The organism is Amycolatopsis sp. VC5-11 (assembly GCF_037034185.1).
GTDB lineage: Bacteria > Actinomycetota > Actinomycetes > Mycobacteriales > Pseudonocardiaceae > Amycolatopsis > Amycolatopsis nivea.
In genome coordinates, this window is the sequence record NZ_JBAGKF010000003.1 from 506,806 (window position 1) to 695,380 (window position 188,575).

The window sequence follows — 188,575 nt, forward strand, 5'->3', positions numbered from 1 at the left end:
ACTGTGGAATAAAGAGTGACCACTGTGGACTATTGCGGCTAGAGCCGCTCTTCGAAGAGTCCGGCAAGGGTGCTGCGCCCGGGTCGAGCGACGCCGTGGCGCGCCCGTCGTCTCGAGGAAACCTGCCCGCTTCCCGTTGACCGGAGCCTCCGCGTCCAGCTATTCTCGAACTACGGAAGAAAACTTCCACGAAGCGAAATTAGCTGATCGAGATGTGAGGAGCCGAGGTACTCATGACCGGTCCCGCCGGGGAGCGGCACTCGCTGCCCTACACCGCCAACCTGTCGATCCTGTTCACCGAACTCCCGCTGCTCGAGCGCGCGCAGGCCGCTCGGGCAGCGGGCTTCACCAAGGTGGAGTACTGGTGGCCGTTCGACAGCGCCGACCCGTCGGGAGCCGACGTCGACCGGTTCGCGCGGTCGATCGAGCAGGCGGGCGTCCAGCTGACCGGGCTGAACTTCTACGCGGGCGACATGGCCGCGGGCGAGCGCGGGCTCGTGTCGTGGGTCGGCCGCGAGGCGGAGTTCGCGACGAGCCTGACGGTCGCGCTCGGGCTCGCCGAACGGCTCGGCTGCCGCAGCTTCAACGCGCTGTACGGCAACCGGATCGACGGGACCGCACCGTCCGAACAGGACGATCTGGCCCGCACGCACCTCGCGACCGCGGCGAAGGCGGCCGAGGGCATCGGCGCACAGCTGGTGCTCGAACCGCTCTCCGGCACCCCGGCGTACCCGCTGAAGACCGCGGCCGACGCGGTCGCGGTGCTCGACGAGCTCGGCCTGGACAACGTCCGGCTGCTCGCGGACCTCTACCACCTGGCGGTCAACGGCGACGACCTCGACACCGTGATCGCCCGCTACACCCCGCGCACCGGGCACGTGCAGATCGCCGACGCGCCGGGCCGGCACCAGCCGGGCACGGGGGAGCTGGATCTCGAAGGACATCTGGAAAAGCTGCAGGCGGCGGGCTACGCCGGACCGGTGGGCATCGAGTACAAACCGGACGGTTCCACTGTGGACTCGCTGGCCTGGCTGCCGTACGAGCGAAGGGGAAACTGATGAGCAGGATCGGGTTCATCGGACTGGGCGTGATGGGCACGCCGATGGCCGCGCACCTGGCCGCCGCCGGACACGAGGTGAGCGGGTTCGACCTCAACGCCGACGCGCTGGCGAAGCTGGAAGCGGCGGGCGGGCGCGCGGCGAAGGACGTCGCCGACGCGGTGTCCGGGGCCGAGGTCGTGATCACCATGCTGCCGAACCACCCGCAGGTCGAGCAGGTCGTGCTCGCCCCGGGCGGCGTGCTCGACACGATCGCGCCCGGCACGCTGCTGGCCGACATGAGCACCATCCGGCCGGAGACGTCGATCGAGGTCGCGAAAGCCGGTGCGGCCAAGGGAATCCGGGTGCTGGACGCGCCGGTGTCCGGCGGTCAGGCCGGGGCCGAGCAGGCCACTCTGTCCATTATGGTCGGTGGCGACGAGGCCGATTACGCCGCGGCGAAGCCGGTTTTCGACACGCTCGGCAAGACCGTGGTGCACGTCGGCCCGCACGGTGCGGGCCAGGTCGTGAAGGCGGCCAACCAGCTGGTGGTCGGCGGGATCTACGGGCTGGTCGCCGAGGCGATCGTGCTGCTGGAAGCGTCCGGAGTGGACGCGGGCACCGGGCTCGACGTCCTCGCGGGCGGTCTCGCCGGCAGCCGGATCCTGGAACTGAAACGGAAGTCGATGGTCGCGCGGCAGTTCGAGCCGGGCTTCCGGATCGACCTGCACCACAAGGACATGGGCATCGCGCTGGCCGCGGCCCGGCAGTCCGACGTGGCGCTCCCGCTCACCGGCCTGGTCGCGCAGCTGGTCGCGGCCGGGCGGGCGATGGGCTACGGCTCGCTGGACCACTCCGCGCTGCTGAAGGTCGTCGAAGAACTGTCCGGCCGCTCGTCCGAGGAGGTTTGACCATGGCCCGGGTCCCCGCTATGCAAGCAGTCGTCGACGTGCTGGTCGACGAAGGGATCGACGTCGCCTTCGGCTGCCCAGGAGCGGCGATCCTGCCGCTGTACGACGCGATGCAAGGCCGCGGCATCGACCATCTGGTGGTCCGCCACGAAGAGGGCGCGACGCACATGGCCGACGGCTGGGCGCGCACCACCGGCAACGTCGGCGTCGCGATCGGCACGTCCGGTCCGGCCGGCACCAACATGATCACCGGCCTCTACACCGCGCACGCGGATTCCGTCCCGATCCTGTGCATCACCGGGCAGGCCGCGACGACGAAACTGCACCAGGAAGCGTTCCAGGCGGTCGACATCGTCGAGATCGCGCGGCCGGTCACGAAGTGGGCGGTCCAGGTGAAGGAAGCCGCGCAGCTGCCGTGGATCTTCCGCGAGGCGTTCCGGATCGCGCGGTCCGGACGGCCCGGCCCGGTCCTCATCGACCTCCCGATCGATGTGCAGAAGCAGATGATCGAGTGGGATTCGTCGATCGACTCGGCGTTGCCGGTCAGCACGGTCAAACCGGCTCCGGCGCGGGTCGAGCGGGCGCTGGACATGCTGCTCGCCGCCGAACGCCCGCTGATCCTGGCCGGCGGCGGCGTCGTGCTCGGCGAGGCGAGCGAACCGTTGCGGCAGCTGGCGGAGCGGCTCGGCGTCCCGGTCGGCGTCACACTGATGGGCAAGGGCAGTTTCCCGGAGGACCACGAGCTGTTCGCCGGCATGGCGGGCATCCAGACGTCGCAGCGCTGGGCCAATGCCGCGTTCCTGGAGTCCGACCTGGTCCTGGCGCTGGGCGCGCGGTTCGGCGACCGGCACACCGGCGAGCTGTCGGTGTACCGCGGCGACCGGAAGTTCATCCATGTCGACATCGAGCCCACGCAGCTGGGCAAGGTGTTCGGGCCGGACCTCGGCGTCGTCTCGCACACGCGGGAGTTCCTGGAAGCGCTGCTGGCGGCGCTCGACGCGCGCACCGCCCCGGCGCGGGACCGCGCGTGGGTCAAGCGGCTCGGCGACCTCAAGGCGGAGATGCCGCGCAAGGAGGACTTCGACTGCACGCCGATCAAGGCGCCGCGGGTGTTCAAGGAGCTCAACGAGTTCTACGGCCCCGAGACGTACTTCGTGACGGCGATCGGGCTGTACCAGATCTGGTCCGGGCAGTTCCAGCGCGCGCACCTGCCGCGGCACTACCAGGTGTGCGGCCAGGCCGGTCCGCTCGGCTGGGAGATCCCGGCGGCGATCGGCGTCAAGAAGGCCCGGCCGGACGCGGAGGTCGTCGGCGTGGTCGGCGACTACTCGTTCCAGTTCCTGGTGGAGGAGCTGGCGGTCGCCGCGCAGTACGACGTCGGGTTCGTGCTCGTCATGCTCAACAACGAGTACCTGGGCCTGATCCGCCAGTCCGAGCTGCCGTACGAGATGAACTACCAGGTCGACATCCACTACGACGACCACGGCACGGACAACGTGAAGATCATGGAGGCCTACGGCTGCTCGGGCACCCGCGTCGAGGACCCGGGCGAGATCCGGTCGTCGCTCGAATGGGCGCGCAAGGAAGCCGAGCGCACCCGGCGGCCGGTGCTGGTCGAGATCATGATCGAACGCGAGGGCAACGCCGCGATGGGCGCCGCACTGGACGCGGTGCGCGAGTTCGAAGCGGCCGACTGACCGGGAACCGGGCCGGAGCGTGCTTGCTCCGGCCCGGTTTTCGGTGCTACGGCGCGGGAATCAGTTCGGCTAGCGACACGAGCGCCTCGGCGTCGCGGGTTCCCGGCGTCGCGTGGAAGACCACCAGTTGCAGGCTGACCGGTCCGGGGATGTCGAGTTTGTCGCTGTGCAGATCCAGATTTCCGACCGCTGGGTGGCGGAAACGGACGAGGTGGCCGGTGCGCGGTTTGACGTCGTGCCGGGCCCAGAGGTCCTGGAACTCGTCGCTGCTGGCGGCGAGGTCGGCGATGAGTTCGGCTGCCGCGGGGTCGGCGATGCTGGGGCCGAGCGCGGCGCGCAGGCCCGCGACGCCGTCTGCGGCAATCTGCTCCCAGTCGTGGCGGAGTTCTCGTTCGGCCGGGTCGAGGAAGACCGCGCGGAGCAGGTTCCGGCCGACCGCGTAGTTCGGCGAAACCGCTGCGGCGACGGGGTTCGCGGCGAGCACGTTGGTGAGCCGGTCCTGGACGTACGCGGGGTTCGTCGCCCAGGTGGAGATCAGTTCGGCGATGCTCGCGGGCACCTGCGGTTCGGGCTGGCCGGGCTGGTTCGAGCTCGCGAGCTGATGCAAGTGCTGGCGGGAGGCTTCGTCGAGGCTGAGTGCCCGGGCCAGCGCGTCGATCACCTGCGCTGACGGGTTCTGGTCGCGGCCCTGTTCAAGCCGGATGTAGTAGTCGCTGCTGATTCCCGCCAGGAGCGCGAGTTCCTCGCGGCGCAGGCCTCGCACGCGGCGTCGTCCGTTGTCCGGCAGTCCGACGTCGGCCGGGGAGATCCGCTCTCGCCGGGCGCGGAGGAAGTCGCCGAGGAGGTTGTCCACCGCGTCAGTGTATTTGATTCAGCGAGTGCTGTACTGTTGCGCCTGTGCTGACCTCTGAGACTCGCGAACTGGCGCTCGCCCGGCTCGGCCGCGCGCTGGCGGATCCGACCCGCTGCCGGATTCTCGTGGCGCTGCTGGACGGGGTGGCGTACCCGGCGCAGCTGGCCGCGGAACTGGAGCTGAGCAGGTCGAACGTCTCGAACCATCTCGCGTGCCTGCGCGGGTGCGGGCTGGTGCTCGCGACGTACGAGGGCCGGCAGGTCAGGTACGCGATCGCGGATCCGCATCTCGCGCACGCGTTGGCGGAGCTGACGAAGGTGGTTTTGGCCGTCGCGCCGACGGCGGCGTGTGCCGACGAGCCGCAGGCGGCGCGATGACCGAGCCCAGTCGCGACTGTTGCGCGGATTCAGCGGGCGGCGAGACCGTGTCGCTGGCTGGCCCTCCGGTGGTGGATGCCGCGCGGCGGGCGGTCTTGCGGCGGCGAGTGCGGTGGCTGGTCGCCGGGACCATCACGTACAACGTGGTCGAGGCGATCGTCGCGGTGTCGGCCGGGACGGTCGCGTCGTCGTCAGCGCTCATCGCGTTCGGGCTCGATTCGGTGGCCGAGGTGTTGTCCGCGGTGGCGGTGGCGTGGCAGTTCGCCAGCGCGGATCCGGAACGTCGGGAGCGGGCTGCGCTACGGGTGATCGCGGTGTCGTTCTTCCTGCTGGCGGCCTATGTCGCGGTCGATTCGGTGCGGTCGCTGTTCGGCGAGGAGGCTTCGCATTCGACGGTCGGGATCGTGCTCGCGGCGGTGTCCTTGGTCGTGATGCCGGTGCTTTCCGGCGCGCAACGCCGGGCCGGGCGGGAACTCGGCTCGGCGAGTGCGGTCGCCGACTCGAAGCAGACGCTTCTCTGCACTTACCTCTCTGGCGTGCTGTTGGTCGGGCTGCTCGTGAACGCGCTGTTCGGCTGGTACTGGGCGGATCCGGTCGTGGCATTGGTGATCGCGGCGGTCGCGGTCCGCGAGGGGCTCGAGGCCTGGCGGGGCGAGCACTGCTGCTGATCGCGGGTCAGGCGTTGCTGGATGGCGCGCAAGGTCATGGCCAGCGCGACGAATACGCCGATCAGCAGCAGCGCGGGGACTAGATCGCTCACCTCGGTTGGCCTTTCTCCGGTTGGTCGTCTCGGATCGAGAGCATGACCTGGTGCGGGCCCGGATCTTGCCGCCGCTCACGCTTCCTTGACTGCACTCCAGCCGATGTTGATGCGGCACCTGCCCTTGCGTTATACGGACACGTGTCCGGTAAGCTATCCGGACACGTGTCCGTATCGGTGTCAGGGGTAGGAAATGTCAGGTGTGGCAGGGAAAGTCGTCGCGATCACCGGGGCGAGCAGCGGAATCGGCGAGGCGACCGCCCGGCTGCTCGCCGAACGGGGTGCGGCGGTGGTCCTGGGGGCGCGACGCGAGGATCGGCTGGACGCGCTGGCGAAGGAAATCCGCCACGAAGGCGGTCGCGCGGTCGCGTGCGTGACCGACGTGACCCAGCGCGCGGACCTGGACCGGCTGGTGCAGCGGGCGGTCGAGGAGTTCGGCCGGCTGGACGTGCTGGTCGGGAATGCCGGAATCGCCAAGCTGGGGCCGGTCGCGGACGCGGACGTCGACGGATGGTCGGCGATGATCGACGTCAACGTGCGCGGAGTGCTGAACGGGATCGCGGCGGCGATGCCGGTGTTCCGGCGGCAGGGGCGGGGCCATCTGGTGACGACGGTGTCGACGTCCGGGTTGAAGATCGTGCCCGGGCAGGCGGTTTACGCCGGGACGAAGAACGCGGTGCGGACGATTCTGGAGGCGCTGCGGCAGGAATCGACGGACGGCGTGCTCCGGACGACGTCGGTGTCGCCCGGGTTCGTCCGGACGGAGCTGGCGGATTCGATCGACGATCCGGGGGAGCGCGAGCAGATCCGGCGGCGGGTCGAGGAATTCGCGCTGGATCCGGCCGCGGTGGCGCGGGCGATCGCGTTCGCGGTCGAGCAGCCGGACGATGTGGAGATCGGCGACATCACCGTCCGGCCGGCGGTGCAGAACTGAGGGCTCAGAGGCACGGTGGCTGGTAGCCGTCGAGGAGGAGTTCGCGGAAGTCGAGCGAGTTCGGCGTTTTCCCGACGAAGACCAGGCCGCGGGCTTCGGTCAGCGCGGAGGCGAACGAGTACTGCGGCTGGCCGAGTTCGGGGAGCCAGGTCCAGGAATCGGGGTCGAACGGGAAGAATTTGCGGACCAGCTGGCCGCCGGTCGCGGGGATGCGGGTGAGCCATTTGTCGCCGCCGCTCCAGTGGGAGGCGGGGCGCAGCTGGACGTAGAAGTCGTCGTCGGCGCTGTAGGTCAGCCAGAATCCGGTGGAATGGCTGAGGTCGGCTTGCGCGTCGAACTGGTTGCCCAGCCAGACGACGGCGACGTGCCATTCGTTGTTCTGGAAGACGATTTTCGCCGCGTAGCCGTCGCCTTCGGGGACGAGAAGGCTTCCGGTGGGCGGGACGGTCGTGCCTTCGCCGCTGGCCAGCCATTTCTGCAGGCGGTTGATCGAGGGGGTGTTGCATTCGTCGTGCACGTGGCCGCCGCGGTGCGCTGCGTGCGCGGCTGGTGTGCCCGGTTTGGCCTGTGCGGCGTTGGCGGCTGGTGCGGAGAGCGGGGCCAGCAGCAGTACGGAAATCGCGGCGAGGACTGTGGTTCCGGCCTTGGTCCGGTGAAGTGCGGGCATGGCCGGGAAGCTACCAGCGGGATTTCCGGCCGGTCAGGGCCGATAGTCGGCTTCTGGGCAAATGGTATGGACCGGTTCAGGAAAGGACCAGACCACTGCTGCGTTGCGGCGCGTGCGAGCGGTCAGCATGCTGCGGCGGGTGGCTGGAGTCCGGCTGCCGGTAGCTGGCATCTGGTTGCCGAGTAGCGGCTGGGGCCCTTGGGCTGCCAGTAGCTCGCGCCGGGCCGCCGAATAACAGCTGGGCACCCTTCGGCTACCGCTGACGGGCATCCAGCCACCGAACGGCGGTTGGGTGCCCGTCGGCTGCCGGTGGCGGGCGCACGGTTGCCGAATAGCGGGCGGGCGTCCAGCTGTCGAACGTCGGTCAGTGCCCATCGGGGTGCCCCTCGGGCGGCGTGGCTGCCGCCCGCGGTGTGCGTGGGGGTTCCGGCGTCAACGGTCGGTGTGCAGCGGAGCATCCTTCGGTTCGCCTCAGGAGGGCAGCACTGACGGCACCGTCGGTGAGGCGACGGCATGCGCGGGCCGGGCTGGCCGGAATGCTTGGCTCTTGGGCATTCCGGCCAGGCTCCGGTTAAGGGAGAGCGGTCGCCGAGATTGCGGGCTGCCGCGTCGCCCATCTTGCTGGCCAGCGACACACGGGAGGTCAGAAGGGCGGCTCCTCAGTCACTCCGACCCCAGCGGACGCTGGGGCAGCGCCCCAGGAATCCCCGCCTGGTCCGCCCGTCTCGTTGTTGTTCCGGCTGACCTTGGTGACTCTGGCGGTTGCGTACCGCAGCGAAGGGCCGATCTCGTCGACCTGCAGTTCGACTACGGTGCGTTTCTCGCCTTCCTTTGTCTCGAAGGATCGCTGAACCAAACGTCCGGTGACTACGACCCTTGCTCCTCGGACTAGGCTTTCCGCGACATTTTCCGCTGCTTGCCGCCATATGCTGCACCTGAGGAACAGGGCCTCGCCGTCCTTCCATTCGCCGGATTGTCGGTCGAGGGTGCGCGGGGTCGACGCGACCGTGAAATTCGCGACTGCTGCTCCGGACGGGGTGAAACGCAGTTCCGGGTCTGAGGTCAGGTTTCCGACCACTGTGATGACGGTTTCTCCAGCCATGATCACACTCCTTGGTTTCGGGTCGCCAAGTCCATGGCGACGGGTCTGAGGATCGGTTCCCGTCCATCGTTTGCCGGGAACAACCGTTCAGTGCTGAATAAATGCGTGTCTCGCGCGCGTCTGCCTTGGTCTTGACGAGGTAAGGCAGCACTGCGGGGCGAAGCTGCGGAAACGGGCTGGGCGAAGGGTGGCTCCGGTCATGGTGACGGCTCCTCAGGTCGGTGCGGACCCGGACCTGGGCGCCGCTTCGGGAACTAGGAGACCATCCGGGTACGACAGTTTTCGCGGCTTCCCGGTCACTCCATCGGGTGGGACTCTCGGCGGCGGGGAGAGAGAGCGGGAGGGTTCCCACCGTTCGGCTGTTGTTCGAGGGCGGGGCACCGGGGCAGCATGAGCGGCATGGTCGGTGGGAAGTGGGGACGGGCGGCGGCGGTGGTCGCGGTCGTGGGGATTTCGGTGGTGGGGCAGGGGATCGCGCCTGCGGGAGCCGGGGCGAAGTCCGGTGCGGCGGGGCAAAACAGTGCGCAGCCGCCGGGGGATTGCTGTGGTGGGCCGTCATCGTGGACAACTGGGGACAAAACGGCCCTCGGGACGGCGGCGGGGACGGCCAGTCCGTTGTGGTTCACGGTCGCGGGAGGGGTCACGTCGGAGGTGTTCTATCCGCGTGCGGACGTGGCCAACATGCAGGACATGCAGTACGTCGTCACCGACGGGAAGTCCTTTGTGGACCTCGAACGCGACGCGACGGAGCATGTCGTTTCGATGCCGGACGAGAAGGCGCTCGAATACACAGTCACGAACACCGCGAAGAGCGGGCGTTATCGCATCACCACGACGTACGTCACCGACGCTGGGCGGCCGACTCTTCTTACCCGCACGCGGTTTCAGTCGCTTGACGGTGGTCAGTATCAGGTTTACCTGCTCGCGAATCCCTCGATGGCGGGCGGTGCGGCGAATGACACGGCGGCGTGGGACGGCACTGGGCTGACGGCTAGCGGGACAGAGGAGTTGTTCGGGGCTACGACGACGGTGGCGTCGGCGTTGCGGGCATCGACCGGATTCATCGCGCACGACAACGGATATTCCGGCGCCGCCAGTGATTGCCTGGTAGACTTGCGGGCACATCGAACTCTTGCGAATCACTTCGATTCCACTGATCACGGCAATGTAGTCCAATGTGGACAGATCCCGGTCGGGCAGGACACGACGTTCTCCGTCGCGCTCGGCTACGGGAGCGACGCCCAGGGCGCGGCGGCGGCCGCGGACGGGTCGCTGGCGAGTGGATTCGGCAATCTGGAACAGGCGTATCGGCGCGGGTGGGAGGAGTATGTCGGCAGCCTGAAGGCGGCACCGGCCAGTGTGGCGGGCGACGAGAGGCAGCGCAGGGCGTATTACGTCGCGCTGATGGCGTTGCACGCGGCGGAGGACAAGGCGCATCGCGGCGCGAGCGTCGCGGGGCTGGCCACGCCGTGGGGCGACGTCGTGAACGGCGACGTGCTCAACGACGGGTACCACCGCGTGTGGGGCCGGGACCTGTACCAGCAGGCGACTGGGCTGCTCGCGGCGGGCGACGCGGCGCAGGCGAAGCGGATGACGCAGTTCCTGTGGTCCTCGCAGTGGATTTCCGCGCCCACCCAGGGCGACGGGACGACGTACCCGGCCGGCGCGTTTCCGCGGTACAGCCCGGTGAGCGGGGTCCAGGGGGCCACGCCGCAGCAGCTCGGCTGTTGCGAGCAGCTCGACCAGGATTCCGACGCGATCGTCCTCGCCTGGATGACCGGGCTCACCGACGCGGCCACCTACGCGCGGGTCAAGGTCACGGCGGAGCACATCCGCACGAGCGGGCCCGCGACGACCGAGCGGTGGGAGGAGCAGTACGGCCGGTCGCCGTCGTCGATCGCGGCGGAGGTGGCTGGGCTCGTGACGGCCGGGGCGATCGCGCGGGCGAACGGCGACACCGCGGCGGCGCAGCAGTGGGAGTCCACTGCGGACTCGTGGCGCGCGCAGCTCGACAGCTGGACGCGCACGACCGCCGGGTACTGGGGCGGCCACACGTATTACGAGCGGATCGACAAGGGAACCGATCCGAACGACACCGGGCAGATCTGTTTCGACGAAGGCTGCTTCTACGAGCACGACGTGGTCGACTTCGGGTTCCTCGACCTCGTCCGGCTCGGGCTTCGCGGACCGGCCGATCCCGAGGTCGCCGAGTCGCTGGCCCCGACGGCGGCGGCCCGCGACGGCAACGCGCCCATGCAGGTCACGACCCCGAACGGCGACATCTACTTCCACCGCTATCCGCACGACAACTACGGCGAGAGCACCACGGCGTGCACTGGCTGGCCGGCGAACGGGCCGCAGCGGTTCGGGCGGCTCTGGCCGGTCCTGTCCGGCGAGCGCGGCGAGTACGAGCTGGCCAACGGGCGTTCGGCGGCGGTGTACCTCAAGTCGATGGCGGACGCGGCCAACGACGGGTACTTCATTCCCGAGCAGGTGTGGGATCGCGCCGACGTCGCGTGCTTCGGGCTGGGCCGGCCGACCGGGAGCGCGGCGCCGTTGATGTGGGCGGAAGGCCAGTACCTCCGGCTCGCGCAGAACATCGACGCGGGGAAGAACCTGGAGACTCCGGAGGTGGTCCGGCAACGCTACGGCGGCTGACCCGGCCGTTCGCGACGACCGCGGCGACCAGGGCCAAGCCGAGGCCCACGCCGGTCAGCACGGTGAACGGTTCGCCGAACAGCACCGTGCCCCACACCGACGTGACCGGCGCGATCAGGAACATCAGGCTGTTCACCGCGGTCATGCCGATCCGTCCGACGAGCAGCCAGTACAACCCGTACCCGCCGAAGGTCGCCAGCACGATCAACCACGCGAGGGCGAACCAGAAGTGTCCGGACGCGGGCGGTGCCGCGTTCCCGGTCGCCAGCGCGAGGACGGTGAACACGACCGCCGAGGTAGCGCAATGGACGGCCAGCGCGCGCAACGGGGGAGCGGGAACGCGAGCTCGGCGTTCGAGCACGGTGGAGGCGACTAGCCCGAGCATCCCGGCGAACGGGATCAGGTACGCCCAGGCCGGGGCGTGCGAAGCAGCGTTCGACCAGCTGACCAGGACCACGCCGACGAGACCCAGTGCGAGCCCGATCCATTGCCGTCCGGTCGCCGCGACGCCGAGAAGCGGACCGGCGAGCGCGGCGGCGACGAGCGGCTGCACGCCGTCGATGAGTGCGGTGGTGCCGGTGCTGACTCCTTCGCCGATCGCCCAGTAGACGGTGAGCAGATAACCCGACTGGGACAGCAAGCCGATCAGGACATGCCTGCCCAGTTCGCGCATCGAACCGGGGCGCAGGAAAGGCGCGAGCAGCAGCGCCAGCGGCAGGAACCGCCACATCAGCACGGTCGGCACGGACGCGTCGGCCGCGCCGAGCTTCGCGCCGATGAACCCGGACGACCAGCACGCCACGAACAGGACCGCCGCTCCGACTATACCGATCTGTTTACCCATGCCGCCGGACTATACAGATCGGTATACACTGGGGCCATGGCCATCGACTGGACCCCGAAAGCGCAGGCGGTGCTGACCGCCGCGTCGGAGCTGTTCTACGAACGCGGCATCCACGCGGTCGGCGTCGACGTCATCGCGGCGAAGGCGGGCGTCACGAAGAAGACGCTCTACGACCGGTTCGGCTCGAAGGAGCGGCTGGTCGTGGAGTACTTGTCCGCCCGGGACGTGCGCTGGCGGGAGTTCCTCGGCGAGTGGCTGGAGAAGGCCGGAACAACGCCGCGGGACCGGCTAGTGGCGGTGTTCGACGCGTCCGAGGCGTGGGCGAAGAAATACGGCGGCAAAGGCTGCAGCATGATCAACGCGCACGCGGAGATCAGCGATCCGGCGCACCCGGCGTACGCGGTGATGACCGAAAGCAAACGGTGGCTGCTCGGCGTCCTCGTCGAAGTGGCCGAATCGGCGCGTGTTCCGGAGCCGCGCAAGGTGGCCGAGCAGATCATGCTGCTGCACGAAGGCGCGATCGTGATGGCGGGCATGCAGGTCGGCGAGAACGTCTTCGCGCGCGCCGCGGAAACGGCGGTGGTGCTGCTGGGCTGAGCCGTCAGCGCGTCGATCGGATCTTTTCGTAATGCCGTGCGGCGCGCGCTCGGTTGCCGCAGGCGACGGAGCACCATTCGCGGCGCGGATGCGTCTTCATGAAGTAGAGCACGCAACCCGGCGCGTAACAGGCGCGCAGCTTGGCGGCATCCGGTCCGCCGAGCAGCGCGATCGATTCTCGTGCCACGCGGGCTAATCCGGTGACGACCGGCGAAGTGCCGCGCAAGGAGCTTTCCTGCAGTTTCCCGGCCGTGAAGGTCAGTTGGGGGACTGGCAAGTGGGTCACGAGGTCGTTCAGGTCGCCGAGTGCGGTGTCCAGGTCGACAGTGGGGGCCTGCCGGTCGTCGGCGGTCACCTGCGCGGCGAGGCGGCGGACGGCATCGCGCAGCCGGCGTGCCAGCGCGAGTTCGGCGGCGGACGACTGCCGCGAACCGCGCTCGAGGCCGACGTCGTCGAGCCACGCGTCGAGGTCTTCGCGGGTGCGGAGGTCGTCGTGGAGCCCGCTCGTGTCGGCCCAGACGGTCGCCATCAGGCGGACCGGCACGACCTCGTCCGGCAGCATGCCCATGGCCGAGACGGTATCACGGATGGAATGGGTTGCATCCGTGAGAAGCGGCTGCTAGAACTTCTCACGGAACCTCACGGAGCAACCCGTGAGAAAGGGAGGGTGCGATGAGCCACGCGATCCAGCGGGCGTTCCACTCCGGCGAGCTCGCCGTCCAGCGGGAGGCAGGAGTCGAACGCCAGGCCGCGCGGCTGTCCCGGATGGCTGAACCGGCCGGGATTTCCGCGGGAATGGCGGGTTTTCTGGCCGAGCGGACGTTTCTGGTCCTGACCGGACGCGCAGTGGACGGACGGTTGTGGACGTCGCCGGTCACCGGCCCGCCCGGGTTCTTGGAAACCAGATCGGCAACGACCCTCGCGATCCACCGCGTGCTGCCGGAAGGCGATCCGCTGCACGGGCTTCCGGCGGGGCAGCTGCTCGGCATGACCAGCGTAGAGTTCGCGACCCGCCGCCGGGTCCGGATCAACGGCACTCTCTCGACCGCCGCGAAAGACCACCTGATCGTGGAGGTCGAGCAGGCGTACGGCAATTGCCCGCAGTACATCCAGCAGCGGGCCCTCACGCACGACGTCGAGCCGGCACCGGCAGAAGAACGTGCCGAGCTGAGTGCTGACGACACCCAGCTGATCCAGGAAGCGGACACGTTCTTCCTCGGCACCGTCAACCCCGCCCACGGCGCGGACGCGTCCCATCGCGGCGGCGCGCCCGGATTCGTCCGCGTCGAGGGAAATGCCGTGCGGTGGCCCGATTATCCGGGAAACAACCTCTTCAACAGCCTCGGCAACATCGCCGCGAACCCGGAAGCCGCGCTGCTCTTCTTCGACTTCGCCACCGGCCGCATCCTCCAGGTCTCCGGCACCGCCGAGACCGCATGGGGCGAAGCGGGCCGCTCGGGCGACGACGGCTACACCGGCCGGATCGTCCGGTTCGCGGTGCAGCGCGTGGTTGGCGGCCGTCCCGTCGCCCGACAGGTCGCGCACACGCCGTACCCGCGCAATCCTCAGCTCATCAAGTGAAAGGACCCCTGTCATGACCGAATCGCGGCCCCCGTTCCCGCCGTTCGACCTCGCTGCCGCCCTGCAGAAGGTCCAGGCCGCCGAGGACGCGTGGAACACGCGGGACCCGGAGAAGGTCTCGCTCGCGTACACGCCGGATTCCGTGTGGCGCAACCGCGACACGCACGTGGTCGGCCGCGCCGCGATCGTCGAGTTCCTGACCGCGAAGTGGGAGCGCGAGCGGGATTACGCGCTGCGCAAGGGACTGTGGGGCTTCCGCGAGAACCGCATCGCGGTCCGGTTCCAGTACGAGAGCCGGGACGCGGACGGGCAATGGTGGCGCAGCTACGGCAACGAGTTGTGGGAGTTCGCCGAGAACGGCCTGATGAACAGGCGCGAGGCGTCGATCAACGACCGGCGGATCGAGGAGTCCGAGCGGCGGATCTTCGGGCCGCGGCCGGAAGCCGAGCGCGGGGTCGACTTCCCGTTGTGGTGAACGAAAAGAACCCGGCCGTCCCTCCGGTGGGTATCGGAAGGACGGCCGGGCCGGTGCCGCGTTCGCGGGGATGGGGGAACGCGGGCTCCGCTCAGGCGCCGGTGCGCGCCTGCCGTTTGCGGGACACGAGCCGCCAGCCGACGGCGAGCACCACGACGATCGCCGGGATCGAGTAGAACGCGATCTTCTCGGCTCCGTCGGAGAATCCCATCAGCACCACGACCAGCACGAGGAATCCGAGCGTGGCCCAGCCGGTGTAGGGCGCGCCGGGCATGCGGTAGCTCGGCCGTTCCAGTTCGCCGCGCAACGCCGCCTGACGCATCCGCATCTGCGAGAACACCAGCGTCGCCCAGGTCGCGACGACGCCGAGCGATGCGATCGCGGTGGCGATGTCGAACGCCTCCGAGGGCACGATGTAGTTCAGCACCACGCCGAGCACGTAGGCCACCGACGTGAAGAGAATCCCGCCGTAGGGCACGTGCCGCGAGTTCATCTTGCCGACGAACTTCGGTGCTTCGCCCTCATCGGCGAGCGCGCGGAGGATGCGGCCGGTGGAGTACAGGCCCGAGTTGCACGAGGAGAGCGCGGCGGTGAGGACGACCGCGTTCATCACGTCGCCGATGCCGCCGATGCCCAGGCGCGAGAACACCGTGACGAACGGGCTTTCGCCGCCGTTGTAGAACGGCCACGGCATCAGCATCGCCAGCAGCAGCACCGAACCGACGTAGAAGACGCCGATCCGCCACACGACGCCGTTGATCGCCTTGGGCAGCACCTTGCGCGCGTCCTTGGTCTCGCCGGCCGCGATGCCGACGACCTCGATCGCGGAGTAGGCGAACACGACCGCCTGCAGCGTCATCAGCGCGATGCCGACGCCCGCCGGGAAGAACCCGCCGTGGTCGGTCAGGTTGTGCACGCCGGCGGTGGTGCCGCCGATGTTCGCGCCGGTGAACACGAGCCCGAGCGCGGTCACCAGGAACACGATGATCGCGAGGACCTTGACGACGGAGAACCAGAACTCCAGTTCCCCGAACAGCTTCACGCTCAGCAGGTTGACCGCCATGAGCACGCCGAGCGCGACGAGCGCGGTGATCCACTGCGGGACGTCCGGCAGCCACTTGTGCACGTAGATCGCGACCGCGGTGATCTCCGCGATCCCGGTCATCGCCCAGTTCAGCCAGTACATCCAGCCGGAGACGAACCCGGCCCACGGGCCGATGAACTCGCGGGCGTAGGTCACGAAACTGCCGGAGCTGGGCCGGTGCATGACGAGTTCGCCGAGCGCCCGCATCACGAAGTAGGCCGCGATGCCGCACAGCGCGTAGGAAAGGACCAGCGACGGACCCGCTTCGTGGAGCCGCCCGCCCGCGCCGAGGAAGAGCCCGACCCCGATCGCCCCGCCGATCGCGATCATCTGCACCTGGCGGTTGCCCAGTGCTTTCGTGTAGTTGTCGCCCTCTTTGGCGACCACTGTGGATTCCATGGTTGCGTGACGCTAGCGGTAGCGGACCGCGTGACGCAGCACACCTAGGCTGGACTTAAGGTGTGCTCCAGATCACCGTGGAGGAACCGGGCAAACCGGGCAGGACCCGTTTGACTTCCGGAAATCCCGCTGGAGCTGCGCGGATGTCCACGGTGGACGGTCCGGCGGGAGACTTTCGGGTAATCCGGGGCGTCCTCGAGGGTATTCGGGCCGGAAAGCGCGCGGCAGTCGCTCGAACGGGCGACGACGGGGCGCGGTGGCTGTTCCACAGTGGACAGAAGGCCCCGGTTGCTCCCGGGTCCGGGAGCGCCGAGACCGGCCTCACATGCGACGACGCGGCGGGGCCGGGCCGCTTCACGGCGGAGATACGCCGGAACACTAAACTCCGCGCCGTGCCGACCCCAGATTCCGACGCCGCCGCGAGCGGGCAAGCCGGCCATCGTTGGCTCATCATCGGGCTCGGGCTCGTCTGCGCGCTGACCGCGGTGCTGTTCACCGTCGCGCCGGTGAACACTGAGACAACGACATACCGCTGGGACGGCGCGCAGGACACCGCGCTGCCGTTGTACCCGTACCACCCGGCCAGACTCGACGCGACGGTCCGATGCGCCGAGCCGAACGGGCTGCTGTTCGCGACCGCTCCGCCGAAAGGCAAGCAGGGCGCGGAGCCTCTCGCGGGCGGGCTGGAGATCCGGGCGGTCGACGGCACGGTCCGAGCAGAACTCGGTGGCACAGAACTGTTTCACCGCCCCGCTGGCGCCGACTGCCAGTTGACGGTGCACGCCGACGGCGAAGGCACCACTGTCGGCACCGCCAAGATAACGGGCCGCCCGAACGTCACCGGGCTGTACACCGAGCACCCCGGCGCGGTGTCCGCGCAGATCGAACCCGACACCCGGTGGGTCAGCACGCCAAGCGCGGCGAAGATCGCACTCGGCGTGGTGTCGCTGCTCGCGCTGCTCGGCATGATCGTGCTGCTGATCCGGCGCGACCGGAGCGCCGCCCGCCGGGTCCGGCTGCTTCCCCGGCGGGCGTGGGTGCCGCGGCCGGCGGACCTCGTCGTGACCGGCGTGCTCGGAGTCTGGTCCGTCGTCGGCGCGCTCACCGTGGACGACGGATACATCTCGACGATGCTGCGCGCTCGCGAGACGAGCGGGTTCACCGGCAATTACTTCCGCTGGTTCAACGCGCCGGAAGCGCCGTGGGGCTGGTATTACGAGCTGTACGCGCTTCTCGGCCGCGTCACGCCGGCCATGGTGTGGATGCGGCTGCCGTCGGTGCTGCTGGGGCTGGCGTCCTGGTTCCTGATCGATCGCGTGGTGCTGCCGCGGCTGGTGAACCGGCCGACGCGGTGGACCCGCTGGGCGACCGCGGCCCTTTTCCTGGCCTGGTACGTGGCGTTCGACGTCGGGCTGCGGCCGGAGCCGTGGATCGTGTTCGGCTCGCTGGCGGTGTTCGCGCTGGTCGAGCGCGCCGTGGCGACCAGTGCGGTGACGCCGGTCGCGATCGGGCTGGTGGTCGCCGGCGCCACCGCGACGACGAACCCGCTCGGGATCGCGGCGTTCCTCCCGTTCATCGCCGGGGTGCGTCCTCTTTTCCGCTTGGTGCGCAGGCGCGGCGACCTGCGCGTGCTCGGTGCGGTCGCGGTGGTGGTCGGCGCCGGTGCCAGCGCGCTCCTGACCGCGTTCTACGACCAGCCGCTGACTGCCGTGCTGGAGTCGACCGCTGTCCGGCAGAAGATCGGGCCGGATCTGCCGTGGCAGAGCGAAATCAACCGGTACGTCACCCTGCTCGACCCGTCGGTGGTCGAGGGGGCGCTGAACCGCCGGGTGCCGGTGCTGCTGATGCTGCTGGCGATGGCGCTGCTGGCTGTGCTGCTGATCTGGCGCCGCGCCCCGGGACTGGCTGTCGGGCCTGCCCGCCGCATGGTCGTCATCAGTGTCCTGTGCCTGGTCGTGCTCGCGTTCACGCCGACGAAGTGGACGCACCATTTCGGTGCGCTGGCCGGATTCGGCACGGTGATGATCGCGATGCTGGTGCACACCGTCGCACGCGGAGCGCTGTCCTCGGTGTGGGCACGGGCGGCGGCCCTGGGCCTGGTCGCGGCGACAACGTGGCTGGCCTGGTCCGCGCCGAACTGGTGGTGGATGCAGTCCGACTACGACGTCCGGTGGGGCGACACTGTCCCCACTGTGAAGGGAGTGCGGCTGGCGGATCTGGCCCTCTGGGTTGGGCTGGCGGTCGCGCTCGCCGGTGTGGTCGCCGGTGCTTGGCAGACCGCGAAACGCCGGGACGGAGCGAGCCGGGCACCGCGTTGGCTGCCGAGGTCGAGCTGGGTGATCGTCGCGGTGGCGGCCGCGACGGTGGCGGTCGAAGTGGTCGGGCAGGCGCAAGCGGTGAAGGTGCGCTGGGGCACTTACTCCGTCGGCCGGTCGAATCTGGCTTCGCTGGGCCTCGCCGCCAGTGCCGGCAAGGCCGGGAACTCCTGCGGGGTCGAGGATTGGCTGGACGTCGAGCCGGACATCGGCGCGGGCGTGCTCAAAGCGTCCTCTCCGGCCTCGGCGGAAGGGTTCGCGACGAACACCGGGTTCCCGCCGGACACCGCGCCGCCGGCCCCGTTCGGCAGCGACCCGGAGCATCTGGCATGGAGTTCGCACGGGTCGCCGTCGCGGACCGGCACGCTCGTCAGCGGGTGGTATGACCTGCCTGCCGACGTCGGGTCGCCGGATTCGCCGCCGGTGGTGATTTCCCGCGCCGCGCACGGGAAAGCGCAGGTTTCGGTGGAGTTCGCGAAGGCGGACGGGACCGTGCTGGCGACGATGAAGGCCAAAGAGGACAACAGCGGGAAGTGGCTCGACGCGCGCTTCGATCCCCGCTGGCAGGCGCCGGGGGCGCAACGGGTCCGGGTCGTCGCGCGGGACGAGGATCCGAGTGCGGCGGGCTGGGTCGCGGTCACCGCGCCCCGGATTCCGCGCCTGACGCCGCTGACGAACGTCATCCCCGTCGGCGAGCCGGTGACATTGGACTGGACCAACGCGTTCGTCCTGCCGTGCCGCACCCCGGCCTCGCTGGCGGACGGCATCGTGCAGCCGGTCCGCTACCGGTTCGCGCCCGGCCAGGACGCGCAGTCGCTGGTCGGCGTTTCCTACGCCGCGGACGCCGGGGGCCCGTACGTGCCGCTGTACGCCGACGCCAAGGCGACCGAAGTGCCGACGTACCTTCGCGGCGACAAAGTGCGGGAGCCGGTCGCGGTGTTCCGGTACGACTACCCGGTACCGATGCGGGGGCTGTCCGTCGAACACGGCACCCGCTCGACATCCGGGCTGGCGAAGCAGACTGCCGTGCTCGACGCGACGCGCGGCGGAAGCGGGTAGGCCCGCGGCCTGAAGACGGCCGGAGCACCGCGATTCCGGAGCCGGGGAGGGCCGGGCCGCGGGCGCCCGCGGGCCCGCCCCGCCGTCGATCGACTTCTGCCGGGCCGGTCCCGGGATCCCGGGGTCGGTGTCGTATTCTCGGCGGCGGCGGGAAGGCAGCACGTCGAAATCGAAGGCATATCGGAAGTTCCGTCTTCGATGCGCGACCGGCGGCCCCAGTCTTCAGTACAGATGCAGTTCCCAGTGGAATCCAACGAGTTCTTCACGAGATTGGGTGGTCTTCGCCGTGAGTCTGCTTTTGTACCCGCTGGCGGGGCTGGCCGTTCTCGCCGTGCCGGGGCTTCTGGTGCAACTCGCCGCCGGCGTCCGGGACAAATTGTGGCTCGCCGCGCTGACCGCGCCGGTCAGCGTCGGCGTCTACGGCCTGGCCGGGCTGGCGTCCGGCATTCCCGGGCTGTCCTTCGGGATTCCGCTCGCGCTCGCGGTGACCCTGCTGCTGTCCGCGATCGTCTTCGGCATCGCGTGGCTGCGCCGCGGCCGCACCGAGCCCGCGCCGGTCGAGGAGCCGGACACCTCGCTGCTGCCCGCGCTGACCGGCCGGTGGCTGCTGGCGGCCAAGCTCGGCGCCGCGGTGCTGGTGCTGGGCGCCGTCGCGCTCGCCCTGCAGCAATGGCACGGCGGCCTCGGCTCCTGGGACACGTACCCGCAGGAACACGACACGATCATCCACATGGTGCTGGTGGCCTACATCAGCGACACCGGCCGGGCCGCGCCGTGGGACCTCCTGCCGATCGACGTGCTCACCGGGCAGCCGGTGTCGTTCTACCCGTCCGGGCTGCCGCTGCCCGCGGCGCTCTCGGGCCAGCTGACCGGCGGGCCGATCACCGGCTTCAACGTGATGAACGCCCTGATCACCGGGCCGGTGTTCGTGCTCGGCTCGGCGGCGCTCGCGGCCGCGGTGTTCCGCAGGCTGCGCGCCGGATCGGGCTGGACCGCCCTCGCCGGCGGGGTCGCGGCGCTGGTCGCGGCCGGGCTGTACCGGCCGGGCGTGCAGCTGCTGCACGACGGCGGGATCGCGCCGAACGCGGCCGCGATGAGCATGGCTCCCGGCGTGATCGCGGCGCTGATCTCGGTGGGCGGGCTCCGCGGATGGGGACCGGGCTCGCGCTGGCTGCGGGCGTTCGTGCTGGGCCTCGGGGTGGCCGGGGTGTTCTCGGTCCACCCGAGCGTGGCCGCCACCGTCGGTCTCAGCGTCGTGGTGTTCTGGATCGTCGAGGCGTTCACGAAGCGGGGCCGGGAAATCCTGCGCGGGCAGTGGCCGGTGCTGCTGGCGGCGGGGCTGGTGGCCGCGCTCGCCTCGGCGACCACGCTGCTGGGCTCGGCGAGCCAGGCCACACGCACCGGGACCTGGTCGCCGGACATCCCGCCGGGCCGGTTCGGCGACGCATTGTCGACCAACCTCAAGCTCACCTACGGCGGCTATTTCGATCCGCACGGCATCTTCTCGCAGCTCAGCGCGGGTGTGCTCGCGCTGGTCGGGGTGCTGGTCGTCGTGGTGCTCCGCCGCGCGTGGGGTGTCGCCGCGATGTGGCTGGCCTGGCTGGCGATCGTCGTCGATTTCAAGGTGCACCCGTGGTCGGGCATCGGCTCGATGGTCGGATCGCCGTTCTACAAATCGTATGTGCGCATTCAGTCGCACATTTCCCTGTTCATTCCGGTGCTGGCGGCTATCGCGGTCGTATTCGTGGCGGTCGGAATCATTCGCTTGGCGGGGATGCCGAAGAACGCGGCGGTGTTCAGTCGTGTCCGCCGGTTCGCCGGTCCGGTTTCCGCCGCGTTGCTCGCGGTCATGATGGCCGGATATGTCGCCTACGCCGCGGTGCCCTACGAACACCGCAACGCCCAGGTGATCGCCAGCCGCTACGCGAAGCCGGAGTTCACCCGGGTCAACGACGACGACAAGCGGGCGGCGAAGTTCGTCGAGGAGCACATCAAGCCCGGCGAACGGCTGATGAACAGCGCCAACGACGGCTCGACCTACGCGTACGTCGAGGACCGGGTGCCGGTGGTCAACGTGGTCACGCTCGGCTCGGCCCTCGAGCCGGTGACCTATGAGCTGCTGCGCTCGTTCCGCGACTATCCGACCGACCCGAACATCCGGAAAACCGTGTTGTCGCTCAACATCGGCTACGTCTACGTGGACAGCAAAGCGCCGACCATGGGCGCGGGACCCGGTTCGCCGAACAGCTGGTACACCGCGCCGACGTTCGAGCTGGCTCCGGGACTGCAGAACCTGGACGGCCTTCCCGGCCTCTCGGTGGCGTTCCGGTCGGGCACGGTCACGGTGTACAAACTGGATCGCTCCGTGCTGGCTGCGTTGCCGAATTGACCGATCCGGCGGCGAGCGGCCGGCGCCGCGGCGGGCAGGCGTTTCACCCTCGTGCCGTTCGGGCGCTGACGCGCCGGGCCGTTTCCGGATACGGTCGGTGGCATGGCTAAGGGCGAGGCCGTCGAGCTCGAGGTGGGGGACCGGACGGTCCGGGTGTCCAACCCGGACCGGGTCTACTTCCCGGCGCGCGGCGAGACGAAGCTCGATCTCGTCCGCTACTACCTGTCGGTCGGCGACGGGATCGTGCGCGCGCTGCGGGAACGGCCGTGCATGCTGCACCGGTTCCCGTCCGGGGTGGCCGGCGAGAAGGTGCACCAGAAGCGGGTGCCGAACGGTGCGCCGCCGTGGCTGGAGACGGTGCGGGTGCAGTTCCCGCGCTACCACCGGCACGCCGACGAGCTGTGCGTGACCGAGCTGGCGCACGTCGCGTGGGCGGTGCAGATGTCCACTGTGGAGTTCCATCCCTGGAATTCCCGGCGCGCGGACACCGAGCGGCCCGACGAATGGCGGATCGACCTCGACCCGATGCCGGACTGCGGATTCGACACGGTCCGCCGGGTCGCGCACGTCGCCGAGGAGATCCTCGGCGAACTGGACATCCGCGGCTGGCCGAAGACGTCCGGCGGCAGCGGGATGCACATCTACGTGCGGATCGAACCGCGCTGGGGGTTCGCCGACGTCCGCCGGGCCGCGCTGGCGTTCGCGCGCGAGGTCGAGCGGCGGGCTCCGGACGAGGTCACCACCACCTGGTGGCGCAAGGACCGCGACCCGAAGAAGCTGTTCGTGGACTACAACCAGAACGCCCGGGACCACACGATCGCCAGCGCCTATTCGGTGCGCGGGGTGCCCGAGGCGCTGGTGTCGACGCCGATCCGCTGGGACGAGGTCGACGACGTCGACCCGCACGACTGCACGATCGCGACCGTGCCCGCGCGGTTCGCCGAACTCGGCGACCTGCACGCGGGGATCGACGACGTGGCGTACTCGCTCGAGCCGTTGCTGGAGTGGGCCGACCGGGACGGGTTGGAGGCAGAGGACTCCTGAGCGAAGTCAATCGGGCGCCTGGCGTCATGGGGGAGCCTCCGCCTCGTCTCCCCGGGGACGGAGCGGAGGAGAGCACGATGGACGGTGCTGAGCAGAACGATCCGCTTGCCGTGCTGTACCGGCTGCACCACCAGCTGCGGGTGCTGTCGCCGGTGCTCACTGTCGCGCCCGGACGGCCGGAAACGAACGCCATGCTCGACGGGCTCGCCGAGACGGTTTCCGAGGCGGCTGGCCTGCTCGCGACGGCGGAACCGGGCGCGCTGGCCGCGTTGCGGCAGGGGTTCGAGCATGCCCGGGCCGGGCGGGGGAATGAGGCGACGTCGGAGCTGATCACGGCGTACGGGCGGTTGTCGGTGTTGTTGCGGAAGGACGCGCCGCGGCGGGACGCGGCGGATGAGCCGACGGTGCGGTGGCGTTCGAGGTTTTGACCCGGGTGGCGTGAGGCGTGTCTGGTTGGCGGGTGAGAGTCGGCTGAGCTCGGGGGAATGAGGCGACGTCGGGGCTGATCACGGCATGCTGCGGATGAGCCGACGGTGCGGTGGCGTTCGAGGTTTTGACCCGGGTGCCGTGAGGCGTGCCAGGATGGCGGGCGTAAGCCGGCTGAGCCCGGGCGGTGCGGCAGCGGGAGGAACCACGTGGCCGAGCAGATCCTCGTCACCGGCGGAAGCGGACAACTGGGCCGGGTGGTCGTGGAACGGCTCCGGGCCGCGGAGGTTCCGGTGCGGGCGTTGAGCCGGCGGAGGCGGTCCGGCGAAGGGGTCCAGTGGACGGCCGGCGACCTGCGCACCGGGCGGGGGATCGACGTCGCGGTCGCTGGGGTCGGCACGGTGATTCATTGCGCGACGGACTACCGCCGGGAAGTCGAGACAGTCCGCATGCTCGTCGAAGCCGCGCGGTGGAGCGGGCAGACACCGCATCTGGTGTACGTCTCGATCGTCGGCGTCGACAGGATCCCGCTCGGCTACTACCAGGCGAAACTGGCAGCCGAGAAGCTGATCGCGGGTTCCGGGATGCCGCACACGATCCTGCGGGCGACGCAGTTCCACTCGCTGGTGCGGACGATCCTCGCCGGAGCCGCGCGGCTGCCGGTGGTGCCGGTGCCGAAGTTCCGCTTCCAGCCCGTCGACGTGCGCGACGTCGCGGCCCGGCTGCTGGAACTGGCGCAGGGCGAACCGCGGGGGCGGGTCGCGGACTTCGGCGGACCGGAGGTGCGGACGACGGCCGATCTGGCGCGTGCCCTGCTCGCCGCGTCCGGGAAGGACAAACGGCTCGTTTCGGTGCCGGCGCCGGGACGGGTCGCCCGGGGTTACGCGGACGGCGCGAACCTGGCGCCGGAGCACGCGGACGGCGTGGTCACCTTCGAGCAGTATCTGGCGGAGCAGGGCAAGCCGACCGCGTTCCGGTACCGCTAGGCGGCTCGGCGGCGGACGGTGCGCTCCAGGATGCCGAGGGTCGCCTTCAGAGCGGATTCGGGGACGACCGGGAAGGTCAGGCGCTCCTTCCACTCCTCGCTGAGTTCGGACCAGTCGTAGTAGGACGTGACGCGGGTGCCGTCCTCGGCGGGTTCCAGCCGGTAGCCGTAGATGTGCCGGACGTGCGGGCGGAGGCTGCCTTCGACGGTCCAGGCGATCTCCTGGTCCGGGACCAGTTTCGTGATGACGACCTCGACGTCGTACTTGCCCAGCGGCCGGTCGCCGAGCGCTTCGCGGTCCATGTGGACGACGAACCGGTCGCCGGCCTGGGTGACCGGCCCGCCTTCGGCGTCCATGAGCATTCCGGACGCGTCGATGTCGACGTGGCCCTGCGGATCGGTGAGGACTGCGAAGACGGCGCTGGCGGGGGCGGGGATGAGCCGGGAGACCTCGAGACGTTCGTTCATATCATCGACCATAGCAGAAATAATCGATGATTACGCCGAGGGTGGGGGTCAGCTCTGGACGAAGAAGTGCCAGCCGACCCACCACCACGCCAGCACGAGCGCGATCCGGGTGGACCGCTTGCGCATCAGGGCGGAGAGGACGCGGGTCAGCGGCGGGATTTTCTTCGGGAGCAGGTGGCTGCCCAGCCACAGCAGCAGGGCGGCGGCCACGATCGCGCCGAAGCCGATTTCGGTGATCAGCCTGCTGCTCATGCCGTCCTCCTCGCGGTGGCGGCGGCGCGCAGCATCGCCAGCCCGGCGGCGACCCAGACGCCGATCGCGAGCGCCTGGACGACGCGGTTGTCGAGCATCGGGTCGACGAGGTCGCTCATCGTGGGATGCGTGAGGGAGAGCCCGCCTGCGGCTTGTTCGTAGATGAAGGAAACGAGCTCCCAGAGACACCAGGAGATCGCCAGCGCGACCCACAGCCAGCCGCGGCGCGGGACCGGTTGCGCGGGGAGCGAGGGGTCCCGCCACTCCACGACGAGAGCGCCGACGCCGATCGCGGTGACGGCCAGGAACATCGGCACGGTGTGGCGGCCGAAGGCCAGCGCGACGAGGGCAGCGGCGACGATCAGCGAGGCGCCGGGCAGGCGGGTGGCGGGGAGCAGGGCATCGGCGGGGGTGGTGTGGCGTTCGGTGAAGAGCAGCAGGATCGCGGCGGCGAAGAAGATCACGCCGTCGGCGGGGGCGCCGCGGATCCAATGCGCGAGGGAGGCGATGAGGAGGGCTGCGATCGGGAGATCGACGGCGAGGCGGGGTGCCGGGTAGTCCGCCGCGTGCCGTTCGGGAGAGCTCAAGCGACCCACCCCATTCCGTGCCGGTTCTGCTTGAGAGACAACGCGAAAGTGGGTCCGCGGCTTCCCGGTCGGGGGATTTTTTCGAGCGGCTGAGTCAGGTCCGCCGGGCTTCCGCACGGCTGACCGGGGGATCGGCGGGAATGTCGTGCAGAACCGTCGCGAGGATCTCTGCTCCGCGCACCACTCGAGGGCCGGGGCGGTTGAAATAGGACGGGCCGTCGAGGAGCCAGACCCGGTCGTTCCGGACCGCGGGCAGGTCGGTCCAGCCGGGCAGCGAGGTGAGGACGTCCAACTCCGACTCGGTCCGGTCCGGGGAGAAGCCGCAGGGGAGGACGAGCAGGACGTCCGGACGGGCGGCGACCACGGCGTCCCACGGCATCGGTTTCGTGTGCTCGCCCGGTTCCGCGAGCAGTGGGTTCCCGCCGGCGGCGGAGATTTGTTCGGGCACCCAATGTCCGGCTGGCCAGAGCGGGTCGAGCCATTCCAGCGCGACCACGCGCGGCCGGGGAAGTCCAGCGACCCGGCGGCGGACAGTCGCTAGTCGTGAGCGGAGTTCGGCGACCCGGGCGGCGGCGACATCCGGGACGGCCAGCGCGTCGCCGAGGGTGGTCAAGCAGTCGAGGACCTCCTCCAGGGTGCGCGGTTCCAGGCTGAGCACGCGCGGTCCGGCATCGAGCATCCGCACTGCCGCGGCGACGCGGGTGTAGGACACCGCGCAGACCTCGCACAGGTCTTGCGTGAGCACGACGTCGGGTGCGAGGGCGGCCAACTGGCTGACGTCGACCGAGTAGAGCGACGAACCCTGGTGGGACGCGCCGACGGCGGTGGAGATTTCGCGGCTGGTCAGCGTGTCGGAATCGAGGTCCGCGGCGGTCACCACCGGCACCGACGCGACCTCGGCGGGCCAGTCGCATTCGTGGGTGCGGCCGACGAGGTCGCCCGCCTTGCCGAGCGTGGCGACGAGGTCGGTGGCGGCGGGCAGCAGGGAGACGATCCGCATCTCCCCACGGTAGGTCAGGCGGCCTCGTGCAGCGCCGCCAGAAGCGACGACGCCCGGTGGTCGACGTCCTCGGCCTGGAGTTCGTTCGTCACGAACGAGAACGACAAACCCCGGGCCGGCCACGCGCCGTGGCGGCCGCCGCCGGCCCCGGAGTGGCCGAAAGCGGCGGGGTCGGCGTCGGCGGGGCCGTAGGTGCCGATCGGGTCGGCCAGTTCGAAGCCGAGGCCGAAGCGCAGCGGGCGGTCGTTGATCGCGTCGATGCCCTCGGACCAGGTGCGGGTGGCCCGGGCGAGGACGTCGGCGGGGACGAGTCCGCCCGAACGCAGCAGGTCGTAGAGGCGGGCCATCGCGGTCGCGGTGCCGACCGCGCCGCCCGCCGCCAGCGTCGCGCCGCGGTACTCCGGCGAGTTCATCGAGTCGCCCGAATCGAGCAGTCCGCGGTACATCCGTTCGACGATCCGGCGGCGTTCCTCGTCCTGGAGGAAGGTGCTGATCCGGTACCCGGGCGCGCGCCGCAGTGTGGCGACCGGGACGGTCGGCGGGGTGCCGAGCCGCAGGTCGAGGCCGTGCGGCTCGGCGAGGAGGTCGCGGATGAGGACACCCAGGTCCGCTCCGGTGACGCGCCGGGCCAGTTCGGTGGCGAGGTAGCCGTAGGTGAGCGCGTGGTACGCGACCTTCGTCCCGGGAGCCCACAATGGACGCTGGGCGGCGAGGGCCTCGGCGTTCGCCGCGTTGTCCAGCATCGGCAGGTCCGGCTCGACGTAGGGCAGGCCGACGGTGTGCGAGAGGACCTGCGAGACCGGCACGTCCTCCTTGCCTGCCGCGGCGAACTCCGGCCAGTAGCGGGCGACGCGTTCGTCCGGGTCGAGCTTCCCCTGCGCGGTCAGCATCGCCAGGATGGTCGCGACCACGCCCTTGGTGCCGCTGAACAACACGGCGCGGGTGTCCTCGGTCCACGGCACGCCGTCCGCGGCCGAGCCGCCCCACAGTTCCACCACCGGTGCGCCGTCGCGGAACACGCTGAACGCGGCTCCGCCAGTGGTGGCCTCGATGAGGTCGCCGAACGCTTCCCGCACGCCCTCGTAACCGGGTTTTACCGCACCGTTGACAGTCATTCGGCTCCTCACAGCCTCGGCGTCGTAGCGAGAAGTTCGCTGGTGTACTCGTGCGACGGCGAGTTCAGCACCGTCTCGACAGTGCCTTCCTCGACGATCTCGCCGCCGCGCAGGACCGCGATCCGGTCCGCCACCTCCGGGGCCAGGGCGATGTTGTGCGTCACGAACAGCATCGCCATGCCGAGTTCCCGGCGCAGTTCGCCGAGCAGTTCGACGATGGTGGCCTGCACGGAGACGTCCAGCGCGGAGGTGACCTCGTCGCACACCAGGACGTCCGGCGTGGTCACCAGCGCGCGGGCGATCGCCGCGCGCTGTCGTTCGCCGCCGCTGAGCTGGTCCGGCAACCGGTTCGCGAGGTCTTGCCGCAGGCGGACCCGGTCCAGCGTCTCGGCGACGCGTTTCCGGCGCTCGGTGCGGGAGAGAGACGTCAAGCGCACCAACGGAACCTCGATCGACTGCGCGATCGTCTTGCGCGGGTTCAGCGATGAGAACGGGCTCTGGAAGACGTACTGGATCCGCCGCAGTTCGTCAGTGCTGCGCTGCCGGGCCGCCGGAGCCAGCGGAGTGCCTTCGAGCGCGACGGTGCCGGTGAAACCGCGATTGAGCCCGGCGATGCACTGCGACAGCGTGGTTTTCCCGGAACCGGACTCGCCGAGCAGCATTACGCTTTCCCCGCGCGTCACGGCGAGGTCGATGCCGCGCAATACCTTCTGCTGCCCGTAGGACACCCGGATGTCGCGCGCGGCCAGCACCGCGTCGTCCGGCGGGGGAGCGGTGGCGGGCTCCGCATCGAGGTCGGGCACCGCAGCGAGAAGCCGCTTCGTGTACGCGTGCTTCGGCCGCCGCAACACGTCGTCAGCGACGCCGCATTCGACCAGATCTCCTTGGTACATCACGGCAACGCGGTCCGCGAGCTGCGCCACGACGGCGAGGTCGTGCGTGATGTAGAGCGCCGCGACACCGTGCTCGGACGTCAGCTGCCGGACCGTTTCCAGCACCAGCGCCTGCGTCTTCACATCCAGGCCGGTGGTGGGCTCGTCCAGCACCACGACGCTCGGGCGGCACGCGAACGCCATCGCGATGCCGACCCGCTGCTGCTGCCCGCCGGACAGCTGATGCGGGTATCGCCGCTGGTAGGCCTCGTCGGACGGCAACCCGACCTCGGCGAGCACCTCGGCCACGCGCTCGTCGACGGACCCGGAGTAGCCGTGCGTTTCCAGCACCTCGGCGATCTGCCGGCCGACGCGCAGCGCCGGGTTGAGCGACAGCGCCGGGTCCTGCGGGATGTACGCGACCGCGCTGCCCCGCAACTGGCGGCGCGCGGCGTCGTCGAGCGTCAGGACGTCGACCGGTTCGCCGTCGCGCGGGTGCAGCAGCACCTGGCCGCCGCCGGCCGTCAGCCCGCGGCGGAAATGGCCGAGCGCGGCCAATCCGGCGGTCGTCTTGCCGGAGCCGGATTCCCCGACGAGCGCGAGGACCTCGCCGGGCGCGATCTCGTAGGACACCGAATGCAGCACCGGGCGGCCCGCCGTCGTGCGCACGGCCAGTCCGGTCACCTCCAGAGCGGTCGTCATGCTCGTGCCTCCCGGGTCCGCCCGGCCGCGGCCGAGGCGAGCGAGTCGGCGACGAGGTTCGTGCCGACGGCCAGCACCGCGATCGCGGCGACCGGGAGCAGCACGCCCCACGGCTGCACGACGAGCGCGATCCGGTTCTCGTTGATCATCAGGCCCCAGTCCGCGGCGGGCGGCTGGATGCCGAGTCCGAGGAACGACAGCGAGGCGATGTACCCGATCGAATACGTCAGCCGCAGCCCCAGCTCCACCATGAGCGGGCCGGTGATGTTCGGCAGGATTTCGCGCAGCAGGATCCGGCTGCGCGGCACGGCGTACATCTCGGCCGCGCGGATGTAGTCGTGGTTGCGCACCGAAACCGTGGCCTGCCGGGCGACCCGCGCGGTCCGCGGCGCGTGCGTCAACCCGATGACCAGCACGAGCAGCCAGCCCTTCGGGCCGATCACCGCGATCGCCAGCAGCGCGATGACCAGCTGCGGGAACGACAGCAGCACGTCGTTGCCGCGCATCAGCAGGCTGTCCAGCCAGCCGCCGCCGTACCCGGCGATCATGCCGAGCAGCGCGCCGAGCACGATGCCGAGCGCCGTGGCGAGGACCGCGTACAGCAGCAGGGTGGTGCCGCCCGCCAGGAAGCGGGTGAGGACGTCGCGGCCGAGGCCGTCGGTGCCCATGAGGCCGTCCGGCTTGAACGGCTTTCCGGCGAAGTCCGTGGTGGTGTGCCCGGTGATGACCGGGCCGAGCCACGGTCCGAGCAGCGCCACCAGAATGACGACTCCGGCCAGTACGGTGCCGACCTTGGCCTGCGGGAACGCCCAAGCGGTGCGGATCAGCCCGGCCGCGCGCGGCGGCGTCTCCGGGACGGCGGGCACCACCTGTTCTTCTTCGACCGCGGTCATCGCACTGCCTCCGTCCGGAGCTTGGGATCGGCGAGGATGCCGATCACGTCGGCCAGCAGGTTCACCACGATGTAGACCGCCGCGATCAACAGCGTCACCGCCTGGACGACGGCGACGTCGCGCTTGCCGACCGCGTCGATCAGCGCCTGGCCGATCCCGGGGTAGCGGAAGAGGAATTCGACCACCACGACGCCGCCGGCCAGCCACGCCAGCTGGATCGCGACGACCTGCGCGACCGGCCCGACCGCGTGCGGCAGAGCGTGCCGCAGCAGCACCGTCCGCTCGCGCATTCCCTTGAGCCGCGCCATTTCCACGTACCCGGAATCGAGGACCTCGCTCATCGTCGCGCGCATCATCCGCGTGATGTACGGCGTCACGACGAGCACGAGCGTGAGCACCGGCAACACGAGCTGACTCGGTTGCGCCCAGACCGCTTCGCCTGGTGGCGTGAGGGTGACGGAAGGCAGGACGCGGAACACCGTCGTCGCGAAGAGGACGATGAGCGCCACGCCGATCACGAACTCCGGCAGCGCGGCGATCACCAGGCTGATGCCGGACACGACCTGGTCGCTGGCGCGGCCGCGGCGCATCGCGGTCCAGGTGCCGAACGCGAGCCCGAGCGGGGTGGCGATCACCGCGGCGAGCACGAGCAGCACGAGCGAGGCCGACACGCGGTCCGCCAGCAGCGTCGTGACCGGGCCCTGGGTCGAGGTCGACGTGCCGAGGTCGCCGGTGAACAGGCCGCCCAGCCACGAGAAATAGCGCTGCCAGACCGGTTCGTCGAGGTGCAGCTGGTGCTGCAGCGCGGCGATCCGCTCCGGAGTCGCCTGCTGGCCGAGGATGGCCCGCGCCGGGTCGCCCGGCAGCAGCAGCGTCGCGACGAACACGAGCAGGGTGACCAGCCACAGCACCACGAGGCTCACGAGCAGCCGTTTGAGGATCAGCCGGGTCATGCCGCGCCTCCTTCCGCCGTGCCGAGCCAGACCTGGCGGAACTGGTAGCCCGACAGCGAGATCCCGGTCCGGTCCGGCACGAATCCGGCCACATAGGACTGGTAGGCGTCGACCTGGTCGACGAACCCCCAGACGATCAGCCCGCCGCGTTCGTACTCGATTTGCTGCGCCCGGTGCAGCAGCTCCGTGCGTGCCTTCGGGTCCACCGTGGCGCTCGCCCGCGTGACGAGATCGGTGAATTCCGGGTCGTTCCAATGGGTTTCGTTGTACGGCGCTTTCGGCAGCGCGCCGGACGCGACCTGCGGCAGGTAGTTGCGCGTGTACCAGAAGTCCTGCGCGAAATCCCAGGACAGGTAGTTCTCGCCGTAGAACGTGGTGGTGTCGATCTTCCGGATCCGCACGTTCACGCCGGCCGCCTTGGCCTGCTGCTGGAACACCTGCGCGGCCTCGACCGCACCGGCCTGGATCGGCGCGGTGACCAGTTCGATGTCGAGATTCGGCTTGCCCGCCTCGGCGAGCAGCCGTTTCGCCTCGGCGATGTTCTGCTTCCGCTGCGGCAGCTGCCGGTTGTACGCCGGGTCGAGGGGCGCGTACAGGTCGTTGCCGACCCGGCCCTGCCCGCTGAGCACCTGGTTGATCATCTGCTCGCGGTCGACCACCAGGCGCAATGCTTGGCGCACCCGGACGTCGTCGAACGGCGGCCGGTCGACGCGCATGGTGAACGGCAGCCAGGTCCCGGTTTCCGAGCGCAGCACCTGGATCCGCGGATCGCTGCGGAGCACGTCCACGAGCGCGACCGGGACCTGGTCGATCGCGTCCACCTGGGACGAGAGGAGCGCGTTGATCCGGGCGTCGTCGTCGGCGAAGTTGATGAGCGACAACCGGTCCAGGTACGGCTGGCCCGGCCGCCAGTAATGCTCGTTGCGCACGAAGGTGCTCTGCAGCCCGGCGGTGAAGGTGTCGGCTTTGAACGGGCCGGTGCCGATCGGGCGTTTGACGTCGAAATCGGCCGGGACGATGCCGAGGCTGTACTGCCCGAGCAGGTCGTCGAAGCCGGAATTCGGGGACGTGAGGCGGAATTCGACGGTCCGGTCGCCGGTCGCGACGACCTCGCCGAGCATGGTCAGCCCGGCCGCGCCGCTCTTCGGGTCCTTCGGATCGGTGATCCGGCGGAAGGTCGCGACGACGTCGGCCGGGGTCACCGGGCGGCCGTCGTGGAAGCGGATGCCCGACCGCAGCACGGCGGTCCAGGTGCGCGCGTCCGGCGAGGGCTTCAGCGATTCGGCGACCAGCATCTGGAGCCGGTAGTCGTGATCGCGCAGCAGGAGCGGTTCGTAGAGGTTGAGCACCCGGGCGATGTCCGGGTTCGTGGCGGGGATGTGCGGGTCGAGGGTGTCCGACGCGCCTCCGCCGGTGACTCCGACGCGGAGGGTGCCGCCTCGTTTCGGCGGTCCGGAAGGCACGGCCGCGGCGACGGTGGAGCCGCAGGCGGCCAGCAGGGGTGCGGTGCCGGCGAGCGCGGCGCCGGCGAGCGCGGTCGTGAGGAATCGGCGGCGGGAAACGTTGGTCGGTTTACATCGGGCTTCCATGGGTGACTTTCGAGCGGGTGCCGTGCACGGCGACGCCGGTTCTCATCGGCGTCGCCGCGCACGACACGGCGGGGGAGGGGATCAGGCGATGGCGCGTCCCGCGTAGTCCGGGACCGGGGCGAGATGCGTGTCGAGCGCGGTGGCGATTTCGGCGGGGAACGGCGTCGCGCGGCCCCCGGAAACGTGCAGGCACAACAGCTCTTCGGTCGCGACGAGTTCGCCGCCGACCCGCATCTCGTGGCACAGCCGCACCTTTTTCGCGCCGACTGACAGCACGGAGGTGCTCACCTCGAGTTCGGCGTCCGCGCCGACTTCGCGCAGGTACCGGACGTGCGCCTCCACGGTGTACAGCGACGCCCCGGTTCTCTCGCGGTAGCCGGGGCCGAGGCCGACGATGTCCATCAGCGCGGTGGTCGCGTCGCCGAAGACGAGCACGTAGTAGGGCTCGGACAGGTGGCCGTTGTAGTCGATCCACTCTGGACGGACCCGGTCGCGGTACTCAGCCACGACGGGTCTGCCCGACCGCGCGCTGGATCGCGATGACCGCCCGGTCGCGTTCGGCGATCAGGTCGGCGATGGTCTGCCCGTCCGCTTCGTCGTCGCAACCGGCGACCACGGCGTCGCGCAGGTCCTTGGTGAGTTCGGGCGCTTCGAGCCGGGTCCACGGCGACTTCAGCGACGGTCCGAAGTGGTCCAGCATGTGCGCCATACCGCCCTCGCCGCCCGCCAGGTGGAACGTCAGCATCGGGCCCTGGATCGGCCAGCGCAGGCCTGGTCCGTCGGTGATCGCGAGGTCGATCTGCTCGACCGTCGCCTCGCCGTTCGCGACCATGTGCAGGGCCTCGCGCCACAGCGCTTCCTGGAGCCGGTTCGCGATGAAGCCGGGCACCTCGCGGTCCATCGTGATCACGGACTTGCCGACGCGCCGGTAGAACGCGGCGGCCTGCTCGACCGCCCACGGCGCGCTGAGCTTCCCGCCCGCGACCTCGACCAGCGGGATCAAGTACGGCGGGTTGAACGGATGCCCGACCACCAGCCGTTCCGGCGTCTTCGCGGCGACCTGCATTTCGGTCATGCCGTAGCCGGAGGTGGAGGAGGCGATCACGACGTCCGGCGCGGTGACGGCGTCGATGTCAGCGAGCAGTTTCTGTTTCAGCGCAAGGTCTTCCGGCGCGCTTTCTTGCACGAAGCCCACGCCGTCGACGGCCTCCGCGAGCGTCCCGGTGACGGTGAGCCGGTCACGGCTCGCGCCGGGCTTGAGGCCCAGTTCGGTGAGCGCGGGCCACGCCGCGTTGACGAGCCGTTCGAGCTTCTCGGCGGCGTCCGGCGCGGGGTCCCAGGCCCGGACGTCGAAGCCCTGGGCGAGGAAATGCGCGACCCAGCCGCCGCCGATGACCCCGGCTCCGATGCAGGCGACAGTGTCCACAGTGGTCTCGGTGGTCTCAGGCATGCACGCGCTCCTTCAGCCCCAGGATTTCGCGCGCCCGGTCCGGGGTGGCGATGTCCGCGCCGAGCTTCTGCACGATGTCCACCGCGCGTTCGACGAGCTGGCCGTTGGTGGCCTTGACGCCGCGCGCCAGGTAGAGGTTGTCCTCCAGCCCGACCCGGACGTGCCCGCCCAGCAGCACCGACTGCGCGACCCACGGCATCTGGTCGCGGCCGATGGCGAACGACGCCCACTGCGCGCCCTCCGGCAGCAGGTGCACCATCGCCTGCAGTAGCCCGGGATCCGGCGGCGCGCCGTACGGGATGCCCATGCAGAGCTGGAACAGCGGAGGTGGGTCGATGAGGCCTTCTTCGACCATCTTCGTGGCGAACCACAGGTTTCCGGTGTCGAAGATCTCCAGTTCGGGCTTCACACCGAGCTCCTGGATGCGCTTCGCGCCGGTGCGCAGCATGTCCGGAGTGGACACGTAAAGCTGGTTGCCCTCGCCGAAGTTGAGCGAACCGCAATCGAGCGTGCAGATGTCCGGCAGCAGCTCCTCGACGTGCGGGAGCCGGTCGTGCGCGTTGACCAGGTCGGTGCCGTCGACCGGCTTGAGCGGGTCCTCGGCGTCGATGACCAGGTCGCCGCCCATGCCCGCGGTGAGGTTGACGACGACGTCCACTCCGGACTCTTTGACCAGCCGCACCGCCTCGCGATACAGCGCGACATCCCGCGACGGCGCCCCGGTTTCGGGTTCGCGCACGTGGATGTGCACCACGGCCGCGCCGGCATTGGCGGCCTCGATGGCGCTCTCGGCGATCTGCGCCGGGCTGACCGGGACGTGCGGGCTCCGGCGGGTGGTGTCCCCCGCGCCGGTGAGCGCGCAGGTGACGATGACCTCGTGGTTCATCAGGCTCCTTGGACGATCGAGCGGTCGATGAAGTCGTTCAGGTGCGCGCGCATCGCGCCCACCGTGCTGCCGGGACGCCCGGTCAGCACCTGGATGCCGAGGCCGTCGATCAGCGCGGTGAGCTGGGCGGTGGCGGCCTCGGGGTCGGCCAGGCGGAACACGCCCTGCTCCTGGCCGGTGCGGATGGTCATGAGAATGGTCTGGTACCAGCGGTCGTAGGAATCGGTGTAGAGCGAACGCAGCCGCGGGTCGAGCGCGACCTCGTTCCAGACCTGCAGCCACACCGACCATTCGGCGCGCAGCAGGCCTTCGGTCGGCAGCTGCAGCTCGACGAGCTTCAGCAGCCGGTCGTGCGCGCCGGGCACGGCGTGCAGCTCGGCGACCTGGCGGTCGAAGGCGAGCTTTACGTTGCGCCGTAAAGCTTCGTCGAGGACTTCGGTTTTGGTGGGGAAGTGGTAGTGGATGGCTGCGGTGCTGGTGCCGCATGCCTGCGCGATGTCGGCGATGCGGACGCGGTGGTAGCCGCGTTCGGCGATGAGCTGCCAGGCGGTTTCCAGGATCCGCCGTCTTGGTTCGGAGTGTGCTGGGTCGTCGGGCTCGCTTGCGGTTCCCGCGGCGGGGGCGGGGACGGCGGTGACGGTTTTGGCGTCGTCGCTGCCGTTGAGCAGCCAGTTCACGGTGACGCCGGAGTATTCGGCGACGCGGACCAGTTCGTGCGGGGAGAAGCGGCGGGTGCCGTTGAGGGCTTTGGAGAGTTTGGTTTGGTCCAGGCCGATGGCGGCTGCGAATTCGCGCTGGGGGACGGGTGTGGACTGGATCAGCTGGCGGACCCGTTCTCTCAGCTGGTCTGTTTCGTCCATGGGCCGTGACGGTAATGGGGGGTTGCGAAAATCGCAACTCTTGGGGAGTTGTTGGTGTAACGGGGGTTGGATCTTGTTGTGGGGCAAGGAGTTGCGATTTTGGGTTGACTGGTGGGTCAGTTGGTGTGGTCGGCTCGTCGCCTGGCGGCGACATCGCTTGGTGGTTGCGTGGGGCACCCCGAAGCTTGATTGTGCTGACGGTCGGTGGGTGCTTGTCAAGGCGGGAAAGATGCCTTGACAAGCACCCACCGACCGCAGATGAGCTTCGTATCGGGGTGCGGGGGAGGGGCTGGGTGCCTCGCTCGTTGGGTGCACCGGTGCGGTTGGGGTGGGGGTGGGGCTTGCGCCCCAATGTGGCATTGGGTGCATGTGACGCACCCAATGTGGCGTTCGGTGCATCTGGCGCACCCAATGCCGCATTGGGGGCGCCGCGCCCGGGGAGGGAGTTCAGTCGGCGGGACGGCGGCGTCTTCGCTCGGCGGATGATAGGAATGGCCGGTGACCCAACCGAACTTGATCGACGCCGCCGCGGACGAGGCTGTCACGCTTACCAGCGAGCTGATCCGCATCGACACCACCAATACCGGCGACCCCGAAACCCTCGTGGGCGAGCGGGTCGCGGCTGAGTACGTCGCGGAGAAGCTGACTGACGCCGGGTACGAGATCACCTACGTCGAGTCTGGCGGCAAGGACCGGCACAACGTCATCGTGCGGCTTCCGGGGGCCGACCCCAGCCGCGGGGCGTTGCTGATTCACGGGCACCTCGACGTCGTCCCCGCGGACCCGGCCGAGTGGTCGGTGCATCCGTTCTCCGGGGCGGTCCAGGACGGGTACGTGTGGGGGCGCGGCGCGGTCGACATGAAGGACATGGTCGGCATGACGCTGGCCCTCGCGCGGCACTACAAGATCAACAATATCGTGCCTCCGCGCGACCTCGTGTTCCTGTTCGTCGCGGACGAGGAGGCGGGCGGCAAGTACGGGGCGCAGTGGCTGGTGGAGAACCGGCCCGAGCTGTTCGAGGGCGTCACCGAGGCGATCAGCGAGGTCGGCGGGTTCTCGATCACGTTGAAGGACAACGTCCGCGCGTACGTGATCGAGACGGCCGAGAAGGGCATCCGCTGGATGAAGCTGCGCGTGCGCGGCACGGCGGGCCACGGGTCGATGATTCATCGCGACAACGCGGTCACCAAGCTGTCCGAAGCCGTCGCGAAGCTGGGTCAGCACCAGTTTCCGTTGGTGCTGACTGATTCCGTGCGCGAATTCCTCGCCGGGGTCACCGAGATCACCGGCTGGGACTTTCCCGAGGACGACCTCGAGGGCGCGGTCGCCAAGCTGGGCAACATCTCCCGGATGATCGGCGCGACCCTGCGCGACACCGCGAACCCGACGATGCTCACCGCGGGCTACAAATCGAACGTGATCCCTTCGGTGGCCGAGGCGGCGGTCGACTGCCGGATCCTGCCGGGCCGGCTCGAGGCGTTCGACCGGGAGCTGGACGAGCTGCTCGGGCCGGACATCGAGAAGGAGTGGATGGAGCTGCCGCCGGTCGAGACGACGTTCGACGGCGCGCTCGTCGACGCCATGACCGCCGCGGTGCTCGCCGAGGACCCGGGCGCGCGCACTCTGCCGTACATGCTCTCCGGCGGCACCGACGCGAAGTCCTTCCAGCAGCTCGGCATCCGCAACTTCGGCTTCGCGCCGCTGAAACTGCCCGCCGACCTGGACTTCTCCGGGCTTTTCCACGGCGTGGACGAACGCGTCCCGGTCGACGCGCTGAAGTTCGGCGTCCGCGTGCTGGACCGGTTCCTCCGCTCCTCCTGATGTCCGGGTTCCGGCTCGCCGACGGCACGCCCCTGCACCTCGTGCGCAGGGGCGATCCGGCGGCGGCCGTGACCGTCGTGCTGCTGCACGGCTACGCGCTCGACCAGCGCAGCTGGGGCCGGATCGCCCCGGTGCTGCCGGACGCGGTCGAGCATCCGCTCGCGGTGGTCAGCTACGACCACCGCGGGCACGGCGAATCCGGCCGGGCCGCGCGCGGCACCGCGACGATGGGCCAGCTCGCCGACGACCTCGCCGAGGTGATCGAGCAAGCCGTCCCGCACGGACGGGTCGTGCTCGTCGGCCACGACATGGGCGGGCTCGCGGTCATGTCGCTGACCCAGCGGCATCCGGAGCTGTTCGCCGAGCGTGCCGGCGGACTGGTGCTGCTGTCGACGTCGTCCGGGCGGCTGGCCACCGAGGCGTCGGCTGCCTGGCCCAACGCGCTCGGCAAGCTCGCGCAGGACCTCGAAATGGTGCTCGGCGCGAAGCTGTACGGCGTGTTCCGCGAGCACACCAGCCGCGCGGTGAGCGCCGGGCTGCGCTGGTGGCTGTTCGGCGACGATCCCGATCCGGACCTGGTCGAGCTGACCGTGAAGATGATCCGCGGCAACTGGCCGCACACTGTCGCGCAGTTCCGGCCCGCGCTCGACGCCTACGCGCGCGAAGCCGCGTTGTCGCTGGCCGGTGACCTGCCGGTGACGGCGATCGTGGGGGAGCGGGACCGGATCGTCGCGCCCGCCGACGTCGAGCAGTTCGTGCGCGGGCTGGCCCAGGGCTATGCCGTGGTGCTGCCCGGCGTCGGGCACGTCGTGCCGCTGGAGGCCGCGGCGCAGGTGGTGCCGCGGATCGCCTCGGTGGTGCACGAGGTCTACCGACAACAAAACCTGTCTTGACAATCTGAGTATTCAGCCGCGACGATGGGCGCATGTTTCCCGTTGCGGTGATCGAGGACGCGGCCGCGGCCGAAGTGTCGCTGGACCCGGTCCGGGCCCGGCTGCTCGCCGAACTGGCGCAGCCCGCCTCGGCGACGATGCTGGCCGCCCGCGTCGACCTGCCGAGGCAGAAGGTCAACTACCACCTGCGCGCGCTGGAAAAGCACGGCCTCGTGGAACTGGTCGAGGAACGGCGCAAGGGCAACGTCACGGAACGGATGATGCGGGCGACCGCGGCGTCGTACGTGATCTCGCCGTCCGCGCTCGCGGCCGTGCAGCCCGATCCGGCGCAGTCGCCGGACCGGCTCTCCGCGCGCTGGCTGCTGGCGGTCGCCGGACGGCTGGTGCGCGACGTCGGGATCCTGATCACCGGTGCGGCGAAAGCGAAGAAACGCGTCGCCACCTTCGCGCTCGACGGCGAGGTCCGGTTCGCTTCGGCGGCCGACCGGGCGGCGTTCGCGGAAGAGCTGGCGACGGCGGTGACCACGCTGGTCGGGAAGTACCACGACGAGAAAGCCGAGAACGGCCGAGCGCACCGGGTGGTCCTGGCGGTGCACCCGAGCGTGCCGATGGGGGAGGAAACCGAGCATGGGTAAGGAATTCCGGGAGATCGACGTCGCCGAGGTCCCGGCCGAGCCGGAACAGGTCTGGGCGGCGATCGCGACCGGGCCGGGCATCGACTCGTGGTTCATGGGCCGCAACGAGGTCGAAGGCGGGGTAGGCGGCGCGGTACGCGGGGCATTCGCGGCCTACGAACCGACGCACGCGATCACCGCCTGGGACCCGCCGAACCGGCTGGCCTACGGCGGCGAACCGGATCCGGACGGACGGCGGATCGCTTACGAATTCCTCGTCGAAGGCCGCGAGGGCGGCAGTTCGGTGATCCGTTGTGTCACGAGCGGTTTCTTGCCCGGCGACGACTGGGCCGACGAGTTCGAGGCCATGCAGGCGGGCGGCGCGCTGTTCTTCCGCAACCTGGTGGAATTCGTGCAGCACTTCCCAGGCCGGACGGCGAAACCGGTCACCGCCTTCGGGACGACGGCCGTCGCGGACTGGCCTGCATTGTGGACTGCGCTGGCGAAGGAAGTGGGCGTCGGACAGCTGACGGTCGGCGCGAAAGTCCGGCTGGCCGGTTCGGATGGCGTGGTGTACGCGGTGAACGAGCAGACCGTCGGGATTCGTACTGCAGAGGGGCTTTTCTGCTTCATGCAAGGCTTCCGCGGACCACTGGTGGCGACGCACCACATCGTCGCGCCGGACGTCGACGTGGCGGCGGAGGAAGCCAAGTGGACGGAGTGGATGGCCGCGCTCGGTTGAGCCTTGTCGAAAACCGGGGCGGCCCGTTCGTCATCCGGTCGAGAGCGTTTTCCGGCCAGGAGGAGAAACCGTGCAGTACGCGATGCTGATCTGCGGCGACGACCGCGAATGGGCCGCCTTGTCCCCGGCGGACGAGGAAGACCAGATGAAGCAGATCTACGCGTGGTTCGAGCGCTGGCAGCCGTCCGGCAAGGTCGGGAACGGCGTCGAACTGCAGCCGCGGGAGACGGCGAGGACGATCCGGGCCGGGGCGAACGGGAAACCGGTGGTCACCGACGGGCCGTACGTGGAGCTGAAGGAGATCGTCGGTTCGGTGATCTTGCTGGAGTGTGCCGACATCGACGAGGCGGTCGAGGTCGCGGCGAGCTGGCCGCTGGGACCGGGCGTGAGCGCGGTGGAGGTCCGGCCGGTGATGAGCCGAGAAGAAGAGTGAGCCTCACTCGCCCGCGTAGCTGCTGAAGGTCCAGACCTGGCCTTCGGGATCGGCGCACGAGTACTCGCGCACCCCGGCCGGGGAATCGTGCACCGGGTTGAGGATTCGCGCGCCGGCGGCCTCGGCCCGGGCCTGGTGGTCGTCGAGCGTGCTGTCTGGCACCCAGACGCACAACGCGTGGCTGGTGCCGCCCAGCGCGAGCGGGCTGTGCATGCCGTACTGGCCGCCCTCGTGGTCCCGGCTGAGGAAGATCAGGCTCGCGCCCGCGCGGACCTGGGCGTGCTCGACGCCGTTCCCTGCCTCGACCACGAAATGCGACTCGAATCCGAAGGCCTCGGCGAGAAATTCGATCGCGGCTTTCGGATCGGCGTAGGTGAGGTTGGGGTACACGGTCTGCAGCGGAGTGTCGACCATGTGCGTCAGACTAGCCTGCTAAATCGGCTACGCGTCGCGCCATCAGCTCGCGCTCGGCCGGGTTCGAGGCCAGTTCCAGTGCCCGCTTCGCCGACGTCAGCGCCTCGTCCGTCCGGTCGAGCGCGGCGAGCAGATCGGCCCGGGCTGCGTGCCACAGGTGGTAGCTGGACAGCTGGTCTTCGAGCGCGTCGACCTCGCCGAGCGCCGGAGCCGGGCCGATGGCGTATCGCGTGGCGACCGCCCGGTTCAGCAGGACGACGGGCGACGGGTCCAGTGCGTAAAGCCGGTCGTACATCGCGCGGACGCCCACCCAGTCGGTCTCCGCGAAACTCCTTGCGACAGCGTGCATCGCGGCGATGCCAGCCCGGGTTTGATAAGGCCCGGGCTGGCCAAGCCGCACCGCCTCGCGCAACCGCAGCACCGCACGCTGAATCGTCGGCCCGTCCCACAACCGGCGATCCTGCTGCTCCAGCACCACAATCCGCCCCTGTGCGTCGAACCGCGCCGCGACGCGCGCGTGCTGCAACTCCAGCAACGCGGCCAGCCCGGCGACTTCCGGTTCGCGAGGCAGCGAGTCGGCAAGCTGCCGGGCCAGTTCGACGCCCTCGCGCGCCAATTCCTGCCGCTGCGCCGAATCTCCGCTGGAGAGATAGCCCTCGTTGAACACCAAATAGACCACCGAGAGGACAGCGGGCAGCCGGTCGGCGTACTCGTGCGACCGCGGCGGTTCGAATCCGATGCCGCGTTCCCGCAACAGCCGTTTGGCCCGCGAAAGCCGTTGCGACATCGTCGGCACCGGCACCAGGAACGCGGCGGCGATCTCGGCGGTGGTCAGCCCGCCCGCGGCGTACAGCGTCAGCGCGACCTGCGCCGGTTCCGGCAGATCCGGGTGGCAGCAAGCGAAAATCATCGCCAGCCGGTCGTCGCTGCCCGGTTCCGGAGGCGGTTCCGCCGCTGCCCGGACGGCCTTCTCCTGGCCGACCACGTCCCGGCGGAGCCGGTCGATCGCCTTGCGCCACCCGGTAGTCACGAGCCATCCGGTGGGACTGGACGGCACCCCTTCGCCGGGCCAGCGTTTGAGCGCCTCGGCGATCGCTTCCGACAGCGCTTCCTCAGCGCGATCGAAGTCGCCGAGCCGACGGCTGAGCGCACCCAGCATGCTGGCGGCGTCGGAACGCCAGATGCGCTCGGTCAGCTCGGCGACGTCGTTCACGAGGGTTCAGGCGCGGACGTACCGCAGCAGGGCGACGCCGCTCTCGAAGGTCCGGCTGTCCGCCATCCGGTAGCTGTCCACGGAGAACCCGGCGTCGAACAGCGGCGCGCCGGAGCCGATGACCACCGGGTACAGCTTCAGGTGCAACTCGTCCACTTCGTCGCGCAGCGCTCCGGCCAGCGCGCCTCCGCCGACGAGCCAGATGTCCTTGCCGTCTTCCTTCTTCAGCTCGCGGATCTTCTCCGCCGGGTCGGTGTTGACCACCTGCACAGCTGGGCCGGGTGCCTCGGTCATCGTGCGGGAGAAGACGTAGTGCCGCAGGTGCGTGTACGCGTCCGGAACGCCGAGGTCGACGCCCATCTGGTAGGAAACCCGGCCTTCGACCACCGTGTCGAAATGCCGGTGCGGGACGTCCTCGATGCCGAGCACGGACCGGAGGTGCGTCGGCACCATTTCCGGATACTCGCGCAGCAGCGGCTCGGCGTGGTCGCCCTCGAACTGGAATACCGAGCCGGTCGGGTCCTCCCGGGTCGGAGCCGCGATGAAGCCGTCGAGGGTGGACGCGACCAGATAGACCAACTTGCGCATAACGGACAGTCAAGCAGGTCAGGTCGCGAGCCCCGTCGAGTGGTCGGCCGCCGTGCGCTTGCGCCGCAACCAGATGCGGCGCGTCCCGTCGGCGTACAGCCGGACCGTGCGCAGTTCCCAGCCCGCGAACTCCGCGTGGATGGAGAGCTGGATCATCGCCGCGCGCCGGGACACCGCCGGGGGGAGGCGCAGGCGGCGATACTCCCAATCCCCTTCGACCACCGCCTCGTCGACTGTCGTCATGGCTGGATCACCTGGGTCCCTTCTCCGGCGGCCGAGCCGACGAACACGCGGCCGCTCTGGTCGTCGACGCCCACCGTGTCCGGCTGGCGCACGGTCGGGAATCGGTACTTCTCGACGGGCTCTCCGCCGCGGACGTCGTAGCCGACGACCTCGTTGCGGGCGGTCAGGGTGACCCACGCCAGGCTGCGCTTCGCGTCGTAGGCGAGGCCGTACGCGCCACCCGGCACCGGGTAGCGCTGGCGGAGGATCAGGGGGTTGGTCGAGAACGCGAGCAGCGCGCCCGCGCGGGCGTCGGTGACCAGGACTCGGCCGTAGGAGTCGGCGACCGCGTTGGCCGCGCCGTCGCCCGCGCGCAGGCCTTCGTCCATGGTCCCGGCCTGCACGTCCACGCTGAACACGGCGGTGCGCAGCCGGTCGAGGACGACGACGCCGTTGCCGGTGTTGACCACGTCGTCGGCGCTGTAGAGCTGACCGGTGATGGTCTTCGCGACCGAGCCGTTCGCCAGCACCTCGACGGCCTTGCGGTCGCGGACCGCGACGAGCGTGTCCGGCCCGTCGGCGACCCCGGCGGCCGGCTGCCCGGCGACCTTTTCGGCGGTCACTTGCCCGCTCGGCAGCGCGACGCGGGCGAGCACGCCCTTGCCCGGGATCCCGGCGAGCGCCTGGCCCCCGGACACGCTGAGCGATTCCGCCGGACCGGGCAGCGCGACGGTCTTCTTCGGCGCACCGAGCGAGGCGAGATCGTAAAGCCGCAGCTCAGCGGGCTGTTTGAGGGCGACGACGAGGGTGTGGCTCTGCTGGTCGGCCGCGATCGCGGACACCACCGGCATCGGCAGCACCTGCCCGGCGGGCGGCACCGCGCGGGCGGGGGAGACGGCGGGTTTCGCGGCCGTCGGATTGGCCACGACCTGCAGATTGTCCTTCGGCTGCTCCGAGGACGAGCAGGCGGACAGCGCGAGCGCACCGGCCAGCGGGATCGCGATCCGCGACGCGGCGGTGAGCCGACGCACCTTGAAACCTCCACCAAAGCTCCGGCGAACGGGTCCCTCCAGCATCCTCCAGGAACGCCGACGCGTCACGCCCGTGTCACCGACCCGACACCTGCGGCTCACCGGGTGCCTCGTTCCGGATAGCCGAATTCGATGTCGCTGACGTCGTCCAGCGCACTGCGGATCGCAGGCGGGAGCGTGAGCTCTTCGGCGGCGAGCGACCCGGTGAGCTGGCCGGTGTCGCGCGCGCCGACGACCGGCGCGGCCACCCCGGGCCGGTCCCGGACCCAGGCCAGCGCCACCGCGAGCGGCGACGTGCCGAGGCCTTCGGCGGCGGTCACGACCGCCTGCACGATCCGCGCGGCCCGTTCGGTGCGGTGGTGTTCGACGTATCCGGCGTACTCGGCGGACGCGCCGCGCGAGTCGGCGGGCGTTCCGGTGCGGTACTTCCCGGTGAGGACGCCGCGGCCGAGCGGGGCCCACGGCAGGACGCCGATCCCGTGGTGCGTCGCGGCCGGGACGACTTCGCGTTCGATACCGCGTTCCAGCAGCGAGTACTCGAACTGCCCGGACACGAGCGGCACCGCGGCGAGCGAGGCGGCGGTGGCGAGCTGCCAGCCCGCGTAGTTGGAGACGCCGACGTAGCGGACCTTGCCGCTCGTCACCGCGTAATCGAGCGCGGAGAGCGTTTCCTCGATCGGCACGCAGGAATCCCACGCGTGCAGCTGCCACAGGTCGATGTGGTCGGTGCGCAGCCGTTGCAGCGACCCTTCGAGCGCGGACAGCAGCGCACCGCGCGAAGCGCCGCCGCCGAACGGGCCGTCGGTGCGGCGGGCGACAGTCTTGGTGGCCAGCACGACGTCCTCGCGCGGCACCAGGTCCGACAGCAGTTCGCCGAGCATCCGCTCGGCCTCGCCGCCGGCGTAGAGGTCGGCGGTGTCCACGAGCGTGCCGCCCGCGTCCACGAACGCGACCAGCTGGCTGGCCGCCTCGTCCGGATCGGTGTCGCCGCCCCACGTCATGGTGCCGAGGGCCATCCGCGATATCCGCAGTCCCGACCGGCCGAGCTGTCGCTTTTCCACGACCGCCGAGCCTAGTGGGCGCGCCCGCCGCGACCCGGGCAAGGTGACCCCGTGTCGGACCGGCGCCCTCGGGGTGGTCCTCAGGAACCACCCGATAGGTTCCCGACCGTGCGAATCGGACTGCGCCCCGTGCGGGCGGGCGAACCGGCGGGAGCGGCCTGATGGGATGGTTCGAGGCCCTGGTCCTGGGGCTGGTGCAGGGGCTCACCGAGTTCCTGCCGATCTCCTCGAGCGCGCACGTGCGGATCGTCGCCGCGCTGGCGGGCTGGGGCGATCCGGGCGCGGCGTTCACCGCGGTCACCCAGATCGGCACCGAGCTCGCGGTGATCCTCTACTTCGGGCCGAAGATCGGCCGGATCCTGCGCGCCTGGTTCTTCTCGCTCTACCGCCCGGACTGGCGGCGCGACCCGGACGCGCGGCTGGGCTGGCTGATCATCGTCGGGTCGCTGCCGATCGTCGTCCTCGGCCTGCTGCTGCAGGACGAGATCGACCGGGCGTTCCGCGACCTGCGGATCACCGCGACGACGCTCATCGTGTTCGGCCTGATCCTGCTGTTCGCCGACCGGACCGCGAAGCAGCAGCGGACGCTGGACCACCTGAACGTGCCGCACGGCCTGGCGTACGGCTTCGCGCAGGCGCTCGCGCTGATCCCGGGCGTCTCGCGCTCGGGCGGCACGACGAGCGCAGGCCTGCTGATGGGCTACACCCGCTCGGAAGCCGCGGAGTACTCGTTCCTGCTCGCGGTGCCCGCGGTGTTCGGCTCGGGGCTGTACAAGCTGACCGACATCGGCAAGAACGGCGAGAACGCGCAGTGGGGGCCGACGATCCTGGCAACGCTGGTCGCCTTCGGCGTCGGCTACCTGGTGATCGCGTGGCTGATGGCCTACATCAAGAAGCGCAGCTTCGTGCCCTTCGTGATCTACCGCGTCGTGCTCGGCGTGGTGCTGTTCGGGCTGGTCTTCGGCGGCGTGCTCGACCCGAACGCGGGACCCGCGGGCGGCTGAACCGGCGGATCACCGGTTAGGGTGGCGTCGTGAGTACGGTCATCTTGCTGCGGCACGGAAAGTCCACGGCCAACGGCTCGGGCGTCCTCGCCGGGCGCACGCCGAAGGTCGGGCTGGACGACACCGGCCGGGCACAGGCCGACGCCCTCGTCGAGCGTTTCGCCGGGGTGCCGGTCGCCGAACTGGTCGTGTCGCCGATGCTGCGCTGCAAGCAGACCGTCGCGCCGCTGGCCGCCGCGCAGGGGCTGACGAAAGTCGTCGAGCCGCGGCTGTCCGAAGTGGACTACGGCGAGTGGACCGGCCGGGAACTCAAGAACCTCGTCAAGGAACCGTTGTGGCGCGTGGTGCAGGCGCACCCGTCGGCGGCGGTGTTCCCGGGCGGGGAAGGGCTCGCCGAGATGCAGGCGCGCGCGGTGGCCGCGATCCGCGCGCACGACGCCCGGATCACCGCCGAGCACGGCGACCACGCGGTGTGGGTGGTGTGCAGCCACGGCGACGTGATCAAGTCGATCCTGGCCGACGCGCTCGGCCAGCACCTCGACGCGTTCCAGCGGATCGTCGTGGACCCGGCCGCGGTGTCGGTCGTGCGCTACACCGAAACGCGGCCGTTCGTGCTCCGGGTGAACGAGCACGGCGGCGACCTGGCCGGGATCGTGCCGCCGCCGCCGAAGAAGAAGCGCGGCCGCGGCAAGAAGGCTTCGAGCGACGCCGTCGTGGGCGGAAGCACGGGCCGCTGACGATCGACAGTCCTTCCGTCGGATGCCGGACCCCGTAGGGTGGGCGGCACCACGTGGAGAACCCTGTGGAGAACCAGGAGCGCAAACCCGAATGATTTCCCCGGACAACCCGTTCGCCGTCCCCAGCGACCTGCCCTACGAGCTGCCGCCGTTCGACCGGATCGCCGACGAGCACTACCGGCCCGCCTTCGAAGCCGGCCTCGCCGAGCACGCCGCCGACGTGGAGCGGATCGCCGACGACCCGGCCGAGCCGACCTTCGAAAACACGATCGCGGCGCTGGAGCGGGCCGGTGCGCTGCTGACCCGGGTGTCCGGCACGTTCTTCAACATCTCGAGCTCGAACGCGACCGAAGAGGTCCAGGAGATCCAGGCCGAGCTGGCTCCGAAGCTGGCCGCGCACGAGGACGCGATCCACCTGAACCCGCGGCTGTTCGCCCGCATCGACGCGCTGTACCAGAAGCGTGCGGAGCTGGGCTTGAACGCGGAGGAGCTGCGGCTGCTGGAGCGCCGGTACACCGACTTCAGCCGTGCGGGCGCCGGGCTGCCCGAGGAGGACCAGGCGAAGCTGCGCGCGCTGAACGAGCAGCTTTCGACGCTGCAGACCCGTTTTTCGCAGAACCTGCTGCGGGACACCAATGATCTCGCGGTCGTGCTCGACGACGCCGCGGAGTTGGCCGGGCTCGGCGAAAGCGCGATCGCGGCGGCGGCGCAGACGGCAGCCGAACGCGGTCTCGAGGGCAAGTACGTCCTGACCCTGACGCTGCCCACCGCGCAGGCGGCCGTGGCGTCGCTGGAAAACCGCGCGGTGCGCGAGCGCGTCTTCACCGCTTCGGTGTCGCGGGGCAACCGCGGCAACGAGTACGACAACAACGCCATCGTCGAGGAGATCACCCGGCTGCGGGCCGAGCGGGCGGCGCTGCTGGGCTACCCGAACCACGCGGCGTACGTGATCGCGGACGAGACGGCCAAGACTGTCGAGGCGGCAGGCGGGCTGCTGGAGCGGCTCGCGCCGGTGGCAGTCGCGAACGCGCGCACCGAAGCCGCGGAACTGCAGAAGCTGCTGGAAGCGGACGTGCCGGGCGCGACGCTGCAGCCGTGGGACTGGGCGTTCTACGCGTCGAAGGTGGAGCGCGAGCGGTTCCAGCTGGACACCGCGGCGCTGCGGCCGTACTTCGAGCTGGACCGGGTGCTGCACGACGGCGTGTTCGTGGCCGCGAACCGGTTGTACGGCTTGACTTTCACCGAGCGGAACGACCTGCCGAAGTACCACCCGCAGGTGCGGATCTTCGAGGTCTTCGACGCCGACGGCAGCGGGCTCGGCCTGTTCCTGATGGACTACTACACCCGCGACTCCAAGCGCGGCGGCGCGTGGATGAACAACTTCGTGGACCAGTCGCGGCTGCTCGGGCGGCGCACGGTCGTGGTCAACGTGCTGAACGTGACCAAGCCGCGCGAGGGGGAGCCGACCCTGCTTTCGCTCGACGAGGTGCGCACCGCGTTCCACGAGTTCGGGCACGCGCTGCACTCGCTGCTGTCCGGCGTCGAGTTCCCGACGTTCACCGGCACCAACGTGCCGCGCGACTTCGTCGAGTACCCGTCGCAGGTCAACGAGATGTGGATGCTGTGGCCGGAAATCCTGGCCAACTACGCCAAGCACCACGAGACGGGGGAGCCGCTTCCCGCCGGGCAGGTCGAGCTGCTGGAGGCCGCGCAGCAGTACGGCGAAGGCTTCCGCACGACCGAGTACCTCGCCGCGGCGCTGCTCGACCTCGCGTGGCACAAGCTCGGCCCGGACGACCGGGTGGAGGACGTGCAGCGATTCGAGGCCGCGGCGCTGGAAAAGGCAGGCGTGGCACTGGAAAGCGTGCCGCCGCGCTACCGGACGACGTACTTCAACCACGTCTTCTCGGGGGGCTACAGCGCCGGGTACTACTCCTACATCTGGAGCGAGGTGCTCGACGCGGACACCGTCGAGTGGTTCACCGAGAACGGCGGCCTCAAGCGCGAGAACGGCGACCACTTCCGGTCGACCCTGCTGGGCCTCGGCGGCAGCGTCGACCCGATGGAGGCGTTCGCGACCTTCCGCGGCCGCGCACCGGAAATCGAGCCGCTGCTGAAGCGCCGGGGGCTCGCGGGCGCGTAAGCACGGTAACTGTATAACGACCTATACGGCTGCCCTCTCTTGACCGCTCCTGCGGTCAGGGGAGGGCAGCCGCGCGTTTGACGACGCGCAGGACCGGGGCGGTCTGCACGGTCTGGACGCCGGGCAGCGAACCGACCTGTGCGGTGATGAATTCGTAGAGCGCTCCGGCATCCGAACAGAGCGCGGTGGCCAGGAGGTTGGCCGGGCCGGTCGTGGCGGCGGCGTAGGCGATCTCCGGGCACCGGGCGAGCGCGGCGCCCGCCTCCTCGAGGGCGGCCGGGCTGACCGAGATCCACAGCAGGGCGTGGCTGGACCAGCCCAGCAGACGCTCGTCGAAGTCGACGCCGAAGTAGAGCGTCCCGCTGGTCCGCAGCCGGTCGATGCGGCGGCGGACCGTCGACTCGTGCCAGCCGGTGCTCGCGGCCAGCGCAGCGTGGGAGGTCCGCCCGTCGCGGGCCAGGTCGTCCAGCAGCAGCCGGTCGCCGTCGCCGAGGTCGAGCGGTTCCGCGGCCGGCGAGGGCGGGGTCAGTTCGGCGACCTGGCCGGGGCTCAGGGACGCGATCGGCGTGTGCCAGCCGTCCGGGCCGCCGCGGAACAGGCGCAGCACCTGGTGCGCCTCGATCGAGAGCACCTGGCGGGTGGCGGGGAGTTTGTCCAGCAGGAGCGCGTCGCGGGCCCGCTGGTCGGGCGCCTGGATGTGGCAGCCGATTTCGGTGCCGCCGGAGGCGAGCTGGATCCGGTAGGTGTCGGACCGCTCGGCGAGAGCCCTGGCGACGGCGAGCGTGGCGGGCGGGGCGCACCGCACCCGCAGCACCCATTCCTCGGCGTGCCCCAGAAAGCGGGGGTCGAGGCGGCCGACGACCCGGACCGCGCCGGTTTCGCGGAGCCGGCGGTAGCGGCGGGCGATCGTCTGCTCGGAGACGCCGAGCACGGCGGCGATGCGGCGGAACGAGGCGCGGCCGTCGAGGTAGAGCGCGTGGACGAGCTGGACGTCGAGGATTTCCACGGTGCCGAGCTTATTCGGTGGCGGTATCCGGCGCGTTTCCGGCGGTGGCTGGAGCGCGAGGCGGTCCGGAGCGGAAAGTGGGGGCATGACCGCGTTCCGTGATCTCCGGCATTACCTGGAGCAGCTGACCGAAACCCTCGGCGAGGACGAGGTGCGCCGCGTCGAAGGGGCCCACTGGGACCTGGAGATCGGCGGCCTCACCGAGCTGCTGGCCGAGCGCGAAGGGCCGGTGCTGCTCTTCGACGACGTCCCCGGCTACCCGAGCGGCTTCCGGGTTTGCACCAACTTCATGGGCACTCCGGCCCGCTCCGCCGTCGCGCTCGGCCTGCCCGCCGACACCCCGAAGCTGGACATCGTGCGGGCCTGGAAGGACATCAGCCGCGACCTGCGGCTGATCCCGCCGGTCGAGGTCGCCGACGGGCCGGTGCTGGAGAACGTCGTCGAGGGCGACGACGTCGACGTGACCATGTTCCCGGCGCCGCGCTGGCACGAGGGCGACGGCGGCCGCTACATCGGCACCTCCTGCATGGTCGTGACCCGCGACCCGGACACCGGCTGGGTCAACGTCGGCACCTACCGGGTCTCCGTGCACGGCAAGGACCGGCTGTCTGTGTGGTTCCTCGGCAACCGGCACGCGCGCGCGATCGCGCACAAGTACTGGGACCGCGGCCGGAACTGCCCGATCGCGATCGTCGTCGGGCAAGACCCGATCCTGTCCACCGCCGCCGCGATGTCCGCCCCCGAAGGCGTTTCCGAGTACGACCTGGCCGGCGGCCTGCGCGGGCAGGGCGTCGAGGTGCTGCACGCGCCCGGCACCGCCCTGCTCGTCCCGGCGCACGCGGAGATCGTCCTCGACGGCGAGATGCCGCCGCCCGAGGAGGAGTCGGTCCTGGAAGGCCCGTTCGGCGAATGGACCGGCTACTACACCCACAGCGGCCGGGAACCCGTGGTGCGGGTGCGGCAGATCCTGCACCGGGACGACCCGATCATCCTCGGCGCTCCGCCGATGCTGCCGACCGTCCCGGCGGGCGACCAGGCCGTGCCGCTCTACTCCGCCACCGTGACCTGGGACCACCTTGAGCAGGCCGGGGTCCAGAACGTCCGGGGCGTGTGGGCCTACGCGCGTCAGCTCATGATGGTCGTCTCCATCAAGCAGACCGGGGCCGGCGATGCCATGCACGCGCTGCTGGCCGCCGCGTCGCGCAAGCGCACCGGCGGTATGGAGCGCTATCTCGTGGTGGTCGACGAGGACATCGACATCACCGACGTCAACCATGTGCTCTGGGCGCTGTTCACCCGCGTCGACCCGGCGGAGTCGATCCACGTCCTCCGCTCGCCCACCACCGCCATCGACCCCCGCCTCTCGCCGGCCAAACGGGAGGCAGGCGATCTGTCCATGGGGATCGTGCTCGTCGACGCCTGCAAACCGTTCGCGTGGAAGGACCAGTATCCGCGCGCCAACCGGGTCGGCGAGGGCTACCGCGCCGAACTCCGCGCGCGCTGGAAGGACGTCCTGCCGCTCTGACCGTCCAAGGAGGACGATGTGCCGCACCTGCCCGAGGAGGTGGCCCGCCTGGCAGCGGGGGAGCCGCCGCTCGACGCCGACGAACAGGCGTTCCCGTTGCTCACCGTGGACGGGAACGGCCACCCGCACGCCGCGCTGCTGTCCCGCGCCGAACTCGAACCCGCCGACGACCGCACCGCGCTCTACGCGGTCGTGGGCGGGACCGGCACTCGCGCCAACCTGCGGCGGCATCCGTACGCCGCGCTGCTGGCCGTGGACGGGACGGTGTGCCACCGCCTCAAGCTCCGCCTGATCCGGTCGCTGACCCTGGACGACGTCCTGGGCTGCGTGTTCACCGTCGCGCACCACAAACGCGACAGCCTCGGGATCCCGCTCAGCCCGCTCGGCTTCCGCACCACCGGGCGCCTCGCCGAACTCGAGGACTGGCCCCGCAGCGCAGCCGTCCTCCGCACTCTCCGCACAGGACACTCGGCATGACCCGCCTCGTCGTCGCCATGTCCGGGGCCACCGGCGCTCCCTTCGGCGTCCGGCTGCTGGAGGTCCTGCGCGACCTCCCCGGCGTCGAGACCCATCTCGTCCTGAGCACCTGGGCCAAGACCACCGTCGAGCTGGAGTGCGCCCGCACGGTGCGGGAGGTCGTCGAACTGGCCGACGTCCACCACCGGCAGGGGGAGCAGGGCTCGGTCCTGTCGTCGGGCTCGTTCCCGACGGACGGCATGGTCGTCGTGCCGTGCAGCATGAAGACGCTCGCCGCGATCCGCACCGGCTACGCCGACAACCTGATCACCCGGGCCGCCGACGTCACGCTCAAGGAGCGCCGCCGCCTGGTCCTGGTGCCCCGGGAGACGCCGCTGAGCGAGATCCATCTCGACCACCTGCTGGCGCTGAGCCGCATGGGCGCCCGGATCGTCCCACCGATGCCCGCCTTCTACAACCATCCGCAGACCCTCGACGACATGGTCGACCACGTCGTGGCGAGGATCCTCGACCAGTTCGGCCTCCCCGCCCCCGCCGCCCGCCGCTGGCAGGGCCTCGGCCACGCCCGGCACGCGGCCGCCTCCCGCACGTCCGCGGCCGAGGACGCGGCGCTCATCGCCCCGGCCGCCACCGTCGGCACGGCCAGGGATTGAGCAGCCACCAGCACTTCAGCGCGACTTCGTCATCTATCCGGTTCTCTTCTGGAGGTTTCGCATGACCGACTTGGCATTTCGTTCCGCACGCGAACTCGCTGCCGCCGTCGCGGCAAGGGAGGTGTCGAGCGTCGAACTGCTCGAGCACTACCTCTCCCGGGCGGAGCGGCTCGATCCGAAGGTGAACGCCATCGTCGCCAGGGACGAGGAGGGGGCGAGGGCCGCCGCACTGGCAGCCGACCGCGCGGTCTCCCGCGGCGAGCCGCTCGGCCCCCTGCACGGCGTCCCCGTGACCATCAAGGACGCTACGGAGGTCGCGGGCATGCGGACCACCGGGGGCTCGACCCGCTGGGGTCATTACGTCCCGGCCAGCGACGCCGAGTCGGTCACTCGGATCAAGAACGCGGGAGCGATCGTGTTCGGCAAGACCAACATGCCTGCCGACGGCCGGGACTGGCAGACCTACAACGAGATCTACGGAACCACGAACAATCCGTGGGACCCGACCCGCGGCCCCGGGGGTTCGTCCGGCGGGTCCGCCGCGGCAGTCGCCGCCGGGCTGACCGGCCTGGAACTCGGCGGCGACGCGGCGGGCTCGATCCGGGTGCCGGCCCACTTCTGCGGCGTCTACGGACTGCGCACGTCGTACGGGATCGTGCCAGGGCGCGGGAACGTGGCGGGACACGCTCCGGGGACGCTGGCGGCGTCCGACATGGCGGTACTCGGCCCGCTCGGCAGGCATGCCGACGACCTCGACCTGGGGTTGGACGTCCTCGCGGGCGCGGACCACGACCAAGCTCCGGCCTGGCGGCTGGAGCTGCCCGCCGCCCGGCCGAACACGCTGCGGGAGTTCCGGGTCGCGGCCTGGCTCGACGATCCTTTCTGCCCCGTCGACAGCGAACTGGTCGCGATCATGCGTGCGGCGCTGGAGGCAGTGCGGGCCGAGGGCGCCGTCGTGGCCGAGGGCCCTGGGCCGATCGGTCTCGAGGAGACGATGGCTCTCTACTATCCGCTGCTGATCGCGCAGTCCGGGCTGATGGATTCCGCCGAGTCGTACGCCGGGCTCGTGGAACTCGCCGCGGCGGAAGGGGCCGCGGGCGCGTTCGCGTCCGACATGACGATCAGCTTCCGCGGCTGGCACACGCTCGACGAACGCCGGCAGCACTCCCGCCGCCGCTGGGCCGAGTTCTTCCGCGACGTCGACGTGCTCCTCCTCCCGGTGAGCCCCACGGCCGCCTTCCCCCACGACCAGCGACCCGATCCCAGCTGGTCGCTCCGAACGTTGCGGGTCGACGGCGCCGAGCGGCCGTATCGCGACATGCTCCCGTGGATCGCGCCGTCCGCGCTCAACTACCTGCCCGCGGCGGTCGCGCCGGTCGGGACGACCCGGGACGGGCTCCCGGTCGGCATCCAGGTGATCGCGCCCTATCTGCACGACCGCACCGCGGTCCGGTTCGTGCAGTGCCTCGCGAAGGCGATCGGCGGATTCCGCCGTCCGCCGGGATTCTGAGCGCGGGTGCGCTGACCTGCGCCGGAGCCCGGGACGCGCCGGCTGTTCGTCCGATCCGCTGACCGGCGGGCCCGGGATTCGCCGGATCCGACGAAGCCGCGGAGGGGGTGCATGACCACACAATGCGGCGTCGCCGAATCAAGGAGGATCCGACGGTGAGCATTCCGAGTTCCGCGCCGGTCGTGCGGCGGACCGAACGGACCACGTTGGCGCTGCTGGTCGGCGTCTTCATCATCGACTACATCGACCGCGTCATGATCGCGGTCGCGCTGCCGCTGATCGGCGCGGAGTTCGGGCTGTCCAAGACCACGCAGGGGCTGGTCGTGTCCGCGTTCGCGATCGCGTATCTGGTCGGGCAGATGCCGGGCGGGCTGCTCGCGGACCGCGTGGGTGCGCGGCCGTTGCTGGTGATCTCGCTGGTGGCCTGGTCGGTGTTCACCGCCGCCACCGGGTTCGCGCCCGGGCTGGTCGTGCTGCTGGTGCTGCGCGCGGCGTTCGGGTTCGCGCAGGCGTTGTTCCCCGGGGCGGCGTTCAAGGCGCTGGCCGAACGCACGACGCAGGAAGGCCGCAGCCGCGGCGCGGGACTGCTGCTGGCGTCCAACTCGGTCGGGGCCGGGCTCGGGCCGCTGCTGGTTGCGCCGCTCGTGGTCGCCGCGGGCTGGCGGCACACGTTCTGGATCGTCGCGGTGGCCGGGCTGATCGTCGGCCTGGCGCTGTGGCGGCTGCTGCCTCCGCCGCTGCCGCGCGAGCTGACCGAACCCGAGGCGCGCGTCGCCCCGGTGAAGGTGCCGGTGTCGCAGGTGCTGCGGAACCGGCTGGTGATCCGCTGCGCGGCGATGTTCGCCTGCTTCAACATGCTCGCCTACGGGATGATCACCTGGGTTCCGTCGTACCTGGTCGAGACCAAGGGGCTTTCGCTGGTCGCGGCCGGGATCTCGGCGGCGATCCCGCAGCTGGTGAGCGCGGCGGCGGTGCTGATCGGCGGCTGGCTGATGAGCCGGTACTTCGACCGCCGGCCGCGCTGGCTCGTGGTGCCCGCGCTCGTCGCCGCGGCCGGGGTGCTCGTCGCGATGCTGCTGTCGGATTCGGCGACCGGGTTCACCGTGCTGCAGACCGTCGCGATGTTCATCAGCGGTCTCGCCTCGATCGGCATCGTCGGGCTGCCGCTGCGGGTGCTGCCGCGGGACCTGGTCGGCGCGGGGATGGGCCTGGTCAACACGGGCGGCCAGCTCGCCGGCGTGCTCGCGCCGCTGGTGATGGGCTGGCTCGCGGACCGGTTCGGCTTCGCCGCCGCGTTCGGCTTCCTGGCGGTGTCGACGCTGGCCGCGGCGGCGATTTCGCTGACCACCCGCTCGACCAAGCTCTCGCTCGGCGCGCCGGTCCCGGCGAAGGAGCAGGTGGGCTGAGGCGGGTCTCGCGAGTGCTCATGCCGGTGACAACCGGCATGAGCACTCACGAGCGCCGGGGCTGCGGGCACACCGGACCACTGACCTCGGGTGGCGCCCGACGATCCGACCCGGCCGTTCGGCCGCATTAGTGGTCTAGACCTTGACGGGTGACTGGTCCAGTCCAATTCTGAGAAGGTTCCGGCCGTGCGCCGCCGCCGCACGGCCCCTTTTTCGGCACTGGAGCCCGCATGCGACGAAGAAGTCACTTGTCACGATTGTCCGCTGTCCTGGCCGCCGCGGCGGCTCCGCTCGGAGTGCTGGTCGCCACCGCGGCGCCCGCGCACGCCGCGACCCCGCTGCCGAACCACGTGTTCGCGCCCTACTTCGAGTCCTGGAACGGCCAGAGCCCGGCCGCGATGGCCCAGGAAGCGGGCGTCAAGCACCTGACGATGGCGTTCCTGCAGACCGCGTCCTCGGGTTCGTGCACCGTCCTCTGGAACGGCGACGCCAGCATGCCGGTGTCGGACTCGACGTTCGGCGCGGACTTCCGCACCATCCGCTCGCGCGGCGGGGACGTCATCCCGTCGTTCGGTGGCTACACCGCGGACCACAACGCCACCGAGATCGCCGACAGCTGCACGAACGTCGACCAGATCGCGGCCGCGTACGAATCGCTGATCACCACCTACGACGTGCCGCGCCTGGACATGGACATCGAGGACAACTCGCTGACCAACTCCGCGGGCATCGACCGCCGGAACAAGGCGATCAAGAAGGTTCAGGACTGGGCCGCGGCCAACGGGCGCCAGCTCCAGATCTCCTACACGCTGCCGACCACCACGAGCGGTCTCACCAGTGCGCTGGACGTGCTGCGGAACGCGGTGTCCAACGGGGCCAAGGTCGACGTGGTCAACCTGATGACCTTCGACTACTACGACAACGCCACGCACAACATGGCCCAGGACACCCAGACGGCGGCGGCCGGGCTGGTCTCGCAGCTGGCGTCGCTGTATCCGGGCAAGACGCAGGAACAGCTGTGGGGGATGGTCGGCATCACCGAGATGCCGGGCATCGACGACTTCGGCGCCGCGGAAACGTTCACCACGGCCGACGCGGTCACCGTCTACAACTGGGCGGTGTCCAAGGGCATCAACATGCTGTCGTTCTGGGCGCTGCAGCGCGACAACGGCACCTGCCCCGGCACCGGCGCACAGGACACCTGCTCCGGCATCCCGCAGGACAAGTGGTACTTCAGCCACACGTTCGCCCCGTTCACCGGCGGAACTCCGGTGCCGGGCAACGACTTCTCGGTGACCGCGAGCCCGGCCTCGGCTTCGGTCGACCCGGGCGGTTCGGCCGCCGGCAAGGTGACCACCGCGGTGACTTCCGGTACGGCGCAACAGGTTTCGCTTTCGGTGAGCGGCGCGCCCGGCGGCGTGACCGCGTCGGTCAGCCCGACGACGGTCAAGGCGGGGGAGAGCGCGAACCTGTCGATCACCACGACCGCGGCGACTCAGCCGGGCGTCTACCCGCTGACGATCACCGGCTCGGTCGCGGGCGGCGGCAGCCACACCGCGACGTACACACTGACGGTCAACGGAACCAGCCCGACCGGCAGCGTCGTCAACGGCAACTTCGAAACGGGAGCGCTCAGCCCGTGGAGCGGCGGGACGATCGTGTCCTCGCCGGTGCACTCCGGCAGCCACGCACTGCAGGTGTCGCCGACGGCGTCGACCACCGGGGAAGCGACGCAGAACCTGACGCTCGCGCCGAACCACGCGTACACCCTGACCGCGTGGGTCCAGGGCGGCTACGCCTACGCCGGCGTCCGCGGGGGAGCGACGGCGAGCTCGTGGACCGCCAACTCCAGCTGGACCAAGCTGACCATCCCGTTCACGACCGGCGCGTCCGGCGCGGTGACGTTGTACGTCCACGGCTGGTACGGCCAGAGCGCGATCTACGCGGACGACATCTCCGTCGCCTGATTAGTGTATAACGACCTATACGGCCGGGCGCTGGGCTAGAAAATTCGCCCAGCGCCCGGCTCGCGTTCTAAGCAAAAACCGCTCAGGAGAGGGCCGAGATCAATCCGCGGTACAGCCAGTACATCGGCTTCGGGGTGTAGTCGTCGGTGAGGACGCCGAAGTTGTCGAACGGGCTGGGGGAACCGGTGACGTCGTCGCGCAGGGCGAACATCTCGTAGCTGGCGACGTTTTCCGTGACGCGATCCTGGTTGACCGCCAGGATTTCCGTGGTCAGCGCGCGGGCCTGGTCGGCTGGTGTGCGCTGGGAGGTGTGGGTCGCCCAGCCGTTCTCCGACACGCGGATCGGCACGTCGCGGCCGAGGCCGGCGATGGGCATCTCCTGGGTGCGGACGGTGTGCAGGGTCTGGTGGACGAACCCGGCCAGGTCGGGCATCGGCGGGATGCCCGGCAGCCCGGCGTCCGGGTAGAGGTCGACGCCGACGAAGCCGACCGAGCGGCTGAACTCCGCTCCGCCCAGCTGGGCGAGGTGCTGCCAGAACTGCGTGAACGGCTGAGTGAAGGCGACCTCGTCGAACCCGATCTGCAGCCGGGCGAACCCATCCCGGTCGGCTGCCTTCTTGCCGGTGATGACGCCTTGGACGAGCGCGGTGTCGCCGTTCGGCTGGGGCACCACGTTCTGCTCGAGGGTGACCGAGATGGTGTCGGCGATCGGACCGTAGCGGTGCACCGTCTTGTCCACACAGGACTGCCATTCCGGCATGCTCTCGCCGGAGTAGCTGAGCACGACGTCGAGGCGGCGGCCCGGGGCGAGGTACTGCATTTCGTCGTCGGGGAAGGCGCTGCCGCAGCCGAGGTAATCGCGGAGCAGGAACGGCCGGTGCCCGGATTGCAGCTGTGCCAACGCTTTCCGCACCTCGGCCGGATTGTCGGGTTTGCCGGTGGTGGACCCGCCGCCCGCGTAACCGCCCGGGTAGATGCCGAAGGTCAGCGGCATCGGCGCGGCGTCGGCGACGGCCGGGACGAGCATGGCGAGTCCGGCGGTGAGAGCGGCGGCTGCGAGCCGGAGTTTCTTCATGGCGCTGAGTATTGGGGTTCTCCGCGCGCGAACCCGATGACGGATGTCATCTTCCGGCCGGGACACTCGTCAGCAGTGTGGGGAAAGGGTCCAGGGGCGGGCGGATTTGTTCGGCGGGTGACGCGCCGGGGCCGAGCAGGACCGGTTCGTCGCTGCCGAGTGCGGCGTCGAAGACAGCGGGATCCCATCTGCCCCACGCGATCGACACCGCGGGCAGCCTGTGCGCGCGCCGGTGGGTGGCGAGGGCGTCGAGGAACCGGTTAGCGGCGGCGTAGCTCGCGCCGGATTCGCCGAAGGTTCCGGCTAGGGACGAGAAGAGCACGAACGCCGACAGCGGCAGGTGTTTGGTCGCTTCGTGGAGGACCCAGGCGGAATCGGCTTTGGCGCGCAGGACCGGGTCGGGGCATTCGGGGGTTCGCACGGCCGCGAAGGGGTCGTCGAAGACCGCGGCGCAGTGGATGACGGCGGTCAGCGGCGGATTGCAGGACGCGATGAGGCTTTCGACCTGACCCGGGTCGGCGGCGTCGATGGCGGCGATGCGGACGTCCGCGTCGAGATCGGTCGGGCGGCGTTCGGCGGCGGGGCCGCTGCGGCTCGCCAGGACGAGGCGCCGGACGCCGTGCTCGGCGACGAGGTGCTCGGCCAGCAAGGTGCCGATCCGGCCGGTGCCGCCGGTGACGAGGACGGTGCCGGACGGGTCGATCGGCCGGGCGGCGGAAGGCGTGGCGGGTGTGACCCGGAAGACGTGCGGGACGCCGTCGCGGATGGCGAGCCGGGGTTCGGTGCTGCCGCCGACGAGGTCGAGGATCTGGGCGGCGGGGGTCGGCCGGTCGACGTCGACGGCGGTGACCTTGACGGCGTTGAGGAGGCCCCAGGCGGCGGCGCTCACGAGATCGGGATCCGGTCCGGTGGCGTTGGTCGTGACGACGAGCCGATCCTCGCGGGGGCGCAGGGCGTCCAGCGTGAGGGAGTGGATGTCGTTGCTCGCGGGGATTTCGAGGATTTCCGCTTCGCCGGGCCGCGCTGGGACGGGGACCCAGCGGGGGCGATACAGCAGGGTTTCGGCGGGCAGGTCTACTCGTCGCGCGCCGCTCCCGGCGAAGACCTCGGTCCAGGCGACGGGGATGCCCGCGGTGTGCAGCCGGGCGAGTTCGGCGAACAACTCGCGGACGGAGGGTGGCGTGAGGTCCAGGACAAGGCTGGTGTCGTCCCAGGGCCTTCGGGTTATGCGGGCGACGGCTTCCGGGCGGAGACCCCAGGAGTCCAGCAGACAGCACAGTGCGGCCTGGAAAGCGAAGAGCCAGTCCTGGTAGTCGCCCAACATCGTGTCGAAGGTGTCGGCGAAGAGCGGAAATCGTTGCGAGAACTCGGTTTCTCGGCCCGGGGCGAGTTTGCTGCCGCGGGAGACGAACGTCAGCCGGGGACGCTCCAGCACGGGCTCGCCGGGCGTCTGGCCGCTCGCGACCGCTTCGAGAGCGGTGCGGTCGCCGGCTGGGATGTGGACGCGGAGCGCGCGCGGGGTCCGGGTCGCGAGGGAGTAGGCGAGGTCGAGGTCGGACGCCGTGCTGTCGAGGAGGCCCGCGGCGAGGGCGCGCAGGGCAACGCCGTCGCTCGCGCTGAGCAGCCAGGGCGGCGTCGGGAAGTCCGTGCGGGCAACGGGTTCGGGCATGGGAGTCTCTTCCGGAAGGACCTGCGCGGATCGGGGAGTGCGGAAACCGGGCCGTTGACGGGCGCTCGCTGCGGACTGGTCTGTCGCTCGTCGTCGAGAATCAGGAATGCGCCGGAATCGGCTGCGATTTCCGCGGCGGCGACACCGGGTCCGGTGCGCGCGGTCCGCCCGGAAAACGGCGGCCGGACCGCGTCGGCTCTGTGTCCTGGCACTCCTCGACATATACCGCGCTCAGGCCGGGCCGGGCGGCAGGCTTCCCGTTTGGTCCCCGTTCCGTGCACTCGGTACCTCCACCGCTGCTCGGCGGGCAACGATTTCCGCGACCCTCGCGCACGTTTCGTCCGGGTCGAGGTGTTCGGTGTCCAGCACTGTGCACTGTGGACGGAGCGGAAGATACTCCGCGACGTGGTCGTGGATCCGGTCGAGCGCGCCCGGACCGCCCAGCTCGGCCATCGCGTCGGTGGCCGCGTGCTCGCCGCGCGCGGCGAACCGGGCCTTCGCCTGCGGCCGGGGCGCGGTGAGCATGACCTCGACGTACTCGCCACCGGCCGCGCGGGCCGCCTCCTCGAACCGCTCGGCCTGCTCGACGCGGGCCACCAGCTGCGGCATGACGACGTCGTGCCCGGCCCGCAGATGCGTTTCCGCCATGGCGAGCGCGAGCCGGCGCGCGGCGGGAAGCGTGTCCCGCAACGCGGTCCGCCAGCCGCCGATCATCATGACCACCTGGTCGGCGTCGAGATCGAGCACTCCGGGGTGGAGGTCGGCGTAGCGCCGCGCGACGGTGGATTTCCCAATGCCGGACGGGCCGTTGAGGTGGATCAGCCGGGCCATCCACCCGACCTTAGCGGTCGAGCGGCTGCCAGCGACCGTCGCGGACGTGCCCGAAGACGACGTCGGCGAAGTGGTTCCCGAAGCCGATCGTGCCGGGTTCGGCCAGTTCCGCGACGAGCTTCCGGCGGTGGCTCGCGGCCTCGACCGGATCGTGGTCGTAGACGCAGGACCAGTCCGGGTTTTCGATCTGGATCGGCGAATGGACGGCGTCGCCGAAAGCGATCAGCCGTTGGCCGCCGTCGGTGATGACGTACTCGGCGTGTCCCGGCGTGTGCCCGGCGGCGAAGCGCACCTGGACGCCGGGGAACACTTCCTGTCCGTCCGAGATCGTCCGGACCTGCGGTGCCATCGCGTCGCTCTCGCGCTGTGCCCACTCTGGTTCCGTAACCAGATATTCGGCGTGCGCGAACGCGGGCCGCAGTGCCCAGCCGATGTGGTCGGAGTGCAAATGCGTGAGCGCCACGGCCTCGACGTCTTCCGGTTTGCGCCCGAGCGCGGCCAGGTTGTCGAGCAGCGCACCGCCGTACAGCACGCCGTTCGGCGCGCCTGGCTCGGCAGGCACTGTTTGCGGACCGAACCCGGCGTCGATCAGCAGCGCCCGGCCGTCGCGTTCCACCAGCAGTCCGCCGATGCTCGCGACGAGGTAGCCGTCGTCGTCCAGGTACTCCGGGTGCGCGGACCAGGTCTCGGTGGTGCTGTCGGGCAGCCATAGCCGCGGATTCCCTTGCACCGCCCCGTCCGGCACGTAGGACACCTTCGTCTCGCCCAGGTGGATCGTGCGGCTCTGCGCGGGCCTGCGCAGTCGGTCGTCGAACACGGTCTTGTTCCCTTCCCTCGGTCTACTCCGACCATAAGCATCAAGCTAGAAACATTCAAGCTCTAATTATTCTGGCTTGATGGAGTTGCTAGGATGGGCTCATGACGGAATCCCGGGCGGTCGCCGAACGCGAGCTGTGCGGTCTGGTGAACGGGCTGGCGCAGCAGATCGCCGACCACGTCCGCGAGCGCGCGGTGACGCTGGGGCTGACCGCTCCGCAGGCCACCGCGCTGCGGGAGCTGACCGGCCCGATGACGATGCGCGAGCTGGCCGAGCGGATGAGCTGCGAACCGTCGAACGCCACGTTCGTCGTGGACAAGCTGGAAAAACAGGGGCTGATCGAGCGGCGCGCGCATCCGACCGACCGGCGCGCCAGGCATCTCGTCCTCACCGAGGACGGCACGGCGCTGCGCGAGCGGCTGCTCGAACTGCTCACCCGGGATTCGCCGCTGGCCGGGCTCAGTCCGCAGGAGCAGCGGGTGCTGCAGGGCCTGCTGGAGCAGGCGATCGTGCCGGGCGCAGGCCGTCGAGGATGATGCGGAGGTTCCGCCGCCACTGGTCGTCGCCCGGGACGAGGCCGATCGTGTGGTCCGGCGGGATCGCGGTGGCGAGCGCGAACGGGACGTCCCGCCAGTCGACGTCGGCGCGGAGCGTGCCGGCCTGTTGCGCGCGCTCGACTAGCTGCCGCACCGCCCGCTGCAGCCGGGTGATCCGTTCCTTCAGGTCGAGGCGTTCGCCGCGGCCAGAGAGGGCGTCGTGCAGTCCGCAGCTGGCCGCGCGGAGTTGGACGTAGGTTTCGGCGAATTCAGCGAATCCCTGCCACGGATCGGGGGAGTCGAGCACGCGCGCAGCGCGGTCGGTCATCTCGTCGATGGTGTCGGTGAGGATGGCGGCCAGGAGCGCGTCCAACGACGGCACGCGCCGGTACAGCGTGCCGAGGCCGACGCCCGCGCGCTGTGCGATGTCGCGGGTCGTGACCGCGAGCCCTAGCTCGTCGAGCGCTTCGCGGGTCGCTGCCACCAGCCGCTCAACGTTGCGCTGCGCGTCCGCACGCGGTCGGCCTTGGGCGAGCAGCGCTGCGACGGCGGAGTCCGGCATTCCCGCAGTCTAAACCAAGCGGGTCAGTCTGTTCCGCTTCTGGTAGCTTGGCGGAACCGGAACAACGTGACCCGCTTAGTGGAGGTGGGGACTTGACCAAGCCGATCGGCGTCGGAATCCTCGGCGCGAACCCGGATCGGGGCTGGGCCGCGCGGGCGCACATTCCCGCCATCACCGCGTCACCCAGCTTCTCGCTTGCCGCCGTCGCCACCACGCGCACCAGCAGCGCGGAAGAGGCGCGCGCCCGGTTCGGTGCACGGTATGCCTTTACTGACGCCCGGAGTCTCGCCGAGCACCCTGACGTCGACCTGGTTGTCGTGACGGTGAAGGTGCCCACGCACGTTGAGTTGGTGACGGCTGCGCTTGAGGCAGGCAAGCACGTCTACTGCGAGTGGCCGTTGTCGACGACCGTGGAGGAAGCCGCCGCGCTGGCTGCGGCGGGGGAGCGGGCCGGAGTGCATACGGCGGTGGGCCTGCAAGCGCGGTTCTCGCCGGCCGTCCGCCGGGCTCGCGAGATGGTCGGGGAGATCGGCGAGGTGCGGTCCGCGACCGTCTACAGCTCGCGCGGCAAGGGAAACACCCGCGACGTCCCCGGTTGGACGGCTTACACCTACGACCGCCGCAGCGGTGCCGGGCTGGTCGAAGTCCTCGGCGGGCACACGCTCGATCTGGTGCAGTACCTGCTCGGGCCGATCCGCGAGTTGACCGCCCGGACCGCGATCCGGAACGGCTCGCATCGCGTGGCCGAAACGGGGGAGCCGATCGACGTCACGGCACCGGATCACTTCCTCGCGCACGCCGAACTCGACGGCGGGGCAGTGGTGTCCGTCCACCTGCACGACGGGGAAGCCACGATGCCCCGGACGCGGATCGAGATCGCGGGCACCGAAGGAAACCTTGCGCTGACATCCGCGCCGGAGACCGACCCGTGGGCCGCGCAGCTGCAGATCGGTGGGCTGGAGCTGCGATTGTCCCGCCCGGGCAGTCCGGAATGGACGGTGGCTCCGGTGTGCGATCCCAGCGAGTTGCCAGTCCAGGCGGCGAACGTGGGCCGGGTCTACAAGCAACTGGCCGAGGACCTCCGCGACGGGACGCACACGGTGCCCGGCTTCGCCACCGCCCGCCGACTCCACGAACTCCTCTCAACTGTATAACGACCTATACGGCGGGCGACCGAAAAACAACCACAGCGCGAGACGCAAGTGCATCTCGCACGTCCAAAACCACCGCACAGGACGCGAAAACGAACGATGGCCGCCCCTAAAACCGGGGCGGCCATCGCGGAAAACGAACCTCAGATCAGGCCCAGCTTGCGGACCGCGTCGCGCTCCTCGGCCAGTTCGGCCACGGAGGCGTCGATGCGCGGGCGGGAGAACTCGTCGATCTCCAGGCCCTGCACGATCTCGTACTTGCCGTCCTTCGCGGTGACCGGGAAGGAGGAGATGAGGCCCTCCGGGACGCCGTAGGAGCCGTCGGAGACGACGCCGGCCGAGGTCCAGTCGCCCTCGGGGGTGCCGTTGACCCAGGTGTAGACGTGGTCGATCGCGGCCGACGCGGCGGAGGCGGCCGAGGAGAGGCCGCGGGCCTCGATGATCGCGGCGCCGCGCTTGGCGACGGTCGGGATGAAGGTGTCGGCGAGCCACGCCTCGTCGTTGATGGTCTCGGCGACGTTCTTGCCGTTGACCTCGGCGTGCTGCACCGACGGGTACTGGGTGGCCGAGTGGTTGCCCCAGATCGCGACCTTCTTCAGGTCGGTCACGGCCACGTTCAGCTTCTTGGCCAGTTGGGCCAGCGCGCGGTTGTGGTCGAGGCGGGTCATCGCGGTGAAGCGCTCGGCGGGCACGTCGGGGGCGTGCGACTGGGCGATGAGCGCGTTGGTGTTGGCCGGGTTGCCGACCACGAGCACCTTGATGTCGTCGGCCGCGCCCGCGTTGATCGCCTCGCCCTGGGGCTTGAAGATGCCGCCGTTGGCCTCGAGCAGGTCGCCGCGTTCCATGCCCTTGCTGCGCGGGCGGGCGCCGACCAGGAGGCCGATGTTCGCGCCGGAGAAGGCCTGCTTCGGGTCGTCGAAGATGTCGATGCCGGCGAGCAGCGGGAACGCGCCGTCGTCCAGTTCCATCGCGGTGCCCTCAGCCGCCTTGACCGCCTGGGGGATCTCCAGGAGCCGCAGCTTCACCGGGGTGTCGGCGCCGAGCAGCTGACCGGACGCGATGCGGAACAGCAGCGCGTAGCCGATCTGGCCGGCCGCACCGGTGACGGTGACGTTGACAGGGGCTTGGGTCATTGCGCTTCTCCAGCTTGAGACGACTTTGGCTAGTACCGAGGATGCTAGCCCTACCGGCGGGCGTCGTCCGGGTGCGTCCAGTCACGGTAGCCAGGATCACGTTCGCGTCCCGGGCGATCCGCCTTAAGTCGTGGGGCGAAGGGCGTAACTCGAGATCACGATCGAGTTGCGGGCGCGCGCGGTCGCGGCGGGCGTGCGGGCGCGGAGGTTCGGGTCGGACGGCGACGGGCGGGGCGGTCCGCCGAATCGCCCCGGGAAGAGCGGGTCGGCGAGGTAGCGGGTGCGACACCCGAACTGTCCTGAATGCCCCGGTTTCCGCGGTCTTTTTCGCCGGATTGTCCGGACCTGCTGGGTCAACGGGTGCTGTGTCGTTTATTTTTGAATCATTTTTGTTGATTCGTCAATTGTCCATAATAGCTTTTGTCAACGGCTTGTGAACACGTTGCTGTGCACAGCTAAGCAACGGCGTTGCTCCATTCAGTGGGACTATCCGCACAGTTGTTGCGCTACCCTGTCGAAACCCCCACCCACCCGGAAGTAATGGGAAGGAACCCATGCTTGCCACGATGGCCGCTGCTCTTTTGGCGCTTTCTTCGACAATTACCCCGCAGTCTTGGCCGCAGAATCCGCCGCCGGACAAAATTATCATCGACGTGGCGACCGTGAACGGGACCGGCTGCCCGCCGGACACGGCCGCGGTTTCGGTTTCCGCGGACAACACCGCGTTCACCGTCACCTACAGCCAATACACCGCGCAGGTCGGCGTCGGCGCGCAGCCGACGGACTTCCGGAAGAACTGCCAGATCGGCCTTCGCGTGCACGTGCCGCAGGGCTTCACCTACGGGATCGCCTCGGCGGACTACCGCGGGTTCGGGCACCTGGAAAACGGCGCGTACGGCGTGGAGCGCGCGAACTACTATTTCCAGGGGAACTCGCCGACCGCGTACGCGACGCATCGGCTCGACGGGTTCTACGACAATGACTGGCAATTCTCGGATTCGACCGACATCGACGCGATTATCTACGAGCCGTGCGGGCAGGAGCGGAACCTGAACATCAATACGGAATTGCGGGCGTATGCCGGCACTTCGGATCCGGCGAAGACGACGAGCTTCCTGACGATGGACTCGACGGACGGCAGCGTCCAGACGGTTTACCACTTCGCCTGGAAGACCTGCCCGGAAACCCGGTAACTGCGGGACGCGGACCCGTGAGCGCTTCCTCGGGCGCTCACGGGTCCGCCCGCGCGACGTTTTCCGCGAGCCTGCCCAGCAATGCGGCCAGGGTCGCGATTTCGTCGTCGGTGAACCCGCGGCGCATCCGTTTGTCGTGCGCGATCGCGGCGTCGGCGAGGCGGTGGAAGGTGCGTTCGCCGTAGCCGGTCAGCTCGACCTGGTGCACGCGCCGGTTTTCCGGGTCGCGGGTGCGGGTGAGCAGGCCGGCGGTTTCCATGCCGTTGAGGTGGTGGGTGAGCGTCGCGCCCTGGATGCCGACGGCGTCGGCGAGTTCGCGCTGGCTCGCGTGCTGGCGGGTTTTGAGCGCGATGAGGATCTGCCAGACCGGCTGCGATCCGCCGACCTCGGCGAGCGCGCGGTCGAAGGCCTGGCCCGCGGTCTTGGCGGTGCGGGCGAGGAGAACGCCGAGCGGCGGGGTGGCGGGTCGGGGCACGGGGAGGACGGTACCGCAGGTTCGTCGAACTCTAACCGTTTGACGACGAACGATTCGATACCTAACGTTTGTGGTGTCTCATCGATCGGCACTGGAGGACACTATGGATGTTGCGGAGATCTCCGACCTGGGCAAACGCTGGGCGGCCGCCGAGGTCGCGGGCGACACGGACACGTTGAGCGGCCTGGTCGTCGACGGATTCCGGCTCGTCGGACCGCTCGGCTTCGTGCTCGACCGGCAGCAGTGGCTGGACCGCTACCAGTCGGGCGCGCTGGCGACGCAGCGCCTCGACTGGCGCGACGTCGAGGTGCGCGTCCACGGCGACACGGCGATCGCGATCGGCGTGCACGACCAGGAAGCGACCCATCAGGGCAACCGCGTAGACGGCACCTTCCGGGCGACGCACATTCTGGTGCGCGGCGAGGACGGCTGGCGGATCGCGGGGATGCACCTCAGTCCGATGGGCGCGCCGCCCGCTTTCGCCCGCTGACCCGGCGGTGGAGAAGCGGGCCGTGAAGGGCTCCTTGCGGGAATCCAAGTCCAATGCCGGGGACTTAATGAGGTGTGGCAGGTGCGTTTCGGTGCCTGTCTGCCCAGGTCGGCGATGCGGCCGGGGCGGGATGCGGGGTCAGCGGTCCGTGAGGGGCTCCCTGAGGGAATCTGATTCCCTCAGGGAGGCCCTCACGGACCTCAAGTATCAGTCAGACGACCATCAATCGGGCATTTCGGTGCTGCTGATGTCTCGTGTGGACTGTCAGCGGGCGGAATCGGCGCGGCTTAAGTCCCTGGCATTGGAATCCAAGTCCGTGAAGGGGCCCCTCACGTCCGGTGCGCCGCTGGTCGCTGTCGTGGCAGTGTCAGGGTTTGCGCCACAGGTGGACGGTCTTGTCCGCGGTCGAGCCGGAAGTGGTGGCGACGGTCTGCAGGTCCGGGCTGACGCCGAGCGAGGCGATTCCGGGCACGCCCGCGCCCTCCTGTTTCCCGTCGAGACCGAGAACGACGAGGGTGCCCGCTGAGAGCGCGAGAAGGTGCTGATCGTCGAGCCCGGCGAGGGCCATGGTGAAGAGGACGGTGCCGCTCTGCTGGTCGATCTGCGCGGGGGCGAGCGTGAAGCCTGGCCGGAGTTCCTGGTGCGTGGCGGTGTCCCACTGGTGGACTTTCGCTGCCGTGCGGGCTTCGCCGCTGGTGGTGATCAGCGTCCGGCCGTCCGGCCGGAAAGCGAGGCAGCAGATGTGGTCGTTCTCGGCCACGGCGATCGGGTCGCCCGCGGGCGTGAGCGAAGCCGTGTCCCACAAGCGCAGCTGGCTGGAGTGGGCGGAGTGGCCGTCCCACTCGTACACGACGAGCGTGCGTCCGTCGGGGTTGAACTCCGAGTAGCGGAAAGTGGTCGGGGTGTCGATGCTGCCGATGCGGGTGTGGTCCGCGATTCGCCACAGGTCCAGCCTGCGCGGGGACACCATCGGCACGGCCAGGAGGCGGGCGTCGGAGCTGAGTGCGGAGGAGCCGCTGTCGCGGTCGATGCCGTCGATCACCAGCGGCGGGCCGATTTCCCGGCCGGTCCGCGGATCCCAGGCTTGCGTGGTGAGCTGCGCGTCTTTGACGCGTGAGGTGACCAGGGTGCGTCCGTCGGGGCCGAAAGCGAGCCCGGTCAGGCCGGTCTCCGGGAAGGGGCCGACGCGAGGGCCGGCCGGCTTGCGTGTGCCGACGTCCAGGACATCCATGGTGAAGTCGGCGTTCGCCGTGGCGAGCAGTCGTCCGTCGTGGCTGAACTGGAGGAACTGCGGATGTGCGCGGGCCACGAGGAATCCGGATTCGACCAGCGGCGGCTGGGGTGCGGGAGGGAGCGCGGGCGGGCTCGGCCAGGCGATCCAGGCGGCGAGTCCGGCGATCACGACGGTGAGCGCGCCGATCAGGATCCGGCGGCGCGACCGCGGGCGGCGCGGAGTCTCTGGCGGGTCGGTGACCTGGTAGATCACCGAGTCGGTTTCGAGGTGCGGTACTGGCTGGGCGTCGAGGAACTGGGCGAGTTCGGCCGTGCGCTCCGCGATGAGCTTCCCGACCTCGGGTGGCCACGGCGCGGTGGCCGGGCCGATCGCTTCGAGGAGTTCGGCGGCGGTGGTGTTTTCCGCGAGACACCGGCGAAGCGCCTCGGGAATCGCGGGCTGCGCGGCGAGCAAGGAGCCGAGCGCGAGCAGGTCGTCGGCGGGGTCTTTGCCGGCCGCGCGGGGGATGAGCCTGGCCCCGTTGGCGGTGAGCCGGACGTGGGAGGGGTCCAAGCTTCCGTGGGCGAGTCCGGCGCTGTGGAGCTGGGTCAGGTCGGCTGCGATTCCGGCGGCCAGCCGCACGACCGCCGGTTCGGGCAGCGGGTCGGGGACCTCCTGCAGAGAGGGGCCGGGGTGGAATTCCGAAGCGTGCCATGGCGTGGAAGCGTCCGGATCGGCTTCGAGCACCGCGCTCAAGGCGGCGGTCTCGGCGCGGGATTCGGCGGTTCGCGGGAGGGTGAGCGAAACGAGTCGGTCGTCCGGTCCGCTGCCGAGCAGCACCCGGGTCGCCTCGTCCCGGGCCAGTTCCGCGAGCACTCGGTACTGACCGAGCCAGAGCGGGTCGTCGACCGCCGGTCTTCTCATCAGCTGCCTCCCCAGAAAGCTGTGCGAGAAGATCGATCCTGCCAGGTTTGCGGGCGGGCGAGGTACGAGCGGGCAGAATCGCTCGCCGGCACGGGCATCGGCGGGCGGGGAGTGCTTGAATGCGATCATGGTCGCACTTCGCACACTGGGCTCATCCGATCTCGCCGTCTCCCCGCTGTGCCTCGGCGGGAACGTGTTCGGCTGGACCGCCGGCGAACCGGCGTCGTTCGCGGTGCTGGACGCCTACGCCGAGGCGGGCGGGAACTTCGTCGACACGGCCGATTCGTACATGTACCAGTTCCCGGGCAACGAGCCGGGACAGTCCGAGACCATCCTCGGCAAGTGGCTCGCCTCGCGGCGGAACCGGGACGACGTGGTCGTGGCGACGAAGGTCGGGGACCATCCGGAGTTCAAGGGGCTCGCGCCGGCGAACGTCAAGGCCGCGGCCGAGGAGTCGTTGCGGCGGCTGGGGATCGAGCGGATCGACCTGTACTACACGCATTTCGACGACGAATCGGTTCCGGTCGCGGACATTATCACTGCGCTGGACGAGCTGGTGAAGGAAGGCAAGGTCCGCGCGATCGCGGCGTCGAACATCAGTCCGGAGCGGCTGGCCGAGTCGCTGGAGTTCTCCGACCGCGAGGGGCTGGCGAAGTACGTGGCGCTGCAGCCGAAGTACAACCTCGTCGCGCGGGACGAGTACGAGAGCGAGCGGCGGGGGATCGTGCAGCGGCACGGGGTGGCCTGCGTGCCGTATTTCGGTCTGGCGTCGGGGTTCCTGACCGGCAAGTACCGGCCCGGCCAGCAGGTGGACAACATCCGCAACCTGCCGGGGCTCGCCGGGGGTTACGCGGACACCGAGCACGGCGTGAAGGTGCTCGCTGCGCTGGAGGAGGTCGCGAAGGCGCGCGGCGCGGAGATGGCGACAGTCGCGCTGGCCTGGCTCGCGCAGCAGCCGACGGTGGCCGCGCCGATCGCGTCCGCGCGCACGGTCGAGCAGGTGCCCGCGCTGGTCGCGATGCACGACGTGGAGCTGAGCGACGACGAGCTGCGGATCCTCGACGCCGCCTCCGCTTAAGTCAGCTGTGCCGAGGCGGGTCCTGCGCGCCGACGCCGAGCACGCGGCCCAGCGCGATCAAGCCCTCGTCGAGGTGGCTCAGGCTGGACAGCACGGCGCGGGTCTCGGCCTCGTCAATCCGGTCGGCGACCGGGGTGCCGTCGTCGCGGACGAGCTTGCGCGGCCGGGTGCCGCCGGGGTTGCTGACCGCCTCGTGCACGAGGTCGACGTTCGCGATGATCCGGCCGGCGAACTGGTCCAGCCGCTCCGAGACCGGGCCGGCGAGCTGGCCGGGCTGCGCGCGGGCGGCCACGTGCCGGGCGCGGAAGGCGATGCCCTCCAACGTGGTCAGCACGTGCCAGCCGTAGTCGCGGCGGGCGCTGCGCAGGTTGATCGGGTGGGTGAGCGGTTCGATGGTCAGCCGCACCTGCTCGACCGCGCGGTCGAGGTCGCGGGACATCTCGATGATGTTCACGTTCTCCCGGCCGGACAGCAGGGTCGCGGCTGACTCGATGAACTCGTGCAGTTCGTCGAGCGCGATCGCGATGTCGTCGAGCATCACCGCGCGCGTGCGGACCGGCAGCACCACCACCGCGGCGAGCAGCCCGCACGCCGCGCCGACCGCGGTTTCGGCGACCCGGATCCACAGCACCTCGATGCTGAACGTGCCGAGCAGGCTGTAGAGCAAGCCGAGCATGCTGGTCACGAAGAACGCCATCAGGAACTGCGAAACCCGCGCGGTGTAGACCATGCCGAACACGCAGACCAGCAGCAGCGCGAGGATCGCCGGGGTGTTCCCGCTGACCAGCAGCGCCAGCGCGACGCCGCCGACGATGCCCAGCAGGGTCCCGCCGGTGCGGCGCATGCCTTTCACGAACCGCGCGCCCGCGCTGGAGGTGCCGATGAACACGACGAACACCGTCAGCACCGCCCAGTACCAGCGCTGCGGCGAGATCAGCTGCCCGGCCAGCACGGCGAGCCCGCCACCGAGCACGGCCTGGATCGCGCCGCGGGTCTGGTTGTCGTAGGCGAACGCCTTGGTCGGTTCGTCGTCCTCGTCCTCCCCGACGGAGAAGTCCACTTCGGACTGCAGACTGGCGATCCGCTGCGCCCGGTCGTCCGCGACGGCCAGCTCGGCGATCGCGCGGCGGACTCCGTCGCCCGGGTGGGCGCGTTCGTCGATCCGGCTGCCTTCCACCAGCATCCGGCTGTACTCGCCGGTCTCGCTGATCAGCGGCAGGTCGCGCGGGTCTCGTTCCATCAGCGACCGGAACCGGGACAGCCGGGCCACGAGATCGTCGGCTACCCCCTCGGGCAGCGGCTGCGAGCAGGTCCGGCGCACGGTGATCACCAGCCACTGCACGGCCAGTTCGACCTCGATCACCCGGCGGCGCAGCTGGTCGGCGCGGCGGTCGTCGACGACGTCGGGAGCGTGGTCCTCGATCAGCAGGACCACCTCGTGCAGCCGCTCCACCGACGTGCGGATCTGCCGGTCGCTGCGGTCCGAACCGCCGGAGGAGATGTACGCCTCGGTCGCCCGCACCGCCGCGCCGAGCCGGGCCCGGAACGCCTGCCGGTAGCGGATCAGCTCGCTTTCGGCGTTGCGGCGCAAGAGAAGGAACCGCACGACCGCGTTCGCCGCGACCCCGATCGCCAGCGCGAGCAGCAGGTGCGGCACCTGCGCGAGGTGCGCCTGCAGGAACATCGGGAAGAAGAACAGGAAGAACGCCATCGACCCGAGCGCGATGCCCCGCGCGCCGAACCGCTGCACGTACACCGCGACGAAGATCAGCAGCACGAACACGATGCTGTCCGCGGGCGCATACGCGGAGCCGAAGCACGCGGCGGTGATCGACGCGGCGCCGACCACGAGCGCGAGCAGCAGCGTGACGGCCTGGCCGCCGCTGGTGGCGTCGTTGACGGTGAACGCGCTCATCATCGCCGCGATGGCCGCGACGAGCGTCGTGGTGAGCGGGAAATGCAGCGGCAGCATCGCGAGGACCGCGATGACGATGCCGAGCACCGCCGACGCGGCGAGCCGCAGCCGGACGAGCCCGGGGTCGGCCGCCGCCAGCCGGTCGAGGAAGGCGTTGCGCACGTCGGTGATCATCGGGCCAGCAGCTCCCACTGGGCGAGGGCGACGCGCCGCCGGGTCGAGGCGCGGACCCGCAGCCGGTAGTGTCGGCACGCGGCGGGTTCGGCGAGCACGAACGGCCGGGTCTGGCGCCGCCACCGGAACACCTCGCCGGAGCGTTCGTCCAGGGTCCGCCACCGGCGCCCGTCGTCGGAGCCTTCGAGCACCCAGTCCTTCGGATCGCCCGCGCGGCTGCCGGAGGTGAGCGTGTAGAGGACGACCTCGCGCGGCTCGCCTTCGGTGGCGAACGTGATGGTCGGCCTGGGCGTGCGGAAGACGGCTTGGGTGCGGCTGGTGTTGTCCGCCAGAACGCCGTGGACAGTGCGGACGGCGAGGTCGCGCAGCGGCGCGGGGGCGGCCGGGGCGACCGGTTCCGTGCCCCAGTCGCCGGGCTCGGCGCGGACGTCGAACTCCAGCACCGCGCCGCGCGCGAGGACCGCGTGCGCGAGGGTGGCCGAAGGGTGCGGTTCGCCGTCGACAGTCAGGCCGTGCACGTACGGCGTGTCGGCCGCGCTGTCGGCGGTCGCGGCGCGGGGTGCTCGGATCACCAGGTCCTTTCCGTTGTCGAGGTGCACAGTGGCGGAGCGGAACAGCGGCGCGCACACCGCGTACCGCGGGCTGCCGACGGCCAGCGGGTAGAGACCGAGGGCGGTGAAGACATACCAGGCCGACATTTCCCCGTTGTCCTCGTCCCCGGGATAGCCCTGGCCGAGTTCGCTGCCGACGTACAGCCGGCGCAATACCTCGCGGACGGTCCGCTGCAGTTTCGCCTGCGCCCCGGCGAAGGCGTAGACGAACGGGATGTGGTGCGAGGGCTGGTTGGAATGCCCGTATTGGCCCATCCGCACGTCGCGGGCCTCGGTCATCTCGTGGATCCGGCCGCCCTGGCCGGTTTCCGGGAGCCGGAAGAACTCGTCGAGTTTCGCCTCGAGACCCGCCGGGCCGCCGTGGAGCGCGGCGAGACCGGGACCGTCGTGCGGCACGGAGAACGCGGTGTTCCAGGCGTTGGTCTCCACGTAGTCCGGGCCCCACGCCGTCGGGTCGAATCCTTCGGCCGCGTGCCGCCAGCCGCCGTCGAGGGTGCGGCCCTGGAAAAAGCCGGTCCGCGCGTCGAAGTGGTTGGCGTAGTGCTGGGCTCGCTGGCGGAAGTAGACGGCGTTGTCGGCGAACCGGCGGGCCCGCGCGCCGCTGCTTTCCCGGGCGAGCGCGTCGGACAGGTTGGCGAGGCCGAAGTCGTTGAGACAGCCTTCGAGCGCCCAGGACAGGCCGCCGCGCGTCGAGGCCGGCGTGTAGCCGAGGAACGCGGAACGGTCGAGACCCTTGCGGCCCACGCCTTTGCGCGGCGGGGCGACGGTGGCGTTCTTAAGTGCGGCGTCGTAGGCGGCCTCGACGTCGAAGTTCGTGACGCCCTTCAGGTACGCGTCGGCGAACGCGACGTCGGAGCTGGTGCCGGTCATCAGGTCGGCGTAGCCGGGGGAGGACCAGCGGGCGATCCAGCCGCCTTCGCGGTACTGCTGCACGAAACCGTCGATCATCCGGCCGCACTGGCGCGGCGCGAGCAGCGCGTACGCGGGCCAGGCGGTGCGGTAGGTATCCCAGAAGCCGTTGTTGACGTACAACTCGCCGTCGACGACTTTCGCGCCGGTGCGCCGCCGCGTGCTCGGCCGGAAGCTCCGCACGACCGGGCTCGCGTGCCGGATGCCGCGCGGCGTGTTCTCGTGCGCGACGTTCGGATACAGGAACAGGCGGTACAGGCACGAGTAGAAAGTGGTCAGCTCGTCCTCGGACGCGCCTTCCAGCTCGACCCGGCCGAGCGCCTCCTGCCAGCGTTCCCGCGCCCGGTCCCGGACCTGGTCGAACGTCGTGCCCGCCGGGATTTCCAGCGCCAGATTGCGTTTCGCCTGCGCCAGGCTGATCAGCGACGTCGCGATCCGCAGCGTCACCTCGGGCTCGGCGAACTCCAGGCTGCCGGTCACCGTCCGCCAGAACGGCCGCCGGATCCGCCCGCCGCCCGACGGCCGCTGGTCAGCCTCGGCGTAGACGAACATCCGCCGCGCGCCGGTCGACAGCCCGCTCCGCACCCACGTGTGCCCGGTGACGATCCCGCGCTCGGCGTCGATCCGGATGCCGCCGCGGTTGCGGGCGTTGTCGAACAGCACCCAGCCGCGTTCGGCCGGGAACGCGAACCGGAACATCGCCGCGTGCTCGGCCGGCGCGACCTCGGCGGTGATGCCGCCGCGGAACCGCACGCGGTAATGGTGCGGCCGGTCGGTCTCGTCGTCGTGGCTGAACGCCAGCGAACGCCGCCCGCGGTCCGGCTCGACCGGTCCGGAGCCGGGCATGAGGTGGAAGGTGTGCCGGTCGCCCATCCACGGACTCGGCTGGTGGCTGAGCCCGAACGCCTGCAGCCGCGGTTCGTTCCGCTCGTCGTTGTGCCGGTGGTAGGAGTAGAACCAGCTCAGCGCCCGCGCGTCGGTGACCGGGGTCCAGAAGTTGAACCCGTGCGGGACCGCGGTGGCCGGGAAGGTGTTGCCGCGCGAGAACTCGTCGCTGGAATGCGTGCCGCGCGTCGTGCGGACCCAGTCGACTGGATCTTTGCGCTCCGGCGGATGCTCGGCGATCCGGACGTCGTCCAGCCAGCCCGTTCCGTCGCCGTCGAACGCGGTCGTCAGCAGGATCCGCCGCACCCGCCGTCCGGCGAACGCGTTCAGCGGACGGCGCACCAGGTTCCACTGGTCGACGTAGAGCGCTTTCTCTTCGGGGGCGAACCCGGCGCGGCTGCCGTCGTCGAACTCGACATCGAGCGCGACCCGCGTGCTGCGGTAACTCGGCACCGGACCGTCGGAAGCCGGGAAGACCACATACGACAGTGCACTGTGGTCAGTGACCGGAATGTCCACCTCGAACAACACGACCGGCGGCCCAGCCTGGTAGCGCAAGGCTTTCGCCCCGGTGAACCCGACGCCGGTCTTCGCGGTCGGCGACCGCCGCGGCCCGCTGTCCACCCGCGCCCCCGCGACCGGCTGCGGATCGCCCGCTTCGAACGAGGAGAAGAACGCAGCCGTGGTCACGCCCCCACGGTAATCGCTCCCGCACCGGCGCGCGCCGGATCAGCTCGCGGTGAGCCGGATCAACCCCGCGTCAGTGGAGGTGAACCCGCAGGCGCCGAAGTAGAACGGGCGCAGGCGCGGTTCGAAGTCGACGTGCAGCCACTCGCAGTCCGCGTCCCTCGCGGCATCCCGCGCCCGGCGGACGAGTTCGGTGCCGATGCCGCGGTGCTGCCAGTCCGCGTGCACCTTCGGGTCGAGGAGGAACGCGTGGTCGGCACCGTCCCAGGCCAGGTTCGCGAAGCCGACCAGCTGATCGCCGTCGTGGGCGCTGACCCAGCCGAGACTGTGCTGCCTCGCTCGGTTCCACCAGCCGGGTTCCGCGTCTCCGCCGTGCGCTTCGGTGAGAGCGACGAGCTGCGCGTCGGTGAGGTCGGTCCGCCAGGCGTAGTTGATCTCCATGACGCGACGCTCCCACGGCTTCGGGGGGCGAGCCACCGAATAAGCTGGTGCGGCGATGAAACACGTCAGAGTGGAAGCGACCGAGACGGGCAACTACCTCGATCCCCAGGCATATCTCCGGCTGCTGCCCGCGCTCTCGGCCGAGCTCCCGCCCGGCGCCCGGGCGTTCGCCGCCGACCCGGATCACTACGACTTCCCCGGCAAGCGGTGCGTCAAAGACCTCGTGCTCGACACCCTCCTGCGCGGAACCACGGACGGCGAGGACTGGCTGCAACTCGGCTTCCGCCACAACTGCTGGAAACACGACGAAGACCTGAACATCCGCTACCTGGGCCTCCGCACTCTCACCCACGACCCGGCCGACTGGACCGGCTTCGGCTCCGTCACCCTGGACGAAATCCTGCCCCACGACCACGGCTGCAGTCACGAGATCGGCTTCCTCGCCGGATCGCTCACCGTCGTCAGCCGCGACTTGACCGCGTCCTGGACCGAAGCCGACTGCCCGGACAATTAGCCGGACGCGCCGCAGGCCAGGTACCCGGAACGGATCCGGGCGACCTGGCCTGCGGCGGGTAGGGAAATCAGCCGATCACAACTGCGCGCACTGCCCGGCGGACGGGCCGCGGACGGTGTTGGCGAGGTCGTGGTCGGTCGGGGCGGGGGAGTTGCCCGTGCAGGCCAGCGGCCCGCCCACGGTGCTGCTCGTGATCAGCGGACCCTGGTTCCCGGTCAGGTTCACCGGGCCCGAGATGTCGGTCAGCTCGATCGACACCGGGCCCGTGCTGCCGGTGATCGACACCGGACCGGCCACCTTCGTCCGGTTCAGCACCACCTGCGCCGCGCCGGCCGCCGCGAGCGGGCCGGTGATCTGGCCGCCGCGCACGATCAGCGAAGCGCCGCGCGCCACGTTCACCGGACCCGACACCGTCGCGCCGTTCAGGCACACCACGCCGCCCGACACGGTCAGCGGGCCGTTCTGCACACCCGTCAGCGTCTTGGTGCACGACGCGTCCGGACGGCCCAGCAGCTCGAACTCCGCCAGCGTCGCCGGACCGCCGGTGGTCGCGGTGACCTCCAGCCGGTAGTAGGCGTAATGCGCCGGGTTCTTCACCGCGAACGCCCGGGTCTGCTGCCGCCACTGGAACGACTGGTCGGTCTGCTGATCGGCGACCGTCCAGTTCTTCCCGTCGTACGAACCCTTCAGCGTCCAGCTCTTCGCGTCGCCCGCCCCGGTGCCGGAGGTGAGCGTGTAGTGCGTGACCGCCTCGTCGGTCGACTTCAGCTGGTACTGCACCGCACCGGTCACCTTCGCCTGCGTGCGCGAGGTGTTGTCCAGCAACGCCGACGCGTCCGAACCGTCCGAAGTGGACAGCGTGCCCAGCCCCGGCCCGGTCTCGTCGTGCAGCGGCGTCGGCACCGCGTCGCCCGTGGTGATCGACTTCGGCGCGTCGCCCGCGCCGGTGCCCCACGTCGACGGGTTCGGGCCCATGTCGAAGTCGAGCGTGGCGCCGTGCGCGAGCACGTCGTGCGGCAACGACGTCGACGTCCAGTTCTTCCCGTTGACCTTCAACCCCTGGACGTAGACGTTCTTCGCCGAGTTCTTCGGCGCGTTGATCACCAGGTCCCCGCCGGGCAGGTGCACGGTCGCCTTGGTGAACAGCGGCGACCCGATCGCGTAATCCGGGCTGCCCATCTGCAGCGGGTAGAAGCCCAGCGAGCTGAACACGTACCACGCGGACATCTCGCCGTTGTCCTCGTCGCCCGCGTAGCCCTGGCCCAATTCGCTGCCGGTGTAGAGCCGCGACACCGCTTCGCGCACCTTCGCCTGCGTCTTCGCCGGCTGGCCCGCGTAGTCGTACATGTAGAGGATGTGGTGCGAAGGCTGGTTGGAGTGGCCGTACTGGCCCATCCGCACGTCCCGCGCCTCCCGCATCTCGTGGATCACGCCGCCGTAGCTGCCCGGGAAATTCGCCGTCTCCTGGTCGGCGAAGAACTGGTCGAGCTTGGCGCCCAGCTTGTCCTTGCCGCCGTAGAGATTCGCCAGCCCCTGCCCGTCCTGCGGCACGGTGAAGGCCATGTTCCAGCCGTCGGTCTCGGTGTAGTCCCCGCCCCACTGGCGCGGGTCGTAATCGGCCTTGGCCTTCGTGAACTTCCCGCTCGCGTCCTTGCCCTGGAAGAACCCGGTGCTCGGGTCGAACAGGTTCACGTACTGCTGCGCCCGGCTGGTGAAGTACTGGTAGTTCTCCAGGTACTCCGCCTTGCGCGGATCGTTCGCCGCGGCCTGGTCGTACAGCTTCTTCGACAGGTTCGCGATGCCGAAGTCGTTGACGTAGCCCTCGATCGCCCACGAGAAGCCCTCGCCGGTCGAATTCGGCGTGTACCCGAGGAAAATCGACTGGTCCAGACCCTTGCGGCCGACCGCCGAGTTCGGCGGCGTCACCGTCGCGTTCTTCAGCGCCGCGTCATAGGCCGCCTTGACGTCGAAGTTCGTCACGCCCTTCTGGTAGGCGTCGGCGAACGCGACATCCGAGCTCGTCCCGGTCATCAGGTCCGCGTAACCGGGGGAGGACCAGCGCGCGATCCAGCCGCCGTCGCGGTACTGCTGCACGAAACCGTCCACCATCTTGCCCGCCATGTCCGGCGTGAGCAGCGAATACGCCGGCCACGTCGTGCGGTAGGTGTCCCAGAACCCGTTGTTCACATACGTCTGCCCGTCGACGACCTTCGACCCGGTCTGCGTCGCGGTGTCCGGACCCGCCTTCGGCGACACCGGGCTCGCGTACCGGTACTTCGGCGCCTCCTTCGTGCCGACGTTCTCGAAACCCTCGTTCGGGTACAGGAACAGCCGGTACAGGTTGGAATACAACGTCTCCAGCTGGTCCTGCGACGCGCCCTCGACCTCGATCACGCCGAGCTGCTTGTCCCACGCCCGCTGAGCCGCGTCCCGCACCGAGTCGAACCCGGCGTTCGGGGCGATCTCCTGCTCCAGGTTCTTCTTCGCCTGGTCCACGCTGATCAGCGACGTCGCGATCCGCATCGTCACCGTCTTGTCCGCGCCCGCGTCGAACCGCAGATAGCCGGTCACGTTGTCGCGGTTCTGCCCGGTGAGCTTGCCGCCGGTCGTGACGGGCTTGTCGAACGTCGCGTAGACGAACATCCGCCCGGCGCCCGCCGACAGCCCGCTCTTCGCGTCGGAATACCCGCTGAGCGTGCCGTGCGCCGGGTCGAGCGTGAGCCCGCCGGAGTTGTTGACGTTGTCGAAGATCAGGCTGGAATCAGCGCCCGGGAACGAGAACCGCATCATCGCCGCGTGATCGGCCGGCGCGATCTCGGTCTTGATCCCGTTCTGGAACGTGACGCCGTAGTAATGCGCCCGCGCCACCTCGTTGTCGTGCGTGAACGGCAGCGCCCGCTTGTCGCGGTTCGCGTCCGGCACCCCGCTCGCCGCCGACGGCATCACCTGGAAACTCTGCCGGTCGCCCATCCACGGGCTCGGCTCGTGGCTCACGCTGAACGCCTGCAGCTGCGGGAGATTGTCCGCGTTGTTCTGCGAATGGTAGTTGTACAGCCAGCTCGCCGAACCCGCGTCGGTCACCGGCGTCCAGAAGTTGAAGCCGTGCGGCACCGCGGTCGCCGGGAAGTTGTTGCCGCGCGAGAACGTGCCGTTCGCCATGGTGCCGCGCGTGGTGAGCACGTTGTCGCTGGGCCGGGTGCTCGCCGGGGGAGTCGGCGTCGCCGAGATCTTCAGATCGTCCAGCCAGCCCGCGAACTGCGCCGGCCCGTTCGGGTTGTCGTAGCCGATCGCGATCCGGTCGATCGTCTTGCCCGCCGCGACCCGCCCGATCGCCGACCGCACGAGGTTCCACTGGTTCGCGTAGAGGACCTTGCTCGCGCCCTGGCCCTCCGGCGTCAGCGGGAACCCGTACTGGTCGGTCGCGCCGAGATCGCGCAGATGCGTGCCGTCGGTGAAGTCCAGGTCGACCGCGACGTTCGTGCTCGGGTACTTCAGATCGCCCTCGACGAACTGCGGCTGCACCTTGTACGACAGCTCGCTCGTCTCCGTCACCGGGAGATCGACGTCGTAGACCTTGTTGTAGGAATACCCGTGCCCGGCCTTGGGCTGGCTGCCGGAGTACCGGAACGCCTTCTTGCCGGTGAACCCGACCCGGTTCTTGTTCGTGTAGCCCTGGCTCGGGCCCGAATCCACGACGCTGCGCATGTTCGGCAACGGCGGCGGGGCCGGATCGTCGTTGGCCAGCAGCAGCTCCGAGAACTGCATGATGTCGTCGCCGTTGTTGCGCGTGACGTCCAGCCGGTAATAGCGGTACGCGTCGCTCGGCGCGGACAGCTTGTAGTCGTTCTGCTGGAACCGCTTGTCGAACGACTGGCCCGCCTGCTTGTCCAGATCGGTCCACTGCTGGCCGTCGTTCGAACCGCGCAGCGTCCAGTCCCGAGGATCGCGGCCGGGCGCGTCGTTCGCCGAGGACACCGCGTAGTGCGTGATCTTCGTCGGCTCCGACAGCGTGAACGTCACCGACGCGGTCGGATCCCACGACAGCCACTTCGTGCCGGTGCTGCCGTCGATCAGGTTCGCGGCGACCTCGCCGCCGCCGGTGTTCTCGCTGGTCGCGCTGATGTCGGTGACCTTGCCCCGGATGTCGCCGGGGATCGCGGTCCCGTTCGCGCCGTCCACGCCCGAAGCCCGCGGCTTCCCGGCGGCATCGGTGTCGACAGCGTCCTGGATCGGTTGCGGGTCGTTCGGCTCGAACGAAGAAACGAAGTCCGGCGGGGCGGCCTCGCCCGGCGCGGCACCGGCCGCGGCGGGCAGGACGACCAAGCCCGCAGCCGCCACCGCCGCGACGAGCACGGCATGCAACGGTCTGGCGCTTCGGGGCATCATTGCTCCCAGTTCGTCAGGGGATCGGGGGCCCGGGACTTCGCGAAATCCCGGGGTGCCGGAAGCTCAACGCGCGGGTGACATCGATGTCAAGGCCGCCCCGCAAACCTGACCGGAAACGGACAACCCTTCCCGGCTCCGCTACGGCAACCGGGTGTCGGCCCGGCCCCGGGGCACCCCGATGCGACAACCGGACGCTCGCCCCGCCCGGGCCGCGCCGCTACGGCAAACGGGGTGTCCGCCCGGGCGGAACCGCCCCGACGCGGCGTTCGGGTGACCACCCCGCCCCTCCCGGCCCCGATGCGGCATGGGGTGTGTGCCACGCACCGAACGCCGCATTGGGTGCGTCAGATGCACCCAATGCGGCATTGGGTGCATCTCGCGCGTAGCGAGTGCGGATGCGCGGAACTCTCCCCATCCGGCTGCCCCGGCAGGCGCAGGGGAGGTGCGTGAGGGTTCCCCTCACGGAATCAGATTCCGTGAGGGGAACCCTCACGCACCGCTCGCGTGCAGTCGGTGGGCGGGCTCGCTGACGCAGCCCTCGCTAGTGACAAAACCCCATTGGGCTCGTCGCATGCACCCAATGCCGCGTTGGGGCGGCAGGCGAGGCGCAGGCCCGAGGCGGCCAACGAGGCGGAGGCGCGGGGCGAGGCGGCTAACGAGGCAGGGCGGCTAACGAGGCGGAGCCTTGGCGCGGTCGGCGAGGCGGAGACTCGGCGCCGTCGGCGAGACTGCCGTCGGCGAGCCCGAGGTCTGTGAAGGCCTCCTTGAGAGAATCAGATTCCCTCAAGGAGCCCTTCACAGCCAGCCGCGCGGCCCAGCCGGGAAACCACACGGAACATCCGGCCCAGGCGGAGAAGCCATCGGCACTCGGCCAGTCGAGCGCACCGGCGCCCAGGCCCGGCGGGTATAACAGAGTCCATGCCAGACGACGCCATCGATCCCGACGAGGAAGCCCGCCGCCGGGCCGGACTCGCCCTCGCCAACGGCGACCCCACCGGGTGGTTCGAGCCCCTCTACGCCGCGGCGGAAGCGGGCGAGGCCGTCCTGCCGTGGTACCGCGGCGAGCCCTCGCCGGAACTCGCCGCCTGGATCGCCGGGCGGCCCGGCAACGGGCGTCGCGCGCTCGTCGTCGGCTGCGGCATGGCCGACGACGCCGAACTCCTCGCCGCCGCCGGATACGAGACGTCCGCCTTCGACGTCTCGCCCAGCGCGATCAAAGCCGTGCTCAACCGCTTCCCCGACACCGTCGTCTCCTACCGCACCGCGGACCTGCTCACCCCGCCCGCGGAATTCCACTACGCCTTCGACCTGGTCGTGGAGATCATGACCGTCCAGTCGATGCCCAAGGACGTCCACGACCCGGCCATCGCCTCGGTGTCCGGGTTCGTCGCCCCGGGCGGAACGCTCGTCGTCGGAGCCGTCGCCGAGGAAAGCATCGACCTCTCCACCTGGTCCGGACCGCCGTGGCCGCTCAGCAAGGCCGAGGTCGAATCCTTCGCCCGCGACGGCGTCACCCTCGCCTCGCTGGAACGGGTCCGCGACAGCCGCTGGTGGGCGGAGTTCGCCCGCTGATGCCCGAGGACCGTCCCGCGACCAGCCACGAACGCGCGTCCGGGCGTCCGTGGGACGAGTCCTATCAGGACGGTCCGGCGCCGTGGGATCTCGGCCGCCCGCAACCGGCGATCGTCGAGCTCGCCGCGGAGGGCGCGTTCCGCGGCACGGTCCTCGACGCCGGCTGCGGAACCGGCGAGAACGCGCTGCACCTCGCCGCGACCGGACTGTCCATTGTGGGCATCGACGTCGCGGAAACCGCTGTCGCGCAAGCGAAAGAGAAGGCCCGCAGCAGGGGGATCGCCGTCGAGTTCGCGGTCGGCGACGCCTTCCGGCTGTCCACTGTGGACCAGACCTTCGACACCGTCCTCGACTGCGGCCTGTTCCACACCTTCGACGCCCAAGAACGCCAGAGCTACGTCGCCAGCCTCGCGTCCGTCACCGAACCGGGCGCGAGGCTGCACATCCTGTGCTTCCGCGAAACCGACGGGGACGCCGGACCGCACCCGGTCGCCCGCGCCGAACTCGAAGCTCCGTTCCAGCGCGAAACCGGCTGGCAGCTGGAAACCCTGCGCGACAGCCGGATCGTCGCCCGGTTCGCCCCGGACGGGCTTCCCGCCTGGCTGGCGACGATCCGGCGCGTCGACGCCTGACCGCTCAGCACGACTCCAGGAACCGCGTCAGCACCCGCGTCCCGAACCGCAGCCCGTCCACCGGCACCCGCTCGTCCACGCCGTGCGCCATCGCCCGGTATGGGAAGCCTTCCGGCAGCGCCAGGGGAGCGAAGCCGTAGCACGCCATCCCCAGCTGGCTGAACGCTTTCGCGTCCGTCCCGCCGCCCATGCAGTACGGCACCACGACCGCCTCCGGGTCCTCCGCCCGCAGCGCCTCGGCCATCGCGTCGAACCACGGCGAATCGACCGGAGCCTGCACCGGCGGCTGATGCGCCACGAATTCCCGCGTCACACCCTCGCCCAGCAGTGAATCCACCACCGCGAACAGGTCGTCTTCGGTCCCCGGCAGCACCCGGACGTCGACCTGCGCGGTCGCCGTCGACGGGATCACGTTCACCTTGTACCCGGCCTCGATCATCGTCGGCGTGGTGCTGTTGCGCACCGTCGGCACCACCAGCGACCCGGCCGCCCCCAGCCGCGCCACGGTTTCGTCGACCGCGTCGCCCGACGACAGGTCCACCGGCACGCCCAGCGCCGCGCCGGTCCGCTCCAGGAACGCCCGCACCGTCGGCGTCAGCTGCACCGGCCAGCGGTGGTCCGCGATCCGCTGCAACGCCCCGACCAGCCGCACGACCGCGTTCTCCGCGTTCGGCCGCGACCCGTGCCCGGCCCGCCCGCTCGCGGTCAGCCGCAGGTGCGCGGTGCCGCGCTCGGCCGTCCCGACCGGGTACAGCCGCACCTTCCGCCCGTCCGCGGCGGGCACGTGATAGCTGTACCCGCCGGACTCGCTGATCGCCGCCGCACAGCCTTCGAACAGGTCCGCGTGCTCCTTGACCAGCCAGTGCGCGCCGTAGTCGCCGCGGTCCTCCTCGTCGGCGACGAACGCCAGCACGAGATCCCGCCGCGGCGCCAGCCCGGACGCGACGGCGGACAGCACCATCGCGCAGAAATCCTTCATGTCGACCGCGCCCCGGCCCCACAGGAACCCGTCGCGCACCTCGCCGGAAAACGGCGGTACAGACCAATCGGCGGCGCGCGCGGGCACCACGTCCAGATGCCCCTGCACGAGCAGCGCGGGCAGCGTCGGATCGGTGCCCGGGATCCGCGCGATCACGTTCGACCGCTGCGGCTCGGGCTCCAGAATCCGGGACGGAACCCCGTGCCGGTCAAGGAATTCCGCGACGTACTCGGCGGCGAGCCGTTCGCCCGCCGCCTCCCCGCCGCCGTAGTTGGTGGTGTCGAACCGGATCAGGTCCGCGCACAGCGAAACCACGTCGACCTCAGCCATAAATGCCCTGCACCGCCCCTGCCGCGATGGCCGTGACCACCTTGAACGCCTTCATCGCCTCGGTCATGCTCGGCGCCTCGAACGCGACCCGGCGCGTCCCGGTCTGCTCCACGGTCGGGATCACCGCGGTCGCCTGCGCCAGATGGCTCGCGTCGAACTCGACCTCGATCCGGTGCCGCCCCGGCGTCCGCTCGGTCCGCCCGGCCAGCCCCATCGCCTCGCGCGCGCCGGTTTCCAGCAGCCGCGCGGTGCGCGCCGGCGGCAGGCAGATCGCCGCGTACCGGCTCACGCATTCCTTGACCTGCACCAGTTCTGCGTCCGGCGCGTAGTCGCGCGCGTCCTCGCAGGCCTGGTCGTCGCCGCTGACCAGCAGCACCGGCACGCCGTACTCGCCGGCCATCGCGGCGTTCAGCCTGCCCTCGCTCGCCGGGACGTCGTCCAGCCACACGCCGGTGATCTGGTTCTCCAGGTACGTGTGCGACAGGACGCCGTCGAACCCGGCTCCGGCGTGGTAGCCGAGGAACACCACACCGTCCACACCGGAATCGATGCCCTGCATCATCGACAGCGGCTTGTGCCGCCCGGTCAGCATCCGCGCGCGTTCGTCGAGGTCTTCCAGCAGCAGGTTGCGCTGCGACGAGTGCGCCTCGTTGACGAGCACGTCGGTCGCGCCCGCCGCGTACAGGCCGGCCAGCACCGCGTTGACGTCGCCGGTGAACATGCCCCGGAACCGCTGCCACTGCGGGCTCCCGGGCACGACGTCGTCGGTCCAGGTGACCCCCGTGGCGCCTTCCATGTCGGCCGAGATCAGGATCCGCATGCCGGGCACTCTAGTGATCCGCCCCGCGACCATAACGATCGGACACGCAGCGGCACCGTCACATATTGCGCACTTCCCGCCGTATGTGGTTACTTTTCGTCTCTGGGGTCGGGGATTGACGATGGGGTGGTTCTCAAGTGCGAAATAAGCACGGGCGGCACGGGTTGCGCCGCGTTTTCGGTGTCGTGATGGCGGGAACGCTGGCGATTCTGCCGCTGGCAGGGACGGCGGCAGCACAGGCGGCACCACAGCAGGCGCAGCCGAAGGTGCTGCGGGTCGCGCTGACCACTGGTATCGACCACTTGAACCCGTTCACCGCCGGGCTCGCCGCGTCGACCCAGGTCGGCCGGTTCATCTACGAGTTCCTGACGATCCCGTCGCAGGACAAGGCCGAGGCCTCCCCGGCGCTCGCCGAATCGTGGACGACCTCGCCGGACAAGCTGACCTGGACGTTCAAGATCCGCAAGGGCGCCAAGTGGTCCGACGGGCAGCCGGTCACCGCGAAGGACGCCGCGTTCACCTTCAACCGGATGCTCACCGACTCCACCGCGCGCACCGCGAACGGCAACTACGTCGCGAGCTTCGAGTCGGTCAAGGCGCCGGACGACACCACGCTGGTGATCAAGACCAAGACCGTCCAGTCGTCGATGACGCTGCTCGACGTCCCGATCGTGCCCGAGCACGTGTGGTCGCAGATCAAGGACCTGAGCGACCCGAAGACCGACACGATCCCGGTCGTCGGCGTCGACGACGGGCCCTACCAGATCACCGAGTACAAGCAGAACGAATACGTCAAGTTCAAGGCCAACAAGAACTACTGGCGCGGCGCGCCGAAGGTCGACGAACTGCAGCTGCTGGTGTTCAAGGACGTCGAGGCCGCGGTGAACGCCCTCAAACAGGGCGAGGTCGACGTGATCAACCGGCTCACCCCGACCCAGTTCGACGCGCTCAAGGGCCAGCCGAACATCGAGCTGAACAAGGCGCCCGGCCGCCGCTACAACGAGATCAACCTCAACCCAGGCGCCGAGAACTCCGAGAACAAGCCGATCGGCAACGGAAACCCGGTGCTCAAGGACATCCGGCTGCGCCAGGCGATCGCGCAGTCGATCGACATCAAGACCATCGTGGACAAGGTCGCGGGCGGCTACGCCCAGCCCGGCGGCGGCGTGGTCCCGCCGATCTACTCGGCCTACCACTGGGACCCGGCGCCGGGGGAGGCGCGCAAGTTCGACCTCGCCGCCGCCAACGCCGCGCTCGACGCGGCCGGCTACCCGAAGGGCCAGGACGGCATCCGCACCGCGCCCGGCGGCGCGCGCCTCGAACTGCGCCTCACCGGACACGCGAACCGCGCCCAGGACCAGCGCCTCGCCCAGTACATCACCGGCTGGCTGCACGACATCGGCATCTCGGTGAAGCAGGAACTCGTCTCCGACGACGAGCTCAACGACCGCACCAACGCGGGCAACTACGACCTCGCGATCTCCGGCTACGCGAACAACCCGGACCCGGACTACTCGCTGGCCCTGCACACCTGCGCCGCACGGCCGAACGCGGAAGGCAAGGGCGGCACCACCGACACGTTCTTCTGCGACCCGCAGTACGACGCGCTCTACGCCAAGCAGCTCGCCGAAACCGACCCGGCCGTCCGCGCCGGCTACGTCAAGCAGGCCCAGGCGCGGCTCTACAGCCAGGCTGTGAACGTCGTCTACGACTACGACGACGCCCTCGAGGCCTACCGCTCCGACAAGTTCTCCTCCTTCGGCAAGCAGCCGCAGCCCGAGGGCTCGATCCTCGAGCAGACCGCCTACTGGGGCGTGTACGGCGCGGTCCCGGCCGACGCGTCGGCCGCCTCGTCAGACAGCGGCTCCGGCACGACGGTGTGGATCGTCGTCGGCGCGGTGCTGCTCGTCGTGCTCGTGGGCGGCGGCATCGCGCTGTCCCGCCGCGGCAAGTCCGCCGACGACCGGGAGTAGCAGACCGTGAGCCAAACCCTCGCGCCCGACCAGGCCGCGGTGCTCGCCGACCCCGACGAGCACCGCGGCGGGACCGGGACCCTCCGGTTCGTCCTGACCAAGATCGCCGAGGCGGTCGCCAGCGTCTTCCTGGTGATCGTCCTCGGGTTCTTCCTCTTCCGCCTGCTGCCCGGCGACCCGGTCGCGTTCATGGCCCGCGAACGGCCCACCGACCCCGGCCAGATCGCCGAACTGCGCGAACGGCTCGGCATCGACAAGCCGATCCTCGCGCAGTTCGGGAACTACTTCGCCGGCCTCTTCCAGGGCGACTTCGGCGAGTCCTACATCGAACGCCGCCCGGTGCTGGACATGATCGGCGAACGGCTGTGGCCGACCGTGCTGCTCGTCGGCAGCGCGACGATCCTGGCCGTCGCGCTCGGGCTGTGGCTCGGTATCCGCGCGGCGTGGAAGCGCGACAGCTTCTTCGACCGCGCGCAGACCGGGATCGCGCTGACGCTCTGGTCGGTCCCGCAGTTCTGGCTCGGCCTGCTGCTGCTCGTCGCCACCAACGGCCTGTTCCCCAGCCGCGGCATGCATTCGCCCGACGCCGGACCCGGCTTCTTCGCCCAGAGCCTCGACGTGCTGCACCACCTGATCCTGCCGTGCCTGACGCTGCTCGCGGTGTTCTACGCGCAGTACATGCTGGTGATGCGCTCGTCGCTGCTCGGCGAAATGAACGCCGACTACCTCACCACCGCCCGCGCGAAAGGCCTCCGCGACGACCTCGTCCGGCGGCGGCACGCGGTCCCGAACGCGCTGCTGCCCACCGTGACGCTGATCTTCATGCAGTTCGGCATGGTGGTCGCCGGCGCGGTCACCGTGGAAGCGGTGTTCAGCTGGCCCGGACTCGGCCAGCTCACCTACGACGCGCTGCACGGCCCGGACCTGCCGGTGCTGCAAGGGGTTTTCATCATCCTCGCCAGCGCCGTCGTCCTGATGAACCTGTTCGCGGAGCTGCTCTACCGCGTGCTCGACCCGAGGGTGCGTGCCGCATGACCACCGCCTCGCCCGCCGCCGAAAGCGCCCGCGCGATCGCGTGGCGCCGCCGCCGCGCCGGAATCGCCCGCACCTGGCACGAGTTCGCCACCCAGAAAGCCGCGCTCACCGGGCTTTTCCTGCTCGCGCTCACCGTGCTGCTCGCCGTCGCGCTGCCGCTGATCAGCGACCCCAGCGGGCTCGACGTCACCCGCGTCACCGGAAAACCGCTCAGCCCGCCGGACGGCGAATTCTGGCTCGGCACCGACATCGACGGCCGCTCCGTGCTGCTGATGACGTTGTGGGGCACCAGGATCTCGCTGCTCGTCGGGTTCTGCGCGACCGTGCTCAGCGTGTTCATCGGCACCCTGATCGGCATCACCGCCGCGCACTTCGGCGGCTGGGTGTCGGCGGTCCTGCTGCGGTTCACCGACTTCTTCCTGGTGCTGCCGTCGCTGGTGCTGGCGATCGCGCTGTCGGCCGTGCTCCCGCGCGGGATCTGGACGATCGTGCTCGCCATCGGCGTCACCGCATGGCCGAGCACCGCGCGGCTGGTCCGCGCCCAGACGCTCACCATCGAAAGCCGCCCCTACATCGAACGCGCCCGCGCGCTCGGCGGCGGCCACCTGCACGTGATCGCCAAGCACGTGCTGCCCGGCGTCGCCCCGCTCGTGCTCGCCAACACCACCCTCGTGGTCGGCAACGCGGTCATCGCCGACGCCACCCTCTCGTTCCTCGGCGTCGGCGACCCTACCTCGATCTCCTGGGGCGCGATGCTCGAAACCGCCCTCAACAACGGCGCGGTCACCCGCGGCGCCTGGTGGAACCTGCTCCCGCCGGGCATCGCGATCGTGCTCGTCGTGCTGATGTTCACCCTCGTCGGCCGCGGGCTGGAAACCGTGCTGAACCCGCGGCTCAAAGGACGGCACTCGTGACCGCGCTGCTCGAACTGAAAAACCTCGGCGTCACCTACCGCACCGGCGGCGGCGACGTCCCCGCGGTCCGCGGCGTCGACCTGACCCTCGACGCGGGCGGCACGCTCGGCGTCGCGGGGGAGTCCGGCTCCGGCAAATCCACCGTCGCGATGAGCGTGCTCCGGCTCCTGCCGCGCAGCGCGAAGATCACCGGCGAGATCCTGCTCGACGGCGAGAACGTCAACGACATGCGCTGGGGACGGCTGCGCACGGTCCGCTGGGCCGAGGCGTCGGTCGTGTTCCAGGGCGCGATGCACGCGCTCAACCCGGTCCGCCGCGTCGGCGAGCAGATCGCCGAACCGATCCGGCTGCACGCACCCGAGGGCAAAACCCCCTCCGAAGCACAGGTGCAGGCCCGCGTCACCGAACTGCTCGGACAGGTCGACCTGCCGCGCTCGCGGGCGGGCGCGTACCCGCACGAACTGTCCGGCGGCCAGAAACAGCGCGTGATGATCGCGATGGCGCTGGCCTGCGAACCGCGGCTGGTGATCGCCGACGAGCCGACCACCGCGCTCGACGTCATCGTGCAGGCCCAGGTGCTGTCCGTGCTGTCGAAACTGGTCGCCGAACGCGGAATCGGGCTGATCATGATCAGCCACGACCTGTCCGTGCTCGCCGCCACCTGCGAACGCATCGCGGTGATGTACGACGGCGAACTCGTCGAGGAACGGCCCAGCGCCGAGCTGATGGCCTCGCCGCAGCACGACCACAGCAAAGCGCTCGCCGCGGCATTCCCGACGGTCGGCGACCCGGTCTCGCGCTACGCCCCGGCCACCGCGACCCCGCTGCCGCCGGAACCGGAGGAACGCGCCGGCTCCGACGACGCGCCGCTGCTCGCCGCCGAGAACCTGCACGTGTCGTTCCGCGACCGCAAGGGCAAGCGGATCCACGCGGTCAACGGGGTGGACCTGGAGGTCCGCCGGGACGAGATCGTCGCGCTGGTCGGCCAGTCCGGCTCCGGCAAGACCACCCTCGCCCGCACCCTGCTCGGCCTGCAGAAAGCCGACTCCGGCACGGTCCGCTACGCGGGCAAGCCGGTGCCCTCGTCCGGGGCCGGGCTGCGCGCGTACCGGCGGGAAGTCCAGCTCGTGCTCCAGGACCCGACCAGCGCGCTGAACCCGGCCCACACGGTCTACGAGGCGGTCGCCGAAGGCCCCCGCATCCACGGCCTGCCGAACGAACGCGACGTCGTGCTCCAAGCGCTCGAATCCGCCGAACTGCGCCCGCCGGGGAAATACCTCGACCGGCTCCCGCACGAACTGTCCGGCGGCCAGCGCCAGCGCGTCGTCATCGCCGGGGCCCTCGCGCTCGAACCGTCCCTGCTGCTCGCCGACGAACCGGTGGCCTCGCTCGACGCGTCCGTGCGCGGCGAGATCCTCGCGCTGCTGCTCCGGCTGCGCCGCCGGCTCGGCCTCTCCGCGCTGGTCATCACCCACGACCTCGGCCTGGCCTGGAACATCGCCGACCGGGTCGCGGTGATGTACCGCGGCGAACTCGTCGAGACGGGTACCGTCGAACAAGTCCTGCTCGAACCGCGGCACGAGTACACGAAGTCGCTGCTCGCGGCGCTCCCCGGGGGCACCGCGCAGCGGACCGCGGCCGAACGCTGACCGCGGCCCCGCCCCGGGCGCGCGCCGAACCGGCCGCGCCCGGAGCCCGTGCGGGCCCAGCCGACTGCACCCGGTAATCTTCTGGATCGAAATGGCCACTACTACCGACGACGCGCAGCCGAACGCCGGCACTCTAGACCGGCAGTTCCTGACGCCCGCGCGCTTCCCCTACCGGACCATCGCGATGGGCACGGTCGGAAGCGCCCTCCTCATGCTCGCCGCGCTCGGCGCAGGCGGCATCCTCATCCGCGACCCCGTCCTCGGCCACGGCCCGCTCTCGTGGGTCCGCTACGGCCACGGCCGGGCGCTCGCCAACGCGCTGCTCTACAGCGGCTTCGGCCTCGTCGTGTGGGCGTGGGTGCGGCTCGGCCGCTACGCGCTCGCCGGGCGCATCGGCAGCAAGCCGATCCTGATCGCCGCGCTGTGCTGGATGGCGCCGCTGATCGTGTCGCCGCCGCTGTTCACCCGCGACGTCTTCTCCTACCTCGGCCAGGGAGCGCAGCTGCTCTACGGGCTCGACCCGTACGCCAACGGCCCCGCCGAACTGCCGGTGCTGCCGAACGTCGTGCAGAACGTGCACCCGCTGTGGCAGACCACGCCCGCCCCGTACGGGCCGCTGTTCCTGCTGATCTCCAAGGGCATCGTCGCGATCACCCAGGACCACATGATCGCCGGCGTCATCCTCACCCGGGTCGTGCTGCTCGTCGGGCTCGGCATGACGCTGTGGGCGCTGCCCCGCCTGGTCAAGCACCTCGGCGGGAAGCTCCCGGTCGCGCTCTGGGTCGCGGTCGCCAGCCCGATGATGGTCATCCACCTCTTCGGCGGCCCGCACAACGACCTGATGATGCTCGGCTTCCTCACCATCGGCATGCTCGCCGCGCTCGAGCGCAAGCACGTCGTCGCGGTCGTGCTCGTCACCATCGGCATGCTGATCAAGCCGACCGCCGCCGTCGCGCTCCCGTTCATGGTCTGGATGTGGGCCGCGGACATGAAGGGCCCGTCGAAGACGAAGAACTTCTTCAAGGCCGGGGCCGCGTCCGTCGGGCTGTTCCTGCCGGTGTTCGTCGTCGGCACCTGGCTCTCGCTCGGCTCGCTCAACCTCGGCTGGTGGTCCGGCCTCAAGGCCCCGCAGCTCATCACCAACTGGCTGAACTTCCCCAGCGGCATCGGCGAGGCCGTCTACAACCTCGTCCACATCATCGCCAACGTCCAGCCCTCGCCGTTCGTCACCGTCGCCCGCGCCATCGCGATGGTCGGCCTCGTCGTGTTCGGCGTCCGCCAGTGGTGGCTCGCCCGCGGCGGCGGCAAGGAAGCCGTCTACCGCGCCGCGATCACCCTGCTCGCCGTCGCGATCCTCATGCCGCCGACCCTGCCCTGGTACCTCACCTGGGGCTTCGTGCTGATCTCCGCGTTCCCGTGGGAACGGCGGAACCTGTCGGCGATCGTGGCGATCTCGGTGTTCGTGACGCTCGTGTACTACCCGACCGGCGAGCAGGCGCTCTACGACTGGTGGTTCATCGCCATCGTCGTCGTGGTCAGCCTCTACGCCGCCGCGTCCCTACTGCGCCCCGACCCGCTCGGCCTCGTCGCCGCCTGGCGGAAGAAGCCCAAGGACGAGGAATTCCTCCCGGAACCCCCCGCCAAATCCTCCTGAGCCGGTGGTCCCGGTCCCGCACCGGGACCACCGCACTCCAGGGCTACGCGCGATTCGCGCGGTAGTTCCGGAACAGCAGGTACGTGTCGAGAATGTCCGCCGGATCGCTCTCGACCGAACGGTAGATGCCCCACTTCGGCCGCACGTAGTCGCCCTGGTCCGGCAGCTTCACCCCGGTCCGGCGACCCTGCGCGGCGATCGGCGCACCCGCACCGGCGCCGCTGCGGATCACGCACGCCGCCGCCCCCGCGTCGCCCGGAGTGAGCGTCCACTCGACCGTGATCCACTTCTCCCGCAACGGAGCCAGCTTCGCCGCCGCGATCGACGGCGAACCCGGATTCGCGTACGCGCGAGCGGAAATCATCTCCACGCCGCCGTCCCGGACCAGATCGAGCGTCACCCACGGCCCCTCGTTCGTCGCCGGGGTCTTGGTCTGGAAGATGTGCGTGAACCGGCTCGTGCCGTGCAGGCTCGCCGGAATGAACATCTCGTAGGACAGCGTCCACGTCTCGCCGTCGCGCATCTTCAACGCGGAACCGTTCTGCACCATGCCCTTCGTCTCGGTCCGCTGCCGATCCCCGCCGCCCGTGGTGTCCCGGTCGTCGCGCCAGATGGTGAACCGGTAGTGATTCCCCTCCACCACCACGTACTTCCGGTCCGGATGCAGACCGCCCCGATCCGCCTCGACGCCCTCGAACGCCTTCAGCCCGTCCTTCACCGGATCGGGATGCCACAACGGACTCGCGGCAGCGGCGAACCGGGCCAGCGGACCAGCCAGGGCCGGGACGGCGAGCGCCGCACCTGCCATCGTGCGCAGCGCCGCACGGCGCGGGAAACCACGGGAATCCGGCATCGCGGAGTGTCCTTTCCGAACAGGAACGAAAGGGGCACATCGGCCGGCGGCGCAGTACATCCGATGTCTGGTGAGTCAAAGGTAAGAGTCCTGCCGAAGGCGGTCAAGCGTAAGCCCGCACGACCGTCCCCGTGCGGTCTCCTTCGACGCAGTCCAGGTAGTGCCGCACCAGTTCGTCCATCGGCACCGGGCGCATCCCCGGGAAATGCCCGCCGAACTCGTCCGCCGAATCGCCGACCATCGTCGGGCTCACCGCGTTGACCCGCATCCCGCGCGGCAGCTCGATCGCCGCCGACAGCACGAAACTGTGCAGCGCCCCGCTGATCACCCCGCCGCCGGTGACGTGCGGCCACGCCTCATCGGCGAAAATCCCGGACGTCAGCGTGAACGAAGCGCCGTCCGCCGCGCGATGCTGCCCCTGCAGGACCAGCTCGGCCTGCCCGTAGAACTTCGCCCGCATGTTCTCGCGCAGCTCCGCCGACGTCAGCTTCGCGAACTCGTCCAACGCGCCGTGCGCGGCGATGCTCACGACCGCGTCCACCGCACCGACCTCGCGGTACATCGCCGCGATCGTCTCCGGCTCGGCCAGATCGACCCGCACCTCGCCCGACGTCCGCCCGGCCACCACGACGTCGTGCCCGCGCGACCGCAGCTCCGGCACCAGCCGTTTTCCGATCGTCCCGGCCCCGCCGACCACAAGAATTCTCATCGCACCTTCTCCTTCGCCAAGGGTTCCGCACAGCTGCGGGCCAGCAACGCGAGCGCGTCGGCGTCCGCGGCGCCCGGCAGCGCGTAGAACAGGCCGAGCTGCTGATCGTCGTCCGGCAGCGTGACCGTCTCGTTCGCGAGCGTCAGACGTCCGACCACTGGATGGTCGAGTTCGCGCACGTAGTACGAGCAGGTCCGGACCGGCCGCTTCGCCCACATCCGCGCGAACTCCGGGCTCTCCACCGCCAGCCGCCCGACCAGCTGTTCCAGCACCGGATCGTCCCGATGCCGCGCGACCGCCTGGTGCAGCGCCGCGACGGTCACCGACGCCTTGTCCGCCCAATCCCGGTACAGCGCGCGATGATGCGGGTCGAGGAACAGCATCCGCGCGATGTTCGGGCGGATCCGCTCGTCCGGCGCGTCGAACGCGACGTGCCCGGCCAGCAGGGCGTGCCCGAGCCGGTTCCACGCCAGCACATCGGCCCGGTGATCGACCACCACAGCCGGCATGGCGGGCATCGCCGCGAGCAAATCCCGCACCGCGGGCCTGAGCTTCGTCCGTCGGGACCGCGGCCGAACCGCCCGCCGCGGCGCCGCGAGCGCCCGCAGATGCTCGTGCTCGGCCGGATTCATCCGCAAGGCCGCGGCCAGCGCGTCGATCACCGCGTCCGAGGCACTACTGCTGGCCCCTTGCTCGAGCCGCGTGTAGTAGCTGACGCTGACCCCGGCCAGCTCGGCCAATTCCTCCCGGCGCAACCCGGGAACCGCGCGCCGCGTGCCGCCCGGCGCGATGCCCGCGGCCTCCGGCGTCAACCGCTCGCGACGGCTGCGCAGGAAACCGCCGAGTTCGTTGCTTCCGTTGCTCACCAGGCCATCCTGGCGCGCCGCCGAGCCCGCCGCCTGCCCCTGACCGGGATACCCCGCGGTGTCAGAACATCTTGCTCAGCACGTCGTGCCAGGCGGTGACGGTCTGCGCGAGCTGCGCCCCGCTCTTGGCGGCCTCGGCCACCGCGCTCAACGCCAGCTTCGCCCGGCCGCGCTTCTGCTTCTCCCCGGGTTCAGCAGCCGCCTCGGCGATGTCCTTGACGTGGTAGAGGAGTTCCTCGCGCTCGTCCTCCGGCAGATCCGGATCCTCGCGCACCGCGGCCGAAAGCGCCTCGATCGCCTCGGCCAGCCGGTCGTCCCGTCCGGCGACCGGAGCCAGCACGGTCGTGATGTCCCGCACCGTGCTGTTGAGAATGAAGTTGCTGTGCGTCACGTCGCCGCCGATTTCGATGCGGTGGCCGGACTGCGGCGCGGAATCCCGTTTGTAGTCGGCCATGTTGCCGAGCACCTCCGTCAGATAGGCGAGAGCGATGGTGACGTAAGCCAGGTAGACGCGGGCGAAGCCGCCGTGGCTGAGCTGGCCGGTGTTCCACTGCGCGACCCACGGGAACCCCTCGGTGCCCCTGGCCAGCCGGCGGCGGATCTCCTCGGTCACGAACCCGTCCAGCACCCCGCCGTCCAGCTGCCAGCCGGAGCGGAACTTCGCGGGCCACGACCCGGTGAGCGCCCGCTCCCGCAGCTTGGCGGTGTCCGCGAGGAACTCCCGGAGGTCCTGCTCCATCGCCTCGCCCGACACGTGGTCCTTGAACCGCGCTTCCTTGGGCCGGTGCATGAGCGGAAGCAGCTTGGGCCGGGGAAGCGCGGCCAGCCCGTCCGCGACCGCGACGAGCGCGGCGTGCAGGTCGCCGAGAAGGGATTCCCATTCGCCGGGCGGCAGAACCGCGATCCCCGCGCCGTCGTCGGCCCGCCCGTAGCGGGTCTGCAGGCTGTCCCGGAACCGCTGGGCCAGCGCGCCGGTGAGCGTCGCCAGCAGACGCTCGGCTCCGGGATGGATGTCCGACACCAGATTCCGCCGGGCGGCCGCCCACCCGAGCAGGTCCTTGACCTGGGCGACCACCTCGCGGGTCGGACGGGTGCCGGTGCGCTCCGGCCCCCACCAGACGTTGTAGCGGCCCCAGTCTTCCTCTTCCTGGAAATAGCGCCCCGGTTCGCACAGCCGCTCGACCGGCGGGCGCAGCGCCTTCGCGCGGGCGCGGGCTTCCTCGGCGATGCGGACCGGGATCGCCGCGAGCACGTCGCGGATCGCCCGCCGGGCACTGTCGGCATCGGACACGGCTTCGCGCACCGTGCCGTCCAGCGACAGCTTCAGCGGACCCGGAGGCCGGGCGTCGGGCAGCTTGGCCGCCCGGGTCTCCCGCTGCCATTCGCTCGCCCGCGAGTACCGCTCGCTGCGAGTCTTGTCCTTCGCGGACTTGGCGTTCGCCGCGACCGTCGTCTTGTTCTTTTCATACGCCTTCGACGCCAGCCAGAGCCCGCCGCCGATCAACGCGATCCAGACGACCACGTTGAACCCGCCGGTCACCGCGTGGTCGACATCGCTGTTGACCGCCGCCGCGATCAGCACCACGACGATGACGACCGCGATCGCACACCCCAAGACGCCCCCCGCCCGGCCCGCACCGGGAGTGCGACCGCCGTCACAGCATGATGCCACGACCGGCCGGCGCGGGACGATGACAGCGGAACCCCGAGGGGAGAAGCCGGTGCAGGAACACGAACTCGACGCCTTGCTCGCCACGTCCCGCATCATCCGCACCTTCAACAGCTACTACCGCGCTGTCGACGAGCGGCAGTTCGACGCCACGCGCTTCCAGCGCATCTTCGCGCCGGACGGCAAGATCGTGCGCCCGGGCGGCGCCGAAATCGCCGGACCGGCCGACATCGCGGACAGCCACGCCCGCAGCTTCGCCCGCTTCGAGGCGAGCCAGCACCTGCTCACCGGCCACGACGTCGACCTCGACGGCACCACCGCCGAGGTGCGGGCGAATCTCGTGGCGATCCACCTGTGGAAAGACCGCCCGGTCACCGTGCGGATGGAGGACCGCGCGTTCACCGCGGGCGGCGCCGTCACCGCGGACCTGCGAGAAACCGCGAAAGGCTGGCGCATCACCGAAGTCCGCACCAGGATCCTGTGGCGGACCGGCTATTTCGGCGACCTGGCGCAGACCCGCTGACGCACCTCAGTCCTGGTCGAACGCCGCGGCGAACGTCGGAACCAAGCGGGCCAGCTCGGCCTGCGGCGCCGCCATGCTCACCCGGCCCGCTTGGTAATCGGTGGTGATAACCGCGAGGACGCGATCGCCGCGGGCGAGGACCAGGACGCAACTGGCCGCCCGGGCGCCCGCGAACTGACCGCAGAACCCGAGCTGCGGATCAGCGGCGCCGGGGACCGAGAACCGGGCCTTCACCGTGAGCTCGGCGTCCTCGGGCAGGCCTTTGCCGTGCGAGGAGAACCGGGTCACGACCGCGAGATCGTGGTCCCCGGACACCGTTTTCCCGCAGCCGAGCGCCTTGTCCAGCGCGGAGACGACCTGCTCGCCGGTATCGCCCGCGTACTCGGCGAGCCGCTGCCGGATCCACAGAGTGTCCTTTGTGGAGTACGCCTGCGCGCCGTCCCGCACGGCAGCGTCCCAAGGCTGATCGGCGCCGCACGCCCGCACGATGCGCAGCGGCGTGTTCGGGCCGACGATGTACGGCAGCCGGTGCCTCGGCGGCGCAGCCCGCGACCAGCAGGACAAGACCGGTTACCGCAAGCGCAAAACGCATGATCCTCCCCGTTTCGGGAGAAAGATCGCCAGCTCCGCGTTACGACCCCGCGAGCACCGGTCAGCGCTTGAGCGTCCGGTACCGGTTGACCAGCGCGGTGACGGTCGCGTGGTCCGCATGGCGGTTGAGCGCGGCCACCAGATCGTCCGGGCACCGCTGGAACGCCTCGCCCCACCAGCGGCGGGCCCGGTTGTCCCAGACCTGGTACCCGCCGGGCACGCCCCGCGCCACGTAGCGCCGTTTCGCCATCGTCAGTCCCGGTCGAACGCCGCGGCGAACATCGGGGCCAGTTGCTTCAGCTTGGCCTGCAGCACCGGCGCTGCGACGCTGCTGCTGCCGGTCCGGACGGCGAGCAGCCGGTCTCCTCGGCCGAGCACCAGCACGCAACTGGTCAGCCTCGGCTCCCAGAACCGGCGGCAGAACGCCAGGTGCCGGTCGGCGAGACCGGAAACGGAGAACCGCGTGGCCAGGTCGGGGTACTTGCTGCAGCTCAGCGACTCCTCGAGGACGGTGACCATCTGCTCGCCGGAATACCCCTCGTACTGCGCCGCCAGCTGCCAGACCTCCAGCTCCCCGGCGCTGGCAGTCGCCTGCACGTTGCTGCGCAAGGCGGACTCCCACGGCTGCTTGCCCTCGCACGCCGCCACGACGTGCAGCGGCGTGATCCACTTGACGGCAAAGGAAGACGGAGCCTGCTTCTGCTTGGCCCCCGCCTCGCTCAACTGCTTCTCGTCCGGCAGGTATCGGGTGAGCTCGTCCGCGGAAGACGACGCCGGGGGAGGGGTGCTCGCGCAGCCTCCGGCGAGCAGGACGAGCCCCAGCAGCGTGATGAGTCTTCGCATGTCAATCCTGGTCGAACGCGGCGGTGAAGGTCGGAGCCAGCCGCTTCAGTTCGGCTTGCTGTTCCTCGGCGCTCGCGAGCCAGCCGGCGGCGGTGAGCGCGAGCACGCGGTTGCCGTGCGCGAACACCAGGACGCACCCGGCCACCCGCGCGTTCAACTGACCGCAGAAACCGAGGTGCGGGTCGGCGACCCCGGCGACCGAGAACCGCGACTTCACCGCCAGCCGCCGTCCTTCGACCACCGCGCTCCCGCAGTCCAGCGCGGTACGGAGACCGGAAACGACCTGCTCGCCGGAGAAACCCCGGTACTCCGCGAGCAGTTCGTCGATCTGCATCTGGTCGGTCACGGACACCGCCCGCACCCCGTTCTGCGCGGCGGAATCCCACGGCTGGTCCGCGCCGCACGCCCGCACGATGCGCAGCGAAGTGCCGGGGGAGACGCGCGTCCGGTGCTGCTGGATGCGGACCCGGGCCGCGGACAATTGCTCATCGCTCGGCAGATACTTCGTGAGGTCTTTCGCGACCGGAGCAGCCGAAGCCGAAGCGGACACCGGCGCAGAACTGGTCGCCGAACTGGACGGCGGGCCCGCACTCGGCGCCGAAGGCGCTGCCGGGGTTTCCGCGGCACAGCCCGCGACCAGCAGGACAAGACCGGTCACCGCGACGGAAATACGCATGATCCTCCCCATTCGGGAGAAAGATCGCCGGACTCCGGTCCAGCGTTACGACCCCGCCCAGCCCCGCCAGGCCCGCACCTCGGTCACCACCACCGCATGCTCCGGCGGCCGTTCCGCGTACTGCGGATACTTCGCGGCCAGCCATTCGACGTACGAGTCCCGCGAAGCATCGGCGACCACCCGCGCCACCCCGTCCGCGCGCGCCCACCACAAGCGCGACCAGTCCTCGTCGTACTCGTCGACCAGGAACGACACCACCGGGTTCTCCGCGATATTCGCCAGCCGCCGCAACGACGTCGTGGTCTTCGGCTTGTGGTCGACCGCGAACACCACCGTGTCCTCGCGCACCGCGAACGTCACCGGCACCAGATGCGGGACCCCGCGACTGTCCACTGTGGCCAGCCGGGCCACCCGTGCCGCCGCGAACCGGGCCCGGGTTTCCACAGTGGACAGTCGCATGCTCAGTCCAGCGCGGGGGAGTCGAGGGTCAGCGTGCCCAGTTCGGTGTCGAGCGAGGCCGAAACGCCGAGCGGCACCGTCGGCGACCCCGCCACGTGCCCGAAGCCGAACCCGCTCAGCACCGGGACCCCGAGCGGCGACAACCGTTCCGCCAGCAGTTCGCGGACCTCCGCCGGGTCGCCGCACGCGGCCCACGAGCCCAGCACGATGCCGCGCACGCCGTCGAACCAGCCCGAGCGCAGCAGCTGCGTCACCATCCGGTCGATCCGGTACGGGCTCTCGGTCACGTCCTCCAGCAGCACGATCCCGCCGCGCGCGGACCCCTGCTCGGCCGTGCCGATCCCGGACGCGAGCAGCGACAGGTTCCCGCCCACCAGCACGCCCAGCGCACGGCCGGGCACCACGACGTCCGGCTCCCGCGCCCGCAGCACCCGCGCGTGGTCCGGCTCGAACAACGTCCGCCGCAGGTGCTCCGCCGCGGGCTCGTCGAACAGCACGCTCGCGGGCATCGGCGAAAGCAGCGACGCGAGGCCCAGATGCGTGTGCACGGCCCGGTGCAGCGCGGTCACGTCGCTCGACCCGGCCAGCACCTTCGGACCGGCGGCCCGCAGCGCCGCCCAGTCCACCAGATCGATCATCCGCTGCGTCCCGTACCCGCCGCGCGCCGCCAGCACGCACCGGACCTCCGGGTCCAGCCACGCCTCGGCGAACTCCGCCGCCCGCGCCTGGTCCGGCGCGGACAGATACGACCCGCCCGAAGCCCGCACCCCGGCGCCGACCCGCACCTTCACGCCCCAGCTGCCCAGCACCGGCAACGCGGCGTCCAGCAGATCCTGCGGCACCGGCCCGGACGGCGCGACGAGCGCGACCGTGTCCCCGGCGGAAAGTCTCGCGGGCCTCATCGGGACAGCTCCAGCCGCGGCACGTCCGGCGTTTCGAAGCCGAACACCTGGCCGTAGAAGGAAAGTTCGGCCTCCAGCGCGGCGACGATCGTCTCCGCCTTCCGGAACCCGTGCTGCTCGCCCTCGAACCGCAGGTACGCGTGCGGGATCCCGCTGCCGTCGATCTCGGAGACGAACCGGTCCGCCTGCTCCGGCGGGCAGATCTGGTCCTCCAGCCCCTGCAGGAACAGCACCGGCCCGGCCAGCGCGCCCACGTGCGTCATCGGCGAGCGCTCCCGGTACCGGTCGGCGGCCTCCGGATACGGGCCGACCATGCTCACCAGGTACTGCGATTCGAAGTCGTGCGTTTCCCCGCCCTCGCCGGTCCATCCGGTGAAGTCGAGGATCGGGAACTTCACCGTCGCCGCCGCGTAGGTGCGGGTCATCGTGATCGACGCGGCCGAGGTGAACCCGCCCGCGCTGCCGCCCCGGATGCCCAGCCGGGCCCGGTCGGCGATCCCTTCCGCGACAAGCGCTTCGGCGACCGCCGCGCAGTCGCGCACGTCCACCACGCCCCACTGCTCCCGCAGCCGCTCGCGGAACGCCCGCCCGTATCCGGTGGAGCCGCCGTAGTTCACCGCGACCACGCCGATGCCGCGGCTGGTGAAGTACGCGAAGTCCAGGTCGAGCGATTCGTCGCTGTGCCCGGTCGGCCCGCCGTGCACATGCACCACGTACGGCGGCAGTTCGCCTTCCGGCGCGGCGAAGTCCGGGTTCGTCGGCGGGAACACGTACGCCGGGATCTCCGCGCCGTCCGGTCCGGTGAACACGCGCTCCTGCGGCACCGGCAGGTACTCCGCGGGCGGCAGCGAGGCCGGCTGCGGCGTGAGGGCGCGCCACTTCCCGGTGTCCGGGTCCAGCACCACGACCGCGCTCTCGTGCCGAGGCCCGCCCGCGATCCCGGCGATCCCGTCCGGCGTCGCGGCCAGCCCGCTCGACGACCACACGGTCAGCTCGGTGTCGACGCGCGTCACCGAACCGTCGCTCTCGTCCAGAATCGCGAGCTTGCCGGAATCGAGGACCGCGTGCTTCCCGCCGCCCAGCGGGGCGAACCAGCTCGTGCCGAGCTTCCACATCGGCCCGCCCAGTTCGCGTTCCGCCGGCGCCAGGTTCGCCACCGAACCGTCGAGCCCGACCCGGTGCAGGTTCCACCAGCCGTCCGGGTCGGCGAGCACGAGCAGCTGGTCCGCGGACTCCCACGCCACCTGGCACACCGCGACCTCCGGCCCGCCCGCCAGCACGCGCGCCTCCCCGAACGACCCGTCCGCCGCCACCGGCGCGACGAACAGCTCGGTCCCGTCCCACGGCATCGCCGGGTGGTCCCACGCGAGCCACGCGGCGTGCGCACCGTCCGGCGACAGCTGCGGCGCGGTGAAGAACCGGTGCCCCTCCACGAGCACCCGTTCGGCGGAGCCGTTCAGCGGGATCGCGACCAGCTCGCGGGAGATGTCCGTGCGCCGCGGCCCGGTGCTGCGCTCGCGGACCGCCCACACCTCGCCCTCGCGACCGGGCCGGAGATCGCCGTACCGGACGCCCTGCGGCGTGGCCGGTTCCGGCGTCAGCGGGGCGACCTCGCCGTCCTTGAGCGCGTACACCCGCTGATCGGCCCAGTGCGTGAACACCACGACGCCGCCGACCGCGAGCCACGGCCGCCCGCCGTACTCGTGCACCCGGTTCCGGACGTTCCACGGCGCGGGCAGCACGTCCTCGGCGCCGCCGCCGGGAAGCGCGCGCACGAGCGCGACCCGGCCGCCTTCGGCGGGCCGCGCCTCCGCCCACCAGAGCGCGCCGTCGACCGCGGCGAGCCATTGCGCGCCGCCGCCGGCGGCCGCGGCGCCGGCCGCTGTGACGGGAGAGGTCCAGGTTCCATGAGGAGAGATGCGAGGCACCCGGAAAGCCTAACGAGGATCCGCTGCGTGTCCGGATCCGCACGCACCGCGCAGGAATCGCGCGCGAAGGTCCCTCAACCCGGGGCGGCGGATGCCGATCATGCGTCCGTGGCCTAGGGTCGAAGACGCTATGTCACGCGTAATCCACGTCTTCCGCAAGCCCGACCGGTTCGTGGCCGGCACGGTCGGCGAGCCCGGCGACCGCACCTTCTACCTCCAGGCGACGGAGGACGTGCGGACGATCAGCGTCACGATCGAAAAACAGCAGGTCGTCGTCCTCGCGGAGCGGCTCGGGTCGCTCCTGGAGGAAGTCGCCAGCCGGTTCGGCGCCGACGTGCCCAGCCACGCCCCCGACGACGAGGTCGACACCGACCCGCTCACGGTGCCCGTCGAGGAGGAGTTCCGGGTCGGCACGATGGGGCTCGGCTGGGACGCCGACTCCGGCGCGGTCGTCGTGGAACTGCTCGCGATCACCGAGGGCGAGATCGACGAGACCGTCGTGCTCGACGACACCGAGGAAGGCCCGGACGCGGTCCGCGTGTTCCTCACCCCGGTCGCCGCCCGCGCCTTCGCCGAACGCGCCGACCGCGTCGTGAACGCCGGCCGCAAGCCGTGCCCGCTGTGCGGCGAACCGCTCGACCCGGCCGGGCACATCTGCCCGCGGCAGAACGGGTACCGGCGCGACGTCGACGTGACCGAGGACTGAGGGCGGCTGTGGCGAGCACCGCGCCAGGGCCTGCCGACCCCGCCGCCCGCGATTTCGTCTCCCGCGGGCGCATCGACGTCGAAGGCAGGCTCGTCGACGCCTCCAACGTGACGCTGTTCTGCGCGATCGAACTCGACGGCGTCACCGGCCGCGTCGTGTACAAGCCGGTGTCGGGGGAGCGGCCGCTGTGGGACTTCCCGGACGGCACGCTGGCCGGCCGCGAGGTCGCGACCGCGATGATCTCCGACGCCTGCGGCCTCGGCGCGATCCCGCCGACCGTGCTGCGCGACGGCCCGTTCGGGCCCGGCATGGTGCAGCTGTGGGTCGAGACCGACGAGGACGCCGAAGTGGTCGACGTCTGCGCGCCCGACGAGGTCCCCGAAGGCTGGCGCACCGTGCTGCACGCGCACGACCGGCTCGGCGAACCGGCGGTGCTCGTCCACGCCGACCACCCGGACCTGCGCGAACTCGCGGTCCTCGACATCGTCGTCAACAACACCGACCGCAAGGGCGGGCACCTGCTGGCCGGCACCGACGGCCACGTCTACGGCGTGGACCACGGCATCTGCCTGCACACCGACCCGAAGCTGCGCACCGTGCTGTGGGGCTGGATCGGCGAGGACCTGCCCGAGGACGCCGTCGAGAAGCTGCGGAAACTCCGCGCGGACCTCGACGGCCGCCTCGGCGCGGAACTCGGCGAACACCTGACCGCCTTCGAGATCCGGGCGCTCTCGCAGCGCACCGACTACCTGCTCGCCGAGGCGGTGTTCCCCGAGCCCGGCGACGACTGGCGCGCGATCCCCTGGCCGCTGTTCTGATGGCGGAATCCATGGACACCGCCCTGATGGACGCCGACGCCCGCGCCCGCCTCGTCACCCGGTTCGGCCCCGTCGCCGAAGCCTGGTGCGACGCGCTGCCCACGCTCGTCGAGCGGCTCTGCCGCCAGTGGGGCCTCACCGTCTCCGAGGCCCGGCCCGGCAACACCGGCCGCACCCTGCTCTGCCGCGACGGCGAGGGCGCGCTGAAGGTGCTCAAACTCTGCCCGGACCGCGCGATCGCGACCGCCGAGGCGACCGCTCTGGGCTCCTGGGCCGGACTGTCGCGGGTCGTCCAGATCCTCGACGCCGACCTCGACCACGGCGCCGTCCTGCTCGAAGGACTCGAACCCGGCGACACGTTCACCGGACGCGGCGCCGACGTCCCCTGGGACCAGATCGGCGAACTGCTCGCCGACGTGCACGGCGTCCCCGCCGCCGGTCCGTTCCCGACCCAGCTCGAACGCGTCCGGTTCATGTTCGGCCTCGCCGAGCAACGCCTCGCCGGGTCCCCGGCCGAAGCGCACCTGCCGCTGGAAGCGCTGCGCACCGGCCTCGCCCGGTCCGAGAAACTGGCGGCCAGCGGCCCGATCGCCCTCGTGCACGGCGACCTGCACCCCGGCAACGTCCTCGACGCCGGACCGGAACGCGGCGCGGTCGCGATCGACCCGCGCCCGTGCGTCGGCGATCCAGCTTTCGACGCCGTCGACTGGGCAGTCCTGCCGATGGCCCACGGCGGTGCCGTCGAGGACGGGATCGCCGAGCTCCCGCACCTCGACGGCGACCGGGTCCGCGCGTGGTGCGTCGCGCTCGCCCCGCTGGTCGCGATGGGCCCGCTCCGCCGCGGCGGACCGACGCCGTTCACGGACGCGGTGCTGCGGATGGCTCGCTGAGCCGGACCGTCCGACCCGAAGACTCCTGCCGGGCTGAACCCTCGCGACCAAGCGACTAGCCCCGGGCGACCTCAGCGGTGTGCGCGGGGGTGTAGCGCTCGCCCCGCACCTGGTCGCTCAGCGGCTCCAGTGCGGCCAGCGCCTCGGCGTCCAGAACGATCTCCAGCGCGGCCGCGTTCTGCTCCAGCCGGGCCGGGCTGCGGGTGCCCGGAATCGCCGCCACCGCCACCCCGAGCCGCTCGGTCTGGGCATACACCCAGGCCAGCGCCACCTGAGCCGGCGTCGCACCCAGCCGGTCGGCCACGTCGCGCACGGTCTGCGCGATCTTCTCGTTGGCGTCGCCCGCCTCGCCGGCGAAGCGGGGATTGGTGCGCCGGAAGTCCTTCTCGCCCAACGCGGAGCGATCCAGGGCCCCGGTCAGGAACCCCCGCCCCAGCGGCGAGTACGGCACCAGCCCGACCCCCAGCTCGGCCATCACCGGGGTGACCGCCTCGACGTCGCGCGTCCACAGCGAGTACTCGCTCTGCACCGCGGCGATCGGATGCACCGCGTGCGCCCGGCGCAGCAGCTCGCCGTCGACCTCGGACAAGCCCAGATGCCGGACCTTGCCCGCCTGGACCAGCTCGGCCATCGCCCCGACGGTCTCCTCGATCTCCACGTCCTGGGGTGGGCGGTGCGCGTAGTACAGGTCGATCACGTCGACGCCCATCCGCAGCAACGACGCGTCGCAGGAGCGCAGCACGAAGTCCCGGGCGCCGCGGATGCGCCGCGCGCGGTCGCCGACGCTGCGGTCGATGCCGAACTTCGTGGCCAGCTGCACCTGGTCGCGGCGGCCGTGGACGGCGCGGCCCACCAGCACCTCGTTGTGCCCGGCACCGTAGGCGTCGGCGGTGTCCAGGAACGTGACGCCCAGCTCCAGGGCACGGTCGATGGTCGCGAGGCCGCCGTCCCAGTCGGAGGCGCCGTAGCTTTCGCTCATCCCCATGCACCCCAGTCCCATCGCGCTGACGCGAAGACCGGACGAGCCGAGCGTGGTTCGGGTGATCATGCGGTTGCTCCTCCTGCCCGGCGGACCCGGGCGGCACCTCGACGGCTGACGCCACCGACGCTAGGAGCTGGACCGCGCTCCACGTCAAGCCGGCGCATCGGCCGCCCGTCCCCGGCGTGGCGGCGGGACGCCCCGGCGCTGCGCCGATAACGTGCCCGACCGTGCGCTATCACGACGTGCTGTCCGGCCCCCGCAAGCGGAAAGTGCCGGAGGTCCCGGCCGAACCAGGGCTCGTGGTCGAAGACCCGGCCAGCGGGTACTGCGGCGCGGTGGTGAAGATCGAATACGGCAACGTCGTCCTCGAGGACGCCAAGGGCCGCCACCGGGTGTTCCCGCTCGCGCCCGCCGCGTTCCTGCTGGAAGGCAAACCGGTCACGCTCGTGCCGGTCAAGAAGACCGCCGCCCCCGCGCGGCAGGTGTCCGCGTCCGGTTCGGTCCGCGTGCAGGGGCTGCAGGCCCGGGTCGCGCGCGACTCCCGGATCTGGGTCGAGGGCAAGCACGACGCCGAACTGGTCGAACGCGTCTGGGGACACGACCTGCGCGTCGAAGGCGTCGTCGTGGAACCGCTCGACGGCGTCGACGTGCTGGCCGACCGGATCGCCGAATTCGGCACCGGACCCGGCCGCAGGCTCGGCGTGCTGGTCGACCATCTCGTCGCGGGCAGCAAGGAATCCCGGCTGGTCGGGCAGATCCGCGACGAGCAGGTGCTGGTCACCGGCCACCCGTACATCGACGTCTGGCAGGCGGTGAAACCCGCGTCGGTCGGCATCCGCGCCTGGCCGGAGATCCCGCGCGGCGTCGAGTGGAAGACCGGCATCTGCGACGCGCTCGGCTGGGGCGAACCGTACGAGGGATGGCAGCGTGTGCTCGCCGGGGTGCGCAGCTTCCGCGATCTCGAAACGCCGCTGATCGGCGCGGTGGAACGGCTCATCGACTTCGTGACCGAACCGGGTGGCGACGCTCCGTAGTGTCCGGTATGTCGGAAAAATCCAAGGTCACGCGTCGGTCACGTCGAGTAGTTTGCCCGGTGCGAAACGACGCGATCTGAGAGCATGAGGGCATGGCAGCGGCTCTGATCTGGCTGATCATCGGCATCGTCCTGATGATCGCGGAGGTGATCTCCGGGGACTTCGTGCTGATCATGCTCGGCGTCGGCGCGCTGCTCGGAGCCGGCTCGGAGGCGCTGACCGGCAACATCTACATCGACGTCGCCGTCTTCGCGGTCAGCTCGGTCGGGCTGCTCGCGCTCGCCCGCCCGGCGCTCAAACGCCGCTTCCTGGCCGGGTCGGCCATCCCCACCGGCATCGACGCGCTGGTCGGAGCCCGGGCCGTCGTGGTGTCCACTGTGGACTACGATGCCGGCCAGGTGAAAATCGGCGGCGAGGTGTGGTCGGCGCGCGCCGTGCACGAATCGCAGCCGCCGATCGCTCCGGGCACCAGCGTCACGGTCGTCGAGATCTCCGGCGCCACGGCCGTGGTGGACATCGTCTCGTGAGGTTCCGTCCGAGGAAAAACGGTACTAGGTAAGGGGAAACGCTCTTGTCGACAATAGCGATCGTCGTGGTCGCACTGCTGGCTCTGTTCGTCATCATCACGGTGGTCAAGGCGATCATGGTGGTGCCACAGGCCCAGTCGGCGGTGATCGAGCGGCTCGGCCGGTTCCGCACGGTCGCTTCGCCCGGCCTGACCTTCCTCGTCCCGTTCCTGGACAAGGTGCGCGCGCGGATCGACCTGCGCGAGCAGGTCGTGTCGTTCCCGCCGCAGCCGGTGATCACCGAGGACAACCTGACGGTGAACATCGACACCGTCGTGTACTTCCAGGTCACCGACTCGCGCGCGGCCGTCTACGAGATCTCGAACTACATCATCGGCGTCGAGCAGCTCACCACCACCACGCTCCGCAACGTGGTCGGCGGCATGAGCCTGGAAGAGACGCTGACCTCCCGCGACTCGATCAACACCCAGCTGCGCGGCGTGCTCGACGAGGCCACCGGCCGCTGGGGCATCCGCGTCGCCCGCGTCGAGCTGAAGGCGATCGAGCCGCCCGCCTCCATCCAGGACTCGATGGAGAAGCAGATGCGCGCCGACCGGGAGAAGCGCGCGATGATCCTCACCGCCGAAGGCCAGCGGGAATCGTCGATCAAGACGGCCGAAGGCCAGAAGCAGAGCCAGATCCTCGCCGCGGAAGGCCAGAAGCAGGCCGCGATCCTCGCCGCCGAGGCAGAACGGCAGTCGCGGATCCTGCGCGCGCAGGGTGAACGAGCCGCCCGCTACCTCCAGGCACAGGGCCAGGCGAAGGCGATCGAGAAGGTGTTCGCCGCGATCAAGGCCGGCCGCCCGACGCCGGAAGTCCTTGCCTACCAGTACCTGCAGACCCTGCCGCAGATGGCCCAAGGCGACGCCAACAAGGTCTGGATGATCCCGAGCGACTACGGCAAGGCCCTCGAAGGCTTCGCCCGCGCACTCGGCGCCCCGGGCGACGACGGCGTGTTCCGGTACGAACCGCCCAAGGACGACACGCCCGCCAAGCCGAACCTCGACGACGACGAGGTCGCCGGCTGGTTCGACACCAGCAGCGACCCGAAGGTCGCCGAGGCGGTCGCCGCCGCGGAAGCGGTGGCGCGCAAGGAAGTAGAGGGACCGCTGGGCGCGTCCTCGGGCGAGTCGCGCCGGGCGATCGGCGGGGCTCCGGCGAAGCGGGAGGCTCCCGAGCCGGTGCAGGAGGAAGAGCCGCCCGCACCGCCGGAGCGCCCGCAGCCGAGTGCGCCGCCGCCTGCTCAGCAGCAGCAGTCGCTGCCGCAGCCGCAGCCCCCGGCCGGGCCGCCGCAGGGCGGGCCGTACCAGGGCCCGCCGCCGCAGCAGTTCGGCGGACCGCAGGGCCCCGGACCGGGCAGCGGACCGTTCCCGCAGCAAGGCCCGTTCGGCGGACCGCAGGGCGGACCGCCGCCGCAGCGCTGATCGCGTCACGCACAGGGGCTGCCACTCCGATTTTCGGGGTGGCAGCCCCTTTTTCTGTGCCTGCCGCCGAAAAAGAATCTCGCCCCTGGGTTGTCGAATCCGGCACCGCGCGTTCGACGCACTGGTGAAAGCGGCGCACCGCAAGGCCAGGCGCGACGGAGGCACCGGAATGCGGACATTGCACCTCGGACTGCGGGTGACCGACCTCGATCGGTCGCTGGCGTTCTACCCGGCGATCGGCTACGAGACGGGCACCGGCGTGAGCCACCTGGTCGTGCAGGTCAAGTCGAGGGCCGACACGCTCGCCGCGCTGGCCGCCCGCCGGATCGAACTCGTCCAGTGGCCCGCTCACCACGCCGACGGCATGACCATCGTCGACTTCCTCGAAAAGGAGATCGGGAAATGAGCAGAACCCCAGTGCGGCTGTACATGTCCGTGTCCGTCGACGGATACATCGCCGGCCCGGACGACCGGCCCGGCCAGGAGCTCGGCCGCGACGGATTCCGGCTGTTCGACTGGCTCGACGACCGGGCGGAGGAGGGGATCAACGGGCAGGTGTACGCCGAGGCATCCGCGACCGGCGCGGTGATCTCCGGACGCCGCACGTTCGAGCTGGCCAACCGGTGGCACGGCGACCACCACGACGGCGTCCCGATCCACGTGCTCACCCACCATGTCGACCCGGGCGACGCGCCGCCGGGCAGCGCGAAGTTCTACACCGACGTCAACGTGTGCGCCGACGAAGCCCGCGACAAAGCGGGGGAGCGGGCCGTGCTGGTCCACGGCGCGGGCGCGGCGCAGGCACTCCTGGCCGCGGACCAGCTCGACGAAATCGAACTGCACCTGATTCCGGTGCTGCTGGGCGCGGGACGGCGGCTGTTCGAACCGACCGGGCTCGGCCGCGTCGAACTCGAGCCCGTGCGGCGGCTCGAAGGCCGCGGCGTCACCCACCTCCGTTACCGCGTAGTCCGGTGACATCCGGACTACGCGGCTCTCGTCAGCGCGCGTACACGCCGACGTCGTCGATGTTGGCCTTCGAGCGATCAGGCAGCGCGATCACGCACGCCACGGTCACCACGACGGACGCGACGATGTAGATCGAGATCGAGTACGGCGTGCCGGTGGTGTGCAGCAACCAGGCCGCCAGCAACGGCGCGGGACCGCCCGCGAACACCGACGCCAGCTGGTATCCCAGCCCCGCCCCGCCATAGCGCAGATGAGTCGGGAAACTCTCGCCGATCAGCGCCGCCTGCGGGCCGTACTGCATCGAATGCGCCACCAGGGACACGATGATGGCGAGGAAGATCATCCCGTGCCCGCTGTGGGTCAGGACCGTGAAGTACGGGAACGCGATCACCCCGGTCAGCACCGCGCCGGTCAGGTACACCTGTTTGCGCCCGATCCGGTCGGAGAACTGGGAAAACAGCGGGATCAGCACCAATTCCGCCGCGGCCCCGACCAGGACCGCGTTGAGCACGAACGTTTTGCTGAACTCCGGTCGCTGCACGACATAGACCAGGACGTAGCTGGTGAACAAGTAGAACGGCATCTGCTCGCTGAAGCGCAACCCGGCCGACAGCAGGATTTCCCGCCAGTGGTGCCGGACCACGTCCTTCACCGGGGCTTTCGACGTGCGCTTGGCCGCGACCGCCGCGGCGAACATCGGCGTTTCCAGAATCCGCAGCCGGATGACCAGGCCGATCGCCACCAGCACCAGGCTCAGCAGGAACGGGATCCGCCAGCCCCACGAGGAAAAGGCTTCCGGAGACAGCGTCGCCGACAGCAGGGTCATCCCGCCGGTGCCCAGCACGAGCCCGACCGGGACGCCGACTTGCGCGAAACTCGCCAGCAGGCCGCGTCGTCGCTGGTCGCCCCATTCCATGGCCAGCAGCACCGAACCGCTCCACTCGCCGCCGATCGCGATGCCCTGCACCAGCCGCAGCAGGACGAGGATCAACGGGGCGGCGATGCCGATGGTCGCCGCGCCGGGAAGCAGGCCGACCACGGCCGAGGAAAGGCCCATCAGCAGGAGCGTCACGATGAGCGTCGCCTTGCGGCCGAGCCGGTCGCCCCAATGGCCGAAGATCGCCGCGCCGACCGGGCGGGCCGCGAAACCGACCGCGTAGGTCGCGAACGACTGCATCACCCCGGCGTAGGCCGACGACGCGGGGAAGAACAGATGGGGAAAGACCAACGCCGCGGCGGTGTTGTAGAGGAAGAAGTCGTACCACTCGATGGTGGTTCCGATCGACCCGGCCAGGGCCGCCCGGCGTACCTGCACCCGCCGGTCGCCGGTCGACGCTTGGACTGACTGGGTGACCTCGTTGTCGCCTAGAGTCATGGTCGTGCACCTCTCGTGACGGTCGTCACACTACAGTGTGAACGACCGGCAGAGGTTTGACGATTCCTGACGCCTGCTCCGGACGGGTTGTTTCCGCCGCTGCGGCACGCCGGACGGACCGGTATCGGGCGCCGCGCGGCCAGCACGCGCGACTACCATCACAGCCGTGACGGAGGACAAACCGCTGCGCGCCGACGCGCGGCGAAACCGCGCGAAGGTGCTCGAAGCCGCCGAGACGGTTTTCGCGGCCAAGGGCACCGGTGCGCCGACCGAAGAGGTCGCGCGCGAGGCCGGCGTCGGCATCGGCACGGTGTTCCGGCACTTCCCCACAAAAGAAGCGCTCCTGGAAGCCGTGCTCTACGCGCGGCTGCACCGGTTCGTCGACGAGGCCGACGCGGTCGTCGCGCAGAACGCCGAGGACGCCGGGGCCGCGTTCTTCACCTTCCTCACCAGCTGGATCGAGATGTCCAGCGCCAAGAATGCCTACTTCGAAGCACTCAGTTCGGCCGGCGTGTGCGTCCCCAGCACGGGTTCGGTGATCGGGGAGCGGCTGCGCGAATCCCTCGGCGTGCTCCTGCGCCGCGCCCAGGACAGCGGCGCGGTGCGGCGCGACGTCACCACCACCGAACTGATCCCGGTGATCATCGGCACCGCGAAGGCGGCCGAGCACGTCGGGTCCGACCGCGCGCTGCGGGACCGCACGATCGCGATCCTGTTCGACGGCCTCCGCACCTGAGTCAGCGCAGCACGGCGGCCAGCAAATCGGTGCCGAGCGAGGACAACTGCGGCAAGTCGAGCGAATAGCGCACGTACCGGCCCTGTCTCTTCGTGGTGAGCAGGCCCGCCCGGCGCAGGACCGCGAGGTGCCGCGACACCTCCGGCGCGGAGAGATCCCAGTTGTGCGCCAGTTCGCTGGTGGTGTGCGGGCTGCGCGCGAGTGTGCGGACCAGGCGCAGCCGCACCGGATGCGCGAGCGCGTCGAGCCGCAGTTCAACGATTTCCAGCGGCACCGGCGCGATGTCGGCGACCGGATACTGCACCACCGGCCGCCAGCCCGCCGCGTGCACCACGACCAGGTGCGGACTGCCGAACACGCTGGGAATGAAGGTGACGCTTTCCCGGGCGGCGGTCGCCTTGTCCTGCAGCTTGTCCACGACGATGCGGCAGCTGTCTTCCGACAAAGCGACCGCGCTGGACACCGCGTCGAGTGCCGCGCGGATTCCCTTGTGCCGCAACAGATCCTGCTTGCGCCGAAGATCTGCGGAGAGTTGCGGCTCCAGGCCGGCCCAAGCACTGTCGAAGAACGCTTCGGCGCATTGCTCGAGGGTGTCGCGGATCCGGGCGCGCGTGGCCGCGGGATCGGTCAGCAGGCTTTCGGCGAACGCTTCCTGACGAGGGCCGCGCGCTTGGGCGAGGTCGAGGGCGCGTTCGCGCGACGCCGGGTCGGTGAGCGGAGACCCGGTCGCGATCCGGGTGCTGCCGCAGGTCGAGACGAGCGCCGCGGTCGCATAGGTTTCGTCGTCGATCGCGTCGACGTCAGCCAGTTCGTCGGCGAGAGCAGGGCGCGGACGTCCGGGCAACAGGAAGTCGGCCTGCGACGACCGCCACAGGGAATCCGCCTCTCGCACGCGTTCGGCCAGCTCCGGCCGCAGCCCGGCCCAGACTTCGCCCGCCCACGCGGCAAACCGCGGGTGATGGCCCGGTTCGGCCAGCACGTGCAGCATCGCGGTCAGCTCCGCGAGCGGCGACGCGGCGAACCGCACCTGCTCGGCCGGCAGTCCGGCGATGTCGATCCTCAACGGCACCGCACCAGCATCGCCGATCGAGCGGTGCGGGACTTCGCCGGTTGACGGAAACGGCGAATCGGAGTGCTCCGCCCGAGGCCCGCGCGGCACTGTCGAGCGCCATGACCACCAAGATCCGGCCGAGCGCGCTGCTCCGCGTCTCCGGCGGCCCGCGCTACGCGGCCGCCATGGCCGTCGACGCGCTCGGCACCGGCCTGTTGCGCCCGTTTCTCCTGATCTACGGCGTGACCGTGCTGGGCTTGTCCGCGCCTGCGACCGGTGCGGCCATGACCGCAGGCGTGCTCGTCGGCCTCGGCTGCATGCCGTGCGTGGGGCGATGGCTCGATCGAGGTGCGCGCACCACCGTGGTGGCCGCTTCGATGCTGGTGCGCGCGCTCGGCGTCGCGATGCTGCTGGCCGCGCCGACGGGGGAGATGTGGCCGTTCGTCGGCGCGGCGATCCTGCTCTCCGCAGGCAACCAGGCTTGGCCAGCAGCGCACGCCGCGCTCGTCGCGACGCTCGCCGCCGACCGGGAACGCGACGCCGCCCTCGCCGCTGGCCGTTCCCTCCGCAATGCAGCGCTCGGCATCGGCGCGTTACTCGCGACCGCGTGCCTGGCAGGCGGCTCGGATGCGTTGCGCACCATGGCGATCGGCACCGGAATCGCGTACCTGGTCGCCGCGGGCTTGGCTTGGTCAGTGCGGCTGCGCGCCCCGGCTATGCCGGCGGAGCCGACCCTCGAGCGCGCGCCGCGGATGGGTGCGCTGCTGGGCGCGAACGTCGTCTACGCGTTCTGCCTCAACGTCCCGGAGATCGCGTTGCCGCTGGTGCTGACCGCGTACCTGCACGCGTCCCCCGTGTGGTCGGCGGCGATCTTCGTGGCCAACACAGTGCTCGTGGTCGCCCTGCAAGTGCCGGTCACCGTCCTGCTCTCGCGGATCTCCCGGCGAACCGCACTAGCGACCGGCGGAATCGTGCTGACGGTGTCCTACCTCGGTTTCCTCGCCGCGACCCTGCTCGGATCCGGCTGGGCGGCACCGGCGATCGCCGCGGTCTCGGTGGTCTGCACCATCGGCGAGATCATCTACGCAGGCAGCGCCACCGCCTTCGTCCTGGCCCTCGCACCTGCACGCCTGCTCGGGCAGGCGGCCGCCCGCTTCGAACTGTCGACCGGCATCGGACTCGCGGTCTCCCCGGCAGTGCTCACCGCACTCGCTCCGCTCGGGCCTGGCGCGCTCTGGGGCGGTCTCGCGGGAGCTACGCTGCTGTCCGCGGGCGCCGTGACCAGGGCGGGGGAGCCGGGCCTAAACTGAGGCAATGACCAACCGCTTAGTCTGTATTGGCGACTCGTTCACCGAAGGCGTCGGGGACGACGATCCGTCCGCGCGCAACGGGGTGCGCGGCTGGGCCGACCGGGTCGCCGAGGTGCTGGCCGCCGGTGAGCCGGGGTTCCAGTACGCCAATCTGGCGGTGCGCGGGAAGCTCCTGCCGCAGGTGCTGAACGAGCAGATCGAACCGGCACTGGCGATGAAGCCGGACCTCGTCACCGTCTACGCGGGCGGCAACGACCTGATGCGGCCGCGCGTCGACATCGACAGCCTCGCCGACTCCTACGAACGCGCCGTGGCCCGCCTCCGCGCGGCCGGTGCGCAGGTGCTGCTGTTCACCGGCGTCGACGGCGTCGAGGACGCGCTGTTCCGCCAGATCCGCGGGCGGGTCGCGATCTACAACGAACACGTCCGCGGCATCGCGGCGCGGCACGAGACGCTGCTCGTGGACATGTGGTCGATGCGCCAGCTGCGCGACCGTCGCATGTGGTCCCCGGACCGGCTGCACCTGAATGCCGCCGGGCACACCGAAATCGCCATCGCCGTCCTCGACGCGCTGGGCGTGCAGCACAGCCTCACGCACGCCGCGCTGGGACCGCGCCCCCGCCTGTCAACCCGGGAACAGCGCGCGGCGAACCTTCGCTGGGGACGGGAACACGCTCTGCCGTGGATCGGCCGACGCCTGCGCGGCGAGTCCTCCGGCGACACGATCGCGCCGAAGTACCCGGAACTGCAATCGTTCGAGGCGGTTGCTGACTGACTGGTGGTCTAGTCCGCGTTCGCCGCGGGCGCTCACGGATCGGTGGTCTAGCCCGCAAGTTGCCGCGCGCGATCGTCGGCCGCGTCTGCCCGCGTGCCGCCGCGCGCGGTTGTGCGACGGGACTGACCGGTCGCATAGCCCGCAAGTCGGCGCGCTCGATGTTCGGCGACGTCGGTTCGCGAGCAGTCGGCGCGGCTGCCGCCGCATCTGTGGCCTAGCCCGCGAGCTGCCGCGCGCGATGGTCGGCGACATTGACCCGTGTGCCGCAGCGAGTGGAGCAGAACCGTCGGCGTCCGTTGCGCGACGTGTCCACGAACGCGACGCCGCACCCCTCACGCGCGCATACGCCGAGACGGTGCGGCTCCTCGCACACCAGATGCGCGAGCCCGCCCGCCGTGTAGGCGTAAAACCGCTCGACCACCCCCGCGCCCTCGCTGGAGTAGTGCAGATGCGGCGCTTTCCCGTCGTGACTGGCGATATTCGGCCGACACGCGGCGACGGCGAGCAGCTCATTGAGCAGATCGATCCGCTCGCCGGTCGTCTCCGCGACGAACACCTGATGCAGCCGCCGCCCCCACGCGAGAATCCGCCCCGCCTCGTCCGTGGTGATGCGCGGCAGCACCATGTCGCGAGCCTGCCCCGCGGCCCGCACCTCGGCGGCCGTGACGTCGTCGCGCTGGGCAAGGGTCGCCAGGTCGGCGGCTACCTGCGCGCCCGCGCCGCCGTAAGGGTTGAAGTGCACTCGCCCATTACAGCACAACCCTTCTTCTTCGGAAAGACCGCCTGGAAACTGTTCTGCGGAAAATAAGATTGACGCATGCCTTCGCGGTAGGTGAAGATGATTCCACCACAGCGGATGAAGGAGCGGACATGACGAACATGCGGACGCGGGAGATGCGAGGCCAGTATCCGGCCGCCGTCCGCGCTGTCCAGCGTGCGCCGCTCCACCAGCGCCAAATCGGCCGAAAAGGCGGAATCCTGGGCGGTATCCGCTCCCTGACCTGACGCAGCAGTCGCTGCGCGCACAGGGAGCCGCCCGTCGGGAAGCCGATCCGGGCGGCTTCTCTCGTCAGGGCCGCTTCGCACAATCAATTCCCATTTTTCACAACTACTGCTGCCCATTTCCGGGTGGCGGTTCTTTGACAACTGCACAGCGAAGCAAGACATTTCCGAGACTCGTCCCCGTCGCCTCACCCGCGGCCAGGACGAGCGCCGGGTCCGGCAGCCAACCGCCGCCGGACCCGCACGGTGAAGACGGGGCGGTGGCAGCCCCACCCGGCTGTAACCCGGGCGCCCTTTGCGGCATTGAGGGTTCGACTCCCTCCTTCACCACCGCGCCCGAGCCCAGGGCGCTTCCTGCGGTCGTGGTGAACTCGGCGGACACGTCGGTCTTCCAAACCGAAGCAGAGGGTTCGATGCCCTCCGGCCGCTCGCGGTCCGGTGCCTTGGCGCCGGACGCACACCCCTGTAGCTCAGTCGGACAGAGCGCCGCACTACGAATGCGGAGGCCCCAGGTTCAAGTCCTGGCAGGGGTACGGGCCCGGCGCCGAGGGGGCGCCGGGGCTTTCCGCCGGATGCGAGGGGCAGTGGCGACCCCGCCTGGTTCGGGACCAGGAGACACCGCGTTCGACCCGCGGGCATCCGACTTCGCCACCGCCCGTTCCCGGTTGGTGTAGCAGGCAGCACCGCGGATTTTGGATCCGCTGGCCCAGGTTCGACTCCTGGACCGGGAGCCGATGCCCGTTCGTCCAACTGGCAGGACGCCGCGCTCTGGACGCGGAAACCGAGGTTCGAACCCTCGACGGGCAGCCCCAGCTCGGGCCGTTAGCTCAATCGTGCAGAGCAGCCGGCTTTTACCCGGCGGGTTCAGGGTTCGAATCCCTGGCGGCCCACTCTCGAACCCCAGGTCACCGGGCTCGGTGACCTGGGGTTTTGTGCTGTCCGGGAGCGGGTCTTCCGGTGCGGGACTGTCCATTGTGGTCTGGTGTGAGCCCGAGAGGCGCGGGCGGGGTGCGCAGAGGATGTGCTGGATCACCTTCATGTCCACTCCGGCGGCCAGCATCAGCGTCGCCTCTCCCCGCAGCTATGCCTGCCCCTAGCCTGGACACGCCCTGTACTGCGTCGAGAACCCGGCTTCGATGTTTCGGCGTACCGCGTCGACGGCCTCCCACTGGGCCGGGTCGAGCCGGCTGAGCGCGGCGGGGAAGACGCCGTCCTGCTCGGCGAGGATGTGTTCGCGCAGCAGGTGCAGCGTGGCCATCAGCCGCGCGGGCCACGCCGGGTCGGCAGGTGTCCCGTCGGCGGCCTCGCCGAGCACGTGCTCGATCTGCCGGTGCTGATCAGCCAGCGCCGCGAGGTGGTCCGGGAACTCGTCGTGCAGCGCTGGGAAAAGGCCTTGCTCTTCGACTGTCGTGTGTGGACCGAGGACTTCGGCGATCCGGCGGGCGAGGTTTGCCATCGCTGCGACGTCGTTCGCGCCGTGCGCGGTGCGGGTGCGGCTGATCAACGCGACCGCCTCGTCGTGCTCCCGGGTCAGTTCTGCGATCGCGGGCACAGCCTGGCAGCCGCAGTACTCACACACCGGCCTTCTCCACACGGAAGTGCTGCTGCAACGACCGCTTCGCCACCGTTGCGGTGAACGCGAGGGCTGCGGCGGCGACCAGCGCGAGTGCGGCAAGGCCGAGCGCATACGAGCCGAGGCCGCCGTAGAGCGCTCCCATCACCAGCGGCGGAATGAAGCCGCCCAGGCCTCCGGCAGCTCCGACGACTCCGGTCACCGAACCGACCTTGTTCGCCGGGACGAGCATGGCGACCATCGCGAACACTGCGCCGCTCCCCGCTCCGAGGGCCGCGGCCATTGCCAGGAATGCCATTGTGCCGAGCGGCATCAGGCCGGGACTGAACGCTTGTACTGCGGCGCACGCCGCGACAGCGCCGAACACGCCGACGAGCACGCGCACGGGGCCGAAGCGGTCCGAAAGCCAGCCGCCGATTGGGCGCATCACCACGGCGAAGAGGACGAAACCGGCCATCCGGTTGGCGGCGTCGCTCTGGGCCAGTCCGTAACCGGTCTTGAGGTAGGCCGGGAGGTAGACCGAAAACGCGACGTAGCCGCCGAAAGCGATCGCGTACAGTGCCGAGGCCTGCCAGGTCACCGCGAGCCGGAGGGTCTGGCGCATCCGCTGGGCCAGCGGTTCCGTCGGGACCGTGCGGTCGGGTGCGTCGCGCAGCAGGACGGCGGCGAGGATCGCGTAAGCGACGAGGACGGCCGCGGTGATCAGGAACGGGGTCGCGACGCTTCCGGCCCTGACCAGCGGGACGGTCGTCAGCGCGCTGATCGCGGTGCCGCCCATGCCCGCGCCGAAGATGCCGATCGCGAGTCCGCGCCGCTCGGGCGGGAACCAGGCGTTGACGAACGGGACGCCGATCGCGAACGACGTGCCGCCGAGGCCGAGGAAGAAGCCGCCGATCAGGAGTGCGAGCAGCGACGAATGCCCGGCGAGGCCGAGGAACAGCACCGGCAGCGCGGTCAGGGCCGAGAGCACCGGGAACATGATCCGGCCGCCGTAGCGGTCGGTGAGCGCGCCGACCGGGATCCGGCCGAGCGAGCCGACCACGACCGGGACGGCGACCATCAGGGCCTGTTCGAACGCGGTCAGCTTCAAGGAGTCCTTGAACAGCGGGCCGAGCGGGCTGAGCAGTGCCCAGGCCCAGAAGTTGAGCGCGAACCCGGCGGTCGCGAGGGTCAGCATCAGCGCGGGTCTGCCGGTTCCGGCCGGGCGGTCCTGTGTCGAGGTCATCGACGCCTCATTCGTGTCGTGCGAGCGCCCGCCGGTCGGCGAGGGCCCGTCCAGTTTCCGGCTCCGGCGGGGATCGGCAGCAGAGCCGAATTTCCCCGGGCGGGGGCCGAAGGTCCTCACCGTCCACTCCGGACTAGAAGGTGAGAAATCCCGCAGTGGCAACGGAAACCAGTCCGGCGAGCTCGACCATCCCGATCCGCGACGGCCGCCACGACGGGTCGTGCCACCAGGCGGCGCGAGCGGCGAGCAGCACGAACGCGGCCACCGGCCACCACCAGCCGGTGGCTATCGCGAGCGCGAGCGCCGCGACGACGGCGGCGAGCGAGAAAGCGCGCGCCGCGGCGGTATACGCGGGATTGGCGCGCTCGCGGATCAGCGACTTCACGTGCAGCGTGGAGCCGATGAGCGCGAGGGCGGTGAACACAGTGGCAGCGAGCACCGGAGCGGCGGTCATGGCTGCCCAGGGCTGGCTCCCGGCGGCCACTCCGGCCACGACCGGAACCAGCAGCGCGCACTCGGCGATCAGGACGAGGTCGTTGGCCATCGACCGTTCGCGGCGCGCTCGCGCGAACCCGAGGTTGACTCCGAACAGCGTCAGATAGCCGAGCAGCGCCCAGATCAGCCAGGGACGCGCGCTCAGCACGACCGCGCCCGCTGTTACGCACACCGGAGTCCACAGCAGCGCGGCCCGGCGGAACCGGCTGGGCCGTCGCGCGGTGAGCAGCCCGGTCACGGCCCAGCCCGCCGGATGGGCGGACACCCAGGCCACCGCGAACGGGATCAGCCAGGCGGACCAGCCACCTGCCGCGACTCCGAGCAGAAGCGGCAGGCCGAGAAATCCCCAGGCTCCGTGCTGCGGCGGAACGACGGGAGCCTTGCGGCGCGTCGTCGGTGCGGTCACCGCAGAGGCTCCGCGGCCCGCGCGGCGACGTCGGCGTCGCTGCAGAATCCGGTGCGGCGGCGTTTGAGGCACAGCAGTCCGAGCAGTGCGCCGTCGTGGTCGACGACGGCGAGTCTCCGCTGCCCGCGACGGAGCAGGAGCTGGCGCGCGTCATCGGCGGGCAGGTCGGCGGAGACAGTCCGGCCCGTCAGCCGGGCGTACCGCAGTGCGGGGCCGGATGCGGTTTCGTCCAGGTCTTCGCGAACGAGCGTGCCCAGGAGTCGGCCGGACTCGGTGAACAGGAGCATGTGGACGTGGTCGTCGGCGAAACAAGCCCTGGCTTCGGCGACGGAAGCCTTGGCGGGCAAGGTTTTCGGCAGCCGGACGACCACGTCGGCGACTGTCGGTTCAGGCAAGGGTTTGCCTCTCTTCGGTCGCCCGGTCTCGCACGACGGCCGGAGCCGGTTGCGGTGCGGGCGGCGCGCCGCGACGGGCGCGGTAGACGACGTACGGCCGCCACAGGTAGGCCAGCGGCGCCGACCACACGTGCACCAGCCGCGTGAACGGCCACAGCGCGAGCAAAAGGAATCCGCCGACCGCGTGCAGCTGGTAGACCAGCGGGGCGTCGATCATCAGCTGGCTCTGCGGGGAGAACCAGAAGATGCCGCGGAACCAGACGGCGATGGTCTCGCGGTAGTCGTAGCCGTGTCCGAACAGGTTGACGCCGACCGTGGCCGTCATGCCGAGCGCCACCATCGCGGCGAGCGCGACGTAGAGGACTTTGTCCATTGTGGTCGTGGCGCGGCGCACCCGGCCGTTGACCACGCGGCGCGCGATCAGCAGCACCAGCCCGGCGACCAGCACGAGCCCGGAGAGCGTGCCGCCCCACACCGCGACGGCGTGGTACAGCCCTTCGGGGACACCGATCGCGCTCGTCAGCGACGACGGCACCAGCAGGCCGCCCGCGTGTCCCACGATCACGCCGAACGCGCCGAGGTGAAACAGCGGAGAGGCCCACCGCAGAATGCGGCTCTCCAGCAACTGGCTGGTGTGCGTCGTCCAGCCGAACTGGTCGTGGCGCCACCGCCAGACGTGGCCGAGCACGAACACCGCCAGGCAGGCGTAGGGCAGCACGATCCAGACGAAGGTGGTCACGGGGCACTCTCCAGGGAAGGACACGAGCCAGAGGTGAGTTCCGGGCCGAAGCCGATCGCGTCGACGTCGGCTCCGTAAGCCGCCAGCCCGACCGATTCCACCGGCGGGCCGTCGACGGCGAGCGCGGCGACCGCCGCCCGGTCGTCCGGGGTCAGCGGCGGCAGCGCGGCGACGACAGCGTCGACGACGTGCCGGTACGGCGATCCGGCTTCTTCGAGCGCGCAGCGCAGCAATTCCAGGCCGCGCCGGTGCTGGCGCAGCGGGGCCTCGCCGTCTCCGGGACCCGCGGCGGCGGCGAATTCCAGGACCACCGGCAGGAGGTCGGGCAGTTCGCCCTCGGCCAGGCGCAGGCCGTGCGCGCGGTAGCGCTGTTTGAGCGTGAGCAAAGCGATGCCGCGTTTGCGGGTGTCGCCGTGCAGATAGTAGGTCAGGTACAGCCCGCTGCGCCGCCGCAGGTCGAACGTGCGCACGTAATGGGTCTCGACGGCAAGCGTCTCAGTGGTGAGCAACCAGTCGAGGAATCCCGTCATCCGGTCGCGGACCTCGGGGTGGGCGATCGCCGCGACCGTCTCGCGGAGTTCGTCCGCCGCGGAGAACAGCCGGGCGTCGGGATAGGCGAGCAGGACCGAGGCGAGGTCGAACAACCGGGTCCGGTCCGCCGGATCGACCGTCATGCCGTGCCTCCCGCCGGGTCGATGGTCAGCCCGAGCCTGCCGTCGGAGCGACGGCTGAGGAGGCCGCGGCGCCCTGGACGGACTCGCTCGTCTTCGGACACGAGGTGGAATCGCTCGGCGGTGGCGGCCTGTTCGGTCATCCCCGGCCCGCCCGTGCAGTCGAGCGAGCAGTCCGAAGTGGACGCTGCCTGCGCTTCGAGGGCCGCGGCGTCCTTGTCGTAGGCCGCGGGCACGACGTAGCGCTCGTCGTACTTGGCGATGGCCAGGAGCCGGTACATCGATTCGATCTGCTCGCCCGGCATTCCCACGGCCTCGCACAGTTCCTCGGCGACAGTGCCGTCGAGGGTGCGCGCCCGCATGTAGGAGCGCATGGCGGCGAGCTTCATCAGCACTCCGGCGACTGCCTCGGAGTCGCCGGCGGTGAACAGTTCCGCCAGGTACTCGACCGGGATCCGGAGGTCGCGGATGGTGTGGAAAACGTCGTCGGCGTCGGTGTCGTCGCGTCCGGCGGCCCCGACCGCGTCGAGCACCGGGGACAGCGGGGGCACGTACCAGACCATCGGCAGCGTGCGGTACTCCGGATGCAGCGGCAACGCGATCTGGTACTCGCTGATCAGCCGCCACACCGGCGACGCCTGCGCAGCGAGCACCCATTCCTCCGGCAGGCCCGCTTCATACGCCAGCCGCACCGTTTCCGGGTCGTGCGGGTCGAGGAACACCGAGCGCTGCGCGGCGAGCAGTTCGTGCTCGTCCTCGACCGAGGCCGCGGCCAGTACCGCGTCCTCGTCGTAGAAGACCAGCCCGAGATACCGCAGCCTGCCGACGCAGGTTTCGGAGCAGATGGTCGGCTGCCCGGCTTCGATCCGCGGGAAGCAGAAGGTGCACTTCTCCGCTTTGCCGGTCGCGTGGTTGACGTAGACCTTCTTGTACGGGCACGCGCTCACGCACATCCGCCAGCCGCGGCACCGGTCCTGGTCGACCAGGACGATCCCGTCCTCCTCGCGTTTGTACATCGCGCCCGAGGGACAGGCGGATACGCACGCCGGGTTCAGGCAGTGCTCGCAGATCCGCGGCAGGTGGAACATGAACGTCTTCTCGAACTCGAACTTCACCCGCGCGGCGGCCTCGGGGTCCATGGCCGCGATGTTCGGGTCGGTTCCGGCCCGTTCGGGCGCGCCGCCGAGACCGTCCTCCCAGTTGGCGCCCCACTCCAGGCGCATCGGCTCGCCGGTGAGCGCCGAACGCGGCTGCTTGACCGGCGTGTCGGCCGACCCGGCCGGCGCGTCGAGGAGGATGTCCTTGTCGAAGGTGGCGGGTTCGTAATAGTCCTCGAGCGACGGCAGGTCCGGGTTGGCGAAGATCCGCGACAGCCGCTTCGCCCGGCCGCCGGAGCGGAGCACCAGCCTGCCCTTGGCGTCGAGCTTCCAGCCGCCTTTCCAGCGTTCCTGGTCCTCGTAGTGCTTCGGGTAGCCGATGCCGGGTTTGGTCTCGACGTTGTTGAACCAGACGTACTCGGTGCCCTCGCGGTTGGTCCAGGTCTGCTTGCAGGTGACCGAGCAGGTGTGGCACCCGATGCACTTGTCGAGGTTCATCACCATCGCCACTTGAGCGCGGATGCGCATGTCAGTACTCCACTTCCTGGCTGCGCCGCCGCACGACGGTGATTTCGTCGCGCTGGCTGCCGATCGGTCCGTAGTAGTTGAAGGCATAGGTCAGCTGGGCGTGCCCGCCGGCGAGATGCGTGGGCTTGACCAGCAACCGGGTCATCGAGTTGTGGTAGCCGCCGCGCTTTCCCTTGCCGCGGCCGCCTTTTTCGGTCTTCGGGACGTTCACCGTCCGCTCGGGGGAGTGGTACTGGAACACCGTGCCCTCGGGCATCCGGTGGCTGACCACGGCCCTGGCGACGATCACGCCGTTGCGGTTGACCGCCTCGACCCAGTCGTTGTCGGCGACGCCGATCTTCGCGGCGTCCTCGACGCTCATCCACAGCACCGGCCCGCCGCGCGACAGCGCGAGCATCAGCTCGTTGTCGTGGTACATCGAGTGGACCGACCATTTCGCGTGCGGGGTCAGGAACCGGACGGTGACGCCGCCGTCGGCGAGGTCGCCGGGCTTTCCGAAGTGCCGCGCCATGTTGAGCGGCGGCCGGTAGCCGGGCAGATGCTCGCCCAGTTCGGCGACCCAGTCGTGTTCGACGAAGAACTGCTGCCGTCCGGTGAGCGTGTGCCACGGCTTGCGGCGCTCGACGTTGATGGTGAACGGCGAATAGCGGCGGCCGCCCTTTTCCGAACCGGACCATTCCGGGCTCGTGATCACCGGCTGCGGGGCCTGTTGCGTGGCCGCGTAGGTGACGTGCTCGGTTTCGTGGCCCTCGACCAGGTCGGTGAACTGCTGCCCGGTCTGCTTTTCCAGCTTCAGGAAGCCTTCGTGGGCGACGCGGCCGTTGGTCGTGCCGGAGAGCGCGAGGATCGCCTCGCACATCCGGTCCGCTGTGGACAGCGACGGCCGCCCGGCGAGCGGGCCGTCGGCGATGACGCCGTTGCGGCGGCGCAGGTATTCCAGTTCCGGCGCGACGTCGACGGTGATGCCCTTGGTGGTGGTGCCGAGTTTGTCCAGCAGCGGGCCGACCGCGCGCATCTTGGCCCCGAGCAGGGTGTAGTCGCGCTCGATTTCGATCAGCTTCGGCATCGTCACGCCCGGCACCGGCTCGCATTCGCCGCGGCCCCAGTCCCGGACCCGTCCGGACGGCGTGGCCAGTTCGTCGGGAGTGTCGTGCTGCAGCGGCGCGGCCAGCACGTCGCGGCGAGTGCCGAGATGGGCGACCGCGAGCTCGCTGACCTTGTCCGCCAGTGCGAGGAACGCGTCGTAGTCGGTGCGCACCTCCCCGGGCGGCTCGACCGCGGGGGAGAAGGCGTGCACGAAGGGGTGCATGTCGGTGGTGGAGATGTCGTGCTTCTCGTACCAGGTCGCGGCGGGCAGCACGAGGTCGGAGTGCAGGCCGGTGTTGGTCATCCGGAAGTCGACCGTGGTGAGCAGGTCGAGCTTGCCGGTCGGCGCGTCGTCCCGCCACTTCACGTCGCGCGGGCGTTCGTCCGTGCCGCATTCGTCGGCCGAGGCGAGGGAATCCACGCCGAGCAGGTGCTTGAGGAAGAACTCGTTGCCCTTGCCCGAGGAGCCGAGCAGGTTGGCCCGCCACAGGGTCAGGCAGCGCGGGAAGTTCGCCGGGTCGTCGGGGTCGTCGGCGACCGCGTGCAGCCGCCCCGCCCGCAGTTCGCCGACGATGTGCTCGGCCGCGCTGACTCCGGCGGCCGCGGCCTCGTCGGCGAGGTCGAGCGGGTTGCGGTCGAACGCGGGGTGGCCGGGCGACCAGCCCATCCGCTGCGCGGCCGCGACCGTGTCGGCGAAGGCCATCCCGGCCAGCCTGCCCTCGCCGAGCGGGGAAGCCAGCTCGTCGGCGGGCACCTTCTCGTAGCGCCACTGGTCGGTGTGCAGGTACCAGAACGGTGTGGCGGCCTGGTGGCGCATCGGGCGCTGCCAATCGAAGGCGAAGCTCAGGTGCTGCTGCCCGGTGAGCGGCCGGGCCTTCTCCTGCCCGACGTAGTGCGCCCAGCCGCCGCCGTTGACGCCCTGGCAGCCGGTGAGGGTGACCAGTGCGATCAGCGCGCGGTAGGTCATGTCCGAGTGGAACCACTGGTTCGCGCCCGCGCCCAGCGCGATCATCGACCGGCCGTGGCTGCGTTCGGCGTTGCGCGCCAGTTCGCGCCCGATCCGGGCGGCCAGCGCCGCCGGCACGCCGGTGATCCGCTCTTGCCAGGCCGGGGTGTGCGGAGCGTCGGCGTCGTCGTACCCGGTGGGCCACTCGCCCGGCAGGTCGCCGCGCTGGACGCCGTACTGGGCCATGAGCAGGTCGAAGACGCTGGTGACGAGGTGTTCTCCGACCCGCACGACGGGCACGCCGCGCCGCATGGTGGCGCCGCCCTCGGTCTCGCCGATGTCGAAGCGGGCGAGGTCGACGGCGACCTGGCCGCTGGCGTGGCCGAGCACGCCGAGCGCGGGCACGACGTCGCCGAGGTCGAGGTTCCAGCGGCCTTCGCCCTCGGCGCCGTAACGGAAACCCAGGGATCCGTTGGGCACTAAGGGGTTTCCGGTGGCGTCGTCGAGCAGGACGGTCTTGTGCCGTGCTCCTTCGCCGTCGTCGCCGAGATCGGCGGCGGTGAGGAAGCGGTCGGTGGCGTAGACGCCGGGCTCGCGTTCCCGCAGCGTCACGAGGAACGGCAGGTCGGTGTTGGACCGCACGTAGTCGGCGAAGTAGGGCACCTGGCGGTCGCGGAAGAACTCGGTGAGGACGACGTGCCCCATGGCCATCGCCAGCGCCCCGTCTGTGCCCGGGTGCGGAGCCAGCCAGTCGTCGGCGAACTTGACGTTGTCGGCGTAGTCCGGGCTGACCGCGACCACCTTCGCGCCGCGGTAGCGCGCCTCGGCGAGGAAATGCGCGTCCGGGGTGCGGGTGACCGGGATGTTGGAGCCCCACATGACCAGGTAGGTGGAGTTCCACCAGTCGCCCGCCTCGGGCACGTCGGTCTGGTCGCCCCACACCTGCGGCGAGGCGACCGGCAGGTCGGCGTACCAGTCGTAGAACGACAGCAGCGTGCCGCCGAGCAGCGCGTGGTAGCGGGTGCCCGCGGCGAAGGACGCCATCGACATCGCCGGGATCGGCGAGAAGCCGACCACGCGGTCGGGCCCGAAGGTCTTGGTGGTGTAGACGTGCGCGGCGGCGATCATCGTCGTCGCCTCGTCGAAGGTGGCGCGGACGAACCCGCCGCGGCCGCGCTGTTCCTTGTAGGCCTTGGCTTTGCGCGGGTCCTCGACAATGTCCGCCCAGGCCGCGACCGGATCGCCGAACCGCCTGAGGCCGGCCCGGAACATGGTGAGCAGCGAACCCCGCACGTACGGATGGCGCACCCGCGACGGCGAGTACTCGTACCAGGAGAACGACGCGCCCCGGGGACAGCCGCGCGGCTCGTAGTCGGGGCTGTCCGGCCCGGTGCCCGGGTAGTCGGTCGCCTGGTGCTCCCAGGTGATCAGGCCGTCCTTGACGAAAACGTTCCACGAACACGAACCGGTGCAGTTCACCCCGTGCGTCGAACGCACGACGCGGTCGTAGCTCCACCGGTCGCGGTAGAACGACTCCCACGCGTTCGCGTCGATCTGGTGCAGGGTGCGCCCGTGGTCGCCGACGGTCTCCTTGGTCAGCAGCCGCCGCACGCCGAGCAGCGGTCCGTGCCCGGGAACGCGGTCGTTGGCCGGCACTGGTCGTGTGGGCAATGCGACTCCTTCGGGCGGTCGGCTCGGCGGGACTGTCCCGCTGCGACACCACCCTGGTGCCGGCCGTACGCCATTCAGCTTCGGCGAAGGAGGCGGACCGTTCACCGGGCGTTCGTCACGGGTCGAAGTGACCTTCGGCCTCTGCGGGCCGCCATGCGCGCGTACGCGCAGTCCTGTCGGGAATCCACCACGATTCCGCGGGAAGAGTCTCTTGCGCCCGCCATCGATCGGCTGCTGCGCAAGCGGAACGGACGGCCGTGACGGTGTTCTCCGCAGGGAGCGGCGGCAGCGGAGGGGCCGGGGACGAGGGGAAGAGCCCCATGCCGCCGCCACCGCTCGAGGCGAGAGCGCTGCTGCCGAATCGTCGGGGTTGGCCCGCTCGCGGCTCTCGCGCTTTCGATTCTTCTTCTTGCCGTCGGGGGAACGGCAGGGCGCAATGTCCTCGCTGCGGAGGACGAAGGGCAGCGCCGGTGGCCGCTGTCGCTGCTGGCGTCGCCGATGAGCATCCAGCCGGCTAGCGGTCGAGATCCTCAGCGGAGGCATCTCGGTGCCGGACGGGGTGGACCTCATCGCGCGTCGTCGACCGCGGAAGACGTTCTGCGGCAACGAGGACGGACCGCGGCTTCGCTGCCGCCGGCTCCCTGCTCAGAATCGACTGATCAGCCGGGAGCGGCGTGGGGATCGCGTCCGGCCAGCGGCAGGGTCAAGGTCAGCAGCGCTCCGCCGCCGGGATTGCTTCCGGCCGTGACGTGGCCGCCGTGCCGGTCGGCGATTTCGCTCACCAGGGCCAGCCCGAGGCCGTAGTGGCGGCGCGGCGAGGATTCGGGGCGGGCGGAGGAGAATCGCTCGAACAACCCGGGCAGGACCGCGGGGTCGATGCCGGGCCCGTCGTCGGAAACCTCGACGACGCAGGTGGTTCCGGTTTGCTTCGTCGTGATGGTGACCGTCGAACGGGCGTGGGTGACGGCGTTGTCGACCAACGCGGTCACGGCGCGGAGGAGGCCGCCCTGAGTGCCGCGCACGAGCAGCGTCGGCACCGTCGGACGCGCCTCGATGACGATCGAGCGCTCGGCCGCGGCCGGGGTTCCGGCGGCGGCCGCCCGGGCGGCGAGTTCCACGAGGTCGAGGGTCGCGGTGAGTCCGTCCGCGCGGACGTCGGCGGCCAGCAGCAGGTCTTCGAGGATGTCGGTGAGGTGCCCGGCGTCGGCGACGACCCCGTCGATTTCGGCGGTCAGCCGTTCTCGGGAGTCGCCGCGCCGCAGGTGCCGGCGCAGCACCTGGACGCGCGTGGACAGCAGGGTCAACGGGGTGCGGAGTTCGTGGCTCGCGTCGGCGACGAACCGTCGTTGCATGCCCAGCGCGGTGGCCAGCGGTGCGACCGCGCGCCGCCCGAACCACACACCCGCGCCTACTGCCAGCAGCAGCCCCACTCCGCCGCTGAAAAGCATGGCGGCGAGCAACCGCTCGCGTTCGTCGTTGTTCGCCCGCAGGTCCAGCGCCGCTTGCACGGTCTGCGTGCCGCGCTGCTCGGTGTAGACCTCGTAGCCGGCGCGCTCGCCGCGGACCTCGTCGGTTTGCGCGGTCCCGGTCTTCGCGACGTTCGCCAGCGCCGCCCGATCGGGCAGGACGGCCGGTGCGCCGGGCGTCGCCGTCAGGCCGCCGGGTCCCTGGATGGCGAGCCAGACCCCGGCGGGCGGGTCCTGCACATCGTCGGCCTGCGAGGCGGCCTGCTGCAGCAGGGCGGCCACGCCGGTTTGCTGGCTTCGCAGCACCATCAACACCGCGAGGCCGGACAGCAGCACGACAATCGCGGCGACGGACAGCCCGACCTGCAAGCCCAGTCGCCAGGTCGCGCGTCGCAGCAGCCTCGCTTCGGTCGAAGCCGGCGGGCGGCTCACGGCGCGCCCAGCTGGTATCCACGCCCGTGGACTGTCGCGATGACCGGCCGCCCGAGCTTTCGGCGCAGGTACGACACATAGGTGTCGACGACGGCCTCGCTGTCGGCCTCGGGAAAGGCCAGGCTGAGCAGATCCCGCCGGGTGAAGACCCGGGAGGGCCTGCCCGCGAGCGTCGCCAGCAGCGCGCATTCCCGTTCGGACAGCCGGACCGGCTCGCCCGCCCCGGGGCCCGGCTCGACCTGGCGGGTGTCCAGGTTCAGCCGCATCGTGCCGACCGGCAGCACCCGGGCGACGTCGAGGTGGCGGCGGCGCAGCGCGCGCAGCCTGGCGAGCAGTTCGTCCACGTCGAACGGTTTGGGCAGATAGTCCTCGGCTCCGGCGTCCAGGCCCGCGACGCGGTCTGCGGGGTTGCCGAGCGCGGAAAGCACCAGCACCGGCGTCGTGACGCCTTTGCCGCGCAGCCGGGCGAGCACGTCGAGGCCGTCGAGCGCGGGCAGGCCCCGGTCCAGGATCACCACGTCGTACTGCCGCACCAGGCCGAGGTGCAGGCCGCGTTGCCCGTCCGCGGCGGTTTCGACCTCGTAGCCCTCGTCGGACAGCAGTTCGGTCAGGAGCTCGGCCAGTTCGGCGTTGTCCTCGACCAGCAGGACCCGGCCGGAGCCGCGGTGCGCAGTGTCCATCCCGCAATCGTGCCTGCCCGCGCGGCCCGCGGCATCCGCGGCCCGGATTCCCAGATTTTCCCCAGGACTCCCGTCGAAACTGGGCAGCAGACCTCCCGGCCAAAAGGAGACCCACGTGAATCACCGGCAACGCATCCGGGCCCGCGCCCGCGGCCGCCGCAGCATCTCGACGGCGACGTGGACGGCGGGACTGGGCGGCGCGGCGCTGGCCACGGTCTTCGGGGTGACGCTCGCTCAGCAAGCGACGGCGGACACCACCGCACCGGCTGCTCCGCCCGTCACCTCCTCGCCGTCCGCGGTCCCGCCGCCGCAGCCCTCCGCGGACAGCAACCCGGACAGCATCCCGGAGACCAGCGCGCCTCCGGCGGTCAGCCCGCCCGCGCAGCCGCCGGTCGTCGGTCGCCGGCACCACAGTGCCGCGCGCTCGGGCGGCTCATGACCACGGCCGCCGAACCGCTCGCGAGCATCCGGTTCCGCGCGCTGGGCACCACCGCCGAACTGGTGGTCACCGAGCCGGACCGCCTCCCGGTCGCCACGGACCTGCTCCGGACCGAACTGCGTGCCGTCGACGAGACGTGCAGCCGGTTTCGCGACGATTCGGAGATCGCCGAGCTGCACCGCCACGCCGGTTCTCCCGTGCGGGTCAGCCCCTTGCTGGCCGAAGCGCTGCAGGTCGCGTTGCGGGCCGCCGAGGCGACCGGCGGGCTGGTCGATCCGACGGTCGGCCGAGCAGTGTGCGAGCTCGGCTACGACCGGGACTTCGCCGCGATCGCCCGCGATCTCGCCGCACCGGTCAAGCCGGCGGGCGAGGCTCCGGGCTGGTGGCGGATCACCGCCGACTGGTCGCGGCGCGAGGTCGTCGTCCCGCGCGGCGTGCGGCTGGACCTGGGAGCTACCGGGAAGGCCTGGGCAGCCGACCGCGCCAGCACCGCGCTCGCGCGCGAACTCGGCTGCGGCGTGCTGGTCGGGCTCGGCGGCGACGTCGCTGTCGCGGGACGCGCACCGGCCGGGGGATGGCCGGTGGTGGTCGGCGACGACCACGCCGCCGCGGATCCTCTCCGCGACCCGGTGATCGCCGTGGCCAGCGGCGGACTGGCCACGTCCAGCACGGTGTGCCGCACCTGGCGGCGAGCCGGGCGGACGGTGCACCACATCGTCGACCCGCGCACCGGGGACATCCCAGATCCCTGCTGGCGGACCGTCACCGTCGCCGCGGCCACGTGCGCGGACGCCAACACGGCCAGCACCGCGGCCGTCGTGCTCGGCGAGCTCGCTCCGGCGTGGCTCGCGGAACGCCGGCTGCCCGCTCGCCTGGTCGCCTCGGACGGGCGCGTCGTCCGCGTCGCCGGATGGCCGGAAGAGGCGCCGGCATGAGCGCGTTGTGGTACGTCAGCCGGGCGACGGGACTGGCCGCGCTGGTGCTGTTCACGGCCGTGGTGGTCCTCGGCGCGATCTCCAGCGCCCGGCTCGCGTCGCAGAGGTGGCCGAGGTTCGCCGTCGCCGCCTTCCACCGGAATCTGTCCCTGATCACGCTTGCTTTCTTGGCCGTCCACATCGCGACGGCGATCATCGACACGTACGCGGGCATCCGGTGGATCAGCGTGGTGGTCCCGTTCGTCTCGGCGTACCACCCGGTGTCGCTCGGCATCGGAGCCGTCGCGTTCGATCTGCTCGTCGCTGTGGTCGTGTCCAGCCTGCTCCGTCCCCGGATCAACGCCAGGGCCTGGAAAGCCGTGCACTGGGCCGCGTATCTCTCCTGGCCCGCGGCCGTGGTGCACGGCTTCGAGATCGGCGGCGCCGACTCCCGGCTGGGCTGGGTCCGGGTGCTGCTGGTGGCGTGCGTGCTCGCCGCCGCGGCGGCCGTGGGGTGGCGCGCGACGGTGCGGCATCCCGACACCGAGGCCCGGCGCGGCACCCTGGGAGGCCTGTGATGACGACCGCTCGCCGTCCCCGGGCGGCCAGCGGGCCGCTGCTGCCGCCTGACCCGGCCCGCCCGCGCCGTCTTCTCGCGGGCTGGCTGGAAGCCCGGCAGTCCGCCGGATTCGCCGAGCACAGCGCCCGATACGGCGCGCTGCCCGTCGAACGCTACGCCGGACGGAACGGCCGGGCCCTGCTGCTGTCCACAGTGGACGCTTCAGGGCTGCGGGGGCGCGGCGGGGCGGGTTTCCCCACCGGCCGCAAGCTGCGTGCCGTCGCCCGCGGCCGCCGCCCGGTCGTCGTGGCCAACGGCTGCGAGGGCGAACCGGCGAGCGGCAAGGACCGAGCACTGCTCACCGTCGCGCCGCACCTGGTCATCGACGGGGCGGTGCTGGCCGCGACGGCGACCGACGCGACGGAGATCATCCTGTGCGTGCACCGCGCCGATCCGATCGCCGGCTCGGTGGCCGGTGCGCTGGCCGAGCGGCCGAGCGGAGAGATCCCGATCCGGCTGGTCCAGGCGCCCGGCCGGTATGTGGCGAGCGAGGAATCCGCGCTCGTCAACTTCCTGGAGACCGGCGACGCCCGGCCGACCGCGAAACCGCCCCGTCCTTTCGAGCGCGGGGTGCGCGGCCGGCCGACCCTGGTCGACAACGTCGAAACGCTCGCCCATCTCGCCCTGATCGCTCGCTACGGCTCGGAGTGGTTCCGCGGCTGCGGCACCCGGGACTCGCCCGGCACCACGCTGGTCACCGCCGGCGGCGGAGTCGCCCGGCCGGGGGTGTACGAAACCGCGTTCGGCACCCCGGTCGCGGAGGTGCTCGGCCAGGCGGGCGGCCCGGCCGGAACACCGCAGGCGATCCTGTTCGGCGGATACGGCGGCACCTGGCTGCCCGCGCCCGCCGCGGCGGGCATCCGGCTGTCCCATGAGGACCTTCGCGCGGCGGGCGCGGCACTCGGCGTCGCCTCGCTGACCGTGCTGCCCGCGCGCGCCTGCGGTCTCGCCGAAACCGCTCGGGTGCTGCGCTATCTGGCGGGGGAGTCCGCCCGCCAATGCGGGCCGTGCATGTTCGGTCTCCCCGCCGTCGCCGACGATTTCATCTCCCTGGTGCTCGGCGGCCGGGCAGCGGCGCTGGCCGGGCAACGGCTCCGCACGCGGCTCTCGGTCATTCCCGGCCGCGGTGCGTGCGCCCATCCCGACGGCGCCGTCCGGCTGGCCGCGAGCGCGCTGCGGTGTTTCGCCGACGACCTGCGAGCCCACCTCGCCGGGCGTCCGTGCGCGTGGGCGGCGCACCCCGCGCTGCCCACGCCGGAATGGAACAACCGAAGCGGCGATTGGACGTGACCGTGCCCGAACGACGCTCCCGGCAGCTGCGGGTCGACCCGATCGCCTGCCGGGCCCACGGAATCTGCGCCGAACTGCTGCCCGAACTGATCGACCTCGACGAGTGGGGCTACCCGATCCTGGCCGACCGGCCGGTGCCGGGCCCGGTGCTGTCCGACGCGCGCCAGGCGGTCGCCGCCTGCCCGACCCTGGCGCTGCGGCTGGCGGCGGGCGGGCGCCGATGACCCGCCCGGTGCGAACCGGCCCGCGCCGTGCCAAAGTGAGCACGCTTTCGCAGAATTCCCGCTGAATCGCGAAATTCCACCGGATTAAGGACATCATGACGACCGTGAACGGCCTGCCCGCCCACATCCTGCTCGTGCACGCGATTGTCGTACTGCTGCCGTTGAGCGCACTGCTGCTGGTGCTGAGCAGCGTCTGGCCGAAAGCGCGCGCCAGGCTCGCCGCGCCGAACGCCGTGCTGGCCGTGCTCGCGCTGATCCTGGTTCCGATCACCACGAACGCCGGCGAATGGCTCGAGCGGCGAGTTCCGCGGACCCAGTTGCTGCGCGACCACACCGAACTGGGCGACACCGCGCTCTGGGTCGCGATCCCGGTCGCCGTGCTCGCGCTGGTGGTGTGGTGGCGCCAGCGCGAAAGCGCCCTGCTGACGGGCAAAACCGACGTCGGGACCGCCGAGGACAACGCCGCGGTCGCCACCGCCGTGCGCCGCAAGACTTACCTGGCGCCCGCCTCGACGAAGGTCACGACGGTGATCGCGGTCGTCGCGGTCCTGGTCGCCGGCGCGACTGTCTACGACGTCTACCGCATCGGCGATTCCGGTGCGCAGGCATCGTGGCAGGGTAAGTTCAGCGAGAACGCCGCCCCACGCGGTACTCGGTGACGCTCCGCCGCGGGGGCCCGCCGAGGAGGGAGCAGAAGCGATGACCGATCACCCGGCAGTGTCTTCGATCGACGCGGTGGCCGCCGAATTGCAGGTCGAAGCCGGCGCGCACGGATCACGGCGGGCCGCGCGGACGCTGGTGTCCGGAACCTCCCAGCGGGCGACGCTGATCGCGTTGGGGGACGGCGCCGAGCTGGCCGAGCACGACTCGCCGCCCGCGGCCACGCTCCAGGTCGTCGCCGGCACCGTGCGGCTGCACACCCAGGGTGCGGAGTGGACGCTGGAACGCGGGCAGCTGGCCGTCGTTCCGCCGGAACGCCACGGGCTGCAGGCGCTGGGAGACGCGGTCGTGCTGCTGACTGTCGCGCTGCGGTAACCGGCCCTCCTTGGTCGCCCCCGCCGGTGACCGAAGACCCTAACCGGACCGGCGGGCCGCTTCGAGACTGGAGCGGTGACCAAGCACATCGTGATTCTCGGCGGCGGGACGGGCGGCACCCTGGCCGCGAACCGGCTGCGGCGCGGTCTGGGCGATCAGATCCGGATCACCGTGGTGGACCAGGACAACGACCACGTGTACCAGCCGGGCCTGTTGTTCGTGCCGTTCGGCCTCGCCCAGCCGGAGGACCTCGTCCGGTCCCGCCCGGCGCAGTTGCACCGAGGAATCGAGTACCACCGCAGCGCGGTAGACCACGTCGACGCCGAAGCCGCGCGAGTCGGTCTGGCGGACGGCACGATGCTCGCCTACGACGCGCTCGTGATCGCGACCGGCGCCCGGCTCGTGCCCGAGGAAACCGAGGGACTCACCGGCCCGGGCTGGCGGGAGACGGTGCACACCTTCTACGACTACGCCGGGGCGATGGCGCTCGCGTCCGCGCTCGACGAGTTCACCGGCGGGCGCCTCGTGGTGAACGTGATCGACCTGCCGATCAAATGCCCGGTCGCCCCCTTGGAATTCTGCTTCCTCGCCGACTGGTACTTCACCGAACAGGAAATCCGCGACGAAGTGCGGATCACCTATGTCACGCCGCTCGATTCCGCGTTCACCAAGCCGGTGGCGGCGAAGACGCTCGCCGGTCTGCTGGAGGACAAGAGCATCGAACTGGTGACGGAGTTCAACACCGGCGAGGTCGACGGCGCGGGCGGTCGGCTGGTCTCCTACGACGGCCGCGAGGTCCCGTTCGATCTCGCGGTGGTGGTGCCGATGCACAGCGGAGCGTCCTATGTGGACCGATCGCCCGGTTTGGGTGACGAGTTCGGCTTCGTTTCCGTCGATCCGCACACGCTGCAGTCCACGGCGTACCCCAACATCTTCGCGCTCGGCGACGCCGCCGGGGTGCCGGCGTCCAAGGCAGGTTCGGTCACCCACTTCGAGGGCGCGGTGCTGGCCCGCAACGTCGCACGGTACCTCGCCGGCCGTCCGCTCGACCCCGGATTCGACGGGCACACCAACTGCTTCATCGAGAGCGGTTTCCACAAGGCGATGCTCATCGACTTCAACTACGACACCGAACCTCTGCCCGGTCATTTCCCGGCGGCGGCCGGGCTTCCGCTGCTGCGCGAATCGCGGCTGAACCACCTCGGCAAGCTGATGTTCTCGTGGCTGTACTGGCACAGCCTGCTGCCCGGCCGGGAAATCCCCGGCATCGCCGCCGAGATGCCCCGCGCGGGCAAGGAGTTCCCGGCGCCTGCGGAACACTGACCAGAAAGGACGCTCATGGCCACCGCGACCTACGCGGGCATCGAGGTGCCTGTCAACGACGAGGGTTTCTTCACCGAGCCGGAGTCCTGGACCGAGCAGATGGCTCCGGAGATCGCCCGCGAATCCGGCATCGACGCGCTGACCGACGAGCACTGGAAGGTCATCGAGTTCATGCGGCGGGAATACGCGGAGAAGGGCACCGGCCCGACCGTGCGGGCGCTCGGGCGCACTTCCGGCGTGACGATCAAAGACCTGTACCGGCTCTTCCCGAAGGGCCCGGCCAAGCTCGCCGCGAAAATCGCCGGAATCCCGAAACCGCGCGGCTGCATCTGAGGAGGAATCCCGGCATGATCGAAAAGGTCTCCGTCATCGTCTCGAAAGGCTCGCTGGACGCGATCTACCCCGGCCTGATCATGGCCAACGGGGCGCGCGCGGAAGGCATCGAAGCCGATCTGTTCTTCACTTTTTTCGGGCTGGACGCCGTGCACAAGGCCCGGCACGACCACATCAAGCTGGCGACCGTCGGCAATCCGGGCCTGCACCTGGCCACGTGGGCGGGCGGACTGCCCGGCGTGTCGTCGGTCATGACGCAGTATCTCGAACGGAAGATGGAAAAGCTCGATATCCCCGCCATTCCGGAATTCCTCGAAATGATTTCCGACACCGGGGCCGGGCTGTACGCGTGCAAGGCGTCGGTCGACCTGTTCGGCCTCGAAAAGGACGATCTGATCGAGCAGGTGCGGGACATCATCACCGTCGGCGAATTCTACGCCAAAGCGGCGGGCGGCCAGATCATCTTCACCTGAGCGCCCCGCTGCGCGCGGGAAGCACCAGCTTGGCTGTGCCGGCCCGCTTGCGTCTCCGCTCCCGCTCGAGCGGGGTCACTGGCTGGCCAGCGGTTGCGGAGTCCGGTAGCCGAGAAGCCGGGCGAGGAGGTCGGCCCGCCCGCGGTTCAGCTCCGGCGGCGCGGGCGGCGGCGTGCGCCGGGTCAGGGCGCGGACCGCGCGGACGAATTCCCGGACGCGGGAAGGGGGCGGTACCAGGTCGTCGCCGAGGTAGGCCACCACGAGCAGGTCTTCGCCGGAATGGGTTTCGATGGTGAACGACCAGCCGTGCCGTTCGTCCCAGACCAGCGCTGTGTCGCGTCCGGGATGGACGGCGAGCTGCCCGTCGAGTGCGAGGTAGGCCGACATCGGCGAGTCGAGGTCCATCGTGGCGGACTCGGGGCCGACGCCCGCTGCGACGCTCACCGCGTCGAGGTAGCCGCTCATTCCGCAGTGCAGGAGGTATTCGTCGTCGGTGGTCGCTTGCTGGCCGCTCATCGGTTCTCGTTTCTGCTGCCGCCTGGCACGGCGGACTTCTCGGCGCAGGCGGTTCGGTCGGGCGGGCTTTCGCCTATGCCCGGAATGGCGTTCCCGCGCTCGCCCTGGCCGCCGGTTCGCGACGGTCAGGGGGAATCGGGCGCCCGGCTGCCTGTCTCCAGGCTGCGCTTCGGGCAGGTGCCGGAAAAGGGCCGAAGGTCCCCGGCTCCGCCCTCTGTGGACAGCGGCCAGAGCCGCGCACAGGTTCGCCGCGCCGCGCGGTTCCGTTCGCTCAGGCGCACAGGTCGCGGCCGGACGAGCGGTCGAAGGCCGCGGCGATGCTCGCCCGGCACGCGCGGGTCAGCTGGCGGGTGGCGCGGGTGCCCGGGGTCTGGCCGCAGCGCGGGCAGGAGAACCGCACGTCGCCGGAGAGTTCGTCGACGGCCGCGTCGAGCGGGCGGCCGCACGGGCGGCACCAGCGGTGGCCGCTGAGCGGCACCGCGTGGTGCGGGGACGAGACGCACTGGTGGAGCCAGCGGCGATGGGTCCGGCAGGTGATCCGGTCGAACGGGTCGAGATCGGTCTCCTCGCGGGCGTCTTCCTCGGTCAGCGCGAGCGCGAGACGGAGGTCGCGGAGATCGGCGTACCGGGCGTCGACGCGACCGTCCGGCACCAGCGCGAGCCGGTCGTGGCGGTTGCGCCGCAGTCCGGCCGGGACGGTCGTCGAGGGCGCGGGAGGGCGGTCCGGGGAGATGCGGTCGATGCTCATGGTCGCCTCGCTTTCGTTGCGTCCGAGCTTCCGCTTCGACGCTCGGGGCCACGAGGGCCGCACTGCCCGTTCCGGAGGGCCCGCCGGCTCCCGGCGGCGAGCGGTTCTCCTTGCCGCGCGGGGACTTTAGGCACCGGATCGGCACCTATCGCGGCACTGCGGCCGGGATTTCGGCCAAATCCTCGGGCGCGGTTCGGCTGGCCGCCAGAGCAGCCTGCACGGCCGTGCCGTCGACGGTCTCTTCCTCGCGCAGCCGCTCGGCGAGCCGGTCGAGCGCGTCGCGGTGCTGTTCGAGCAGGGCGACCGCCCGGGCCTCCGCCTCCCGCACGAGGCGGCCGATTTCCTGGTCCGCCACGCGTTGCGTTTGTTCGGAGTACGGCCTGCCCAGCAGCGCCGGGCCGTCGTCGGCGACGGCGGGGGCTCCGCCGCGGCTGTAGCCGATCGGGCCGAGCGCGGGGGAGAGCCCGAACTCGGTGACCATTTTCGCGGCGATCGCGGTGGCGCTCGCGAGATCGTTGGCGGCACCAGTCGACGCTTCTCCCAGCGCGACCAGTTCGGCCGCCCGTCCGCCGAGGCGCACCGTGAGCAGATCGGCGAGGTAGCTCTCGGAGTAGAGCCGCCGTTCGGCCTCCGGCAGCTGCTCGGTGGCGCCGAGGGCCATGCCCGCGGGCAGGATCGTCACCTTCGCCACGGGGTCGGCGTGTTCGCACAGCGCCGCGACGAGAGCATGCCCGGCCTCGTGCACGGCGACAGACCGGCGCTCCTCGGGAAGCAGCGCGTTCGAGGCGTCTCGGCGGCCGAGCAGGACCCGGTCCCGTGCGGTCGCGAGGTCGTCCGCGGTCAGCACGGTCCGGTTGTCCCGCACGGCGTTGATCGCCGCCTCGTTGACGAGGTTGGCCAGATCGGCGCCGGAGAACCCGGGCGTGCCGCGGGCGACGACCGTCAGGTCGACGTCCGGATCGAGCCGCTTTCCGTCGATGTGGACCGCGAGAATCTCAGCCCGCTCGGCCTGGTTGGGCAACGGGACGGTGACCTGCCGGTCGAACCGGCCGGGGCGCAGCAGCGCGGGGTCGAGGGTTTCCGGCCGGTTCGTCGCGGCGAGCACGACGGTGCCGCCGCTCTGGTCGAAACCGTCCATTTCGGCCAGCAGCTGGTTCAGCGTCTGCTCGCGCTCTTCGTGCCCGCCCGCGCCGCCGATGCCGCGGCGGCTGCCGACGGCGTCGATCTCGTCGATGAAGATGATCGACGGCGCGCGATCGCGGGCCTCGGAGAACAGGTCGCGCACCCGGGAAGCCCCGACGCCGACGAACATCTCCACGAACGCGGACCCGGTGATGGACAGGAACGGCACGCTCGCCTCGCCGGCCACCGCGCGGGCGAGGAGGGTTTTCCCGGTGCCGGGCGGCCCGACCATCAGCACCCCGCGCGGGCCCTTGGCCCCGGCGGCGGCGTACCGCGAGGGATCGCGCAGGAAGTCGACGACCTCGGCGATCTCCTGTTTCACTCCCTCGTACCCGGCGATGTCGGCAAACCTCGTGCCGGGTCGCTGAGCCTCGATGATCTTGGCCTTCGACCGGCCGAACCCGCCGATGCCGCCCATGCCTCCCATGCCGCCGAGCCCGCCCGCGCCGAGAGTTTGCCGCGCGCGCCGGCCCGCCCACCAGAACAGTCCGAAGATCACCAGGATCGGCAGATACGCCAGCAGAGCGGTGAAGACCGAATCGCCGCTGCTGGTCTTCGCGCCGGTGACGGCGACGTTCTTCTCGCGCAGCTTGGCGTCGAGCCGCGGATCGCCGAGCGCGGTGGGGAGCTGGCTGGTGAACTTGCCGCCGTCGCGGTAGTTCCCGGAGACCGCGCCGTCGCCGCCGACCGTGATCTCGGCGACCTGGTTGGCGTCTACTCTGGACAGCAGCTCGGTGTAGGCGAGCGCCGGGACCGACGAGGTCCACAGCGAGGGACCGGCGATGAGCACCACGGTGACGAGAACCGCCGCGGTGAGCAGGAGCCCGATGAGGCCGCCGTTGTGGTGCTCTTCGGGCTTGTGCGCGGGCGGGTCCGGAGGCGGCCCGGGACGGGCGGTGCGGGACATCCTGGCCTACGCCGCACGCTGGGGAGCAGTCATGGCACGACTCTGCGCAACCGCGGCGCCGCAGAGAAGAGCCGAACGTCCCCGGCGGGCGGGACCTGCGGACGTCGTCCCGGATCCGGCACGCCGACATCCTGGACGGGGCACTGCGGACGAGAGGAGCCGCGATGACGGCGGAAATGCGGGCCTGGCGGGTGCGCGCGCCCGGTCCGATGGCTGGCCGGCCGCTGGTGCGGGAACGGATGCCGGTCCCGGAGCCAGAAGCCGGCGAACTGCTGGTGCGGGTGCGCGTGTGCGGGGTGTGCCGGACCGATTTGCACGTGGCGGAGGGCGATCTTCCAGTGCACCGCGCCGGAGTGGTGCCCGGCCACGAGATCGTGGGCGAGGTGGTCGAGGCGAGGGCGGGCGGCTTCCGGACGGGGGACCGGGTCGGCATCGCCTGGTTGCGCGGGACCTGTGGCGCTTGCCGCTATTGCGTGTCCGGCAAGGAGAACTTGTGCCCGGAGTCGAGGTACACCGGATGGGACGCCGACGGCGGATACGCCGAGTACGCCGTCGTCCCCGCCGCGTTCGCGCATCGGTTGCCCGCCGGCTACTCCGACGAGGAGCTGGCGCCGTTGCTGTGCGCCGGGGTGATCGGCTACCGGGCGTTGAAGCGGGCCGAGGTCCCCGAAGGCGGCCGGCTCGGCATTTACGGGTTCGGCGGCAGTGCGCATCTCGCCGCGCAGGTGGCGCTCGCGCGCGGGGCGACCGTGCACGTGCTGACCCGCAGCCCGGAAGCCCGGAAGCTGGCGCTCGAGCTCGGTGCCGCTTCCGCGGGCGACGCGGCCGAGGCACCGCCGGAGCCGCTGGATTCGGCGATCCTGTTCGCGCCAGTCGGGGAACTGGTGCCGGTCGCGCTGGCGGCGCTGGACCGAGGCGGCACACTCTCGATCGCGGGTATCCATCTTTCGGACATACCCGTGCTGAATTATCAGCACCATCTCTTCCAGGAGCGGCAAGTGCGCAGCGTCACCGCGAACACGAGGGCGGACGCGCGGGAGTTCCTGGAGTTCGCGGCTGCGCACCGGCTGCACGTCCGGACGATGTCCTATCCGCTGTCCGCGGCGGCGGAGGCGTTGACGGACTTGGCGGCGGACCGGGTCACCGGAGCCGCTGTCCTGCACGCGGACTGATTCCGTCCACTGTGGACTGAACCGGGGTCCTTCGGCCCTTTCCCGGCCGGAGGCCTTCGGCGCATCGTGCGGCCGGGAGGCGTCATGACACTTCAAGGGAAGCGGCTGCCGGGCGAAGCGCTGTTGCTCGCCGCAGTGGCTGTGTTGCTGGCAGCCGGAGGAATTCTCTGGTGGTGGGGGAAACCCGGGTCCGGCGGCTGCTGGGCGGCGGCGACCGCGGTCGCGCTGGCTCCCGCCGTCTCGTGGGTGGCCGAGGATCTGCGGCACCGGCGCTGGGGCGCGGATTCGCTGGCGGTGCTGGCGCTCGCCTCGACCCTCGCGGTCGGCGAGTTCCTCGCCGGCGCGGTCGTCGCGGTGATGGTCGCGACCGGGCGGGTGCTCGAATCGCGGGCACAGCGCCGCGCCGCGCGGGACCTGACCGCGCTGCTGGACCGGGTGCCGCAAACGGCGCACGTGCGGGCGGGGGACGACCTTCGCGAGGTCCCGGCGGGCGAAGTCGCCGCGGGGGACGCGGTGGTCGTCCTGCCCGGCGAGGTCGTTCCCGTGGACGGGACGCTCGCCACCGGCGGGGTATTCGACGAGTCGGCCCTCACTGGGGAACCGCTCCCGGTCGCGCGCACCGCCGGGGACGCGGTCCGCAGCGGAGTGGTGAACGCCGGGGCCGCGGCGGAGATCACGGCGGCGGCGAGCGCGGACGAAAGCACGTACGCCGGGGTGGTCCGGCTGGCCGAGTCGGCGGCGGCGCAGACGGCGCCGGTCGCGCGGCTGGCTGACCGGGTGGCCGTGTGGTTCTTGCCCGCGGCGTTGCTGATGGCCGGTGCGGCGTGGCTGCTGAGCGGCGAAGCGGAACGGGCGGTCGCGGTGCTGGTGACCGCGACTCCGTGCCCGCTGCTGCTGGCGGTGCCGATCGCGGTGACCGCCGGGATGTCGCGCACCGCGAGGGCGGGGGTCGTGGTCAAGGACGGTGCCGCGCTGGAGTCGCTTGGCCGGGCCCGGGTGCTGCTCATGGACAAGACCGGCACGGTCACCGCCGGGCGGCCGGAGGTGACCGACGTGGTGTGCGCGCCGGGGCACCCCGTCGAGGAGGTGCTCCGGCTGGCCGCGAGCGTCGAGTACTACTCGCCGCACGTGCTCGCCGCGGCGGTCGTCCGGGCCGCGGAATCGGCCGGGATCGAACGCGCCCCGGCGGTCGAGGTCGGCGAGGTGCCCGGTTCCGGCGTGGCCGGGCGCGTCGGCGGGCGGATGGTCCGGGTGGGCAGGCCGGCCGCCGGCCGGGAGACGCCGGCCTGGGCGCGCAGTGCCGCGCGCCGGGGACGGCTCGACCTGGCGTCCGTGCTCTGGGTCGAGTGCGACGGCGAGCCGGTGGCGGCGCTGCTGGCGAAGGACCGGGTCCGCCCCGACGCGGCCCGCACGACGCGCCGGCTGCGGGCGGCCGGGATCGCCACGATCGGGCTGCTCACCGGCGATCGGGTGGACAACGCGCGGGAGGTCGCGGCCTTGCTCGGCCTCGACCGCGTCCAGGCGGAGGTCAGCCCGGCGGAGAAGGTCGCGGCGGTTTCCGCCGCTCGGGCCGAGGGACTCGTCGTGATGACCGGCGACGGCGTGAACGACGCTCCGGCGCTCGCGGCCGCCGATGTCGGCGTCGCGCTCGGTTCCCGCGGCGCCACGGCCGCGGCGCAGGCGGCCGACGCGGTGATCCTCGACGACCGGCTGGACCGGCTCGCCGACGCCGCGGAGATCGCCCGGCGCGCGCGGCGGCTGGCAGTGCAGAGCGCCGCGGCCGGAGTGGCGCTGTCGCTGGCGGCGATGGCGGCCGCGGCGGCCGGTTTCCTCACGCCGGTCTGGGGCGCGATCGTGCAGGAGGGCATCGACGTCGCGGTGATCCTCAACGCCTTGCGCGCCTTGCGGGTCCCCGCGGTCGCGGCTCCGGCGCCCGCCCAGCTGGTGCACCGCTTCGAGACCGAGCACGAGCGGCTCCGGCCCGCGCTGCTGGCGATCCGGCAGGCCGCCGACGCACTGGCCGGCGGGCCGACCCCGGCGGCGGATCGGGCTGTCCGGCACGCGTGCGACGTGCTGCTGCGGCAAGTCCTGCCGCACGAGACCGCGGAGGAGACCGAGCTGTACCCGGCGCTGGCCGATGCGCTGGGCAGTCCGGAGAGCACGGTGCCGATGAGCCGCGCGCACGCCCAGATCGCCCGGCTGGCGCGGCGGCTGGAACGGCATCTGGCCGAGTCGCCGTCGAGGATCCAGGCGGACCAGGTCGACGACCTGCGCGCGACGCTGTACGGGCTGGACGCGGTGCTCACCCTGCATTTCGCGCAGGAGGAGGAAGCCTATTTCACGCTGCCGGCGTCGTGAGCGGGCCGCACGCCGAGTCCGGCGAGTTCGAGCGTCCGCGCGAGATCGCCCGGAGCCGCTACTCCGGCGAGCTCGCCGTGGTCGACGACGAGCACCAGGTCCTGGCCGGGACGCAGCCGCACGCCCCCGAACACTTGGGAGAGCGGCGTGTCCGGACTGGCGATCAGGCAGGCGGGCGGCTTTACGCAGATGTCCTCCAGCCGCGTGGCGGTCCGCTCGGTTTCCGGGACCCGGGACAGCGCGGAAAGACTGACGACACCGACCGGTGCCCCGGTGAAGGACACCACGGGGAAGGTCCGGAACCGGGTCCGCGCGGCCTGGTCCAGGAAGCCTTGCACGGTGTACCAGCCGGGTGCGGTGACCGGTTCGGTGCTCATGACGTCGCGGAGCCGGAGCTGGGAAAGCAGCTGCCGCAGCGGGGCCGCGGACATCTCGGTGCGCGCGGCGACGGCGAGGAACCAGCTGATGGCGATCGTCCAGAGTCCGCCGAGGTTGCCCAGCGCCAGAATTTGCCAGGCGCCGAAGGCCGCGAGCGCGCTGGCGAGCACCTGGCCGCCGGCGGCGGCGATCCGCCGGGCACGGGCCCGGTTTCCGGTCAGCCGCCACGCGACGGCTTCGAGAACGCGCCCGCCGTCGAGCGGCGTCCCCGGCAGCAGATTGAAGACCGCGAGCACGCCGTTCGCCCAGCCCAGCCAGGCGAGCGCCACGGTGACCACCGCGGGCAGCAGCGGGGAGGCAAGCGCGGACGCGCCGAGGAACCCTCCGCCCGCCACTGCGCTCGCCGCGGGCCCGGCCGCCGCGATGAGCAGCGCGGAGCGCGGCGTCGGCGGTTCCTCGGGCAACTCGGTGGAACCGCCGAGCAGCCACAGCGTGATGCGTTCCGCCCGGAGCCCGTAATGCCGCGCGACGAGCGCGTGGCACAGCTCGTGCGCGAGCAGGGACGCCAGGAACACCAGCGCGCTCACGACCGCGACCGTCCAGTCGACCGCGACCGGCGAACCGCGGGCGCCGAGCGGAAGGACGGTCGTCGCGAGGAGATCGGCCAGCAGGCCCATCACGATCAGCACGGACCAGTGCGCGCCGACGCGGATCCCGGCGACGCGGCCGAGCGGGAATGTCGCCTGTGTCATGGCCCGAATCTCCCGCTGGGCCGGTGCGAGCGGCAGGGCCGCAGCGCCTCTCGCCGCGGGACCAAAGACTCCGGCGCCGCGGACGTCCGCCCGCAGCGGCCGCCGGCCGCGCGGTCTTAGCGTCGGCTTCGGGACGAGCGAGTCCCGGCTCGGAGGAGGCACGCGATGGACGAGAAGGAAAAGGCGCTGATCGAGGAAGACGCCCGCCGCAGCGTCGCCGAGCGCGGACAGCACGGCGGGCACGGCCCGGCGATGCGGCGGTATCTCCTGGCGGAGGAACAGCGGGCGAGCAACGAAAACGAACGCGGCGAGGTCCCCGAGCCGGCGCCAGCGCCGCACCGATGATCCCGCCGGTGGTCGTCGGGATCGACGGCTCGCCGCAGTCATCGGCCGCCGTCCGGTGGGCGGCGGCGCAAACCCGGTCGCGCGGCGGCGGGCTCGTGGTGTTCCGCGCCGAAGTGTTCGACGACCCGGACCTGCTGCCGCACCGGAAACCGCCCGTCGAAGCGGAATTGCTGCTCGAACCCGGGTACCGCCTGCTTCGCCGAGCGGCGGACGAGGCACGCCGCGCGGTGCCCGGGGTCTCGGTGCGGATGTGTCTTCGGCTCGGGGCCGCGGCCGGCCTTCTCGTCGAACAGTCGGCCGAAGCCGGATTGCTCGTCCTCGGGCCGTCCGGCGTGGGCGGGATGCGGGGCGCGGTCACCGGTTCGGTGCCGCTCAGCGTCGCGGCCTCCGCTCGCTGTCCGGTAGCGGTCGTGCGCGGCCGCGCGGATCCGGCAGGGCCGGTGGTGGTCGGGGTCGACGATTCCGGCGGCAGCGAACGAGCGCTGGCCTTCGCTTTCGAAACCGCCGAAACGCACGGAGCGGCGCTGGAAGCGGTGCACGCGTGGCATGACGGAAACCGGGAAAACGGTGTCCCCGAACAGGTCGCCGCGTGGTCCCGGAAACATCCGGCGGTTCCGGTGCGCGTCCGGACGGTGCGTGCTCGTTCGGCGGCCCGTGCGCTCGCCGGGATTTCCCGCGGCGCCCGGGTGGTCGTCGTGGGCAGCCGCGGCCGCGGACCGGTCGCGGGCGGCCTGCTCGGCTCGACCGGCAACGGTCTGCTGGCGCACGCGGCCTGCCCGGTCGTGGTCGCCCGCTGAATGCGAGGGAAGGACTGAGTCTCATGAGAATTGTTGTCGCGGTCGCGACCCGGCACGGGGCGACCCGGGAGATCGCCGAGCAGATCGCGGTTTCGCTGCGCGGAGAGCTCGCGAAGACGGGCACGCCCGCGGAGGTGGTGGTGGCAGACGCGGGCGGCGTCACGTCGTTCGACGGCTGCGACGCGGCGGTGCTCGGCAGCGCTGTCTACATCGGACATTGGCTCGAGCCCGCTCGCGAACTGGTGCGGGCTCATCAGGACGAGCTGTCCCGGATCCCGGTGTGGCTGTTTTCCAGCGGTCCGGTGGGGGAGCGGAGCAAACCCGGCGAAGAACCGGTGGACGTCACCGACGTGCTCGCCCGCAGCGGAGCGAAGGAGCACCGGTTGTTCGGCGGCCGGCTCGACCGTTCCCTGCTGCGGTTCCCGGAGCGCGCGATGGTCGCCGCGCTGCGGGTGCGCGACGGCGACAACCGGGACTGGCCGGTGATCCGCGCCTGGGGCCGGGCGATCGCCCGCGAGCTGAGCGCGGGGACGGCCGGTGACCTTCGTCCATCGTCTTCAGGCAATCCGGCCGCGTCGCCGCGGCGGGCGCCTGGAGTTGTCTGAAAGTGCGAGACCGTTCGCGAAGAGAGGAGCGCGCAATGACGTCGCTGTTGCCCGGTTCCCGGCTGGCGCTGCCGAGCATCGCCGCCTGGCTCGACCACCCGTGGCCGTTCGCCGAGCACAACCCGGTGCGGATCGAGGAGTCCGCCGAGGACGGCAAGTACACGGTGCGAGCCGAGTTGCCGGGGTTCGATCCCGAGAAACACATCTCTGTGACCACGCACGACGGGCTGCTGACCATCGAGGCGGAGCGCGAAGCGAAGAAGGACACGGGCGGCCGCAGCGAGTTCTACTACGGCAAGTTCAGCCGCACGGTAGGCCTTCCCGCCGGCGCTGAGGCCGCCAAGATCGCCGCGAAGTACGCCGACGGCATTCTCGAGATCTCGATGCCGCTGGCGCGGCAGCCGCACGAGAAGCAGGTTTCGATCCACGTCGACAAGGCATGACGGACCAGGCGGCGGGCACGGTCGCGGCCGTGCCCGCCGCCTCGCGCAGGGAGGAGTTCCGATGAGCGCGGACCAGCCCGCACGGGTGCTGCTGGCCGACGGACAGGTCGGCCTGGTGCGCCCGCTCGGACCGGTCGACACCGAGGCCGTGCTGCGGCTGCACACCGGCCTCGGGGAGCGGGACCGGTACTTCCGGTTCTTCGGCCCGCTGCCGTCCACTGTGGACAGGCTGGCGGCGGAGATCGCCGGGACGTCCGGCGAGGGCCACGCGGCCGTCGGCTGTTTTCTCGGCGAGCAGCTGGCCGGGGTCGCGCACTGCGAGCGGATCGGGCAAAGCGCCGACGCCGAGATCGCGCTCGTCGTGGACGGGAACCGGCGCACGCACGGGATCGCGACGCTGCTGCTCGAACACCTCGCCGCGGCGGCCCGCGCGCACGGCATCTCCCGGTTCGTCGCCGAAGTGCTCGCGGAGAACGCGAAGGTGATCCGGGTGTTCGCCGAACTCGGCCTCCCCTACGAAATCGACCACGAGGGCCCGGAATGGTCCGTCACGATCTGGCTGGACGGCGAGGACCGCTACCCGGACGCGTTCGCCCGCCGCGACGAGGTCGCCGAGGCGGCCAGCCTGGCGCATCTGCTGCGGCCGGCGTCGGTCGCGGTGATCGGCGCGGGCAGGCGGCCGGGCTCGGTGGGGCACGCGGTGCTGGCGAACATGCTGGACAGCGGTTTTCCCGGCTCGGTCGAGGTCGTGCACCCGGTGGCGGAAGAAATCCTCGGCGTGCGCTGCGCGCCGTCGGTCGCGGACCTGACCCGGACTCCCGAACTGGTGGTGATCTGCCTTCCCGCGGAAGCCGCCGCGGACGCGGTGGAGGAATGCGGCAAACGCGGAGTGGCCGCGGCGGTCGTCGTCTCGTCCGGACTGACCGGGACCGCAGCCGGCGAGCGCGTCCGCGACGCGGTGCGCCGGCACGGCATGCGGCTGGTCGGCCCGAACTGTCTCGGCGTGCTCTCGACGGATCCGTTCTGTCCGGTGGACGCGACGTTCCTCGCCCGCCGTCCGCGGGCCGGGAGCATCGGCGTCGCGACACAGTCCGGCGGGGTCGGGATCGCCCTCGTCGAGGCGCTGACCGGGCTCGGCCTCGGGCTTTCCTCGCTGGTCTCAACCGGCGACAAATACGACGTGAGCGGCAACGACCTGCTGCTGTGGTGGGCGAGCGACCGGCGCACCGAGACTGTGGTGCTGTACCTCGAATCTTTCGGCAATCCCCGCAAATTCGCCCGGCTGGCGGCTCGGCTGGCGCGGACCCGGCCGGTGCTCGCAGTGCGGGCCGGAAGCGGCGGGACCGCCCAGCGCGCCGCTGCTTCGCACACTGCCGCCGCGGCGACTCCCGCGGTGACTCGTGACGCGCTTTACGCACAGGCGGGCATCATCGCGGTCGACACGGTTGCCGAGCTGGTGGATGTGCTCGCCGGTGTTTCCTGGCAACCGCTTCCGCACGGCCGTCGGGTCGCCGTGCTGAGCAACGCCGGCGGAGCCGGGGTGCTCGCGGCCGACGCGTGCGAGCGCGAAGGGCTCACGATGGCGAGCCTGTCGGCGGGGACCGCGGCCAGTCTGCGCGAGCTGCTGCCCGCCGAGGCCGCTGTGCACAATCCGGTGGACACGACAGCGGCGGTTCCGGCGGAGAAATTCGGGCAGGCGCTGAAGACAGTGCTCGCGGATCCGGGTGTCGACGCGGTCATCGCGGCGACGGTTCCGACTGCGGTCGGGAACCCCGCGGCCGCGATCGCCGACGTGCTGCCGGGCGCGGACAAGACCGTGCTCGCGGTCCGGCCGGGACAGCGGGAACGGGTGTCGCCGCTGTGCGCGGACGGGCCCGCGATCACCGCGTGCTACGACGATCCGGCCACCGCCGCGCTCGTGCTCGCCCGGCAGGCCGAGTACGCCGAATGGCTCGCTCGGCCCAGGAACGATGCCATGACTCTGCCGGAGATCGATTCCGCCGCGGTGCGGGAGTTCGCGACGGCGCGCGCAGCGGAGCGCGAAGGCTGGCTGTCGCCCGCCGCCGCGGCGGAACTGCTCCGGCTCGCGGGAATCCCGTTGGTGCCGACCCGATACGCCCGCGACGAGACCGAGACTGTCCGCGCCGCCGAGGAATTCGACGGGCCGATCGCGGTGAAGGCGGATGCCGAGGGACTGTTGCACAAGTCCGCCGGCGGCGGCGTGCTGCTCGGCGTCGAGGGACCATCCGGCGCGCGGGACGCGTACCGGCTGCTGCTGACGCGATTCGGTCCGGCGCTGCGCGGCGTGGTGATCCAGCCGATGGCCGACCGGGGCCGGGAACTGCTCGTCGGCGTGCGGTCGGACCCGGTGTTCGGCCCGCTGGTGGTGTTCGGGCGGGGCGGGGTCGACACCGATCTGGTGGCCGACCGCGCCGCGCGGCTCGCCCCGCTCACCGGACCGGACGCGGACCTGCTGCTCGACGGCCTGCGCTCGGCCGAGGCGCTGTGGGCGTCCGGCATCGACCGGGCCGCGGTGCGCGAACTGCTGCTGAAGACCGGCCGGCTGGCGACGCTCGTGCCGGAGCTCGCGGAACTGGACCTGAATCCGGTGGTCGCGCGGGCGGACGGCTGCGCCGCGCTCGACGTCCGGATCCGGCTCGAGCGCCGGAAGCCCGCCGATCCGTACCTGCGCAAGCTGTCCGGCTGACCGAGCAAGGAGAAGCCAGTGCGAATCCTGACCCTGAATCCCGGGTCCTCCAGTGTGAAGGCGGCGGTCGTGCACGACGGCGTCGCGGTCGGCTGGGCGGCGTGGCAGAGCGACATGTCCCGCGCGGTCGTCGATGCCGTGGAGCGCTGGCCCCGGCCGGACGCGGTGGCGGTGCGGTTCGTCCACGGCGGCGCGCAGAAAGCGCCGGTGCTGGTGACCGACCACGTGATCGCGAACCTCGACCGGCTGGTTCCGCTGGCACCGATCCACCAGCCGCTGTCGCTGGACGTCGCCCGGCAGGTCCGGGCACTGCTGCCCGGCGTGCCGGTGGTGGCCTGTTTCGACACCGCGTTCCACGCGGAGCTGCCCGACGCGGCAGCGCACTATCCGCTGCCGCGCGAGTGGACGCGGCAGAATCGGTTGCGTCGTTACGGTTTCCACGGTTTGTCCGTGCAGTACGCGGTGCGCCGTGCCGCGGAACTGCTGCGGCTGCCGGCCGGCGAGCTGCAACTGGTCTGCGCACACGTCGGAGCCGGGGTGTCGGTGACCGCGGTGCGCGGCGGGCGGAGCGTGGACACCTCGATGGGGTTCACCCCGCTGGAAGGGCCCGCGATGGCCACCCGGTCCGGTTCGATCGACCCGGGATTGCTGCTGCACGTCATGAAAACCGCGCCGATGGGACCCGACGAGCTGGCCGACGCGCTGTGCCTGCGGTCCGGGCTCGCCGGGATGAGCGGGACCAGCGGCGACCTCGGAGAAGTGCGGACGGCCGCCGCGGCCGGGAACGCCGACGCCGCGCTGGCGGTCGAGGTCTACGTCCACCGGCTCCGCCGGGAGATCGGCGCGGCGGCGGTCAGCCTCGACCGGCTCGACGCGCTGGTGTTCACCGGCGGGGTCGCGCAGTACCAGCCGGAAACAGTCGCCGAGGTCGCGCGCGGCCTCGGGGCGCTGGGCGTGCGGGTGGGGGCGCTCGAGAGGTCCGACGCGGACCGGGCGATCAGCGCGTCCGGCTCGGCCGCGCCGGTGCTTGTCGTCCGCGCCCGGGAAGACCTGGAACTTGCCCGCGGCGCGGAAACCGTGCTCGCCGATCTGGGAAATGAGGTGCATCGTGCACGTACTGCTGACCGAAGCGAAGTTCGGTGACTGCGACGCGCTCAGCAAGCCGTTGCGGGACAACGGGTGCCGGGTGAGCCGGTGCCATGCGAGGGACGGGATCTGCCTCGCACTCGTGCCGGGTTCGTCGTGCCCGCTCGACGACCGCGCCGATCCGCCGGTGCTCGCCGTGGACGTTCGCGACGCCGGGGACGAGCTCACCGCACGCGAGTTCGGGGTTGTGTGCGCGCTGCGGAAACAGGTGCCGGTGGCGATTGTCCCGCCGGAACCTGGGCTGCCGGTGGCCGCGCCCGCGGGGCTTGAGGACCGGGTCACGGTGACCGACGCGGAGACTTTGCTGGCCACCTGCCAGGCAGCGGTCGCGATTCCGAGACCGAGGCCGGAACCCGCTGGAGCGATCGGATGAGCGACGTCGCTTTCGCCTGGGACCGCTGCGCGCGAGCGGTGCTCGTGGACGCGCTGGCGCGGCTGGACGTGCGCCGTTTCGTGGTCGAGACCCGGGCAGGCGAGCTGGCGATCTCCCGGGTGGGCCGGCTCCGGCACGATCCCGGCGGACGCCACGTGCTCGCCGGATGCGGCACCGCGCTGTCCGCCGCCTGGATCGTGCTGCGGGGACTGGGCATCCGCCCGGTGCTGTCGTTCCCGGACGACCCGGGCCGCCCGGACGTGGTCGCGGCCGTGACTCCCGGGGCGGACGACCCGGCGACCGCGAGCGACTGGGACCGGTACCTCGCCTTGCGCGCGGTCGCCGGTCCGCCGCGAGGCCGCGCGGTGCCGGTCGCCGATCCGGGCGTGCTCGCGGAGCTGGCGCAGGAGAACACCTGGCCGCGCACCCGAGTATCGCGGCACGCGGGCAGCCGGGGCCTCGTGGTGCTCGCCGAAGGAACGACTCGCGTCGACCGCGTTCTGGTCGGCGCGGCGGTCCATTCCCTGCGGGTCGCAGCCGCGGTCCGCGGATTGACGACCGAGGTGCGTCCCGGGGACCAGAGCCCGGCTCCGCAGGCGGTCCTTCTCGTGTTCGAGAGCTGAGGGAATTCCATGACCACGCATCTGCGCCCGCCGCCCGCGACAGCGGAGCCCGAGGTCGACGCACGGGAGCCGATCGGCCGCCTGCTGCGGGACCTCCGTTCCGCGCCGGGCGGCTTGAGCGGCCGGGAAGCGGCCCGGCGACTGCAGGTCTACGGCCCGAACGAGCTGCCGCACAAGGGCGGCAGGCAGTGGCCGCTCGCCCTGCTGCGCCAGCTGGTCCACCCGCTCGCCCTGCTGCTGTGGGTCGCGGCCGGGCTGGCGTGGTTCGCCGGGACGACCAACCTGGCGTACGCGATCGTCGGGGTGATCATCCTGAACGGGCTGCTTGCGTTCTTCCAGGAGCAGCAGGCGGAGCGGGCGGTCGAAGCACTGGGCAAGTACCTGCCCGAGCGCAGCGCGGTGCTGCGCGACGGCGTCGTCGTGCATCTCGAATCAACCGAGCTGGTTCGCGGCGACGTCGTCTTGCTCGCCGAAGGCGACCGGGTTCCGGCGGACGCGCGGCTGATCGCGGGGACGGTGGACGTCGACGCGTCGATGCTCACCGGCGAGTCGGCTTCGGTGACCCGGACCGCCGACGCCGTGGACGACGCCGACCGTTCGCTGGATTCCCCGGTGCTGGTCTTCAGCGGCACGGTCTGTGTCGCGGGTTCCGCGCGGGCCGTGGTGCACGCGACCGGACGGCGCACCGAGATCGGCCGGATCGCGTCGCTCTCGGCCCGGATCGGCCGCGAGGAGAGCCCGCTGGAGCGGCAGGTGCGGCGGGTCGCGTGGCTGATCGCCGGGGTCGCGGTGGTCGTCGGGGTCGGGTTCCTTCCGCTCGGCGTCGCGGCGGGGCTTTCGTGGTCGGCCGCCTTCGTGTTCGCGATCGGCCTGCTGGTGGCCAACGTGCCCGAAGGCCTGCTGCCGACGATCACGCTCGCGCTGGCGGCCGGGGTGCGGTCGATGGCGAAGGCGGGCGCGCTCGTGAAACGGCTGTCGGCGGTGGAGACGCTGGGCTCGACCACCGTGATCTGCACGGACAAAACCGGCACGCTGACCCAGAACTCGATGCGGGTCGAGGAACTGCGCGGCCCGGACGGCGCGGATTCGGCGCAGCCGCGCGAGACTGCCGAGGTCCTCGCGCGGTGCAGCACCGCGGACCTCGACGGGGATTCCGGCGATCCGACCGAACTCGCGCTGCTTCGGTTCGCCGCGGACCACGGCGCGAACGTGACCGCGAGCGCCCGTGAAGCCGGACGGAAAACGTTGTACCCGTTCGATCCCCGGCTCAAGCGGATGTCCACAGTGGACTTCGTGGACGGCGGCCTCGTGGTGGCGGTGAAGGGTGCGCCCGAACAGGTGCTCCCGTTGTGCACCACGGAGTTCGACGGAACGGAGCTGACCGCGACCCGGCGCGCGCAGCTGGCGGCGCTCGTCGACAGCATGGCCGGGCGCGCGCTGCGGGTGCTGGCCATCGCCCGGCGGGAGACGCCGGCGATCCCGGGCAGCCGCGTGGAAGCGGAGAACGGGTTGTGCCTGCTCGGCTTCGTCGGCCTGGTCGACCCGCCTCGCCCGGAGGTCGCCGCCGCGGTCGCGGACTGCCATTCCGCCGGGATCACCGTGCACGTCGTGACCGGGGACAACGGGCTGACCGCGGCCGAGATCGCCCGCCGGGTCGGCATCGGCGCGGACCGGGTCGTGGACGGCACCGCGCTCGCGCGCATGCCGGAACCGGACCTCGACACGGTGCTGGCTGGCGGGGACGAAGTGGTGTTCTCGCGTGCCGCACCGGAGGACAAACTGCGCATCGCCGACGCGTTGCGCGACTGCGGCGAGGTCGTCGCGATGACCGGCGACGGGGTGAACGACGCGCCCGCGCTGCGGCGGGCCGACATCGGCGTCGCGATGGGCGTCAGCGGCACCGACGTGGCCAAAGAAGCCGCGACTGTCGTGCTGACCGACGACAACTTCGCGACCATCGTCGCCGGGGTCCGCGAGGGCCGCCGGGTGTTCGACAACGTCCGCAAATTCGTGCTCTACATCTTCGCGCACGCGGTGCCGGAGGTGCTGCCGTTCCTGCTGTTCGCGATCTCCGGCGGCGCGATCCCGTTGCCGCTCACGGTATTGCAGATCCTCGCGATCGACCTCGGCACCGAAACGCTGCCCGCGCTCGCGCTCGGCCGGGAGCCCGCCGAGCCCGGGCTGATGGCCCGCCGGCCGCGCTCCCGCCGCGAAGGCGTGGTGACCGGCCGGATGCTCCTGCGAGCGTGGGGAATCATGGGCGTGCTGTCGGCGGCGCTCGTGCTCGGCGCCTTCTTCGCGGTGCTGTACGCCGCGGGCTGGCACCCCGGCGCGGACGTGTCGGATGGCGCGCCGCTGCACCACGCCTATCTCCAAGCCACCACGGCCAGCTTCGCCGCGATCGTGTTCTGCCAGATCGGCACCGCGTTCGCCGCCCGCACCGAACGGGTGTCGCTGCGGGCGATCGGCCTGGGCACCAACAAGCTTCTGCTCGGCGGCATCGCCTTCGAACTGGCCTTCGCCGCCGCGCTCATCTACCTGCCCTGGCTCCAGGGCGTCTTCGGCACCGCGGCGCTGCCCGCGTGGGTGTACGCGGTGCTGGCGCCGATGCCGGTGCTGGTCTGGGGCGCGGACGAGCTGTTCCGCCGCCTGACCCGCGGTACCCGAGGAGGATCGTCATGACACACGTGCGCAAACTGGCCGAGATCCGGCTCGTTGATGCCGAGACGGCGGGCGGCAAGGGGGCGAACCTCGGCGAGCTGATCTCCGCGGGCTACCCGGTGCCGGACGGATTCGTCGTCACTCGCGACGCGTACTGGTCCGCGCTGGAGGCCGCCGGGGTCCGTGCCGAGATCGCCGACCTGCACGCCAAGGCGCTGATCGCGGTGGACGACGCACAGGAGCTGGCTGCCGCCTGCGAGCGGCTGCGAGAGCTGGTGCGCTCCGCCGGGCTGCCTCCGGAACTGGCGTCGGAGGTGACCGGCGCGTACCGGGCACTAGGCGACCAGCCGGTGGTGGCGGTGCGCTCGTCGGCAACCGGGGAGGACGGCAGCGAAGCCTCCTTCGCGGGCATGAACGCCAGCTACACCAACGTCGTCGACGAAGAAGCCTTGGCCGCGCGAGTGGTGGACTGCTGGACGTCGTTGTTCTCGCCGCGCGTGGTGAGCTACCGGGCGAGCCGGGGATTCACCGGCGAACCGGCGATCGCGGTCGTCGTGCAGCGGATGATCCCGGCCGAGCGGTCCGGCGTGATCTTCACCGCCGACCCGCGCACCGGCGACCGCGACCGGGCGGTGGTCGAAGCGGTGTTCGGCCAGGGCGAGGCGATCGTGAGCGGCGCGGTGGACCCGGACACCTACGTGGTGGCGAAAGAGGACCTCCGCGTGCTCAGCGCGCGGATCGGGGCCCAGTCGCACAAGATCATCCCCGAAGCGGGCGGCGGAGACGTGAAGGTCGCGCTGACCGCGCAGGTCGGCGGCCGGCGCGTGCTCGACGACGCCACCGTGCTCGGGCTGACCCGGCTCGCCTGCCGGGTCGAGGACCACTACGGCGTGCCGCAGGACATCGAGTTCGCCATCGCCGATCACCAGACCTGGCTCGTGCAGTCCCGGCCGATCACCACCCTGCCGCCGGTTCAGGAAGGCGCCACCGGCGTGCTGGTGACCGGGCTGGCGGCCTCGCCCGGCGAGGGCAGCGGCGCGGTCCGGGTGCTGCGCGATCCGGCCGAAGCACGGCGGCTGCGCGACGGCGAGGTGCTGGTGGCCCCGATGACGACACCGGACTGGGTCCCGGCGATCCGTCGCGCGGCGGCGCTGGTCACCGACGGCGGCGGGATGACCTGTCACGCCGCGGTGGTCGCTCGCGAACTCGGCGTGCCGTGCGTCGTCGGCACCGGCGACGCGACCCGGGTCCTCGCGGACCGCACGCTGATCACTGTCGACGGCACGAAAGGCGAGGTGCGAGCGGGAGCGATCGCGCACGAGGCGGCGCACCCGAAACCGGTCGCCGTGCCCGCAGCCGCCGAGGCGATCGGCACCCGGTTGTACGTCAATCTCGCGATGCCCGACCACGCCGCCGAGGTCGCGGCCCAGCCGGTCGACGGGGTCGGCCTGCTCCGGGCCGAGTTCCTGCTGACCACGGCGCTCGGCGGACGGCATCCGCGCGCCCTGCTCGCGCGCGGCGAGGAAGAGTCCTTTGTGGACGCCGTGGCGGAATCGCTGCTCGAGATCACCACCGCGTTCGGTTCGCGTCCGATCGTCTACCGGGCGACCGACCTGCGCAGCAACGAGTTCCGCGGCCTCGACGGCGGCGCCGAGTACGAGCCGGTCGAAAACAACCCGATGATCGGCTACCGCGGCTGCTACCGCTACGTGCGCGAGCACGACCTGTTCGCACTGGAACTCCGGACACTGGCCCGGGTGCGGGAGCGGACGCCGAACCTGCACCTGATGATCCCGTTCGTGCGCACGAAATGGGAACTGGAGGCGTGCCTGGAGGCGGTGGACGCGAGCCCGCTCGGCAAGCAGCGCGGACTGCACCGGTGGATCATGGCCGAGGTCCCGTCGGTCGTCTACTGGCTGCGCGAGTACGCCGGCCTCGGCATCGACGGGGTCTCGATCGGCAGCAACGACCTCACCCAGCTGATGCTCGGCGTCGACCGGGATTCGGCGGTGTGCGCGGACCTGTTCGACGAGGCCGATCCCGCGGTGCTGGACGCCATCTCGAGAATCGTGCGGACGGCCCGCGACCGCGGCATCACGTCGTCGCTGTGCGGCCAGGCGCCGTCGACGAACCCGGCGTTCACCGAACATCTCGTGCGCGCCGGGATCACGTCGATCTCGGTCAACCCGGACGCGATCGGGGCGGCGCGCGGCGCGATCGCCGCGGCCGAACGCCGCGTCCTGCTGGAAAAGGCGCGCTGAGCGTCGCATCGTGCACGGAGGAGAAAACCATGACCACAGCGAATGAACACGAAATCGTCGTCGGCGTCGACGGGTCGGCGGGCAGCGCCGCGGCGGTCCGCTGGGCGCTGGCGGAAGCGAAGTCGAGCGGCCGGACGGTGGTGGCGTTGCGAGCTTGGACGTTCGACCCGCTCGGCGACCTCGAATCGGCGGTCACCCGTTCGCCGGACGACATCGCCGCCCGCTACCAGCACGAACTGGACCAAGTGCTGGACCAAGCACGGGACGAGGCCGAAGGGGTGCGAGTGCGCAGCGGCACGATCGACGGCGCGCCCGGCCCGGCACTGGTCCGCGCGTCGGCGGAGGCGGCGATGCTGGTGCTGGGCAGCCACGGGCACAGCCGGGTGCTGCGCATGCTCGTCGGCTCGGTCTCCGAGTACTGCCTGCGGCACGCGCGCTGCCCGGTGGTCATCGTCCCGGCCCGGTCGGCCGAAGAACGGGAACCGCTGCCCGAAGCGGCCGCGGGCGCTTACTACCCCGGACCCCTGTTGTGAGGAGCGGAAAATGAAGAGAACACGCCGGATCCGCTCGGTGATGACGACCGATGTCGCACAGGTCGTGCCGGGCACATCGTTCAAGGCCGTCGCCGCGCTGCTGGAAGAACGCGGCGTCGGCGGGGCGCCAGTCGTCGACAAGGACGGCCGCGTGCTCGGGGTCGTCTCGCGCGGCGATCTGCTGGAGCGCAACGTCGAACACCACGGCATCGGACCGCAGGCACGACGTGGCAAGCACAAGGCCGAAGCACTTTTCGCGGCCGACCTGATGACGGCGCCGCCCGTCACGGTGGACGTGGAGGACGACGTCGTGCGCGCGGCCCAGCTGATGGAGAAGCACCGAGTGCACCGGCTGCCAGTGCTCGAAGCCGACGGGACGCTGGCCGGGATCGTCTCCCGGGCGGACCTCGTGCGGGCGTATTTGCGTTCGGACAACGACATCCGCGAGGAAGTGCGCGACGAGGTCTTGAAACAGGAGATGTGCCTCGACCCGTCCACGCTGTACGTCTCGGTGCACGACGGGGTGGTGTCGCTGAGCGGGGCCGTCGAGCGGTACAGCATGATCGGGGTGATCAAGGCCCTGATCAGCCGGGTCGACGGGGTGGTCGAGGTGCGGGAGCACCTGCGGGTGGAGCTGGACGACCGGAACATCGGGCCGGGCGTGCCCGCGGCGGGCGGGATGTTCCCGGACCGGTCGATCCATCGTCCGTGAGCCAGGCCGGAACGTACGTGAGGGGCTCCCTGAGGGAATCAGATTCCCATGCCGGAGGACTTGAGCCGGGCGGCCTCGGCCCGCGGGCTGTCCACACAGGACACCAGCCCCGTCGAATGCCCGATTAATACCCGTATGACCGTATCCGTGGGTCTGTGAGGGACCCCTTGAGGGAATCAGATTCCCTCAAGGGGTCCCTCACAGACCGCACACCGCGCTTCCGCCCGCCTGACCGGCAGCCTGACCGGCAGCCAGCCCGGCCTTCCCGACCCGGGCGGACGCACTCCCCACGCACTCGCAGGGCCGCCTTAAGTCCCTGGCATGGAATCAGATTCCGTCAGGAGGCCCTCACATGCTTCGGCGGGTGCGGAGAGCCACCCGGCCCGGCCGGTACTGCGCATCGCGGTAACGCCGCCGCATGCCACAGCTGTTGAGAAGACCCGAATGTGGCATTGGGTGCGTTCCGGCGGCCGGGCTCGTTCGCGAAGGGTGCCCCTCGCGGCCTGCGCCCGGCGATGAAGGCAGACCTGCGGAACCAGAGTCAATGCCAGGAAGTTGCTGTGCCGATTCCGCCCGCTGACTGTCCACACGAGACGCCAGCGGCACCGAAATGCCCGATTGATCGCCATCTGGCTGGTATTCGAGGTGCGTGAGGGGCCCCTGAGGGAATCAGATTTCCTCAGGGGCCCCCGCGCGAACGTTCGCCGGACCGCGGCTCACTCGCGGAACAAAGCGACCTTCAGCGCACCGCTGTCCTGCGGATGCGCGAAGACGTCATACGCCTCGTCCATCTCCTGCAACCCGAACCGGTGCGTGACCATCCGGCTGACGTCGAGGTGCCCGGCGGCGAGCATCCGCAGCAGCATCGGCGTGCTGGAGGTGTCGACCAAGCCGGTGGTGATGGTGACGTTGCGGATCCAGAGCCGTTCGAGGTGCAGCGTGGCCGGTTTGCCGTGCACGCCGATGTTCGCGACCCGGCCGCCGGGGCGGACGAGCTCGGCGCACAGTTCGAACGTCTCCGGGACGCCGACGGCTTCGAGGGCCACGTCCGCACCGAGCCCGCCGCCTGCTTCGCGTACCGCGGCCTCCGCTTCCGAGGGCTGGACCGTCACGTCGGCACCAGCCGCTTTGGCCGCCGCGAGCCGGGCGGGTTCCTTGTCGATCACGATGACCGACGACGGGCTGTAGAGCCGGGCCCCGGTGATCGCAGCGAGGCCGATCGGGCCCGCTCCGACGATCGCCACGACGTCGCCGGGGCGGAGGCGTCCATTGAGGACTCCTACCTCGTAGGAGGTGGGGAGGATGTCGGCCAGCAACAAGGCCGCTTCGTCGCTCACCGACGGCGGCAGCAGGTAGACGGAGGTGTCGGCGAACGGGACCCGGGCGAATTCCGCCTGTACGCCGTCGACGAGGTGGCCGAGGATCCAGCCGCCTCCGCCGAGGCACTGGCCGTAGCTGCCGCGGCGGCAGTATTCGCAGCGGCCGCAAGCGCTGATGCAGGACACGAGCACGCGGTCGCCCGGCTTGACCGAGGCGACCGCGTCGCCGGTGCGCACGACGGTGCCGACCGCTTCGTGGCCGAGGATGCGGCCGCGTTCGACCTCGGGGACGTCGCCTTTCAGGATGTGCAGGTCGGTGCCGCAGACGGTGACGGCGTCGATCCGGACGATCGCGTCGGTCGGCGCGAGGATTTCCGGGTCCGGGCGGTCGGTCCAGGACCGGCGACCGGGGCCGTCGTACACGAGTGCCTTCACAGTTCCTCCTTCACAGGACTGCGGGCGTCCGCCGGCACGGCGGACGCCCGTGGACGGTTCAGCGCAGCCAGGTCCGGTCGCCGACGAAGGCGGCCCAGCGGCGGCCGATTCCCCACGTGTCGCCGGCGCAGGCGGCGGCGAGCGCGATCAGGACAAGGGCGTAGACCAGGTGGTAGTCGAGGAACGGGTTGGCCGAATGCGTGGCCGCTCCCGCACCGGTGCTGCGGGCAGGCGGCCATTCCGCGGCCCACATGAGCAGCATCAGCAGGGTCCCGGAGACCGCGGCGATCCGCAGTCCGGCCCCGGCGGCCAGCGCCAGCCCGATGCCGAGCAGGCTCAGCATGAACAGCCAGTCGGCCCACCACGTTCCGGCCCACGCGTGGAACATCGACGCGAACGGGCCGACGTCGACCTTGCTCAGGAAGCCGTTGGTGGGCGAGCCGCCGTGGATCCAGGCTCCGGCGGCGGGCGTGGAGTAGCCCAGGCCGAGCAGTTTGTCGGCGAAGGGCCACAGGAACAGGAATCCGGCGGCGATCCGCAGGACCGCGAGCGACCGGGCCCTGTAGTTCGCCCAGGGCGGCTGCGCGACCGTCTCGTCGCGACCGGCCGGAGTCCGGCTCGCCGGGGGTGTGCTGTGCTGGGATTTGACGGACATGGGGACCTCCATTCGTCTCTGGCCCGAGTCTGATCCGCCGGGCCAGCGCGGCTCTGGAGCCGAAAGTCCTCGTCGGACAGGCCGTTGGGCGCGGACCGCCGAGGAGGGGCCGAAGGTCCACGCACGAGGGGACCGACGCCGCTGCCGCCCGGTGCCGTCCGCGCCTACCGTCCGGAGGGAAAACCCGGCTGGACAAGGAAAGGCGGAACCGATGACCGAACCCGCACTCGTCGCCGCAGTCGACGGCTCGCTGGCTTCCCTGCACGCGGTCGGGTGGGCGGCGCGTGCCGCGGCGGGACGCGGGGTTCCGCTGCGCCTCGTGCACGTCCTCGACGAGCTGGCTCTCGACTTCCCCCGTCCATTGCCGACAGTGGAGAACTTCGGCAAGGTGCTCACCGCGCGCGGGCACCGGATCCTGCGCACCGCCCGCGACGCCGCCCAGGAAGCGGTTCCCGGACTGACTCCGGATCTGGTGCTGCTGCGCGGAATCGTCGGGAAGTGCCTCGCCGCGCAGTCCCACGGGGCGGTGCTGCTGGTGCTCGGGACCCCCGGACTGCGTCCGCTGGTCCGGATCCTGCTCGGCTCGGTGTCGATCTCTCTCGCCGCGCACGCGGACTGCCCGGTGGCGCTCGTTCGGCCGCACGCGGGCGACGAAGAGCCGCCGGCGACCGGACCGGTCGTCGTGGGAGTCGACGGTTCGCCGTCGAGCGAACTGGCGCTGGGGACGGCGTTCGAGGAAGCCGCGTGGCGGAACGCTCCGCTGACCGCGGTGCACTGCTGGGACGACCGGCTGCTGTCGGCGATCTTCCGGGAGAACCGCTGGAACGCCGACAGCGGGATCGAGCAGGAGGCGCACGTGGTGCTCGCCGAGCGGGTCGCCGGGTGGGCGGAGAAATATCCCGGTGTCGATGTGCGGCAGCTGGTGGTGCGCGGCCGTCCTGCCGAGCAGTTGCTGGACCTGGCGGACCGGGCGCAGCTGCTCGTCGTGGGCAGCCGCGGGCGCGGCGGGTTCGGCGGGTTCGGCGGACTGCTGCTCGGGTCCACGAGCCAGGCGGTGATGTCCTACGCGCTGTGCCCGGTCATCGTCGCCGGTTCCGGCGAGGAACCGCCCGGCCCCAGCGGAAATACGCCAGCGGACCCGCGAAGTTGACCGCGATCGCGACCGCCCAGGCGGATTTCGGGCCGTTGACCCGGTCCTCGGGCCGTTTCGCGAGATCCCACCAGGCGGCCGCGGCCAGCAGCACTTGCACCGCGGCGGCGGCCAGGACCGTGCGCCGCTGCGCGGGGGAGAGATCGGAAAACTTCCGGTGTGCTCGCATGGGCTCCTCCTCCTGGTCGGGCTCCCAGGCAACACCCCCGCGAGACCGGCGGGGAAGGGGAGAACGGCCCGGCTCCCGGGGACCGCGGACTCCGGCCGCCCGGCGAGGGAAAGCATACGGTGCAACGAAAACTCGGAGGTGCTGTGATGACCGGACTGCTGGTCTCGGAGGTGATGAACTGGCCGGTGGTGACTGCCGCGCCGGACACGCCGTTCAAGGAACTGGTCGATCTTCTCGCCGCCAACCGCATTTCGGCGGTGCCGGTGACTGACGGGTCGGGGCGGCCGGTCGGGGTGGTTTCGGAGCAGGAACTGCTCGCCCGGTACGACAGCCGGGCCGAAGGACCCCCGCCCGGCTTTTTCGCCTCTCCTCGCCGCCGTCGCCGCTGGGCGCGAGCGCGGGGCCGGCGCGCCCTCGACGTGATGCGCACCCCGGTGCGCGTCGTCCGGCAGGACGAACCGCTGGCCGACGCGGCGCGGTGGATGGTCGAGGCGAACCTGCGCCGGTTGTTCGTCGTCGACGGTTCCGGATCGCTCACCGGAGTGCTCGCCCGCCGGGACGTGCTCGCGGTGTTTCTCCGGCCGGACGCGGAAATCAAGGAAGCGGTCGAACGCCGGGTGCTGCGCGAGGCGCTGTGGGCGGACCCCGCGACGACGTCGGTGCGGGTGGACGACGGCGTGGTCACCTTGACCGGGACCGTCGACAGCCCCGGCGAGGTGCAGCGTGCCGAGCTGCTGACCGAGGTGCTGCCCGGAGTGGTGGGCGTGCGCAACCAGCTGCAGTACGCGGGGGGCCGGCACGAGGCCGCCGCCCGGCGGTGAGACGGCGATGCCAGCGCGGGGGCGTTGCGTGGTGCGCCCGCCACCTGACTGCTCCTTGAGGTACGTGAGGGGAACCCTGAGGAAATCTGATTCCCTCAGGGTTCCCCTCACGTACCTCTGACCCCACCTCAAACCGCGCCCATGCCGCCGCCGGTTTCAGCCTCAGTCGAGGGTGCGCCCGATGGTTTCGGCGAGCTCGACGGTGCGGGCCGCGTAGCCCCATTCGTTGTCGTACCAGCCGAAGACCTTGACCAGATGGCCCTCGGCCTTGGTCAGGCCGGCGTCGAAGATGCACGACGCGGGGTCGCCGATGATGTCGCGCGACACCAGAGGAGCTTCGGAGTAGCGGAGGATGCCCTTGAGCGGCCCGTCGGCGGCCTGGGCGAACGCGCGGTTGAGTTCATCCGCGGTGACGTCCCGCTCGAGTTCCACGGTCAGGTCGGTGAGCGAACCGTCCTCGACCGGAACCCGGATCGCGACCCCGTCGAGCTTGCCCGCCAGCGCCGGGAGGACCTCGCCGATCGCCCGTGCGGCTCCGGTGCTCGTCGGGATCAGGTTCACCGCGGCCGACCGGGCCCGGCGCGGGTCCCGGTGCGGCCGGTCGAGCAGCGCCTGGTCCCCGGTGTAGCTGTGGATCGTGGTGAGCAGCCCGCGGCGGATCCCGAACGCTTCGTGCAGCACCTTGACCATCGGCGCGGCGCAGTTCGTGGTGCACGAGGCGTTGGAGACCACGTCGTGGCGCGCCGGGTCGTAGTCGCCGTCGTTGACGCCGAGCACCAGCGTCGCGTCGAGTCCCTTGCCCGGCGCGGAAACGATCACCTTCCGCGCTCCCGCCGCGAGATGCCCGGCGGCCGCCTCGCGGGTGCGGAAGCGGCCGGTCGATTCGATCACGACCGACACGCCGAATTCGTGCCACGGCAGCTTCGCCGGTTCGGTCTCGGACGTCACCTGCACGGTCCGGTCGCCGACCTCGATCGCGTCGCCGATCACCCGCACCGGCAGCCGCAGCGGACCGTAGGTGGAGTCGTGCGCGAGCAGGTGGGCGAGAGCGTCCGGGGTGGTGACGTCGTTGACCGCGACCACTTCGACCGGGCTGTCCGGCCGTTCCAGGACACGGCGCAGGAAATCGCGGCCGATACGGCCGAATCCGTTGATGCCGACTCGAACGGTCATGGTTTCTCCATCAGGGTGTCGGTGTTCCGGTGAGTGATTTCGGGACCGTGGCGGAAAGCGGCTCGTCCGGCGCGGAGGGGAAGGCCGAGCCGGAACCGGGCGGAAAGCGCGGTCTCGGCGAGCCGTGCGCCGGCGCGCCAGAGGACGCTGGTGCTGACCCAGTACCGGGCCGACGCCTCGTCGACGTGCGCGGGATCGCCGCCGGGGGAGAGCGGAATCTGGGCGAAGGCGGCGTCGTCGAGCATGTCCAGCACGTGCCGCACGACCGGGACGCGCCGGGCGGACAGCTGCGCCCCGGTCCGATGGGCGATAATCGCCGCGGCGACCGCGTCGGCCTGCAGCAGGGCGAGATGTCCCAGCTTCAGCGGAAAGTCCCCAGCGTCGCCGGGCGCGTAGACCTCCGGGCGCCCAGTCACCGCGCGAGTGTCCGGGTCGCACCTCAGGAACCCTCGGTCGTCGGCAGGCAGTCCGGCGTAGCCGACGGAAGCAACCTGCGGAGGGAACGCGACGAGCACGTCGAATTCCCGGACGGAGCCGTCGGCGAACACGGCGCTGCGCTCGGTCGCCTCGGCGAGCGTCGACGCGGTGCGGCTGTCGATGCCGCGCGCTTCGAACTGCCGGGACACAAGTGCGTGCAGCTTGGGGCCGAAGGCCTGGACGTAGGTCTCTTCGCAGGTGTCGAAGGCGATCTCCACGTTGTCGCGGATTTGCTTGCGGCGCAGCCAGGTGTCGAGCATCAGCGCGATTTCGTACAGCGGGGCCGCGCAGTGATTGCCCGGCGGCAGCGCGAAAAGCACTCGCTGTGCTCGGCCGTGCCGGGCGTTCCGGGCCGCCCAGCGCAGATCCTCGCCGAGCCGGTGCAGCGCGCCCGGAGTCGCGATCGAGTGCGCGTGTTCGGCGACCCCGGGGATCTCCTCCGGCCTGCTCGCCGCTCCGGTGGCGACGACGAGCCGGTCGTAGGCCATCGGCCCGCGGGAGGTGTGCACCTGCCCGCGGTCGAGGTCGATCCCTTCGGCGGTCGCGATCACCGTGCCGATGCCGCGCCGCCGGAACGCGCGGTGCAGCGGAACGTGCAGCGGTTCTTCTGCGGCTCCGAACGGCAGCCGGGCCGTTCCGGGGCGGAACAGGAAATCGTCGCGTTCGGACACCACGGTGACGCCCACGTCGTCCTCGCTCGCCCGAGCGCGGAGCCGGAACGCTGTTTCCAGCCCGGCGAAACCGCTGCCCAGAACGACGACCTCGGTACGTGCCATGCTGTCTCCTCCCTTGCGTTCCCGCCCACCGTGCCCGCGCTCGCCGGAGGTGCGGCAGGGACGTTGGCGGGCAGGGCGGGGGACGTTCGTCATCCGGTCACGAGCACTGCGCGAGATGTGCGAGGGCGGTTTCCACCGTGTCGGCCGGTGTTCCGGTCGTGTCGAGCGGGAACGCCGAGGGCCACGGCGCGGCGTCTTCCGCCATTTCGCGGGAGACGGCGGGCCCGGCGTCGGACAGCGATCCGGTCCGGGTCGTCAACCTGCGCTCGCGCAGGGCATCCGGCGCGGTGCAGCGCAGCGCGCACAGTCTGCTGCCGGACTGTCCCGCGACGGCGGCGATGGCTTCTCTTTCGTGCGCGGAGGTCCATGACGCGTCGAGAACGACGCTCTCGCCGAGCCCGAGCAACGCGGCTGTGCGCCGGGCGAGTTCGGAGTAGGTCAGCGCGGTCCACTGAGGCGTGTAAATCCCGTGCCGGTAGTCCGCCGGCGCGTGGTGTTCCGGGTCGATTCCGGCGATTTCCTTGCGGATCCGGTCGCTCTGCAGCAGGGTCGCGCCGAGCGCGTCGGCGACGCGGGCGGCCACGGTGGACTTTCCCGAACCGGGCAGACCGCCGACCAGCACCGTTCTGACCTCGCCCGCGCGGAGATGGCGAAGCGTCGTTTCCGCGTACGCGCGAGCGAGCTCCGCGGCCGCCGGATCCCCTTGCGAGTGCCGGAGACAGGCGACCTTCACCCGCACGAACGCGCGGTAGGCGAGATAGTGGTGCCGCAGTGCCGGCGGAGCGTTGTCCCCGGAGAATTCGGCGTACGCGGCGAGCAGTTCGGCAGCGAGTGCGGGAGCGCCGAGCCGTTCGAGGTCCATCGCGAGGAACGCGACGTCGTCCAGTCCGTCGACGTACCGGAGATGGTCGTCGAATTCCAGGCAGTCGAGCACACGCGGCCCGTCTTGGAGGCAGAAGATGTCGTCGGCGATCAGGTCGCCGTGGCCGTCGACGACCCGGCGCTCGGCGATGCGGCGGGCGAAGAGCGGAGCGCGTCCGGCGAGGAACACGTCGGTGCGGCTCTCGATTTCCTTGGCGGTCGCCGCGTCGAGCACGACCCCGTGGAACGGCCGCACCTGGTCGAAGCTCGCGTGCCAGCGGAGGCGCACCGCGTCGCGCGTGCCGTCGGCGTCGATCTCGAGGCCGCGGTGCGCGCCCGCGTGGAAGGCCGCGAGCAGCCGGGCGAGCGAGCGGATGACCGGTCTGAGCGGTTCGCCGCGCCGCACCAGCTCGGAGAGCCTCCGGTCGTCCGGCATCCGGCGCATCGCCACGAGGTGGTCGCAGACCGCGCCGTCCGGGCCGGTCACGGCGGCGACCCCGAGGTAGACGTCGGGCGCGAGCCTGCGGTTGAGCTCGACCTCGCGGCGGCACACCCGCTCGCGCACCCCCGGATCGGTGAAATCGAGGAAGCCGAGGTCGACGGGTTTCTTGAGTTTCCACGCCCGGTCTCCGGCGAAGAACACCGCGCCGCTGTGCGTCTCCCGCGCTCCGGCCCACGGTTGGGTTTCGGTCATGCCGCCCACCCTCGTGGCCGCGCGGGCGGGCCGGAAAGGGTGCTTGGTCCTCCCGGAGGTGCCGTTGGGCCCGGGCCGCCCAGCCGGGGACCTTGGTCCCTTGACCCGGTGGCTTGCGGCCGGAGCGCGGAGCGGGCCGGACGGGGTTGGCTCAGGTGGTCCGCTACGACAGGAGTGACCGCCATGGAGAAGACAGCCGCCGCGACCGGCTGCCGGTCCGGCGAGTGGACGCTCGCCGAAGCGGAGGTGCTGGGCCGCTCGGTGCTGCGCGCCCCCTCGGTGCACAACACGCAGCCCTGGCGGGTCGAACTCGTCGACGGCGCGGTTCTGCTGCGGGAGCGCACCGACGTCGCACTCCCGCAGCACGATCCCCTCCGCCGCGACCTGGCGATGTCCTGCGGGACCGCGCTGGCGAACCTCGAGCTGGCCGTGCGGGTGCTCGGCCGGCGGGTGGAAGTCGCCGTGCTGCCGGACCCGGAGCAGCCCGACCTCGTCGCGCGGGTCGAGTCGGCGGAGCCGTTGCCGCCGACGGATCAGGAACTGCAGCGGTACGGGGCGATCATGGTGCGGCGCAGCCACCGCGGGGCGTTCACCGGACTGCCGGTCAGCGCGCAGCAGACCGCGCGGGTCGCCGCGGCCGCCGTGACGACCGGGGTAAAGGCGACGCGACTGGGCGCGATGGAGCGGCTGGCGAAGCTCTTCGAACATGCGGCGCATGCGCTTCAGCACGACGGCGCCTACCAACGCGAACTCGCGCTCTGGACGATCCGGGACGAGACCGCGCACCGGCACGGGGCGGGAATCCGGTTCTCCGCGCTGCCGCCCGGCGAACTCCCGTGGGCCGGGCTGGTGCGGCGGGCGACGGTCGTGCCGGACCCGGTCGTGCTGCGGGAACGGCTCGAGGCCGAGACTCTGCTGCTGTTCACGACCGCCGACGACGCGCGCATCGACCACATCCGCGCCGGGTACGCGCTGGAGCGCTGCTGGCTCGAAGGGGTGACCCTCGGTCTCGCCGGCGCGGTGCTGACCCAGCCGTTGCGTGTGCCGGAAGTGCGTTCGGCGCTGTGCGAGGACTACCAGCTCGCGGGTTTCCCGCAGGCGCTGCTGCGGCTGGGACGCACGACCCGGGTAGCGCCGTCGAGCCTGCGCCGCGGCGTGGCTGAAGTCCTCGGACCGAAGTGGCGGGAGCGGTGATGAACACCGACCCGGTTCTGGTCGGCGTCGACGGGAGCGAGTCCGCCGCGGCGGCTGTCCGGTGGGCGGCGCGCGAGGCGGTCTTGCGGCACGTTTCGCTGACCGTGCTCACGGCGTTCGGGTTCGCCGACGGCAGCTTCGCCGGCGGCCGGTATCCGCCGGTGGACTGGCTGGAGGCGAAGGAAGCCGTCGCGGAGGATCTGCTGCGCACCGTCCGGGAGGACCTCGCGGCGGTCGAACCGGGGGTCCGGATCGCGTTCGAGACGAGCCCGGCGGGGCCTGAGGCGGCGCTGCGGGAAGCCTCGGAGAAGGCGCAGCTGCTGGTGCTCGGCGCACCGACCGGAACCCTGTCCGGGCTTCTCGCGGGCTCGCCGGACATCGACCTTGCCGCGCACGCGCACTGCCCGGTCGTGGTGGTTCGCGGCTCGGTCCGCCCGGACGGCCCGGTCGTCGTCGGAGTCGACGGCAGCCCGCTCAGCGACGCGGCGGTTGCCTGTGCTTTCGAGGAGGCCGCGGTGCACGGCGTGCCGCTGGTCGCGGTGCACGCCTGGCTCGACGCCGACCGCACCCGGCTGTTCGGCGACCGTGCTTTCCCGTTCGAGGCACGGGAAGCGGAGCATCGGCTGCTGGCGCAACGACTGGCCGGCTACGGCTCGCTCTACCCGGACGTGCGCGTCGAGCAGATCGTCGAGCAGGGCCGCCCGCGCGACCGGTTGCTCGAATGGAGCGCCCGGGCCTCGCTCGTGGTGCTGGGCAGCCGCGGCCGGGGCGGGTTCACGGGCATGGTGCTCGGCTCGACGAGCCACGCGCTGCTGCACCACGCCGGATGCCCGGTGCTGGTTGTCCGGTCCGCGGCGGCGCGACGCGGGCGTTGAGATCCCTCGCCGAGAAGGCGCCGGCCTGCTCCCGGCTGAGGCGCGCGTGATCGCCTCACGTATCTGAGTCCTGAGAAGCTCGCCCGGACCTGACGCACGGTGCCGAGAGGACATTGGTCCTTCCCTCCGGTGACCCCGGACCGGCGTGCCGAGGCGGCCTCGATGCCTATTTTCGAGGCAGCACAAGACAAGGGCGGGCCGGAAGAACGGCGGAGGAGCGATGAAGACGATCACGACACCGGTTTCCGAGGTGATGACGGCCCGCCCGGTCTGCGCGCGGGCCGAGACGCCGGTGAAAGAAATCGCCGCGATGCTGGCTCGGGAGGGGATCAGCGCGGTCGCGGTGGTCGACCACGCCGGGGCGCTCGTCGGCGTGGTGTCCGAAAAGGACTTGCTGCCGATGGTGCGGGGCGGCCGGTTCCGGTGGTGGCGTCGGAGGGACGCGCGGAAAGCCCGGGCGCGGAGCGCGCGCGAGGTGATGACGAGTCCGGTCGTCACGGTCGCCGCGGACGAGTCCGTGTCCGAAGCGGCGGCCAAATTGGACAAGACCGGGCTGCGCCGGTTGTTCGTCGTCGAGGACGGCCGTCCGGCGGGGGTCGTCGCCCGGCGCGACGTGCTGCGCGCGCTGGCTCGCCCGGACCCGGAGATCGAGCGCGACGTGGTGACCGGCGTCCTGTACGAGACGCTGCACCTCGGCCCGGACCGGGCGCGCGCCATGGTGCACGCCGGAGTGGTGACCGTCGCCGGCCGGGTGGAGCGGCGCAGCGAGATCGCTCCGGTCACCCGGCTGATCGAAGCCGTCCCCGGCGTGGTCGCGGTCTGCAATGGCCTCGACTACGTCTGGGACGACGTCGCCTGACGCGAGTGGCCGCGAAACGCGGGACCGCCCGGCTGCCCCGGGCGGTCTACGAGGCGGAGCTGGCGCGCCTGCAGATCGAACTGGTGAAACTGCAGGAATGGGTGCGCCACGAAGGAGCCCGGCTCGTCGTGGTGTTCGAGGGGCGCGACGCGGCGGGCAAGGGCAGCACGATCAAACGGTTCACCGAGCACCTGAACCCGCGCGTGGTGCGGATCGCCGCGCTGCCCCGGCCCACTGACCGGGAGTCCACCCAGTGGTACTTCCAGCGGTACGTCGCGCAGCTGCCCGCGGCCGGGGAAATCGTGCTGTTCGACCGAAGCTGGTACAACCGCGCGGGCGTCGAGCGCGTGCTGGGGTTCTGCACTCCTGAGCAGTACCAGCGATTCTTGCGGCAGTGCCCGATCCTCGAACGCCTGCTGGTCGAGGACGGGCTGCTGCTGCGCAAGTACTGGTTCTCGGTGAGCCGGGACGAACAGGAACGCCGCTTCCGAGCGCGGATCGAGGATCCGCTCCGCCGGTGGAAACTGTCCACAGTGGACTTCGAATCGGTGTCGAGGTGGGACGACTACTCGCGCGCCAAGGACGACATGTTCGTGCACACCGACACCCCCGACTGTCCGTGGTACGTCGTGGACGGCGACGAGAAACGGCGCGGCAGGCTCAACATGATCGCCCACCTCCTGGCCAGCGTGCCGTACCGGGAAATCCCGCCTCCGCCGGTGAAACTGCCGCCCCGTCCGCACGATTCCGGCTACGCCCGGACCGACCGGCGCTTGCTGCACGAGGTGCCGGACCACGCTGCGGACCTCGGGTGAAGACATTCCGCTTTCGTCCCCGTGGGAAGGGACTTCGGGCTCTGACCCGCCCCGGCGCCCCCGCGTGACAGTGGAAGGGGCCGCCGGGACCGGCGGCGGAACGGGAGGCAAGCGGTGACCGCGAACAAGCCCGGCGGCGTAGTGCTCGCCGGGATCGACGAATCGGAGTCGGCTCTGGCCCCGGTCCGCTGGGCGGCCGCGGAAGCGAAGCGGCGGGATTGCCGGCTGGAGCTGTTCCACGCCGGGATCGGCGAAACCGTCGACGTTTCCGGGAAGGTCGCGGAGCAGAAGGCGGACGAGCTGTTCGGCCGCGCGCACCGGTGGCTGACCTGGGCCGCGGAGGCGGCCGAGAACGCGGCGCCGGGAGTGCGGACCCAGGTGGTCGCCCGCGTCGGGTTCGCGGCCGACCTGCTGATCGAACGCTCCCGGTCGGTGTCGCTGGTCGTGCTCGGTTCGCACGGGCTCGGCGGGCTCCGCGGCGCGGCGATCGGCTCGGTCGCCTTGCGCGTCGCGGCGAGCGCGTCCTGTCCGGTGGTCGTCGTGCGCGGGCGAGCGGTTCCCGACGGCGCGGTCGTGGTCGGCGTGGACGGGGACGAGCGCGTTCTCGAATTCGCCTTCGACGCGGCAGCGAGCAGGAAGGCGGAGCTGGTCGCGGTGCGCGCTTGGCACGGGACGCCGGTCGACGAGCCCGGGCGCTTCGAGACGGAGGAACGCGCGCTGCGCGAGCACATCGCCGCCTGGGCGGAGAAATACCCGTCGGTCGAGGTCCGCACGCTGGCGGTGCGGGAGCGTTCGGCCGCGCGGGCGCTGATGGCCGTCGAGCCCGCGCAGCTGGTCGTGATCGGCAGCCGCGGCCGCGGCCCGGTCGCGGGCGGGCTGCTCGGGTCGACCGGGAACCGGCTGCTGGCGCACTCGGCGTGCCCGGTCGCGGTGGTGCACTGAGCCGCCAGTCCCACGAGGAGCGAGGAGAAAGCCGTGCGAGCACGGGACATCATGACCCGGCCGGTGGTCCGGGTCGGACCGGGAACGCCGGTCCGCGAGGCGATCGCGCTGCTCACCGAGCACTGTGTCGCGGCGCTGCCAGTGGTCGACGAGGGCAACCGGGTCGTCGGCATCTTCACCGAGGCGGACGCGCTGGCCGGCGTGCTGACCGGCGAGCCGGTCGCCCCCGAGCTGCGGGTGGACGCCGTGATGACCAAATCGGTCGAGACCGTCGACCTCGACGCCGACGGGAGCGACATCGCCGCGCGGATGCTGCTCGACCGGTTGCGCAGTGTCCCGGTAGTCGACGACGACGGGCTGGTCGGGATCGTGAGCCGCCGCGACCTGCTGGCGTCGCTGGTCCGCCGCGACGACGCGATCGCGTCCCGGCTGCGCGCGCTGCTGAGCGACTACGCCGGGCACCGGGACCGGTGGGACGTGTCCGTCGCCGGCGGGGCGGTGACCGTCCGCGGCGAGTTCGCCGACGAAGCCGAGCGCCGCTTGGTAACGGCTCTCGCGCGGACCGTCGAAGGCGTGGTGGCAGCAGAGCTTTGCCCGCCGCGGAGAGCGTGAGACCGAGGAGGAGAAATGCACGCACAGCCCGGTGACTGGCTGGTGGTCAAAGGCGTCCGGCTCGATCTGCCGGAGCAGCGCGGCCGGATCGTCGCGACCGGAAAGCCGGACGGCAGCCCGCCGTTCACGGTGCGCTGGCTCGCCGACGACCGGGTCACGACGGTGTTCCCCGGATCGGACGCGGTCGTGCTCACCGAAACCGAGATAGCCGAACAGGACCGGAAGGAACGCAGCCGGTTCGAGCGGCTGCGCGCGCTGCGGCGGGCGAAGAGAGGAGCGCACGATGCGCGGACCTGACGAACGCGTGGTAGTGGCCGGGATCGACGGTTCCGAGTCGGCGCGCCACGCCGCCGTGTGGGCGGCCGGGGAAGCACACCACCGGGGCGCGCCGCTGCGGCTGGTGCAGGCGTACCTGATTCCGTCGCCGGGCATCACCGGTCCGTTCGTGGCCGGAGTGCGCACCGGGTTCCAGGGACAAGCGGAGACCTGGCTCGACGAGGCCGAGGCCGCGATCCGGCGGCAGTGGCCCGCGCTGCGGGTGCGGCGGGTCGTCGCCGAGGGAAACCCGGTCGCCGTGCTGCTGCGGGAAAGCCGCGGCGCGGAGCTCGCGGTGCTGGGTTCGCGCGGGCTCGGCGGATTCACCGGCCTGCTGGTCGGATCGACGGCCGTGGCGCTGGCGGCGCACGCGCTGTGCCCGGTCGTGGTCGTGCGCGGGCGCATGCCGGACGATGTCCCGCCCGCGGCCGGACCGGTCGTGGTCGGACTGGACGGAGCGGCCGACAGCGACGACGCGCTCGGGTTCGCCTGTGCCGAAGCGGCCGCGCGGAAGACGTCGCTCACCGTTGTGCACACCTGGAACGAACTGACCCTGGACGGGTCGCTGCGGGCCATGGAGATCGTGCCGGACGAGATCGAGGCGGGCGAACGCTGCCGGATCGAGGGCCAGCTGGCGCTGTGGCGGGAGAAGTTCCCGGACCTGCGGATCGACGTCGAGATCGTGCGCGGGCGGCCGGTCCGCACCCTGCTGGAGTACGGCGAAGACGCCCAGCTGGTCGTCGTCGGCAGCCGCGGCCGGGGCGGATTCACCGGGATGCTGCTCGGCTCCACCAGCCAGGCCCTGCTCGCCCACTCGACCTGCCCGGTGGCGGTCGTGCGGCCGAGGAGCCTGCCGTGAGCGCGTTGCGCGGCCGGGCCGCGCAACGGGTGCTCGCGACCTACGAGACGGTATTCGCGGCGAGTGCGCTGGTCGGCGGAATCTGCCTGATGGCAGGCGCCCCGGGATTCCGGCTGCCGCTGTCGGCCCTCGTGCCGCTCGGGCTGTCCAGCTGGGCGCTGCCCGGGCTGGCGCTCGTGATCGCGATCGGCGGCACGCTCGCCTGGGCCGCGTTCGCGGCGTGGCGCGGGGATCCGGGGGCGCATTGGTTCGGGTACGCCGCGAGCGTCGTGCTCGCCGGCTGGCTGGCGATTCAGTTCGTCGTGCTGGGCTTCCGCGAGCCGGTGCAGTGGGTGACGCTCTCCCTGGCCGTGGTGCTGGTCCTGCTGAGCAGGCTCGCGCAGCGGGCGGTGCGGTCGTGACCCGCGCGGCGCGGCCGGTGACGTACTACGACACGACCGGCCTGCGGTTGCGGCGGAACGGAATGGCGATCAGCCGCACGGGCAGCGCGTGGCAGCTCGATCTCGGCGACGGCCGGGGATGCCGGGTCGAGGCTCCCGGCGTGGAACAGGTGCCGCACGAGCTGTCGCGGCTGGTCCGCGCGTACAGCCGGGACCTGGAACTGGTCCTGGTGCCAAGGCAGGACGGTACCGGACAGGGCGCGGGCGGGAAGTCTGGCACGGCCCGGCAGGTGGTGCTCGCCTACCTGGAACGTGAGGTCGGAGCACTCGCGCGCGCCGACCTCGCGGTGCGGCTGGAAGAGCCCGAGGGCGTGCACGACCTGCGAGTGGCCGCCCGGCAGATCCGGGCCACACTAAGGACTTTCGCGCCGGTGCTCGGCGGAAGGCTCGCCGGGAGGTTCGGGCCGGCGTTGCGCTGGCTCGGCGCGAGTGCAGGACCGGCCAGAGACGTCGAGGTGCAACGGGCCCGGTTCTTCGCCGCGTTGGACAAGCTGCCGTCCGATGCGGTCGAGGACGAGGTGCGCGTAGCCGCGGAGCAGGTTTTCACCGCGCAGGCGGAGGAAGCCGCCGCCGAGTGCGCGGTCGTCCTCGACTCGCCGCGGTACCTGCAACTGCTGAACGCACTGGACGTGTTCCTGGTCGTGCTGCGCGAGCAAAGCACTGGTGCGCAAGGGAAACGCGCGCGACGACCGGCAGAGAAGGTGCTTCCGGAACTGGTCTGGAGGGTGGTCGCGGAAACCGATGCGCGCGTCGGCACGGGAGACGTGCACGCAGTACGCAAGAGCGTGAAACGGCTCCGGTACGCCGTCGAGGCGGCGGGCGCGGCGCTGCCGGTCGAGCAGGCCCAGGTACTGAAGCGCCTGCGGGCACTGCAGGAACTGCTCGGCGAGTACCAGGACGCTGTGGTCGCGCAGGACAGGCTGAGGCCGCTTGTCGAGGCAGGCGAGGGGACGCGGGCCCACGCCCTGGTGCTGGAAGCCGAGATCCGCTGCGCCCAGCAGTGCGCCGAGGCGCTTCCCGCGGCGTGGCGCGAGGCGTACCGGCAACTGGCGCCGCTGCGGCGCAGATGACGTTGGTCCTTCGCACCGGTGACTCCGGACCGGCGTGCCAGACCGGTTCCGTTGCCTATTTTCGAGGCAGCACAAGGAAAGGACGGACCTGATGCGCGCACGCGATCTGATGTCCGCACCGGTCGAGACGGTGCATCCGTGGACTCCCGCCAAGGAGGCGGCCGAAATCCTGTCCGAGCACGGGTTCACCGCGCTGCCGGTGGTGGACGACGACGACCGGTTGACCGGCATCGTCACCGAGGCGGACCTGATCCGCGGCCGGATCCCGTCCGACGCACGGTCGGAGCACCTGCACCCGTACCACCCGGGCGCGATCGACACGACGGTCGGCGCGGTGATGACGTCTCCGGCGACGGCGATGTCGTCCGGCACCGACGTCGCCGACCTGTGCCAGGCGCTGGTGGACGCGCGGATCCGGGCGATGCCGATCGTCGACGGCGGCAGGGTGATCGGCATCGTGACGCGCGGCGACGTCGTGCGCGTGCTCGCCCGGGAAGACCGCGCGATCGCCGCGGACGTGCGGCACCGGCTGGAGATTTACGGCGGCACGGGCCGCTGGGAGGTCGAGGTGCACGACGGGATCGTGCGGATCGCCGACCGCTACGACGACGAAACCGATCGCCACGTCGCGACGTTGCTGGCACTGGCGGTGCCCGGCGTGGTCGGAGCGGACATCGTGTCCGCGGAACAGGAAGTGGGACGATGACTGACCGGACTCGCACGGTGCTCGTAGGGATCGACGGCTCGGAGGGGGCGGCGGAAGCCGTCCGCTGGGCCGCTCGGCTCGCCTCGGGCCGCGATCTCGAACTGGAGCTGGTGCACTGCCTGCAGCTGGCGGGGCTCGTCTACGGCGGCGGTCTCGCCGGCAGCCAGGTGCTCTTCGAGGGCATCCAGCAGGACGGCGACCGCATCGCGGCCGAGGCGCGCGAGCTGGCACTGTCCGTGGACCCCTCGCTCGAGGTCCGCACCGAGGTGTTCACCGATTCCGCGCCGGCGCTGCTGATCGACCGCTCCAAGAAGGCCCGGATGCTCGTGCTCGGCCGCACCGGGACCGGCGGCTTCACCGGCATGCTCGTCGGAGCCACGACCTCGGCGGTGGCAGGCCACGCCGCCTGTCCGGTGGCGGTGATCCGCGGGCGCCACGGCGACGGCCCGGTGCCGCAGGACGGCCCGGTGGCGGTCGGCGTCGACGGCAGCCCGAACAGCGAGGCGGCGATCGCGGTCGCGTTCGAGGAGGCCAGTTTCCGGCAGGTCCCGCTGGTCGCGGTGCACGCCTGGGCCGACGTGGTCTACGACTCGACCGACAGCGCGGCGCGGCTCCTCCCGCAGTGGGAAACCCTGCAGCCCAGCGAGGAACGGCTGCTGGCGCAGCGGCTCGCGGGCTGGCAGGAGAAGTACCCGGACGTCGAGGTACAGCGGAAGCTCGTCCGCGACCGGCCGCGGCACGTGCTGCTCGACGAATCCGACCGGGCGCAGCTGCTGGTCGTCGGCAGCCGCGGGCGCGGCGGGTTCGCCGGGATGCTGCTGGGCTCGACCAGCCAGGCCCTGGTGCACCACTCCTCGTGCCCGGTGCTCGTGGTGCGGCCGGAGCGGAACCGGTGACCGCGGTCGACGCTCCCGCGGCAACGCTCAGCAGGCAGGAACTCGCGCAGGTCGACGCCCAGTGGCGCGCCGCGAACTACCTCGCCGCGGGACAGATCTACCTGATGGGCAACCCGCTGCTGCGGGAACCGCTGGAGCCCGGGCAGGTCAAGCCGCGGCTCCTCGGGCACTGGGGCACCTCGCCCGGCCTGAACTTCGTCTACGCCCACCTCAACCGCGCGATCCTGGCCCACGACCTCGACGCGATGTTCGTGACCGGCCCGGGACACGGCGGCCCGGCGCTGCTGGCGAGCACCTGGCTGGAGGGCAGCTATTCGGAGCTGTGGCCGGAGGTCTCGCGCGACGTCGAGGGGATGGACCGGTTGTTCCGCCAGTTCTCGTTCCCCGGCGGGGTGCCGAGCCACGTGTCCCCGCACGTGCCCGGGTCGATCCACGAGGGCGGCGAACTGGGGTACTCGCTCGCGCACGCGTTCGGCGCCGCGTTCGACAACCCTGGCCTGCTCGTCGCGTGCGTCGTCGGCGACGGAGAGGCGGAGACCGGACCGCTGGCGACCAGCTGGCAGGCGAGCCGGTTCCTCGACCCGCGCCGCGACGGCGCGGTGCTGCCGATCCTGCACCTGAACGGCTACAAGATCGCGAATCCGACGGTGCTGTCCCGGATCCCGCCGTCCGAATTGGACTCGCTGCTGCGCGGCGCGGGCTGGGCCCCGGTGTACGTCGAGGGCGACGAGCCGGTGGCGATGCACCAGGCGATGGCCGCCGCGCTCGACGCGGTGGTCGCCGACCTGGCCCTGCTCCGCCGCGGCGGCGCGGGACCGTGGCCGATGATCGTGCTCCGGTCGCCGAAAGGCTGGACCGGACCGGCCACCGTGGACGGTCAGCAGGTCGAAGGGACCTGGCGGGCGCACCAGGTGCCGCTGACGCAGGTCCGGGAGAATCCGACGCACCTGCGGCAGCTGGAAAACTGGCTGCGGTCCTACCGGCCGGAAGAGCTGTTCGACGCCGCCGGCCGCCCGGCCGCCGCGGTCACCGCCCTGATCCCGGCCGGTGCGCGACGGATGGGCGCGAACCCGCATGCGAACGGCGGCGTGCTGCTGCGCCCGCTTTCGCTGCCGTCGGTCGCCGAACACGCCGTGCCGGTGTCGGCCGCGGGGGAGAGCACCTCGGAGCCGACCCGGGTGCTGGGCCGCTTCCTGCGGGAAGTGTTCCGCCGCAACGCCGAACGCGCGAACTTCCGGCTGTTCGGCCCGGACGAAACCGCGTCGAACCGGCTCGACGCGGTGTACGACGTGACCGCGAAAACCTGGGAACTGCCGCCCGGCCCGCCGTCCGACCACCTCGCGCCGGACGGCCGCGTCATGGAGGTGCTCTCGGAACACCTCTGCCAGGGCTGGCTCGAGGGTTACCTGCTCAGCGGCAGGCACGGGCTGTTCTCCTGCTACGAGGCCTTCGCGCACATCGTGGACTCGATGGTGAACCAGCACATCAAATGGCTGCGCATGCACCGCGAGATCCCGTGGCGGCGGCCGGTGGCGTCGTTGAACTACCTGCTGACCTCGCACGTCTGGCGACAGGACCACAACGGTTTCTCCCACCAGGACCCCGGTTTCGTGGACCACGTGGCGAACAAGGCCCCGGAGGTCGTGCGGGTGTACTTCCCGCCGGACACCAACACGCTCCTGGAAGTGGCCGCGCACTGCCTGCGCAGCCGGGACTACGTGAACGTGGTGGTCGCGGGCAAGAACGAGACGCCCGACTGGCTCGGCCCGGAGGAAGCCGCGCTGCATTGCGCACGGGGCCTCGGCATCTGGGAATGGGCGAGTACCCATGTGGACCGGGAACCGGACGTCGTCCTCGCGTGCGCGGGCGACGCCCCGACCCTGGAAATCCTCGCGGCGGCCGCGATCCTGCGCGAGGAACTGCCTTCGCTGGCGGTCCGCGTGGTGAACGTGGTGGACCTGATGCGGCTGCAACCGGAAGCCGAACACCCGCACGGCCTGAGCGACTGGGAGTTCGACGCGCTGTTCACCCCGGACCGCCCGGTGATCTTCGCCTACCACGGTTACCCGTGGCTGATCCACCGGCTGGCCTACCGCCGGACGAACCACGCCGGCCTCCACGTCCGCGGCTACACCGAACACGGCACGACGACCACGCCGTTCGACATGCTGGTGCGCAACCGGATGGACCGGTTCCAGCTCGTGATCGACGTCCTGGACCGCGTCCCGGGACTGCTCGCGACGACCGGCCCGCTGCGGCAGCGGATGACGCGCACGCAGGAACGGCACCGGCGGTGGATCGTCGAGCACGGGGAGGATCTGCCCGAGGTGCGGGAATGGCGGTGGCCTGGGCAGTAATCGTCCGGCTGCGCGGCGGGTGTGCGGGTTTCCGTGCACCCGCCGCGTGGCATGGGCGTACGCCAGCTGCTTTGGTGCGGTTGCCGTCATTGCGGCTGGTCGGAGGTGGGTCTCCTGACGGTCGGAGGCGGCCATGGCAAGGCGGCGCCGGGCCTGCGGTAGAGCTCTGCGACAAGCGGCTTGCCCCATGCCTGAAGCACGACGCAATCCAGATGCACCGGGTGCGGGCGACCGCCCAGTCCGTGTTGCCATAGCGCGTCGAACAGCCAGAAATCGAGCGGGCACGCGAAGCCGTCGCTGTCGGGAGCTCCGGCGGAGATCAGCAGGATGCGGTTCTCCGGAACGTCCTTCTTGGCGATGATCTCTTTGACCAGCGTTTGCGCCTCGATCAGCCGGAACTCGGCCTGTGCGGCGCCGACGACCGTGACCGGATCGCCGGTTGAGACAGCGGAACGTTCCGCACGCACCTTGAGTCCGGCGAATTCCCCGTAATCCCCGCCGGACAGATCAAGTGTCGTAGGCAGTCCTTCGGCGGCGAGCCGGTTCGAGTCGAGATTGCCGCCCATGAACCCACGGTCCTCGCGAAGCGCCGTGACGACCTGTTCGGCGACGTCGGTGCGGCGGGTGCCAGGAGGCAGCGCCCGGTCGAGGTCGAAGGCAGCGATCACGATTGTGCGGCCGGCGAGGTGCGCGAAGCCGGACGGCTCGTCATGCAACCGCTCATGGACCAGCCGGGCCAGTTTCCGTACTCCGCCGAGCCGGGTCCGGAGCTGCTGCACCGTCAGAACCGTGAGTTCGAGCGGGTACTCAGTTCCGTCGACGGCAAGGATCCGGTCTGGCGGGTCGGTGCCCGGACGGACGCCGATCGGGCCGGGCACGATCTGGTTGAACGCCAGCGCGGTGAGCCATGCCCACAGCTGGAGGTCTTCGAGCGTGTCTTTTTCGTATCCTGCGCCCGGCAGGACCCGGTGGTCTGCCTGGGAAGTCGGGATGTGATAGATCGGGTCGTCCGGATTCCCGTCGTGCCCGACAAACGAGACGTCCATTCCCTCGATCCTAAGCGCGAGATCCCTCCCGTGCCTCCGACCCGGCTCGCGCCGGAATCCGGTACTCCGCCACCCCGCGAAACTCTCCAGGCCGGTGCGTCGCGATCAGCACGGACCGGGCCCGCGTCGCGGCGAGGACATCGGCCGCGAGAGCCGCCGCGGTCGGCGCGTCGAGATGTGCGGTCGGTTCGTCGAGAAGCAGGATCGGACGCGCGGACAGCAATGCCCGCGCGATGCCGATGCGCTGGCGTTCTCCGCCGGAGACCGGTGTTCCGTGCAGGCCGAGCGCGGTGTCGAGGCAGTCCGGCAGGCTGGCGAGCCAGGCACCGAGTTGGGCCAGCTCCAGGGCGGCCCGGATCTCGTCGTCGGACGCGCCGGGCCGGGCCAGACGCAGATTTTCGCGCAGCGTGTTGTCAAAAAGGTGAGTTTCGGTGCCGCACCAGGCGATCTGCGCGCGGACGGCGTCGCTGGGGAAGCTGCGCGTGTCGGCTCCGTCGAGGAGGATTTCGCCGGACGACGGGTCGAGATAGCGCATCAGCGCGGCGATGACGGTGCTCTTTCCGGCCCCCGAAGGCCCGGTGAGCAGGAGCCGGGAGCGGTGGCCGACGGTGAAGTCGACGTCCTGCACCGCGTCGCGCGGGGAAGCGGGCCAGCGGACCGACAGGTTCGCCGTGGCGAGGTTGTCGGCGGTGCGGAGGTCCTGCGGGCTGGCCGGTTCGCTGTACGGGGCCGGCGTCTGATCGAGTGCGGCGAGCCGTTGCGCGGCGGTGTGGCTGCCGAGAAGGCGTAGCGCGGACTCGGGAAGCCCGGCGACGAGTTCGGCGGTCGCGAGCGGAGTCAGGGCGAGCACAGCCAGGGCGGGACCGGAGAGCGTTCCGGCTCGCACAGCCAGAATTCCGAGCACGAGACACGCGACGGCGGTGAAACCCACTCCCAGCACGGCGATTCCGCTGCCGAGACCGCGGCGGGAGGCGGACCGGCGCGCCGCGGCGGTCGCGCGGGCGTCGAGTTCGCGCAGGTCGGCGTGCCGGGCGTGGGCGGCGTCGAAGGCGAGAAGGTCGGCTGAGGCGTGCAGCAATTCCACCGTGCGGGCGCTGAGTTCGCTGCGCAGCCGCGCGGTGTCTCGTTCGGCCCGGCGGGTGGCGACGGCGGTGACCGCCGGCGCCACGATCGCGGCGATTGCGAGACCCGCCGCGGCGGCGATGCCGGCGGCCGGGAGGAGGAAGCCGAGGGTGGTGGCGGTCGCGGCGAGCACGGCGAACGTGGCGGTGCCGGGCACGAGGCCGCGCACCACGAGGTCCTGCTGGCTGTCCACATCGGACACCAGACGGTGCAGCAGTTCGCCGCGGCGGAGGCGGGCAGTGACGGCGGGGCCGATCCGCACGAGCCGGGTCCACACGCGCACGCGGAGTTCGGTCAGCACGCGGAGGGCGACGTCGTGGGTGAGCAGTCGTTCGACGTAGCGGAGAACTCCCTTGGCCAGCCCGAAGGTCCGGACGGCGACGATCGCGACCATCAGGCTCAGCACCGGCGGGTGCAGGGCGGCGGTCGCGATGAGCCACGACGAGGTCGAGGTGAGCGCGACGCCGCAGCCGAGCGCCGCGGTCGCGATGACACAGGCCAGCGCCAAGCGCAGTCGGTGCCGGCGCAGCGCGGCCAAGAGCGGCCGCCAGGTGCCCGGCGGACTGTCCGGTTCGGACTCGGCGAGCACTGGAACCGGGGGCGGAGCGGCGGTGGGCGCAGCGGTAGCGGGAGAGGCGGCCGGCCGAGCGGCGGGCACGGTCACGACCCGGTCGCAGAGGGCGAGCGCGGCGGAATGGTGGGTGACGACGATCGCCGTCCGCCCGTTCAGCACCGCCGGGAGCCGGTCGAGGATCGCGGCCTCGGTTTCGGCGTCGACGCCTTCGGTGGGCTCGTCGAGCAGCAACAGCGGACGGTCGAGCAGGATCGCTCGGGCCAGCGCGACGCGCCGGACCTGCCCGGTGGAGAGGCCGGAACCCAGTTCGCCGACCGCCGTGTCGAGCGGGACGTCGAGCGCGGCGGCGGTGGCGGCCGCGCGGACCTCGGCTTCGCTCGCGTGCGGGGAACCGAGCCGGATGTTCTGCGAGACCGACCCGGCGACCAGATGCGGCCGTTGCGGGACCCAGGAAATGCCGCGGCGCCAGGTCGCCTTGCCGACGTCGGCGAGATCGGTTTCCCCCGCGACGACCCGGCCGCGGTCCGGCTCGCGCCAGCCCAGCACCAGGTCCAGGAGCGTCGATTTCCCCGCCCCGCTGGGGCCGACGATTCCAACGACCTCTCCGGGCGCGACGGTCAGCGAGAACCCGTCGAGGACCGGCCCGGACCGGCCGGTCACGGTGACGTCTTCGAGGCACAGCACGCCGTGCGCGCGTGCGGGTGCGGCGTGCTGCTCCTCGGGGGCCTCGTCGGTGAGCGCGACGATGTCCTCCGCGGCGGCGAGCCCTTCGGCGCTGTCGTGGAAGCGGGTGCCGACCGCGCGGAGCGGGAGATACGCCTCCGGGGCGAGGATCAGTACGACGAGCGCGGTGTGCAGGTCCAGGTCCCCAGCGAGCAGCCGCAACCCGATGGACACGGCGACGACCGCGACCGAAAGCGTGGCGAGGAGTTCCAGCGCGAGCGCCGAGAGGAACGCCACCCGCAGCGTCCGCATGGTCTGCGTCCGGTAGCGCTCGCAGATGTCCCGCAGCGTCGCGCGTTGTGCGCGGGCGCGGCCGAACGCGGTCAGGACTCCCAGCCCGGCGACGAGGTCGAGGAAATGGTCGCCCAGCACGGAAAGCGTGCGCCATTGCCGGCGGACGTCGCGTTGGGTGAACAGTCCGATGAGGATCATGAACGCCGGGATCAGCGGCACGGTGAGCGCGACGATGAGCGCCGCGGTCCAGTCGGCGAACAGAATCCGGGCGCCGACGACCGCGGGCACGATCGCGGCGACGAGCAGCTGCGGGAGGTAGCGGGCGAAGTATCCGTCCAGCCGGTCGACGCCGTGCGTGGCCAGCGCGGCGATTTCGGCGGGGGAGCGCGTAGTCGAGCGTGGTCCGGCCCTTAGCGCCGCACCGACGACAGCGTCGCGCAGTTGCGACAACGCCTTCGCCGATGCCCGGTGCGCAGCCGTCTCGGACAGCCAGGCGACCCCGGCACGCACGAGGACCACTCCGGCCAGCAACGCCACCGGAACAGCGAGTGCGGAAAGTGTCGCTCCGTCGAGGAAAGCTCGCGAAACACTGTCGGCCAGCAATTCCGCCTGGGCCAGCACGAGCAGCGCGGTCAGTCCGCCGAGCGCGGCGTAGCCGGCGATGAACGGCCGCACCGCGCTCGCCAGTCGCAGCAGGCGAGGGTCGAGCGGCCGCATCAGTGCGCGCTCGGGAGTCCGGCGCCGGCCGGGATGGAGTGCCGCCCGACCCGCTTGCGGAACACCCAGTACGTCCAGGCTTGGTAGGCCAGCACGATCGGGGTGAACGCGAGCGCGACCCAGGACATGATCTGCAGCGTGTAGGGCGTCGAAGAGGCGTTCGCGGTCGTGAGGCTGAACGCCGGGTCGGTCGTGGAGGGCAGCACCGCCGGGTAGAGCGACCAGAACAGCGTGGCGGTGACCCCGACGATGGCCAGCGCGGTGCACAGGAACGAGAATCCGTCCCGGCCGCGGATGCCCAGCAGGATCCCGGCGGCGAGCGATACGGCCGCCGCGGTGGCGAAGACCCAGGTCCACAGGTCGTGGTCGAGCGCGGTCCAGGCGAGGAACCCGCCGCCGCAGAGCAGCGCGGCGGCGCCGAGCGGGGCGACGAGCGACTGTGCCCGGTCGCGCACCGGCCCGGTGGTCTTGAGCGCGAGGAAAACGGTGCCGTGCAAGGTGAACACGGTGAGCGTCGCGAGCCCGCCGAGGAGCGCGTACGGATTGAGCAGAGTGAAGAAGGTCCCGGTGAAGTGGTGCTGGGCGTCGAGCGGGACTCCGTGCACGATGTTGCCGAACGCGACGCCCCACAGCAGGGCGGGCACTGCGGAGCCGATCGTGATGACCCAGTCCCAGGTGTTGCGCCAGCGGGCACTGTCGATCTTGCCGCGGAATTCGAAGGCGACGCCGCGGCAGATGAGGGCCACCAGGACCACCAGCAGGGCCAGGTAGAAGCCGGAGAACAGACTCGCGTACCAGAGCGGGAAGGCGGCGAAGGTCGCGCCGCCCGCGACCAGCAGCCAGACTTCGTTGCCGTCCCAGACCGGGCCGATGGTGTTGATCAGCACCCGGCGGTCGGTGTCGTCGCGGCCGAGCACGCGCAGCAGGATTCCGACGCCGAAGTCGAATCCTTCGAGGACGAAGTAGCCGGTCCACAGGACCGCGATGAGCAGGAACCAGACGTCGGTCAGCGCCATCTAGATGCTCCGGGTTCAGTAGGCGAAGGCCGCGGGGCGCGGCTCGTCGGATTCGGGGGCGTCCGCGGCTTCGGGCGGCGGCGGCCCGGCTTTGGCGTAGCGGACCATCAGCACGCCGTCGACTACCGCGAGCACTCCGTAAAGGACGGTGAAGACGATCAGCGAGGTGAGCACGTTCCCGGCCGAGACGGTGGGCGAGACCGAATCGGCGGTGGTGAGCACGCCGAACACCGACCACGGCTGACGGCCCATTTCGGTGAAGATCCACCCGACGCTGTTGGCCAGGAAGGGAAACGACAGCGCGACGGTCGCGGCGGGAAGGAACCAGCGGGCGCGGGGGCTCCGGCCGCGGCGGAACAGCCACAGCCCGGCGGCCGACAGCAGCAGGCACAGGAACCCGAAGCCGATCATCAGCCGGAAGGTCCAGTAGGTCACCGGGACGTCGGGCCGGTAGTCGCCGGGGCCGTACTTCTGCTGTTCGGCGGCCTGGAGATTGTTGATGCCCTCGACCTGGCCGTCGAACCGCCCGGTCGCCATGAACGACAGCACGCCCGGGACGCGGATGCTGAACTTCTCCTGCGAACCGTCGAGCGAGCCGATGGTGAACAGCGAGAACGACGCGGGGGAGACGGTGTCGTAGAGCGCTTCGGCGGCGGCCATTTTCATCGGCTGCTGCTGAGTCATCAGCCGGGCCTGCAGGTCGCCGGTGACGATCACGCCGAGGCTCGCGACGAGCACGGTGACGAGGGCGAGTTTCATCGACGGCCGGAAGACGTCGGCGTCTCGCTTCTTTCGCAGCTGCCACGCGCTGATGCCGACCACGAACATGCCTCCGGTGAGGAAGCAGGCGGTAATCGTGTGCGCGAAGGCGCCGAGCGCGGTCGAGTTGGTCAGCACCGCGCCGAAGTCCTTCAGCTCAGCGCGCCCGGTCGCCGGGTTCACCTCGGAGCCGACCGGATGCTGCATCCACGAGTTCGCGGCGAGGATGAAGTAGGCCGACAGCACGGTCCCGATCGAGGCGAGCCAGATCGTGGCCAGGTGCAGCTTTTTCGGCAGCCGGTCCCAGCCGAAGATCCACAGGCCGAGGAACGTCGATTCCAGGAAGAACGCCAGCAGCCCCTCGATCGCCAGCGGGGCGCCGAAAATGTCTCCCACGAAGCTGCTGTAGTCCGACCAGTTCATGCCGAACTGGAACTCCTGGACGATGCCGGTCGCCACTCCCATGGCGAAGTTGATCAGGAACAGCTTGCCCCAGAACTTGGTCATCCGGCGCCAGCGATCGTCGCCGGTGCGGACCCACGCGGTCTGCATGCCAGCGACGAGGAAGGACAGGCCGATGGTGAGCGGGACGAAGAGGAAGTGGTAGACGGTCGTGATCCCGAACTGCCACCGCGCCAGGTCCAGGGCGTTCATGCGGATCTCCTGCTCGCTGCGGGAAAGGTCGTCGTGAGCATCCGGTGCGCGGGGCCGGCGGGGAGAGGGTCCTTGGTCATCTTCCGGGCGGTCGCAGGGCACTTCGGCTGCGCTTGACGGTGTTTCCGCGAGGCGGGAAACTCCCTGTGGTGCAAGGGCGCGCACATCCGACCGGCAGGGAGCAGCGGTGAGCGAGCGGGACGCACCGGAGCGGGCCGGGCTGACCTTCCCCGACCAGCCGAGGATGGAGCTGGACCAGCTGCTGGCCCAGCTGGTCGAGCGAGCCCAGGAGGTCATGGGCGCCCAAGGCAGGCTCCGGGGCCTGCTGCGCGCGACACAGACCATCACGACCGGGCTCGCGCTGCCCTCGCTGCTGCGGCGCATCGTGGAGGCGGCCAGGGAACTCGTCGGGGCGCGGTACGCGGCGCTGGGCGTGATCGGCCCGGACGGACGGCTGACCGAATTCGTGCACACCGGGATGGACCCGGACGCGGTCGAGCGGATCGGCGGGCTGCCCGAGGGCAAGGGCCTGCTCGGCGCGGTGATCGAGGACCCGCGGCCGATCCGGTTGACCCGGCTGCAGGACGATCCCCGCTCGTCCGGGTTCCCCGCCGGGCATCCGCCGATGACCAGCTTCCTGGGCGTGCCGATCCAGGCGCGGGGCGCGGTCTTCGGCAATTTGTATTTCGCCGACGGGGAACGCGGTCCGTTCAGCGCCGAGGACGAGCAGTTGGCCCTCGCGCTCGCCGCGGCGGCTGGCAGCGCGATCGAGAACGCGCGGCTGTACGAGACCGCGCGGAACCAGCAGGAATGGCTGCGCGCGTCCGCGGCCCTGACCCGAGAGCTGCTGGCGGCGGAGACAGCGGATCCGCTGGAGCGCGTGGTCGACTACCTGCGGGAACTCGCGTCCGCCGACCTCGTCGCCGTGTTCTGCCCAGCCGGAGAGGGAGGACGCGCGCAGATCGGGTACGCGGCCGGTTCCGGCGCGGGCGAACTGGCCGGACGGGAACTGACCGCGGAGTCCGCTGTGGTCGGTGCGGTGCTCGCGAGCGGTGAGCCGAAGCTGGGCACGTGGCCGGACGAGGCAGCGCAGGGGCTGACGCCCTCCACCGCGGACCTGAACCTCGACGCGGTGCTGCTGGTCCCGTTCGCCGGTGGCGACCAGCCGCCCGCGGTGCTCGCTGCGGCACGGTTGACCAGCCGCGCGGCGTTCGGCGAGGACGAGCTGGAGATGGCGGCGTGGTTCGCCGACCAGGCGGCGGTGGCGGTCGAACTGGCGCAGGCCCGCGCGGAACGCGAGGCCGCCGCGCTGCACGACGAGCGCGACCGGATCGCGGCCGGGCTGCAGCGCGAAATCCTGCAGCGGCTGTACTCCACCGGATTGTCGTTGCAGACCACAGCCGGCCTCGCGCGGTCGCCGGTCGTGGCCACCCGGCTGCGAGAGACGATCTTCGAGCTCGACGACATCATCGCGCAGGCGCACAGCACGGTCTTCCAGCCGGGCGACGGCCCGCCGCGCTCGCCGGAGCCGGTTCGCGACCAGGTCCTGCGGGTGCTGGCCGAAGCCGGGGACGCGCTGGGGTTCCCGGTGTCCACCCAGCTGACCGGGAAGCTCGACGAGGTCCGGTCCGACGCGGTCGTGCCGTTCCTCGACGAAGCGCTGCGGCTGGTCGCCCGGCACGCGTCGGCCCAGTCGGTGGAGGTCGGGATCCAGGCGGAACCGGCACGGACGACGGTGACCGTCCGGTACGAGGGCGGCGACGATCTCGCCGGTCCGGCCGCGGCGGAGCTGGCCGCGCTCGCGGAGCAGGCGAACCGCCGGGGCGGGACGCTCACCGCGGCCGGCGGCTCCCGGCTGGTGTGGTCGGTTCCGGGACCGGAAGGGTCTTCGGCCGGGGATTGAGGACTTTCGGCACCGCCGCTGAAGGACTCCCGGTCGTAGGCTCGTTTCCGGCCGCGCGGCACACCGCCGCGCCCGAGGCAGGAGAAGAACGGATGTTGCGGGTTTTCCTGGTGGACGATCACGAGGTGGTCCGGCGCGGGGTCGCCGACCTGCTGGACGAGGACGACAGGATCACTGTGGTCGGCCAGGCGGGCAACGTTTCGCAGGCTCTGGCCCGGATCCCGGCGCTGCGGCCGGAGGTCGCGGTGCTCGACGTGCGGCTGCCCGACGGCAACGGCATCGAACTGGCCCGCGAGCTGCGGTCCCGCCTGCCCGAGCTGAAATGCCTAATGCTCACGTCCTATACCGACGAACAGGCGATGCTGGACGCCGTCATGGCCGGCGCGAGCGGCTTCGTGATCAAGGACATCAAGGGCCTCGACCTCGTGTCGGCGGTGCTGGACGTCGGGGCGGGGAAGTCGTTGCTGGACGCGCACGCCGCGGCCGCGTTGATGGCGAAGCTGCGCGACAGCGCGGAGAAAAAGCGGGGCCCGCTGGCGCAGCTGTCCGAACAGGAGCGCACGCTGCTGGAGCTGATCGGCGAAGGCTTGACGAACCGCCAGATTTCCGAACGGATGTTCCTGGCCGAGAAGACGGTGAAGAACTATGTCTCGCGGCTGCTGACGAAGCTCGGCATGGAGCGGCGCACGCAGGCCGCGGTGCTGGCCACGGAGCTGCGGAGCGAGCGCAGGTGAACCGTGGCCCGGCGACGCGGGTCAGGCGCTGAGCGGGGGCGGGTCGAACAGGACGTCTTCCAGCGCCCGGCGCGGCGTCCAGGCGACTGGGGTGCCGTAGCCGAGGCGCAGGACGATCTGCGGCCAGAGCCCGCCGCCGAGCAGGTCGCGGAGGCGGGCGCGGATCGCGGGCACTTCGACCGGCTGGGAGATGAACGAGGCGTCGATCCCGTCGGCAGTGGCAGTCAGCAGCACCCGCTGCATGGCCTGTCCGGCACGGAGCCGGTCGATCGGCTCGTCGGCGAAGGTGCCGATCACGACGACGGTCGGCGTCGCCCCCGGAGCGCGGGTGCCGTCGCCGAAATCGCGCAAGACCCAGGCGTCGTCCGCGGCGGTTTCGCCGCCGGCGGCGAAGGGGACGCCGTCCCGGTTCTCCCGGCCGCGTCCGGTCCAGCGCTGCCATTCGGCGAGGAACGCCGGGTCGTTCAGCTGGATGCGGTGGCTTTCGCGGACCAATTCCTTGAGCCCGGCGAGCTGGCCGTCGTCGAGCTGCGGCATCCACGCGTGCTCGATCTCAGCCGCGTGCCGCAGGGCGCCCAGCGTCCCGCCCGGAACGGGTTTGGCGGTGAACGGAGTGCGGTTGGTGTGCCTGCGAGGGATGGCTTTGGCAAGAGCGGCCAGCCTCGGGTCGACGGTGGCGGCCGCACGCGGGCGCACGACGGCCAGCAGGTCGGGATCGCTGCGCCGGGGCAGCAGCGTCGTGGCCGGGTGGAAGCCGGCTGCGTGGATCGCGGTGCGCAGGTTGAACAGCGCGGCTCCGCAGGAGAGCAGCAGTTCCCGCCGGTCGGGGTCGGCGACGGGCAGGGTGCGGTCGGGGTCGGCGTGCATCTCGATGCCCGCCGGGCCGCTGCTGAACAGCCAGGGCTGGGTGTTGTGCGTGGACGGCGCCAAAGTCGCGGAACGCAGCACCGAGGTCACTTGATCGGCGCTGAGCTGGCCTGCGGGGGCCACATTGAGGGTCATCGTTCTCCCACACCGCGAAACGCGGCACACTGTGTCGTACCTGGTTGTTCCCCTCCAGCATGCGTTCGCTGGGCGGGGAGCGCACAGGGGAGAAAGTCATCTCTCTGAGGGCGCACCGAGCAGCGAAAGCGAGTCTGATGCCGGAAGCAGGAGAGGGCGGCCTGAGGCTGTCCCGAACCT

175 protein-coding genes, 6 tRNA genes and 1 pseudogene are annotated in these 188,575 nt (G+C 71.0%); 101 read left to right on the forward strand and 81 right to left on the reverse strand.

Features of this window, described 5'->3' with window-relative positions; all coding sequences use genetic code 11:
- Positions 1-233 precede the first annotated feature (233 nt).
- From WA670_RS13900 to gcl, 3 genes are read left to right on the forward strand one after another with little or no spacing between them, the layout of a single operon-like run.
- Entirely contained in the window at positions 234-1,058 is an 825-nt protein-coding gene (locus WA670_RS13900) for a hydroxypyruvate isomerase family protein (RefSeq protein WP_037805872.1), read from the forward strand.
- The gene (locus WA670_RS13905) at positions 1,058-1,948 is read left to right on the forward strand and encodes a 2-hydroxy-3-oxopropionate reductase (protein ID WP_134661544.1); all 891 of its coding nucleotides are present in this window, start codon (positions 1,058-1,060) and stop codon (positions 1,946-1,948) included. Before WA670_RS13900 ends, WA670_RS13905 begins: the two co-directional genes overlap by 1 nt.
- Positions 1,949-1,950: 2 nt before the next feature.
- The gene (gene gcl / locus WA670_RS13910; protein WP_078870140.1) at positions 1,951-3,645 is read left to right on the forward strand and encodes a glyoxylate carboligase; all 1,695 of its coding nucleotides are present in this window, start codon (positions 1,951-1,953) and stop codon (positions 3,643-3,645) included.
- A gap of 46 nt (positions 3,646-3,691) precedes the next feature.
- On the opposite strand, the gene WA670_RS13915 is transcribed toward gcl, so the two are convergent.
- Positions 3,692-4,498 (reverse strand): helix-turn-helix transcriptional regulator, encoded by an 807-nt coding sequence (locus WA670_RS13915; protein WP_336157920.1) that lies wholly within the window; start codon positions 4,496-4,498, stop codon positions 3,692-3,694.
- A 44-nt stretch (positions 4,499-4,542) separates the two neighbouring features.
- On the opposite strand from WA670_RS13915, the gene cmtR reads away from it, so the two are divergent.
- The 3 genes from cmtR to WA670_RS13930 all read left to right on the forward strand — a co-directional run bounded on the left by cmtR (position 4,543) and on the right by WA670_RS13930 (position 6,569).
- Positions 4,543-4,875 (forward strand): Cd(II)/Pb(II)-sensing metalloregulatory transcriptional regulator CmtR, encoded by a 333-nt coding sequence (gene cmtR, locus WA670_RS13920; protein WP_238605991.1) that lies wholly within the window; start codon positions 4,543-4,545, stop codon positions 4,873-4,875.
- The gene (locus WA670_RS13925; RefSeq protein WP_336157921.1) at positions 4,872-5,543 is read left to right on the forward strand and encodes a cation transporter; all 672 of its coding nucleotides are present in this window, start codon (positions 4,872-4,874) and stop codon (positions 5,541-5,543) included. Before cmtR ends, WA670_RS13925 begins: the two co-directional genes overlap by 4 nt.
- Positions 5,544-5,828: 285 nt before the next feature.
- Complete coding sequence (locus tag WA670_RS13930) at positions 5,829-6,569, forward strand: SDR family oxidoreductase (protein WP_336157922.1); 741 nt, start codon at positions 5,829-5,831, stop codon at positions 6,567-6,569.
- 4 nt (positions 6,570-6,573) lie between these two features.
- Here the strand turns inward: WA670_RS13930 and WA670_RS13935 are convergent, their stop codons facing one another.
- Positions 6,574-7,236, reverse strand: coding sequence for a hypothetical protein (locus WA670_RS13935; protein WP_336157924.1), 663 nt, complete (start codon positions 7,234-7,236; stop codon positions 6,574-6,576).
- Between the two features lie 643 nt (positions 7,237-7,879).
- Positions 7,880-8,338: a single-stranded DNA-binding protein gene (locus WA670_RS13940; protein ID WP_336157925.1), complete on the reverse strand. Its 459-nt coding sequence runs from the start codon at positions 8,336-8,338 to the stop codon at positions 7,880-7,882.
- Between the two features lie 390 nt (positions 8,339-8,728).
- On the opposite strand from WA670_RS13940, the gene WA670_RS13945 reads away from it, so the two are divergent.
- Positions 8,729-10,996: a glycoside hydrolase family 15 protein gene (locus WA670_RS13945; RefSeq protein WP_442893095.1), complete on the forward strand. Its 2,268-nt coding sequence runs from the start codon at positions 8,729-8,731 to the stop codon at positions 10,994-10,996.
- Between the two features lie 22 nt (positions 10,997-11,018).
- Here the strand turns inward: WA670_RS13945 and WA670_RS13950 are convergent.
- A pseudogene (locus WA670_RS13950) lies at positions 11,019-11,840 on the reverse strand (DMT family transporter); the annotation flags it as partial.
- A 36-nt stretch (positions 11,841-11,876) separates the two neighbouring features.
- Between WA670_RS13950 and WA670_RS13955 the strand changes: the two are divergent.
- On the forward strand, positions 11,877-12,437 hold the full coding sequence (locus tag WA670_RS13955) for a TetR/AcrR family transcriptional regulator (protein WP_336157927.1): 561 nt from the start codon (positions 11,877-11,879) through the stop codon (positions 12,435-12,437).
- A 4-nt stretch (positions 12,438-12,441) separates the two neighbouring features.
- Here WA670_RS13955 and WA670_RS13960 read toward each other — a convergent pair whose 3' ends face one another.
- Positions 12,442-13,005 (reverse strand): CGNR zinc finger domain-containing protein, encoded by a 564-nt coding sequence (locus WA670_RS13960; protein ID WP_275293155.1) that lies wholly within the window; start codon positions 13,003-13,005, stop codon positions 12,442-12,444.
- Between the two features lie 104 nt (positions 13,006-13,109).
- On the opposite strand from WA670_RS13960, the gene WA670_RS13965 reads away from it, so the two are divergent.
- Both WA670_RS13965 and WA670_RS13970 read left to right on the forward strand, forming a co-directional pair.
- Positions 13,110-14,018, forward strand: coding sequence for a pyridoxamine 5'-phosphate oxidase family protein (locus WA670_RS13965; protein WP_134727545.1), 909 nt, complete (start codon positions 13,110-13,112; stop codon positions 14,016-14,018).
- A 13-nt stretch (positions 14,019-14,031) separates the two neighbouring features.
- On the forward strand, positions 14,032-14,493 hold the full coding sequence (locus WA670_RS13970; protein ID WP_134732326.1) for a nuclear transport factor 2 family protein: 462 nt from the start codon (positions 14,032-14,034) through the stop codon (positions 14,491-14,493).
- A gap of 91 nt (positions 14,494-14,584) precedes the next feature.
- Here the strand turns inward: WA670_RS13970 and WA670_RS13975 are convergent, their stop codons facing one another.
- Positions 14,585-15,976: an amino acid permease gene (locus WA670_RS13975; RefSeq protein WP_037805885.1), complete on the reverse strand. Its 1,392-nt coding sequence runs from the start codon at positions 15,974-15,976 to the stop codon at positions 14,585-14,587.
- Positions 15,977-16,368: 392 nt separating this feature from the next.
- Between WA670_RS13975 and WA670_RS13980 the strand changes: the two genes are divergently transcribed.
- From WA670_RS13980 to WA670_RS14000, 5 genes are all read left to right on the forward strand, one after another.
- Positions 16,369-19,350, forward strand: coding sequence for an arabinosyltransferase domain-containing protein (locus tag WA670_RS13980; protein ID WP_336157928.1), 2,982 nt, complete (start codon positions 16,369-16,371; stop codon positions 19,348-19,350).
- A 286-nt stretch (positions 19,351-19,636) separates the two neighbouring features.
- Positions 19,637-21,739 (forward strand): DUF6541 family protein, encoded by a 2,103-nt coding sequence (locus WA670_RS13985; RefSeq protein ID WP_336157929.1) that lies wholly within the window; start codon positions 19,637-19,639, stop codon positions 21,737-21,739.
- Between the two features lie 102 nt (positions 21,740-21,841).
- Positions 21,842-22,783 (forward strand): non-homologous end-joining DNA ligase, encoded by a 942-nt coding sequence (gene ligD / locus WA670_RS13990; protein WP_037805886.1) that lies wholly within the window; start codon positions 21,842-21,844, stop codon positions 22,781-22,783.
- A 77-nt stretch (positions 22,784-22,860) separates the two neighbouring features.
- Positions 22,861-23,211 (forward strand): hypothetical protein, encoded by a 351-nt coding sequence (locus WA670_RS13995; RefSeq protein WP_238606003.1) that lies wholly within the window; start codon positions 22,861-22,863, stop codon positions 23,209-23,211.
- 207 nt (positions 23,212-23,418) lie between these two features.
- Positions 23,419-24,195: an SDR family oxidoreductase gene (locus WA670_RS14000; protein WP_336157930.1), complete on the forward strand. Its 777-nt coding sequence runs from the start codon at positions 23,419-23,421 to the stop codon at positions 24,193-24,195.
- On the opposite strand, the gene WA670_RS14005 is transcribed toward WA670_RS14000, so the two are convergent.
- From WA670_RS14005 to WA670_RS14065, 13 genes are all read right to left on the reverse strand, one after another.
- Positions 24,192-24,662 (reverse strand): SRPBCC family protein, encoded by a 471-nt coding sequence (locus WA670_RS14005; RefSeq protein WP_336157931.1) that lies wholly within the window; start codon positions 24,660-24,662, stop codon positions 24,192-24,194. The two genes, WA670_RS14000 and WA670_RS14005, sit on opposite strands and share 4 nt — an antisense overlap.
- A 48-nt stretch (positions 24,663-24,710) precedes the next feature.
- Positions 24,711-24,914 (reverse strand): DUF6186 family protein, encoded by a 204-nt coding sequence (locus WA670_RS14010; RefSeq protein WP_134732316.1) that lies wholly within the window; start codon positions 24,912-24,914, stop codon positions 24,711-24,713.
- Positions 24,911-25,501: a hypothetical protein gene (locus tag WA670_RS14015; RefSeq protein WP_336157932.1), complete on the reverse strand. Its 591-nt coding sequence runs from the start codon at positions 25,499-25,501 to the stop codon at positions 24,911-24,913. The genes WA670_RS14010 and WA670_RS14015 overlap by 4 nt, the downstream gene beginning before the upstream one ends.
- A 94-nt stretch (positions 25,502-25,595) precedes the next feature.
- Complete coding sequence (locus WA670_RS14020; RefSeq protein WP_238606007.1) at positions 25,596-26,501, reverse strand: cobalamin-binding protein; 906 nt, start codon at positions 26,499-26,501, stop codon at positions 25,596-25,598.
- Positions 26,502-26,515: 14 nt separating this feature from the next.
- Positions 26,516-27,616: a serine hydrolase domain-containing protein gene (locus tag WA670_RS14025; protein ID WP_238606008.1), complete on the reverse strand. Its 1,101-nt coding sequence runs from the start codon at positions 27,614-27,616 to the stop codon at positions 26,516-26,518.
- 8 nt (positions 27,617-27,624) lie between these two features.
- Positions 27,625-29,190, reverse strand: coding sequence for an ATP-binding cassette domain-containing protein (locus WA670_RS14030; RefSeq protein ID WP_238606009.1), 1,566 nt, complete (start codon positions 29,188-29,190; stop codon positions 27,625-27,627).
- On the reverse strand, positions 29,187-30,083 hold the full coding sequence (locus WA670_RS14035; RefSeq protein WP_134661523.1) for an ABC transporter permease: 897 nt from the start codon (positions 30,081-30,083) through the stop codon (positions 29,187-29,189). Before WA670_RS14035 ends, WA670_RS14030 begins: the two co-directional genes overlap by 4 nt.
- Positions 30,080-31,036 carry an ABC transporter permease gene (locus tag WA670_RS14040; RefSeq protein WP_336157933.1) on the reverse strand — a complete coding sequence of 319 codons (957 nt, stop codon included), beginning with the start codon at positions 31,034-31,036 and terminating at the stop codon, positions 30,080-30,082. The genes WA670_RS14035 and WA670_RS14040 overlap by 4 nt, the downstream gene beginning before the upstream one ends.
- A complete protein-coding gene (locus WA670_RS14045; RefSeq protein ID WP_336157934.1) occupies positions 31,033-32,625 on the reverse strand; it encodes an ABC transporter substrate-binding protein in 1,593 nt (530 codons plus the stop codon). Before WA670_RS14045 ends, WA670_RS14040 begins: the two co-directional genes overlap by 4 nt.
- Positions 32,626-32,706: 81 nt before the next feature.
- Entirely contained in the window at positions 32,707-33,132 is a 426-nt protein-coding gene (locus WA670_RS14050) for a thioesterase family protein (protein WP_037805900.1), read from the reverse strand.
- Positions 33,125-34,075 carry a 3-hydroxyacyl-CoA dehydrogenase NAD-binding domain-containing protein gene (locus tag WA670_RS14055; RefSeq protein ID WP_336157935.1) on the reverse strand — a complete coding sequence of 317 codons (951 nt, stop codon included), beginning with the start codon at positions 34,073-34,075 and terminating at the stop codon, positions 33,125-33,127. Before WA670_RS14055 ends, WA670_RS14050 begins: the two co-directional genes overlap by 8 nt.
- Positions 34,068-34,961: a 3-keto-5-aminohexanoate cleavage protein gene (locus tag WA670_RS14060; protein ID WP_043833189.1), complete on the reverse strand. Its 894-nt coding sequence runs from the start codon at positions 34,959-34,961 to the stop codon at positions 34,068-34,070. The genes WA670_RS14055 and WA670_RS14060 overlap by 8 nt, the downstream gene beginning before the upstream one ends.
- Entirely contained in the window at positions 34,961-35,821 is an 861-nt protein-coding gene (locus WA670_RS14065) for a TetR/AcrR family transcriptional regulator (protein ID WP_134732304.1), read from the reverse strand. Before WA670_RS14065 ends, WA670_RS14060 begins: the two co-directional genes overlap by 1 nt.
- A gap of 498 nt (positions 35,822-36,319) precedes the next feature.
- Here WA670_RS14065 and WA670_RS14070 point away from each other — a divergent pair, with 498 nt between their 5' ends.
- From WA670_RS14070 to WA670_RS14090, 5 genes are all read left to right on the forward strand, one after another.
- Positions 36,320-37,642, forward strand: a complete 1,323-nt coding sequence (locus WA670_RS14070; protein ID WP_037805907.1) for a M20/M25/M40 family metallo-hydrolase — start codon at positions 36,320-36,322, stop codon at positions 37,640-37,642.
- Positions 37,642-38,535: an alpha/beta fold hydrolase gene (locus tag WA670_RS14075; RefSeq protein WP_037805908.1), complete on the forward strand. Its 894-nt coding sequence runs from the start codon at positions 37,642-37,644 to the stop codon at positions 38,533-38,535. The genes WA670_RS14070 and WA670_RS14075 overlap by 1 nt, the downstream gene beginning before the upstream one ends.
- 32 nt (positions 38,536-38,567) lie before the next feature.
- Entirely contained in the window at positions 38,568-39,170 is a 603-nt protein-coding gene (locus tag WA670_RS14080; RefSeq protein WP_134661518.1) for an ArsR/SmtB family transcription factor, read from the forward strand.
- Positions 39,163-39,891, forward strand: coding sequence for an SRPBCC family protein (locus tag WA670_RS14085; RefSeq protein ID WP_336157936.1), 729 nt, complete (start codon positions 39,163-39,165; stop codon positions 39,889-39,891). The genes WA670_RS14080 and WA670_RS14085 overlap by 8 nt, the downstream gene beginning before the upstream one ends.
- Positions 39,892-39,961: 70 nt before the next feature.
- Entirely contained in the window at positions 39,962-40,324 is a 363-nt protein-coding gene (locus WA670_RS14090; RefSeq protein WP_336157937.1) for a YciI family protein, read from the forward strand.
- 3 nt (positions 40,325-40,327) lie between these two features.
- On the opposite strand, the gene WA670_RS14095 is transcribed toward WA670_RS14090, so the two are convergent.
- From WA670_RS14095 to WA670_RS14120, 6 genes are all read right to left on the reverse strand, one after another.
- On the reverse strand, positions 40,328-40,738 hold the full coding sequence (locus WA670_RS14095) for a VOC family protein (RefSeq protein WP_275290794.1): 411 nt from the start codon (positions 40,736-40,738) through the stop codon (positions 40,328-40,330).
- 10 nt (positions 40,739-40,748) lie between these two features.
- Positions 40,749-41,951 carry an RNA polymerase sigma factor gene (locus WA670_RS14100; RefSeq protein WP_336157938.1) on the reverse strand — a complete coding sequence of 401 codons (1,203 nt, stop codon included), beginning with the start codon at positions 41,949-41,951 and terminating at the stop codon, positions 40,749-40,751.
- A gap of 6 nt (positions 41,952-41,957) precedes the next feature.
- Positions 41,958-42,539 carry a dihydrofolate reductase family protein gene (locus WA670_RS14105; protein WP_238606017.1) on the reverse strand — a complete coding sequence of 194 codons (582 nt, stop codon included), beginning with the start codon at positions 42,537-42,539 and terminating at the stop codon, positions 41,958-41,960.
- Positions 42,540-42,557: 18 nt separating this feature from the next.
- The gene (locus WA670_RS14110; RefSeq protein ID WP_009078687.1) at positions 42,558-42,782 is read right to left on the reverse strand and encodes a DUF5703 family protein; all 225 of its coding nucleotides are present in this window, start codon (positions 42,780-42,782) and stop codon (positions 42,558-42,560) included.
- Positions 42,779-43,792, reverse strand: coding sequence for a YncE family protein (locus tag WA670_RS14115; protein WP_336157939.1), 1,014 nt, complete (start codon positions 43,790-43,792; stop codon positions 42,779-42,781). Before WA670_RS14115 ends, WA670_RS14110 begins: the two co-directional genes overlap by 4 nt.
- 98 nt (positions 43,793-43,890) lie before the next feature.
- Positions 43,891-44,853: an aldo/keto reductase gene (locus WA670_RS14120; protein ID WP_037805921.1), complete on the reverse strand. Its 963-nt coding sequence runs from the start codon at positions 44,851-44,853 to the stop codon at positions 43,891-43,893.
- Between the two features lie 161 nt (positions 44,854-45,014).
- On the opposite strand from WA670_RS14120, the gene WA670_RS14125 reads away from it, so the two are divergent.
- The 3 genes from WA670_RS14125 to WA670_RS14135 all read left to right on the forward strand — a co-directional run bounded on the left by WA670_RS14125 (position 45,015) and on the right by WA670_RS14135 (position 48,737).
- A complete protein-coding gene (locus WA670_RS14125; RefSeq protein ID WP_009078682.1) occupies positions 45,015-45,857 on the forward strand; it encodes an undecaprenyl-diphosphate phosphatase in 843 nt (280 codons plus the stop codon).
- Positions 45,858-45,886: 29 nt separating this feature from the next.
- Positions 45,887-46,594: a histidine phosphatase family protein gene (locus tag WA670_RS14130; RefSeq protein ID WP_037805922.1), complete on the forward strand. Its 708-nt coding sequence runs from the start codon at positions 45,887-45,889 to the stop codon at positions 46,592-46,594.
- A gap of 91 nt (positions 46,595-46,685) precedes the next feature.
- Positions 46,686-48,737 carry a M3 family metallopeptidase gene (locus tag WA670_RS14135; RefSeq protein WP_043833210.1) on the forward strand — a complete coding sequence of 684 codons (2,052 nt, stop codon included), beginning with the start codon at positions 46,686-46,688 and terminating at the stop codon, positions 48,735-48,737.
- Between the two features lie 55 nt (positions 48,738-48,792).
- Here the strand turns inward: WA670_RS14135 and WA670_RS14140 are convergent, their stop codons facing one another.
- Positions 48,793-49,743: an Lrp/AsnC family transcriptional regulator gene (locus WA670_RS14140; protein WP_238606019.1), complete on the reverse strand. Its 951-nt coding sequence runs from the start codon at positions 49,741-49,743 to the stop codon at positions 48,793-48,795.
- An 85-nt stretch (positions 49,744-49,828) separates the two neighbouring features.
- Here WA670_RS14140 and WA670_RS14145 point away from each other — a divergent pair, with 85 nt between their 5' ends.
- The 6 genes from WA670_RS14145 (at position 49,829) to WA670_RS14170 (ending at position 57,281) form a co-directional block, all read left to right on the forward strand.
- Positions 49,829-51,268 carry a UbiD family decarboxylase gene (locus WA670_RS14145; RefSeq protein WP_336157941.1) on the forward strand — a complete coding sequence of 480 codons (1,440 nt, stop codon included), beginning with the start codon at positions 49,829-49,831 and terminating at the stop codon, positions 51,266-51,268.
- 18 nt (positions 51,269-51,286) lie between these two features.
- Positions 51,287-51,745, forward strand: coding sequence for a pyridoxamine 5'-phosphate oxidase family protein (locus tag WA670_RS14150; RefSeq protein ID WP_336157942.1), 459 nt, complete (start codon positions 51,287-51,289; stop codon positions 51,743-51,745).
- Positions 51,742-52,398, forward strand: a complete 657-nt coding sequence (locus WA670_RS14155) for a UbiX family flavin prenyltransferase (RefSeq protein ID WP_336157943.1) — start codon at positions 51,742-51,744, stop codon at positions 52,396-52,398. Before WA670_RS14150 ends, WA670_RS14155 begins: the two co-directional genes overlap by 4 nt.
- A 61-nt stretch (positions 52,399-52,459) precedes the next feature.
- On the forward strand, positions 52,460-53,908 hold the full coding sequence (locus tag WA670_RS14160; protein ID WP_336157945.1) for an amidase: 1,449 nt from the start codon (positions 52,460-52,462) through the stop codon (positions 53,906-53,908).
- A 155-nt stretch (positions 53,909-54,063) separates the two neighbouring features.
- Positions 54,064-55,314 (forward strand): MFS transporter, encoded by a 1,251-nt coding sequence (locus WA670_RS14165; protein ID WP_205673336.1) that lies wholly within the window; start codon positions 54,064-54,066, stop codon positions 55,312-55,314.
- Positions 55,315-55,562: 248 nt separating this feature from the next.
- Positions 55,563-57,281, forward strand: coding sequence for a glycosyl hydrolase family 18 protein (locus WA670_RS14170; protein ID WP_238606025.1), 1,719 nt, complete (start codon positions 55,563-55,565; stop codon positions 57,279-57,281).
- Between the two features lie 82 nt (positions 57,282-57,363).
- Here WA670_RS14170 and WA670_RS14175 read toward each other — a convergent pair whose 3' ends face one another.
- From WA670_RS14175 to WA670_RS14190, 4 genes are all read right to left on the reverse strand, one after another.
- Complete coding sequence (locus tag WA670_RS14175; protein ID WP_336157946.1) at positions 57,364-58,356, reverse strand: hypothetical protein; 993 nt, start codon at positions 58,354-58,356, stop codon at positions 57,364-57,366.
- Between the two features lie 46 nt (positions 58,357-58,402).
- Positions 58,403-60,025, reverse strand: coding sequence for a beta-ketoacyl reductase (locus WA670_RS14180; RefSeq protein WP_336157947.1), 1,623 nt, complete (start codon positions 60,023-60,025; stop codon positions 58,403-58,405).
- Between the two features lie 231 nt (positions 60,026-60,256).
- A complete protein-coding gene (locus WA670_RS14185) occupies positions 60,257-60,856 on the reverse strand; it encodes an AAA family ATPase (RefSeq protein ID WP_336157948.1) in 600 nt (199 codons plus the stop codon).
- Positions 60,857-60,866: 10 nt separating this feature from the next.
- Positions 60,867-61,673, reverse strand: a complete 807-nt coding sequence (locus WA670_RS14190) for an MBL fold metallo-hydrolase (RefSeq protein ID WP_336157949.1) — start codon at positions 61,671-61,673, stop codon at positions 60,867-60,869.
- A gap of 101 nt (positions 61,674-61,774) precedes the next feature.
- On the opposite strand from WA670_RS14190, the gene WA670_RS14195 reads away from it, so the two are divergent.
- A complete protein-coding gene (locus WA670_RS14195; RefSeq protein ID WP_037805929.1) occupies positions 61,775-62,209 on the forward strand; it encodes a MarR family winged helix-turn-helix transcriptional regulator in 435 nt (144 codons plus the stop codon).
- On the opposite strand, the gene WA670_RS14200 is transcribed toward WA670_RS14195, so the two are convergent.
- Positions 62,133-62,771 carry a TetR/AcrR family transcriptional regulator gene (locus WA670_RS14200; RefSeq protein WP_336157950.1) on the reverse strand — a complete coding sequence of 213 codons (639 nt, stop codon included), beginning with the start codon at positions 62,769-62,771 and terminating at the stop codon, positions 62,133-62,135. The two genes, WA670_RS14195 and WA670_RS14200, sit on opposite strands and share 77 nt — an antisense overlap.
- A 92-nt stretch (positions 62,772-62,863) precedes the next feature.
- Between WA670_RS14200 and WA670_RS14205 the strand changes: the two genes are divergently transcribed.
- Positions 62,864-63,925: a Gfo/Idh/MocA family protein gene (locus WA670_RS14205; RefSeq protein WP_336157951.1), complete on the forward strand. Its 1,062-nt coding sequence runs from the start codon at positions 62,864-62,866 to the stop codon at positions 63,923-63,925.
- Positions 63,926-64,065: 140 nt separating this feature from the next.
- Here the strand turns inward: WA670_RS14205 and WA670_RS14210 are convergent, their stop codons facing one another.
- Complete coding sequence (locus WA670_RS14210) at positions 64,066-65,055, reverse strand: malate dehydrogenase (protein ID WP_037805932.1); 990 nt, start codon at positions 65,053-65,055, stop codon at positions 64,066-64,068.
- 554 nt (positions 65,056-65,609) lie between these two features.
- Here WA670_RS14210 and WA670_RS14215 point away from each other — a divergent pair.
- Positions 65,610-66,248, forward strand: coding sequence for a DUF4360 domain-containing protein (locus tag WA670_RS14215; protein ID WP_238606032.1), 639 nt, complete (start codon positions 65,610-65,612; stop codon positions 66,246-66,248).
- A gap of 37 nt (positions 66,249-66,285) precedes the next feature.
- Here the strand turns inward: WA670_RS14215 and WA670_RS14220 are convergent, their stop codons facing one another.
- A complete protein-coding gene (locus tag WA670_RS14220; RefSeq protein WP_336157952.1) occupies positions 66,286-66,723 on the reverse strand; it encodes a MarR family winged helix-turn-helix transcriptional regulator in 438 nt (145 codons plus the stop codon).
- Positions 66,724-66,826: 103 nt separating this feature from the next.
- Here WA670_RS14220 and WA670_RS14225 point away from each other — a divergent pair, with 103 nt between their 5' ends.
- On the forward strand, positions 66,827-67,213 hold the full coding sequence (locus WA670_RS14225) for a nuclear transport factor 2 family protein (protein ID WP_051728497.1): 387 nt from the start codon (positions 66,827-66,829) through the stop codon (positions 67,211-67,213).
- A 367-nt stretch (positions 67,214-67,580) separates the two neighbouring features.
- On the opposite strand, the gene WA670_RS14230 is transcribed toward WA670_RS14225, so the two are convergent.
- Positions 67,581-69,350 (reverse strand): protein kinase family protein, encoded by a 1,770-nt coding sequence (locus tag WA670_RS14230; protein ID WP_336157953.1) that lies wholly within the window; start codon positions 69,348-69,350, stop codon positions 67,581-67,583.
- Positions 69,351-69,477: 127 nt separating this feature from the next.
- Between WA670_RS14230 and WA670_RS14235 the strand changes: the two genes are divergently transcribed.
- Positions 69,478-70,428, forward strand: a complete 951-nt coding sequence (locus WA670_RS14235) for an aldo/keto reductase (protein ID WP_336157954.1) — start codon at positions 69,478-69,480, stop codon at positions 70,426-70,428.
- Between the two features lies 1 nt (position 70,429).
- Here WA670_RS14235 and WA670_RS14240 read toward each other — a convergent pair whose 3' ends face one another.
- From WA670_RS14240 to WA670_RS14250, 3 genes are read right to left on the reverse strand one after another with little or no spacing between them, the layout of a single operon-like run.
- A complete protein-coding gene (locus WA670_RS14240) occupies positions 70,430-72,517 on the reverse strand; it encodes an FUSC family protein (protein ID WP_037805941.1) in 2,088 nt (695 codons plus the stop codon).
- The gene (locus WA670_RS14245) at positions 72,514-75,612 is read right to left on the reverse strand and encodes a GH92 family glycosyl hydrolase (protein WP_336157955.1); all 3,099 of its coding nucleotides are present in this window, start codon (positions 75,610-75,612) and stop codon (positions 72,514-72,516) included. Before WA670_RS14245 ends, WA670_RS14240 begins: the two co-directional genes overlap by 4 nt.
- 39 nt (positions 75,613-75,651) lie before the next feature.
- The gene (locus WA670_RS14250) at positions 75,652-76,050 is read right to left on the reverse strand and encodes a GNAT family N-acetyltransferase (RefSeq protein ID WP_134732274.1); all 399 of its coding nucleotides are present in this window, start codon (positions 76,048-76,050) and stop codon (positions 75,652-75,654) included.
- A gap of 55 nt (positions 76,051-76,105) precedes the next feature.
- Here WA670_RS14250 and WA670_RS14255 point away from each other — a divergent pair, with 55 nt between their 5' ends.
- A complete protein-coding gene (locus WA670_RS14255) occupies positions 76,106-76,564 on the forward strand; it encodes a hypothetical protein (protein ID WP_336157956.1) in 459 nt (152 codons plus the stop codon).
- 75 nt (positions 76,565-76,639) lie between these two features.
- On the opposite strand, the gene WA670_RS14260 is transcribed toward WA670_RS14255, so the two are convergent.
- Positions 76,640-80,947 (reverse strand): GH92 family glycosyl hydrolase, encoded by a 4,308-nt coding sequence (locus WA670_RS14260; protein WP_336157957.1) that lies wholly within the window; start codon positions 80,945-80,947, stop codon positions 76,640-76,642.
- A gap of 921 nt (positions 80,948-81,868) precedes the next feature.
- Here WA670_RS14260 and WA670_RS14265 point away from each other — a divergent pair.
- Positions 81,869-82,522, forward strand: a complete 654-nt coding sequence (locus WA670_RS14265; RefSeq protein WP_336157958.1) for a class I SAM-dependent methyltransferase — start codon at positions 81,869-81,871, stop codon at positions 82,520-82,522.
- Complete coding sequence (locus WA670_RS14270; RefSeq protein ID WP_238606043.1) at positions 82,522-83,154, forward strand: class I SAM-dependent methyltransferase; 633 nt, start codon at positions 82,522-82,524, stop codon at positions 83,152-83,154. Before WA670_RS14265 ends, WA670_RS14270 begins: the two co-directional genes overlap by 1 nt.
- A gap of 4 nt (positions 83,155-83,158) precedes the next feature.
- Here WA670_RS14270 and WA670_RS14275 read toward each other — a convergent pair whose 3' ends face one another.
- Together WA670_RS14275 and WA670_RS14280 are read right to left on the reverse strand one after the other, a co-directional pair.
- Positions 83,159-84,463 carry a M20/M25/M40 family metallo-hydrolase gene (locus tag WA670_RS14275; protein ID WP_336157959.1) on the reverse strand — a complete coding sequence of 435 codons (1,305 nt, stop codon included), beginning with the start codon at positions 84,461-84,463 and terminating at the stop codon, positions 83,159-83,161.
- Entirely contained in the window at positions 84,456-85,283 is an 828-nt protein-coding gene (locus WA670_RS14280; RefSeq protein ID WP_336157960.1) for a M55 family metallopeptidase, read from the reverse strand. The genes WA670_RS14275 and WA670_RS14280 overlap by 8 nt, the downstream gene beginning before the upstream one ends.
- A gap of 188 nt (positions 85,284-85,471) precedes the next feature.
- Between WA670_RS14280 and WA670_RS14285 the strand changes: the two genes are divergently transcribed.
- The 5 genes from WA670_RS14285 to mptB all read left to right on the forward strand — a co-directional run bounded on the left by WA670_RS14285 (position 85,472) and on the right by mptB (position 92,508).
- On the forward strand, positions 85,472-87,256 hold the full coding sequence (locus tag WA670_RS14285; protein WP_336157961.1) for an ABC transporter substrate-binding protein: 1,785 nt from the start codon (positions 85,472-85,474) through the stop codon (positions 87,254-87,256).
- A 6-nt stretch (positions 87,257-87,262) separates the two neighbouring features.
- Positions 87,263-88,291, forward strand: a complete 1,029-nt coding sequence (locus WA670_RS14290) for an ABC transporter permease (protein WP_336157962.1) — start codon at positions 87,263-87,265, stop codon at positions 88,289-88,291.
- Positions 88,288-89,205, forward strand: a complete 918-nt coding sequence (locus WA670_RS14295; RefSeq protein ID WP_134732260.1) for an ABC transporter permease — start codon at positions 88,288-88,290, stop codon at positions 89,203-89,205. The genes WA670_RS14290 and WA670_RS14295 overlap by 4 nt, the downstream gene beginning before the upstream one ends.
- On the forward strand, positions 89,202-90,854 hold the full coding sequence (gene nikE, locus WA670_RS14300; protein ID WP_134732258.1) for a nickel ABC transporter ATP-binding protein NikE: 1,653 nt from the start codon (positions 89,202-89,204) through the stop codon (positions 90,852-90,854). The genes WA670_RS14295 and nikE overlap by 4 nt, the downstream gene beginning before the upstream one ends.
- Positions 90,855-90,945: 91 nt before the next feature.
- On the forward strand, positions 90,946-92,508 hold the full coding sequence (gene mptB, locus WA670_RS14305) for a polyprenol phosphomannose-dependent alpha 1,6 mannosyltransferase MptB (RefSeq protein ID WP_134732256.1): 1,563 nt from the start codon (positions 90,946-90,948) through the stop codon (positions 92,506-92,508).
- Positions 92,509-92,551: 43 nt separating this feature from the next.
- Here the strand turns inward: mptB and WA670_RS14310 are convergent, their stop codons facing one another.
- The 4 genes from WA670_RS14310 to WA670_RS14325 all read right to left on the reverse strand — a co-directional run bounded on the left by WA670_RS14310 (position 92,552) and on the right by WA670_RS14325 (position 96,551).
- Entirely contained in the window at positions 92,552-93,361 is an 810-nt protein-coding gene (locus tag WA670_RS14310; protein ID WP_336157964.1) for a hypothetical protein, read from the reverse strand.
- 103 nt (positions 93,362-93,464) lie between these two features.
- Positions 93,465-94,070 carry a short chain dehydrogenase gene (locus tag WA670_RS14315; RefSeq protein ID WP_134732252.1) on the reverse strand — a complete coding sequence of 202 codons (606 nt, stop codon included), beginning with the start codon at positions 94,068-94,070 and terminating at the stop codon, positions 93,465-93,467.
- Positions 94,067-94,936 (reverse strand): helix-turn-helix domain-containing protein, encoded by an 870-nt coding sequence (locus tag WA670_RS14320; RefSeq protein WP_134732250.1) that lies wholly within the window; start codon positions 94,934-94,936, stop codon positions 94,067-94,069. The genes WA670_RS14315 and WA670_RS14320 overlap by 4 nt, the downstream gene beginning before the upstream one ends.
- A 61-nt stretch (positions 94,937-94,997) precedes the next feature.
- Complete coding sequence (locus WA670_RS14325; RefSeq protein WP_336157965.1) at positions 94,998-96,551, reverse strand: hypothetical protein; 1,554 nt, start codon at positions 96,549-96,551, stop codon at positions 94,998-95,000.
- A 106-nt stretch (positions 96,552-96,657) separates the two neighbouring features.
- Here WA670_RS14325 and WA670_RS14330 point away from each other — a divergent pair, with 106 nt between their 5' ends.
- Positions 96,658-97,128 (forward strand): nuclear transport factor 2 family protein, encoded by a 471-nt coding sequence (locus tag WA670_RS14330; RefSeq protein ID WP_336157966.1) that lies wholly within the window; start codon positions 96,658-96,660, stop codon positions 97,126-97,128.
- A 6-nt stretch (positions 97,129-97,134) separates the two neighbouring features.
- Here WA670_RS14330 and WA670_RS14335 read toward each other — a convergent pair whose 3' ends face one another.
- From WA670_RS14335 to WA670_RS14365, 7 genes are all read right to left on the reverse strand, one after another.
- A complete protein-coding gene (locus tag WA670_RS14335) occupies positions 97,135-97,692 on the reverse strand; it encodes a hypothetical protein (protein ID WP_336157967.1) in 558 nt (185 codons plus the stop codon).
- Between the two features lie 88 nt (positions 97,693-97,780).
- On the reverse strand, positions 97,781-97,969 hold the full coding sequence (locus WA670_RS14340; protein ID WP_238606051.1) for a hypothetical protein: 189 nt from the start codon (positions 97,967-97,969) through the stop codon (positions 97,781-97,783).
- A gap of 2 nt (positions 97,970-97,971) precedes the next feature.
- Positions 97,972-98,562 carry a hypothetical protein gene (locus WA670_RS14345; RefSeq protein ID WP_037805975.1) on the reverse strand — a complete coding sequence of 197 codons (591 nt, stop codon included), beginning with the start codon at positions 98,560-98,562 and terminating at the stop codon, positions 97,972-97,974.
- 1 nt (position 98,563) lies between these two features.
- Positions 98,564-99,238: a hypothetical protein gene (locus tag WA670_RS14350; protein ID WP_134732242.1), complete on the reverse strand. Its 675-nt coding sequence runs from the start codon at positions 99,236-99,238 to the stop codon at positions 98,564-98,566.
- A 45-nt stretch (positions 99,239-99,283) separates the two neighbouring features.
- Positions 99,284-99,697 (reverse strand): TIGR03668 family PPOX class F420-dependent oxidoreductase, encoded by a 414-nt coding sequence (locus WA670_RS14355; protein ID WP_037805980.1) that lies wholly within the window; start codon positions 99,695-99,697, stop codon positions 99,284-99,286.
- 2 nt (positions 99,698-99,699) lie between these two features.
- Positions 99,700-100,599, reverse strand: coding sequence for a S66 peptidase family protein (locus tag WA670_RS14360; RefSeq protein ID WP_134661478.1), 900 nt, complete (start codon positions 100,597-100,599; stop codon positions 99,700-99,702).
- Positions 100,596-102,527 carry a S9 family peptidase gene (locus WA670_RS14365; protein WP_134732240.1) on the reverse strand — a complete coding sequence of 644 codons (1,932 nt, stop codon included), beginning with the start codon at positions 102,525-102,527 and terminating at the stop codon, positions 100,596-100,598. Before WA670_RS14365 ends, WA670_RS14360 begins: the two co-directional genes overlap by 4 nt.
- Before the next feature lie 130 nt (positions 102,528-102,657).
- On the opposite strand from WA670_RS14365, the gene WA670_RS14370 reads away from it, so the two are divergent.
- Genes WA670_RS14370 through WA670_RS14380 form a run of 3 tightly spaced genes read left to right on the forward strand, consistent with a single transcriptional unit; the run spans position 102,658 to position 104,941 of the window.
- Positions 102,658-103,233, forward strand: a complete 576-nt coding sequence (locus tag WA670_RS14370) for a DUF3090 domain-containing protein (RefSeq protein WP_037805986.1) — start codon at positions 102,658-102,660, stop codon at positions 103,231-103,233.
- Between the two features lie 8 nt (positions 103,234-103,241).
- Positions 103,242-104,051 carry an SCO1664 family protein gene (locus WA670_RS14375; protein WP_037805987.1) on the forward strand — a complete coding sequence of 270 codons (810 nt, stop codon included), beginning with the start codon at positions 103,242-103,244 and terminating at the stop codon, positions 104,049-104,051.
- An 11-nt stretch (positions 104,052-104,062) separates the two neighbouring features.
- Complete coding sequence (locus tag WA670_RS14380) at positions 104,063-104,941, forward strand: phosphotransferase (RefSeq protein WP_037806615.1); 879 nt, start codon at positions 104,063-104,065, stop codon at positions 104,939-104,941.
- Positions 104,942-104,996: 55 nt separating this feature from the next.
- Here WA670_RS14380 and WA670_RS14385 read toward each other — a convergent pair whose 3' ends face one another.
- The gene (locus WA670_RS14385; RefSeq protein WP_134732239.1) at positions 104,997-105,989 is read right to left on the reverse strand and encodes an aldo/keto reductase; all 993 of its coding nucleotides are present in this window, start codon (positions 105,987-105,989) and stop codon (positions 104,997-104,999) included.
- Between the two features lie 161 nt (positions 105,990-106,150).
- Between WA670_RS14385 and WA670_RS14390 the strand changes: the two genes are divergently transcribed.
- From WA670_RS14390 to WA670_RS14410, 5 genes are all read left to right on the forward strand, one after another.
- The gene (locus WA670_RS14390; RefSeq protein WP_134732237.1) at positions 106,151-106,957 is read left to right on the forward strand and encodes a DUF3097 domain-containing protein; all 807 of its coding nucleotides are present in this window, start codon (positions 106,151-106,153) and stop codon (positions 106,955-106,957) included.
- Between the two features lie 92 nt (positions 106,958-107,049).
- On the forward strand, positions 107,050-107,484 hold the full coding sequence (locus WA670_RS14395) for an NfeD family protein (protein WP_037805993.1): 435 nt from the start codon (positions 107,050-107,052) through the stop codon (positions 107,482-107,484).
- A 116-nt stretch (positions 107,485-107,600) separates the two neighbouring features.
- Positions 107,601-108,947, forward strand: a complete 1,347-nt coding sequence (locus WA670_RS14400) for an SPFH domain-containing protein (protein WP_442893098.1) — start codon at positions 107,601-107,603, stop codon at positions 108,945-108,947.
- Positions 108,948-109,116: 169 nt separating this feature from the next.
- Positions 109,117-109,353 (forward strand): VOC family protein, encoded by a 237-nt coding sequence (locus tag WA670_RS14405; protein ID WP_134732235.1) that lies wholly within the window; start codon positions 109,117-109,119, stop codon positions 109,351-109,353.
- Positions 109,350-109,922, forward strand: a complete 573-nt coding sequence (locus tag WA670_RS14410) for a dihydrofolate reductase family protein (RefSeq protein WP_336157968.1) — start codon at positions 109,350-109,352, stop codon at positions 109,920-109,922. Before WA670_RS14405 ends, WA670_RS14410 begins: the two co-directional genes overlap by 4 nt.
- Positions 109,923-109,944: 22 nt before the next feature.
- Here WA670_RS14410 and WA670_RS14415 read toward each other — a convergent pair whose 3' ends face one another.
- Positions 109,945-111,288: an MFS transporter gene (locus tag WA670_RS14415; RefSeq protein ID WP_134661470.1), complete on the reverse strand. Its 1,344-nt coding sequence runs from the start codon at positions 111,286-111,288 to the stop codon at positions 109,945-109,947.
- A gap of 166 nt (positions 111,289-111,454) precedes the next feature.
- On the opposite strand from WA670_RS14415, the gene WA670_RS14420 reads away from it, so the two are divergent.
- Positions 111,455-112,024, forward strand: a complete 570-nt coding sequence (locus tag WA670_RS14420) for a TetR/AcrR family transcriptional regulator (RefSeq protein WP_037806002.1) — start codon at positions 111,455-111,457, stop codon at positions 112,022-112,024.
- Position 112,025: 1 nt separating this feature from the next.
- Here the strand turns inward: WA670_RS14420 and WA670_RS14425 are convergent, their stop codons facing one another.
- Positions 112,026-113,093 carry a DUF5937 family protein gene (locus WA670_RS14425; RefSeq protein WP_336157970.1) on the reverse strand — a complete coding sequence of 356 codons (1,068 nt, stop codon included), beginning with the start codon at positions 113,091-113,093 and terminating at the stop codon, positions 112,026-112,028.
- Positions 113,094-113,194: 101 nt separating this feature from the next.
- On the opposite strand from WA670_RS14425, the gene WA670_RS14430 reads away from it, so the two are divergent.
- Together WA670_RS14430 and WA670_RS14435 are read left to right on the forward strand one after the other, a co-directional pair.
- On the forward strand, positions 113,195-114,385 hold the full coding sequence (locus WA670_RS14430; RefSeq protein WP_336157971.1) for an MFS transporter: 1,191 nt from the start codon (positions 113,195-113,197) through the stop codon (positions 114,383-114,385).
- A gap of 4 nt (positions 114,386-114,389) precedes the next feature.
- The gene (locus tag WA670_RS14435; RefSeq protein ID WP_336157972.1) at positions 114,390-115,160 is read left to right on the forward strand and encodes an SGNH/GDSL hydrolase family protein; all 771 of its coding nucleotides are present in this window, start codon (positions 114,390-114,392) and stop codon (positions 115,158-115,160) included.
- Positions 115,161-115,374: 214 nt separating this feature from the next.
- On the opposite strand, the gene WA670_RS14440 is transcribed toward WA670_RS14435, so the two are convergent.
- Positions 115,375-115,902, reverse strand: coding sequence for a CGNR zinc finger domain-containing protein (locus tag WA670_RS14440; RefSeq protein WP_336157973.1), 528 nt, complete (start codon positions 115,900-115,902; stop codon positions 115,375-115,377).
- Positions 115,863-116,306 carry a hypothetical protein gene (locus WA670_RS14445; RefSeq protein ID WP_336157974.1) on the reverse strand — a complete coding sequence of 148 codons (444 nt, stop codon included), beginning with the start codon at positions 116,304-116,306 and terminating at the stop codon, positions 115,863-115,865. Before WA670_RS14445 ends, WA670_RS14440 begins: the two co-directional genes overlap by 40 nt.
- Positions 116,307-116,407: 101 nt before the next feature.
- On the opposite strand from WA670_RS14445, the gene WA670_RS14450 reads away from it, so the two are divergent.
- From WA670_RS14450 to WA670_RS14475, 6 genes are all read left to right on the forward strand, one after another.
- Positions 116,408-116,492, forward strand: a tRNA-Tyr gene (locus WA670_RS14450).
- 26 nt (positions 116,493-116,518) lie between these two features.
- A tRNA-Gly gene (locus WA670_RS14455) sits at positions 116,519-116,591 on the forward strand.
- 30 nt (positions 116,592-116,621) lie between these two features.
- A tRNA-Arg gene (locus tag WA670_RS14460) sits at positions 116,622-116,695 on the forward strand.
- 126 nt (positions 116,696-116,821) lie between these two features.
- A tRNA-Gln gene (locus WA670_RS14465) sits at positions 116,822-116,893 on the forward strand.
- Positions 116,894-116,897: 4 nt separating this feature from the next.
- Positions 116,898-116,969 (forward strand) — tRNA-Gln (locus WA670_RS14470).
- A 9-nt stretch (positions 116,970-116,978) separates the two neighbouring features.
- Positions 116,979-117,052: transfer RNA gene (locus WA670_RS14475), tRNA-Lys, on the forward strand.
- Between the two features lie 203 nt (positions 117,053-117,255).
- Here the strand turns inward: WA670_RS14475 and WA670_RS14480 are convergent.
- The 10 genes from WA670_RS14480 to WA670_RS14525 form a co-directional block, all read right to left on the reverse strand.
- A complete protein-coding gene (locus WA670_RS14480; protein WP_238606261.1) occupies positions 117,256-117,714 on the reverse strand; it encodes a hemerythrin domain-containing protein in 459 nt (152 codons plus the stop codon).
- Positions 117,715-117,733: 19 nt separating this feature from the next.
- Positions 117,734-118,960, reverse strand: a complete 1,227-nt coding sequence (locus WA670_RS14485; RefSeq protein ID WP_336157975.1) for an MFS transporter — start codon at positions 118,958-118,960, stop codon at positions 117,734-117,736.
- A gap of 133 nt (positions 118,961-119,093) precedes the next feature.
- Positions 119,094-119,861, reverse strand: coding sequence for a YwiC-like family protein (locus WA670_RS14490; RefSeq protein ID WP_336157976.1), 768 nt, complete (start codon positions 119,859-119,861; stop codon positions 119,094-119,096).
- Positions 119,858-120,256 carry a CBS domain-containing protein gene (locus WA670_RS14495; RefSeq protein WP_336157977.1) on the reverse strand — a complete coding sequence of 133 codons (399 nt, stop codon included), beginning with the start codon at positions 120,254-120,256 and terminating at the stop codon, positions 119,858-119,860. The genes WA670_RS14490 and WA670_RS14495 overlap by 4 nt, the downstream gene beginning before the upstream one ends.
- Positions 120,249-120,995: a respiratory nitrate reductase subunit gamma gene (narI, locus tag WA670_RS14500; RefSeq protein WP_336157978.1), complete on the reverse strand. Its 747-nt coding sequence runs from the start codon at positions 120,993-120,995 to the stop codon at positions 120,249-120,251. The genes WA670_RS14495 and narI overlap by 8 nt, the downstream gene beginning before the upstream one ends.
- Complete coding sequence (gene narJ / locus WA670_RS14505) at positions 120,992-121,669, reverse strand: nitrate reductase molybdenum cofactor assembly chaperone (protein WP_037806015.1); 678 nt, start codon at positions 121,667-121,669, stop codon at positions 120,992-120,994. Before narJ ends, narI begins: the two co-directional genes overlap by 4 nt.
- Positions 121,666-123,291 (reverse strand): nitrate reductase subunit beta, encoded by a 1,626-nt coding sequence (gene narH / locus WA670_RS14510; RefSeq protein ID WP_037806016.1) that lies wholly within the window; start codon positions 123,289-123,291, stop codon positions 121,666-121,668. The genes narJ and narH overlap by 4 nt, the downstream gene beginning before the upstream one ends.
- 1 nt (position 123,292) lies before the next feature.
- The gene (locus WA670_RS14515) at positions 123,293-126,994 is read right to left on the reverse strand and encodes a nitrate reductase subunit alpha (protein WP_336157980.1); all 3,702 of its coding nucleotides are present in this window, start codon (positions 126,992-126,994) and stop codon (positions 123,293-123,295) included.
- 659 nt (positions 126,995-127,653) lie between these two features.
- Entirely contained in the window at positions 127,654-128,892 is a 1,239-nt protein-coding gene (locus tag WA670_RS14520; protein ID WP_336157981.1) for a sensor histidine kinase, read from the reverse strand.
- Positions 128,889-129,572, reverse strand: coding sequence for a response regulator transcription factor (locus tag WA670_RS14525; RefSeq protein WP_134661457.1), 684 nt, complete (start codon positions 129,570-129,572; stop codon positions 128,889-128,891). Before WA670_RS14525 ends, WA670_RS14520 begins: the two co-directional genes overlap by 4 nt.
- Before the next feature lie 115 nt (positions 129,573-129,687).
- Here WA670_RS14525 and WA670_RS14530 point away from each other — a divergent pair, with 115 nt between their 5' ends.
- From WA670_RS14530 to WA670_RS14575, 10 genes are all read left to right on the forward strand, one after another.
- Positions 129,688-130,011: a hypothetical protein gene (locus WA670_RS14530; RefSeq protein WP_336157982.1), complete on the forward strand. Its 324-nt coding sequence runs from the start codon at positions 129,688-129,690 to the stop codon at positions 130,009-130,011.
- Positions 130,008-130,946 (forward strand): FAD:protein FMN transferase, encoded by a 939-nt coding sequence (locus WA670_RS14535; protein WP_336157983.1) that lies wholly within the window; start codon positions 130,008-130,010, stop codon positions 130,944-130,946. The genes WA670_RS14530 and WA670_RS14535 overlap by 4 nt, the downstream gene beginning before the upstream one ends.
- A complete protein-coding gene (locus WA670_RS14540) occupies positions 130,943-131,503 on the forward strand; it encodes a ferric reductase-like transmembrane domain-containing protein (RefSeq protein ID WP_336157984.1) in 561 nt (186 codons plus the stop codon). Before WA670_RS14535 ends, WA670_RS14540 begins: the two co-directional genes overlap by 4 nt.
- Positions 131,503-132,834 carry an NADH-ubiquinone oxidoreductase-F iron-sulfur binding region domain-containing protein gene (locus tag WA670_RS14545; protein WP_336157985.1) on the forward strand — a complete coding sequence of 444 codons (1,332 nt, stop codon included), beginning with the start codon at positions 131,503-131,505 and terminating at the stop codon, positions 132,832-132,834. The genes WA670_RS14540 and WA670_RS14545 overlap by 1 nt, the downstream gene beginning before the upstream one ends.
- A 2-nt stretch (positions 132,835-132,836) precedes the next feature.
- Positions 132,837-133,058: a ferredoxin gene (locus tag WA670_RS14550; RefSeq protein ID WP_336157986.1), complete on the forward strand. Its 222-nt coding sequence runs from the start codon at positions 132,837-132,839 to the stop codon at positions 133,056-133,058.
- A gap of 95 nt (positions 133,059-133,153) precedes the next feature.
- Entirely contained in the window at positions 133,154-133,717 is a 564-nt protein-coding gene (locus WA670_RS14555; RefSeq protein ID WP_336157987.1) for a DUF2231 domain-containing protein, read from the forward strand.
- Between the two features lie 40 nt (positions 133,718-133,757).
- The gene (locus WA670_RS14560; protein ID WP_037806023.1) at positions 133,758-134,093 is read left to right on the forward strand and encodes a hypothetical protein; all 336 of its coding nucleotides are present in this window, start codon (positions 133,758-133,760) and stop codon (positions 134,091-134,093) included.
- 75 nt (positions 134,094-134,168) lie between these two features.
- Positions 134,169-135,416 carry a type III sulfide quinone reductase, selenoprotein subtype gene (gene sqr / locus WA670_RS14565; RefSeq protein WP_336157988.1) on the forward strand — a complete coding sequence of 416 codons (1,248 nt, stop codon included), beginning with the start codon at positions 134,169-134,171 and terminating at the stop codon, positions 135,414-135,416.
- Positions 135,417-135,431: 15 nt separating this feature from the next.
- Positions 135,432-135,749, forward strand: a complete 318-nt coding sequence (locus WA670_RS14570) for a TusE/DsrC/DsvC family sulfur relay protein (protein ID WP_037806025.1) — start codon at positions 135,432-135,434, stop codon at positions 135,747-135,749.
- Positions 135,750-135,763: 14 nt separating this feature from the next.
- Positions 135,764-136,222, forward strand: a complete 459-nt coding sequence (locus tag WA670_RS14575) for a DsrE/DsrF/DrsH-like family protein (protein ID WP_134661449.1) — start codon at positions 135,764-135,766, stop codon at positions 136,220-136,222.
- A 75-nt stretch (positions 136,223-136,297) separates the two neighbouring features.
- Here WA670_RS14575 and WA670_RS14580 read toward each other — a convergent pair whose 3' ends face one another.
- The 3 genes from WA670_RS14580 to ftsH form a co-directional block, all read right to left on the reverse strand.
- Positions 136,298-136,738 (reverse strand): DUF6292 family protein, encoded by a 441-nt coding sequence (locus WA670_RS14580; protein WP_134732199.1) that lies wholly within the window; start codon positions 136,736-136,738, stop codon positions 136,298-136,300.
- Positions 136,739-137,009: 271 nt separating this feature from the next.
- Positions 137,010-137,486 (reverse strand): hypothetical protein, encoded by a 477-nt coding sequence (locus tag WA670_RS14585; RefSeq protein ID WP_134732169.1) that lies wholly within the window; start codon positions 137,484-137,486, stop codon positions 137,010-137,012.
- A gap of 145 nt (positions 137,487-137,631) precedes the next feature.
- The gene (gene ftsH / locus WA670_RS14590; RefSeq protein ID WP_336157989.1) at positions 137,632-139,575 is read right to left on the reverse strand and encodes an ATP-dependent zinc metalloprotease FtsH; all 1,944 of its coding nucleotides are present in this window, start codon (positions 139,573-139,575) and stop codon (positions 137,632-137,634) included.
- Between the two features lie 176 nt (positions 139,576-139,751).
- Between ftsH and WA670_RS14595 the strand changes: the two genes are divergently transcribed.
- Both WA670_RS14595 and WA670_RS14600 read left to right on the forward strand, forming a co-directional pair.
- Positions 139,752-140,747 (forward strand): zinc-binding alcohol dehydrogenase family protein, encoded by a 996-nt coding sequence (locus WA670_RS14595; RefSeq protein WP_275291092.1) that lies wholly within the window; start codon positions 139,752-139,754, stop codon positions 140,745-140,747.
- Positions 140,748-140,831: 84 nt separating this feature from the next.
- Positions 140,832-143,105 (forward strand): heavy metal translocating P-type ATPase, encoded by a 2,274-nt coding sequence (locus WA670_RS14600; RefSeq protein WP_336157990.1) that lies wholly within the window; start codon positions 140,832-140,834, stop codon positions 143,103-143,105.
- On the opposite strand, the gene WA670_RS14605 is transcribed toward WA670_RS14600, so the two are convergent.
- A complete protein-coding gene (locus tag WA670_RS14605) occupies positions 143,081-144,235 on the reverse strand; it encodes a site-2 protease family protein (RefSeq protein ID WP_238606285.1) in 1,155 nt (384 codons plus the stop codon). The genes WA670_RS14600 and WA670_RS14605 overlap by 25 nt on opposite strands.
- Before the next feature lie 165 nt (positions 144,236-144,400).
- Here WA670_RS14605 and WA670_RS14610 point away from each other — a divergent pair, with 165 nt between their 5' ends.
- From WA670_RS14610 to WA670_RS14665, 12 genes are all read left to right on the forward strand, one after another.
- Positions 144,401-144,580: a hypothetical protein gene (locus WA670_RS14610; RefSeq protein WP_134661442.1), complete on the forward strand. Its 180-nt coding sequence runs from the start codon at positions 144,401-144,403 to the stop codon at positions 144,578-144,580.
- On the forward strand, positions 144,577-145,377 hold the full coding sequence (locus WA670_RS14615) for a universal stress protein (protein WP_336157991.1): 801 nt from the start codon (positions 144,577-144,579) through the stop codon (positions 145,375-145,377). The genes WA670_RS14610 and WA670_RS14615 overlap by 4 nt, the downstream gene beginning before the upstream one ends.
- Positions 145,378-145,400: 23 nt before the next feature.
- Positions 145,401-145,982, forward strand: a complete 582-nt coding sequence (locus tag WA670_RS14620; protein WP_134661440.1) for a flavodoxin domain-containing protein — start codon at positions 145,401-145,403, stop codon at positions 145,980-145,982.
- Positions 145,983-146,017: 35 nt separating this feature from the next.
- Entirely contained in the window at positions 146,018-146,425 is a 408-nt protein-coding gene (locus WA670_RS14625; protein WP_134661439.1) for an Hsp20/alpha crystallin family protein, read from the forward strand.
- A 61-nt stretch (positions 146,426-146,486) separates the two neighbouring features.
- Complete coding sequence (locus WA670_RS14630) at positions 146,487-149,132, forward strand: acetate--CoA ligase family protein (protein WP_336157992.1); 2,646 nt, start codon at positions 146,487-146,489, stop codon at positions 149,130-149,132.
- Between the two features lie 18 nt (positions 149,133-149,150).
- The gene (locus WA670_RS14635) at positions 149,151-150,275 is read left to right on the forward strand and encodes an acetate/propionate family kinase (protein ID WP_336157993.1); all 1,125 of its coding nucleotides are present in this window, start codon (positions 149,151-149,153) and stop codon (positions 150,273-150,275) included.
- Positions 150,241-150,651, forward strand: coding sequence for a hypothetical protein (locus WA670_RS14640; protein ID WP_336157994.1), 411 nt, complete (start codon positions 150,241-150,243; stop codon positions 150,649-150,651). The genes WA670_RS14635 and WA670_RS14640 overlap by 35 nt, the downstream gene beginning before the upstream one ends.
- Positions 150,648-151,274 (forward strand): hypothetical protein, encoded by a 627-nt coding sequence (locus WA670_RS14645; RefSeq protein WP_336157995.1) that lies wholly within the window; start codon positions 150,648-150,650, stop codon positions 151,272-151,274. The genes WA670_RS14640 and WA670_RS14645 overlap by 4 nt, the downstream gene beginning before the upstream one ends.
- Before the next feature lie 9 nt (positions 151,275-151,283).
- Entirely contained in the window at positions 151,284-153,956 is a 2,673-nt protein-coding gene (locus tag WA670_RS14650; RefSeq protein ID WP_336157996.1) for a cation-translocating P-type ATPase, read from the forward strand.
- Positions 153,953-156,196, forward strand: coding sequence for a phosphoenolpyruvate synthase (gene ppsA / locus WA670_RS14655; RefSeq protein WP_336157997.1), 2,244 nt, complete (start codon positions 153,953-153,955; stop codon positions 156,194-156,196). Before WA670_RS14650 ends, ppsA begins: the two co-directional genes overlap by 4 nt.
- A gap of 29 nt (positions 156,197-156,225) precedes the next feature.
- Complete coding sequence (locus tag WA670_RS14660; RefSeq protein WP_238606298.1) at positions 156,226-156,729, forward strand: universal stress protein; 504 nt, start codon at positions 156,226-156,228, stop codon at positions 156,727-156,729.
- Positions 156,730-156,739: 10 nt separating this feature from the next.
- On the forward strand, positions 156,740-157,441 hold the full coding sequence (locus WA670_RS14665; RefSeq protein WP_134732151.1) for a CBS domain-containing protein: 702 nt from the start codon (positions 156,740-156,742) through the stop codon (positions 157,439-157,441).
- Positions 157,442-158,157: 716 nt separating this feature from the next.
- Here the strand turns inward: WA670_RS14665 and WA670_RS14670 are convergent.
- Both WA670_RS14670 and WA670_RS14675 read right to left on the reverse strand, forming a co-directional pair.
- A complete protein-coding gene (locus tag WA670_RS14670) occupies positions 158,158-159,195 on the reverse strand; it encodes an alcohol dehydrogenase catalytic domain-containing protein (protein ID WP_336157998.1) in 1,038 nt (345 codons plus the stop codon).
- Between the two features lie 58 nt (positions 159,196-159,253).
- Positions 159,254-159,850 carry a hypothetical protein gene (locus tag WA670_RS14675; protein WP_336157999.1) on the reverse strand — a complete coding sequence of 199 codons (597 nt, stop codon included), beginning with the start codon at positions 159,848-159,850 and terminating at the stop codon, positions 159,254-159,256.
- Between the two features lie 211 nt (positions 159,851-160,061).
- On the opposite strand from WA670_RS14675, the gene WA670_RS14680 reads away from it, so the two are divergent.
- A complete protein-coding gene (locus WA670_RS14680; RefSeq protein WP_336158000.1) occupies positions 160,062-161,000 on the forward strand; it encodes a universal stress protein in 939 nt (312 codons plus the stop codon).
- Here WA670_RS14680 and WA670_RS14685 read toward each other — a convergent pair.
- Positions 160,930-161,169, reverse strand: a complete 240-nt coding sequence (locus tag WA670_RS14685) for a PLDc N-terminal domain-containing protein (protein ID WP_134734380.1) — start codon at positions 161,167-161,169, stop codon at positions 160,930-160,932. The two genes, WA670_RS14680 and WA670_RS14685, sit on opposite strands and share 71 nt — an antisense overlap.
- Positions 161,170-161,315: 146 nt before the next feature.
- On the opposite strand from WA670_RS14685, the gene WA670_RS14690 reads away from it, so the two are divergent.
- Entirely contained in the window at positions 161,316-161,990 is a 675-nt protein-coding gene (locus WA670_RS14690; protein ID WP_336158001.1) for a CBS domain-containing protein, read from the forward strand.
- A 162-nt stretch (positions 161,991-162,152) separates the two neighbouring features.
- Here the strand turns inward: WA670_RS14690 and gap are convergent, their stop codons facing one another.
- From gap to WA670_RS14705, 3 genes are all read right to left on the reverse strand, one after another.
- Entirely contained in the window at positions 162,153-163,163 is a 1,011-nt protein-coding gene (gene gap, locus WA670_RS14695; RefSeq protein ID WP_336158002.1) for a type I glyceraldehyde-3-phosphate dehydrogenase, read from the reverse strand.
- Positions 163,160-164,416, reverse strand: a complete 1,257-nt coding sequence (locus WA670_RS14700; RefSeq protein WP_336158003.1) for an NAD(P)/FAD-dependent oxidoreductase — start codon at positions 164,414-164,416, stop codon at positions 163,160-163,162. Before WA670_RS14700 ends, gap begins: the two co-directional genes overlap by 4 nt.
- A gap of 97 nt (positions 164,417-164,513) precedes the next feature.
- Positions 164,514-165,971 carry a bifunctional aminoglycoside phosphotransferase/ATP-binding protein gene (locus WA670_RS14705; protein WP_336158004.1) on the reverse strand — a complete coding sequence of 486 codons (1,458 nt, stop codon included), beginning with the start codon at positions 165,969-165,971 and terminating at the stop codon, positions 164,514-164,516.
- A 183-nt stretch (positions 165,972-166,154) separates the two neighbouring features.
- Here WA670_RS14705 and WA670_RS14710 point away from each other — a divergent pair, with 183 nt between their 5' ends.
- The 13 genes from WA670_RS14710 to WA670_RS14770 all read left to right on the forward strand — a co-directional run bounded on the left by WA670_RS14710 (position 166,155) and on the right by WA670_RS14770 (position 177,911).
- On the forward strand, positions 166,155-167,165 hold the full coding sequence (locus WA670_RS14710) for an Acg family FMN-binding oxidoreductase (protein ID WP_336158005.1): 1,011 nt from the start codon (positions 166,155-166,157) through the stop codon (positions 167,163-167,165).
- Complete coding sequence (locus WA670_RS14715; RefSeq protein WP_336158006.1) at positions 167,165-168,040, forward strand: universal stress protein; 876 nt, start codon at positions 167,165-167,167, stop codon at positions 168,038-168,040. The genes WA670_RS14710 and WA670_RS14715 overlap by 1 nt, the downstream gene beginning before the upstream one ends.
- 220 nt (positions 168,041-168,260) lie before the next feature.
- Positions 168,261-168,899: a CBS domain-containing protein gene (locus WA670_RS14720; protein ID WP_336158007.1), complete on the forward strand. Its 639-nt coding sequence runs from the start codon at positions 168,261-168,263 to the stop codon at positions 168,897-168,899.
- A gap of 5 nt (positions 168,900-168,904) precedes the next feature.
- Complete coding sequence (gene ppk2 / locus WA670_RS14725) at positions 168,905-169,714, forward strand: polyphosphate kinase 2 (RefSeq protein ID WP_336158009.1); 810 nt, start codon at positions 168,905-168,907, stop codon at positions 169,712-169,714.
- Positions 169,715-169,828: 114 nt separating this feature from the next.
- A complete protein-coding gene (locus WA670_RS14730) occupies positions 169,829-170,656 on the forward strand; it encodes a universal stress protein (protein WP_336158010.1) in 828 nt (275 codons plus the stop codon).
- A gap of 33 nt (positions 170,657-170,689) precedes the next feature.
- Positions 170,690-171,268, forward strand: coding sequence for a CBS domain-containing protein (locus WA670_RS14735; protein WP_134661417.1), 579 nt, complete (start codon positions 170,690-170,692; stop codon positions 171,266-171,268).
- A 15-nt stretch (positions 171,269-171,283) separates the two neighbouring features.
- Positions 171,284-171,565, forward strand: a complete 282-nt coding sequence (locus WA670_RS14740; protein ID WP_134661416.1) for a DUF1918 domain-containing protein — start codon at positions 171,284-171,286, stop codon at positions 171,563-171,565.
- On the forward strand, positions 171,552-172,442 hold the full coding sequence (locus WA670_RS14745; RefSeq protein WP_336158011.1) for a universal stress protein: 891 nt from the start codon (positions 171,552-171,554) through the stop codon (positions 172,440-172,442). The genes WA670_RS14740 and WA670_RS14745 overlap by 14 nt, the downstream gene beginning before the upstream one ends.
- Entirely contained in the window at positions 172,439-172,843 is a 405-nt protein-coding gene (locus tag WA670_RS14750; RefSeq protein ID WP_336158012.1) for a hypothetical protein, read from the forward strand. The genes WA670_RS14745 and WA670_RS14750 overlap by 4 nt, the downstream gene beginning before the upstream one ends.
- Positions 172,840-173,952 carry a CHAD domain-containing protein gene (locus WA670_RS14755; RefSeq protein ID WP_336158013.1) on the forward strand — a complete coding sequence of 371 codons (1,113 nt, stop codon included), beginning with the start codon at positions 172,840-172,842 and terminating at the stop codon, positions 173,950-173,952. Before WA670_RS14750 ends, WA670_RS14755 begins: the two co-directional genes overlap by 4 nt.
- Positions 173,953-174,043: 91 nt before the next feature.
- On the forward strand, positions 174,044-174,658 hold the full coding sequence (locus WA670_RS14760) for a CBS domain-containing protein (RefSeq protein WP_336158014.1): 615 nt from the start codon (positions 174,044-174,046) through the stop codon (positions 174,656-174,658).
- A complete protein-coding gene (locus WA670_RS14765; protein ID WP_336158015.1) occupies positions 174,655-175,554 on the forward strand; it encodes a universal stress protein in 900 nt (299 codons plus the stop codon). Before WA670_RS14760 ends, WA670_RS14765 begins: the two co-directional genes overlap by 4 nt.
- A complete protein-coding gene (locus WA670_RS14770) occupies positions 175,551-177,911 on the forward strand; it encodes a phosphoketolase family protein (protein WP_336158017.1) in 2,361 nt (786 codons plus the stop codon). The genes WA670_RS14765 and WA670_RS14770 overlap by 4 nt, the downstream gene beginning before the upstream one ends.
- Before the next feature lie 86 nt (positions 177,912-177,997).
- Here the strand turns inward: WA670_RS14770 and WA670_RS14775 are convergent, their stop codons facing one another.
- The 4 genes from WA670_RS14775 to WA670_RS14790 are packed head-to-tail and all read right to left on the reverse strand — an operon-like array spanning position 177,998 to position 184,756.
- A complete protein-coding gene (locus WA670_RS14775) occupies positions 177,998-178,957 on the reverse strand; it encodes a hypothetical protein (RefSeq protein ID WP_336158019.1) in 960 nt (319 codons plus the stop codon).
- Positions 178,958-178,967: 10 nt separating this feature from the next.
- The gene (gene cydD / locus WA670_RS14780; RefSeq protein WP_336158021.1) at positions 178,968-182,327 is read right to left on the reverse strand and encodes a thiol reductant ABC exporter subunit CydD; all 3,360 of its coding nucleotides are present in this window, start codon (positions 182,325-182,327) and stop codon (positions 178,968-178,970) included.
- Positions 182,327-183,343, reverse strand: a complete 1,017-nt coding sequence (gene cydB, locus WA670_RS14785) for a cytochrome d ubiquinol oxidase subunit II (protein WP_238606321.1) — start codon at positions 183,341-183,343, stop codon at positions 182,327-182,329. Before cydB ends, cydD begins: the two co-directional genes overlap by 1 nt.
- A 15-nt stretch (positions 183,344-183,358) precedes the next feature.
- Entirely contained in the window at positions 183,359-184,756 is a 1,398-nt protein-coding gene (locus tag WA670_RS14790; protein WP_238606322.1) for a cytochrome ubiquinol oxidase subunit I, read from the reverse strand.
- Between the two features lie 187 nt (positions 184,757-184,943).
- Here WA670_RS14790 and WA670_RS14795 point away from each other — a divergent pair, with 187 nt between their 5' ends.
- Positions 184,944-186,659 (forward strand): GAF domain-containing protein, encoded by a 1,716-nt coding sequence (locus WA670_RS14795; RefSeq protein WP_238606323.1) that lies wholly within the window; start codon positions 184,944-184,946, stop codon positions 186,657-186,659.
- Between the two features lie 92 nt (positions 186,660-186,751).
- Positions 186,752-187,393, forward strand: coding sequence for a response regulator transcription factor (locus WA670_RS14800; protein WP_134734399.1), 642 nt, complete (start codon positions 186,752-186,754; stop codon positions 187,391-187,393).
- 21 nt (positions 187,394-187,414) lie between these two features.
- On the opposite strand, the gene WA670_RS14805 is transcribed toward WA670_RS14800, so the two are convergent.
- Positions 187,415-188,395 (reverse strand): Acg family FMN-binding oxidoreductase, encoded by a 981-nt coding sequence (locus WA670_RS14805; protein ID WP_134734400.1) that lies wholly within the window; start codon positions 188,393-188,395, stop codon positions 187,415-187,417.
- Between the last annotated feature and the right edge of the window lie 180 nt (positions 188,396-188,575).

What these genes read in the sequence shown, in the direction of transcription:
- WA670_RS13900 (WP_037805872.1), top strand. Translation starts at nt 234, where the DNA reads ATGACCGGTCCCGCCGGGGAGCGGCACTCGCTGCCCTACACCGCCAAC.
- WA670_RS13905 (WP_134661544.1), top strand. Translation starts at nt 1,058, where the DNA reads ATGAGCAGGATCGGGTTCATCGGACTGGGCGTGATGGGCACGCCGATG.
- gcl (WP_078870140.1), top strand. Translation starts at nt 1,951, where the DNA reads ATGGCCCGGGTCCCCGCTATGCAAGCAGTCGTCGACGTGCTGGTCGAC.
- WA670_RS13925 (WP_336157921.1), top strand. Translation starts at nt 4,872, where the DNA reads ATGACCGAGCCCAGTCGCGACTGTTGCGCGGATTCAGCGGGCGGCGAG.
- WA670_RS13930 (WP_336157922.1), top strand. Translation starts at nt 5,829, where the DNA reads ATGTCAGGTGTGGCAGGGAAAGTCGTCGCGATCACCGGGGCGAGCAGC.
- WA670_RS13935 (WP_336157924.1), bottom strand. Translation starts at nt 7,236, where the DNA reads ATGCCCGCACTTCACCGGACCAAGGCCGGAACCACAGTCCTCGCCGCG.
- WA670_RS13940 (WP_336157925.1), bottom strand. Translation starts at nt 8,338, where the DNA reads ATGGCTGGAGAAACCGTCATCACAGTGGTCGGAAACCTGACCTCAGAC.
- WA670_RS13945 (WP_442893095.1), top strand. Translation starts at nt 8,729, where the DNA reads ATGAGCGGCATGGTCGGTGGGAAGTGGGGACGGGCGGCGGCGGTGGTC.
- WA670_RS13955 (WP_336157927.1), top strand. Translation starts at nt 11,877, where the DNA reads ATGGCCATCGACTGGACCCCGAAAGCGCAGGCGGTGCTGACCGCCGCG.
- WA670_RS13960 (WP_275293155.1), bottom strand. Translation starts at nt 13,005, where the DNA reads ATGGGCATGCTGCCGGACGAGGTCGTGCCGGTCCGCCTGATGGCGACC.
- WA670_RS13965 (WP_134727545.1), top strand. Translation starts at nt 13,110, where the DNA reads ATGAGCCACGCGATCCAGCGGGCGTTCCACTCCGGCGAGCTCGCCGTC.
- WA670_RS13970 (WP_134732326.1), top strand. Translation starts at nt 14,032, where the DNA reads ATGACCGAATCGCGGCCCCCGTTCCCGCCGTTCGACCTCGCTGCCGCC.
- WA670_RS13975 (WP_037805885.1), bottom strand. Translation starts at nt 15,976, where the DNA reads ATGGAATCCACAGTGGTCGCCAAAGAGGGCGACAACTACACGAAAGCA.
- ligD (WP_037805886.1), top strand. Translation starts at nt 21,842, where the DNA reads ATGGCTAAGGGCGAGGCCGTCGAGCTCGAGGTGGGGGACCGGACGGTC.
- WA670_RS13995 (WP_238606003.1), top strand. Translation starts at nt 22,861, where the DNA reads ATGGACGGTGCTGAGCAGAACGATCCGCTTGCCGTGCTGTACCGGCTG.
- WA670_RS14005 (WP_336157931.1), bottom strand. Translation starts at nt 24,662, where the DNA reads ATGAACGAACGTCTCGAGGTCTCCCGGCTCATCCCCGCCCCCGCCAGC.
- WA670_RS14010 (WP_134732316.1), bottom strand. Translation starts at nt 24,914, where the DNA reads ATGAGCAGCAGGCTGATCACCGAAATCGGCTTCGGCGCGATCGTGGCC.
- WA670_RS14020 (WP_238606007.1), bottom strand. Translation starts at nt 26,501, where the DNA reads ATGCGGATCGTCTCCCTGCTGCCCGCCGCCACCGACCTCGTCGCCACG.
- WA670_RS14025 (WP_238606008.1), bottom strand. Translation starts at nt 27,616, where the DNA reads ATGACTGTCAACGGTGCGGTAAAACCCGGTTACGAGGGCGTGCGGGAA.
- WA670_RS14030 (WP_238606009.1), bottom strand. Translation starts at nt 29,190, where the DNA reads ATGACGACCGCTCTGGAGGTGACCGGACTGGCCGTGCGCACGACGGCG.
- WA670_RS14035 (WP_134661523.1), bottom strand. Translation starts at nt 30,083, where the DNA reads ATGACCGCGGTCGAAGAAGAACAGGTGGTGCCCGCCGTCCCGGAGACG.
- WA670_RS14040 (WP_336157933.1), bottom strand. Translation starts at nt 31,036, where the DNA reads ATGACCCGGCTGATCCTCAAACGGCTGCTCGTGAGCCTCGTGGTGCTG.
- WA670_RS14045 (WP_336157934.1), bottom strand. Translation starts at nt 32,625, where the DNA reads ATGGAAGCCCGATGTAAACCGACCAACGTTTCCCGCCGCCGATTCCTC.
- WA670_RS14055 (WP_336157935.1), bottom strand. Translation starts at nt 34,075, where the DNA reads ATGCCTGAGACCACCGAGACCACTGTGGACACTGTCGCCTGCATCGGA.
- WA670_RS14060 (WP_043833189.1), bottom strand. Translation starts at nt 34,961, where the DNA reads ATGAACCACGAGGTCATCGTCACCTGCGCGCTCACCGGCGCGGGGGAC.
- WA670_RS14065 (WP_134732304.1), bottom strand. Translation starts at nt 35,821, where the DNA reads ATGGACGAAACAGACCAGCTGAGAGAACGGGTCCGCCAGCTGATCCAG.
- WA670_RS14075 (WP_037805908.1), top strand. Translation starts at nt 37,642, where the DNA reads ATGTCCGGGTTCCGGCTCGCCGACGGCACGCCCCTGCACCTCGTGCGC.
- WA670_RS14080 (WP_134661518.1), top strand. Translation starts at nt 38,568, where the DNA reads ATGTTTCCCGTTGCGGTGATCGAGGACGCGGCCGCGGCCGAAGTGTCG.
- WA670_RS14085 (WP_336157936.1), top strand. Translation starts at nt 39,163, where the DNA reads ATGGGTAAGGAATTCCGGGAGATCGACGTCGCCGAGGTCCCGGCCGAG.
- WA670_RS14095 (WP_275290794.1), bottom strand. Translation starts at nt 40,738, where the DNA reads ATGGTCGACACTCCGCTGCAGACCGTGTACCCCAACCTCACCTACGCC.
- WA670_RS14105 (WP_238606017.1), bottom strand. Translation starts at nt 42,539, where the DNA reads ATGCGCAAGTTGGTCTATCTGGTCGCGTCCACCCTCGACGGCTTCATC.
- WA670_RS14110 (WP_009078687.1), bottom strand. Translation starts at nt 42,782, where the DNA reads ATGACGACAGTCGACGAGGCGGTGGTCGAAGGGGATTGGGAGTATCGC.
- WA670_RS14125 (WP_009078682.1), top strand. Translation starts at nt 45,015, where the DNA reads ATGGGATGGTTCGAGGCCCTGGTCCTGGGGCTGGTGCAGGGGCTCACC.
- WA670_RS14135 (WP_043833210.1), top strand. Translation starts at nt 46,686, where the DNA reads ATGATTTCCCCGGACAACCCGTTCGCCGTCCCCAGCGACCTGCCCTAC.
- WA670_RS14145 (WP_336157941.1), top strand. Translation starts at nt 49,829, where the DNA reads ATGACCGCGTTCCGTGATCTCCGGCATTACCTGGAGCAGCTGACCGAA.
- WA670_RS14155 (WP_336157943.1), top strand. Translation starts at nt 51,742, where the DNA reads ATGACCCGCCTCGTCGTCGCCATGTCCGGGGCCACCGGCGCTCCCTTC.
- WA670_RS14160 (WP_336157945.1), top strand. Translation starts at nt 52,460, where the DNA reads ATGACCGACTTGGCATTTCGTTCCGCACGCGAACTCGCTGCCGCCGTC.
- WA670_RS14175 (WP_336157946.1), bottom strand. Translation starts at nt 58,356, where the DNA reads ATGAAGAAACTCCGGCTCGCAGCCGCCGCTCTCACCGCCGGACTCGCC.
- WA670_RS14180 (WP_336157947.1), bottom strand. Translation starts at nt 60,025, where the DNA reads ATGCCCGAACCCGTTGCCCGCACGGACTTCCCGACGCCGCCCTGGCTG.
- WA670_RS14185 (WP_336157948.1), bottom strand. Translation starts at nt 60,856, where the DNA reads ATGGCCCGGCTGATCCACCTCAACGGCCCGTCCGGCATTGGGAAATCC.
- WA670_RS14195 (WP_037805929.1), top strand. Translation starts at nt 61,775, where the DNA reads ATGACGGAATCCCGGGCGGTCGCCGAACGCGAGCTGTGCGGTCTGGTG.
- WA670_RS14200 (WP_336157950.1), bottom strand. Translation starts at nt 62,771, where the DNA reads ATGCCGGACTCCGCCGTCGCAGCGCTGCTCGCCCAAGGCCGACCGCGT.
- WA670_RS14210 (WP_037805932.1), bottom strand. Translation starts at nt 65,055, where the DNA reads ATGACCCAAGCCCCTGTCAACGTCACCGTCACCGGTGCGGCCGGCCAG.
- WA670_RS14215 (WP_238606032.1), top strand. Translation starts at nt 65,610, where the DNA reads ATGCTTGCCACGATGGCCGCTGCTCTTTTGGCGCTTTCTTCGACAATT.
- WA670_RS14225 (WP_051728497.1), top strand. Translation starts at nt 66,827, where the DNA reads ATGGATGTTGCGGAGATCTCCGACCTGGGCAAACGCTGGGCGGCCGCC.
- WA670_RS14230 (WP_336157953.1), bottom strand. Translation starts at nt 69,350, where the DNA reads ATGAGAAGACCGGCGGTCGACGACCCGCTCTGGCTCGGTCAGTACCGA.
- WA670_RS14235 (WP_336157954.1), top strand. Translation starts at nt 69,478, where the DNA reads ATGGTCGCACTTCGCACACTGGGCTCATCCGATCTCGCCGTCTCCCCG.
- WA670_RS14240 (WP_037805941.1), bottom strand. Translation starts at nt 72,517, where the DNA reads ATGATCACCGACGTGCGCAACGCCTTCCTCGACCGGCTGGCGGCGGCC.
- WA670_RS14250 (WP_134732274.1), bottom strand. Translation starts at nt 76,050, where the DNA reads ATGGAGATCAACTACGCCTGGCGGACCGACCTCACCGACGCGCAGCTC.
- WA670_RS14255 (WP_336157956.1), top strand. Translation starts at nt 76,106, where the DNA reads ATGAAACACGTCAGAGTGGAAGCGACCGAGACGGGCAACTACCTCGAT.
- WA670_RS14260 (WP_336157957.1), bottom strand. Translation starts at nt 80,947, where the DNA reads ATGCCCCGAAGCGCCAGACCGTTGCATGCCGTGCTCGTCGCGGCGGTG.
- WA670_RS14265 (WP_336157958.1), top strand. Translation starts at nt 81,869, where the DNA reads ATGCCAGACGACGCCATCGATCCCGACGAGGAAGCCCGCCGCCGGGCC.
- WA670_RS14270 (WP_238606043.1), top strand. Translation starts at nt 82,522, where the DNA reads ATGCCCGAGGACCGTCCCGCGACCAGCCACGAACGCGCGTCCGGGCGT.
- WA670_RS14275 (WP_336157959.1), bottom strand. Translation starts at nt 84,463, where the DNA reads ATGGCTGAGGTCGACGTGGTTTCGCTGTGCGCGGACCTGATCCGGTTC.
- WA670_RS14280 (WP_336157960.1), bottom strand. Translation starts at nt 85,283, where the DNA reads ATGCGGATCCTGATCTCGGCCGACATGGAAGGCGCCACGGGGGTCACC.
- WA670_RS14285 (WP_336157961.1), top strand. Translation starts at nt 85,472, where the DNA reads ATGGCGGGAACGCTGGCGATTCTGCCGCTGGCAGGGACGGCGGCAGCA.
- WA670_RS14295 (WP_134732260.1), top strand. Translation starts at nt 88,288, where the DNA reads ATGACCACCGCCTCGCCCGCCGCCGAAAGCGCCCGCGCGATCGCGTGG.
- mptB (WP_134732256.1), top strand. Translation starts at nt 90,946, where the DNA reads ATGGCCACTACTACCGACGACGCGCAGCCGAACGCCGGCACTCTAGAC.
- WA670_RS14310 (WP_336157964.1), bottom strand. Translation starts at nt 93,361, where the DNA reads ATGCCGGATTCCCGTGGTTTCCCGCGCCGTGCGGCGCTGCGCACGATG.
- WA670_RS14315 (WP_134732252.1), bottom strand. Translation starts at nt 94,070, where the DNA reads ATGAGAATTCTTGTGGTCGGCGGGGCCGGGACGATCGGAAAACGGCTG.
- WA670_RS14340 (WP_238606051.1), bottom strand. Translation starts at nt 97,969, where the DNA reads ATGGCGAAACGGCGCTACGTGGCGCGGGGCGTGCCCGGCGGGTACCAG.
- WA670_RS14345 (WP_037805975.1), bottom strand. Translation starts at nt 98,562, where the DNA reads ATGCGAAGACTCATCACGCTGCTGGGGCTCGTCCTGCTCGCCGGAGGC.
- WA670_RS14350 (WP_134732242.1), bottom strand. Translation starts at nt 99,238, where the DNA reads ATGCGTATTTCCGTCGCGGTGACCGGTCTTGTCCTGCTGGTCGCGGGC.
- WA670_RS14355 (WP_037805980.1), bottom strand. Translation starts at nt 99,697, where the DNA reads ATGCGACTGTCCACTGTGGAAACCCGGGCCCGGTTCGCGGCGGCACGG.
- WA670_RS14360 (WP_134661478.1), bottom strand. Translation starts at nt 100,599, where the DNA reads ATGAGGCCCGCGAGACTTTCCGCCGGGGACACGGTCGCGCTCGTCGCG.
- WA670_RS14370 (WP_037805986.1), top strand. Translation starts at nt 102,658, where the DNA reads ATGTCACGCGTAATCCACGTCTTCCGCAAGCCCGACCGGTTCGTGGCC.
- WA670_RS14380 (WP_037806615.1), top strand. Translation starts at nt 104,063, where the DNA reads ATGGACACCGCCCTGATGGACGCCGACGCCCGCGCCCGCCTCGTCACC.
- WA670_RS14385 (WP_134732239.1), bottom strand. Translation starts at nt 105,989, where the DNA reads ATGATCACCCGAACCACGCTCGGCTCGTCCGGTCTTCGCGTCAGCGCG.
- WA670_RS14395 (WP_037805993.1), top strand. Translation starts at nt 107,050, where the DNA reads ATGGCAGCGGCTCTGATCTGGCTGATCATCGGCATCGTCCTGATGATC.
- WA670_RS14400 (WP_442893098.1), top strand. Translation starts at nt 107,601, where the DNA reads ATGGTGGTGCCACAGGCCCAGTCGGCGGTGATCGAGCGGCTCGGCCGG.
- WA670_RS14405 (WP_134732235.1), top strand. Translation starts at nt 109,117, where the DNA reads ATGCGGACATTGCACCTCGGACTGCGGGTGACCGACCTCGATCGGTCG.
- WA670_RS14410 (WP_336157968.1), top strand. Translation starts at nt 109,350, where the DNA reads ATGAGCAGAACCCCAGTGCGGCTGTACATGTCCGTGTCCGTCGACGGA.
- WA670_RS14415 (WP_134661470.1), bottom strand. Translation starts at nt 111,288, where the DNA reads ATGACTCTAGGCGACAACGAGGTCACCCAGTCAGTCCAAGCGTCGACC.
- WA670_RS14430 (WP_336157971.1), top strand. Translation starts at nt 113,195, where the DNA reads ATGACCACCAAGATCCGGCCGAGCGCGCTGCTCCGCGTCTCCGGCGGC.
- WA670_RS14435 (WP_336157972.1), top strand. Translation starts at nt 114,390, where the DNA reads ATGACCAACCGCTTAGTCTGTATTGGCGACTCGTTCACCGAAGGCGTC.
- WA670_RS14485 (WP_336157975.1), bottom strand. Translation starts at nt 118,960, where the DNA reads ATGACCTCGACACAGGACCGCCCGGCCGGAACCGGCAGACCCGCGCTG.
- narJ (WP_037806015.1), bottom strand. Translation starts at nt 121,669, where the DNA reads ATGACGGTCGATCCGGCGGACCGGACCCGGTTGTTCGACCTCGCCTCG.
- narH (WP_037806016.1), bottom strand. Translation starts at nt 123,291, where the DNA reads ATGCGCATCCGCGCTCAAGTGGCGATGGTGATGAACCTCGACAAGTGC.
- WA670_RS14525 (WP_134661457.1), bottom strand. Translation starts at nt 129,572, where the DNA reads ATGGACACTGCGCACCGCGGCTCCGGCCGGGTCCTGCTGGTCGAGGAC.
- WA670_RS14535 (WP_336157983.1), top strand. Translation starts at nt 130,008, where the DNA reads ATGACCACGGCCGCCGAACCGCTCGCGAGCATCCGGTTCCGCGCGCTG.
- WA670_RS14540 (WP_336157984.1), top strand. Translation starts at nt 130,943, where the DNA reads ATGAGCGCGTTGTGGTACGTCAGCCGGGCGACGGGACTGGCCGCGCTG.
- WA670_RS14545 (WP_336157985.1), top strand. Translation starts at nt 131,503, where the DNA reads ATGACGACCGCTCGCCGTCCCCGGGCGGCCAGCGGGCCGCTGCTGCCG.
- WA670_RS14555 (WP_336157987.1), top strand. Translation starts at nt 133,154, where the DNA reads ATGACGACCGTGAACGGCCTGCCCGCCCACATCCTGCTCGTGCACGCG.
- WA670_RS14560 (WP_037806023.1), top strand. Translation starts at nt 133,758, where the DNA reads ATGACCGATCACCCGGCAGTGTCTTCGATCGACGCGGTGGCCGCCGAA.
- WA670_RS14570 (WP_037806025.1), top strand. Translation starts at nt 135,432, where the DNA reads ATGGCCACCGCGACCTACGCGGGCATCGAGGTGCCTGTCAACGACGAG.
- WA670_RS14575 (WP_134661449.1), top strand. Translation starts at nt 135,764, where the DNA reads ATGATCGAAAAGGTCTCCGTCATCGTCTCGAAAGGCTCGCTGGACGCG.
- WA670_RS14580 (WP_134732199.1), bottom strand. Translation starts at nt 136,738, where the DNA reads ATGAGCGGCCAGCAAGCGACCACCGACGACGAATACCTCCTGCACTGC.
- WA670_RS14585 (WP_134732169.1), bottom strand. Translation starts at nt 137,486, where the DNA reads ATGAGCATCGACCGCATCTCCCCGGACCGCCCTCCCGCGCCCTCGACG.
- ftsH (WP_336157989.1), bottom strand. Translation starts at nt 139,575, where the DNA reads ATGTCCCGCACCGCCCGTCCCGGGCCGCCTCCGGACCCGCCCGCGCAC.
- WA670_RS14595 (WP_275291092.1), top strand. Translation starts at nt 139,752, where the DNA reads ATGCGGGCCTGGCGGGTGCGCGCGCCCGGTCCGATGGCTGGCCGGCCG.
- WA670_RS14600 (WP_336157990.1), top strand. Translation starts at nt 140,832, where the DNA reads ATGACACTTCAAGGGAAGCGGCTGCCGGGCGAAGCGCTGTTGCTCGCC.
- WA670_RS14605 (WP_238606285.1), bottom strand. Translation starts at nt 144,235, where the DNA reads ATGACACAGGCGACATTCCCGCTCGGCCGCGTCGCCGGGATCCGCGTC.
- WA670_RS14610 (WP_134661442.1), top strand. Translation starts at nt 144,401, where the DNA reads ATGGACGAGAAGGAAAAGGCGCTGATCGAGGAAGACGCCCGCCGCAGC.
- WA670_RS14615 (WP_336157991.1), top strand. Translation starts at nt 144,577, where the DNA reads ATGATCCCGCCGGTGGTCGTCGGGATCGACGGCTCGCCGCAGTCATCG.
- WA670_RS14620 (WP_134661440.1), top strand. Translation starts at nt 145,401, where the DNA reads ATGAGAATTGTTGTCGCGGTCGCGACCCGGCACGGGGCGACCCGGGAG.
- WA670_RS14625 (WP_134661439.1), top strand. Translation starts at nt 146,018, where the DNA reads ATGACGTCGCTGTTGCCCGGTTCCCGGCTGGCGCTGCCGAGCATCGCC.
- WA670_RS14630 (WP_336157992.1), top strand. Translation starts at nt 146,487, where the DNA reads ATGAGCGCGGACCAGCCCGCACGGGTGCTGCTGGCCGACGGACAGGTC.
- WA670_RS14645 (WP_336157995.1), top strand. Translation starts at nt 150,648, where the DNA reads ATGAGCGACGTCGCTTTCGCCTGGGACCGCTGCGCGCGAGCGGTGCTC.
- WA670_RS14650 (WP_336157996.1), top strand. Translation starts at nt 151,284, where the DNA reads ATGACCACGCATCTGCGCCCGCCGCCCGCGACAGCGGAGCCCGAGGTC.
- ppsA (WP_336157997.1), top strand. Translation starts at nt 153,953, where the DNA reads ATGACACACGTGCGCAAACTGGCCGAGATCCGGCTCGTTGATGCCGAG.
- WA670_RS14660 (WP_238606298.1), top strand. Translation starts at nt 156,226, where the DNA reads ATGACCACAGCGAATGAACACGAAATCGTCGTCGGCGTCGACGGGTCG.
- WA670_RS14665 (WP_134732151.1), top strand. Translation starts at nt 156,740, where the DNA reads ATGAAGAGAACACGCCGGATCCGCTCGGTGATGACGACCGATGTCGCA.
- WA670_RS14675 (WP_336157999.1), bottom strand. Translation starts at nt 159,850, where the DNA reads ATGTCCGTCAAATCCCAGCACAGCACACCCCCGGCGAGCCGGACTCCG.
- WA670_RS14680 (WP_336158000.1), top strand. Translation starts at nt 160,062, where the DNA reads ATGACCGAACCCGCACTCGTCGCCGCAGTCGACGGCTCGCTGGCTTCC.
- WA670_RS14685 (WP_134734380.1), bottom strand. Translation starts at nt 161,169, where the DNA reads ATGCGAGCACACCGGAAGTTTTCCGATCTCTCCCCCGCGCAGCGGCGC.
- WA670_RS14690 (WP_336158001.1), top strand. Translation starts at nt 161,316, where the DNA reads ATGACCGGACTGCTGGTCTCGGAGGTGATGAACTGGCCGGTGGTGACT.
- gap (WP_336158002.1), bottom strand. Translation starts at nt 163,163, where the DNA reads ATGACCGTTCGAGTCGGCATCAACGGATTCGGCCGTATCGGCCGCGAT.
- WA670_RS14700 (WP_336158003.1), bottom strand. Translation starts at nt 164,416, where the DNA reads ATGGCACGTACCGAGGTCGTCGTTCTGGGCAGCGGTTTCGCCGGGCTG.
- WA670_RS14705 (WP_336158004.1), bottom strand. Translation starts at nt 165,971, where the DNA reads ATGACCGAAACCCAACCGTGGGCCGGAGCGCGGGAGACGCACAGCGGC.
- WA670_RS14710 (WP_336158005.1), top strand. Translation starts at nt 166,155, where the DNA reads ATGGAGAAGACAGCCGCCGCGACCGGCTGCCGGTCCGGCGAGTGGACG.
- WA670_RS14715 (WP_336158006.1), top strand. Translation starts at nt 167,165, where the DNA reads ATGAACACCGACCCGGTTCTGGTCGGCGTCGACGGGAGCGAGTCCGCC.
- WA670_RS14720 (WP_336158007.1), top strand. Translation starts at nt 168,261, where the DNA reads ATGAAGACGATCACGACACCGGTTTCCGAGGTGATGACGGCCCGCCCG.
- WA670_RS14740 (WP_134661416.1), top strand. Translation starts at nt 171,284, where the DNA reads ATGCACGCACAGCCCGGTGACTGGCTGGTGGTCAAAGGCGTCCGGCTC.
- WA670_RS14745 (WP_336158011.1), top strand. Translation starts at nt 171,552, where the DNA reads ATGCGCGGACCTGACGAACGCGTGGTAGTGGCCGGGATCGACGGTTCC.
- WA670_RS14760 (WP_336158014.1), top strand. Translation starts at nt 174,044, where the DNA reads ATGCGCGCACGCGATCTGATGTCCGCACCGGTCGAGACGGTGCATCCG.
- WA670_RS14765 (WP_336158015.1), top strand. Translation starts at nt 174,655, where the DNA reads ATGACTGACCGGACTCGCACGGTGCTCGTAGGGATCGACGGCTCGGAG.
- WA670_RS14775 (WP_336158019.1), bottom strand. Translation starts at nt 178,957, where the DNA reads ATGGACGTCTCGTTTGTCGGGCACGACGGGAATCCGGACGACCCGATC.
- cydD (WP_336158021.1), bottom strand. Translation starts at nt 182,327, where the DNA reads ATGCGGCCGCTCGACCCTCGCCTGCTGCGACTGGCGAGCGCGGTGCGG.
- cydB (WP_238606321.1), bottom strand. Translation starts at nt 183,343, where the DNA reads ATGGCGCTGACCGACGTCTGGTTCCTGCTCATCGCGGTCCTGTGGACC.
- WA670_RS14790 (WP_238606322.1), bottom strand. Translation starts at nt 184,756, where the DNA reads ATGAACGCCCTGGACCTGGCGCGGTGGCAGTTCGGGATCACGACCGTC.
- WA670_RS14800 (WP_134734399.1), top strand. Translation starts at nt 186,752, where the DNA reads ATGTTGCGGGTTTTCCTGGTGGACGATCACGAGGTGGTCCGGCGCGGG.
- WA670_RS14805 (WP_134734400.1), bottom strand. Translation starts at nt 188,395, where the DNA reads ATGACCCTCAATGTGGCCCCCGCAGGCCAGCTCAGCGCCGATCAAGTG.